203 protein-coding genes, 7 tRNA genes, 2 rRNA genes and 42 pseudogenes (2 of these 254 only partly in view) are annotated in these 230,686 nt (G+C 30.5%); 120 read left to right on the forward strand and 134 right to left on the reverse strand.

Translation table 11 applies throughout. From position 1 onward, the window contains the following. From DK405_RS03695 to DK405_RS03715, 5 genes and pseudogenes are all read right to left on the reverse strand, one after another. Positions 1 to 39, reverse strand: the beginning of a protein-coding gene (locus DK405_RS03695; protein WP_045915450.1) for a hypothetical protein. Its footprint begins 258 nt before the window's first position; only the first 39 of its 297 coding nucleotides appear in the window; it begins with the start codon at positions 37 to 39; the stop codon falls past the left edge of the window. A gap of 91 nt (positions 40 to 130) precedes the next feature. Continuing rightward, positions 131 to 799, reverse strand: a complete 669-nt coding sequence (locus DK405_RS03700) for a tyrosine-type recombinase/integrase (protein ID WP_081420617.1) — start codon at positions 797 to 799, stop codon at positions 131 to 133. A 303-nt stretch (positions 800 to 1,102) separates the two neighbouring features. Continuing rightward, positions 1,103 to 1,471 carry an Arm DNA-binding domain-containing protein gene (locus DK405_RS03705; RefSeq protein WP_064613124.1) on the reverse strand — a complete coding sequence of 123 codons (369 nt, stop codon included), beginning with the start codon at positions 1,469 to 1,471 and terminating at the stop codon, positions 1,103 to 1,105. A gap of 437 nt (positions 1,472 to 1,908) precedes the next feature. After that, positions 1,909 to 2,004 (reverse strand): annotated as a pseudogene (locus DK405_RS15375) (sensor histidine kinase); the annotation flags it as partial. A gap of 350 nt (positions 2,005 to 2,354) precedes the next feature. Further along, positions 2,355 to 3,071 (reverse strand): hypothetical protein, encoded by a 717-nt coding sequence (locus tag DK405_RS03715; RefSeq protein ID WP_064612658.1) that lies wholly within the window; start codon positions 3,069 to 3,071, stop codon positions 2,355 to 2,357. A 536-nt stretch (positions 3,072 to 3,607) separates the two neighbouring features. Here DK405_RS03715 and DK405_RS03720 point away from each other — a divergent pair. Continuing rightward, positions 3,608 to 3,837: pseudogene (locus DK405_RS03720) on the forward strand (DNA adenine methylase); the annotation flags it as partial. 113 nt (positions 3,838 to 3,950) lie between these two features. On the opposite strand, the gene DK405_RS03725 reads toward DK405_RS03720, so the two are convergent. The 7 genes from DK405_RS03725 to DK405_RS03750 all read right to left on the reverse strand — a co-directional run bounded on the left by DK405_RS03725 (position 3,951) and on the right by DK405_RS03750 (position 8,865). Next, positions 3,951 to 4,457, reverse strand: a complete 507-nt coding sequence (locus DK405_RS03725) for a hypothetical protein (RefSeq protein WP_109510741.1) — start codon at positions 4,455 to 4,457, stop codon at positions 3,951 to 3,953. A gap of 46 nt (positions 4,458 to 4,503) precedes the next feature. Then, on the reverse strand, positions 4,504 to 5,148 hold the full coding sequence (locus DK405_RS03730; RefSeq protein ID WP_109510587.1) for an ankyrin repeat domain-containing protein: 645 nt from the start codon (positions 5,146 to 5,148) through the stop codon (positions 4,504 to 4,506). 34 nt (positions 5,149 to 5,182) lie between these two features. Then, positions 5,183 to 5,755, reverse strand: a complete 573-nt coding sequence (locus DK405_RS03735; RefSeq protein WP_109510588.1) for an HD domain-containing protein — start codon at positions 5,753 to 5,755, stop codon at positions 5,183 to 5,185. 230 nt (positions 5,756 to 5,985) lie between these two features. Beyond that, complete coding sequence (locus DK405_RS03740) at positions 5,986 to 6,588, reverse strand: hypothetical protein (RefSeq protein ID WP_231967618.1); 603 nt, start codon at positions 6,586 to 6,588, stop codon at positions 5,986 to 5,988. Beyond that, positions 6,560 to 7,081 carry a hypothetical protein gene (locus tag DK405_RS13850; protein ID WP_231967619.1) on the reverse strand — a complete coding sequence of 174 codons (522 nt, stop codon included), beginning with the start codon at positions 7,079 to 7,081 and terminating at the stop codon, positions 6,560 to 6,562. Before DK405_RS13850 ends, DK405_RS03740 begins: the two co-directional genes overlap by 29 nt. A 41-nt stretch (positions 7,082 to 7,122) precedes the next feature. Beyond that, positions 7,123 to 7,698 carry a hypothetical protein gene (locus tag DK405_RS03745; protein WP_109510589.1) on the reverse strand — a complete coding sequence of 192 codons (576 nt, stop codon included), beginning with the start codon at positions 7,696 to 7,698 and terminating at the stop codon, positions 7,123 to 7,125. Between the two features lie 228 nt (positions 7,699 to 7,926). After that, positions 7,927 to 8,865: an Rpn family recombination-promoting nuclease/putative transposase gene (locus DK405_RS03750; RefSeq protein ID WP_064612898.1), complete on the reverse strand. Its 939-nt coding sequence runs from the start codon at positions 8,863 to 8,865 to the stop codon at positions 7,927 to 7,929. Positions 8,866 to 9,438: 573 nt separating this feature from the next. On the opposite strand from DK405_RS03750, the pseudogene DK405_RS03755 reads away from it, so the two are divergent. Beyond that, positions 9,439 to 10,399, forward strand: a pseudogene (locus DK405_RS03755) (IS110-like element ISOt5 family transposase). Between the two features lie 138 nt (positions 10,400 to 10,537). Here the strand turns inward: DK405_RS03755 and DK405_RS03760 are convergent. The 6 genes from DK405_RS03760 to DK405_RS03785 form a co-directional block, all read right to left on the reverse strand. Beyond that, positions 10,538 to 11,125, reverse strand: a complete 588-nt coding sequence (locus DK405_RS03760; protein ID WP_081420635.1) for an HD domain-containing protein — start codon at positions 11,123 to 11,125, stop codon at positions 10,538 to 10,540. 41 nt (positions 11,126 to 11,166) lie between these two features. Beyond that, positions 11,167 to 11,661 carry an ATP-binding protein gene (locus tag DK405_RS03765; RefSeq protein WP_064612896.1) on the reverse strand — a complete coding sequence of 165 codons (495 nt, stop codon included), beginning with the start codon at positions 11,659 to 11,661 and terminating at the stop codon, positions 11,167 to 11,169. A gap of 18 nt (positions 11,662 to 11,679) precedes the next feature. Next, entirely contained in the window at positions 11,680 to 12,363 is a 684-nt protein-coding gene (locus DK405_RS03770) for a sensor histidine kinase (RefSeq protein ID WP_231967620.1), read from the reverse strand. Then, on the reverse strand, positions 12,364 to 12,615 hold the full coding sequence (locus tag DK405_RS13855; RefSeq protein WP_064612919.1) for a hypothetical protein: 252 nt from the start codon (positions 12,613 to 12,615) through the stop codon (positions 12,364 to 12,366). 16 nt (positions 12,616 to 12,631) lie between these two features. After that, positions 12,632 to 13,210: a sensor histidine kinase gene (locus DK405_RS03780; protein WP_231967621.1), complete on the reverse strand. Its 579-nt coding sequence runs from the start codon at positions 13,208 to 13,210 to the stop codon at positions 12,632 to 12,634. A gap of 170 nt (positions 13,211 to 13,380) precedes the next feature. After that, positions 13,381 to 13,557, reverse strand: a complete 177-nt coding sequence (locus DK405_RS03785) for a hypothetical protein (RefSeq protein WP_231967622.1) — start codon at positions 13,555 to 13,557, stop codon at positions 13,381 to 13,383. Between the two features lie 366 nt (positions 13,558 to 13,923). Between DK405_RS03785 and DK405_RS03790 the strand changes: the two genes are divergently transcribed. The 3 genes from DK405_RS03790 (at position 13,924) to DK405_RS03800 (ending at position 15,673) form a co-directional block, all read left to right on the forward strand. Next, the gene (locus DK405_RS03790; RefSeq protein WP_410522026.1) at positions 13,924 to 14,619 is read left to right on the forward strand and encodes a DNA adenine methylase; all 696 of its coding nucleotides are present in this window, start codon (positions 13,924 to 13,926) and stop codon (positions 14,617 to 14,619) included. A 453-nt stretch (positions 14,620 to 15,072) separates the two neighbouring features. Then, the gene (locus DK405_RS03795; RefSeq protein ID WP_231967546.1) at positions 15,073 to 15,525 is read left to right on the forward strand and encodes a hypothetical protein; all 453 of its coding nucleotides are present in this window, start codon (positions 15,073 to 15,075) and stop codon (positions 15,523 to 15,525) included. Further along, positions 15,503 to 15,673: a hypothetical protein gene (locus DK405_RS03800; protein ID WP_231967548.1), complete on the forward strand. Its 171-nt coding sequence runs from the start codon at positions 15,503 to 15,505 to the stop codon at positions 15,671 to 15,673. The genes DK405_RS03795 and DK405_RS03800 overlap by 23 nt, the downstream gene beginning before the upstream one ends. Here the strand turns inward: DK405_RS03800 and DK405_RS03805 are convergent. The 3 genes and pseudogenes from DK405_RS03805 to traN (DK405_RS03815) all read right to left on the reverse strand — a co-directional run. Continuing rightward, entirely contained in the window at positions 15,663 to 16,994 is a 1,332-nt protein-coding gene (locus DK405_RS03805) for a replicative DNA helicase (RefSeq protein WP_064612788.1), read from the reverse strand. The two genes, DK405_RS03800 and DK405_RS03805, sit on opposite strands and share 11 nt — an antisense overlap. Before the next feature lie 8 nt (positions 16,995 to 17,002). Next, positions 17,003 to 18,718, reverse strand: a complete 1,716-nt coding sequence (locus tag DK405_RS03810; RefSeq protein ID WP_064612787.1) for a DnaA N-terminal domain-containing protein — start codon at positions 18,716 to 18,718, stop codon at positions 17,003 to 17,005. Positions 18,719 to 18,948: 230 nt separating this feature from the next. Continuing rightward, a pseudogene (traN, locus tag DK405_RS03815) lies at positions 18,949 to 19,605 on the reverse strand (conjugal transfer protein TraN); the annotation flags it as partial. A gap of 155 nt (positions 19,606 to 19,760) precedes the next feature. On the opposite strand from traN (DK405_RS03815), the gene DK405_RS03820 reads away from it, so the two are divergent. The 5 genes from DK405_RS03820 (at position 19,761) to DK405_RS03835 (ending at position 23,506) form a co-directional block, all read left to right on the forward strand. Further along, positions 19,761 to 20,900 carry a hypothetical protein gene (locus DK405_RS03820; RefSeq protein WP_231967623.1) on the forward strand — a complete coding sequence of 380 codons (1,140 nt, stop codon included), beginning with the start codon at positions 19,761 to 19,763 and terminating at the stop codon, positions 20,898 to 20,900. Further along, a complete protein-coding gene (locus DK405_RS13860) occupies positions 20,872 to 21,474 on the forward strand; it encodes a hypothetical protein (RefSeq protein WP_231967618.1) in 603 nt (200 codons plus the stop codon). Before DK405_RS03820 ends, DK405_RS13860 begins: the two co-directional genes overlap by 29 nt. A 229-nt stretch (positions 21,475 to 21,703) precedes the next feature. Continuing rightward, positions 21,704 to 22,276, forward strand: a complete 573-nt coding sequence (locus tag DK405_RS03825; protein ID WP_109510590.1) for an HD domain-containing protein — start codon at positions 21,704 to 21,706, stop codon at positions 22,274 to 22,276. Positions 22,277 to 22,310: 34 nt separating this feature from the next. Next, entirely contained in the window at positions 22,311 to 22,955 is a 645-nt protein-coding gene (locus tag DK405_RS03830; protein ID WP_064613074.1) for an ankyrin repeat domain-containing protein, read from the forward strand. A gap of 47 nt (positions 22,956 to 23,002) precedes the next feature. Further along, on the forward strand, positions 23,003 to 23,506 hold the full coding sequence (locus DK405_RS03835) for a hypothetical protein (RefSeq protein WP_064613072.1): 504 nt from the start codon (positions 23,003 to 23,005) through the stop codon (positions 23,504 to 23,506). A 3-nt stretch (positions 23,507 to 23,509) separates the two neighbouring features. Here DK405_RS03835 and DK405_RS03840 read toward each other — a convergent pair whose 3' ends face one another. Further along, positions 23,510 to 24,319 carry a DNA adenine methylase gene (locus DK405_RS03840; RefSeq protein WP_045913641.1) on the reverse strand — a complete coding sequence of 270 codons (810 nt, stop codon included), beginning with the start codon at positions 24,317 to 24,319 and terminating at the stop codon, positions 23,510 to 23,512. Positions 24,320 to 24,704: 385 nt separating this feature from the next. On the opposite strand from DK405_RS03840, the gene DK405_RS13865 reads away from it, so the two are divergent. From DK405_RS13865 to DK405_RS03860, 4 genes are all read left to right on the forward strand, one after another. Beyond that, on the forward strand, positions 24,705 to 25,481 hold the full coding sequence (locus tag DK405_RS13865) for an ATP-binding protein (protein ID WP_109510591.1): 777 nt from the start codon (positions 24,705 to 24,707) through the stop codon (positions 25,479 to 25,481). Then, positions 25,456 to 26,313, forward strand: coding sequence for a sensor histidine kinase (locus DK405_RS13870; RefSeq protein ID WP_109510592.1), 858 nt, complete (start codon positions 25,456 to 25,458; stop codon positions 26,311 to 26,313). Before DK405_RS13865 ends, DK405_RS13870 begins: the two co-directional genes overlap by 26 nt. Positions 26,314 to 26,413: 100 nt before the next feature. Then, positions 26,414 to 26,989 carry an HD domain-containing protein gene (locus DK405_RS03855; protein WP_109510593.1) on the forward strand — a complete coding sequence of 192 codons (576 nt, stop codon included), beginning with the start codon at positions 26,414 to 26,416 and terminating at the stop codon, positions 26,987 to 26,989. Between the two features lie 121 nt (positions 26,990 to 27,110). After that, on the forward strand, positions 27,111 to 28,121 hold the full coding sequence (locus DK405_RS03860; RefSeq protein WP_109510594.1) for an Rpn family recombination-promoting nuclease/putative transposase: 1,011 nt from the start codon (positions 27,111 to 27,113) through the stop codon (positions 28,119 to 28,121). Between the two features lie 69 nt (positions 28,122 to 28,190). On the opposite strand, the gene DK405_RS03865 is transcribed toward DK405_RS03860, so the two are convergent. The 3 genes from DK405_RS03865 to DK405_RS14990 form a co-directional block, all read right to left on the reverse strand. Then, on the reverse strand, positions 28,191 to 28,646 hold the full coding sequence (locus DK405_RS03865; RefSeq protein ID WP_109510595.1) for a conjugal transfer protein TraD: 456 nt from the start codon (positions 28,644 to 28,646) through the stop codon (positions 28,191 to 28,193). 209 nt (positions 28,647 to 28,855) lie between these two features. Continuing rightward, positions 28,856 to 30,571 (reverse strand): group II intron reverse transcriptase/maturase, encoded by a 1,716-nt coding sequence (ltrA, locus tag DK405_RS03870; RefSeq protein WP_109510596.1) that lies wholly within the window; start codon positions 30,569 to 30,571, stop codon positions 28,856 to 28,858. A 235-nt stretch (positions 30,572 to 30,806) separates the two neighbouring features. After that, complete coding sequence (locus tag DK405_RS14990) at positions 30,807 to 30,932, reverse strand: hypothetical protein (protein WP_269459331.1); 126 nt, start codon at positions 30,930 to 30,932, stop codon at positions 30,807 to 30,809. Between the two features lie 320 nt (positions 30,933 to 31,252). Here DK405_RS14990 and DK405_RS13020 point away from each other — a divergent pair, with 320 nt between their 5' ends. From DK405_RS13020 to DK405_RS03885, 5 genes and pseudogenes are all read left to right on the forward strand, one after another. Further along, positions 31,253 to 32,293 (forward strand): MobA/MobL family protein, encoded by a 1,041-nt coding sequence (locus DK405_RS13020; RefSeq protein WP_174197569.1) that lies wholly within the window; start codon positions 31,253 to 31,255, stop codon positions 32,291 to 32,293. A 41-nt stretch (positions 32,294 to 32,334) separates the two neighbouring features. Further along, positions 32,335 to 32,790: pseudogene (locus tag DK405_RS16075) on the forward strand (AAA family ATPase); the annotation flags it as partial. A 483-nt stretch (positions 32,791 to 33,273) separates the two neighbouring features. Beyond that, positions 33,274 to 34,110 carry a conjugal transfer protein TraA gene (locus tag DK405_RS16080; RefSeq protein ID WP_458692824.1) on the forward strand — a complete coding sequence of 279 codons (837 nt, stop codon included), beginning with the start codon at positions 33,274 to 33,276 and terminating at the stop codon, positions 34,108 to 34,110. Between the two features lie 118 nt (positions 34,111 to 34,228). Further along, positions 34,229 to 36,310 carry a toprim domain-containing protein gene (locus tag DK405_RS13875; protein WP_231967624.1) on the forward strand — a complete coding sequence of 694 codons (2,082 nt, stop codon included), beginning with the start codon at positions 34,229 to 34,231 and terminating at the stop codon, positions 36,308 to 36,310. A 51-nt stretch (positions 36,311 to 36,361) separates the two neighbouring features. Beyond that, complete coding sequence (locus DK405_RS03885; RefSeq protein ID WP_109510597.1) at positions 36,362 to 37,381, forward strand: Rpn family recombination-promoting nuclease/putative transposase; 1,020 nt, start codon at positions 36,362 to 36,364, stop codon at positions 37,379 to 37,381. Between the two features lie 9 nt (positions 37,382 to 37,390). Here DK405_RS03885 and DK405_RS03890 read toward each other — a convergent pair whose 3' ends face one another. The 12 genes and pseudogenes from DK405_RS03890 to DK405_RS03940 form a co-directional block, all read right to left on the reverse strand. Then, positions 37,391 to 39,145: a type IV secretion system DNA-binding domain-containing protein gene (locus tag DK405_RS03890; RefSeq protein ID WP_109510527.1), complete on the reverse strand. Its 1,755-nt coding sequence runs from the start codon at positions 39,143 to 39,145 to the stop codon at positions 37,391 to 37,393. A gap of 5 nt (positions 39,146 to 39,150) precedes the next feature. Beyond that, entirely contained in the window at positions 39,151 to 39,285 is a 135-nt protein-coding gene (locus tag DK405_RS14995; RefSeq protein ID WP_269459330.1) for a hypothetical protein, read from the reverse strand. Next, the gene (locus tag DK405_RS03895; RefSeq protein WP_081420633.1) at positions 39,272 to 41,167 is read right to left on the reverse strand and encodes a conjugal transfer protein TraG N-terminal domain-containing protein; all 1,896 of its coding nucleotides are present in this window, start codon (positions 41,165 to 41,167) and stop codon (positions 39,272 to 39,274) included. The genes DK405_RS14995 and DK405_RS03895 overlap by 14 nt, the downstream gene beginning before the upstream one ends. Then, positions 41,167 to 41,622 (reverse strand): conjugal transfer protein TraH, encoded by a 456-nt coding sequence (locus tag DK405_RS15380; protein WP_331828119.1) that lies wholly within the window; start codon positions 41,620 to 41,622, stop codon positions 41,167 to 41,169. Before DK405_RS15380 ends, DK405_RS03895 begins: the two co-directional genes overlap by 1 nt. Beyond that, on the reverse strand, positions 41,576 to 41,791 hold the full coding sequence (locus DK405_RS15385) for a hypothetical protein (protein WP_331369583.1): 216 nt from the start codon (positions 41,789 to 41,791) through the stop codon (positions 41,576 to 41,578). The genes DK405_RS15380 and DK405_RS15385 overlap by 47 nt, the downstream gene beginning before the upstream one ends. Positions 41,792 to 41,840: 49 nt before the next feature. After that, positions 41,841 to 42,470 carry a conjugal transfer protein TraH gene (locus DK405_RS15390; protein ID WP_081420631.1) on the reverse strand — a complete coding sequence of 210 codons (630 nt, stop codon included), beginning with the start codon at positions 42,468 to 42,470 and terminating at the stop codon, positions 41,841 to 41,843. Next, positions 42,467 to 43,165, reverse strand: a complete 699-nt coding sequence (locus tag DK405_RS03915; protein WP_064612892.1) for a conjugal transfer protein TraF — start codon at positions 43,163 to 43,165, stop codon at positions 42,467 to 42,469. The genes DK405_RS15390 and DK405_RS03915 overlap by 4 nt, the downstream gene beginning before the upstream one ends. Beyond that, complete coding sequence (traN, locus tag DK405_RS03920) at positions 43,162 to 44,856, reverse strand: conjugal transfer protein TraN (RefSeq protein ID WP_064612624.1); 1,695 nt, start codon at positions 44,854 to 44,856, stop codon at positions 43,162 to 43,164. Before traN (DK405_RS03920) ends, DK405_RS03915 begins: the two co-directional genes overlap by 4 nt. Beyond that, a pseudogene (locus DK405_RS03925) lies at positions 44,853 to 44,999 on the reverse strand (conjugal transfer protein); the annotation flags it as partial. The pseudogene DK405_RS03925 and the gene traN (DK405_RS03920), both read right to left, overlap by 4 nt. Further along, positions 44,996 to 45,352 (reverse strand): Arm DNA-binding domain-containing protein, encoded by a 357-nt coding sequence (locus tag DK405_RS03930; RefSeq protein WP_081420634.1) that lies wholly within the window; start codon positions 45,350 to 45,352, stop codon positions 44,996 to 44,998. The gene DK405_RS03930 and the pseudogene DK405_RS03925, both read right to left, overlap by 4 nt. 567 nt (positions 45,353 to 45,919) lie before the next feature. Beyond that, positions 45,920 to 46,066, reverse strand: a pseudogene (locus tag DK405_RS13880) (HD domain-containing protein); the annotation flags it as partial. Positions 46,067 to 46,303: 237 nt separating this feature from the next. Continuing rightward, positions 46,304 to 47,305 (reverse strand): annotated as a pseudogene (locus DK405_RS03940) (DnaB-like helicase C-terminal domain-containing protein); the annotation flags it as partial. A 645-nt stretch (positions 47,306 to 47,950) separates the two neighbouring features. Between DK405_RS03940 and DK405_RS15395 the strand changes: the two are divergent. From DK405_RS15395 to DK405_RS13895, 7 genes and pseudogenes are all read left to right on the forward strand, one after another. Further along, the gene (locus DK405_RS15395; protein ID WP_331828134.1) at positions 47,951 to 48,076 is read left to right on the forward strand and encodes a hypothetical protein; all 126 of its coding nucleotides are present in this window, start codon (positions 47,951 to 47,953) and stop codon (positions 48,074 to 48,076) included. 27 nt (positions 48,077 to 48,103) lie between these two features. Then, on the forward strand, positions 48,104 to 48,244 hold the full coding sequence (locus tag DK405_RS13890; RefSeq protein ID WP_231967625.1) for a hypothetical protein: 141 nt from the start codon (positions 48,104 to 48,106) through the stop codon (positions 48,242 to 48,244). A 176-nt stretch (positions 48,245 to 48,420) separates the two neighbouring features. After that, positions 48,421 to 48,561, forward strand: a complete 141-nt coding sequence (locus DK405_RS03950) for a hypothetical protein (RefSeq protein ID WP_223844930.1) — start codon at positions 48,421 to 48,423, stop codon at positions 48,559 to 48,561. Between the two features lie 79 nt (positions 48,562 to 48,640). After that, entirely contained in the window at positions 48,641 to 48,784 is a 144-nt protein-coding gene (locus DK405_RS12725) for a hypothetical protein (protein WP_155367757.1), read from the forward strand. Further along, entirely contained in the window at positions 48,781 to 48,987 is a 207-nt protein-coding gene (locus tag DK405_RS03955) for an integrase (RefSeq protein WP_012461740.1), read from the forward strand. The genes DK405_RS12725 and DK405_RS03955 overlap by 4 nt, the downstream gene beginning before the upstream one ends. 88 nt (positions 48,988 to 49,075) lie before the next feature. After that, positions 49,076 to 49,411, forward strand: a complete 336-nt coding sequence (locus DK405_RS03960; protein WP_045912722.1) for a hypothetical protein — start codon at positions 49,076 to 49,078, stop codon at positions 49,409 to 49,411. 26 nt (positions 49,412 to 49,437) lie between these two features. Beyond that, a pseudogene (locus tag DK405_RS13895) lies at positions 49,438 to 49,678 on the forward strand (TraE/TraK family type IV conjugative transfer system protein); the annotation flags it as partial. A gap of 719 nt (positions 49,679 to 50,397) precedes the next feature. On the opposite strand, the gene DK405_RS03975 reads toward DK405_RS13895, so the two are convergent. The 5 genes and pseudogenes from DK405_RS03975 to DK405_RS03990 form a co-directional block, all read right to left on the reverse strand. Continuing rightward, entirely contained in the window at positions 50,398 to 54,942 is a 4,545-nt protein-coding gene (locus DK405_RS03975; protein ID WP_045912720.1) for an autotransporter outer membrane beta-barrel domain-containing protein, read from the reverse strand. 652 nt (positions 54,943 to 55,594) lie between these two features. Next, positions 55,595 to 56,417 (reverse strand): annotated as a pseudogene (locus DK405_RS03980) (IS5 family transposase). Between the two features lie 45 nt (positions 56,418 to 56,462). Further along, the gene (locus DK405_RS15000; RefSeq protein ID WP_080946516.1) at positions 56,463 to 56,765 is read right to left on the reverse strand and encodes an MFS transporter; all 303 of its coding nucleotides are present in this window, start codon (positions 56,763 to 56,765) and stop codon (positions 56,463 to 56,465) included. After that, positions 56,746 to 56,997 carry an MFS transporter gene (locus DK405_RS15005; RefSeq protein ID WP_052691759.1) on the reverse strand — a complete coding sequence of 84 codons (252 nt, stop codon included), beginning with the start codon at positions 56,995 to 56,997 and terminating at the stop codon, positions 56,746 to 56,748. The genes DK405_RS15000 and DK405_RS15005 overlap by 20 nt, the downstream gene beginning before the upstream one ends. Before the next feature lie 77 nt (positions 56,998 to 57,074). Further along, positions 57,075 to 57,224 (reverse strand): hypothetical protein, encoded by a 150-nt coding sequence (locus DK405_RS03990; protein WP_155730064.1) that lies wholly within the window; start codon positions 57,222 to 57,224, stop codon positions 57,075 to 57,077. A 72-nt stretch (positions 57,225 to 57,296) separates the two neighbouring features. Between DK405_RS03990 and DK405_RS03995 the strand changes: the two genes are divergently transcribed. Further along, a complete protein-coding gene (locus tag DK405_RS03995; protein WP_045913060.1) occupies positions 57,297 to 57,644 on the forward strand; it encodes a recombinase family protein in 348 nt (115 codons plus the stop codon). A gap of 118 nt (positions 57,645 to 57,762) precedes the next feature. Continuing rightward, the gene (locus tag DK405_RS12730) at positions 57,763 to 57,936 is read left to right on the forward strand and encodes a hypothetical protein (protein WP_155730063.1); all 174 of its coding nucleotides are present in this window, start codon (positions 57,763 to 57,765) and stop codon (positions 57,934 to 57,936) included. Here DK405_RS12730 and DK405_RS04000 read toward each other — a convergent pair. Beyond that, on the reverse strand, positions 57,933 to 58,808 hold the full coding sequence (locus DK405_RS04000; RefSeq protein ID WP_064613057.1) for an IS982 family transposase: 876 nt from the start codon (positions 58,806 to 58,808) through the stop codon (positions 57,933 to 57,935). The genes DK405_RS12730 and DK405_RS04000 overlap by 4 nt on opposite strands. Positions 58,809 to 59,357: 549 nt before the next feature. Between DK405_RS04000 and lepB the strand changes: the two genes are divergently transcribed. Beyond that, positions 59,358 to 60,098: a signal peptidase I gene (gene lepB, locus DK405_RS04005; RefSeq protein ID WP_011945011.1), complete on the forward strand. Its 741-nt coding sequence runs from the start codon at positions 59,358 to 59,360 to the stop codon at positions 60,096 to 60,098. A gap of 55 nt (positions 60,099 to 60,153) precedes the next feature. Further along, a complete protein-coding gene (gene rnc / locus DK405_RS04010) occupies positions 60,154 to 60,894 on the forward strand; it encodes a ribonuclease III (RefSeq protein WP_045912994.1) in 741 nt (246 codons plus the stop codon). A 207-nt stretch (positions 60,895 to 61,101) separates the two neighbouring features. On the opposite strand, the pseudogene DK405_RS04015 reads toward rnc, so the two are convergent. Continuing rightward, positions 61,102 to 61,666 (reverse strand): annotated as a pseudogene (locus DK405_RS04015) (transposase family protein); the annotation flags it as partial. Between the two features lie 68 nt (positions 61,667 to 61,734). Here DK405_RS04015 and DK405_RS04020 point away from each other — a divergent pair. The 3 pseudogenes from DK405_RS04020 to DK405_RS04030 form a co-directional block, all read left to right on the forward strand. Next, positions 61,735 to 62,239: pseudogene (locus tag DK405_RS04020) on the forward strand (transposase family protein); the annotation flags it as partial. A 19-nt stretch (positions 62,240 to 62,258) separates the two neighbouring features. Then, positions 62,259 to 62,702 (forward strand): annotated as a pseudogene (locus DK405_RS04025) (DnaB-like helicase C-terminal domain-containing protein); the annotation flags it as partial. A 232-nt stretch (positions 62,703 to 62,934) separates the two neighbouring features. Then, a pseudogene (locus DK405_RS04030) lies at positions 62,935 to 63,248 on the forward strand (HD domain-containing protein); the annotation flags it as partial. Between the two features lie 508 nt (positions 63,249 to 63,756). Here DK405_RS04030 and DK405_RS04035 read toward each other — a convergent pair. The 3 genes from DK405_RS04035 to nth form a co-directional block, all read right to left on the reverse strand. Beyond that, the gene (locus tag DK405_RS04035; protein WP_045912611.1) at positions 63,757 to 67,230 is read right to left on the reverse strand and encodes an acyl-[ACP]--phospholipid O-acyltransferase; all 3,474 of its coding nucleotides are present in this window, start codon (positions 67,228 to 67,230) and stop codon (positions 63,757 to 63,759) included. Between the two features lie 319 nt (positions 67,231 to 67,549). Further along, the gene (locus tag DK405_RS04040; protein WP_045912612.1) at positions 67,550 to 68,182 is read right to left on the reverse strand and encodes an alpha/beta hydrolase; all 633 of its coding nucleotides are present in this window, start codon (positions 68,180 to 68,182) and stop codon (positions 67,550 to 67,552) included. Further along, entirely contained in the window at positions 68,179 to 68,817 is a 639-nt protein-coding gene (nth, locus tag DK405_RS04045; protein WP_011945015.1) for an endonuclease III, read from the reverse strand. Before nth ends, DK405_RS04040 begins: the two co-directional genes overlap by 4 nt. A gap of 75 nt (positions 68,818 to 68,892) precedes the next feature. Here nth and grxD point away from each other — a divergent pair, with 75 nt between their 5' ends. The 3 genes and pseudogenes from grxD to DK405_RS15700 all read left to right on the forward strand — a co-directional run. After that, positions 68,893 to 69,237 (forward strand): Grx4 family monothiol glutaredoxin, encoded by a 345-nt coding sequence (grxD, locus tag DK405_RS04050; protein ID WP_045912613.1) that lies wholly within the window; start codon positions 68,893 to 68,895, stop codon positions 69,235 to 69,237. A gap of 58 nt (positions 69,238 to 69,295) precedes the next feature. After that, positions 69,296 to 69,844, forward strand: coding sequence for a NifU family protein (locus DK405_RS04055; RefSeq protein WP_011945017.1), 549 nt, complete (start codon positions 69,296 to 69,298; stop codon positions 69,842 to 69,844). A gap of 465 nt (positions 69,845 to 70,309) precedes the next feature. Next, positions 70,310 to 70,407: pseudogene (locus DK405_RS15700) on the forward strand (IS5/IS1182 family transposase); the annotation flags it as partial. A 582-nt stretch (positions 70,408 to 70,989) separates the two neighbouring features. Here DK405_RS15700 and DK405_RS04060 read toward each other — a convergent pair. Further along, positions 70,990 to 71,787: a helix-turn-helix domain-containing protein gene (locus DK405_RS04060; RefSeq protein WP_045912614.1), complete on the reverse strand. Its 798-nt coding sequence runs from the start codon at positions 71,785 to 71,787 to the stop codon at positions 70,990 to 70,992. Positions 71,788 to 72,066: 279 nt separating this feature from the next. Here DK405_RS04060 and DK405_RS04065 point away from each other — a divergent pair, with 279 nt between their 5' ends. The 4 genes from DK405_RS04065 (at position 72,067) to DK405_RS04080 (ending at position 77,438) form a co-directional block, all read left to right on the forward strand. Further along, positions 72,067 to 72,984: a cation diffusion facilitator family transporter gene (locus DK405_RS04065; RefSeq protein WP_045912615.1), complete on the forward strand. Its 918-nt coding sequence runs from the start codon at positions 72,067 to 72,069 to the stop codon at positions 72,982 to 72,984. Positions 72,985 to 73,045: 61 nt separating this feature from the next. After that, positions 73,046 to 73,492, forward strand: coding sequence for a nucleoside deaminase (locus DK405_RS04070; RefSeq protein WP_174197572.1), 447 nt, complete (start codon positions 73,046 to 73,048; stop codon positions 73,490 to 73,492). A gap of 77 nt (positions 73,493 to 73,569) precedes the next feature. Beyond that, complete coding sequence (gene ligA, locus DK405_RS04075) at positions 73,570 to 75,669, forward strand: NAD-dependent DNA ligase LigA (protein ID WP_045912617.1); 2,100 nt, start codon at positions 73,570 to 73,572, stop codon at positions 75,667 to 75,669. Then, positions 75,666 to 77,438, forward strand: a complete 1,773-nt coding sequence (locus DK405_RS04080) for an aminopeptidase P family protein (protein WP_045912618.1) — start codon at positions 75,666 to 75,668, stop codon at positions 77,436 to 77,438. The genes ligA and DK405_RS04080 overlap by 4 nt, the downstream gene beginning before the upstream one ends. A 241-nt stretch (positions 77,439 to 77,679) precedes the next feature. Here DK405_RS04080 and DK405_RS04085 read toward each other — a convergent pair. Continuing rightward, positions 77,680 to 78,091 (reverse strand): annotated as a pseudogene (locus tag DK405_RS04085) (transposase); the annotation flags it as partial. On the opposite strand from DK405_RS04085, the pseudogene DK405_RS04090 reads away from it, so the two are divergent. Further along, positions 78,071 to 78,292 (forward strand): annotated as a pseudogene (locus tag DK405_RS04090) (hypothetical protein); the annotation flags it as partial. The pseudogenes DK405_RS04085 and DK405_RS04090 overlap by 21 nt on opposite strands. Positions 78,293 to 78,295: 3 nt before the next feature. On the opposite strand, the gene DK405_RS04095 reads toward DK405_RS04090, so the two are convergent. Further along, positions 78,296 to 79,105 carry a DNA adenine methylase gene (locus DK405_RS04095; protein ID WP_045917205.1) on the reverse strand — a complete coding sequence of 270 codons (810 nt, stop codon included), beginning with the start codon at positions 79,103 to 79,105 and terminating at the stop codon, positions 78,296 to 78,298. A gap of 373 nt (positions 79,106 to 79,478) precedes the next feature. Here DK405_RS04095 and DK405_RS13900 point away from each other — a divergent pair, with 373 nt between their 5' ends. The 4 genes and pseudogenes from DK405_RS13900 to DK405_RS04115 all read left to right on the forward strand — a co-directional run. After that, positions 79,479 to 80,207, forward strand: a complete 729-nt coding sequence (locus DK405_RS13900; RefSeq protein WP_109510599.1) for a sensor histidine kinase — start codon at positions 79,479 to 79,481, stop codon at positions 80,205 to 80,207. Positions 80,208 to 80,228: 21 nt separating this feature from the next. Beyond that, entirely contained in the window at positions 80,229 to 81,086 is an 858-nt protein-coding gene (locus DK405_RS13905; RefSeq protein WP_064613094.1) for a sensor histidine kinase, read from the forward strand. A 100-nt stretch (positions 81,087 to 81,186) separates the two neighbouring features. Beyond that, on the forward strand, positions 81,187 to 81,765 hold the full coding sequence (locus tag DK405_RS04110; RefSeq protein WP_045915533.1) for an HD domain-containing protein: 579 nt from the start codon (positions 81,187 to 81,189) through the stop codon (positions 81,763 to 81,765). A gap of 118 nt (positions 81,766 to 81,883) precedes the next feature. Then, positions 81,884 to 82,501 (forward strand): annotated as a pseudogene (locus DK405_RS04115) (Rpn family recombination-promoting nuclease/putative transposase); the annotation flags it as partial. 18 nt (positions 82,502 to 82,519) lie between these two features. Here DK405_RS04115 and DK405_RS04120 read toward each other — a convergent pair. Both DK405_RS04120 and DK405_RS04125 read right to left on the reverse strand, forming a co-directional pair. Beyond that, positions 82,520 to 82,615, reverse strand: a pseudogene (locus DK405_RS04120) (IS5/IS1182 family transposase); the annotation flags it as partial. A 156-nt stretch (positions 82,616 to 82,771) separates the two neighbouring features. Continuing rightward, positions 82,772 to 83,530 (reverse strand): annotated as a pseudogene (locus DK405_RS04125) (IS5 family transposase); the annotation flags it as partial. Between the two features lie 441 nt (positions 83,531 to 83,971). Between DK405_RS04125 and DK405_RS04130 the strand changes: the two are divergent. Both DK405_RS04130 and DK405_RS04140 read left to right on the forward strand, forming a co-directional pair. Continuing rightward, complete coding sequence (locus DK405_RS04130) at positions 83,972 to 85,165, forward strand: alpha/beta hydrolase family protein (RefSeq protein WP_045912639.1); 1,194 nt, start codon at positions 83,972 to 83,974, stop codon at positions 85,163 to 85,165. 1,212 nt (positions 85,166 to 86,377) lie between these two features. Beyond that, positions 86,378 to 86,719, forward strand: a complete 342-nt coding sequence (locus DK405_RS04140; RefSeq protein WP_231967626.1) for a hypothetical protein — start codon at positions 86,378 to 86,380, stop codon at positions 86,717 to 86,719. Between the two features lie 36 nt (positions 86,720 to 86,755). Here the strand turns inward: DK405_RS04140 and murJ are convergent, their stop codons facing one another. Continuing rightward, positions 86,756 to 88,270 carry a murein biosynthesis integral membrane protein MurJ gene (gene murJ, locus DK405_RS04145; protein WP_045912637.1) on the reverse strand — a complete coding sequence of 505 codons (1,515 nt, stop codon included), beginning with the start codon at positions 88,268 to 88,270 and terminating at the stop codon, positions 86,756 to 86,758. A gap of 376 nt (positions 88,271 to 88,646) precedes the next feature. Continuing rightward, positions 88,647 to 88,871, reverse strand: a pseudogene (locus tag DK405_RS13910) (transposase); the annotation flags it as partial. 712 nt (positions 88,872 to 89,583) lie between these two features. Between DK405_RS13910 and DK405_RS04155 the strand changes: the two are divergent. Together DK405_RS04155 and DK405_RS04160 are read left to right on the forward strand one after the other, a co-directional pair. After that, positions 89,584 to 91,338: a type I secretion system permease/ATPase gene (locus DK405_RS04155; RefSeq protein WP_045912636.1), complete on the forward strand. Its 1,755-nt coding sequence runs from the start codon at positions 89,584 to 89,586 to the stop codon at positions 91,336 to 91,338. A gap of 37 nt (positions 91,339 to 91,375) precedes the next feature. Further along, positions 91,376 to 92,914, forward strand: a complete 1,539-nt coding sequence (locus tag DK405_RS04160; RefSeq protein WP_045912635.1) for an HlyD family type I secretion periplasmic adaptor subunit — start codon at positions 91,376 to 91,378, stop codon at positions 92,912 to 92,914. 1,095 nt (positions 92,915 to 94,009) lie between these two features. Here DK405_RS04160 and DK405_RS13915 read toward each other — a convergent pair. The 3 genes from DK405_RS13915 to DK405_RS13925 all read right to left on the reverse strand — a co-directional run bounded on the left by DK405_RS13915 (position 94,010) and on the right by DK405_RS13925 (position 94,808). Then, positions 94,010 to 94,093, reverse strand: coding sequence for a transposase (locus DK405_RS13915; protein WP_231967921.1), 84 nt, complete (start codon positions 94,091 to 94,093; stop codon positions 94,010 to 94,012). A gap of 116 nt (positions 94,094 to 94,209) precedes the next feature. After that, complete coding sequence (locus DK405_RS13920) at positions 94,210 to 94,476, reverse strand: transposase (protein WP_080946465.1); 267 nt, start codon at positions 94,474 to 94,476, stop codon at positions 94,210 to 94,212. A 140-nt stretch (positions 94,477 to 94,616) separates the two neighbouring features. Then, entirely contained in the window at positions 94,617 to 94,808 is a 192-nt protein-coding gene (locus DK405_RS13925; protein WP_045912633.1) for a helix-turn-helix domain-containing protein, read from the reverse strand. 190 nt (positions 94,809 to 94,998) lie between these two features. Here DK405_RS13925 and DK405_RS04175 point away from each other — a divergent pair. The 12 genes and pseudogenes from DK405_RS04175 to DK405_RS04225 form a co-directional block, all read left to right on the forward strand. Then, positions 94,999 to 95,157, forward strand: a pseudogene (locus DK405_RS04175) (conjugal transfer protein TraD); the annotation flags it as partial. A 287-nt stretch (positions 95,158 to 95,444) separates the two neighbouring features. After that, positions 95,445 to 96,150 (forward strand): annotated as a pseudogene (locus DK405_RS04180) (IS982 family transposase); the annotation flags it as partial. Positions 96,151 to 96,668: 518 nt separating this feature from the next. Beyond that, positions 96,669 to 98,201 carry an Npt1/Npt2 family nucleotide transporter gene (locus tag DK405_RS04185; RefSeq protein ID WP_064612886.1) on the forward strand — a complete coding sequence of 511 codons (1,533 nt, stop codon included), beginning with the start codon at positions 96,669 to 96,671 and terminating at the stop codon, positions 98,199 to 98,201. Between the two features lie 152 nt (positions 98,202 to 98,353). Further along, entirely contained in the window at positions 98,354 to 99,898 is a 1,545-nt protein-coding gene (locus tag DK405_RS04190) for an Npt1/Npt2 family nucleotide transporter (RefSeq protein WP_045912577.1), read from the forward strand. Beyond that, the gene (locus tag DK405_RS04195) at positions 99,898 to 101,703 is read left to right on the forward strand and encodes a hypothetical protein (RefSeq protein WP_045912576.1); all 1,806 of its coding nucleotides are present in this window, start codon (positions 99,898 to 99,900) and stop codon (positions 101,701 to 101,703) included. The genes DK405_RS04190 and DK405_RS04195 overlap by 1 nt, the downstream gene beginning before the upstream one ends. An 88-nt stretch (positions 101,704 to 101,791) precedes the next feature. Then, positions 101,792 to 102,739, forward strand: coding sequence for a polyprenyl synthetase family protein (locus tag DK405_RS04200; protein ID WP_231967627.1), 948 nt, complete (start codon positions 101,792 to 101,794; stop codon positions 102,737 to 102,739). A gap of 157 nt (positions 102,740 to 102,896) precedes the next feature. Next, positions 102,897 to 103,052, forward strand: coding sequence for a hypothetical protein (locus tag DK405_RS13930; RefSeq protein ID WP_231967628.1), 156 nt, complete (start codon positions 102,897 to 102,899; stop codon positions 103,050 to 103,052). Between the two features lie 116 nt (positions 103,053 to 103,168). Next, a complete protein-coding gene (locus DK405_RS13935) occupies positions 103,169 to 103,333 on the forward strand; it encodes a hypothetical protein (RefSeq protein WP_231967629.1) in 165 nt (54 codons plus the stop codon). A 600-nt stretch (positions 103,334 to 103,933) separates the two neighbouring features. Then, positions 103,934 to 104,311 carry a hypothetical protein gene (locus DK405_RS04210; protein WP_052691702.1) on the forward strand — a complete coding sequence of 126 codons (378 nt, stop codon included), beginning with the start codon at positions 103,934 to 103,936 and terminating at the stop codon, positions 104,309 to 104,311. Positions 104,312 to 104,364: 53 nt separating this feature from the next. Next, positions 104,365 to 105,361 (forward strand): annotated as a pseudogene (locus DK405_RS04215) (tetratricopeptide repeat protein). Between the two features lie 5 nt (positions 105,362 to 105,366). Continuing rightward, positions 105,367 to 105,561 carry a TraD N-terminal domain-containing protein gene (locus DK405_RS15400; protein WP_041621103.1) on the forward strand — a complete coding sequence of 65 codons (195 nt, stop codon included), beginning with the start codon at positions 105,367 to 105,369 and terminating at the stop codon, positions 105,559 to 105,561. A gap of 77 nt (positions 105,562 to 105,638) precedes the next feature. After that, positions 105,639 to 106,649: a type IV secretion system DNA-binding domain-containing protein gene (locus tag DK405_RS04225; protein WP_064612885.1), complete on the forward strand. Its 1,011-nt coding sequence runs from the start codon at positions 105,639 to 105,641 to the stop codon at positions 106,647 to 106,649. Positions 106,650 to 106,658: 9 nt separating this feature from the next. On the opposite strand, the pseudogene DK405_RS04230 reads toward DK405_RS04225, so the two are convergent. Then, positions 106,659 to 106,841: pseudogene (locus DK405_RS04230) on the reverse strand (transposase); the annotation flags it as partial. Between the two features lie 29 nt (positions 106,842 to 106,870). On the opposite strand from DK405_RS04230, the gene DK405_RS04235 reads away from it, so the two are divergent. Beyond that, entirely contained in the window at positions 106,871 to 107,272 is a 402-nt protein-coding gene (locus tag DK405_RS04235; RefSeq protein ID WP_045912490.1) for an ankyrin repeat domain-containing protein, read from the forward strand. A gap of 10 nt (positions 107,273 to 107,282) precedes the next feature. Here the strand turns inward: DK405_RS04235 and DK405_RS16085 are convergent, their stop codons facing one another. The 3 genes from DK405_RS16085 to DK405_RS16095 form a co-directional block, all read right to left on the reverse strand. Next, positions 107,283 to 107,801 carry an AAA family ATPase gene (locus DK405_RS16085; protein WP_045912491.1) on the reverse strand — a complete coding sequence of 173 codons (519 nt, stop codon included), beginning with the start codon at positions 107,799 to 107,801 and terminating at the stop codon, positions 107,283 to 107,285. Then, on the reverse strand, positions 107,786 to 108,013 hold the full coding sequence (locus DK405_RS16090; protein ID WP_045912492.1) for an AAA family ATPase: 228 nt from the start codon (positions 108,011 to 108,013) through the stop codon (positions 107,786 to 107,788). Before DK405_RS16090 ends, DK405_RS16085 begins: the two co-directional genes overlap by 16 nt. A 194-nt stretch (positions 108,014 to 108,207) precedes the next feature. After that, a complete protein-coding gene (locus DK405_RS16095) occupies positions 108,208 to 108,498 on the reverse strand; it encodes a MobA/MobL family protein (RefSeq protein ID WP_231967630.1) in 291 nt (96 codons plus the stop codon). Between the two features lie 678 nt (positions 108,499 to 109,176). On the opposite strand from DK405_RS16095, the gene apaG reads away from it, so the two are divergent. Beyond that, entirely contained in the window at positions 109,177 to 109,602 is a 426-nt protein-coding gene (apaG, locus tag DK405_RS04250; RefSeq protein ID WP_045912494.1) for a Co2+/Mg2+ efflux protein ApaG, read from the forward strand. 509 nt (positions 109,603 to 110,111) lie between these two features. Here apaG and DK405_RS04255 read toward each other — a convergent pair. Further along, positions 110,112 to 111,581, reverse strand: coding sequence for a PleD family two-component system response regulator (locus tag DK405_RS04255; RefSeq protein WP_045912495.1), 1,470 nt, complete (start codon positions 111,579 to 111,581; stop codon positions 110,112 to 110,114). A 352-nt stretch (positions 111,582 to 111,933) separates the two neighbouring features. On the opposite strand from DK405_RS04255, the gene DK405_RS04260 reads away from it, so the two are divergent. Together DK405_RS04260 and DK405_RS04265 are read left to right on the forward strand one after the other, a co-directional pair. Continuing rightward, positions 111,934 to 112,022, forward strand: a tRNA-Ser gene (locus tag DK405_RS04260). Between the two features lie 28 nt (positions 112,023 to 112,050). Next, on the forward strand, positions 112,051 to 112,614 hold the full coding sequence (locus DK405_RS04265; RefSeq protein WP_011944401.1) for a UbiX family flavin prenyltransferase: 564 nt from the start codon (positions 112,051 to 112,053) through the stop codon (positions 112,612 to 112,614). A gap of 49 nt (positions 112,615 to 112,663) precedes the next feature. On the opposite strand, the gene DK405_RS04270 is transcribed toward DK405_RS04265, so the two are convergent. Beyond that, positions 112,664 to 113,578 (reverse strand): transporter associated domain-containing protein, encoded by a 915-nt coding sequence (locus tag DK405_RS04270; RefSeq protein WP_045912496.1) that lies wholly within the window; start codon positions 113,576 to 113,578, stop codon positions 112,664 to 112,666. 12 nt (positions 113,579 to 113,590) lie between these two features. Continuing rightward, on the reverse strand, positions 113,591 to 114,094 hold the full coding sequence (gene ybeY / locus DK405_RS04275; RefSeq protein WP_045912497.1) for an rRNA maturation RNase YbeY: 504 nt from the start codon (positions 114,092 to 114,094) through the stop codon (positions 113,591 to 113,593). A 1,504-nt stretch (positions 114,095 to 115,598) separates the two neighbouring features. Here ybeY and DK405_RS04280 point away from each other — a divergent pair. Then, positions 115,599 to 116,135, forward strand: coding sequence for an IS982 family transposase (locus DK405_RS04280; RefSeq protein WP_458692820.1), 537 nt, complete (start codon positions 115,599 to 115,601; stop codon positions 116,133 to 116,135). Positions 116,136 to 117,167: 1,032 nt separating this feature from the next. Here DK405_RS04280 and DK405_RS13940 read toward each other — a convergent pair. Both DK405_RS13940 and ftsY read right to left on the reverse strand, forming a co-directional pair. Further along, positions 117,168 to 117,345 (reverse strand): annotated as a pseudogene (locus DK405_RS13940) (IS982 family transposase); the annotation flags it as partial. Between the two features lie 242 nt (positions 117,346 to 117,587). After that, entirely contained in the window at positions 117,588 to 118,529 is a 942-nt protein-coding gene (ftsY, locus tag DK405_RS04300; RefSeq protein WP_045912352.1) for a signal recognition particle-docking protein FtsY, read from the reverse strand. Between the two features lie 111 nt (positions 118,530 to 118,640). Here ftsY and DK405_RS04305 point away from each other — a divergent pair, with 111 nt between their 5' ends. Next, the gene (locus tag DK405_RS04305) at positions 118,641 to 119,030 is read left to right on the forward strand and encodes a DUF2660 domain-containing protein (protein WP_011944405.1); all 390 of its coding nucleotides are present in this window, start codon (positions 118,641 to 118,643) and stop codon (positions 119,028 to 119,030) included. 262 nt (positions 119,031 to 119,292) lie between these two features. Here the strand turns inward: DK405_RS04305 and virB9 are convergent, their stop codons facing one another. The 7 genes from virB9 to DK405_RS04340 all read right to left on the reverse strand — a co-directional run bounded on the left by virB9 (position 119,293) and on the right by DK405_RS04340 (position 126,407). After that, positions 119,293 to 120,057 carry a P-type conjugative transfer protein VirB9 gene (gene virB9, locus DK405_RS04310; RefSeq protein WP_045912353.1) on the reverse strand — a complete coding sequence of 255 codons (765 nt, stop codon included), beginning with the start codon at positions 120,055 to 120,057 and terminating at the stop codon, positions 119,293 to 119,295. Next, positions 120,047 to 120,748, reverse strand: coding sequence for a VirB8 family type IV secretion system protein (locus tag DK405_RS04315; protein ID WP_052691659.1), 702 nt, complete (start codon positions 120,746 to 120,748; stop codon positions 120,047 to 120,049). The genes virB9 and DK405_RS04315 overlap by 11 nt, the downstream gene beginning before the upstream one ends. 212 nt (positions 120,749 to 120,960) lie before the next feature. Continuing rightward, a 5S ribosomal RNA gene (gene rrf / locus DK405_RS04320) occupies positions 120,961 to 121,074 on the reverse strand. A 125-nt stretch (positions 121,075 to 121,199) separates the two neighbouring features. Beyond that, positions 121,200 to 124,014 (reverse strand): 23S ribosomal RNA (locus DK405_RS04325). Between the two features lie 287 nt (positions 124,015 to 124,301). Next, positions 124,302 to 125,204: an FAD-dependent thymidylate synthase gene (gene thyX / locus DK405_RS04330; protein ID WP_045912354.1), complete on the reverse strand. Its 903-nt coding sequence runs from the start codon at positions 125,202 to 125,204 to the stop codon at positions 124,302 to 124,304. 43 nt (positions 125,205 to 125,247) lie between these two features. Further along, positions 125,248 to 125,751 (reverse strand): CinA family protein, encoded by a 504-nt coding sequence (locus DK405_RS04335; RefSeq protein WP_045912355.1) that lies wholly within the window; start codon positions 125,749 to 125,751, stop codon positions 125,248 to 125,250. Between the two features lie 59 nt (positions 125,752 to 125,810). Further along, positions 125,811 to 126,407 carry a phosphatidylglycerophosphatase A family protein gene (locus DK405_RS04340; protein ID WP_045912356.1) on the reverse strand — a complete coding sequence of 199 codons (597 nt, stop codon included), beginning with the start codon at positions 126,405 to 126,407 and terminating at the stop codon, positions 125,811 to 125,813. A gap of 304 nt (positions 126,408 to 126,711) precedes the next feature. Here DK405_RS04340 and DK405_RS04345 point away from each other — a divergent pair, with 304 nt between their 5' ends. Further along, a complete protein-coding gene (locus tag DK405_RS04345; RefSeq protein WP_052691661.1) occupies positions 126,712 to 127,764 on the forward strand; it encodes an AI-2E family transporter in 1,053 nt (350 codons plus the stop codon). Between the two features lie 9 nt (positions 127,765 to 127,773). On the opposite strand, the gene hemA is transcribed toward DK405_RS04345, so the two are convergent. The 32 genes from hemA to DK405_RS04505 all read right to left on the reverse strand — a co-directional run bounded on the left by hemA (position 127,774) and on the right by DK405_RS04505 (position 146,593). Beyond that, entirely contained in the window at positions 127,774 to 128,985 is a 1,212-nt protein-coding gene (gene hemA, locus DK405_RS04350; protein WP_045912357.1) for a 5-aminolevulinate synthase, read from the reverse strand. A gap of 24 nt (positions 128,986 to 129,009) precedes the next feature. After that, complete coding sequence (locus tag DK405_RS04355; RefSeq protein WP_045912358.1) at positions 129,010 to 131,070, reverse strand: S9 family peptidase; 2,061 nt, start codon at positions 131,068 to 131,070, stop codon at positions 129,010 to 129,012. Between the two features lie 65 nt (positions 131,071 to 131,135). Beyond that, complete coding sequence (rpsT, locus tag DK405_RS04360; protein WP_012461630.1) at positions 131,136 to 131,408, reverse strand: 30S ribosomal protein S20; 273 nt, start codon at positions 131,406 to 131,408, stop codon at positions 131,136 to 131,138. Between the two features lie 81 nt (positions 131,409 to 131,489). Further along, positions 131,490 to 131,927, reverse strand: coding sequence for a 50S ribosomal protein L17 (gene rplQ / locus DK405_RS04365; protein WP_045912359.1), 438 nt, complete (start codon positions 131,925 to 131,927; stop codon positions 131,490 to 131,492). Positions 131,928 to 131,945: 18 nt separating this feature from the next. Next, positions 131,946 to 132,974 carry a DNA-directed RNA polymerase subunit alpha gene (locus DK405_RS04370; protein ID WP_045912360.1) on the reverse strand — a complete coding sequence of 343 codons (1,029 nt, stop codon included), beginning with the start codon at positions 132,972 to 132,974 and terminating at the stop codon, positions 131,946 to 131,948. A gap of 47 nt (positions 132,975 to 133,021) precedes the next feature. Continuing rightward, entirely contained in the window at positions 133,022 to 133,402 is a 381-nt protein-coding gene (rpsK, locus tag DK405_RS04375; protein WP_011944418.1) for a 30S ribosomal protein S11, read from the reverse strand. A gap of 9 nt (positions 133,403 to 133,411) precedes the next feature. Beyond that, positions 133,412 to 133,789, reverse strand: a complete 378-nt coding sequence (gene rpsM, locus DK405_RS04380; protein ID WP_045912361.1) for a 30S ribosomal protein S13 — start codon at positions 133,787 to 133,789, stop codon at positions 133,412 to 133,414. A gap of 79 nt (positions 133,790 to 133,868) precedes the next feature. After that, positions 133,869 to 134,501 carry an adenylate kinase family protein gene (locus tag DK405_RS04385; protein ID WP_045912362.1) on the reverse strand — a complete coding sequence of 211 codons (633 nt, stop codon included), beginning with the start codon at positions 134,499 to 134,501 and terminating at the stop codon, positions 133,869 to 133,871. Between the two features lie 8 nt (positions 134,502 to 134,509). After that, on the reverse strand, positions 134,510 to 135,817 hold the full coding sequence (gene secY / locus DK405_RS04390) for a preprotein translocase subunit SecY (protein ID WP_012461625.1): 1,308 nt from the start codon (positions 135,815 to 135,817) through the stop codon (positions 134,510 to 134,512). 1 nt (position 135,818) lies between these two features. Continuing rightward, positions 135,819 to 136,310 carry a 50S ribosomal protein L15 gene (gene rplO, locus DK405_RS04395; RefSeq protein WP_045912363.1) on the reverse strand — a complete coding sequence of 164 codons (492 nt, stop codon included), beginning with the start codon at positions 136,308 to 136,310 and terminating at the stop codon, positions 135,819 to 135,821. A 233-nt stretch (positions 136,311 to 136,543) separates the two neighbouring features. Then, on the reverse strand, positions 136,544 to 137,062 hold the full coding sequence (gene rpsE / locus DK405_RS04400) for a 30S ribosomal protein S5 (RefSeq protein ID WP_045912364.1): 519 nt from the start codon (positions 137,060 to 137,062) through the stop codon (positions 136,544 to 136,546). A gap of 20 nt (positions 137,063 to 137,082) precedes the next feature. After that, on the reverse strand, positions 137,083 to 137,457 hold the full coding sequence (rplR, locus tag DK405_RS04405; protein WP_045912365.1) for a 50S ribosomal protein L18: 375 nt from the start codon (positions 137,455 to 137,457) through the stop codon (positions 137,083 to 137,085). A gap of 13 nt (positions 137,458 to 137,470) precedes the next feature. Next, positions 137,471 to 138,004 carry a 50S ribosomal protein L6 gene (gene rplF, locus DK405_RS04410; protein WP_045912366.1) on the reverse strand — a complete coding sequence of 178 codons (534 nt, stop codon included), beginning with the start codon at positions 138,002 to 138,004 and terminating at the stop codon, positions 137,471 to 137,473. 27 nt (positions 138,005 to 138,031) lie between these two features. After that, entirely contained in the window at positions 138,032 to 138,433 is a 402-nt protein-coding gene (gene rpsH, locus DK405_RS04415; RefSeq protein WP_012461619.1) for a 30S ribosomal protein S8, read from the reverse strand. Positions 138,434 to 138,455: 22 nt separating this feature from the next. Further along, positions 138,456 to 138,761, reverse strand: a complete 306-nt coding sequence (gene rpsN / locus DK405_RS04420) for a 30S ribosomal protein S14 (RefSeq protein ID WP_012461618.1) — start codon at positions 138,759 to 138,761, stop codon at positions 138,456 to 138,458. 18 nt (positions 138,762 to 138,779) lie between these two features. After that, the gene (gene rplE, locus DK405_RS04425) at positions 138,780 to 139,349 is read right to left on the reverse strand and encodes a 50S ribosomal protein L5 (RefSeq protein WP_012461617.1); all 570 of its coding nucleotides are present in this window, start codon (positions 139,347 to 139,349) and stop codon (positions 138,780 to 138,782) included. Between the two features lie 24 nt (positions 139,350 to 139,373). Continuing rightward, a complete protein-coding gene (rplX, locus tag DK405_RS04430; protein WP_012461616.1) occupies positions 139,374 to 139,691 on the reverse strand; it encodes a 50S ribosomal protein L24 in 318 nt (105 codons plus the stop codon). A gap of 1 nt (position 139,692) precedes the next feature. Further along, complete coding sequence (gene rplN / locus DK405_RS04435) at positions 139,693 to 140,061, reverse strand: 50S ribosomal protein L14 (protein WP_045912367.1); 369 nt, start codon at positions 140,059 to 140,061, stop codon at positions 139,693 to 139,695. Between the two features lie 74 nt (positions 140,062 to 140,135). Continuing rightward, positions 140,136 to 140,375, reverse strand: coding sequence for a 30S ribosomal protein S17 (gene rpsQ / locus DK405_RS04440; protein WP_045912368.1), 240 nt, complete (start codon positions 140,373 to 140,375; stop codon positions 140,136 to 140,138). After that, entirely contained in the window at positions 140,376 to 140,597 is a 222-nt protein-coding gene (locus DK405_RS04445; protein ID WP_012461613.1) for an uL29 family ribosomal protein, read from the reverse strand. Then, positions 140,590 to 141,000, reverse strand: coding sequence for a 50S ribosomal protein L16 (gene rplP, locus DK405_RS04450; RefSeq protein ID WP_012461612.1), 411 nt, complete (start codon positions 140,998 to 141,000; stop codon positions 140,590 to 140,592). Before rplP ends, DK405_RS04445 begins: the two co-directional genes overlap by 8 nt. A gap of 28 nt (positions 141,001 to 141,028) precedes the next feature. Continuing rightward, on the reverse strand, positions 141,029 to 141,688 hold the full coding sequence (gene rpsC / locus DK405_RS04455) for a 30S ribosomal protein S3 (protein WP_045912369.1): 660 nt from the start codon (positions 141,686 to 141,688) through the stop codon (positions 141,029 to 141,031). A gap of 15 nt (positions 141,689 to 141,703) precedes the next feature. Then, positions 141,704 to 142,054: a 50S ribosomal protein L22 gene (gene rplV, locus DK405_RS04460; RefSeq protein ID WP_012461610.1), complete on the reverse strand. Its 351-nt coding sequence runs from the start codon at positions 142,052 to 142,054 to the stop codon at positions 141,704 to 141,706. Between the two features lies 1 nt (position 142,055). Further along, positions 142,056 to 142,334: a 30S ribosomal protein S19 gene (rpsS, locus tag DK405_RS04465; RefSeq protein ID WP_011944436.1), complete on the reverse strand. Its 279-nt coding sequence runs from the start codon at positions 142,332 to 142,334 to the stop codon at positions 142,056 to 142,058. Positions 142,335 to 142,357: 23 nt separating this feature from the next. After that, on the reverse strand, positions 142,358 to 143,179 hold the full coding sequence (rplB, locus tag DK405_RS04470; RefSeq protein WP_045912370.1) for a 50S ribosomal protein L2: 822 nt from the start codon (positions 143,177 to 143,179) through the stop codon (positions 142,358 to 142,360). Then, positions 143,180 to 143,476 (reverse strand): 50S ribosomal protein L23, encoded by a 297-nt coding sequence (gene rplW / locus DK405_RS04475; RefSeq protein WP_045912371.1) that lies wholly within the window; start codon positions 143,474 to 143,476, stop codon positions 143,180 to 143,182. After that, entirely contained in the window at positions 143,473 to 144,105 is a 633-nt protein-coding gene (rplD, locus tag DK405_RS04480) for a 50S ribosomal protein L4 (protein WP_011944439.1), read from the reverse strand. The genes rplW and rplD overlap by 4 nt, the downstream gene beginning before the upstream one ends. Positions 144,106 to 144,119: 14 nt before the next feature. Continuing rightward, entirely contained in the window at positions 144,120 to 144,770 is a 651-nt protein-coding gene (gene rplC, locus DK405_RS04485) for a 50S ribosomal protein L3 (protein WP_041621813.1), read from the reverse strand. A 16-nt stretch (positions 144,771 to 144,786) separates the two neighbouring features. Continuing rightward, on the reverse strand, positions 144,787 to 145,092 hold the full coding sequence (rpsJ, locus tag DK405_RS04490) for a 30S ribosomal protein S10 (RefSeq protein ID WP_012461606.1): 306 nt from the start codon (positions 145,090 to 145,092) through the stop codon (positions 144,787 to 144,789). 44 nt (positions 145,093 to 145,136) lie between these two features. After that, positions 145,137 to 146,321 carry an elongation factor Tu gene (tuf, locus tag DK405_RS04495; RefSeq protein WP_064612884.1) on the reverse strand — a complete coding sequence of 395 codons (1,185 nt, stop codon included), beginning with the start codon at positions 146,319 to 146,321 and terminating at the stop codon, positions 145,137 to 145,139. 94 nt (positions 146,322 to 146,415) lie between these two features. Beyond that, a tRNA-Gly gene (locus tag DK405_RS04500) sits at positions 146,416 to 146,489 on the reverse strand. An 18-nt stretch (positions 146,490 to 146,507) separates the two neighbouring features. Then, positions 146,508 to 146,593 (reverse strand) — tRNA-Tyr (locus DK405_RS04505). Positions 146,594 to 146,784: 191 nt separating this feature from the next. Between DK405_RS04505 and rlmB the strand changes: the two genes are divergently transcribed. The 9 genes and pseudogenes from rlmB to DK405_RS04550 all read left to right on the forward strand — a co-directional run bounded on the left by rlmB (position 146,785) and on the right by DK405_RS04550 (position 153,043). Continuing rightward, positions 146,785 to 147,519 (forward strand): 23S rRNA (guanosine(2251)-2'-O)-methyltransferase RlmB, encoded by a 735-nt coding sequence (rlmB, locus tag DK405_RS04510; protein ID WP_109510600.1) that lies wholly within the window; start codon positions 146,785 to 146,787, stop codon positions 147,517 to 147,519. An 87-nt stretch (positions 147,520 to 147,606) separates the two neighbouring features. Further along, a complete protein-coding gene (gene recA, locus DK405_RS04515) occupies positions 147,607 to 148,677 on the forward strand; it encodes a recombinase RecA (RefSeq protein ID WP_045912114.1) in 1,071 nt (356 codons plus the stop codon). After that, positions 148,671 to 149,396 (forward strand): 3-oxoacyl-ACP reductase FabG, encoded by a 726-nt coding sequence (fabG, locus tag DK405_RS04520; RefSeq protein WP_045912115.1) that lies wholly within the window; start codon positions 148,671 to 148,673, stop codon positions 149,394 to 149,396. The genes recA and fabG overlap by 7 nt, the downstream gene beginning before the upstream one ends. Before the next feature lie 122 nt (positions 149,397 to 149,518). Further along, complete coding sequence (locus tag DK405_RS04525) at positions 149,519 to 149,905, forward strand: phosphopantetheine-binding protein (RefSeq protein ID WP_045912116.1); 387 nt, start codon at positions 149,519 to 149,521, stop codon at positions 149,903 to 149,905. An 86-nt stretch (positions 149,906 to 149,991) separates the two neighbouring features. Then, the gene (gene fabF / locus DK405_RS04530) at positions 149,992 to 151,263 is read left to right on the forward strand and encodes a beta-ketoacyl-ACP synthase II (protein ID WP_045912117.1); all 1,272 of its coding nucleotides are present in this window, start codon (positions 149,992 to 149,994) and stop codon (positions 151,261 to 151,263) included. Positions 151,264 to 151,720: 457 nt separating this feature from the next. Further along, a pseudogene (locus DK405_RS04535) lies at positions 151,721 to 151,816 on the forward strand (IS5/IS1182 family transposase); the annotation flags it as partial. Positions 151,817 to 152,357: 541 nt separating this feature from the next. Then, complete coding sequence (gene rpmG / locus DK405_RS04540; protein WP_012461396.1) at positions 152,358 to 152,528, forward strand: 50S ribosomal protein L33; 171 nt, start codon at positions 152,358 to 152,360, stop codon at positions 152,526 to 152,528. Between the two features lie 8 nt (positions 152,529 to 152,536). Continuing rightward, a complete protein-coding gene (gene rpsP, locus DK405_RS04545) occupies positions 152,537 to 152,860 on the forward strand; it encodes a 30S ribosomal protein S16 (protein ID WP_045912118.1) in 324 nt (107 codons plus the stop codon). A gap of 108 nt (positions 152,861 to 152,968) precedes the next feature. Next, positions 152,969 to 153,043: transfer RNA gene (locus DK405_RS04550), tRNA-Thr, on the forward strand. Positions 153,044 to 155,102: 2,059 nt separating this feature from the next. On the opposite strand, the gene DK405_RS04560 is transcribed toward DK405_RS04550, so the two are convergent. Next, complete coding sequence (locus DK405_RS04560) at positions 155,103 to 155,264, reverse strand: transposase (RefSeq protein WP_231967631.1); 162 nt, start codon at positions 155,262 to 155,264, stop codon at positions 155,103 to 155,105. An 82-nt stretch (positions 155,265 to 155,346) separates the two neighbouring features. Between DK405_RS04560 and DK405_RS04565 the strand changes: the two are divergent. Beyond that, positions 155,347 to 156,118 (forward strand): annotated as a pseudogene (locus tag DK405_RS04565) (transposase family protein). Between the two features lie 309 nt (positions 156,119 to 156,427). Here the strand turns inward: DK405_RS04565 and DK405_RS15705 are convergent. From DK405_RS15705 to rpmI, 3 genes are all read right to left on the reverse strand, one after another. Further along, entirely contained in the window at positions 156,428 to 156,511 is an 84-nt protein-coding gene (locus DK405_RS15705) for a hypothetical protein (protein WP_410522051.1), read from the reverse strand. A gap of 1,114 nt (positions 156,512 to 157,625) precedes the next feature. After that, entirely contained in the window at positions 157,626 to 157,991 is a 366-nt protein-coding gene (gene rplT, locus DK405_RS04570) for a 50S ribosomal protein L20 (RefSeq protein ID WP_045912119.1), read from the reverse strand. A 19-nt stretch (positions 157,992 to 158,010) separates the two neighbouring features. Beyond that, positions 158,011 to 158,217, reverse strand: a complete 207-nt coding sequence (gene rpmI, locus DK405_RS04575) for a 50S ribosomal protein L35 (protein ID WP_011944543.1) — start codon at positions 158,215 to 158,217, stop codon at positions 158,011 to 158,013. A gap of 443 nt (positions 158,218 to 158,660) precedes the next feature. On the opposite strand from rpmI, the gene htpG reads away from it, so the two are divergent. The 4 genes from htpG (at position 158,661) to tig (ending at position 163,524) form a co-directional block, all read left to right on the forward strand. Beyond that, positions 158,661 to 160,553 carry a molecular chaperone HtpG gene (htpG, locus tag DK405_RS04580; RefSeq protein WP_045912120.1) on the forward strand — a complete coding sequence of 631 codons (1,893 nt, stop codon included), beginning with the start codon at positions 158,661 to 158,663 and terminating at the stop codon, positions 160,551 to 160,553. Positions 160,554 to 160,715: 162 nt separating this feature from the next. Then, positions 160,716 to 161,882, forward strand: a complete 1,167-nt coding sequence (gene dapE, locus DK405_RS04585) for a succinyl-diaminopimelate desuccinylase (protein ID WP_045912121.1) — start codon at positions 160,716 to 160,718, stop codon at positions 161,880 to 161,882. 17 nt (positions 161,883 to 161,899) lie between these two features. Further along, positions 161,900 to 161,984: transfer RNA gene (locus DK405_RS04590), tRNA-Leu, on the forward strand. A gap of 49 nt (positions 161,985 to 162,033) precedes the next feature. Beyond that, a complete protein-coding gene (gene tig / locus DK405_RS04595) occupies positions 162,034 to 163,524 on the forward strand; it encodes a trigger factor (RefSeq protein ID WP_045912122.1) in 1,491 nt (496 codons plus the stop codon). A gap of 215 nt (positions 163,525 to 163,739) precedes the next feature. On the opposite strand, the pseudogene DK405_RS13945 reads toward tig, so the two are convergent. From DK405_RS13945 to DK405_RS04610, 3 genes and pseudogenes are all read right to left on the reverse strand, one after another. Beyond that, a pseudogene (locus tag DK405_RS13945) lies at positions 163,740 to 163,892 on the reverse strand (transposase); the annotation flags it as partial. A gap of 134 nt (positions 163,893 to 164,026) precedes the next feature. After that, the gene (locus DK405_RS04605; protein WP_045912123.1) at positions 164,027 to 165,697 is read right to left on the reverse strand and encodes an ABC transporter ATP-binding protein; all 1,671 of its coding nucleotides are present in this window, start codon (positions 165,695 to 165,697) and stop codon (positions 164,027 to 164,029) included. Between the two features lie 108 nt (positions 165,698 to 165,805). Further along, positions 165,806 to 166,555 (reverse strand): winged helix-turn-helix domain-containing protein, encoded by a 750-nt coding sequence (locus tag DK405_RS04610; protein ID WP_045912124.1) that lies wholly within the window; start codon positions 166,553 to 166,555, stop codon positions 165,806 to 165,808. A gap of 293 nt (positions 166,556 to 166,848) precedes the next feature. Between DK405_RS04610 and rpsF the strand changes: the two genes are divergently transcribed. The 9 genes and pseudogenes from rpsF to DK405_RS04665 all read left to right on the forward strand — a co-directional run bounded on the left by rpsF (position 166,849) and on the right by DK405_RS04665 (position 174,305). Continuing rightward, positions 166,849 to 167,205: a 30S ribosomal protein S6 gene (rpsF, locus tag DK405_RS04615; RefSeq protein ID WP_045912125.1), complete on the forward strand. Its 357-nt coding sequence runs from the start codon at positions 166,849 to 166,851 to the stop codon at positions 167,203 to 167,205. An 81-nt stretch (positions 167,206 to 167,286) separates the two neighbouring features. Next, the gene (gene rpsR / locus DK405_RS04620; RefSeq protein ID WP_041621791.1) at positions 167,287 to 167,559 is read left to right on the forward strand and encodes a 30S ribosomal protein S18; all 273 of its coding nucleotides are present in this window, start codon (positions 167,287 to 167,289) and stop codon (positions 167,557 to 167,559) included. A 42-nt stretch (positions 167,560 to 167,601) separates the two neighbouring features. Then, the gene (rplI, locus tag DK405_RS04625; protein WP_045912126.1) at positions 167,602 to 168,129 is read left to right on the forward strand and encodes a 50S ribosomal protein L9; all 528 of its coding nucleotides are present in this window, start codon (positions 167,602 to 167,604) and stop codon (positions 168,127 to 168,129) included. 155 nt (positions 168,130 to 168,284) lie between these two features. Beyond that, the gene (locus DK405_RS04630; protein WP_045912127.1) at positions 168,285 to 169,760 is read left to right on the forward strand and encodes an Npt1/Npt2 family nucleotide transporter; all 1,476 of its coding nucleotides are present in this window, start codon (positions 168,285 to 168,287) and stop codon (positions 169,758 to 169,760) included. Positions 169,761 to 170,645: 885 nt separating this feature from the next. Continuing rightward, positions 170,646 to 170,741: pseudogene (locus DK405_RS04635) on the forward strand (IS5/IS1182 family transposase); the annotation flags it as partial. A 596-nt stretch (positions 170,742 to 171,337) separates the two neighbouring features. Further along, positions 171,338 to 171,653, forward strand: a pseudogene (locus DK405_RS16100) (IS982 family transposase); the annotation flags it as partial. Positions 171,654 to 171,831: 178 nt separating this feature from the next. Further along, positions 171,832 to 171,903 (forward strand) — tRNA-Gly (locus tag DK405_RS04650). A 102-nt stretch (positions 171,904 to 172,005) separates the two neighbouring features. Continuing rightward, positions 172,006 to 172,081: transfer RNA gene (locus DK405_RS04655), tRNA-Val, on the forward strand. A gap of 880 nt (positions 172,082 to 172,961) precedes the next feature. Next, positions 172,962 to 174,305 (forward strand): DUF2748 family protein, encoded by a 1,344-nt coding sequence (locus DK405_RS04665; RefSeq protein WP_045912129.1) that lies wholly within the window; start codon positions 172,962 to 172,964, stop codon positions 174,303 to 174,305. A 233-nt stretch (positions 174,306 to 174,538) separates the two neighbouring features. On the opposite strand, the gene mnmA is transcribed toward DK405_RS04665, so the two are convergent. Continuing rightward, the gene (gene mnmA, locus DK405_RS04670; protein ID WP_011945154.1) at positions 174,539 to 175,648 is read right to left on the reverse strand and encodes a tRNA 2-thiouridine(34) synthase MnmA; all 1,110 of its coding nucleotides are present in this window, start codon (positions 175,646 to 175,648) and stop codon (positions 174,539 to 174,541) included. A gap of 247 nt (positions 175,649 to 175,895) precedes the next feature. Here mnmA and DK405_RS04675 point away from each other — a divergent pair. The 5 genes and pseudogenes from DK405_RS04675 to DK405_RS13970 all read left to right on the forward strand — a co-directional run bounded on the left by DK405_RS04675 (position 175,896) and on the right by DK405_RS13970 (position 180,035). Beyond that, positions 175,896 to 177,381 (forward strand): annotated as a pseudogene (locus DK405_RS04675) (acyl-CoA carboxylase subunit beta). A 26-nt stretch (positions 177,382 to 177,407) separates the two neighbouring features. Further along, positions 177,408 to 178,959, forward strand: a pseudogene (locus DK405_RS15410) (acetyl-CoA carboxylase biotin carboxylase subunit); the annotation flags it as partial. 175 nt (positions 178,960 to 179,134) lie between these two features. Continuing rightward, a complete protein-coding gene (locus DK405_RS13965) occupies positions 179,135 to 179,350 on the forward strand; it encodes a histidine kinase (protein ID WP_080946431.1) in 216 nt (71 codons plus the stop codon). A gap of 158 nt (positions 179,351 to 179,508) precedes the next feature. Beyond that, positions 179,509 to 179,805: a hypothetical protein gene (locus tag DK405_RS04690; protein ID WP_045912130.1), complete on the forward strand. Its 297-nt coding sequence runs from the start codon at positions 179,509 to 179,511 to the stop codon at positions 179,803 to 179,805. 74 nt (positions 179,806 to 179,879) lie between these two features. Beyond that, positions 179,880 to 180,035 carry a hypothetical protein gene (locus DK405_RS13970; protein ID WP_231967634.1) on the forward strand — a complete coding sequence of 52 codons (156 nt, stop codon included), beginning with the start codon at positions 179,880 to 179,882 and terminating at the stop codon, positions 180,033 to 180,035. A 408-nt stretch (positions 180,036 to 180,443) separates the two neighbouring features. Here the strand turns inward: DK405_RS13970 and DK405_RS04705 are convergent. Then, positions 180,444 to 180,860: pseudogene (locus tag DK405_RS04705) on the reverse strand (transposase); the annotation flags it as partial. 101 nt (positions 180,861 to 180,961) lie between these two features. Between DK405_RS04705 and DK405_RS04710 the strand changes: the two are divergent. From DK405_RS04710 to DK405_RS04725, 4 genes are all read left to right on the forward strand, one after another. Next, positions 180,962 to 181,909 carry a hypothetical protein gene (locus DK405_RS04710; protein WP_231967635.1) on the forward strand — a complete coding sequence of 316 codons (948 nt, stop codon included), beginning with the start codon at positions 180,962 to 180,964 and terminating at the stop codon, positions 181,907 to 181,909. Between the two features lie 513 nt (positions 181,910 to 182,422). Continuing rightward, on the forward strand, positions 182,423 to 182,995 hold the full coding sequence (locus tag DK405_RS04715) for an HD domain-containing protein (protein WP_064612747.1): 573 nt from the start codon (positions 182,423 to 182,425) through the stop codon (positions 182,993 to 182,995). Positions 182,996 to 183,029: 34 nt separating this feature from the next. Next, positions 183,030 to 183,674, forward strand: a complete 645-nt coding sequence (locus tag DK405_RS04720) for an ankyrin repeat domain-containing protein (protein WP_064613120.1) — start codon at positions 183,030 to 183,032, stop codon at positions 183,672 to 183,674. A gap of 46 nt (positions 183,675 to 183,720) precedes the next feature. Beyond that, positions 183,721 to 184,272, forward strand: a complete 552-nt coding sequence (locus tag DK405_RS04725; RefSeq protein WP_064613414.1) for a hypothetical protein — start codon at positions 183,721 to 183,723, stop codon at positions 184,270 to 184,272. A 3-nt stretch (positions 184,273 to 184,275) separates the two neighbouring features. Here DK405_RS04725 and DK405_RS04730 read toward each other — a convergent pair. Then, a pseudogene (locus tag DK405_RS04730) lies at positions 184,276 to 185,090 on the reverse strand (DNA adenine methylase). A 945-nt stretch (positions 185,091 to 186,035) separates the two neighbouring features. After that, entirely contained in the window at positions 186,036 to 187,538 is a 1,503-nt protein-coding gene (locus DK405_RS04735; RefSeq protein WP_045912891.1) for a hypothetical protein, read from the reverse strand. Between the two features lie 895 nt (positions 187,539 to 188,433). Between DK405_RS04735 and DK405_RS13975 the strand changes: the two genes are divergently transcribed. From DK405_RS13975 to DK405_RS04755, 4 genes are all read left to right on the forward strand, one after another. Next, positions 188,434 to 189,162: a sensor histidine kinase gene (locus tag DK405_RS13975; protein WP_109510601.1), complete on the forward strand. Its 729-nt coding sequence runs from the start codon at positions 188,434 to 188,436 to the stop codon at positions 189,160 to 189,162. 21 nt (positions 189,163 to 189,183) lie between these two features. Continuing rightward, positions 189,184 to 190,041: a sensor histidine kinase gene (locus DK405_RS13980; protein WP_109510602.1), complete on the forward strand. Its 858-nt coding sequence runs from the start codon at positions 189,184 to 189,186 to the stop codon at positions 190,039 to 190,041. A gap of 100 nt (positions 190,042 to 190,141) precedes the next feature. Further along, on the forward strand, positions 190,142 to 190,717 hold the full coding sequence (locus tag DK405_RS04750; RefSeq protein ID WP_109510603.1) for an HD domain-containing protein: 576 nt from the start codon (positions 190,142 to 190,144) through the stop codon (positions 190,715 to 190,717). A gap of 121 nt (positions 190,718 to 190,838) precedes the next feature. Then, a complete protein-coding gene (locus DK405_RS04755; RefSeq protein ID WP_109510604.1) occupies positions 190,839 to 191,849 on the forward strand; it encodes an Rpn family recombination-promoting nuclease/putative transposase in 1,011 nt (336 codons plus the stop codon). A gap of 67 nt (positions 191,850 to 191,916) precedes the next feature. Here DK405_RS04755 and DK405_RS04760 read toward each other — a convergent pair. After that, positions 191,917 to 192,171 (reverse strand): annotated as a pseudogene (locus DK405_RS04760) (conjugal transfer protein TraD); the annotation flags it as partial. A gap of 364 nt (positions 192,172 to 192,535) precedes the next feature. Between DK405_RS04760 and DK405_RS13985 the strand changes: the two are divergent. Beyond that, a complete protein-coding gene (locus tag DK405_RS13985) occupies positions 192,536 to 193,429 on the forward strand; it encodes a hypothetical protein (RefSeq protein WP_231967637.1) in 894 nt (297 codons plus the stop codon). Between the two features lie 57 nt (positions 193,430 to 193,486). On the opposite strand, the pseudogene DK405_RS04770 reads toward DK405_RS13985, so the two are convergent. From DK405_RS04770 to DK405_RS15025, 3 genes and pseudogenes are all read right to left on the reverse strand, one after another. Then, positions 193,487 to 193,943, reverse strand: a pseudogene (locus DK405_RS04770) (conjugal transfer protein TraD). A 210-nt stretch (positions 193,944 to 194,153) separates the two neighbouring features. Beyond that, a complete protein-coding gene (gene ltrA, locus DK405_RS04775; protein ID WP_109510571.1) occupies positions 194,154 to 195,869 on the reverse strand; it encodes a group II intron reverse transcriptase/maturase in 1,716 nt (571 codons plus the stop codon). Between the two features lie 234 nt (positions 195,870 to 196,103). Beyond that, positions 196,104 to 196,229: a hypothetical protein gene (locus DK405_RS15025; protein ID WP_269459331.1), complete on the reverse strand. Its 126-nt coding sequence runs from the start codon at positions 196,227 to 196,229 to the stop codon at positions 196,104 to 196,106. Positions 196,230 to 196,549: 320 nt separating this feature from the next. Between DK405_RS15025 and DK405_RS13990 the strand changes: the two genes are divergently transcribed. From DK405_RS13990 to DK405_RS04800, 6 genes and pseudogenes are all read left to right on the forward strand, one after another. Then, the gene (locus tag DK405_RS13990) at positions 196,550 to 197,134 is read left to right on the forward strand and encodes a MobA/MobL family protein (protein ID WP_174197555.1); all 585 of its coding nucleotides are present in this window, start codon (positions 196,550 to 196,552) and stop codon (positions 197,132 to 197,134) included. Positions 197,135 to 197,190: 56 nt separating this feature from the next. Beyond that, entirely contained in the window at positions 197,191 to 198,693 is a 1,503-nt protein-coding gene (locus DK405_RS13045; protein WP_231967638.1) for an AAA family ATPase, read from the forward strand. Positions 198,694 to 199,086: 393 nt separating this feature from the next. Beyond that, positions 199,087 to 200,787, forward strand: a complete 1,701-nt coding sequence (locus DK405_RS04785) for a DnaA N-terminal domain-containing protein (protein WP_064612605.1) — start codon at positions 199,087 to 199,089, stop codon at positions 200,785 to 200,787. An 8-nt stretch (positions 200,788 to 200,795) separates the two neighbouring features. Next, positions 200,796 to 202,244: pseudogene (locus DK405_RS04790) on the forward strand (replicative DNA helicase). A 239-nt stretch (positions 202,245 to 202,483) separates the two neighbouring features. Then, the gene (locus tag DK405_RS04795) at positions 202,484 to 203,113 is read left to right on the forward strand and encodes an ankyrin repeat domain-containing protein (protein WP_109510530.1); all 630 of its coding nucleotides are present in this window, start codon (positions 202,484 to 202,486) and stop codon (positions 203,111 to 203,113) included. A gap of 46 nt (positions 203,114 to 203,159) precedes the next feature. Beyond that, positions 203,160 to 203,663: pseudogene (locus DK405_RS04800) on the forward strand (hypothetical protein). A 113-nt stretch (positions 203,664 to 203,776) separates the two neighbouring features. Here the strand turns inward: DK405_RS04800 and DK405_RS04805 are convergent. Together DK405_RS04805 and DK405_RS04810 are read right to left on the reverse strand one after the other, a co-directional pair. Continuing rightward, a pseudogene (locus DK405_RS04805) lies at positions 203,777 to 204,006 on the reverse strand (DNA adenine methylase); the annotation flags it as partial. A gap of 946 nt (positions 204,007 to 204,952) precedes the next feature. Continuing rightward, positions 204,953 to 206,455 (reverse strand): hypothetical protein, encoded by a 1,503-nt coding sequence (locus DK405_RS04810; protein ID WP_045912891.1) that lies wholly within the window; start codon positions 206,453 to 206,455, stop codon positions 204,953 to 204,955. Between the two features lie 895 nt (positions 206,456 to 207,350). Between DK405_RS04810 and DK405_RS13995 the strand changes: the two genes are divergently transcribed. The 4 genes from DK405_RS13995 to DK405_RS04830 all read left to right on the forward strand — a co-directional run bounded on the left by DK405_RS13995 (position 207,351) and on the right by DK405_RS04830 (position 210,778). After that, the gene (locus DK405_RS13995) at positions 207,351 to 208,079 is read left to right on the forward strand and encodes a sensor histidine kinase (protein WP_109510601.1); all 729 of its coding nucleotides are present in this window, start codon (positions 207,351 to 207,353) and stop codon (positions 208,077 to 208,079) included. A 21-nt stretch (positions 208,080 to 208,100) separates the two neighbouring features. Further along, on the forward strand, positions 208,101 to 208,958 hold the full coding sequence (locus DK405_RS14000) for a sensor histidine kinase (RefSeq protein WP_109510605.1): 858 nt from the start codon (positions 208,101 to 208,103) through the stop codon (positions 208,956 to 208,958). Between the two features lie 100 nt (positions 208,959 to 209,058). Beyond that, positions 209,059 to 209,634, forward strand: a complete 576-nt coding sequence (locus DK405_RS04825) for an HD domain-containing protein (protein WP_109510603.1) — start codon at positions 209,059 to 209,061, stop codon at positions 209,632 to 209,634. A 121-nt stretch (positions 209,635 to 209,755) separates the two neighbouring features. Continuing rightward, the gene (locus tag DK405_RS04830) at positions 209,756 to 210,778 is read left to right on the forward strand and encodes an Rpn family recombination-promoting nuclease/putative transposase (RefSeq protein ID WP_109510606.1); all 1,023 of its coding nucleotides are present in this window, start codon (positions 209,756 to 209,758) and stop codon (positions 210,776 to 210,778) included. A gap of 190 nt (positions 210,779 to 210,968) precedes the next feature. On the opposite strand, the gene DK405_RS04835 is transcribed toward DK405_RS04830, so the two are convergent. From DK405_RS04835 to DK405_RS15030, 5 genes are all read right to left on the reverse strand, one after another. Next, the gene (locus DK405_RS04835) at positions 210,969 to 212,171 is read right to left on the reverse strand and encodes a tetratricopeptide repeat protein (RefSeq protein WP_064613090.1); all 1,203 of its coding nucleotides are present in this window, start codon (positions 212,169 to 212,171) and stop codon (positions 210,969 to 210,971) included. Positions 212,172 to 212,267: 96 nt separating this feature from the next. Then, positions 212,268 to 212,411 (reverse strand): hypothetical protein, encoded by a 144-nt coding sequence (locus tag DK405_RS12735; RefSeq protein ID WP_162562879.1) that lies wholly within the window; start codon positions 212,409 to 212,411, stop codon positions 212,268 to 212,270. An 83-nt stretch (positions 212,412 to 212,494) separates the two neighbouring features. After that, the gene (locus tag DK405_RS04840; protein ID WP_064613088.1) at positions 212,495 to 212,950 is read right to left on the reverse strand and encodes a conjugal transfer protein TraD; all 456 of its coding nucleotides are present in this window, start codon (positions 212,948 to 212,950) and stop codon (positions 212,495 to 212,497) included. Between the two features lie 210 nt (positions 212,951 to 213,160). Beyond that, entirely contained in the window at positions 213,161 to 214,876 is a 1,716-nt protein-coding gene (gene ltrA / locus DK405_RS04845; RefSeq protein WP_109510607.1) for a group II intron reverse transcriptase/maturase, read from the reverse strand. 234 nt (positions 214,877 to 215,110) lie between these two features. Then, complete coding sequence (locus DK405_RS15030) at positions 215,111 to 215,239, reverse strand: hypothetical protein (RefSeq protein WP_269459342.1); 129 nt, start codon at positions 215,237 to 215,239, stop codon at positions 215,111 to 215,113. A gap of 337 nt (positions 215,240 to 215,576) precedes the next feature. On the opposite strand from DK405_RS15030, the pseudogene DK405_RS16105 reads away from it, so the two are divergent. The 5 genes and pseudogenes from DK405_RS16105 to DK405_RS04860 form a co-directional block, all read left to right on the forward strand. Continuing rightward, positions 215,577 to 216,452 (forward strand): annotated as a pseudogene (locus DK405_RS16105) (AAA family ATPase); the annotation flags it as partial. A 483-nt stretch (positions 216,453 to 216,935) separates the two neighbouring features. After that, entirely contained in the window at positions 216,936 to 217,772 is an 837-nt protein-coding gene (locus DK405_RS16110) for a conjugal transfer protein TraA (protein ID WP_458692999.1), read from the forward strand. A 118-nt stretch (positions 217,773 to 217,890) separates the two neighbouring features. Beyond that, positions 217,891 to 219,408, forward strand: coding sequence for a toprim domain-containing protein (locus tag DK405_RS15710; RefSeq protein WP_410522034.1), 1,518 nt, complete (start codon positions 217,891 to 217,893; stop codon positions 219,406 to 219,408). A gap of 13 nt (positions 219,409 to 219,421) precedes the next feature. Next, positions 219,422 to 219,973: a hypothetical protein gene (locus tag DK405_RS15715; RefSeq protein ID WP_410522035.1), complete on the forward strand. Its 552-nt coding sequence runs from the start codon at positions 219,422 to 219,424 to the stop codon at positions 219,971 to 219,973. Positions 219,974 to 220,024: 51 nt separating this feature from the next. Further along, positions 220,025 to 221,020, forward strand: a complete 996-nt coding sequence (locus tag DK405_RS04860; RefSeq protein ID WP_064613309.1) for an Rpn family recombination-promoting nuclease/putative transposase — start codon at positions 220,025 to 220,027, stop codon at positions 221,018 to 221,020. Positions 221,021 to 221,029: 9 nt separating this feature from the next. Here the strand turns inward: DK405_RS04860 and DK405_RS04865 are convergent, their stop codons facing one another. The 7 genes and pseudogenes from DK405_RS04865 to traN (DK405_RS04895) form a co-directional block, all read right to left on the reverse strand. After that, complete coding sequence (locus DK405_RS04865) at positions 221,030 to 222,784, reverse strand: type IV secretion system DNA-binding domain-containing protein (RefSeq protein WP_064613307.1); 1,755 nt, start codon at positions 222,782 to 222,784, stop codon at positions 221,030 to 221,032. Positions 222,785 to 222,787: 3 nt separating this feature from the next. Further along, the gene (locus DK405_RS04870; protein WP_064613305.1) at positions 222,788 to 223,933 is read right to left on the reverse strand and encodes a tetratricopeptide repeat protein; all 1,146 of its coding nucleotides are present in this window, start codon (positions 223,931 to 223,933) and stop codon (positions 222,788 to 222,790) included. 15 nt (positions 223,934 to 223,948) lie between these two features. Next, a complete protein-coding gene (locus DK405_RS04875) occupies positions 223,949 to 226,600 on the reverse strand; it encodes a conjugal transfer protein TraG N-terminal domain-containing protein (protein ID WP_064613304.1) in 2,652 nt (883 codons plus the stop codon). Beyond that, a pseudogene (locus DK405_RS04880) lies at positions 226,600 to 227,902 on the reverse strand (conjugal transfer protein TraH). Before DK405_RS04880 ends, DK405_RS04875 begins: the two are co-directional and overlap by 1 nt. After that, positions 227,899 to 228,597: a conjugal transfer protein TraF gene (locus DK405_RS04885; RefSeq protein WP_410522048.1), complete on the reverse strand. Its 699-nt coding sequence runs from the start codon at positions 228,595 to 228,597 to the stop codon at positions 227,899 to 227,901. Before DK405_RS04885 ends, DK405_RS04880 begins: the two are co-directional and overlap by 4 nt. Before the next feature lie 212 nt (positions 228,598 to 228,809). After that, positions 228,810 to 230,129, reverse strand: coding sequence for an ankyrin repeat domain-containing protein (locus DK405_RS04890; RefSeq protein WP_109510608.1), 1,320 nt, complete (start codon positions 230,127 to 230,129; stop codon positions 228,810 to 228,812). 159 nt (positions 230,130 to 230,288) lie between these two features. Continuing rightward, a protein-coding gene (gene traN, locus DK405_RS04895; RefSeq protein WP_109510609.1) for a conjugal transfer protein TraN crosses the window boundary here: on the reverse strand, positions 230,289 to 230,686 show its 3' portion. 1,294 nt of this gene lie beyond the right edge of the window; the window shows 398 of its 1,692 coding nt (coding positions 1,295-1,692); its start codon lies off the right edge, out of view; its stop codon occupies positions 230,289 to 230,291.

Here is a 230,686-nt window from a genome sequence, read left to right on the forward strand (position 1 = left end):
TGGCCTCGATAATGCCCAACATAATTTTTGATTTTGCATAATTACCTTCAGCCGCAATTAAAGCATGAGATTTTTCATTCTACTACTGTGATTTTCAAAAATTTACAAAATCTATCTAATATATCAAGCCTTATTTCTCAGATAAGCTGTTTATTATCTGTCTTTCTTCTTTGCGACCTAATGATGCTAAGATTTCAGGTATTATCTTGTCTAGTTCAGTATTAGCATTATCACTTGTTAATATATTGTTTACAACTTTATTTGTAGCTGCTTTTACCTTATCTATACTAATTTTAGTATAAATTTTAGCTGTTGTTGAAATACGACTATGCCCTAATATTTCAGCTATTGTCTGTAGTTTTTCTCCATTATTTATCGACCAAGTTGCAAACGTTCTTCTAAGATCATGTATTGTTACATTCGGTATTCTAGCTTTTGTGCGAATTTTATCCCATGCACATTGTATTGCCTCGCTTGACCAGTGTTTGCTATTATCTCTTGGGCTTGGCAATACCCATTCACTATTTGTTTCTTGCTTTAGGTATTTCAATATTGTTATTAATGCATCAGCTAATCCTACATATAGTGTCTTTCCACTTTTACTCTTAGTTTTTGGTATATGCCATATTTTTTCGCTAAGGCTTATCTCGTCCCATCTCATTCCTAATACATTACTTTTACGTGCTGCAGTGAATAAACTTATAAATGTAAAAATTTTTCCTGATCGTTCTGCTCGCTTTTGCGATTCTGTTAATTGACTATTTTCCTTTTCTTTTAGCACGGCCATAAGTCTTCTCATTTCTTCATTTGTTACATATCTAGATCTTGATTCTTGCCTGTGCCTTTTTATTCCATGAACAGGATTTTTATCTATTAATCCCCATTCTATAGCTTTATTAAATATAGGGTTTAATTTCGTAAGAATATCGTTTGCTGTTACATAGTATTTCTTTTCTGTTTTTTCGTCAAAAAGCTTCTGAATATCTTCTACGGTAACTTTAGATATATCTTTATCGTAGAAAGGTACTGTATAACTCTTTACCGTTAAATAGGTTTTCTTCCAACTTTTTGGATGATAAATCCTACTATATTCAGCATATTTTCAATGCACCTGTCCGAATGTTAGTTCGGTTTGTAATCCAAGTCTCTTATTTCTTTTTTCTCTCCTTTCTTTATTTATCTCCCGTCTTTCATCCATTGGATTTATTCCGTTAGCAATATCCTTTTTCAACTTCATTATCTTCTTCCTAGCCTCTTTTACAGTCAGATCTGGTGAAGTTCCTATTTTTATCTTATAATATCTGCCACCAATGTTTATTGCTAAATAAAATCTTCTAAATCCAGTATATGATATTATCAAAAGTAGGTTCCTTTCTTTTGTATCTCTAAACTGGATTATTTTTTCTTCTTTGGTTGGTGCTTTTATTTTATTTAATGCTGATTGTGTAAAGTTAAGTAATATTACTGACATATTTATCACCCTTCATTAATTTAAAATTGAAGTAATTAAATAATAACTTATTAATTTTTAAAATTAGCTTAAACTTATAACTCGTAGTATGATTTTTATTTAATAGCAAATACTTTTGTAAAAATAAAAAATATTTTTAAGCAACGTTATCAATTGAAGGTTACTTTAAGCTTATCAACTACAAATTCAAGTTGCTTGATTAAAAATCAGCATTCCAATTAGCTAAATATCATACATATATTTTGTTATATTTGTGCAATTACCATCAAGATATTATTATCATATTGACAAGTAATATTAATACATCTACAGTTAAATCCATATATCAATTTAAATGAGAATAAACTACATAGCAGATTTTATAATGCGTATAAAGCTCATAATAACTCTTAATCTAACTTATTTCTTCTTGTTAGTTAAATCATCTTAAACTATACATCTATTTGTTTTATTGTTGTGCTATTAATTCCCTCTGTAGATAATTTTTCGGTTAATTTATTGATTTTATTTTGACCTTCGTCTTCAATAGGCATAGAATCCTCCTGCTGTATTAGTTTATATAGCAGCTAGAGATTTAAAAAGTAAATTTTAGGTTTATCGTCTTTAATCTCTAGCAGAATATTATCTAAATCTTGAATCTCAGATAATATCAGGTACACAGTATCATTTAGATTTTTATCAGTACATGACTTTTTGTCATAATTATGAAAAATTTTTCATCTTTTTTAAAGTAGATGCGAAATTGTCGCATTGTTATTTACATCTAAAAAAACAAAATATCCTTCAAAATTAGATATACAATTGATTCTGAGTTATAAAAAAAGACTTTGATAATTTAGTATATTAACTGAAAAAGTTCTGAACTTATCTTATTGCTCTTAATTTAAACATCAGGTTCGAGCACGTCTTTAAAACGACCCATAATATCACAAATATAAAAATCAAGTGCTGTATTAACTAAGTCAAAATCTTTTTTTTCTATCGAATTAAGATCTTCTTTTATTTCAAGCTGCCCTTGAGCCAATAGTAGTTGTTTGATAATTACGTTTCTTTGTTTCGAATTAATACAATGATAATACTTAAGTGTGCGGTATAGTAGTTTTTGTTCAAGATAAATTATATTCTTAAAATGTTCTGGTGTAATAAATTCCTGAAAGGGTTTGATCCCTTTATTTATTAGCATATTGCTAGAACATTTTTTGATTGGTATTTCAAGTGCTATGGAATGCATTCGTATAATTTTATACATACAAAAATCAAGAAAGTTTTGACCTTTCTTATTCCAAATAAAATCATTTTCATTTGTTAATTTTAAAATATATTTTTGTTCCTTTCTGGTTAAGTTATAATTTAGATCAGTTAAATAACCTGTTAAACATTTTTTTTGCTGATCTATTGTTAAATTAGATTTTATCTTTATAAGATGAGTTATTAGAAGTTGTATTAAATTTTTTTGTTCTGTATGACTGTGCAAGTCATTAAAAAAAGCAAACCATTTTTCCTGTGAAACTGAAAAAATTTGTGTTGCTTTATTTTGTTTGCGTAGGTTAAACATTCGATAGAACAAGTGTTTTGCTGCGCTTAAGACTTGTATATGCATACTTTACTCTTTAAAACCCCGCATAATATTTAACAATTATATATTTATTATTAATCTTGAGTTATAAATTGAGATAGCCTAAAATAATTAGGCCATTAGCAAAATGTAAAACGTAGCTATGGAGATATCGTATTTTTAGATTTTTTTTGTTTATTGTTATTCTTATAACTAATAATCATAGCATTACTTTTGCTATTTGAAGTAGTAATTAAAGTGTAGCTAGAGATTCATTTGTACCTTTACTAACAGATTCTGAAGTTTTAATGAAATAACCTCTAGCTAAATATTATCTAAATCTTGAATCTCAGATAATATCAGGTATACACTATCATTTAGATTTTTATCAGTACATGACTTTTTGTCATAATTATGAAATTTTTAAAATAGATGCGAAATTATCACATTGTATCTCTAGCTACAAAAATATCATTCAAAAAAGATTTATAAAAAAAGTTCTGTAGCAGTTATTATTACTGGCTTTAAGGCTTATTTTCTGCTATAATTCATAGTAGAGATTTAATTAATCAAAAATTCTTGTGTCAATAGCAATTTCTAATGAACCAAAGCCTTTTCTCCATTGAGTTGGAGGCAAAAGGAGAATTGTTAATAGATTAATAGAGCATCTTCCTTCAGGGCCATACTATAATTACTATGAACCATTCCTTGGAGGTGGGGCTTTATTTTTTCAAGTTAGGCATCTGTTTAAACAATGTTTTTTTCTGATATTAATCTCGACTTAATTACTAGTTATCACGCTGTAAAAAAGACTTCTTCATTACTCATATTGGATTATATACTCAATCAATGAACAACGCAATCCTGTTAATGAGCTAATCATTACTAACTATTCGAACTAACTACTTGACCTGAGCTTAGCAATTAAAGATGAACCCGCAATCCAAATCGTATATGAATAGGAAGTGGTCTATAGTTAGCCATTGTGCTACATTCAATGTCCAAATATGTATCTCTTGATAAGTTTATTGTTGTACCAACTCCTAAGTCTATACCAGTACCGCTATCACTATTGAAAGCTGATACTAGGCCACCTGTAACAAAAATTGATGCTTTGTTACCTTCAATTATATTGTAATAATAATTTCCTTGAATAAAGTTATCTCTACAGTTGTGATGACACATAAATCCTAATCTTACATCCATTCTGTGCCGATCTAATCTATAACCAATTCCAGCTTCTAATGTATCGTAGCTAGTAGCAATACCAGTTGAAAATTTTATATAGAATTGTTGTGAAGTATCAATACCACCTTTAGAGGCATTGAAGTTTACATTATTATTTGCTGTACATATCGATGGTGAAGATAATACAACGAATGCTAATATAACAGCATAACCCGGTTGTAAAAGTAATTTCAAAACATTCATATTAACTTCTCTTTTTAATATTAACATATTAGCTATCTGTTGAAACCTAATACCATGGGACCCATTGTTCCGTTAGAAAGTTGAATATATCTGCATTACCGCTTTTAGCAGCATAATCTATAGTAGTCATGCCGTTATCATCTTTTGCATCAATATCTGCTCCATAATCAATCAAAAGCTGTATAATATCTATGATTTTATTACGAACAGCAATATGTAGTAGTGTTTCTCCTTCATCATATTTTTTATTAATACCAGTAGAATTATGTTTTAGCATAATTGCTAAAGGTTCTACACATTTGCATTTAGCAGCATCGGATAAAGGTGTATTACCTTGATTATTCTCGATATTTACATCAGCATTATATTTTAGCAGTAATGCTATGTGATCATTGCAATAGGTAGGATATTTTTCGAAAAATTCATAATATACTTGAATTGTGTCAACAACAAGATGTAAAGCAGTGTGCCCATCATTATCTTGTGCGTTTACGTTAGCTCCATTGCTTAGTAAAATCTCGGCAATAGGTAGATTCTTATATTTCAAAGCCACAGATAAAGCAGTAGTACCGTTTTTATATTTTGAATTGACAAGTGTACTATCCTTATTAATAAGCTGCTTCACTTTTTTAATATCACCATCTTGAATAGCGCTATGTAAGGTATACTTAGTCTTAGATTTTAATATCATATATTTAATCCTTTCATTCTCAATTATTTACTCATTAGCTAGCATGAAGTTTACAATATTCGCTTAAGCGTTCTCCGATCTCTGGTAGTTTAAGGTATTCAGCAAGAGCTATAAATTCTTGCTGAGTTTCAAATATTATTTCTTGCCTTTTGTGAGGAGGTTTGATGAATATAGTTGTAATATTATGGAATCTATCAAAAAGCTTGATCAGTAATAGTTCTGTTTTATTTTGGCTGCGTAATATTTGTATCATTTCCATAGCACTGATTTTCTTATTATTCCTAACCCTTGTGAGATCTGAAACTTGTTCTGCAATATTACTACCAAATTCGTAACTTATTCTTTCTTTAGTTAATCTTGTGTCTTCAAGTGTATCATGTAGTATTGCAGTAATAATTGTATCTGTTTCAAAGCTGTGGTCTGATACCATGTGAGCTACTTTCAATGGATGTGTGTAGTAGAGTTCTGTATCTCTCTTTTGCTGGCAATGATATTTTTTAGCGTAAAGTATTGCTTTTTCAACTCTATCAAGATCAATTTTGGTGTTAAATCTTATGTTGGTTTCAAACAGCTTATTTATTAAGCTCTCACTATAAAAATCTATCATTGTCCACCTCTAAATGGTTATTAATAAATTATACCATAATTTAAACTTTTTGTATACTCCAATCCCAGATAAAAACTGGAAAAGAAGCAAATTAAATTATAAATTTTTTGAATTCAGTTATCACGATGCCAAAAACCAATCTTGAGTTGCATATCTCTGGTGTTAATGAGTAAAATTTTGCTGTAATTTTTTTTTGGACAAGCATTTTTTCATTCATATTACCCTTAAGTTTACTTACACTGAACTAATTCAAACGAAAACCCTTGAGCTTCAAAAGCACGCTCTAGAATGAGCTTAAAATTTGATTTGATATAGCTATTCGCAAAGCTTGTTAAAGCCTTAATGAATATTTTTTTATTAACATTATCTTCATTTACAACTTCTAATTTACTAAACCATATTTTATCAATAACTTGCTCATATTCATAATGTTGAAGTATGTATTTTCGTACTTTGAACAATATAGAGTTAGAACCTAGCTCTTTACTAAGTTCTGAAAGGTAATCTTCATCACTTATTTGTTGCTGTAAAACTGTTGTTTTTTGATACTCCGTTGCGCTATTGGTAACTTGTTTTGATTCATCAAATGGTATAACTTGTAACTGCTCAATATCGTTGCTATACACAGCTCGTACCTCCTGTAGTATCTTGAATTTAATATGATCTGATAGTGTAATATTCTTAAGCAACCTGATGTAATATTTGTTTTTAACCGCTGCCCTAAAATCACAAGATGTTAAAATTTGATAAGCCATATCTGCTTCAAAGACTCCAGCTATTTTACGCTTCAACTGAGCCTTCATACTACATACTACGATCTGTACCAGATTCAATATTTGCTAGATACTGTTCTTTAAATCTTCCTACATCATTAAATCCAAAATTTCTACTATTAGCCTGATCAGTAGTTAGTAATTCATTTGCTAAGGCTTTTGCCATATAGTTTAGCACTGCTATCTTATTTACAAAATGACGGTTTGGATATTTATTTGATAACTTCAACAGTAATTGATTTATGAAGTATATGTTGAAGCTTCTACTAGACATACGTTGTAGTATAATTGCATCTTCTGGTGTTAGTGGATAATAATCTGCTAGTCTTTTTCTTTTGGGATAGCATTCATTCTTTTCAACCTCTGAATTCTTAGTAATAGCTGGAGTTGCTAACTCACTATTTTGCTCATAATCCTTGTTTGATGGCTTGTCATTACTAACATCACTAAGCTCATAGAAATTCAAATTCTGTTGTTGCTGTTGATTTTCTTTTTCATTTTCTACTAACTCAATTTCTATAAAATCATCAGATTCCGTATATTTAAACTTCAAATTTTGCTGTTGATCTTCATTTTTATTTTGATCATTCTCTATTAACTTATCTTCAGTAGATCTAGATCTATTATTATTTTTTTATTATTATTATATCTATATATGTAGCTGCAATTTTTTGCAGGTTCACCTGCAAATTCTTGCAAATTGATGTGAAAATTTTTTTGTTGCAGAAGGACAATTTTTTCTTCTTTTTTTTCTTTTTCAGTGAAACGCTGAAAATTTTTTAGAAGTTTTACACAAAGAACATTACGTACCTTGAGATTGCCTTTAATTATTGTTCTATTTTCAACTTTAATAAAACCTGCATTTCTTAATTCAACCAAACATTGTCTAACTCTGCGGTAACGAAGGTTTAACTCTTTTTCAAAAAAGTAATAACTTTCCTGTAATTCATCTATATCTTTGTTGTAATAGATATGTAGTCTATATACTATAAATGATAAAAGCTGTTTAGATGTTTTGCTTAAAGCTTTAGCATTATCTCCAATCAGATCTTTCCATTCTGCTGGAACAAAATTTCCAATAAAACGATAAAAGACAGTTGCATTATTGCTACTGTTATTATTAGCAATTTTGCAATTATTGCTTGCAAAATTACACAAATTTTGCGCCATTTCTAACCTCCAAAAATGTCAGATATAGCAGGTGGTTCAGGCAATTTTCGCTATCGAAAACCACATTTTTTTTAGCACAAATGTAGCAATTTTGTAGCTATACTCGAAATTTAACGCTCTGAAAGGCTTATAATAACTTAAGTAGTTTTAAACTATACATCTATATGATTTAATAGAAATAGCATACAACACATTAAAGGTAAAATTTTGTATGTTGTATATTTCTTATTATTTTACGCTATTTTTTAAATTTAATACTTCTTGTATTGATAAATCCGTATATTCAGCAATTGTCTCAACTGATAATTCAGATTTCAATAATTTTATTGCCAAATCTTTTTTTGCTTCAGCTTTACCTTCAGCTTTACCTTCAGCTTTACCTTTAATCTCACCTAGCTTTATGCCTTCAGCTTTACCTTCAGCTTTAGCGCGTTCGAGTTTATAATCTTCGACTGCTTTATTATCCCATATACGCTTTAACTCTTGTTCATAGGTTATTAGTTCGTCTTCACTCCAATTAAACTGATCTAATGCCTCATACGCTCTTTTTATTATTAAATCTTCACCTATTATTTTATGATATCCATCTAATGTTGTTTCTTTTGCATGTTTAAAAAAATAGCACCACTTCTCTGTTATATTATTTAACTCTTCCACTCTATCTTTTTTAAATTTTGGTAATTCTATAAAGGTAAATGAAAAGTCCTTTAGATCATGCTCATATGTCTTTTTATCCAATATTACATGCCTCGATATATAGTCTTCTTTGTTTGGAAACAATTTATAATCCGCTATAGCTATAAATATAACTTCCTTTAGGTCAGAGTATTTCCCTTCCTTTCCTCTATTTGGTTGCCTACCATATGCCTTTGCTGCATAATACTGTGCTCTTTTTTCAAATCCCTGTGTAGGATCTACTTGCATTTCTATTATATATTGTGCACCGTTTTTATCTTTACACAAAACATCTACTATTGATTCTTTTTTAGACGCTATGTCTGCATCTAATATCGTTCCTAAAAACTCTACTTCTGTTATTTCTCTATTCCCTTCAAACAACAATATATCGTTCAGAAAATGTATTAGTATGTCCTTGTTTTTTTCTGATCCAAATATCTTTTTAAATGCTACATCATTCTTTGGATCTAGAAATCTTGATAAATGCATATATTTTTCATATTTTCTATTCTTTTTAAATTATACAACAAAATAACTTACATGAACATTATTAATTATAAGATGTTATATAGGTAACATTGGTCTTCTAAGGCAGATGGTATCAGGTTTACCATAAATTTTTTTTTCTACCTATTTTCTACCTATTTTCTACCTATTTTCTACCTATTTTCTACCTATTGCTTTAATTTTTTTGTAATATTGACAAATATTGAAAATATATTTATAGCTAAAGTTGAAGATTAATTATAAATATTAACAAAAGTTAACAGAAGTTAATAGCAGGTTCTATAAAGCGCAGAAGTTAACAAAAATTAACCTTTTTCTTTATATTTGATATGTCTTTGCAGCTTTACCTTGTATGATAAAAATAAGTGAAATTGCAATAAAATAAAAGATTATAGCAATAGCACAAAAGAAAGCTAGTATACAGTAGCGTTCCTAAGGCTAATAGCCTGTTCTATAGATAAGTAACTAGCTTTTTTAATTAAAAACCGGACGGTATTCTTAGGCAAAAAGCCTGTATTTACAAGGTTGGTTTTGAGATATTTAACATAAAATTTGGTGATTATGAATAGTATAATTGTAGGAATTGACGTTTCTAAAGAGACATTTGATGCAGCTGTGTTAATTAATAATAAAGTTCAAACAAGAAAATTTAATAATAATTCTGAAGGGTTTAACAAATTAGTAACATGGTTAAAAAGCAGAGGAACTGGACATGTTTGTATGGAAGCAACAGGTATCTACTGGAAAAATTTAGCTAAATATCTGTACGATTATGGTTATAAAGTAAGCGTAGTAAATCCTGCCCGTATTAAAGGTTTTGCAATGAGTAAACTTAGTCGTACAAAAACAGATAAAGCAGACAGTGTATTAATAGCAGATTTTTGCAAAGCAATGAAACCGGAAGCATGGTATCCACAGCCTCTTTATATTCAAGAACTACAGCAGCTAGTTAATCGCCTGAATGTTTTAATTAAGCATAAAACACAAGAAACAAATAGATTAGAAGGAGCTTCTAAAGCAATTGCTAATAATATTCAAATGCATATTGAATTTCTTGAAACGCAAATTAAAGAAATTGAACAACTAATCAATGACCATATTAAAAATAACACAGATCTTCATAATAAGGCTTGAGTCAATACCAGGCATAGGAGCAAAAACACAGGCTGTAGTTCTTGCTTTTTTAGCAGATATTGAGAAATTTAGTTCTGCTAAACAAGTTGTAGCTTTTGTAGGTCTTAATCCTAAGCATCGTCAATCTGGCAGTTCCGTGCGGGGTGCTAGTAGAATCTCTAGAACTGGTAATTCAGATCTACGTAAGTCTTTTTATATGCCTGCTATGTCTGCCTTAAGACATAATTGTATTATCAAGCAATTTTCTCAACGTTTGTCTGATACTGGCAAACCCAAAATGCTTATCCTTATTGCCGCTATGCGTAAGTTATTACATATCATTTATGGTGTTTTAAAGCATAATTCTCCTTTTAATCCTAATGTTTTAATCAATCAGAAATAATAATCTTATAAAAACTTACATCTTTTTTATAAAATTATTATTTCTTTTCTTGATTCTTATCACGGTATCTATAGACAATGTTATTAGATTTTAATTTCTGCAATTCACTACATTAACCACCTATTAAACTTTAGTTTATTAGGTAGCATAACGCTCACAGTATTTATTTAGCTTTATAGCAATCTCTGGTAATTTAAGGTATTCAGCAAGAGGTATAAATTCTTGCTGCGTTTCTAGTATGATTTCTTGTCTTCTTTTGGCTGGCTTTATGAATATAGTTTTAATATTATCCAATCTGTCCAATAGTTTGATTAGTAATAGCTCTACTTTATCTTGATTCACTAATGTTTGAATCATTTTCATGGAACTGGTTTTCTTACCACCTATGTTTCTTGTAAGAGCTACAACTTGCTCGGCAACGTTATCATTAAATTCCATTGCTATCTTTTCTTTAGTTAGTTTTGTATCTTCAATTACATCGTGTAATATTGCTGTAATAATCGTATCTGTTTCAGAACTATACTCTACTACCATATATGCAACTTTTAATGGATGCATATAATAAGGTTCTCCTGTATCTCGCTTTTGATTGCCATGATATTTTCTGCATAAAAATATAGCTTTTTTTACTTTATCAAGATCAATGCGTTTATCAAAACTATGATTAATCAAGTCCAGCTTATCAAGTAGTTTATTGATATGTTCACAATTTAAAAATGCTAACATTATTTCCTCCATCTCCATTAATAATTCTAATTTTCAGTTTCTCAACGAACTTCTATAGGTATACTACACGTGAAAGCTGTATACTGATCTTGCTTACTTTCTAGTTTAATTTTTCCAGTCATTTCATGTATAAACGGTTTAACGAGTAGTAATTCAGATTCTAGTACTGCATAGCTTTTGATATGTAAGTTTCTGAGCTCATTATTTATCTTTTTCACTTTCTCAGCTGAAATTCCAATTCCGTTCTTACGAACAATTAATTGTAATATTCTATAATTTGTCTTTTTATTTGTAGAAGGCAGCAAATCAACTTCAACGCTAATTTCTCTGCATTGACTATTAGTAGCATTGCCAATTAATAGTATTAGTACTGCCTGTATTTGAAAACTATTTACAATGATTAAATCTTTAATATCATTTTTGAAGTTACAGCTAAGATTTATTCCTTTATTTTCTGTGAATGGCTTCAGTGCTCTAATAGTATTATTTACTTTTGCTTGAATACCAAAATCTCCAGATTTTATAGTATGACTCATAAAATGCTTCCATATGTTTTAATTAAAAAGTTGTACTGGCATATCGCAAGTAATAGCTGTGCACTTATTTGCCTCGCTCTTTATCTCTAATTTTCCACTTAGTTTGTTAACAATGTAATTTGTAAATCCTAGACTCGAGTCTAATATTTCTGGATCTCTAATTGAATGCAAATCAGTAAATTTTGCATTTATTTCTTGTAGTTTTTCTTGTGAAATACCTTTTCCGTTATCACGTACTATGAATCTTAATATTCTGTCTTTTTCATTTACCTTTCGATACGGCGAAGTAAATAACCTAACTATAACATCAACCTGACAGCTTTTATTAACTCTAATAGCTCCACTTATTAATTGACTAAGTATAGTTTGCAATAGACAACTATCTCCAATAACAATATCATTTATATTGTCCTGAACATTGTAACTGAGCGATATTTCTCTATCTTCAGCAATTTCTTTCAGCGAACTAATTGTATCCTTCAATAGTTTTTGTATGCTAAATTTTTTTAAATGTACGTTTTGAAGCTCAATTTGGCCTCTAAGTGAGTAAACTATTCTGTTACAGTAGTCTTGTAGGTTAGCAACACAATTAACTATTCTTGCTAAGCTAGTAGTTTTATATTCCTCTTCTTTGAAATCATTTTGCCCACATAGTAGATCATCTGCTAGATGTCTGATTTTAGCAGTAGCAAGATCAAACATCTATTTAATTTTTTGAATCAAATCTATACAATATTTCTTCATTGACTCAGCTTCCTCTAGATAATCTTCCGCTTGTTGTAGCTTTATTTTCATTTTAATATAGTTATCTGCATTCATATTTTCGGTACAAAGATAAATATTTCTTTCCTTAGCTGTAGATACTAACTTAATTGAAATAGGTGGCAGATGAATTGTCCAAACATCTTGAGAAATGTCTTTTGTTGTATTGATATTCTTTTTTTTATTTTTCATAATATTCTCCATTTGACTAATGTTGTGAATTTAAATTACTAATTTGTATCGGAATGCTGACTAAAAACTTTGTATAATGCCCTTCTTTACTGTCTATCTTAATGCTTCCTTTCATTTCATATGTAAGATGTTTGATAAATTCTAACCCTGAATCTAATGCTTGATGCTTAATTAAGTGTGGATTTTTTAATTCAGAGTTCATCTCTTGTAATTTGTTTTTTGAAATGCCAGCTCCTACGCTATGCACTACAAATTTCAATATTCTATCTTTTGAATTCGATTGTTCATTTTTAGGAGGCAAAAAATCAATGCTAACTCTAACTTTGCTATTTGTACTATGCATAATAGCACTACCAACTAACTGAGTGAGTACAGCTCTTATTCGAAACCTATCTCCAGTAATAATATCGTATATGTCATTTCCTATTTTTTCCCTTAGCTCTATATTTTCATCTTCAGCAATTAATCTGATTGCTGCAATAGTACCATTTAGCATTTTTCGTAGGCTAAATTTTGCTAGTTCTACATTCGTTGATTTTATGGTTTTTCTAAATACACAAATTTTATCATTTAGATCATTATTGTTATTTTCCACATTATTCTCCTATGGTGAAGTTTATTAACTTTGTTTTTTTAGAAATTTAAAATAGCAAGCTTAGCTAACAATTAGCTAAGCTGACTGGTATATCACATATGGCTTCCATATCTTAATGTTGATTTTTTATTTTCTGTTATTCCGGACTGAAGTGTTCTAACTTCTTCTGGCTAACTTTTGAGCTGTTTGAATACATCTATTATGTTTAAGTTTAGTGCTTTAAGTTGATGTGTAAGTTTTAAAAGCTCTTTATCACCAGCTGCTAGATGTCTTAGTAACAGTTTTGACTGTATATTTTTATTAAATATACTTTTATTTTTCTGTTGACCTTCGTTTCCAAGAGACATAGAATTCCCCTACTGTTTTTGTTTGAAAAATGGTTTCTGAAGATTAATAGTAAAAGCTCAACTCTTTATTGCATTTAATCTTCAGCCTATTATCATCAAAGTTTTGAAACCTAGATAATATAAGGTATAGAGCAGTATTGTAATTTTTATTAGTCTATTAAAATCTTTTAATTTTTAGGTTAAATTTTTGCATAATAATCTAATGTTGATGCGAAATTATCACATTCCTTGCTTATGGTTATAATAAATCTTATTCAAAAAGGATACATAAAAAGCCTTGTAAGCGTTATTATTACTAGCACTACAAGCTGTTTTCTGGTATAATCTCAATAGAGATTCAACTAACAGAGATTAATTAAACTTCAGGTGTCAGTAGCTGTTGCTAATAAGTCTAAGCCTTTTCTTCATTGGATTGGTAGTAAACGAAGAATTGTTAATAAATTAATAGAACATCTTCCTCAAGGTCCACACTATAATTACTATGAACCATTCCTTGGTGGAGGTGCTTTATTTTTTCAAGTTAGGCATCTTTTTAAACAATGTTTTTTGTCTGACATCAATCTTGATTTAATTACTAGCTATAATGCTGTTAAAAATAATCCTAATGAGGTCAATAGATTACTGAGTTTATATCACAAACATCATTCAAAGGATTATTATTATAAAGTTAAAAACAAATATAGTAATAATCCGAATGAAATTACCGCAAAATTTATATATCTTAATAAATATTCTTTTAGAGGAATTTATAGAGTCTACAAAAACGGACAATCTGCTCAAACATTTTCTGGTGAATGCTACATTAAACTCCACATTGCATCTAGAATAAACCAATGCAGCAACCTTTTACATGGTGTATCAATTTATGCTACAGATTTTTCATTTATAGAGCCTCAACAAAATGACTTTGTTTATTTCGATCCTCCTTACCATAAATCTGGAGAACAGTTCTATAATAGTCTTCCAAGTGTTATATGCTTTCAAATAATAGCACTACCTTCATTAGAGACATATACAAAGACTTCTTCATCACTCATATTGAGTCACATACTCTATCAATGAACAACGAAATCTCGTTAATTAGCTAATCATTACTAACTATTAAACCTGTAATGATAATACTACAAAGGTAGGCTTAAGTGCTTTCATTATTCTTTAAAAATTTTAATATTCTAAATTGTTGACCTTTTTATCAAAAGATGTCAATTTAGACCTTTTACATTATATATTTCATCTTTTTTTTTATTCTAAACTGAAATTAAAAGTGATTTTTAATTTTTTGCTTAAGTTCTGATTTTGAAGAAGGACTTAACTACAGATTGATTCTAAAAGAATGGCATGATATATATTATTCGATTAATGTATATTATACTCTTTAGTCAAAAGATATATTTAGTATTACACAGTCAACCTATATAAGGAGCTTAGAATATGCATCGTAGGAGCAATAGAGAATTTAATATCCAAGCAATGGGCAGCATCCAATTATGCCAGACCCTTAGAGATAGAGATGTATTGTCAGGAACTATTATAACAGAGATTTATAATAGAGCTTTGTTTTTACTGCAAACTGAAGATACAAGATACAATAGATTGCAGTTTGATGCTAGAGGTTTAGCAACAATTTTATATCAATTTGCAAAATTAAACTATGTTATAGGTCATGAGTTTATTGATGCCTGGGCAAATAAAGCTATAAATCTAATGGATGAATTTAACTCTCAAAATTTAGCTAATTCACTATTGGCATTAGGCTGGTTAGGAATTCAGCCACAAGATACATTCATTCAGGCTTGGATACATCACGCTACTAAAAGTATTGAGAAATTTAATACTCAAGATTTAGCTAATTCCATATGGGCATTAGGACGGTTAGGAATTCAGCCACAAGATACATTCATTCAGGCTTGGATACATTACGCTACTAATTGTTTCTCAATTAGAGATGTTAGAGGAGATATTCTATGATGCACAAGAGAGTACACCAGAGCAATCAACAAGCGAAATTGCACATCATTCTGAATTACAACCAGATGATGTATTTTACGATGCATACGAATATATTCCATCAGATCCACTAACACATGAATCTTCATCTTATGACATCAAGCATTAGATAACATATGTTCTTCTGATTTTGAGGCACATAGTTTGTAGTCCTTAGAATCTGGATTCGGTTCTGATCTAGACAAGTAATATTCGTCACGATATATAAGCATTACAATATCGGCATCTTGTTCAATTGAGCCTGATTCTCTTAGATCTGAAAGAATAGGCTTTTTATCTGACCTTTGTTCTACAGCTCTAGACAATTGAGATAACGCAATGATTGAAATATTGAGCTCTTTAGCAAGAGCTTTTAAGCTCTGAGTAATTTCAGAAATCTCCTGTACTCGATTATACTGACTTCCTCTGGAATCAATTTTTATTAGCTGTAAATAATCAATAAATAATATTGCTAAATTATGAGTACGTTTAAGTCTACGAGCTCGAGATCTAATTGCAGATATCGAGATTGCTGGAGCATCATCTATAAAAAAATTCCACTTTTGTATTTCGTCTTGTACAGTCTTTAACTTATCAACATCTTGTTCACCTATTTTACCGTTAAATAATGCAGAGCTATTAATTTCTGATTCTATAGAAAGAATTCGAGTAGAGATTTGCTGAGATGATATTTCTAAAGAAAAGAATCCAACTGATGGCACTACATTATCTTTAGTATTTTTTTTAGTAAGAAAATATTTACAAGCATTTATTGCTAAGTTAACTCCTAAAGCAGTTTTACCCATTGATGGTCTGCCAGCTAATATTATTAGGTCAGAATTTTTAAATCCTCCAAGCTTTGAATCAAGGTCAAGTAGTCCACTACTAATACCGTTAATAGAGTTTTTATTTTTAATAGCAGATGAAATTGATGTCCATGATTCTTCAATTGAAGTTTGTAATTTTGTAAATCCTTTACTTAAAGTTCCCCTTGAACCTAGATCATATAATTGAGATTCAGCAGTTTCGATCTGAGTTATAGCTAAATCTGCTAAAGTAGAAGAATACGCATTTGTTACTATTTTTTCTCCAATTTCAATTAAATAACACCTCAGCGCAAGATCATATACTATTTTGCCGTACTCATTAACATTAACTATACTTAATGCTAACGTTGTAAGTTTAGCTAGATAATCTACTCCACCTATTTCATCAAATGTGAGTTCATTGCCTAGCATATTTTTGAGCGAAATTACAGTAGCGCTAATTCCTTTACTAATAATGAGATTAATTGACTTGTATATTTTGCCATGTAATGGTTCATAAAAATGTTCTGGCAGTAAAAATTCGTTAATGTTATATAGCGCACGATTGTTAATCAGAATTGCTCCAAGTATCATTTGCTCTGCTTGAATATTATTTGGAGCAATCTTTGCAAGATCTTTTTCCATATCACTCTTTAAATTTTATTAAAATTACTAAACTTAACTAACTCGAAAGAAAATCCCTGAGCTTTAAAAGAGGACTCAAGATCTTTCAGATAGTTCTCTCTGATGTAACTATCTTCAAATTCTGTTTTTGCTTTGATGAATATTTTTTTGTTAACACTATCTTCATTTATAACTTCTAATTTGCTAAACCATGATTTATCGATAGCTTGACCGTAACATGTGACTAAAGATTCTCGTACTTTGTACCAAGTTGAGTTGGGGCCTAGCTCTTTACTAAGTTCTGAAAGGTAATCTTCATCACTTATTTGTTGCTGTAAAACTGTTGTTTTTTGATACTCCGTTGCGCTATTGGTAACTTGTTTTGATTCATCAAATGGTATAACTTGTAACTGCTCAATATCGTTGCCATGGACAGCTCGTACCTCCTGTAGTATCTTGAATTTAATATGATCTGACAGTGTAATATTCTTAATCAACTTGATGTAATATTTGTTTTTAACAGCTGCACCAAAATCACAAGATGTTAAAATTTGATAAGCCATATCTGCTTCAAAGACTCCAGCTATTTTACGCTTCAACTGAGCCTTCATACTACGATCTGTACCAGATTCAATATTTGCTAGATACTGTTCTTTAAATCTTCCTACATCATTAAATCTAAAATTTCCACTATTAGCCTGATCAGTAGTTAGTAATTCATTTGCTAAGGCTTTTGCCGTATAGCTTAGCACTGCTATCTTATCTGCAAAATGACGGTTTGGATATTTATTTGATAACTTCAACAGTAATTGATTTATGAAGTATATGTTGAAGCTTCTACTAGACATACGTTGTAGTATAACTGCATCTTCTGGTGTTAGTGGATAATAATCTGCTAGTCTTTTTCTTTTGTGGCAGTATTTATTCTTTTCAACCTCTGAATCCTTAGTAATAGCTGGAGTTGCTAACTCACTATTTTGCTCATAATCCTTGTTTGATGGCTTTTTATTGCTAAAATCACTAAGCTCATAGAAATTCAAATTCTGTTGTTGCTGTTGATCTTTTTTTTCATTTCCTACTAACTCAATTTCTATAAAATCATCAGATTCCGTATATTTAAACTTCAAATTTTGCTGTTGATCTTCATTTTTATTTTGATCATTCTCTATTAACTTATCTTCAGTAGATCTAGATCTATTATTATTTTTTTTATTATTATTATATCTATATATGTAGCTGCAATTTTTTGCAGGTTCACCTGCAAATTCTTGCAAATTGATGTGAAAATTTTTTTGTTGCAGAAGGACAATTTTTTCTTCTTTTTTTTCTTTTTCAGTGAAACGCTGAAAATTTTTTAGAAGTTTTACACAAAGAACATTACGTAACTTGAGATTGCCTTTAATTATTGTTCTATTTTCAACTTTAATAAAACCTGCATTTCTTAATTCAACCAAGCATTGCCTAACTCTGCGGTAACGAAGGTTTAACTCCTTTTCAAAAAAGTAATAACTTTCCTGTAATTCATCTATATCTTTGTTGTAATAGATTTGTAGTCTATATACCATCAATGATAAAAGCTGTTTAGATGTTTTACTTAATGCTTTTCCATTATCTCCAGTTAGCTTTCTCCATTCTGGTGGAATGATATTTCCAATAAAGTTATAAAATATTGTGTCATTATTGTTACTATTATTTTTAACAAAATTACAACCATTGGTTAAAAAGTCGAATACTACAGGTCGCATTTTTCATCTCCAAAAATACAGCTATAGTAGGTGTTTTTGAAAATAATTTTTTTACAAATTACCATCAAATTTTTGTTCAAAAGGTTGACAAAAGGTTGACAAAAATCATTATGCCAAACCTATATAAATCTTCATACTTATACTATCTGCCTTAGAAGACCAATTTTGCTTATAGGCAGTGTTAATGTTAAGCAAATACCTAATATCGGAATTCTTTTAGATTTGCATTATGATAAGCCTATATCACGCCCCCAGCCAGTCATTGAAGAGCAGCAATTCAAAAAACTAAATACATCTTTTTTGCATTTGCGATGTTTTCCTGAAAATACAGAAACGGGATTTGTTTTAATGTCCTTGCTCATCTGATTTAGCATCGCTAGATGAGCTACTTTAGCTATATCCCTGTTTGGTATAATAGTCGGAGTGTTGCAATTACCTCCTAAACAAAAGATCGAGTTATTACGCAACGATGAGTGTAGCATTGTTTGCTTCTCAGTTGAACAGCTATAATCGTGCTGCCATAGTAAACAAATATTTGCTACTGATTTTTGGCAAGTGCTGTTTTTTAATTCGCAATTTTGAATTTTAAGGTGTTTGCAACCATCTTTTGGATCGCTAGTACATGAAAAAACAATCTTTTGTTTCCAATATGGACGATTGACTTTAAACTTGTCAAAAAATACTCTATCACCACCATCATAGTTGATTCTATTGACCTCATAGCATTCGTTACTTTCTGTTAATTGCTCAAGTTCAGGGTTTAAAACTTGCCAATATTCTGCTACTTCCCTTAGTTCTTGAGTCTTATCTCTGTAGTCATAGTGAAGTATATATTTTTCATTTATGAAAGCTTGTGTAAAATATGTACCAATATGCTCTATAGATATATAGTTTAAAACTACTTAAGTTATTATAAGCCTTTCAGAGTGTTAAATTTCGAGTATAGCTATAAAATTGCTACATTTGTGCTAAAAAAATGTGGTTTTTGATAGCAAAAATTGCCTAAATCACCTGCTATACCTGACATTTTTGGAGGTTAGAAATGGCGCAAAATTTGCGTAATTTTGCAAGCAATAATTGCAAAATTGCTAATAATAACAGTAGCAATAATGCAACTGTCTTTTATCGTTTTATTGGAAATTTTGTTCCAGCAGAATGGAAAGATCTGATTGGAGATAATGCTAAAGCTTTAAGCAAAACATCTAAACAGCTTTTATCATTTATAGTATATAGACTACATATCTATTACAACAAAGATATAGATGAATTACAGGAAAGTTATTACTTTTTTGAAAAAGAGTTAAACCTTCGTTACCGCAGAGTTAGACAATGTTTGGTTGAATTAAGAAATGCAGGTTTTATTAAAGTTGAAAATAGAACAATAATTAAAGGCAATCTCAAGGTACGTAATGTTCTTTGTGTAAAACTTCTAAAAAATTTTCAGCGTTTCACTGAAAAAGAAAAAAAAGAAGAAAAAATTGTCCTTCTGCAACAAAAAAATTTTCACATCAATTTGCAAGAATTTGCAGGTGAACCTGCAAAAAATTGCAGCTACATATATAGATATAATAATAATAAAAAAAATAATAATAGATCTAGATCTACTGAAGATAAGTTAATAGAGAATGATCAAAATAAAAATGAAGATCAACAGCAAAATTTGAAGTTTAAATATACGGAATCTGATGATTTTATAGAAATTGAGTTAGTAGAAAATGAAAAAGAAAATCAACAGCAACAACAGAATTTGAATTTCTATGAGCTTAGTGATGTTAGTAATGACAAGCCATCAAACAAGGATTATGAGCAAAATAGTGAGTTAGCAACTCCAGCTATTACTAAGAATTCAGAGGTTGAAAAGAATGAATGCTATCCCAAAAGAAAAAGACTAGCAGATTATTATCCACTAACACCAGAAGATGCAATTATACTACAACGTATGTCTAGTAGAAGCTTCAACATATACTTCATAAATCAATTACTGTTGAAGTTATCAAATAAATATCCAAACCGTCATTTTGTAAATAAGATAGCAGTGCTAAACTATATGGCAAAAGCCTTAGCAAATGAATTACTAACTACTGATCAGGCTAATAGTAGAAATTTTGGATTTAATGATGTAGGAAGATTTAAAGAACAGTATCTAGCAAATATTGAATCTGGTACAGATCGTAGTATGTAGTATGAAGGCTCAGTTGAAGCGTAAAATAGCTGGAGTCTTTGAAGCAGATATGGCTTATCAAATTTTAACATCTTGTGATTTTAGGGCAGCGGTTAAAAACAAATATTACATCAGGTTGCTTAAGAATATTACACTATCAGATCATATTAAATTCAAGATACTACAGGAGGTACGAGCTGTGTATAGCAACGATATTGAGCAGTTACAAGTTATACCATTTGATGAATCAAAACAAGTTACCAATAGCGCAACGGAGTATCAAAAAACAACAGTTTTACAGCAACAAATAAGTGATGAAGATTACCTTTCAGAACTTAGTAAAGAGCTAGGTTCTAACTCTATATTGTTCAAAGTACGAAAATACATACTTCAACATTATGAATATGAGCAAGTTATTGATAAAATATGGTTTAGTAAATTAGAAGTTGTAAATGAAGATAATGTTAATAAAAAAATATTCATTAAGGCTTTAACAAGCTTTGCGAATAGCTATATCAAATCAAATTTTAAGCTCATTCTAGAGCGTGCTTTTGAAGCTCAAGGGTTTTCGTTTGAATTAGTTCAGTGTAAGTAAACTTAAGGGTAATATGAATGAAAAAATGCTTGTCCAAAAAAAATTACAGCAAAATTTTACTCATTAACACCAGAGATATGCAACTCAAGATTGGTTTTTGGCATCGTGATAACTGAATTCAAAAAATTTATAATTTAATTTGCTTCTTTTCCAGTTTTTATCTGGGATTGGAGTATACAAAAAGTTTAAATTATGGTATAATTTATTAATAACCATTTAGAGGTGGACAATGATAGATTTTTATAGTGAGAGCTTAATAAATAAGCTGTTCAGAACCAACATAAGATTTAACACCAAAATTGATCTTGATAAAGTTGAAAGAGCAATACTTTACGCTAAAGAATATCATGGCCAGCAAAAGAGAGATACAGAACTCTACTACACACATCCATTGAAAGTAGCGTACATGGTATCAGACTACAGCTTTGAAACAAATACAATTATTACTGCAATACTACATGATACACTTGAAGACACAAAACTAACTAAAGAAAGAATAAGGTACGAATTTGGTGCTAATATTGCAGAACAAGTTTCAGACCTTACCAGAGTTAGGGATAATAAGAAAATCAGTGCTATGGAAATGATACAAATATTACGCAGCCAAAATAAAACAGAACTATTACTGATCAAGCTTTTTGATAGATTCCATAATATTACAACTATATTCATCAAACCTCCTCACAAAAGGCAAGAAATAATATTTGAAACGCAGCAAGAATTTATAGCTCTTGCTGAATACCTTAAACTACCAGAGATTGGAGAACGCTTAAGCGAATATTGTAAACTTCATGCTAGCTAATGAGTAAATAATTGAGAATGAAAGGATTAAATATATGATATTAAAATCTAAGACTAAGTATACCTTACATAGCGCTATTCAAGATGGTGATATTAAAAAAGTGAAGCAGCTTATTAATAAGGATATTACACTTGTCAATTCAAAATATAAAGATGGCACTACTGCTTTATCTGTTGCTTTGAAATATAAGAATCTACCTATTGCTAAGATTTTGTTGAACAATGAAGCTAACGTAAACGCACAAGATAATGATGGGCACACTGCTTTACATCTTGTTGTTGAAACAATTCAAGTATATTATGAATTTTTCGAAAAATATCCTACCTATTGCAATGATCATATAGCATTACTGCTAAAATATAATGCTGATGTAAATATCGAGAATAATCAAGGTAATACACCTTTATCTGATGCTGTTGAATGCAAATGTGTAGAACCTTTAGCAATTATGCTAAAACATAATTCTACTGGTATTAATAAAAAATATGATGAAGGAGAAACACTACTACATATTGCTGTTCGTAATAAAATCATAGATATTATAGAGCTTTTGATTGATTATGGTGCTGATATTGATGCAAAAGATGATAACGGCATGACTACTATAGATTATGCTGCTAAAAGCGGTAATGCAGATATATTCAACTTTCTAACGGAACAATGGGTCCCATGGTATTAGGTTTCAACAGATAGCTAATATGTTAATGCTAATAAAGAGAAGTTAATATGAATGTTTTGAAATCACTTTTACAACCGTGTTATGCTGTTATATTAGCATTCGTTGTATTATCTTCACCATCGATATGTACAGCGAATAATAATGTAAACTTCAATGCTTTCAAAGATAGTATTGATACTTCACAATTCTATATAAAATTTTCAACTGGTATTGCTACTAACTACGACACATTAGAAGCTGGAATTGGTTATAGATTAAATCGGCACAGAATGGATGTAAGATTAGGATTTATGTGTCATCACAACTGTAGAGATAACTTTGTTCAAGGAAATTATTATTACAATATAATTGAAGGTAACAAAGCATCAATTTTTGTTACAGGTGGCCTAGTATCAGTTCTCAAGTCTTATAGTGATATTGGAGTAGACTTGGGAGTTGGTACAACAATAAACTTATCAAGAGATACATATTTAGACATTGAATGCAGCACAATTGCTAACTATAGACCACTTCCTATTCATATACGATTTGGATTGCAGGTTCACATTTAATAACTAGCAAGTTTTATAGTTAGTAATGATTAGTTCATTAACAGGATTGCGTTGTTCATTGATTGAGTATACGACTGTAACGGTATTGATATTAAAATCTTTGTATAAGTCTCTAATAAAGGCAGTATTATTATTTGAGATCATAATCTTAACACCTTTATTTGTTAATTCTTGGACAAAATCCCGTAATCTAATTTGATCTTTTTCATCAAATGGAAGTCTAGTGTAGAACCTTTCTCCAGATTTATGGTAAGGAGGATCGAAATAAACAAAGTCATTTTGTTGAGGCTCTATAAATGAAAAATCTGTAGCATAAATTGATACACCATGTAGAAGGCTGCTGCATTGGTTTATTCTAGATGCAATGTGGAGTTTAATGTAGCATTCACCAGAAAATGTTTGAGCAGATTGTCCATTTTTGTAGACTCTATAAATTCCTCTAAAAGAATATTTATTAAGATATATAAATTTTGCGGTAATTTCATTCGGATTATTACTATATTTGTTTTTAACTTTATAATAATAATCCTTCGAATGATGTTTGTGATATAAACTCAGTAATCTATTGACCTCATTAGGATTATTTTTAACAGCATTATAGCTAGTAATTAAATCGAGATTGATGTCAGACAAAAAACATTGTTTAAAAAGATGCCTAACTTGAAAAAATAAAGCACCGCCACCAAGGAATGGTTCATAGTAATTATAGTGCGGACCTTGAGGAAGATGTTCTATTAATTTATTAACAATTCTTCGTTTACTACCAATCCAATGAAGAAAAGGCTTAGACTTATTAGCAACAGCTACTGACACATGAAGTTTAATTAATTTCTGTTAGTTGAATCTCTATTGAGATTATACCAGAAAACAGCTTGTAGTGCTAGTAATAATAACGCTTACAAGGCTTTTTTTATGTATCCTTTTTGAATAAGATTTATTATTGATTATAACCATAAGTAAGGAATATAATAATTTTACATCAACATTAGATTATTATGCAAAAATTTAACCTGAAAATTAAAAGATTTTAAAAGATTTTAATAGACTAATAAAAATTATAATGCTACTCTATACCTTATATTATCTAGGTTTCAAAACTTTGATGATAATGATCTGAAGATTAAATAAAACAAAGGGTTGAACTTTTGGAATTAATCTTCAGAAACCATTTTTTAAACAAAAATAGTAGGGGAATTCTATGCCTATTCAAGACGAAGGTCAAAATAAAATCAATAAATTAACCGAAAAATTATCTACAGAGGGAATTAATAGCACAACAATAAAACAGATAGACGCTGAATTGCAAAAACTATACTTTCAGCTAGAGGAATCTGAGCAAGTAAGCATAAATTGCATAGAGTGGATACAATATTTTAGGCTAATAGTAAATAACTACGACAGAAAAAAAGTAAATATAATAGCTTCTCTAAATGGAATAATTTTTTTATTTAGACAATACATAGCATCAACAAATATAAGGATTGAAACATTTAACATAGAATTGCTAATAAATAATACCGTTATCAGAATGAGGGAACATTTTGAAAATGAGAATATAAAGCTAAATGTTCAAAATGACATAAAGACGGTTCTGATTGGAGATAGTTTTCGAATAAAAGCAGTAATAAGTCAGTTAATTGGTAGTGCTATTATAAATAGCAGCAAAAATAGCAAGATTACTATTAACCTCAATCAGTATTCAGAAATATTACAATTTACAGTACAAAACATAGGACTAAGCACTTCTAAAGAAAAATTAGAAAGAATAAATGCTGAACTAGAGAATTTGAATTTGGTAACGTATCAAGAACTAGGAGAAGGATTAGCATTTATAAAACATCTTACAGATCAGCTAAAAGGAAGACTAAGAGCAAAAGAGGAAAATAATTACATAACTTTTTCATTTGAAGTGCCAATAACTAGTTTGAATTATTCTTTAGGAGAATGCTATGAAAGAAAAGAAGAAAACAATTAACAAATGGATGGTACAAATTCCTCCAATACCAATTACGTTGGTGAATGGAGAGAGTGAGAATATCGATGAATATATGGAAATAATAACAAAGCTAAGAAAAGCGAAGTATCATGTCGAGGCAGCTGAATCATTGAAAGAATATTGTACAGATTTAATACAGGAGATTAAATATAGATTTAATATTGCAACGAGTGAAATTGTAAGGCTTGCAAGCGAGATCATGTTAAATGATTCGGAAAATAAAGATAAGCTGAAAACAATATTAAATCGATCAGCAAATCTCCAAGAATACTGTAACGACGTAGTTTACACGCTTAGAAGCGAAATTGAGAATGAAAATTTATGTTTAAAAAAATTTAGCATACAAAAGCTAGTAAAAAATGCCGTTAGGCGACTAGAAGACATTGCAAAAGAGAAAGATATAAAAATCAATTACAATTTTCAGTACAAAATGAAGGATATTGTGATTGGAAATAGTGATCACTTACAAGCTATATTAAGTCAATTAATAGGAAGCGTCATTAGATTTAATCACAGCTGCCAGGTTATAATTACAGTTCATTTGTTTACTGTAAAAAATTATATAAAAAGCGATAACATACTACAATTTAGAATACACGATACAGGAAGCGGTATTTCAAAAGAAAAATTAGGGAATATAAAAGCTAAATTAGCTGATTTTGAGTTGGTACGAGACTATCCACTAATGCTTGAATCAGGATTATGGTTTGTAAATTACCTTATTAATCAACTTAATGGAGAAATGGAAATAGAAAGCGAAAAAGACAAGTTTACAACCATTACTTGCAATATTCCAGTACAACTTTTTTAATCAAATTAATTCGCTTCTTTCGCAGTTTTTATCTAAGATTGAAGTATATAAAAAGTTTAATTTATTGTATAATTTATTAAAGATTATTTAGAGATGAAAAATGATAAACTTTTATAGCGAGAGCTTACTAAATAAGCTGTTTGAAACCAACGTAAGATTTAATACTGAAATTGATCTTGATAAAGTTGAAAAAGCAATATTTTATGCCCAAAAATATCATGGTCAGCAAAAGAGAGATACAGGAGAACTATACTACACACATCCATTAGAAGTAGCTTATATGGTATCAGACTACAGCTTTGAAACAGATACGATTATTACAGCAATACTACATGATACCATCGAAGACACAACACTAACTAAAGAAAAAATAGGTCAAGAATTTGGTCATAATATTGCAGAACAGGTTTCAGATCTCACCAGGATTAAGGATAATAAAAAAATTAGTTCTAGAGAAATGATTCAAACATTTTATAGACAAAATAAAACAGAACTATTATTAATTAAGCTTTTCGACCGATTCCATAATATTCAGACTGTATCAATAAAACCTTATGAAAAAAGACAAGAAATCATACTAGAAACGCAGCAAGAATTTATACCTCTGGCTGAATATCTTAAATTACCAGAAATTGCTATAGAGCTAAATAAATACTGTAAGCTGTATGCTACCTAATAAACTAAAGTTTAATAGGTGGTTAATGTAGTGAATTGCAGAAATTAAAATTCAATAAGAGAATGTTCATGTAGGTTATTTTATTGTATAATTTAAAAAGAATAGAAAATATGAAAAATATATGCATTTATCAAGATTTTTAGATCCAAAGAATGATGTAGCATTTAAAAAGATATTTGGATCAGAAAAAAACAAGGACATACTAATACATTTTCTGAACGATATATTGTTGTTTGAAGGGAATAGAAAAATAATAGAAGTAGAGTTTTTAGGAACGATATTAGATGCAGACATAGCGTCTAAAAAAGAATCAATAGTAGATGTTTTGTGTAAAGATAAAAACGGTGCGCAATATATAATAGAAATGCAAGTAGATCCTACACAAGGATTTGAAAAAAGAGCTCAGTATTATGCCGCAAAAGCATATGGTAGGCAACCAAATAGAGGGAAGGAAGGAAAATACTCAGACCTAAAGGAGGTTATATTTATAGCTATAGCAGATTATAAATTGTTTCCAAATAAAGAAGACTATATATCAAGGCATGTAATATTGGATAAAAAGACATATGAGCATGATCTAAAGGACTTTTCATTTACCTTTATAGAATTACCAAAATTTAAAAAAAATAGAGTGGAAGAGTTAAATGATATAACAGAGAAGTGGTGCTATTTTTTTAAACATGCAAAAGAAACAACATTAGATGGATATAATAAAATAATAGGTGAAGATTTAATAATAAAAAGAGCGTATGAGGCATTAGATCAGTTTAATTGGAGTGAAGACGAACTAATAACCTATGAACAAGAGTTAAAGCGTATATGGGATAATAAAGCAGTAGAAGATTATAAACTCGAACGCGCTAAAGCTGAAGGTAAAGCTGAAGGCATAAAGCTCGGTGAAGCTAAAGGTAAAGCCGAAGGTAAAGCCGAAGGTAAAGCTGAAGGAATAAAGCTAGGTGAAGCTAAAGGTAAAGCTCAAGGTAAAGCTGAAGGAATAAAGCTAGGTGAAGCTAAAGCAAAAAAAGATTTTGCAATAAAATTATTGAAGTCTGAATTATCAGTTGAGACAATTGCTGAATATACGGATTTATCAATACAAGAAGTATTAAATTTAAAAAATAGCGTAAAATAATAAGAAATATACAACATACAAAATTTTACCTTTAATGTGTTGTATGCTACTTCTATTAGATGCTTTATATCACACTACAAGTTCTATACTATACTGAACATTGAGAAGGCCATACTTTAAGGCCTCAATGTCCTTAACATGGCCGCACCATTCTTGACGAAAACTGTTCCATTTTAAGCCATGAAGGTGAATGTGGCGCTTAGTGTTTTCGTCTGGTTCAGAAGCAAATTTTAAAATCACAGCAGCTTTATTTTGCTGTTCTTTATCAAAAATATCTTTACCTATTGTAGTCCAATGATCCTGAACATTTGGATGTTGTGTTAAAGTTTCTTTTAGTGAAACAATTGCACCAAATAACGTATTTGCTGATAAGTGATCAAGCTTAGCTTTAGCAACTAATCCACCCATTTCGATAAGAGGTCGAGTAGGCATTTTACGTTCTTTAATTTTAAGGTTAACCTCATCCATGATTAGCCTAGCCTTTTTTTGTTGAAGAGTAATTTTTTGCTGCATAAGATTTGCCATGTTAGTAATTCAGAAAGATAAAAAAATCAGGCAAGAATATATCAAAATAAAATCCCAGTAAAGAAAAAAAACCGCGCCTACCAAACCAACATCAAATAATTATAGTCAAAAAAACGTGAATTCAAGGTTAGAAGCTTCATTGAAAAATAAGCTTAAGCGGGTAGGTAAGCGCGAAAGCGCTTTTCCTCCCAAAGAACCGTACAAGCGAATTACTCCGCATACGGCTCAAGCAATTTACAAACAGCTGCAATAAGTTGTCCGCGATTACTGTGTACTTGTCGATGGCAGTTTTCATGCAATAAGCACAAATTGTTAATATGGTCAGTGCCACCACATCTTATAGGTGTTATATGATGTACATGAACACTTTCACCATTATCTATTAAATCAAAACAAACAAGACATTTACCCTTTTGTCTACGCCAAAGAATCTGCCTAGATTTAAACAAATACTTAGGGCTATCAGCCTGACGTTTATGCCAATATTCTCTAAGTTTTGAATTATCAGGAGAAGATTTACCTTTAACAAGAATATGTCGTTTAATCGTTGTCCATTGTAATTTCCATAGATATAGATCTTTATTCATAAAGACCCAATTATCATTTCTGCCTTTAATGCGACCCCAATACTTTTTCTTAAGCCATTCCCAGGATTTTTTAGGATGTTTTCTACATGCAAATCTTGCTTGTCGAATCCACATCCAACAGTCTAAATTGGAAAAAATTTTCTTGGACACAACTTTGTTGAAATAACTGCACCATCCAAATATTTTAGAATTTAGATTATCAATTATTCTATCAATATTCCATGAGAAACTTTTTTTCCATTCTATTGACATTCGTTTTTTAAACGACTTTATAGAGTCTTTAGACGGTTTAACTAGTAGAGCTACACCTCTTCTTGTACTATTGGTTTTATATTGTCGAATATTAAATCCAAGGAAATCAAAACCTTCATTAATATGAAGTATCCTGGTTTTTTCCTTTGACAATTCTAAGCCTCTAATACTTAACCAATCATTAATAATACTTTTGGCTCTGATACATGAGCTTTCTGACTTAGCGCAAACGACAAAATCATCAGCGTATCTCACTAAAGCATATTCGGATTTAGAATATAGGTGATCATACTTATTATAGATAATATTAAGTATATCACTCATTCCATGAAGAGTTATGTTTAAAAGTAATGGAGAAATTAATCCACCTTGTGGAGTACCAGCTGTTGTTTTGATAATTTGATAATCCTGCATTACACCAGATTTAAGCCATGCTTGAATCCAATTACGAGCAGGGAAATTTCCTATAATTTTCAAAAGAAAATTATGATCAATATTATCAAATGCTCCTTTAATATCAGCATCTAATATCCAATTTCTATTGGTTCCATGTCGAATAATACCAGATATTCTCTGTATTGCATCGTGAGCGCTACGTCCAGGTCTAAAGCCATAGCTGCAACCTTCAAACTTAGCTTCCCAATATGGTTCAAGTGCTGATTTTACAACAGCCTGTCTACACCTATCCACAATAGTTGGCAAGCCTAAAGGTCTAGATTCGCCATTACTTTTTGGTATGTATACACGCTTAATCGGTTTTACAGATGATAGATTATTATCTGCTAACTTTTCCATCAACAGACTCCTTTCTTTATCTGTCTTAACAACTATTTTATCAATTCCAGGACTTTTTCGTCCTTTGTTGATTTGAGTAACACGTCTTATAGCAAGTAACCTATTTGCTCTTGATTTTAACATCAATCTTTGTAAGTTACCTACTAACTTCGTATTACCATTTGCGAATGCCCTATAAATACGTCTACGAAGATTATTAACCTTTTGTATAATTTCTTTCCAGTCTATTGAATGCCAATAGATTTTCTTGAAATTATCTTTAGTCTCAATTGTTACATTTGCGTTTAGCATCCAACTTTTCCAATTAATTCATAATCTTGTTTACCTATTTAGGGTAAATCACCAGTCTTAAGTTAGCATCATTTCTGATTAGCATATAAATGCCTATACACTCAGTTATTAATTTCTGTAGTCTTTCGACTTAGTGTCATTTGCTTTCTAAGACCTCTCTTACCTACTATCAGTTGCCTAATAATAGGCTTACCATGTTTCACTCATCAGAGAGACGTTAAGTTGGTTATCTTCTTTATACCGAGGAGCTGGCATTTTTAAAGAAGGCTGCGTATTCCTTCTTACAGCTAAGCTTTTCAGCTTTATCCTTATAACAGAATTTATCTGGAGTATCTGCTTCTGCATTGACGATATTTTCCATACGAAGATTCACTTTCGTTTAACCAATTTTAACTTTACCTTGCCCCTATTTCCCATCCAGATTAGTACTTTAGTTAGGCTTTCTATCGCGCTTAGTACAAGACCGTTACCAATCTCGCACCGCAATAGCGGTAACTAAGGTTTAAATGCAACCTTGCTACATTTCTGTAGTCTCTGTTTGAGCGACCTCATGTCGCACTACGCAATATGCAATCTATAAAGATTGCTGCTAAAAAATGAGTACTCATTAACCGATTGAATGTTAAAAAAAAGAAGTTTGTGCTAGCAAAATCAAAAAAACCATGCTAACTTAAAACTCAGGTGAGAATTGGTATTGAGATGGCTATACAGTTTGCAAGGATTGAATTTTTACGTAGAAGTGAAGGAGGTGATAGTTGTCGTAAGGCAGCGTATAATGCAAGAACTATTGTTAAAAATAAGCAGACAGGTATAAGGTATAACTTCTCTCGTAAGAAAGATAACGTATATCATACAGTGCTGATACCGGATTATGTAAAACAAGAATTCAAGAATATTCAAACATTAATGAATGAGGTAGAACGAACAGCAAAAAAAGACAACAGCCAGTTGTTGAAGGATATAGTAATAGCATTGCCAGACGAGAAGGAGCTAAATTTAGAGCATAGAATAGAACTAACTCATCGAATAGTTGATGCAATGGAATGGGTGCAAAATGGTCTTGGAGTACAGATAGACATTCATAAGCCTCAAATAGGAGATAAAAACTGGCATGTGCATATATTGGTTACTACAAGAAGATTTAAAGAGAATGGTGAAGAATTGGGTGATAAAGCTGTTGACTTAGAGGCTAAATTTATAACAGTAAAAGGTCAGTGGCGTATTATTAAAGATTCCAAGATGATTCATGAAATAGCAAAAGAAGAAACTAATGCATATTTCGCTGAATTAGGCTTACCATATAGAGTTGACGAGACAAGCGAAGTACCTGGAAAGCATATTGGACCTCGTAGAATTAGGAATTTAATTAATGAAGTATTAAATGAAAATGAGTTACGTAAAGAGGCTCATTTGAAGATTATTAATGATGCTGACGTAATAACAGATTCTATAACACATTACAAATCTATTTTTACTAAGCAGGATGTTGAAAAAGCAGTAAAAGATATACCAGATCTAACAGCAAGAGAACAGTTAGTTCAGAAAGTGCTTAGTTCAAATAGAATACTAGAGTTATACCATGATGATGGTGAAAGTAGCAAATATTTTACGACAAGTGAGGTTCGAAATGAGGAGACAAGAATAATCAGAATAGCTAATAAAATCAATAATCAGTTTATTACAACGATATTTACAATCTTAAAAGTGATATCGAAGGTCTAGCAAATGTTAGTGAAGAACAGAAACAAGCGCTAAGGCATATTTTGCTTAGCACTAGTGGAGTTAGAGTCTTAAGAGGAAGATCTGGTACAGGAAAATCTTATGTTTTAATAAAAGCGCATAAGCTCGCAACAAATCGTGGACAAAAAGTTATTGGTCTTGCTCCTACTCATGAGGCAGTATCAGAGCTGAGGAGCAAAGGTTATACAGAGGTCTATACAGTAAAAGGATTTTTATATAATCGAAAAAAAATTTTTATGCAAGACAGCTTAATAGTAGTAGATGAAGCTGGAATGGTAGGTACTAAAGCTTATGCAGAGCTGTTTAGAGTAGTTAGAAACAATAATTGTCAACTGATACTTGCTGGAGATGAAAAGCAGTTAGCTTCAATAGAAAGAGGTGGAATGTTTGAGATGCTGAGTAATATTTTTGGTTCACATGTTTTAGTAAATATTCGAAGACAAAGTAAAAACTGGAGCAGAAAAGCAGCAATGGAGTTTGCTGAGAGTAATATTTTAAGCGGTATAACCTTACTGAGGCAAAATAACTGCGTTAGGTTTGATAATACGTTGCAGGACTCAATGAGTAAGTTAATATACAACTGGAGTTTAAGCAAATTTAAACCACATGAAAAACTGGTAATTACAGTACGTAATAAAGATGTCGACATTCTTAATTCAAGTATTAGGTCTTTGTTAAAAGCAAATGGTACGCTAAAAGGCAAAGAATATAGGCGTTCAATTGCTGGAAGGGAAGAGTCCTATATGTTAGGAGATAGAATCGTATTTCAAACAAACGATAAGGATTTACAAATACAAAATAGTGAATTTGCAACTTTAACTTCGGTTAGTAAAAATAAATTTATAGCTAAGACAGATGCAGGAAAAAAGGTGAGTTTTGATCCTAGTAAAATACAATTTAAACATAGCTATGCAAGTACTGTTTATAAGGTCCAGGGAGCTTCTATAAAAGATGTATATGTTTTGCATAATGGAGTAAGTAATATAAGCAGCTCATACGTAGCTATGACAAGGCATATAAAGAGCTTAAAGTTATATTGCAATAATGAAGCAACTAAAAGCGTTAACAGCTTAATAAATCAGCTCAGCAGACCAAATGAGAAATCAGCTAGCATAACTCTGAAAACTGCTCATGATTTTGAGAAAGAACGGACAAAGACAACTGTTTTTAGTAAAGTTTTTAGTAAAGTTGAAAACTGGTTTAAGTCTATAATCAATGATATCAATGATAGATCTCATGTGAATGAAGAATATTATCATTTTACCGCTAAACCAGATCAAGAAGCTAAAGTAGAAAAAGTCCAGCAAGAGAATAGCATAAAGCAATGCACCACCAAAGATATTTCTACTCCATTGTTTATGCAAATCAAAGAACAAAGACAATATGATTATGATGTAACCATTCTGTCAGCAGAAGGAAAAACGATATCAAGTTTTCAGGAAGCTGGCATTGATAGCAGAATGGTATATAGCTCAAATGTAAATAATTTGAAGTACTATCAACCATTTCAAGGAGAAAAGATTCTTATAGCTGCAAATAATTATAAACAGAATAAAGAATATGTAAGCACTATAAACGAGGCTGCAAAAGTACTGACAAGCAAAGGAGCAATCACTAGCATCGTAGTTCCTTCAGAAGGTGAAGATTTTAACGAAATGCTAAAAAATAAAGGAGCCACAGCTGTTAAGGAGCTTATGATACCTGAAATCATGAAGTTAATTAATACTCAGAACGTAAAAACAGAGTCTGAACAAGTGGTGAAAACTAACATAGCTCCAAAAATTGGAGTTAGACGGTAGTGCTGAAGATTTGAAATTGAATGTAAGCTATTCATTCATAGAGCAAATTACAAAATGAGCTATACATAACAGCTCACAGTGATGTTTGTAATTTGCATTATGCCCTGCTAAGATAATAATGACTATATATGTTCTTCATAATAATGGTGTATGCATAGAAAGTTCTAACATAAGCATGATAGGGAATGCAGAGCAAATACGGTTGTACTACAATGTGCAAGCTACAAAAAATGTTGCTAACCTAATAGAGCAGCTTAGCACAGCTAAGACAGACTCTATCAATTCAAAAGAGGAGAATAATGATGTTCAAGCAAATGAAGTAAGGCAATATCAATCTGCTCAAAACTATAGAAAAAACGATTATTATTCAAATAGCAAGGAAGAACTACAAAAATTGAGGGATGCAATAGCTTATAGAGCTGACACTATAGCTCGTGATATTCTTGGAGATCCAAATAACCGCCTATCTAAACACGGAAGATTACGTTGGGAAGACACTGGCAAAATACAAGTAACCACCGAGGGCAAGTACGCTGGACAATGGTATGACTTCAGCACAGGACAAGGTAGTAATTTATTATCTCTGCTTCAAAGAGAAAGAGGAGGCAGCTTTTTTGAGGCAAAGGAATATTTGAAAAGTATGGTTGGAATGTCTAATATTAGTCAACGGTATCAGAGACCGCCTAAGACTGACGATTCTCAACAATACACTCAACAATCTGAAAGTGTTAAAATCGCAAAAGTTCAAAACTTGTATGAACGATCAAGCAGAATACATGGTTATGAGATAGATACGAGCCCAAGCGCAGAAGTTGAAATAGTAAAAAAGTATCTTGAAAATCGTGGTATTACTTTTGACAAAAGCACCGCAAGTTCAGACTTAAAAGCAAGTATACTGTTTGATACTCAAACGAGAGAAAATTATCCAGCATTTACAGCTTTTGCAAGAAATTCAAAAGGGGAAATTACCGGAGTACAGGCCGTATATCTAAATTTGGCAGGAGATAAGGCGAATATTTCAATTAACAGAAGATCTTTCGGTAAAATCAGCGGATCGTTCATAACAATCGCAAAGCGAAATGCGAATGACCCTAATATAACAATTATAGCAGAAGGCGCTGAAACAGCATTGAGCTTGCAGCAATCAGGCATTAAAGGTAATATCATTGCTAGTGCAGGAATTTCGAATTTGAGAAATTATTCACCATTTCCTGGTGAAAAAATCATCATTGCAGCAGATAATGATAGCAAAAATCCTATAACTAATAATACTGTAATTAAAGCTGCAAAAACGTTAGAAATGAAGGGAGCGATAACTTGTATAGTCAAACCACCAGAAAATGGTGATTTTAATAATCTGTTGCAAAGTTGTGGAGACCAGTCAATTAGAGACATTATAGAACCTGAAATTACTAAACTGACTAAGGCAGTTGAAACAACCAAACTTACTCAAACAGAAAATAATAGTATAGAAAAACAAAATAATATTACGAATGTTAAAGAATTGTATAATAAATCTTCATCTCTATACTACTTTAAACAAGAAGAGGAAGCTAAGGTGGAAACGATAGTAGTAAACAAATTTTTAGAAAACCATACAGGAATTTATAGTGCAAAAATCTTTAACAATTCTAATTTAAGGGCAAATATGGTTTTTGATGAAGAGACTCAAAAATCCTGGCCTGCACTCACTATTTTTGTTAAAAATGACAAAGATGAAATTACTGGAGCTAAGATATTAGCTCTGAATTCAAAAACATGTAATAAAGCTGATGTAGCTGAAAAATCTGTTGGTACAATTAGTGGGTCATTTGCTGAAATTGCTCAACAGAATTCAAAATACTCACCTGTAACAATCATTACAAAGGATATTGAAACAGCGTTAACCATTAGGCAAGCTGGAGTCGAAGGAAAAATCTTATGTGCAATTGAAGCCGAAAATTTGCAAAACTATAATCCTGGCCCAAAAGAAAAGATCATTCTAGCAGTTAAAAATGACGTAAATACTGAAAAAGCTGAAAAAGTTCTGGAGGATAAGGAAGCAGTAGTCTGTACAGTCAAAAATGACTTCAATAATGTATTAAAAACTCAAGGATTATATGCTGTTAGAAATATTATCAGCCCTGAAATAAGAAAACTTAATGAAAAAATTGAATCAATACAAACTAATATACAACCAGGATTATGTCCGAAACACTAGGCAGAGTATGACACAGCATTTTTTATTTAAAAAACTATAGAGTGAAAAAATATGACAAAACAATTAAAGCATGATTCATTGGCAAAGACAATCATGAGCGATCCAGTTGCTGCACAAGAATTTCTAGAGTATTATTTACCAAGCGATTTCAAGAGTTTAATAGATTTATCACAAATAAAAGTAGAGCAAGAGAGTTATATAGAAGAATCGTTAAAGAAAAAATACAGTGATATCGTCTATAAAGTTGCAACCAAAAAACATGGCAATGCTTTTATTTATATATTAATTGAAGCTCAATCAACCGTCGATTATTGGACAGCTCTGCGGTTATGGAGATACACATTGTTATTGTGCGAAAGGCATAAGAAAGAAAAAACTAAATTACCATTAGTGTATAATTTAGTGATCTACAACGGCAAAGAAGTCTACAACGCACCTAGGAATTTGTGGGATTTATTTACCGATTCAATGATAGCTAAGCAATTAATGACCTCTGACTATCAATTAGTCGATTTACAAAGTATGTCGAATGATGAAATTGTTAGGAAAAAGCATATCGGAATGCTCGAATATATGCTAAAGCACATTCATCAACGAGATATGTTAAAGCTTTGGGAAGAGTTTCTAATAAAGTTCAAACATGTTTTAATACTTGATAAAGAAAAAGGCTATATTTACCTAAGATCATTTTTATGGTATACTGATACTAAATTACTAGAGAGTCAGCAACCAGAATTAGAGCAGGTTCTGGCTAAGTATTTATCTGAAGAAGAAAAAAGTAATATTATGAGAACTATTGCTGCAAAATATATTGATGAAGGTATAGAGATTGGTGAAACTAAAGGCAGAGCTGAAGGTATAGAGATTGGTGAGATTAAAGGCATAGCTAAAGGCAGAGCTGAAGGCAGAGCTGAAGGCAGAGCTGAAGGCATAGAGATTGGTGAAGTAAAGGCTAAACAAGAGCTTGCAAGGAACTTATTAAAAGCTGGCTTTTCAGTTGAATTTATTTCTGAAAATACCGGATTGTCAAAAGAAGAAGTGATTAATTTAAAAAATAACATAGAGTATTAATTTTTCGAATTAATACTCTACTAACTTAAGTTTTTTGAGCAATTTATATTCACAAACAAAAGCTGTATTTAAGTTTTGTAGCTGCATAGTTAGTTTTGTGATAGGAAAGTTACCGGCAAGCTTTACATAACATGTAAGGTCTGGTAGGTTCATAATTTCAGATGGCATAACTAAAATCTTTTTACGCTCAACATTATTCATATTTACCCCATCTCGCATAGTATTTGATCCATATGACAAGTTCTCTTGAGTTTCAATAATTTCTTGTTCACCTAGTGTTAATGCTGACTTATAAGCTGTAACCTGATCGCTAACTCGAAAAATAAATTTACTATTAAACAAATCCAGCATAGAATCACATTCAGCAGCCCCATATATTGCTTCTAATTGATGAATGTTCTGCAATCCAGCAACAAAGCAGCCTCCATACTTTCTACTTTCAGCCAAAGCAACTGGTAAAAACGAAACTTTTTGTAGAGCTGGCAGTTCATCAAGTATAAACCACATGTTTTTGTTATCATGATTAGGATTTCTACACATCAAAGCCTTGATAGCTATGCTTATCCAAGCTGAAATAAGTGGGCATAAAGTAGCTCTTTGATTTGGGTTAGCTGTGATAAATAGCCAGCCAGTTTCATTTGAGTTACTAAACCATTCCTTGATGCTAAAACTACCTCCAGGCTTTAAATATTGTAGCGAAGTAATATTCTTTCCAAGAGTAGATTGAATTCCTGCAGAAGTTTCGAGCGCGCTTTCGCTTATAATACCTGATACAGCTGTGTTTCTAAAAGCTTTTGCAAATTGTCTATTATCAGAGTAAATGATTGTATGAATTAGTTTTATGATATCTTTATCATCCTTATATAGCTTCAATGCTTCAGACAAGACTAATTCAGCATTTTTAGCAAAAAAGTCATCAAGTTTAGGAGTATAATTACTAAAACTACTCGCTATATCATGAAAATCAGCTGCTTCAAAACAATCATTCCAAGGCAACCATTGTTCACTATTTTTTTCAAAAGGATTAAGCAGTTTATCACATTTAGAGTCAAAAAATCTATCAATAAAAGTTCCAGTTGTGTCTACAATTATTGCTCGATCCTTATGTAATCGAATTTGTGGTAGCAGTTCGTTAAGCATATTAGTTTTACCGGTACCTGTTGTTCCAGTAATCAGAATGTGTAATCTTTCACTATTCTTTACTAATGGTAAGCCTCCAAAACGGATTTTAGAGGCCTTTTTAGCTCTTTTTAGCATTTTGGCTAAGCATTTGTATCCTACAAAATCAGCACCTCTAATTTTGGCCTTAATAATCGTTTTTTTACCTTGAGCTGTAAAGAAAACAATTGAGATTATCACACCAATAGCAAAAACAATTAATCCTTCTAACAATGCTGAATTAATTAAGAATTCCAATAATTGCTGTATTTTAAATCCATGTTGGCTTGTATAAAACTCATGCAAAAAGTCTTGAGCATTGAGGTGCATCCATTTTTTAAACCTTAAACTATAAAACTTAATGCCTATTTGATCGATATCATAAAAATGCTCACCAATTGCTAGCTTAAGCTGCACATATCTTTCAATTGCAAAATAATACAAGCTGCTCAGAAAAACTTTTTGATATAATCGACATATAATCCAGAATATCGATAATCCTAATCCAATTATAAAAACGTTGGTACTACCTTGCCCAAACATTCTTAACTTATGGGCAAATAACTGCGAGCCTCTGGTGAAATTTCCTTGATTCTGAAAATTCATCTATCTCAAGAGTATTTTTTCAATATCTGTAGTTTTTGCTCATACTCTTTTACTCCAGTAAAATTCTTCAATTCTGTTAACCTTTTTAACATTGTTTCATGTTCTGCAATGATATTTAGTATTAAATCACCACACCCCACCTCCAGCACTAGTACTAGTACTACTACTTTTACTGTGGCTAGTACCTGTATACTCAGTAGTAGCAATGCTACTAGAACCAACCTTCTGCAGAGCTTGGTATTCACTCTCAGTTAGACCTATATACAGAGCTTCATCATGAGTTATCCTGTCGGCTATTTCCATGGTAATGGAGTTTCCTGTTGAAATAAGATTGGACTCTTTTTTTGTCAGTGAATCAAGATTGCTCTGTGAACGCACAAACTGGTTTTGATATCCAGATTGTAGCAGTGCAGAAGAGCGGTAGTTATCTAATAATAAATCTACGTTTTTATTTATAATTTGTCGACCATCATCCGTTGTAGTGACTTTTATACTACCATCATTGATAATAGCAGCCATATGTAATGAAGGAGCTAGGTTTTGTTGAGAAATAGTTCTATTGCCTATGCTGTAATTATCCATACTCAAGTTATTGTCGACTATGTTGCTTCCTAAGCTGCTAGCAACTTGTATAGGAGAGAACTGGCTGGCTAAGTTAGCTGTAGCATGAGCGCAAGCTTTTATCACTGACCAAGAAAGCATTGGTATTGATGATGCAAGCATTTGAAACGTCGCATAGCTATATAAAATCATCTCTGCAAAGCTTCCTTGCGATAGCATATTCAGACCATAATCACTACCGAAAGCTCCAGATTTACTGGATAAGCTGATCATTCCTAGACAATGGATTATTGTAAAAAATACTGGCCAGCTGCTGACCCATATTATTAATAGAATCCATGTTTTGAGTATGTTGTAACCACCAGGCAGTAAGGCCATTGGAAATACAATAAAGATCATTGAAACTACTACTGCAAAAAAAACAGATTGTAAAATAGGCATCATGTGAGCAGCCATTTCTCCAGCTACTAGATACGAAAACGACTTTTGAAATAGCCCTCTGATTGCATGCATACTAACTAAATTAGGATAAATTCGTGATAATGAAAACTTCTCACGCCAGTCATCATATGACTCACGATTAGCATTAAGTAGCATAGCTTGCTTCATCCATTCATGAATATCTTGTTGCTCTCTCTGTAAATATTTTAGTGTGTCGCCAGTCATGACTTTTAGTCTTTGACTTAACATGTGTGACTGATCAGATTGAACTCCAATCGCAGCTGCAAAGTTTGTTAAAAGCCCTTCATTTAATTCTTTATGAATTGCTGCTTTAATTAATGGAGTAGCTTGCCTACATGTCTTGAAACTAATACCTAAATTACTAGGTTCGCGATAATAAATACCGAAATTATTAGGTATATTCTGCTCGATAAATCCTATAATGTCATTAGTTTGTTGAGCAGCTGCTTTTTTTCCTAAGATATTACCTATGATGTAAGGCTTCATAAAGCATTGTCTAAGAAATTCCTTCGTATTAGTTAAAGTTACTGGATCATGTATTTGCACATCTCGAATCTTAGCTACAGCCTTAGCTCCAAACATAATACCAGTTTTTCTGCTTGATAGTCCTTCATAAGCCGGTAAAAGATGATTTTCCAACATTTTGGACACAAAGTAACTCGTTTGCGAGGAAAGAGAAGCAAACATTGCAATACCTATCGGAATATTATCAACTTTTACTGGTGCACTCATTGATACCTCATCCTTCAGCCAAACAGTAGCTTTGGGGGCAAATAACAGCGTAAAAATAAATATCGATGGAAAGAACCACTCCATAGCAAAGATGCCGATATTTCCTCTAAAAATAGCCCTAGTAGCAGCCCATATGCCGCCAATAGTCAAGGCTAAGTGGCCTACTGGAGTGAAGTATTCGCTATTTGAAGCAAAGACTCTGCCTATGCCGTTAAACACATGCCATAACAGATCTCCACCACCAAATGTGTATATTACGTAATCCATTAACTTTTCTCCTTCGCTATTAAATGCTGCTCTATTAATCTAGCCCTTTTATCTATTCGACTTGCATCTGTTTGTAGGCTAGTCCATTTCTCATTTGCAAAAAGTTGTACCCGATTCAATTCCTTCAAATATCTTTCTAAATGTTCATTCGAAACTTGCTTAGCACCTAGTGAAGTAACGGCTCTACGTATTTCGGTGATTACTTCCTTCAAATGCTGAACTAATGTATAGCTAGCTATTAATTCTGATGAGCTATCTAAAATTGTGACTCCAGAAATAGCTTCTAATGTAATATAATCATAAATCGGAAATATATCTCCAATCGAAGATAAAAAGGCTATTTCATGGTTACTAAATTCAGTATTATGATCAAACTTATTTTTTAGATTAGTAAATTGTTGTTTAGCTTTACCTGCATAAGACTGCTCTGGTGATATTGTGATATTTCGTCGCAAGCGTTGAATGCAAGCAACTGACATTATCACAACTGTAAATCGAGGCTGATTCTCCGCCTTTTAAATGACTAATCCAACTTTTTTCATCCTGAGCTAATGAGTCATAAAAGTGTACATTATTGTTTGTAACCACGATAGTGCCAGTCATAGACATGATTGAATCATGCATATCTGATGGTATTCCAACCTTTGCTGCTGCTTTAGTGAAGATGTTATAATCATTCTAGCATTAGCTCTGAATCCTTATTTTGTGCTTGTCGCAGAGCTTGTTTTTGAGCTAAATCATTACGACATTTTTTACTAGCAGCAAAATAATCAAATCCACTTTGTGACTGTATATCACGGCAAACAGCTTCTCTCATAGCCCAGTTTCTTGGTAAAGCTGTAGCAAATAATGCTTTTGTTAATTCACAATCTCCTTTGGCAAATTGATTCATCTCCATTGCTAGATTACGCAAGTCCTTGAGAGCGTTCTCAATCTGTGGAGCAAATGTTTTTAATCCTAATGAAAATGCATAAACTTTAGCTTGAGAACCAATGTTTTTCATTAGTTGAACTAATTCTTCTCCAGAAATAACAGAGAAGCTACCAAGATAGGCGTCAATACCGCTACAGCTCATGTTTAAAGATGGTGGAGTTATAGCAAATGGCTGAAAGGATGTTTGGCTTGTTCGAGCAGACAATCCACCAGCTGCATAATATCCAGCCGCTTGATCTTGATATGATCCAGATCTGGTGACATTAACACTCATTCCTTGAAATACGTTTTCGATATTCCAAGCCAGTGATACTGGAGCTTGTAGCAATAATAGTATTGTAATAGCATAAACTCTGATTTTGATGCTCATCTAGTCTCCAATTTATGATAATATCTATCGATTGCTAGAATATTGTCGATAATTTTATCTTCAGAAATTATGCCTCTAGCTACTGAATATATTTTTTTACCATCGCTAGCTACTAGGTATAACACAGGTACAATATGCTTAGGGTTTAGTTTATTCAGCAACTCATTATTCTTACTGACAGCTAGCAACTGAAATGCATATTTATTAGCAAAGCTCTGAACAATAGGCATAAAGGCATTACAGAGCAAGCAATCTTGTTTAACTTGCAGAATCAAGCCCCAGTTTTTAGCAATGTTTTTGAGTTTTAAGTCGTTTTTCTGCTCTGATTTTTCTTGATACAGCTTTCTATGTAAGCTATTAGATGGCTCATGAGCATTAATCAGTTGATAATCAAGTAGAGTAGCTAGCTGCCACATAGTAGCAAACTTATGCGCCTTCTCCATGATTTGCTTCTGCAATCTTTGTGCTGTAATCACATTTTCGAGCGTTGGATTATCAAGCGCTATACGCTGAGCTCGATTAAATTGCTCCTTTAATTCCTCGATTCTATGATCATGGGCCAAATTTATCAACTTAGAAGTAGAGTCATCAGGCTCATGACCATGTTTATCATTATACCATAGAAATCCTGTTGGTGAAGCATCAACAGTGGATAAATGACTAATTAATATCATAACCATTAGTAATCTGCTCATTTAGACTGACTTTGTTGCATACGATGAACTTTATCTTTGATTCCTGCAATAATGTCTTTGTTCATGCTGTTTTGAGCCTTAGTGAGTATATCACCAAATAGTTCATCCATATTGATTTTAGTGAAATCAACTTTTTGTAATTCCTTAACAGTAAGGCCTCTACAATTTGGACATTCAGGTGTTCCAAAGTCTATTTTTAGCTGTTTTCTTGCTTCTTCCTGAAAAATTCTAGCAAGTTTCGACTGAAAGCAGCAATAAGTAGACTTTCTAGCTAAGCAAATACCTAATATTGGAATTCTTGAAGAACAGTAGGTTCCAATGTAATAGCAGTAACCTTTTTTTCTATATAGAGCTAATTCTTGTTCCTTAGATTTGCATTGTGATAAGCCTATATCACGCCCCCAGCCAGTCATTGAAGAACAGCAATTCAAAAAACTAAATACATCTTTTTTGCATTTGCGATGTTTCCCTGAAAATACAGAAACGGGATTTGTTTTAATATCTTTGCTCATCTGATTTAGCATCGCTATATGAGCTACTTTAGCTATATCCCTGTTTGGTATAATAGTTGGAGTATTGCAATTGCCTCCTAAACAAAAGATTGAGTTATTACGCAATGATGAGTGTAGCATTGTTTGCTTCTCAGTTGAACAGCTATAATCGTGCTGCCATAGTAAACAAATATTTGCTACTGATTTTTGGCAAGTGCTGTTTTTTAATTCGCAATTTTGAATTTTAAGGTGTTTGCAACCATCTTTTGGATCGCTAGTACATGAAAAAACAATCTTTTGTTTCCAATATGGACGATTGACTTTAAACTTGTCAAAAAATACTCTATCACCACCATCATAGTTGATTCTATTGACCTCATAGCATTCGTTACTTTCTGTTAATTGCTCAAGTTCAGGGTTTAAAACTTTCCAATATTCTGCTACTTTCCTTAGTTCTTGAGTCTTATCTCTGTAGTCATAGTGAAGTATACATATTTTTTCATTTACTTCTAATAACAAATTTCTACCAACATGGTGTATAGATGCACCAAGCCTATTAGCAATAGCCCATTTCATTTGTTTTACAATTGCTTCGGGATCATCTGCTAGGCAGTATACTTGCGCATCTAATTCATCATCATAGACATCGCTACGACTATTAATCCAATTACTATGATTCTCCTTTATTTCTTCTGTTGCAAATTCCATTTGCCGGCTTTGCCATGGAAGCCATACATTCTCTAATTTGCACTCAACGTTTAATTCTCGAATAAGTTCAATATTGAACTTACTGCCTTCAGTACAACTTTGAATAATTTCAGTATTAGTTGTACTTGTCTGAGTTACGAAGTTACTGCTATCAAGGGCACTTAAAGGATCAGATTCAATTCTCATTGAATTAGCTATCATATAATTTTGATCGTTGATATTATGTTGAGTTAAGGCATTGTTTTTACTGTTTTCAGCTTGAAATAACATTGCCCCACTTTCTGTACTAAGCTGATTACGGCCATGATAGGTTAAATCCTCATCATTATTAGGATAATTGACATTACTACCTTGATGAAATAATTCTTGTGTATTTGAAGAATTTCCAAGATTTACATTATAGTTGCTAGCTTCATTATAACTGCTTTGCATTGAAGCTAAACAACAATTGATGTTCAATATTATCAAAACTAGTACTATAAGTTGCTTCATGGAGTATTCTCATTCATAATTTCTAATGCTGTTGCTAAAGGAATATGGCCAGTTAATTTCTTGGTTAATCCTCTTTTTTCATCATCTATTACTATTACAGGTACAACATCAATTTTATATTTTTCAAACAAGTTAGGATCTATTTTGCTGTCGCATATTTTCCATCTTTGCTGATATCATTGAATATTTGTTCAATATCATTACTTTTAATCTCACTTATCTTTTTTAAAAATAACAGTTTCCCATAATTATATATTCTTGCAGCATCGCTCTGCCAGTTTATAATATATATTTTGGCATACTCTTCAATATACCTATAATACAGCTCTTGAAATGTAATCTCTTGTCTTGCTTTTAGACGTTTCTCATCTTCTGCTATCTGTTGTTGACGTTGTACTTCTCTTGGATCTATTCCTTTCGCCATTAATCTCTTTAATTCTCTTGCTATTTTTCTAGCTTCTTTAATAGATAAATCTGGAAATACACCTATCGTCATTTTTATCCCTTCTTTTCTAAATTTTTTTTTCAAAAGACCATGGTTTTCTTCCTGTCGGTGATATTCTTAGTTTAAGTACTGGTTCAATTTTATCCTTGATGGTTGATGTTCTTTCAGTCGGAATTTTTATTTTTCTTATTAACTTATCTGTTAACTTTAATGTTAATGATCTTGATTCCATAATTATACCATAGATTAATTGTATATTAATTCATATTACAATTACCTAAACAAGGTATCTATATTATTCTCTTTATTTGAATCAAATTTTTATACTAATTTATTTATAACATACCTGACTTCCAAACCGCTTTGCCAACTCTAGGTTGGTATGCATTTTTCAACCATCATCTTAACCTTTAGATTGAAAACTGACCCCAATTTCCTGAATTTTTTCTACCTATTTTCTACCTTTTGCCTTAATTTTTTTGTTATATTGATAAATATTACAAATATATTTATAGTTAAAGTTAAAGCTTGATTAAAAAATATTAATAAAAGTTAACATAAGTTAATAGTAGGTTCTATCAAGTGCAGAAGTTAACAAAAATTAACTTTTCTTCTTTATATTTGATATGTATTTGTAGCTTTATTATTACGTAATGTTTTAGCATAAAATATTGCTTTTTCAACTCTATCAAGATCAATTTTGGTATTAAATCTTACGTTGGTTCTGAACAGCTTATTTATTAAGCTCTCACTATAAAAATCTATCGTTTTCCATCTCTAAATGGTTATTAATAAATTATACCATAATTTAAACTTTTTGTATACTCTAATCTCAGATAACAACTAGGAAAGAAGCAAATTAAACTATAAAATTTTTGATTCAGTTATCATGATGTTAAAAAAAACAATCTTGAGTTGCATATCTCTGGTGTTAATGAGTAAAATTTTGCTGTAATTTTTTTTGACCAGCATTTTTTCATCTTATGCATAATCTAGCGTTTATTAACCTTGCTGAGAGTTTTTAACAATATTGCCAAATTTAGAATACCTACTATTATAGCGCAACTTCACTGTACCAACCGGACCATTAAGGTGTTTAGCAACAATTATTTTAGCAGTATTAAAGCATCTATCTTGCTTTTCTTGCCATTCCATGTGTTCTGGAGTGCCTAGATCTAGTTCTGATCTATACAAGTAATATTCGTCCCGATATATAAGCACTACAATATCAGCATCTTGTTCAATGGAGCCTGATTCTCTCAGATCTGAGAGAATATGCTTTTTATCTGACCTTTGTTCTACTACTGGAATATTAAGTTCTTTTGCAAGAGCTTTTAAGCTCTGAGTAATTTCAGAAATTTCCTGAACTCTATTATACTGACTTCTTCTGTTATCAATTTTTATTAGCTGTAAATAATCAATAAATAATATTGCTAAATTATGAGTACGTTTAAGTCTACGAGCTCGAGATCTAATTGCAGATATCGAGATTGCAGGAGCGTAATCTATAAAAAAATTCCACTTTTGTATTTCATCTTGTACAGTCTTCAACTTATCAACATCTTGTACATCTATTTTACCGTTAAATAATGCAGAGCTATTAATTTCGGATTATATAGAAAGAATTCGAGTAGAGATTTGCTGAGATGACATTTCAAAAGAAAAGAAGCCAACTGATGGTACTACATTATCTTTAGTATTTTTCTGAGTAAGAAAATATTTACAAGCATTTATTGCTAAGTTAACTCCTAAAGCAGTTTTACTCATTGAAAGCCTGCCAGCTAATATTATTAGATCGGAATTTTTTAACCCTCCAAGCTTTGAATCAAGATCCAGTAGTCCACTACTAATGCCATTAATAGAGTTTTTATTTTTAATAGCAGCTGAAATTGATGTCCATGATTCTTCAATTGAAGTTTGTAATTTTATAAATCCTTTACTTAAAGTTCCTCTTGAACCTAGATCATATAATTGAGATTCAGCAGTTTCGATTTGACTTATAGATTCATGGTTTAAGAAAAATTAACTAACTAGAAGAAATAAGTTAGAGTAAGAGTTATTGTAAGCTTTATACGCTTTAATAAAATCGGCTATGTAGTTTATTCTCGTCTGAGTTGATATATGAATTTAACTGTAGCTGTGTTAATATTACTTGTCAATATGATAATAATATCTTGATGTCAATTGCACAAATAACACAAATATATGTATGATATTTAGCTAATTGGAATGCTAATTTTTAATCAAGCAACTTGAATTTGTAGTTGATAAGCTTAGAGTAACCTTCAGTTGGTAATGTTGCTTAAAAATATTTTTTATTTTTACAAAAGTATTTGCTATTAAATAAAAAGCATACTATACATTATAAGTTTAAGCTAATTTTAAAAATTAATAAGTTATTATTTAATTACTTCAATTTTAAATTAATGAAGGGTAATAAATACGGCAGTAATATTATTTAAATTTACGCAAGCAGCATTAAATAAAATAAAAGTACCACCAAAGAAGAAAAAATAATCCAGTTTAGATATATAAAAGAAAGGAACCTACTTTTGATAATATCATATACTGGATTTAGAAGATTTTATTTAGTAATAAACATTAGTGGAATATATTAGGATAAAAATAGGAACTTCACCAGATCTGACTGTGATAGAGGCTAGGAAGAAGGTAATGAAGTTGAAAAAGGATATTGCTAACGGAATACATCCAATGGAGGAAAGACGCAAGATAAATAGAGAAAGGAGAGAAAAAAACATAAGAGACTTGAATTAAAGAATGAACTAACATTCCGACAGGCGCATGAAAAATATGCTGAATATAGTAGTATTTATCATGAAAAAAGTTGGAAGATTGGAAGAAAAGCTATGTAATAGTAAAGAGTTATACAGCACCTTTATACCACATAAAAAGATATCTGAGATTACCGAAGAAGATATTTAGAAAATTTTTGATAAAATAACAGAAAAGAAGCGCTATGTAACAGCAAACAATACTCTTATGAACTTAAGTCCTATATTCAATAAGTCTATAGACTGGGAATTATTAGATAAAATCCTGTATGTAGAATAAAAAGGTACAAGCAAGAATCAAGATCTAGATATATAACAAATGAAGAAATGGCAAGACTCATGAAAGTTCTGAAAGAGAAAAAGAATAGTCAATTAACAGAAGAGCAAAAACAATTAAAGATATTAGAAATGAGATGGAAAGAGATAAGCTTTAGCGAAAAAATATGGTGTATACCACAACACAACTAAGAGTAAAGACACTATATATAGGATTAGCTGATGTAGTAATAACAATATTGAAATACCTAAAGCAAGACACAAATAGTGAATGGATATTTCCAAGTCCAATAGAGGTAATAGCAAACACTGGTTAGATGCAGCAATACACTACGCATGGAATAAAATTCGCAAAAGAGCTGGAATACAAGATGAACAATACATGATCTTAGAAGAACGTTTGCCACTTGGATGATAAATAATGGAGAAGAACTAAATACAATAGCTAAAATGTTAGTACATAGTAGTGTTTCAACAACTGAAATTTATGCTAGAACTAGTGTAGACAAGGTAAAAGCAGCTACAAATAAAGTTGTAAACAATATGTTAACAAGTGATAATGCTAATACTGAACTAGACAAGATAATGCCTGAAATCTTAGCATCATTAGGTTGCTAATAAGAAAGACTGATAATAAACAGCTTATCTGAGAAATAAGGCCTGCTATATTAGAGATTTTGCAAATTTTTGAAAATCACAGAGTAGAATGAGAAATCTCATGCTTCAATTGCAGCTGAATGTGATTATGCAAAATCAAAAATTATGTTGGGCGTTATCGAGGCCATTGAAGTATATGGGTTTGAGCATTGATGAATGGGGAGTAGTGCTAGCTGGAGTAGCTCCAGGAATTGTACTACTAAACAGTAGGCATGCTAAATTAGGCCTAGCATTTATGGTTAGAGAAATTGCTCTATGTTATTGCTTTAAGAAATTTAAGGATGTATCGGAGAATTTTTTGCTAAAAAGTTTTTTAGTAGCTAAAGTGGTATTGCTAGCTCCATTAGGATATCCAAGGCTTTTAGGCAAAAAAGTCGGCAAATAATGAATCATCTCTTTAAGTAAAATGCTATACAAGAGCTGGTTAAATATAATAAATGCTTACTTTCAGTAACTATATTGCTAGCTGCAGCTAATGTAATTGTGATAATAGCTGCAATTACAAAAGAAGAAAAGTGGTTAATTAATTCCAGCAATAGATTCTGATCGTAAAATGACGGTTTCATCAAAAAATTACCATGAAACTTATTTAAAAGAATGGGCAATTTTTGTGATGAAAAGCTTGTTTACTACTTCTTCAAATAATGTAGAATATATTTTGGTAACTACATAAACATAATAGATGTAAGTAATATAAATTTTCAAGTTGTAAAATTTAAAACTGACTATGCGACTTGTAAGATGAGATTATGAGGTATTAAATATACCTCTATCTTAATTCAATTATATTGGTAATGAAATTCTATACGATGTGATGTGATAGTTCTTATTTAAGATATAGCTAGCCAAGTGTAAAACAGTTATATTATATACTTTTAGAAAAGAGTGGTTACGTCACAGTGATATTTCAATTGTCTTGATTTAGCTTGAAACCATTTTCTTCAATAGGATTTAAACATAAGAATAAGAATGTGAATACTCTAATATATGTCCATATTCTTTATTTTTTCATTATTACCATAGTACCATCAGTTATGTTATTTGCTTGTATGGTCTTTGGGAGGAAAGGTGCTATTGCGCTTACATGCCAGCTAAAAGCATAGTAAAATGTACATGATGGTTTTTTAAGAGCTACTATATCTAGCTTATTAATTAATGCAATTTGCTTAAGATATAACAGTTTGTATGATATTGATGACAATAATATATTAGCATACTCTTTATATCAAACTCAGGTTTTTATAATAACAAAAAAATGAGATATTCTTGTATTGAAAGATACATCTCATTTTTATTGCAAAATCAATACCTTGTTTTATTTTGCGCAAGATCAGATAATTATTTGGCTTTATCTATGCTGGAATGCAAGGGCTAAAAGCTAGCCTTTGCATATATTATTCCAGTATGGCTAATATATTTTTCAGCCAAATAAACGTCACAAGCAATACCTATATCCATTATATTACGCTTAATAGCTAATTTAACACCTAATTGATAGAATGTTTTATGTAAACACTGTTCACGAGCAGTCATAACATCTGGATTGAAGGTAGAGTTACTGTTTGGTAGCTGCTTTGCACTATCTTGACAATCATATAGGTTATGATGGACATATCCATAGACTGTAGAAAGTACATTGAGATTATTATTTGCAACTAACTGCTCTACAGAGATACCAATTATTCCTTCTAATGCTTTATGACTTCTGTCACCTATAGTTTTATTAGATGAATTATCTACTGATTCATTGCCAGAAGTATTAAAGTACGAATGTCTAACACCAACAGTTGGTACTAAAGTTAGCTTCTTATTATTTTTTAATGGATAAAAATAATGCCCTACGGTGAGGCTACCATGATAACTATGCCCTTGCCATAATGTTAGAGAATTATTTTTACTATCATCACTGAACTTAGCAACATTTACCATTCCTCGAATAAATGTAGTACTTTGAAACGAATATTGACCATATAAAGATAATAAGTAAACGTTACTATTTATTTTTTCTATTCTGCTATCTGTATGTTTAGTATCAAACTTGGCATATGAAATAGCTGCACCGATAATAGCATTATTTTTCAAATGCTTATCTGCTCCAATAGAAATACCGCTAATATCTGTTTTATATCCTTGAATATGCTCATGGTCTTGTTGATTAACATTTGAGAAAAAGCCATCAGCCCAAATATTCCATGATTGTTTATTGATATTAGATCCAGATGATACTATATCTGATCCAGAGTTGTTGTTTGCTGCCTTAGATTCAACTATAGAAGATATAGCTGCAACTGTAGCATGTACTCCACTTTTTAAGTGTGCATCAGAAATTTTTGGCAATATTGGTTGTAGAATAGGTTCTGGCTTACTACTTTGCTCTTGGTCATCACTAGAAGGTGATGAAGTATATACATACCGTTGTTGCTGTTGTTGCTGTTGTTGCTGTTGTTGCTGTTGTTGCTGTTGTTGCTGTTGTTGCTGTTGCTGTTGTTGCCCAGCACCAGCAGCAATTGGTTGCGCAACAACCGGTTGCACATGCTCATCAGGGTCAGGCTGTGGTTGTTCATCAGCAGGTTGTGGAGGCGGTGCAGGATCATCAAGTAGTCGAGCAAGTGCTTCAATAGCATCTTCAGTAGGATCTTTAGGATCTTCAGTATGATCTTTACCATGCGACTGTTTGCCATGAGCACTATCCTCACTATGTAAATGAGAAACAGTAGACGCTTGTATATCTTCACCCTTATCACCTTCTTCATCATCACTTACTTCTGGACTAACTCTAGCAGATGGGGCTGCACTACTACCACTGCTACCTGAAGTGCCATCATCTCCTTTGTCTTTTTTCTTCTTATCTACCAATCCAGCAAATACGAATTTTCCATCAGAGCACTCTACTGGCTGCCACTTGCATTTACCATCGCATATGTAGACCAAGTTATCTACAGCTAGCCCTCCAGTGTTAGCAATATCTACAGGCTGTATCACGGTTTGAGTTCCATGTTTACTTAAATCCCTTAAATCTCCTTGATGATCGACATTTACTATTATTTTGTTATTTGGATCGTAGTATTTACTCAATTTTAACTTACCTTGAGTTTTAACAGTCCCATCTGAGTTAGTAGTATAGTTTATACTAAATACAGTAACAGGCTTCTTCTTAAATTTTTCAGGATTAGTACTAGATCCTTTTTTTGACTTATGTCCCAATATGCTAATACTATCACTAGCCAGAGTTAGTGTATTGCTGCTAAGGTCAATTTTTGCATTACCTATACTGATTCCACCATTTTCTTCATTAGTTTGAGCTGTAATAGTATAATCTCCAAGTAATTTCACCTCACCTTTAGCAGATGATTTATCACTAATCGAACATTGATGCGTATATACTGATCCCTCTACTTCTATTAAAGATGGTCTTTTAGACTTTGGTAGCAATGTAACACTTTCCATTGGATTGGCCTGATTTCCAATATTACCACTATAGCTTCCTTGACTCATTGTAAGTTTTGCCCCAGTGCCTTTAGGAATTATATCTGTTTTCCAATCAGCATTACTATTAAGTTCAATATTACTGTTTTTGTCTAAAGTTATTTCTTTTATATTACAGGTATGAGGTATAATATTACTATCATGCTTAGAAATAAAAGATGCACCTTCACAAAGATGAATTGCTTGAAGTAAATTAGAACCACTAGTTTTATTATTTCCAATATCACCACCACTGTGAGTTAGTGTACCATTATTACGTACTATAATTCTTCCACCACTATTACCTTTTGTTCCTATGTTACCTTTGATATCTGTATTGCCAAGGATATTAACCGTATCTTCTGGATGACTAAAAATAATATCACTACAAAAAATAGTAGATTTATTCGTACTTTTATCATAACTTACAAACAATTCAGTATGAGGACGTATTCCGTTTGGATTATTTAAATGTTCTGCAAATTCGATTCTAGATACCTTATTTTTATCAGTTCCAATATTTCCATAAAATATACTTTTATAATTATTTGAATCATACTTAGTACTAGGGTTACCATGTATAGTTATTTTTCCATAGTTAGGTATAGATGGCTCTACTAATCTGCTATACATTTCACCATTCAATACTATACCTCCATGTGGCTCACTATCACCATGAGAAACTCTATTTGAAGACTTTAGCTTCATTTTGTCTACATATACATTTCCAGTAACATTTAGCATTGTTGGACCATTAAGCACTACTTTTTCCACTATAGAATCAGGTGTTCCAATACAGCCATGAACATTATACCTTGTTAGATTACTATTAGGAGAATGTAAAAAATGTACTTCTGATACTGATTGTTTTTTAGACGTTATGCTAGCATGCATATTCACTTCATTTGAATCACTAGGGGGCAGCTCGGCTTGTAATTCTAATACACCATCTACTTGCACAGGAATAGGGTTATTCTGTGTACCAAATTTATTAAAAGAAATGCTAAAACTACTACCACTAGTAATAATAGTAGCACCTTCGCCTTCTATATTAGCCATAAGATTTGATTTCAGCTTTAAAACTCCTGACTTCTTAGGTATAAGTTTGGATCGTTCAACAGTAAGTGTTTTTAGCATTACTGGAGTGACAGTAACTAATTGCAATGGTTTATCAACATCAATATTTCCGCAAATCTTTAAATCACTAGATAATGTTGTAGGTGATCGCGTAACAAACGATCCAAAACCAGTAAATATTGATCTATCTGTGGCTTCAGTTTTTCCGCCATGAGTTGTAGAGCTAAAAAAGGAAAGATCAAATGGCTGCGGCCCTGTAGGCTGAATTATTGATGAGCTTCTTCTTGTTGGAGGAGAGCTGCTACTGCTTACATCTGTATCAGAAAGATTAGGCATTGAGACACTTGATGTAATAGGTGAAGTAGGTTTAAGATCACTGTTTGAATATGTTGTATTATTTATTATGAGCTCAGAGTTACTGAGGTTTAAATTTACCAGTTTAATCTTAGAGCCATCATCGCCTTTTACAGTTACTTTAGTATCTGTTTCAACATTTATCTCAATACTGTCATTTTTACCTTCCATTTTTTCAAATGCTACTTCAGGCTGCTTAACTATGACTTTCTGTACTCCAGATCCTTTATTTGGATTAATCTCTACCGACTTATTAGTAGGATCACTTAATACAATAGGAGGTTTAGACTCTTCATGAGTAGTACTACTTAATGACAAGGTACTACTAGCAAGTTGTTTTCTTATTCTTTTAAAAGTTGATGTACTAGATCCTTTTTCTCCAGTTGCACCTTCACTTGGTTCTTCTGGCTTAGTGTTCCCACTTAATGATAAAGTACTACCAAATTCTTTTAGTTTTTTAAAAGGGGATTTTTTAGGTTTTTTGCCATCAGTTACTTCACCACCAGTTGCACTCCCTCCAGTCGTTTCAGTGACACCAGTTGCATCGCTGGCACCAGTTGCAGGACTAGTGCCACTAGCTCCTTCAATTGGATTACTTGGATTACTTGGATTACTTGCTGTGCCTCCACTTGTGTCTCCCTGATCATCGTTACTGCCTTTAGTTGCATTATTGCTCTGCGATGCTCCAGAATCAGTTACACTATCATCCCCATCTGCTTCTTTGTTTCCAGTCGCGTCGCTATCACCAGTTGCATTGCTGGCACCAGTTGCAGGACTAGTGCCACTAGCTCCTTCAATTGGGTTACTTGGATTATTTGTTGCACCGCTACCTGTGTCTCCCTGATTATCATTACTACTTTCAGTTGCGTTATTGCTCTGCGATGCCCCACTACCAGTAAAAACTCCGCTGCTACTTGATGAAGCTGATGGATCATTATCAGCTGTTTGCGTAATTGTAATATTACTAATAGTAAATAAAGTTGTAAAAAAAATTAGTGATATCTTTCTTGAGTTTTTCATCGCTAGACCTCTATCATTTCTTAATAAAAATTTACAATATAGTAAACTAAGTAGAATTAATGTGTATTAAAGAAGCATATAAAGTGAGTATAAATTCTCAAATTTATGTAAATTACTGTTTGATTTACAGGTTTATGCTAGATTAAAACTCTACATCTAATTCAGCTTAGTTTCTATAATAGCTAATACATACTTTAAATTTAATTAAGTACAGCAGCTAACTTTAAGTTTAAATTCTTATATAGCAATTTACAAGAATATTCAGAGTCCAATAATTCAAGATTATATTAATACTTTTTACATTTATTTAAAGTTGATTTAATGAAAAGCTAGTGAAGTATAAGTAGCAAAATTTTCTCTATCTAAATTCAAATTATTGTAGCTGGCTAATTGAACTTTGAAAGTTAAAACAATAGAGTGTAAAATTTATTAAAGGTTATAGTAAGTAATATTTAGTATAATAGGTGATACAATGTTGTAAAATTGATACTTTTAAAAAAAATAAGAAAAATGGTAACAAAAATGAATAAATACTAAGGATTAATATATCTATTAACGCTACAATATGATAAGTAGAAAGAAAAAGATAAGAGATAGGAAGTAATCATTGTCTTAGTTATTAACAATAGTAATAGACCTCTTTCGAAACTGGTTAAGGTAGTTCAAAATTATAAATGCCAGAGATCAAATTAAATCTAAGAGAGAATCTTTTACGTCTATTTCGATATTTGTCAGCAATAATTTTGAAGCGTTTTAGCATACCAATAACGTTTTCATTCACAACTCTTGCTCCTGCTAACCTATGATTATTCTTTTTATCATTTTTAGTTAAAGGATTTTTCTTGCTTTTTTTCTTTGGTAATTCAGAATTATTGTGAATTTTTTGTATGCCTTGATATCCTGTATCAGTAATCACTTTTACCTTAGGATGGATAAGAATTTTGGATTTCTTAAATAATCTAAAGTCATGTTTTTTACCGTTAGAAAATCTGTACATATTACTTGGTAGGTTTTCTTGTCTGCAACTATTTGAGTTTTTAGTGTATGCCTTTTCTTCTTTCATGAATAATAGAATTTTTGTTTTTTTTAGGTCTTTCTATAGGATTCTCAGTAGCATCAATCAAGACTACTTCATAATTCATATCACTCTTCATTAAAGCTTTACGGCCTGGAAGAGCAAAGTTTGCGTGTTTAACTAGGGTGTCTTCTACCCATTTTACAGCTTTATATGCTGAACTTTCACTAATTCCATAGTTCTGACCTATATGGAAATAAGTACGGTATTCTCTAAGGTATTCTAACACCATCAGCAACTGTTCCTCCAAATTGAGCTTATTTTTACGTCCACCTTTTGATTTCTTAAGACCATCAGCTTTCCTCAAAATATCCACCATCTTTGAAAATGTCCTCTTCCTTACTCCTGTTAATCAACGAAATTTTTCATCCTTTAACTCTTTAATCTGATCTAATTTCATTATTACTTCAAATTAGATTTTTATAACACCATTCTACATCATTCTCTAGTTTCGAAAGAAGTATATTATATTATTTGCATTAAATAGTTCTAAAGTTTTTCTAGTTTCTTGCAAAAAGAAGAATTGCAAGCTCCAAGAAATTAAACTTATGAAAGCAACTATCATATAATTCCCTCTCCACCCTACAAATTCATTCACAAAACCACCAATAATAGGTGCTATAGCCATTAAGCTTGTAAGACTCCCATTTATGAATGATATTAATCTCATTGCTTGCAATCCCTCGTATATATCAGCAATTATAGCAAATACTAGCACAATAGAAGTACTAGCTCCTATTCCTTGAATGAATTATAAGTAAGCTATTGATAGTTGGTGCAAATACACACCATATCGCTCCCAATAACATTAGGGCATTACCAGCTAACATAATCTTTCTTCTAGCATAACACTCTGATAAAGGACCATTGAGAAATCCTCCTATAAAAAAACCTAGAAAATTATAAGAAATCGTTAGCTGGATTATTCCTTCTGTCACATTAAAGTAGCGCGCTATATCAGGAAAACTAGGCACTGACATATCTATTCAATACAATTAGCAACCATAGAAAATAACAGCAAAAAAGGTAGTAATTTATTATTCATATAAAATATTCATTAGGTTATAAAATTTTTCCCTACCATTAATTTACTCTCTTTAGTAATAATTTCATATAGTTTTTTTGCCATTTCTTCTACATAATGTTTTGAATTCATAGAAATATGGTTACCAGGAACATAATAATTTTGTAAACCTTGTTTTGCCAAAGGAGCCCAATGTAGTTGGAAATTCCTCAATAACTTCGCTATGAGAAAAAAATACTATTTTCCCATTATAAGATGAAAGGTGCTAAGCACGACCGTGGTAAGGGGCAAATTATTATTGACCAACAGCTAGCTCTTTTGGTTAGAAAAATATTCGAGGAATATGCTACAGGTGCTTATACCATTAGTGCACTTGTAAAACTTACACATAAATGGGGATTGACTAATTCACGAGGCAACCAAGGCTATTTGTGTTTATCTCATTTGCACAGTCTTATGCAAAATCCTTTTTATTATGCGGTCATGAGAGTGCAAAAAACAGGAAAAGAGTATCTTCATATTCATCCACCTATTATTAGTAAAGAATTATTTGATAAATGTCGGGAGGTACGTTTGGGTTGGAATAAAAAAACCATAACTTGATCCAGAATTATTATCTGAAGTAATTTCTTATATTAAACTTTCTGCAAAAGGAGAACAACAATATCATAATCAAAGAATAGGTGAACTAAGTGCTGAGCACACAAAAATAAAAAATCGCATGGATAGATTAACAGATTTATTTTTAGATGGTGATATGAATAAAGAAGATTATGAAGCTAAAAGAAAGTCATTAATTCAAAAAAGAGAAGATATCGATAGAGAAATAGCAAATCATAATTATGCCGATGATAAATTTTCCGACATGCTGATAAGCCTAATAACGCTAATTTAGGATAAGTGATTAGAAGAGAAAGAAGAAGAGATAAGATAGGGATTAAGTTTGGAGATGGAATAACTAGCAAGAGAAGCAATTATATGAACAAAGAAGTTAATATGAGAGCGATGTCGAGTATGCTCTAAATGCATGTGTTTTTTTAGTACATTAAAGACAGACTCAATTAAGGAACGTTTATTTAATAAAAGCTTATCATCTATGTCCAATAAATATGTTTTCATATCTTTACGAAGATTAGTAAATAAACGTAGACCATTGGAGAAGAGTTGATGAAATAACTCTTTAGATATGTAAGCTTTATCACCAAACAATTTACCAGATAAGCCTTTAGAAATAACTGAAGCTACAGATAGATCGCTTTTATTGCCTTTAGTAATTTTAACTGACATTATTTCACCTTTATTATTAATTATGAGATGCAGCTTAAAACCTAAGAACCAGCCATAGCTACTCTTACCAATTTTAGAAAATCTGTTAAAAACTCTATTGCTGGAAATACGTTTGTTATGACAAATTGCTAACTTTGTAGAATCGATGTAATATATACCAGTCTCTTCTCCTTTCAGATAATGCATTAATACGGCTAATGGTAGCAACATTCTAGGTAATAGTTGTATTATCGTACTATAGCTTGGTAAACAAAAGTATTCTTTATACTTATAACGCAAGTAATATAGATAATAATTTTTAAAATCCTTGCATGGAGATAAATAAAAATATATCGTTATTGTTAATAACTCAGCTAAGGACAACTTTCCATCTCTGTTCCTTTGATTACTACTTGGTATTAATCTCTTTCTTTCCCAGTCTTGATATATCTTGCAAAAATTATCTATTAAATAGTATACTGTTATAATACATTTTTTCATGTTGGGTTATTTTATTTTTATTTAAATTTTCTTTTTAACTCAACATTCTCTCTTTGTATACCTTTTGTATTATGCCTTCCCTGCTTCCTCTTATCCTAAACTGGCGTTATTATCAATTGCTTTAGATGTTGCTTCTAATCTAAAAATTCTGCTTCTTAACAAAAGGCATATTATAGAATGTTAAATACAAAATTTACAAAATACAAAAAAAATCATATTGCTTGCGCTATTATAGTTTTAAATTATCTGAATAAAAGTCCAAACCTTTTTACTAACTTTTTCTTAGACTTTTGAATTGGTGCTTGCAAGTGAATGTAATAACATATATTCTTTAATGCTGTTATAACTTCTGCAAGAATTCATATGTCATGCAAAAGATATAATGCAATTATACTACTTAAAAATTGATAAAACTTTGATTATATTAGAATTATTCAGGTTTTGATCGTGATTTATTTTTTTGCTTTAAAAGTAATTATTTTTTGTGTGTTTGTAGAAGTGCTTGCAGTATTAATTTAGATTTATAGTATTTATTATCTAGTATAATTTATGTCAGAAGTTAGATCCTTTCTTAAAGAATTTAGTGTATTAATGATGATAGTAGTTTTAGTCAGAGTAACAGTTTTTGATTTAAACTATATTCCTACTCCTTCTATGGCTACTAATTTATTACCTGGTGATTATATTATTGCAACTAAATATAGTTATGGATACAGTAAATATTCCATACCATTTAATTTACCAATTTTTGAAGGTAAGATTTTTGCTTCTAAACCTGAACGTGGTGATGTAATAGTGTTTCAACCACCTCACGATCCATTATCTGAGAAATATATTAAAAGGTTAATTGGATTGCCTGGTGACACTATTAAAATTATAGATGGGCAGCAAGTTTTTATTAATGATATTCCACTTAATAGAGAATATATTGGTAAATATGTAAATGAAAAAGGAGTAGAATATGACCAGTACTTTGAAACATTACCTAATAATGTTAAATATTTAACTCAATTTATAGCAAAAAAACATCGCGAAATACGACATATTTCTGTTTTTCATGTACCAGAGAATCATTATTTTTTTCTAGGTGATAATAGAGATAACTCAGCAGATAGTAGATTTGATATAGGTTATGTACATCTTAACAACTTAGTTTCCAAAGCTAGATTTATTTGGTTCTCAGCAGCAAAAGAAATTTGGTCAGAGAGCAATAATATTTTGCATGCAGTATTAAATGTAATACCTTGGATTAAATCAATAAGGTATAATAGGTTATTGAAAAAAATATAATAAAGTACATTTTGACAAATGTAATTAATATTTAATATAAATGCTAGTCAATAACATGAGAGATACTAATAATGAACGCAATAAACTATATAAAGTTGATTATACTAAACTAGATGCCTTACAGTCTGAAATTGGCTATAATTTTAATAGTATTGATTTGTTAATTGAAGCATTAACTCATCCTTCTATTAATCAATATGGATATACTAAAAATTATCAAAGGTTGGAGTTCTTAGGTGATGTAATACTTAATCTTGTAATCTCAGAAACGTTATTTAAAAATTTTAGTCACTATAACGAAGGGAAATTAGCTAAAAGTAGAGCCTTTTTAGTATGCAATGAGTCAATTTGCTTAATTGCTCAGAAAATTAATTTGCATAAATATATCATAATGACTGCAAATGAGGAAAAATGCGGAGGAAGAAGTAATAAAAACAATATTGAAAATACAATGGAAGCTGTTATTGGTGCTGTTTATCTAGATGGTGGTATTCACGTTATAAAAGACATTGTAAATTCATTATGGAAGGTATTAATCAAAGATCATGAATTATATTTAATTGCTGATCCAAAAAGCGCTTTACAAGAATGGTCTCAAAGTAAAAATTTTGGTATTCCAACTTATACACTATCATCTAAAACTGGACAGTCTCATAGTCCTTTATTTGAAGTGATGGTTAAAGTTGGAAGATTAGAACCTCAATATGGTAAAGGTACAACAATTAAAACAGCTCAAAAAAACGCAGCACAACTTATGTTATCTACTGTTTTTGCAAATTCAAAACTTGAAGCATAGCATTGTATGTTGAAAATATGTAAAATTGCAATAAAATAAAAGTTATAGCAACAGTACAAAAGAAAGCTAGTAATACAGTATTAATCTTAAGTCTAATAGCCTGAATTTTAGATAAGTACCTAGCTTTTTTGAAAACTTAAAAAACTGACGGTATTCTTAGGCTACAAGGCATGTATTTACAAGGTTGGTTTCAAGTATATTTAACTAAATCACTTTAACCTTAGGATTGATAAGAATTTTGTATTTCTTAAATAATCTAAAGTCATGTTTTTTACCGTTAGAAAATCTGTACATATTACTTGGTAGGTTTTCTTGTCTGCAACTATTTGAGTTTTTAGTGTATGCCTTTTCTTCTTTCATGAATAATAGAATTTTTATTTTTTTTAGGTCTTTCTATAGGAGTCTCAGTAGCATCAATTAAGACTACTTCATAATTTATATCACTCTTCATTAGAGCTTTACAACCTGGAAGAGCAAAGTTTGGGTGTTTAACTAGTGTTCCTTCTACCCATTTTACAGCTTTATATGCTGAACTTTCACTAATCCCATAGTTCTAACATATATGGAAATAAGTACGGTATTCTCTAATGCATTCTAAGACCATCAGCAACTGTTCCTCCAAATTGAGCTTATTTTTACGCCCACCTTTTGATTTTTTAAGACCATCAGCTTTCCTCAAAATATTCACCATCTTTGAAAATGTTCCATTCCTTACTCCTGTTAATCGACAAAATTTTTCATCATTTAACTCTTTAATCTGATCGAATTTTATTATTACCTCAAATCAGATCTTTATCTTTATAACACTATTCTACATCATTGTCTAGTTTCGAAAGCACTCTAATGAAGAGTGATATGAATTATGAAGTAGTCTTGATTGATGCTACTGAGAATCCTATAGAAAGACCTAAAAAAAACAAAAATTCTATTATTCATGAAAGAAGAAAAGGCATACACTAAAAACTCAAATAGTTGCAGACAAGAAAACCTACCAAGTAATATGTACAGATTTTCTAACGGTAAAAAACATGACTTTAGATTATTTAAGAAATACAAAATTCTTATCAATCCTAAGGTTAAAGTGATTACTGATACAGGATATCAAGGTATACAAAAAATTCACAATAATTCTGAATTACCAAAGAAAAAAAGCAAGAAAAATCCTTTAACTAAAAATGATAAAAAGCATAATCGTAGGTTAGCAGGAGAAAGAGTTATCAATGAAAACGTTATTGGTATGCTAAAACTGTTCAAAATTATTGCTGACAAATATCGAAACAGACGTAAAAGATTCTGTCTTAGATTTAATTTAATCTCTGGCATTTATAATTTTGAACTACCTTAACCAGTTTCGAAAGAGTTCTATTGATTATTTACAGCTAATAAAAATTGATAACAGAAGAAGTCAGTATAATCGAGTTCAGGAGATTCTGAAATTACTCAGAGCTTAAAAGCTCTTGCTAAAGAGCTCAATATTCCAGTAATTGCATTATCTCAATTGTCTAGATCTGTAGAACAAAGGTCAGATAAAAAGCCTATTCTCTCAGATCTGAGAAAATCAGGCTCCATTGAACAAGATGCTGATATTGTAATGCTTATATAGAGAAGAGTATTATTTATCTAGATCAGAACTGCATCCAGATTCTATGGAATACGAAGAATGGTTCACAAAACAAAATAAGTATTATAACACTGCTGAAATAATTGTTGCTAAACACCGTAATGGGCCAGTTGGTACAGTGAAGTTGCACTATAATAGTAGGTATTCTAAATTTGGCAATATTGTTAAAAACTCTCAGCAAGGTTAATAAACTCTAGATTATGCATAAGATGAAAAATGCTTGTCAAAAAAAAATTACAGCAAAATTTTACTCATTAACATCAGAGATATACAACTTAAGGTTGGTTTTTAGCATCGTGATAACTGAATCAAAAATTTTATAATTTAATTTGCTTCTTTTCCAGTTTTTATCTGGGATTGGAGTATACAAAAAGTTTAAATTATGGTATAATTTATTAATAACCATTTAGAGGTGGCCAATGATAGATTTTTATAGTGAGAGCTTAATAAATAAGCTGTTCAGAACCAACATAAGATTTAACACCAAAATTGATCTTGATAAAGTTGAAAGAGCAATAAAATATGCTAAAAAATATCATGGTCAGCAAAAGAGAGATACTGGAGAACTATACTACACACATCCATTAGAAGTAGCTCACATGGTCTCAGACCACAGCTTGAAACAGATACGATTATTATTGCAATACTACATGATACACTTGAAGACACAAAATTAACTAAAAAAAGAATAAGTTACGAATTTGGTAAAAATTCAGCAAAAAAATTAAATGATTTTTAAAACCTCTGTTTCAACTATAGATTATAGCAGCATTGCAATTTTAAGTTTTAGTTGAAAAATCGCGAATTAATACTCATTTATGGTGTATTTGCGCTGTATATGTTCTGATTTTTTTTAAAATATGTATACTTGCATTGACAAAAAATATAAATTCAACTACTGTTAAATTAACGATAGATTAAATATTAATAGTAGGTTTCATATACTTTACAGATAATAGGACATTATTTTTTGATGTTATGTATTAACTCACTTTTTGTAAAAAGAGTTAGTCATATATTCTGTTGGTTGTAAAGTTATTTTTCTGCTGAAAAATAGTTAATCAAAGTAAATTATGATTTGGTTACAAAATTTTATCAAAAAAATTTCTTAACAAATTTTTTGTTTCGCTATGTGAATAATCTTTACACTTTCTCTCACTGCATCTAACATATGCATATTGTACCTACGCCTTATTATAAAAAAACTTACAAGTGCAAGTGATAGTAGTGATTTTGAAACATTATTTAATACTATTTTCTTCTGATTTTTTAGTTTGGGCAGACAATAAATCTTTTACAATTGTGCTCACAGAAACATAATCTGCCTTACCAGTAGCAAAATACGGAATTTCTGAAATATGAATAATACGCTTTGGAATATATAGCTTACTCAAGCCAGCAGTAAGTACATGTTTTGTAAATTGGTCTTGTGTAACTATACTGCTATCAGTACATAATATAACCTGCTCTCCTTTACATTCATCCTCAATATAAACTGCTGCATTCTTACTATTAATATCAATAGCACTAGCAATATCTTCAATTACTACAAGTGAAACCATTTCTCCTGCAATTTTTGCAAATCTTCTGACTCTACCTTTGATTGTAATATATCCTTCATCATCAATTGTGACTATATCTCCAGTATCATACCACCTGTCACCTAACCCATCAACTCTTGGCGGTACAATCACTCCTGGATTACTTGGCAAAATATACCCAAGCATAATATTAGGGCCTTTAAGGCATAATTTTCCTCCATCACTAATTCCTTCCACTTCTAATACTTTATATTTCAACCCAGGCATTATTCTTCCTACTGTATCAGGTTTATCATGCATTGGAGTATTGGCGCTAATTACTGGCGAAGCTTCAGTTGCGCCATAACCTTCAAAAATTCTAATTCCATGTTTTTTAAACCATAATTCTCTAGTTTCAGGCCTTAACTTCTCAGCTCCTGCAAATATTCTTCTTAAAGAATAAAAATCATATGGATGAGCATACTTAGCATAATTATTTAAAAAAGTGCTTGTACTAAACATAATAGTTGCTCCAACATCATAAATCATTTCAGGAATTGCTCTATAATCTAGTGGCGATGGATAAAGAAAAATTCTTACTCCACTAAGCATCATTAATATAGTTCCTGATAACCCAAATGTGTGAAACATTGGCAATGCATTAAATGCTATATCTGAAGTTGATAAATCCGTAACAGCTACTACTTGATTTTTATTAGCTAATAAGTTGTTATGTGATAATACTACTGCCTTAGGAGCTTGCTCTGTTCCAGCAGTAAACAATGCCACTGCTCTCGAATTACCGTCATTATTTTTATTAATGATATTATAAGAAGCTCTAGGAAAAAATCCTGCAAGCCAACCTGCAATCTTAGTTGCAAGATTTAAGTTTTCTCTTAAATCTTCTAAGTATATTATCCTAAAATACTTGTTTAACTGATAGTTAAGCTCATGTAATCTAGCTTTTTCAATAAATAATCTTGAAGTGCAAATAATATTTATACCAACTGTGCGGCATGAAGAAATAATGCTTTTTATTCCTAGCGTAAAATTTATCATAGTTGGTATAAAATTATATGCCATACAAGCAAATAGAGTTACTATAGCAGCAGAGCTATTTGGTAGCATTATTCCAATATAATTACCTGGACTAATAACCTTACTAAGCAATCTACCTAATATAAACGAGCGAACTAAGCATTGTCTATAAGTTAAACTGTTATTAGCAACATCTTGCAAAATTAACTTATTTGGTCCATAACGCTTTGATGCATCAATTATAGACTGAAAGATAGTTTGATTGTAATCAGAACTCCTGAAAATCATCTCAGTCATTATATCATATAATTTGTGACTAATATATTTTCTGCGCTCAGAAAAATCGAGTTCAGGTAATGGTCTGATACGCACAGGAGGTAATACAGTAATTTTTACTTTAGGAAATATTGTAGTTTTAGGACGATTTTCCAATTTCGAGAAAACAGTATATTGTAAACCATCAATACGAATCGGTAAAATTACAGCCTTAGATTTATCAGCAATCATACCTGGCCCCTCATATATTTTCATCAAAGAGCCGGTAATGCTAATTCTTCCTTCAGGAAATATTACAATTTTTCGATTTTTTTTCACTTCAGCTATTAAAGATCTAGTAGCACTTGCATTGCTAGTATCAATAGGATAAGCTTTAACTACTGTTAAAAAAGGTCTAACCCAAAACTTTTGAGCAACATGAGTATTAATAGCAAAAATTAATTTTCCAGGCAAATAAACAGTTAATAATGCAGAATCCAAGTAAGAAATATGGTTAGCAACAATTACTGCTCTTTTTCCTGCATTAATGAAATTTTGAAGACCATGAATTTCAACTCGGTAAAACTTATCAAAAACAAATCTAAATATAGCCCTTAATATAACAAAAGGAACAATTTTAACTGAAGGCAAAAATTGATAAATATATCCCGCAACTACAAGATTTAATAAACTAATAAATAGTATTATAAAAGGTATAGAACATTCTAGCTTAAACAATATAGAAAGAATAATTGTAGAAATAATCATAAAAATTGAATTAATAAGATTATTAGCTGCAACTACTCTTGATCTATAACTAGGAGCTGTAAAATACTGCATCACTGCATAAAGTGGAACCACATATAGTCCTCCAATTATCGAAATAGCTAACAAATCAAATAATATTCGCCAATTGTGACTTTTAGACAAAAAGAAAATTATGCTTTTAAGTTGATCTGGCTCTGAATCAACAGCGCTAAGTATTTTGCTCGTAAAAAACAGATCAATTCCAAAAATGCTAATTCCTATAGCAGCAATGAAAACATATTCTGCGGTAATTTCATTGTCCAACAGTTTATTACATCCAAATGAACCAATAGCAATGCCAATAGAAAACACTGCCAAAAAAAGATTGGCAACATTTTCATCAGCTCCAAGGGTATCTTTAGCTAATAATGGTATTTGTGATAAAAAAACAGCTCCAATAAACCAAAACCATGATATTCCTAATATTGACAAAAAAACATTCTTTTTACTAACTGAATATTTAACAATACTAAAAATCTCATAAAATACATTATAATTTATTTTTAGTGATGAGTCATAATTACGAGACTTAGGTATAAAAAAGCTTGTAACTAATCCCCCAACTGCTATTATTGCCATCAGTAAAATAACAATTACAGGGCTAATAATATAAATTCCACCTAAAATATTTCCAAGTAATATAGCAAAAAAAGTACCAGCTTCAACATAACCGTTAGCCCCTAATAGTTCATCTTTACCAAGCTGGTCAGATAACATACTATATTTTAATGGTCCAAAAAATACTGAATGTACTCCCATTAAACCTATTGCAGCTAGTAATATCATGAAATTATTAATATAAAAGCCATATATTGCTAATGTCACAATAGCAATTTCAGATGTTTTTATAATGCTAATTAAGCGAGATTTTTCAAATTTATCTGCAATTTGACCAGCAATACCGGCAAAAATAATAAATGGCAAAATGAATATTGCGTTTACCATTAGTAACATATTAGCATCTGCTAATTTATACACAATCAAAATTACTAATGCACTTTTTAATATGTTATCATTTAAGCAGCCGCAAAACTGAGTAATAAACAGAGGCATAAACCGTCTATCTTTAAATAGATACAGCTTATTATTATTCATAATCACTCCTCATATTAATTTTAGATCTTAACTTTTTAGATAGAATTAAGTCTAAACAATCAATTCATTTACAATAGGTTAAATAATTCCTATTCTTATTTCAACAGACTGAAATTATCTATTGATAATAAGCTTATAAATAAAACTTTTTAAATAAAATTATGATTTTTGATAACAAATGAACTATTATTTAGTGTTAGTTAACATGCTTAATATATGCAGTACCTAAATTACAAACTGTACATTCAGATGAATAGAAACTTGCTTCAGCTCGAAGAAGTATAATAATAAAGATTTTGATTGTCAAGGTTGACAAATATTAGATAGATATTATTCGTTTTATAAAATTATTAGCTGTGTTAATTCCATTCATATCAATTGAATGAGTTAAGTTATCAATAATATAATGCTCAACTTTAACATTATAAGATTGCAAAATTTGATACGAATTTAAACTAATATCACAAGGTATAACTGTATCTTCTCTACCATGTATCAAACATATGGGTGTAGCAGTACATGTAATTAATTTAGGAGAAACCATTGCCCCTGAAAATCCAATTGTTGCTTTAAAAGGAATTTTAGCTGATAAAGTCAAATATATAGAAGTCATAGCTCCTTGAGAAAAACCAATTAAGATAGTATCTTGATTAGTAAGTCCAAGCTGCTTTTGCTTTTGATTAATTAAATCAATAATTAAAGGACTAGTTCGCTCTAACTCAATTCTTAATATTTCAGGATCTCGTTGTTTCAAACTAAACCATTGGTAGCCATATAGTGCACCATCATATTGTTCAATTCCATTTGGAGCAAAAAAGTGAGCAGCTAAAAAATATGGTTGCATAAAAGGAGCAATACTTATTAAATCATGACCATTAGATCCTACTCCATGTAACATTACTATTAATTGTTTAGTTTCAGATTCCTTTGATGTAATTTCTAGCTGACTCATTTTTTCTGTCCTGATAAAAAATATTGACAATAATTATTAAGAAAACACTCTGAACATTTTGGAGTTTGAGCTTTACATATATATCTACCATGTAATACTAACCAATGATGCGCTAATAATAACCACCTATCTGGAATAACCGACAGTAATTCATTTTCAACCTTTAACGGAGTTGCTCCAGTAGCTAAACCTATCCTTTTAGCAACTCGAAAAACATGAGTATCTACCGGCATAGTTGCTACTCCAAAAGCGCAACTTAGTACTACATTAGCGCTTTTTCTACCTACGCCAGGTAGTGCTTCAAGCTCTTTCATAGTGTTTGGAACTTGCCCATTATACTCTTTGACAAGAATTTCAGAAAGTTTAATTATATTTTTAGCTTTATTATTATATAGTCCAATAGACTTAATATGTTTTTTTAAATTTTCTTCTCCTAGCTGCAAAAACTGTTCAGGAGTTTTATAATATTTAAATAGCTCCTTAGTAGCCTTATTAACAGCATTATCAGTAGACTGAGCTGAAAGTATAACAGCAACCAACAACGTAAAATGATTGCAATATTCTAGTTCTGTTTTTGGCTCAGGGCATCGCTCAGCAAATTTTGCAAAGATTTTTTCAATCTTATCAATTATCATATTATAATTCCTCTTAACTTTACCTTTAAAGTTTTATATAATATTTTGAAGTTAGTGATATTGTATATAATTCCTATGAATAAAGATAATATTTTTCAATTAATAGAGCAGCAGATAAAAAGCAATGATATAGTGTTATACATGAAAGGCACTATACATGCTCCTAAATGTGGATTTTCTGCTATTGTTGCTAATATAATACAAGAACTTACTAAAGATTTTAAAAATATTAATTGTACATACATAGATGTACTTTGCGATGATGATTTAAGGCAGGGAATAAAAGAATATACTGATTGGCCAACTATTCCACAATTATATATTCAAGAGGAATTTATTGGCGGGTGCGATATAGTTAAAGAGATGTATAGAAATGGTGAATTAAAAGCACTATTATTACAAAAATTTAAAGATAATTAAACCACATTAGTATATCTTAAACTTTTAACTAATATTTTTCTAACTTATTATTTATATTATGTTTATTCAAACTCAACAAACTCCAAATCCTAATTCGCTAAAATTTTTTCCTGACCAAAAAATTAGTCCTGGTAATCCAGTACATTTTAGTACCAGAGAAGAATGTACTCATAGTATTTTAGCACGTAAATTATTCTCAATTGAAAATGTTAAGGAAGTATTTTTTGGCGAAGATTTTATTACTGTTACCAAAGTTAGCGATGGAAGTTGGGAAGTAATTAAACCTGAAATATTAACTATGCTAATGGACCATTTTGTAGCAGGATTACCAGTCTTTGAATCTGAAGCTGAAAAAAAAAATATAGAGCAAGCTAATCTTTCAGAAATTGAGAAACAAATCATAGAAATTATTAACACTAAAGTTAGGCCTGCAGTTGCAATGGATGGTGGAGACATAGAATACCATAGCTTTAAAGATGGAATAGTAAAGCTACAAATGCGTGGAGCTTGTGTAGGTTGTCCAAGTTCTACTATGACATTAAAACAAGGTATTGAGTCATTACTAAAATACTATATTCCAGAGGTAGTATCTGTTGAGCAAGTTTAACATTATCCAATTATTAAAAACTGGATTTCAGCTAAAACATCCATTTTTAATTTTTAATAGAAACATAAATTAAACTCAAAATTGTAAATAATACTGATACAACCAAGATTTATCAGTTTTTAGTAGTTTATATAACATATGCGTAAGTTTTGGTTATATCTTTCTCTACTAAGGTAACTATCTTTTTAATTTGCGATATATCATGTGTTATGATAAAGTGCGATGCAAAGTTATGTATAGCTAAACCACTATAAAACAGTTATGATATTGTTTTATAGTAGTTTGGCCAACAAAACCACAATGGAATCCCAACCACTTATAAACTATTTGATTCAACAAAACTTCCTATTAAACGATATGTTAAGATTATATCCGAAGCCAAATCCGTATGATAAACAGTGGAATGAGTATTTTGAGAAAAGATTAAAACATAAAATAGACCTCTTTCGAAACTGGTTAACGTAGTTCAAAATTATTGCTGATAAATATATTGAAATAGACGTAAAAGATTCGGTCTTAGATTTTATTTGATCTCTGGCATTTATAATTTTGAACTACGTTAACCAGTTTCGAAAGAGGTCTAATGGTTAGTTATTAAGCATGGATATTACAAAGACGTGTGTACTAGAAATATTAGATCAGTAAATGGTCCTGAATTAAGATTGTATTTAATTAATGTATTAAAACTCATAACGAAACATTATCCCTTGTATACCTTTTGCATTATAACGTTTGGATTTTTCATTATCCTAAACTAATCCTTTTAGGATAATGTTATGAAAACATAAGATTTTCAAGTAAATACATACAACTAAAGAAAATAGCATTGCTTTATCATCATAACAAACATTATTCAAACAGTTATACTTTAAGCCGATTCTTATTGGCATAATACAGTTCTCTGAGCTAGTGGCTTAAGCGGTAACTCTTATGCGTTACTATATCTCAAAAAACAATACTTTTATACTACTATACTGCGAAAACATAGCAAAAAAATAACTATGATCAAAATCTTTGTTTTTCATGAATGATTATATAGTAACTTTGTTAGCAAAAAGCTTGTATATTAGTTGAGTTTCATCTAATATAAGTTACAATCGTAAAAAATAACCTTATATAGTACTATTTGATTCTAGTCTCTGTGCTTATAAATTTCTGTTCTTTGAAGTACTATCCTTTGTTCTTTTATCCATAACACGTGATGTCATTGAGCTTGATCTACTCGTTTCTTCATCTGTTTGTCTTTCAGCCATAACACGTGCAACAGCTGATCCTTTTTGTCCTAACTTCTTTTTTCCTTCAGCAAGAATACGCTCAACTACTGTTTGAGGAGGTGTAGCACCATGTATATCTTGGCTAGCAGTTTGTGCTTCAGAATGAGAAAAAACATTACCTTCTGTTATACTAATAATAGCAGGCTTTTGTTCATGTTCTTGGCTAAGTAATGCATCCTTCTCTTCAGCTATTTCTTGTGTTAATAATTCTCCATTCATTATACCGTGAAGAGATAGCCCATATTTATCTGCTAGATTTGCTAGAATTGTGCTGCCTATTGATTCTTTTTTACCAGATATGAAGTCGGATATAGCCATAATGCTATGACCAAGATATGTAGATAATTCAGAAGGCCGAAGTTCTTTTTCTTGCATAAATTGTAGTAAAAATTGCTTGATATGATGATTTACTTTCTCAGGGTCTATATAACCACTGCTTATACTTGTATTTGTGCATTTTCGTTTTCTATTTAATATTTCATCTACAGATTTTTCAAAAAAATTAGCAAGCTTTACAAGAGTTTCTACACGTGGATTTGGTTTTGCACCTGCAATTAATGCACATACTTCAGTATAAGATACTCCACTTCCTTGAGCCATATCCATTCTTGTCATGACCTTCATTTGAGTTTTTAAAAACTTTTGAGTTGGCCGTCCAATATTCCCCATAAAATTTTTTCCAATGTTAATATATATTACAAGCTGATATTATATATAAATGCTACGCAAGCTGATTTTGTTATACTATATTTGCTAGCACGTTATTATTATTTTTTGTTGTATTTTTGTTATATTGATTGTAGCTATAAATTTTCACTTAAATTATAAGAGTATATGAGTACATAAAGATTATTATTATTCCACTGTTGACTAATTTATGCTACATACTACTATAAATAGCGCATATTAAAACTTATTAATGACACTAAAATTAAATACATTCAAAATATGAAACATAAAGCAGTTCCTACTTATCTTCAACATTCTAAACTAATAAAAAGCGCAATTCTGCTATCTATTGCAACCGCAAGTGTCATTTTAGCAATTAAAATATATGGTTGGATTACTACTAGTTCTGTAGCATTATTTGCATCTTTACTAGATTCTATGTTAGATATTTCTTCGTCATTAATAAACATGGTAGCAGTGCGTATAATGCTCTTGCCTCCTGATGATAACCACCGCTTTGGTCATAATAAGGTACAAGACTTAGCTATTTTTTCTCAATCTATATTCTTTTTTTGTTCTGCTATTTTTACTTTATTTTCAGCTATTAACAAACTATTTAATTTTCATGAAGTGAGTCATCATAATGTTGGAATTAATGTTATGATTGTATCATCTGCTTGCATATTTATGCTAGTTTGTTATCAGAACTATGTGTATAAGAAGACTCAGTCTTATATTGTAGCAGTTGATAAATTTCATAATTTTGTTGATTTATTAACTAACTTATCAGTTATTATATCACTAAAAGTCAGTGTAAATTTTTGGTTTATTGATTTAATATTTGCTATTCTGATCAGCGTATATTTACTATATGGGTGTATCAAACTGTTTAGAAAAGCGCTAAAAAATCTTCTTGATCAAGAATTTGATAAAACAGAAAAGCAAAAAATTTTGAATATTATTCGTCAAAATACACAAGTTTTAGGAGTACATGAGCTTAAGACTAGATATGCTGGTAATAAGCCATTTATACAATGTCACTTAGAGGTTGATGGAAATATGACTTTACTTCAGGCTCATGAAATTGCTGACGATATTAGTGCTAAAATTGAAGAAGAGTTTCCTGGCTGCGAAGTATTAATTCATCAAGATCCTGCTGGCTATGAACAATGTGTAATGTATCAAGAGAAAATTTGATATATATGTGACTCTTTAATTATTTATTAGGGAAAAATATTATCATATTATACCTATGTTTATGATACAAGCAATAGAGCAGGCTTCGCAGGCTTTTAACTTAGGTGAAGTACCTGTAGGAGTAGTTATAGTTAATCGAGCAACAAGAACTATATTAACTAGAGCTTATAATAAAGTTGAAACTACATTAAATCCTACTTTTCATGCTGAAATTATTGCAATTAATAAAGCTTGCAGTTTGTTAAGCTGCAAATACTTACATGGTTATGATATTTATGTTAGCCTAGAACCATGCGTAATGTGCGCTGCTGCCTTAGCTCATGTTAGAATTGATCGTATATTTTTTGGAGCATATGATGAAAAGTTTGGTGCTATAGAAAACGGTGTACGGCTCTTTTATAATACAACGGTATATTATAAACCAGAAATATATGGTGGTATTATGGAGTTGCAATCTAAGGAATTATTACAAAAGTTTTTTAGTAATCTCAGAGAAAGAATGAAATAAAGTGTATAATGTAAATGTTTAAAATTGCAAAAATTGGAGTATTATAGTTTATAGTTTATTAAACATCATACATAAAAATGAATAAGCTAGATATTAGCACGATTAATATTGAACAATTAACATCAGATCATGCTAAGAAAATTGTTGATTTTTTAGCTTTGGAATTACAAAAATATGATCAAGCTTATTATAGTGACGACAATCCTTTAGTTACTGATGCACAATACGATGTTCTGAAAAATTTAAATAATAAAATTGTAGCAAAGTTTCCACATTTAGCATTAGTAAATGATCATTCTAAAAAAGTCGGATTTACACCAAGTGCACAGTTTTCTAAGGTAGTACATCTTAAGCCAATGCTATCATTAGCAAATGGTTTTTGTGTTGAAGATATTAGCAATTTCATCACTAAGATACAGAATTTTTTAAAAATAGATTATTGTCCTAAAATTGTTTGTGAATATAAAATTGATGGATTGTCATTTAATGCTAGATATGAATATGGCATCTTAACATTAGCAAGCACTAGAGGTGATGGGCAGATTGGAGAAAATATTACTGAAAACTTAAAAACAATAAAATCTTTTCCACAAACCTTACCCATTACTGATAAAGTATTTGAAGTCAGAGGTGAAATTTATATTACTAATAATGATTTTAGAGTTCTAAATATTCAACAACAGAAACTAGGTAAAGCTTTATTTTCTAATCCACGTAATGCTGCTGCTGGTTCAATTAGACAACTTGATCCTGCTATTACAGCTCAAAGACCACTAAAATATTTTGTATATGCATTAGGAGAAGTAACTAATCACCATTTTGCTAGTACGCAGTTTGAATTACTACAGAAACTATCTCAGCTTAAGTTTTCCGTTAATACAGATTATATATTATCAGATAATCTGCATTCAATGATAGAATTTTATAATAACGTTGCTACAGAACGCAACAATTTAGCATTTGAGATAGATGGAGTAGTGTACAAGGTGAATGATTTTGCTTCGCAGGAAAGACTTGGAGCTACTAGTACTAGTCCACGTTTTGCGATTGCGTATAAATTTCCAGCATTAATTGGTAGAACAAAGATAACTAACATTACTTTACAGGTTGGCAAAACAGGAGCTGTTACTCCTGTAGCATTGCTTATTCCTATTAATATTGCTGGAGTAACAATATCAAGAGCAACGTTGCATAATAAACAAGAAATAGAATCAAAAGATATTAGAATTGGTGATTATGTGTTTTTACATCGAGCAGGCGATGTTATTCCAAAAATTAATGGTGTTGATTTGTCAGCTAGAGATGCACAATCCTCTACAAGATTTATATTTCCTGCGACATGTCCTTCTTGTAATCAGAATTTAGTTGTTAATGAAGGAGAAACAGTAGCAAGATGTGGTAACAGTTTAGCATGCCCAGCTCAAATTTATGAACGTATCTGTCACTTTGTATCAAAAGATGCATTAAATATTGATGGATTAGGTAGACAGAGAATACAGTTTTTATTAGATAATAAGTACATAGTAAATATAGTTGATATATTTTTGTTAGAAGAGAATAATAAATTTTTATATTCAAATAAACTTGAAGATATAGCTGGCTGGGGAATAAAATCTGTAAACAAGTTATTTCAAAATATTAATCAAGCTAAAAATGTTATTCTAGACAAATTTATTTATGCGTTAGCCATTAAACATGTTGGTAAATATAGTGCTAAATTATTAGCTAAAGAATTTAAAACAGCAAAAAATTTTATAAACCAATCACTAAAACTAGCAAATAACGCTACAGAAATATATGAAAAATTACGTAATATAGAGGGTGTAGGAGTAAAAACTGCTGACCAGTTAAAGCAATTTTTTATGGTTTCAGCTAATGTGAATTTGATAACAAAACTTGTTAATATACTAACTATACAAGATTGGCAATATCATGGTGATAATTTGTTATTATCAAATCAAACTATAGTATTTACTGGAACTTTTGCTACTGTTTCACGGTCTGAAATTAAAGTACAAGCAGAGAAATTAGGAGCAAAGGTAGGTACTCAAGTATCTAATAATACTGATTTACTGGTAGTAGGCAACAAAGCTGGAAACAAGCTACAGAAGGCTCAGCAACTAGGAATCAAAATTATTAATGAAGAAGAATGGATTAAAATGGTTAATGAATTATGAAGCATAACGAACAAAGGTTGAAGCAATTAAGGGAAAAATTTTTAGAATTTGGTATCAGTGGATACATTATTCCTTCCAGTAATGAATATCAAAGTGAATGTGCTCCGAAATATGCTAGAAGATTGGAGTATATTACCGGATTTTCTGGATCATATGGAATAGCCATAATTACATTAAATAAGGCTATATTATTTACTGATGGTAGATATTTAATTCAAGCAAGTAAGCAGGTTAATTTGGAGCAATTTCAAATTATAAATATCAAAGATATTTTGACAACAGATTGGCCTAGCGTTATTTCAAGTGATACAGATACGATTATAGGTTATGATCCTTATCTTTTAAACTTACACTCAATTACCTACTTTCAGCAGTTAAAATTAAAGGATATATCACCAAATTTAATTGACTTGATCTGGAATAACCAACCTTCTAAACCATCAACTAATGCTTGGATCTACTCAGTAGATTATGCAGGACAAACCACTCAAGATAAAATTTCTAAGTTATTTATTGAGCTTAAAAATAAAAATGTTGATGGATATTTTATTACTGATTCTACATCAATATGCTGGTTGCTTAATCTTAGGGCGTATGATACCGAATTTACACCTTTAATGCTATCATACGCTTACCTAGATTGTAAGAATCAATCAGTGTATCTTTTTACAAATTTAGAACGTTTGAATCAATCAGTAAAGCAACACCTTAATCAAGGATATCAAACTATTAAATTATATTCAGAAACTGATATTAATGTTATATTGAAGCAGATTACAAATAAAATTCTTGTTAGTGAAAGCTGTCCTATAGGCTTTTTATCAGCAATTAAAAATAAGCAAATTGTTAAGCAGCAACATGATTTGTGTTCAACAATGAAAGCTTGTAAAAATCAAGTTGAAATTGCTGCCGCTAAGCAATGCCATATCAATGATGCAGTAGCAGTATGCGAATTTTTTGCTTGGTTAGATGATATAGTTACTCAACATAAGCTTGAATCAATAAATATTACAGAATACAGTTTAAGCCAAATGCTTACTAGTTTTCGTAAAAAACAGCCAAATTATATTTGTAATAGCTTTGATAGCATATGTGGCTTTAATGAAAATAGTGCTATTATACATTATCAACCAACAGATCAATCTGCAAAGTTAATCAAAGGCAATGGAATTCTATTAGTAGATTCTGGAGGACAATATCTCGGCGGTACTACTGATATTACTCGTACAATAGTAATTGGACAAGCAACTCAGTTACAAAAGGAGAGGTATACTTTGATTCTAAAAGGACATATATCTTTACTAAACAGTGTTTTCCCTTGTGGAACAGTAGGAAGTAATCTAGATGTTATTGCTAGAAGAAATTTATGGCATCATGGCCTTGATTATCCTCATGGTACTGGACATGGAGTTAGTAATTGTCTTAGTGTTCATGAAGGCCCTCAATCTATTGGACAATATAATAACGATGTAGCATTAGTTGATGGTATGATACTTTCAAATGAACCAGGGTACTATGAAGAAGGTAACTATGGTATTAGAATAGAAAATCTTATGTTTGTTAAAAATTCAAAATATGAAGGATTTTTAGAATTTGAGTCCTTAACGCTTGTTCCGTATTGCACAGATCTTATTTTAACCTCACTACTAACTAACGAAGAAAAAGAATATATTCATCATTATTATCAAAGAATAAACGATCAAGTAAAGCCACTTCTTAGTGATAAAGCAAAAATTTGGCTTGAAAAGCATGTAAGTATGAATATTTGAGAATCATTGTTTAACTAGATATTAGGCAGTGTAACAAACATCTAATCTTATAATAAAAGCATAAGTTGGATAAATTGATACATCAGAGAGTAGCAAGAAAGAAGAATGATTTTGTCTTTTTCAGTTGAATGCTGAAAATTTTTAGGATAATGGAAAGTATGAAGTGAGAATGTTGAGTTATAAAGAAAATTTAAATAAAATGGAATAACCTAACATGAAAAAATGCATTGTAAACGTCAATTTAGGATAAGGAGTTATTAGAAGAAGAAGAGATAAGATGAGGATTAAGTTTAGAGATAGAATAACTAGCAAGAGAAGCAATTATATGAACAAAGAAATTAAGGGGAGAACGGTGTCTAGTATGCTCTAAAAGCATATGTTTTTTTAGTACATTAAAGACAGATTCAATTAAAGAACGTTTATTTAATAGCCGATTATCTTGTATATCCAATAAATATGTGTTCATATCTTTACGAAGATTAGTAAATAAACGTAGACCATTGGTCAGCAGTTGATGAAATAACTCTTTAGATATTATAAGCTTTATCACCAAACAATTTACCAGATAAGCCTTTAGAAAACACTGAAGATACAGATAGGTCGCTTTTATTGCCTTTAGTAATTTTAACTGACATTATTTTGCCTTTATTATTGAAGGTAACAAAGCATCAATTTTTGTTACAGGTGGCCTAGTATCAGTTCTCAAGTCTTATAGTGATATTGGAGTAGACTTGGGAGTTGGTACAACAATAAACTTATCAAGAGATACATATTTAGACATTGAATGTAGCACAATTGCTAACTATAGACCACTTCCTATTCATATACGATTTGGATTGCGGGTTCACATTTAATAACTAGCAAGTTTTATAGTTAGTAATGATTAGCTCATTAACAGGATTGCGTTGTTCATTGATTGAGTATACGACTGTAACGGTATTGATATTAAAATCTTTGTATAAGTCTCTAATAAAGGCAGTATTATTATTTGAGATCATAATCTTAACACCTTTATTTGTTAATTCTTGGACAAAATCCCGTAATCTAATTTGATCTTTTTCATCAAATGGAAGTCTAGTGTAGAACCTTTCTCCAGATTTATGATAAGGAGGATCGAAATAAACGAAGTCACCTTTTTTAGGTTCTATAAATGAAAAATCTGTAGCATAAATTGATACACCATGTAGAAGGCTGCTGCATTGGTTTATTCTAGATGCAATATGGAGTTTAATGTAGCATTCACCAGAAAATGTTTGAGCAGATTGTCCATTTTTGTAGACTCTATAAATTCCCCTAAAAGAGTATTTATTAAGATATATAAATTTTGCGGTAATCTCATTCGGATTATTACTATATTTGTTTTTAACTTTATAATAATAATCCTTCGAATGATGTTTGTGATATAAACTCAGTAATCTATTGACCTCATTAGGATTATTTTTAACAGCATTATAGCTAGTAATTAAATCAAGATTGATGTCAGACAAAAAACATTGTTTAAAAAGATGCCTAACTTGAAAAAATAAAGCACCGCCACCAAGGAATGGTTCATAGTAATTATAGTGTGGACCTTGAGGAAGATGTTCTATTAATTTATTAACAATTCTTCGTTTACTACCAATCCAATGAAGAAAAGGCTTAGACTTATTAGCAACAGCTACTGACACATGAAGTTTAATTAATTTCTGTTAGTTGAATCTCTATTGAGATTATACCAGAAAACAGCTTGTAATGCTAGTAATAATAACGCTTACAAGACTTTTTATGTATCCTTTTTGAATAAGATTTATTATTGATTATAACCATAAGTAAGGAATGTAATAATTTTACATCAGCATTAGATTATTATGCAAAAATTTAACCTAAAAATTAAAAGATTTTAATAGACTAATAAAAATTATAATGCTACTCTATACCTTATATTATCTAGGTTTCAAAACTTTGATGATAATGATCTGAAGATTAAATAAAACAAAGGGTTGAACTTTTGAAATTAATCTTCAGAAACCATTTTTTAAACAAAAATAGTAGGGGAATTCTATGCCTATTCAAGACGAAGGTCAAAATAAAATCAATAAATTAACCGAAAAATTATCTACAGAGGGAATTAATAGCACAACAATAAAACAGATAGACGCTGAATTGCAAAAACTATACTTTCAGCTAGAGGAATCTGAGCAAGTAAGCATAAATTGCATAGAGTGGATACAATATTTTAGGCTAATAGTAAATAACTACGACAGAAAAAAAGTAAATATAATAGCTTCTCTAAATGGAATGATTTTTTTATTTAGACAATACATAGCATCAACGAATGTAAGGATTGAAACATTTAACATAGAATCGCTAATAAATAATTCTGTTATCAGAATGAGGAAAAATTTTGAGAATGAGAATATAAATCTAAATGTTCAAAATGACATAAAGCCGATTCTGATTGGAGACAGTTTCAGAATAAAAGCAGTAATAAGCCAGTTAATTGGTAGTGCGGTTATAAATAGTAGCAAGAATAGCAAGATTATTGTCAACGTCAATCAGAATTCAGAAATATTACAATTTATAGTACAAAACATAGGACTAAGCACTTCTAAAGAAAAATTAGAAAGAATAAATGCTGAACTAGAGAATACGAATTTGGTAATGTATCAAGAACTAGGAGAAGGATTAGCATTTATAAAACATCTTACACATCAGATGAAAGGAAATCTACGAGTGAAAGAGCGCAATAATTATGTAACTTTTTCATTTGATGTACCAACAATAGTTTGAATTATTCTTTAGGAGAATGCTATGAAAGAAAAGAAGAAAACAATTAACCAATGGATGGTACAAATTCCTCCAATACCAATTAAGTTGGTGAATGGAGAGAGTGAGAATATCGATGAATATATGGAAATAATAACAAAGCTAAGAAAAGCGAAGTATCAGGTCGAGGTAGCTGAATCATTGAAAGAATATTGTACAGATTTAATACAGGAGATTAAATATAGATTTAATATTGCAACGAGTGAAATTGCAAGGCTAGCAAGCGAGATCATGTTAAATGATTCGGAAAATAAAGATAAGCTGAAAACAATATTAAATCGATCAACAAATCTTCAAGAGTACTGTAATGATGTAGTTTACACGCTTAGAAGCGAAATTGAGAATGAAAATTTATGTTTAAAAAAATTTAGCATACAAAAGCTAGTAAAGAATGCCGTTAGGCGACTAGAAGACATTGCAAAAGAGAAAGATATAAAAATCAATTACAATTTTCAGTACAAAATGAAGGATATTGTGATTGGAAATAGTGATCATTTACAGGCTATATTAAGTCAATTAATAGGAAGCGTCATTAGATTTAATCACAGCTGCCAGGTTATAATTACAGTTCATTTGTTTACTGTAAAAAATTATATAAAAAGCGATAACATACTACAATTTAGAATACACGATACAGGAAGCGGTATTTCAAAAGAAAAATTAGGGAATATAAAAGCTAAATTAGCTGATTTTGAATTGGTACGAGACTATCCGCTAATGCTGGAATCAGGATTATGGTTTGTAAATTACCTTATTAATCAACTTAATGGAGAAATGGAAATAGAAAGCGAAAAAGACAAGTTTACAACCATTACTTGCAATATTCCAGTACAACTTTTTTAATCAAATTAATTCGCTTCTTTCCCAGTTTTTATCTGGGATTGAAGTATATAAAAAGTTTAATTTATTGTATAATTTATTAAAGATTATTTAGAGATGAAAAATGATAGACTTTTATAGCGAAAGCTTACTAAATAAGCTGTTTGAAACCAACGTAAGATTTGACACTAAAATTGATCTTGATAAAGTTGAAAAAGCAATATTTTATGCTAAAAAATATCATGGTCAGCAAAAGAGAGATACAGGAGAACTATACTACACACATCCATTAGAAGTAGCTTATATGGTTGCATACTACAGCTTTGAAACAGATACGATTATTACAGCAATACTACATGATACCATCGAAGACACAACACTAACTAAAGAAAAAATAGGTCAAGAATTTGGTCATAATATTGCAGAACAGGTTTCAGATCTCACCAGGATTAAGGATAATAAAAAAATCAGTTCTAGAGAAATGATTCAAACATTTTATAGACAAAATAAAACAGAACTATTATTAATTAAGCTTTTCGACCGATTCCATAATATTCAGACTGTATCAATAAAACCTTATGAAAAAAGACAAGAAATCATACTAGAAACGCAGCAAGAATTTATACCTCTTGCTGAATATCTTAAACTACAAGAAATTGCTATAGAGCTAAATAAATACTGTGAGCTTTATACTACCAAATAAGCTAAAGTTTAATATGTGGTTAATGTAGTGAATGTCAGAAATTAAAATTCAATAAGAGAATGTTCATATAAGTTATTTTGTTGTATAATTTAAAAAGAATAGAAAATATGAAAAACATATGCATTTATCAAGATTTCTAGATCCAAAGAATGATGTAGCATTTAAAAAGATATTTGGATCAGAAAAAAACAAGGACATACTAATACATTTTCTGAACGATATATTGTTGTTTGAAGGGAATAGAAAAATAATAGAAGTAGAGTTTTTAGGAACGATATTAGATGCAGACATAGCGTCCAAAAAAGAATCAATAGTAGATGTTTTGTGTAAAGATAAAAACGGTGCGCAATATATAATAGAAATGCAAGTAGATCCTACACAAGGATTTGAAAAAAGAGCCCAGTATTATGCAGCAAAGGCATATGGCAGGCAACCAAATAGAGGAAAGGAAGGAAAATACTCAGACCTAAAGGAAGTTATATTTATAGCTATAGCAGATTATAAATTGTTTCCAAATAAAGAAGACTATATATCAAGGCATGTAATATTGGATAAAAAGACATATGAGCATGATCTAAAGGACTTTTCATTTACCTTTATAGAATTACCAAAATTTAAAAAAGATAGAGTGGAAGAGTTGAATAATATAACAGAGAAGTGGTGCTATTTTTTTAAACATGCAAAAGAAACAACATTAGATGGATATAATAAAATAATAGGTGAAGATTTAATAATAGATATCTTTCGAAACTTGTTAAGGTAGTTCAAAATTATAAATGCAAGAGATCAAATTAAATCTAAGACCTAATCTTTTACGTCTATTTCGACATTTGTCAGCAATAATTTTGAACTACCTTAACCAGTTTCGAAAGAGGTCTAATGCTTATCCTTATTGCTTCTATGCGTTAATTATTGATTATAAGATGTACTATAGGTAAAATTGGTCTTCTAAGGCAGATAGTATCAGTATGAAGATTTATATAGGTTTGGCATAAAATTTTTTTCAACTTCGATATTTATTAGCAATAATTTTGAAGCGTTTTAGCGCACCAATAACGTTTTCATTTACAACTCTTTCTCCTGCGAATCTACCGATTATTCTTTTTATCATTTTTAGTTAAAGGATTTTTCTTGCTTTTTTTCTTTGGTAATTCAGAATTATTGTGAATTTTTTGTATGCCTTGATATCCTGTATCAGTAATCACTTTTACCTTAGGATGGATAAGAATTTTGGATTTCTTAAATAATCTAAAGTCATGTTTTTTACCGTTAGAAAAATCTGTACATATTACTTGGCGCGTTTTCTTATCTACCACTATTTGAGTTTTTAGTGTATGCCTTTTCTTCTTTCCTGAATAATAGAATTTTTGTTTTTTTTAGGTCTTTCTATAGGACTCTCAGTAGCATCAATCAAGGCTACTTCATAATTCATATCACTCTTCATTAAAGCTTTACGGCCTGGAAGAGCAAAGTTTGCGTGTTTAACTAGGGTGTCTTCTACCCATTTTACAGCTTTATATGCTGAACTTTCACTAATTCCATAGTTCTGACCTATATGGAAATAAGTACGGTATTCTCTAAGGTATTCTAACACCATCAGCAACTGTTCCTCCAAATTGAGCTTATTTTTACGTCCACCTTTTGATTTCTTAAAACCATCAGCTTTCCTCAAAATATCCACCATCTTTGAAAATGTCCTCTTCCTTACTCCTGTTAATCGACGAAATTTTTCATCCTTTAACTCTTTAATCTGATCTAATTTCATTATTACTTCAAATTAGATTTTTATAACACCATTCTACATCATTCTCTAGTTTCGAAAGAAGTCTAATATATCTCTTGCCTTTTCTTTTTCTGATATAACTCTCTGTTTGATTTTTTCTATATCTTTTTGATGTACTTGCATAAAGATTTCCTTCATCAAGATATTCTGAGGATATTTGATATTGCAAATAAAGTTAATAAATTTGTACTAAATAAAAGTTTTGAGTTGATAGATGTAACATTTAATACGGCAAAAGTATTAGAAGTTCAGCTAAGAGCATAAAAATGAAATATATGCAACTTTTATACATTAATTAAGTTTTTTTACTCATTTTAAGAAAAACTAATGGATATATTTCGCTTATAGTATTAAACTGTAAATTACTTGTAATATGAGTAACAAAACAACTAAATTATTAACAAACAAAAAATTATTTAAAATATGCCTATTAATCAATCTTTAAAATTAACAGTTTATAATCATAAGTTTATATACCAAGCTATTAGGCTTGCTTATAAAGTAGGTCATTCTACTTATGGTGAAAGACTTAAAGAAATAGAAAAGGCAATTAAAGGTACAGGGTGGAAGATATTATGCAATTCTGCAGATTATAAAGATACTAATAAGTATGGCTACAAAGCAGTAGCTTTTATTAACGAAAAAACTAAAGAAATTCATGTTGCTACTGCAGGCACAGATCCTAAAAATGTAGACGATCTGAGAGATGATATAAAAGGCGTTTATATGCATGGCAACATTTCAAAGATAGAGCCAATGAAAGCTTTTATTGACAAAGTAGTCAACAAGATTAATGCGGAAGGTTATAAATATACCACTAGCGGTCATTCTCTTGGAGCTGTGGTTTCAGATTTAACAGCAGCTGAGATTGTGTCTCGAAATCTTAAGCTTATTGAATCTACTACTTTTGATAATCCAGGCTCATATTCAGCGTTAGATTATGCAACTAAAAATAAAATTTTTTCTAATGAAGCTAGAGAAAAAATTTATTCATTGGCTAAGTATTGCAAAGTTATTAATGCAGTACCAAATTTGATAAACGAAACTAATGATCAACTTGCTACAACCCAACCAAAGTTAGCGCTACCAAAAAATGATTTTGGCAATGGTTATATTAGCTGTGTGGCAGAAAATTTTAGAAAGTTATGCAAGCCGCTTAGTGCAACAGAAAACATGCTAAATTGTTATTTTGGACTTAACAAAGTATCAGGTGTACTTCATAAAATGTCTGAGGCAGTTAACTCAGCAGCTGATTTATTAAAAAAAGTATCTGTAACAGCTCATTCTCATGGGTTGAGTAATTTTGAGAACTGCAAAATACTTGATGTAAAGAATCGTGGTAACAATGTAGTAGAATTAGATTCTCTCGAAGGAAATAAATTACAAAACGTTTGTTCTACAGGCAATGATGGTATTTTGGTAGAACGCAAAAATTCTGAAAAAGAGTTAGAGTCATTCATAGTCTATGATACTTATAAGTACTGTGATATAGAAAAACCAGTTTATGAAGTAGAGCACAAAAGTTTAACTTCATTTGTATGCTATGATCCTGCATTTACTGATGGGTTTGACCAAATTAATGGAGCGTGTACTGACTGGAGTACAGAGGTTGATTAATATAATATTTTTGTAGTTTGGATGTAAAAGTATTTCTATTTGATATAGCCAATTAACAGGGGTTTGACAGAAGAAATTAGCTTGTATATACATCAAGCTAATTTTCTACTTTCTTTAAGCTTGCAAGATAAGTTTTCTAGCTAGTATAATAGACTTGTTTTAAAAGAAGTCTATTATACCATAGTTTAATCTAGATAGTTTGCTAATTTGTGGGCTCTGTAATTTATCACATCTACCAACTTATGCAAATCAGTATATACATTGTTGCTAGATATGTTTTTTACTCTCTTTCTTTCATTAAAAAGAGTTATTAAAGACTTCTATTAATTAGGTAATCTTTGTTCCGTAAAATTGGAACATATCAAATTATTTTTTAGAATCTTATCAATCTTAATAAGACTTCTTTGTTTTTACCTTCTCGTCTTTCGTTATCGAATATAACATGATAGTTGATCCATCTCCTAATAACTCTAATGACTTGTGATAATGTTTGTGTTTTGTCTTGCTGATTTAGCTAACCACGCAAATATTTTCTCAGTCCTTTCAGTTTTTCAGTAAAACGATCTCTCCTTGAGGTATATTTTAGTCTCCATTGTACCACATCTTGATTTGGCACAATAGCAAGTAAATCCAAGAAAATTATAGCTTGCAATTTTTTTGCCTTGTTTGGCTAAATTTGCAGCATAGTCTCTACCAGATCTTATCATTTATAATTTAGCTTCGTTGATATTTAGCCCATACTTATTTAACCTTTTAGGCAAGACATCATAAAACCTTTGCGCATCTGCTTTCATTTTCAAAGACAAATACCATATCGTCGCAATACCTCGCTATTCCTGTTTGTTCAATTAAGTTCTCTTTACTAATTTTTGCAAACCAGATATCTATAACATAGTCCAGAAAGACATTAGCCAAGATTAGCAAAACTATTGAGCTTTGATGACAACATTCTTTGTTAATAACTATAGCACCATTTTCTATGATTGGTGTTTAATAAGATACACTAATGTTTTTACTGATAGCTATAAGCTGTGCAGTTTTATATAATAATTCTAAGAAAGAAAATTCGCTTCTCATATTGAGTAATGTGCGCTATTAATTATTACATTAAATAATATTTAGTGTTAAAATTGCAAAGTATTATTAAGAGTTTATATAAATTTAAGCAGTATCATGTATTTATACGAGGTTTATTACAATCCAAATGCAAAAGTGAATCAGGTAATATTATCAAGGCATGGCTTTTCTATTAAAGCAGCTATATTTAGTTTTCTATGGGCTGGATATCATGGTATGTGGTATATATTAATATCAGGAATACTAATCAATTCTATTATAATATTTGGAATAGATAATCCAATTATGTTAACTTTAGGTCAAATAACACTAGTTACTATGTCTATATTTTTTGGTATTTTTGCCAGTGATATTCTAACATTCCATTTAAATATCAAAGGTTATCAACTTTATGACATTGTATATGCTAACTCAAAAATTGATGGAGAATATAAGTTTTACAAGAAGCTTTTGAGAAAATATACAAAGCAAAATTAGTGGCCGCACTTACTATTATATAAATTATACTTAAACTTAACCTTTATATAAAATATGGTGTACTCTTAATGCAAAGCAAGATACAAGGTATACCAACCCTCCAATAGCAATACATATTAACAATGAAAATATCTTAAATAGAAGAGTTGTTTTATTATACAATACAACATTATTGAAGTAATAAATAGTTATAGCCATAATTACACAAGATACTAATAACTTTAAAATAAAGACAGCTGTTGCTTTTGTAAACTTGTAATAGCTAAACTTATTAGCAGCAATTAATACAAATATAATATTAGCTAATAGCGATATTGCATTGCTTAAGACAATGCTAATATAATCAAAAAACCGCGCAAAGAATATGCTAAGAGTTATATTTAATAAAGATGAACATATAGCAATTTTCATAGGTGTTTTAGTATCACAATTTGCATAGAATGCTGGAGTTATAACCTTAGCTAGAATATACGTTGGTAATCCAAATGCTGAAATAGCAATTACTAACGATATCTTTTGAGTATTTTCTTGTGTAAAAGCTCCATGTTGATAAACTAATTCAGCGATTGGATACGATAACATTCCAATTACAACAGCAGCAGGTAATGCTAAAAAACAACTAATGTTGATTGTTTTTTTTTGTAATATAATAGCTTTATCAACTAACCCTTGTTTATATAATTTTGATAATTCAGGCAGTAAAACTGTATTAAGACTTATTCCTATAATTGCTAAAGGTAGCTGATATATTCTATCTGCATATGATAAAATTGATATTCCTCCTGAAAAAAAACTAGATATAATCTGAGAAATCAGATTACTAATTTGCGATGCTCCAGAACTTAACATTGAATACACTAAGTTGCTACCAAAAGATTTTATATTTTTATCTGACCTATCAATCCTAAAAAACAATCTAATGCCAGCTTTTTTTAAATTAATATACACAAACAATACTTGTATAAGGCCAGCTATAATTAGAGAACAGCAAATTGCTACTTTGTAGGAAGCAAAGTTACTGCTAAGATATGTACCAGCTATAATAAGTATGTTTAATAAAATTGGAGAAAATGCTAAAACTGCAAATTTACCTGCTGAATTTAACATTTCTCCAATAAAAACGACTATTGAAGCTAAAATAACATAAAAAATAGTTATCCTACATAATAATACTGTAACCTTTAACTTATTTTCTACAGTATAAAAACCAGGAACAAATACAAACATAATATACGGCATGATAAGCTGAATAAAAACAACAAGTACAATTAGCAAAATAACAAGTATAGTAAAAATACTGCTAGCGAATTGCTCTGCTGATTTTTTTGAGTCTATTAATTTTGCGCTAAAAAACGGCACAAAATTGTAAAAGAATGCTTTTTCTCCTAAAGCAATACGTATCAAGTTAGGAAACTTTAAAGCAAAAAAAATACTATCAGATAATTCACTAACACCAAATAATGAAGCAATAAAAAGTTCTCGCAGAAAACCTGAAATCCTTGAAAAAATAGTTAAAATTGCTACTCTGATACCAGATTTTAATAATCTCAAGGCTCAACCACGAATTATGATTTGATAAACAACTACTTAAATTAAAATAGCAAACTTGATTTTTAATCTTTAAAAATTAAAACAACTTCATAATATCAGAAATTTTAGAAACCGCAATGTTACTTATTTTAAATGTGGTATCAAATTCATCAAAAAAGTATGGCGTCATTGGTTTAGGATAGGAAAATCTAGACCAAAAGATAAGATAGTATATTGATGAGTCTGGAATAAAAGATAATGCATGCTGTAACTATGGATGGAAGCTCTATAGGTAAAAGTTTTTCTGAGCAGTTTGTATAGCTAAACTAGTATAAAACAGTTACGTTATATACTTTTCGAAAAGAGTGTCTCAGTCACAGTGATATTTCATTCTGCTTTATTTAGTTTGAAACAATTTTTTCTTAATAGACTCTAAATCAGGAGAATAAGAAGGTAAATACTCTAATATATGTCCATATATATGTCCATCTTTTTCTATCATAGTTTTTAAATGAGGACTTGTATGATAACTTGCATTATCAATCACAACTATAGAATTATTAGATAATTTCGGAATTAAATTCTGTTCTATCCAAGAGTTAAAAATAGCAGTATTAACATTACAGTCAAATTGATAAGGTTAGCAAAGATTTATCTACTAATACTACTATAACATTAGTTCTCTTTGACAGATGCTAATTATAAACACCGTAACATCTCATGATTTTTGCCGCATATTAGTGAGTTCTATGTGTAATATGAATAAAACCTCTCCAATCCGTAAAGGTAATAACTTTTCCTTTGTATTTGTACATTTTTATCTTATCTATAAACTATGTTGTGAGCAATACATACTTTTTATGTGATAAATTTATCGCTTTTTCTGTAAGCAAAATGAAATATATTTCTAATAACAGTATTAGAAGTTGTTTTTCCTAATGATTGACATAACATTGTGCTACATTTATTAATTTTAACAAGAATGAGTTAAGGGAGTTGAAGGATTTAACTAAAAATAGAATTCTGTACTAACAAATAATGCAGTTACTATGATGTAATGATATTGACGATATCATATATGTTGATTTAGTAACTTAAGTTGCAGAATATACAAACTAATGTTTAGCATTTCAATCTTACCTTATTAATCAATCTTTAAAACAATGTGGTTTATGCTGTATTTTTATGTTTAAATGCTAAGTTTTAATATAAAAAATATACAATTTATGAAAAATAAGTTTGTGTTTTGTATTGATTAAATATAAGCTTATGCTTAATAATTACTATGATTTAGAAAATTGTTTTAAGTATTATAATTTTAACAAGGTATTTTTATGAAACAAATTCCTATAATAAATAAGTTTGTTCAGGAATTAAATCCTTTTCAGGAAGCACTAGAGAAGTGTAGGTTAGCTTTTTATATAATATTTTGCTTTGCATTTTGTATCAATATATTAATGCTTATTACACCGTTATATTCATTGCAAGTTCTTGATCGTGTAATAGGTAGCGGTAATATTGAAACGTTGATTATGTTATCTTTAATTATTGGTACAATTTATTTTGTTCATACTTTAATGCAGATTGCTCGTTCGTTTACTATGATTCGCATTGGTATATGGCTTGAAAATAATATTTCTCCAATGCTACTTTCTCACTCTATCGCATCATCGGCAATACGGCAGTCATTATCTACTGGGCAATTATTACGTGACTTTCAGTTGGTTAAGAATTTTTTAACTAGTGTAGGATTAAATACTATACTAGATGCTCCGTGGACAATTCCATATGTTATAGTAATTTTCATGATTCATCCATATATAGGTTATTTAACAGTTGTTGGAGGAATTGTGATTATTATACTTGCTTTTGTTAATGCAGCTATAACTAATAGGAATTTAGGTGAAGCAACTGAATATTCTATTAAAGCATTAAATCAGGTAGAAATTGCTAATCGTAATGCAGAAGTTATTGAAGCAATGGGAATGATGAAAAATGTTAGCTCTAATTGGAGCAAAATTAATCAGTTAGCGTTATCTAAGCAAACGTTAGCTAGCTACCGTAATGGTATTCTTTCTAATATTTCTAGATTTGTTAGATATATAATGCAAATGTGCGTTACTGGAATTGGAGCGTATATTGTAGTCAAGACTGGAGGGCGAGAGATGTCGACTGGAGGAATGATTGCTAGTTCTATCCTTGTTGGTAGAGCTCTTGCTCCTGTTGACAATGCAATTGAGTTATGGAAACAAATTAATAATACTCTTAAAGCATATAAAAGAATTAACGATTCTTTTAAAGTATCTAATTTACGTGATAAGGCTATGCCTATGCTAAAGGTAACTGGTAAGCTTGATGTTGAAAATGTTTCTTTCTCTATGCCTTACTTAAATCCTACTACTAAGCAGGTAGAATATAAACCAATTTTAAAAAACGTAAGTTTTGATTTAAATCCAGGTGAAGTGTTAGCAATAATCGGCCCTAGCGCTGCTGGAAAATCAACTCTGTCTAGGCTTTTAGTAGGAGTTTGGAGATGTAGTTCAGGTGCTGTAAGGTTAGACAGTGCTAATGTGTATGATTGGAATAGAGAAGATTTTGGTAATCATGTAGGTTATCTTCCTCAGGGTGTTGAATTATTTAGTGGTACTATAAAACAGAATATTGCTAAAATGAGTGAAGAAATTGATCCAGAAAAAGTAACAGATGCTGCTTTAATGGCTGGAGCACATGATTTAATTTTAAAATTTCCTAATGGTTATGAAACAGATATTGGTATTGGAGGGTCAAGTCTTTCAGGGGGCCAAAAGCAGCGTATTGGTTTAGCTAGAGCTTTCTATGGCAATCCTAAATTTATAGTATTAGATGAACCTAATGCTAATCTTGATGAAGTTGGAGAACTAGCTTTATCAAATGCTCTACAATTAGCTAAACAGAAAGGCATTACAGTTGTAGTTATATCGCATAGACCTTCTGTATTATCAGTAGTAGATAAGATATTAGTATTGCAAAATGGAACAGTAGCTGTCTTTGGAGATAGAGAAGAAGTTATGAATCAGCTTAATAATCATAAAAGAAGTATTCATAAATAGGATAGTAATATAATTAATTAAAGATTTGGGTAAAAAAATGTCTCAGCTTTGGAATGATAATAATAATGACATAAAGGGAGTAATACCTAAAATGTCGCCTCAGGATCGAAAAAATATAATGGATGTGTTATTGCAAAATCAGCAAAAACAACAAAAACTAGAAAAGAGCAAATGGCTAAAATCATTGCTTAAAGCAATATTGTTGCAGTTAACACGATTGATTTATGGTATAGGTAATGCTGTAGATAGCTTTATTAGTTTTATTATTAACTCAAAAGGTACAGCAAAAAATATTGTAGTTCAGACTGCAAGAGGGCCAATATTGTTTGGAGTTTGGGTCATGATTATTTTTATTGTAGTAGGTGGTTTATGGAGTGCATTAGCTCCACTTGACAGTGCTGCAGTAGCTGTTGGAACTGTGATATCAAGTACTGAAAATAAAATTATACAGCATCAGGAAGGTGGTATTGTTAAAGAAATTTTTGTTAAACAAGGTGATTACGTTAAGACAGGTGATCCTATAATAGCATTGGACGATACTAAAATTAGAGCTAGTGTAGAAATTAAGCTAGGTCAATATAGAACATTATTAGCTAATCAGGCTAGGTTAACTGCTGAACTAGAGCAACAAGAAGAAATAATATTTTCTGAATTTTTGGTTAATAATAACCATATACCAGAAGTAGCAAAAATAATGTCAATTCAGCAGCATCTATTTCAAGCAAGAAAGAAAGGCTTAAATGCAAGAATCATGCAATTTGAAAAAAGAATTGATTCTTTAGAAGCTAAAGTAGTAGCATCTAAAAAGCAGCTTGAGTATGTTAGAAAGCTTATTAAAAACGCTGAAAGCCTAATTGCTCAAGGTTTTGGACAAAAAACAGAGCTGGATAAATTGTTGGTTGAAGAATCAAGCTTGGTAGGTAATATCATAATTACTGAACTTGAGATAAACAGTACTCAGCAAGATATCGAACGAACAAAGTCTGAAGCAATAGATCGTACATTATCTGAACTTAAAGAAGTTGAACATGCTGTCATTGAAGCTCAAGAAAGCTATAACTCTTTGATTGATATATTAAGCAGAACCTTAGTAAAATCTCCAGTTGATGGTATAATTAAGGTTTTGGATGTTAATACTCAAGGTGGAGTTATTGGATCTGGACAAAGGATTGCAGAAATTACACCTAGTAATGATTCCCTGATAATTAAAGCTAAAATTCCTCAAAAGAATATTGATTCAGTTAAGGTAGGATTGAAGGCTAAAATAAGATTTGGTGCTTTCAAATATAGAACTACACCAGTGTTTACTGGGAGGGTAGTGCTAGTATCGCCTGATACAGTTCAAGATCAACAATCAGCAATGCAGTTTAATAATGCAATGATAGGTGATACTTTTTATATTGCTAAAATAGAAATAGATATGGATGAATTTAATAAAGTAGCAAAAGTTAAAAATTTAAAACTATTTCCAGGAATGCAAGCTGATATTCAAATTATTACTGGTACTAGAACTTTATTAAGATACTTGCTTGATCCAATAACTGATAACATGTTTAGAGCATTTACTGAGAAATAAAAAATGCCTTTGTATGCCTTTTATTAAGAAGTAAAGGTTTTATAGGATGAATTACTTTTTCTTTCATGTTAGAGCTGATTTTTAAAATTGGCTCTAACCCTTGGTTAGCAAGTAAGGTAGCGAGTTTTTTTACTAATAAATCTACTGTCAGCAAATATGCATCATTTAAGTTTGAGTACTAAATATTTTACTACTGTTCTATCATTAACGTTACCAGTAGTTAGAGCAAAACTCACAATCTATTCTTGATGGTTAAAACTATATGCAGCTTACATTCAAAAACCATCCTGTAGAACTCTTACCAATCAGAGCTATATTTTGAAATGTTTTATGCTTATAAATTCTCGAATTATCATACAAGAAGCTTTGTTGAATCAATATAATATTTTTCTGTTTTTTTGGCTGATAAAGATTGTAATAATAGTAGCATCTTCATAAATGTCATAGAGCCATCAACTCTATAAATCTGTTATAGCTTACTATCTTTGAAAGGTCCTTTCTATAATCTTGACTTAGGCAATATAAATAAAAATCTTTAAACATATGATAATGATTTAATTGGAACATTACCATTATTGTAATAATTTCCGATAAGCTTATGTTACAACTTATTTTACGCTTTTGTATAGTATTTGGTAGGTAAATTTAGATAAGGTGAATTAATCTTACTGGTGAAAGTCCAGTTATAAAAGGAGAAGCTAGCTCCACCATATAGAGAGTCTTGTGCAGCTGAAGTTAACGACAGTAGTAAAGCATAGACAGTGAAACACTCGAGCTGAAACCAAATGGTAACCGTGATAGCCATGAAAATATGATGTAGTGGAAGCTGATATGCTCTACCACATAGTAGCAAAAGAAGATTGGATGTGTCAAACTAGTGAAAATTCAAAAATTTTCAACTATCTGTGTCACAGGCATCAGCGAGTTTGTAAAGATTAATGATACAACTTGAGAAATCTTTATAATTCTTAACTTAATTAAGTAAGTATTCAAAGTATAAGTGCTGAAACATGAGTCTTTGGAGATAGTATATAGTCATTTACAATGAGGTTTGAGCATAAAAAAAGAGACAATAGCATCATAAGATTTAACAAATTAAGTAATTTGATGTCTAATCCACAGCTTAATATTAGCCCAAAACTTCTCTATCGGATTTAAATCTGGAGAATAAGGTGGCAAAAAAATAACTATACAACCAACAGGCTCTATTAAGTTTTGTTTGATTTATGAAATGCTGCATTATCCATTACTACGAACTGAGCAGGCTTTAATTCCTTAATTAATAACTGCTACACCTAAGCTTCAAATAATCTTGTATTACACGAACCATTGAATATCATAGGTGCGATTGATTTATTATTAACATAACCAGCTATAGTATTTGTACGTTCATAATATTTACCACTCTTTTTGCTGCTCACATGAGTTCCTTTTTTGCTCCACCATCTATCCTTGCATATGGACATTCCAATTCCACTTTCATCTATGTATACTAAGTTTTTCTTGAGTATAGAACTTATCACTTGTTGATATTTTTCTCTTATTTCTGGTTTTGCTTCCATGTAGGTCAACGTTTTTTTTATAACTATAGCCAAATTTTTTCATGTAATAACTTGCTCCTCTTATTGAAATTTTAAAATGCTTTCCCACTTGTGCAAGAGTTACATTTGGATTTAGCAAAACGTATTTTTCAAATTCTATCTTATCTATTTTTTCCTTTTTTGCCATGGCGTGATCTTTCTTTATAATGACCTTCTGATTTATATCTTTTATACCAATTTCTTACTGTGTTTTCTGCTATATCAAATTTTACTGAGGTAGCATTACAACTTTTTCCTCGATTAACACATTTCATTACTTTATCTTGAAAGTCTTGGCTATATGATTTTGGCATTTTCTTTTCAGGATATTATATGCAAACTTCATTGTAATTGTAAATGACTATAATGAAGCTTCTAACCTTGGAGTCACGTTTTTTTGACTATAATTATTTGATGTTGGTTTAGCAGGTGCAGTTTTTTCTTTACTGGGATTTCATTTTGATATATTCTTGCCTGATTTTTTTATCTTTCTGAATTACTAATATGGCAAATCTTATGCAGCAAAAAATTACTCTCCAACAAAAAAAGGCTAAGCTAATCATGGATGAGGTTAATCTCAAAATTAAAGAACGTAAAATGCGTACTCAGCGTCTTATCGAAATGAGTGGATTAGTTGCTAAGGCTAAGCTTAATCACTTATCATAAAATACTTTATAGTCATTTACAATGAAGTTTGCGTATAAAATATCATGTTGGTAAATTTTATGATGCTATTGTCGCTTTTTTCTATGCTCAAACCTCATTGTAAATGACTATATTAGTTTCTCTGGATACACAACCGTACGTGATGCTTTGGCATCATACGGCTCAAGCTTCTTTAAGCTCAATTTCTGTTGAACATATTTAATATGTAAGCAAACGTTGTAAACGCCAGATTAGGATAAGTGGAAATATGAAATGTAGAGAATAAAAGGTATACAAAGAGAGAATGTAAGGATTTTAAAAATTATTATCTATATTACTTGAGTTATAAGTATAAAAGATACTTTTGCTTACCAAGCTATAGTAGAATAATACAACTGTGGCCTAGAATGTTGCTGCCATTAGTTGTATTAATGCATTATCTGAAAGGAGAAGAGACTGGTATATATCACATCGATTCTACAAAGTTAGCAATTTGTCATAATAAACGTACCTCCAGCAATAGAGTTTTTAACAAAATTTCTAAAATTGGTAAAAGTAGTTATGGCTCATTCTTAGACTTTAAGTTACATCTTATAATCAATAATAAAGGCGAAATAATGTCAATTAAAATTACTAAAGGCAATAAAAGCGACCTATCTGTATCTTCAGTTTTTTCTAAAGGCTTATCTGGTAAATTGTTTAGTGATAAAGCTTACATATCTAAAGAGTTATTTCATCAACTGTTGACCAATGGTTTACGTTTATTTACTAATCTTCGTAAAGATATGAAAACATATTTATTGGACATGCAAGATAATCGGTTATTAAATAAACGTTCTTTAATTGAGTCTGTCTTTAATGTACAAAAAAACATATGCTTTTAGAGCATACTAGACACCGTTCTCATCTTAATTTCTTTGTTCATATAAAATTGCTTCTCTTGCTAGTTATTCTATCTCTAAACTTAATTCCAATCTTATCTCTTCTTCTTCTCCTGACTCCTTATCCTAAAATTGACGTTTTGAAAGCAATAACTGCAGATAAGCTATATGTAATGATACAAAGTTATCAGGAAAGCATAATATAGTAAATCCGTACGTTACGTTTGATGTTGCGCGTGATTCAGAGATAACTAAACTACTGTACCCTAACTTGATCCTACCTTAGGGAGACCAGAGATATTGCAATATTTCTTTGTTACACGATACAGAGTTGTGTGTATTTTGTTTTAAAAAAATTTTTCTATAATATTAAGTGCTTTTCCTTTTTTCATATAGGAGATTTTTAACATAACTCTCAAAAAATATCTTTCTATCAGAGGTAAAATAAGAGCTATAGAGATAAAATATGTATAATATTAAAGCATGTTTTGTTTATTCTATTCTGTCGTTACAAGCAATGCATTATTCACTTTTATAATAAGTTATGTATTTGATTGATAATAAATTTTATTATTTATCATAATTGACTTGAATAAATAAATTCCTATGATAATAATTGCTAAGATTTAATTCTTCAAACTATAAAGAATGACCCCTTACTATTTATTGTGCTATCTTCTTTCATGGGCTACAATTAGAAGCTCTATTTCTTTTAATCTCAGTAAAATATTTAATCATGTATGGCCAGTACATCGATGTGAACTGCCAAGGTTTTTACTAATGACCGCCCTAATGTTTTGCATACTTTTGATTCAAAATTTAATTAGAGCTTTAAAAGATAGTATAGTACTTACTATGATTGGTGCTGAAACAACTTCTTTTTTGAAAATCTGGGGTGTATTACCAGCAGCATGCTTAATGACAATAATTTATATTAAATTAGTCAGTGTTGTTAAGAATGAAAAAGTATTTTACATCATATTATTAACATTTTTAACATTTTTTTTTGCTTTTGGATTTATTATTTTTCCAAACCACCAATACTTACATTTAAATGATCAAAGCATTCAAGCTCTAGTTTCTAAATTTCCACATTTTCGCTGGATTATCTTAATGTTTGCAAAATGGAGCTTTTCACTTTTTTATATTATTTCTGAATTATGGCCTAATGCTGTTTTTGCGCTATTATACTGGCAATTTGTTAATATGGTAACTACAGTTGAGCAGTCAAGAAGATTTTATGTTTTATTTAGCTTATTTGGCCAAACTGGGTTATATATTTCTGGTACACTGATATCCTTTTTACCATCAATGAGTAACTACTTTATTACTCATTATGATTTACAATGCAGTAAAACTACTGTTTATATTCAAATTGTAATATCTATTGTTCTACTACTAGGTAGTCTTTCTATGCTTATTTTTGCAATATTAAACGCTTACATAATTAAAATTGATGATGTGAGTTTTAAGTTTAAGTCTAATAAAATGTCAATATTAGATGGCATAAAAACAGCACTTGAATCTAGATATATTAGGCTTATTATTACATTATTAATATGTTATGGCATAGCTATTAATTTAGTTGAGGCGCCTTGGAAGTATAAAGCTGCTACTTTATATCAAACTCCAGAAGAATATAATGCTTTTGTTGGTTCTTATTTAAGCTATACTGGTATTTGTACTATATTGTTTGTTTTAGTTGGATCAAATATTGTGCGATATTTTGGATGGAAAACGGCAGCAATGATTACTCCAATTATGTTATTTTCAACAGGGACAATATTCTTTATAACTTCAAGCTTTAATACTTCATTTCCTTTGTTTGAGCTAATCTGCCCTGCAATTGATCCACTGAGTATAGCAATTACCACTGGGGCAACATTAAATATTCTAACTAAGTCTAGTAAATATACTTTCTTTGACTCAACTAAAGAAATGGCATATGTTCCTCTTGATAATGAGTTAAAAAGTAAAGGTAAAGCTACAGCTGACGTAATGGGAATAAAACTCGGTAAATCTGCTAGCGCATTAATTCAATCATTAACTTTTACACTTATTCCTACTGCTACTTACCAATCTATAACTCCTTATTTAATGTTTATATTTATAATAATATGTATAGTATGGATGTGGGTAATTAAAGAATTAAACAAAGAATATTTAAAGTTAATTAGCTAATATGCACTAGATATACTTATTTACCATTACTTTTATAGTTTAATACTATAAAACACCAATTTTAGTCGAATATATCTTATAATTTTGATTTTATTTGTTATGTGTTAAAAGTGAATTTTCTTCTTATTGCTTTATCAAATTGATTCAATATAATGCAAAAAACTAACATTTTAAAAAGATTGACAAAAGCTCTATGGCCAATAGAACTTCATGAAATGAAGCTATTTATGCCAATGGCTTTAATCATATTTTGCCTATTATTTAACTTTAGTGCCTTAAGAGCAATAAAAGACAGCTTAGTTGTACCTGCAGTAGGAGCTGAAGTTATTAGCTTTTTAAAATTATGGTTAGTGTTACCTTCAGCAATTATATTCACTTTAACATACGTTAAGTTATCTAATAGTTACTCGATGGAAAATATATTTTATATCATAGTAACATTTTTTTTAATATTCTTTTTACTATTTGCTTTTATTGTTTATCCAAATGAAATGTTATTACATCCATCAGAGGAGCTAATTAAAGAAGCAATATATAATTATCCGTATTTACAGTGGATTATTAGAATTTGCGGAAAATGGAGTTATGCTGTGATGTATATTATCTGCGAACTATGGAGTGTCGTAGTGATTAATCTGATGTATTGGCAATTTGCTAATAATATGTTTAATATTAAAGATGCCAAAAGGTTTTATCCAGCTTTAGGCATGATAGGTAATTTAGGGCTAATTGTTGCTGGTAATGTATTAATAGCATGTGCCAATAATTCAGAAATCTCAATAGCATCAGATATGTTTGTAATCAATAGCGACTGTGCTAAAAATTCCGAAGCAATTTTTAAACATATTGTTATTGTTGTTACGATTTCTGGAATTATAGCGATTCTTACCTTTAAGTACTTAAATAACTTAGTATTAGGCAAAGCTGTTATAATGCATAACAAAGATAATCTAATGAATAATCTTAAGCTATATAATCATGGCAGAACTAAATTATCTTTAAAAGATAGTATAAAGTTAATTTTAAGATCTGAATATATTAGTCGAATAGCAATTATGGTAATTTGCTATGGTTTATCAATAAATATTTTGGAAGGCCCATGGAAAGCTCAAATTAAAGAACTATATCCTACAACGCAGGAATACATTACTTTTATGGGCAAGTTTAATGTTGTTATGGGAATATCTTGTGTTATGTTTATGGGAATGAGTAGTAGTATATTACATAAATTTAATTGGTTATTTCCAGCTCTGATTACTCCTTTAATTATCGGAGTGACAGGTATAATATTTTTTCTGTTAATAATTACAGGAGAAACTGCAAGTGCAATTTTTAGCACTGTTGGTTATAGTCCTATTTATTTAGCTGTATTAGTTGGAGCATCGCAAAATATTTTAAGTAAATCAAGTAAATGTTCCTTATTTGATGCAACTAAAGAAATTGCATATATTCCACTGGATGCTGAAACAAAAATCAAAGGAAAAGCTGCAGTTGAGGTAGTAGGAGCAAAACTTGGAAAATCAGGCGGAGCATTTATACAGTTTTTAATTTTAACATTGTATCCAGAATCAACCATTAGCTCTATCTCGGCAATTTTAATGGGAGTATTTATACTAGTAGTTTTAATTTGGTTAATTGACGTTGTAAACCTTTATCATAAATATGATGATTTACAACAATTTATGGAAAAGAAGTAATGAGAAAAGTATATATAATTTTAATTACAAGCATTGTAGTACTATTACTTTTGCTTATTAGTTGGTATGCGGTATGGGAAATATTGGCTAATCGAATCACTAAAACATATGGAAAAAGAGATATTACAGTATATCAACAAGATAGCACTTACTCAACTATTAGCTTTTCAACTGTTAAAGCAATCACTACGCCTCTTAGTATAGGATTCGATGTTTTAGGTGTTACTATTAGTAGTATATCCGATAGTAACATATCTGAAATAATAAAATGCGATTCACCAATTAAAATAAGATATAGTTTAGCATCTAAAATGTTTTTAATAGAGTATAGTGGTCAATGTTACAGTAAGCAAACATATGACTCGAAATCAAGTTTTAACAATAATGTAGTTAAGATAGATGCTACGATATCTAGCGAATTAAAATTGTCAAAAAGACTATTTCAAATATTGAAAGAACATAATGCATTTGAATTAATCAATTATCTAAATCACTTTAAGCTTAACGTCAGAGAGTTTTCTGATTATGATAATGTTAAAAATCTACTAAAAAATAAAATACTAAAATCGTATTTTCACATTAGTTTTGATAATCATCCATATTATTACAGTGTTGATGATCTTCGAAATGATATACCTAAAAATTATGCTATAGATAGCAAAATTACAGTAGATCATATGAATTATTCATTTTCTCCTTGGAGTTTTGAGTTTAAATCAACTTTGGATTTGTTATTGCCAAAAGTTTCTTGGTATTCCATAACAAAAAATATAGAGCAGAATAGTTTTAATGGTCAATTAAATATTGAAAAACTATTTTATGAAGATAACAAGCTGGCAGTATCTAGTAAAATAGATTATCAAAACTTAGCTCATATAGAAAATAAAAACAATAAACTAGCGACCTATTTTGTTTTAAATATCAAGGACAAATTATCTTTTATTAAGATTTTACTGGCTAGTATTTTAAATATAGATGATGAAGAAAAAACAAATTCTGATATTACTGCTATATTACAGAAGATGGAAAATTTTGATTTTAAAACAGCAATGCAAAACATAGCTTTTCTATATACCGATAATGATATGTCATTACAAAAAAAAGAATGTTTAGCAAAATTAGATTATTTTGATCAAATAATTAATACAATTGCATTCCCTAATCAAATAATGCTAAATCTGGATTTTGAATTATTATCTAGTAGCAAGAGTAACATATTTAGACTTAATTTCTTAAAAATATTATTAAATGATTTTGGAATTGATATCAAAGACTCTCTCTATGACACAACAAATCCAAGGTTTGTCACTAATTTTTATCTGCTAAATTTTAGAGATTTAGTAGATTTTATCATTGACTTTTACAATATTAAAACAATTATTGAAAATCATATTAAACTAAATAGTAAAGAAAACAAAATAGATGAAAATATACTACAACAAAATCAATTAGTTGAACTTAATAAAGATATTTTAAAGTCGTTTTTATCAAAAATTTCAAAGCCATTACATGGTTCACCAAATATTAGAGTAATCAATTGTCATTATGATATATCTAATAAAATAAGAATTGGTAATTTAGACTTACTGGCAATAAGAGGTATGTACTATAGAACACTATATAATCAGGTACGTGAAATAATTACTAAATCTTCTACTCCTAGCAAACTAATACTAAAGTTTTTACCTCAGCTGCAGCAAAAGTCTGACTTAATAGATAAGCTAAATCGTTCTCCAGAAATTATTACACAAGAATTATGGATGGAAGTTTTAAAATCATTGTTAGAAGCACCAGCATGCCAGTAGAACTTAAGTATGTAAGTGTATGAACTTAAAATTCAGTAACAACTGTAATAGCTTTATCGATAAATTAAGTAAGTTTCTAGATAAAGATATGTCTGAAGTAAATAATGTTATATTAAACTGCATTTCTTCATCTCAAGAGCAATTAATTTATGAAGTTGGGACATATTTTTTTAATGCAGGAGGTAAAAGAATACGTCCTATGTTGACTATTATTATCAGTAAGTTATTTAATTACCATGGGCTATCTCACTATTATCTAGCTGCAGCTGTTGAACTCATTCATTCAGCTACATTGTTACACGATGATGTAGTTGATGAAAGCAAAATGCGAAGATCACATCCTACTGTTCATCTTAAATGGGATACTAAAACCAGCATATTAATTGGCGATTTTTTATTTAGTCAATCGTTTAAGTTGATGATTAAGAGCAATTCTATAAAAGCACTTAAAAGTTTTTCATTATCATTTAATACTATTATTAGAGGGGAAGTTAAACAGTTAACACAATTACATGGCAAAAAAATCATTACTGAAGATGAGTATTTTAGAGTAATACAAGCTAAAACTGCAGAACTATTTGGTACTTCATGTGAAATTGCTGCTATAATTTCTAATCAAAGTGCACCAACATGCCTACTAGTTAAAACATTTGGCATTAAATTAGGGCTAATTTTTCAAATAGTAGATGATGTATTAGATTATTTTGGCAACTCAGATAGTTTAGGTAAAAATGTTGGAGATGATTTTATGGAGGGGAAAGTAACATTACCAATAATCATGGCATATAATTGCGCTTCTTCACAGAATGAAAGAGATTTTTGGCATAGAATATTCTTGAATCAAGAACAAAAAGAAGATGATTTTAAGTACGCTTTAAGTCTTTTATATACACACAACATTTTAGCATTAATAAAACAAAAAATTTCTCAATTAGAACAACAAGTATACGATATTATTACTAAGTTAAATATAAGTTTAGAATATAAAGATTACCTAGAAAATCTAACTAAATATATTATTAATAGAATAAAATAATTGTTAGTCTAGTAAGTAGACACACGAGTCACAATTATACGCCAATAATTAGAAACACATCGTGTTTAATTAAGAAAAGAGCTGCAAAATATAACCATTCACATGAACTTGTTGTTATAACGCATTGATATATAGCATATAACATGTCTATAGGTAAATGTGCAAAGACATATCAAATATAAAGAAGTTGAAACAAATGCAGATGGGATTTCAGGAAAAAGTTAGACAAAAAATCATGAGGCCAGTACCAGTAAAAAATTTGACTAAAGCTACTGAAAATAAAACGCGAGTATATGATTTTACCTACGTTTAAAAGGATGACATTAAGACAAAAAATGGTATAATAATAGTAAGGAGAGGAACTAAAATAAATCCTTTGGAGATGATGAAGATCAGGTTGCTTGGGCAAAATCAAGACCAGGAAAGATAGTGTTAGTTAATGGAAATCCTATTGAACTAAGCAATCTATTAGGCCGGCATGTATTCTTCAATCAATTGGGTTTTTTGAGTACGAAGTTTAAAATACAAGCTGTGCCAGCCATAATACAACAAGAAAATAATGTGCTTAAAATTAGCGAAATAAGCACCCCATGAAAACAATATAACATATACTTGAAGCATATGTTATAAATAGTACAACTCAATATACTAGTCGATTCAACTTAAAAGAAGGTTTTATATAAAAAGTTGGAAATTAAAGCAATTAGAAAAAGATCTAGTAAAAATATTCAATCATACGCTTATAAGTGGTGAAATACAGGAGATAGTCAATCTAGTAGTAGCGATAGTAAAAGTAGTGGAACTAGTGCTAGTATTGGTTGTGGCGCTTTTTGGGCTAGAGGTGTAGTTGAAGGAGCACACAAATATAATAATGAACAAGGTAACTCAGTAAATCAGCAACAATCACATAGTAAGGCATTATCAAAAATTCAAAGTGCTGTTAAAGAAGGAATACTTAGTACTACAGATAGTGAGATACAGTCATTAAGTGAAAATTTTAGTGCTAACCTTTCTGAACAGCAATCAATTGGGTAAGAGATAGCTCAAACTAAACAAGAAATGGAGCAACTGAGTTACAGCATGAATTATGTATCCCAAAAACTCTACTACTATTGATCGTAATATTAATGAACTTGTATTAAATGAAATTATGGCTCGAAATCCTGAAATAACAAGCAAGGAGCAAGCAGCTAGATGGATAAGGTAGAAGCAGAGAAAATTGCTTTTAAGGTTGCTAAAATCAACAATGAAATACCTGAAGATTTGAATGATCATATTAATGATGGCAACTTTTCTACTAAACGAGATATACAAGAAATTTTTAATAAAAAATCTGAGGAGTTAAAATGTCAAAACGCTAATTATATAAATAATAAGGCTTATAATAATAATATAGAACAAATTTTTAGTGATAACGAAAAAGTAGAGAATCTTAATCGAATTTCTGATAATATTAAAAATGAGACTCAAAAAATACAGAGAAAGTTTTCTGATACTACTAATTCAACATTTTTAAGGGCTGGTAAGCAAGCTCTGGAAAATTTTGGAATAACGAAAAAAGATAAAAGTTAAAGGTATATTGGATTTATGAAAATAAATTAGCTATAACAATAATTTTACTGCTAATGCTTTTAAATACAGTTATTGCAGCTGAAAAAAACAAGCTAATTCAACAAAATAGCATTAAAGACGAAAATGTTTTAGCTAAAGAATATTCAAATATTGGAAGTTCTTTTTTAAGGCTAAAAAAATATCAAGAAGCAATAAAAATATGATTTAGCTATTAAATATAATCCAAGTTATGCATCAGCATATAATAATAAAGCTGTATCTTATAGGAAATTAGGAAAAAATAAAGAAGCTACAATACTTTGTGATCTTGCAATTAAGTATAAACCTAATTTTGCAGAAGCTTATAATAATAAAGGAGCTTCTTTGAATGATTTAGGACAGTATAAAGAAGCAATGGAAAATTTTAACATTGCTATTAAGTACAGATCTGATAATCCAGAAGCTTATTATAACACAGGTACAGTATTAATGAAGTTAGGCTACATTCAAGAGGCTATTGAAAATTATGATATAGCTATTAGGTACAGACCAAATTACTCAGAAGCTTATCATAATAAAGGGTTAACTTTATCATTTTTAGGACAATTGCAGAATGCAATAGAACATTTTGATTTAGCTATTAAATATGATCATAATGATGCAACAGCATACTGTAATAAAGGTTATGTGCTAAGTATGTTAAAAAAGTATCCAAAAGCAATAAAAAGCTGCAATTTAGCAATTAAATATGCTCCAAATTGTGCAGATTCTTATTATATCAAAGGAATGGTTTTTGAGAAATTATGAAAACATCAAAAAGCAATAAAAAACTATGATATAGCTATTAAGTACAAACCTAATTTTGCTGAAAATTATCTTGAAAAAGGAATTTCATTAGTAAGTTTAGGACAATACTCAAAGGCTAAGGAGAATTTTAACTTAGCTATTAAATATATGCCTAATCTTATAGAAGAATATAAACTAACAATTAAAAAGTTAACAGAATTTGAGAATTTTACTATTGCAAAAGACTACGAGCAAAAACTACAGATTTTGAAAAAATACTCTTGAGATAGATGAATTTTCAGAATCAAGGTAATTTTACTAGGGGATCGCAGTTATTTGCCCATAAGTTAAGAATGTTTGGGCAAGGTAGTACAAATGTTTTTACAATTGGGTTAGGATTATCGATATTATGGATTATATGTCGATTATATCAAAAACTTTTTTTGAGCAGTTTGTATTATTTTGTAATTGAAAGATATGTGTAGCTTAAGTTAGCAATTGGTGAACATTTTTATGATATCGATCAAATTTTGATTCTAAATGCGATAAACTGCTTAATCCTTTGGAAAAAAATAGTGAGCAATGGTTGCCTTGGAATGATTGTTTTGAAGCAGCTGATTTTCATGATATAGCTAGTAGTTTTAATAATTATACCCATAAAATTGATGACTTTTTTACTAAAAATGCTGAATTAGTCTTGTCTGAAGCGTTGAAGCTATATCAGGATGATAAAGATATCATAAAACTAATTCATACAATCATTTACTCTGATAATAGACAATTTGCAAAAGCTTTTAGAAACACAGCTGTATCAGGTATTATAAGTGAAAGCGCGCTTGAAACTTCTGCAGGAATTCAATCTACTCTTGGAAAGAATATTACTTCGCTACAATATTTAAAGCCTGGAGGTAATTTTAGCATCAAGGAATGGTTTAGTAATTCGAATGAAACTGGCTGGCTATTTATCACAGCTAACCCAAATCAAAGAGCTGCTTTATGCCCACTTATTTCAGCTTGGATAAGCATAGCTATCAAGGCTTTGATGTGTAGAAATCCTAATCATGATAACAAAAACATGTGGTTTATACTTGATGAACTTCCAGCTCTACAAAAAGTTTCGTCTTTACCAGTTGCTTTGGCTGAAAGTAGAAAGTATGGAGGCTGCTTTGTTGCTGGATTGCAGAACATTCATCAATTAGAAGCAATATATGGGGCTGCTGAATGTGATTCTATGCTGGATTTGTTTAATAGTAAATTTATTTTTCGAGTTAGCGATCAGGTTACAGCCTATAAATCAGCATTAACACTAGGTGAGCAAGAGATAATTGAAACTCAAGAGAACTTGTCATATGGATCAAATACTATGCGAGATGGGGTAAATATGAATAATGTTGAGCGTAAAAAGATTTTAGTTATGCCATCTGAAATTATGAACCTACCAGACCTTACATGTTATGTAAAGCTTGCCGGTAACTTTCCCATCACAAAACTAACCATGCAGCTACAAAACTTAAATACAGCCTTTGTTTGTGAATATAAATTGCTCAAAAAACTTAAATTAGTAGAGTATTAATTCGAAAAATTAATACTCTATGTTATTTTTTAAATTAACCACTTCTTCTTCTGATAATCCAGTATTTTCAGAAATAAATTCAACTGAAAAGCCAGCTTTTAATAAGTTCCTTGTAAGCTCTTGTGCAGCTTCAGCTCTGCCTTTAGCTATGCCTTCGTCAATATATTGTGCAGCAATTGTTCCCATAATCCTTTGGATATGCAGATATTGTAGAGCTTTTATTGAATCATAGTTCTGATGTTATTAATTTACTTAATCAGAATAAATGTACAGCTTTACATTATGCTGCTTTGCATGGTAACATAGGTAGTATAAAGTTACTGTTAAAGTATAATTCTAAAATTAGTAATTTACAGGATATTTGTGGAAATACTGCTTTGCATTATGCTGCTGCCAGATGTCACATAGACAGTGTAAAGCTTTTGTTGAATCATAATAATCTTGAAATTGAATTACAGGACTATCTTTATATTGATATTATTAATAATAATGCATTAAATACATATGAAAAAGAAGTGGTTGAATTATTCATAACTCATGCTGTAAAAGACACTTTAGTAAAGATATTAACTCAAAAATTGTTACACAGAATACAAATTTTATACAAAATTCACCAAATTTAAACGAATTAGCTCAAAGATGTGAACAAGAAATACAAAAGATGCAAAATATTAAGATTGGTAGCAGCGATAAAACTATATATAGTATGTACTTATTACCAAATAATACTAACGTACTAGCAAGATATTCAAAATTACGTACTGTAATTACCAATTTTTCATGTGGTTTAAACTTGTTTAGACTCCAGTTGTATATTAACTTACTCATTGAGTCCTGCAACGTATTATCAAACTTAACGCAGTTATTTTGCCTCAGTAAGGTTATACCGCTTAAAATATTACTCTCAGCAAACTTCATTGCTACCTCTCTGCTCCAGTTTTCACTTTGTCTTCGAATATCTGTTAAAACATGTGAACCGAAAATATTACTCAGCATCTCAAACATTCCGCCTCTTTCTATTGAAGCTAACTGCTTTTCATCCACAGCGAGTATCAGTTGACAATTATTGTTTCTAACTACTCTAAATAGCTCTGCATAAGCTTTAGTACCTACCATTCCAGCTTCATCTACTACTATTAACCTATTTTGCACAAAAATTTTTTTCGATTATACAAAAATCCCTTTACTGTATAGACATCTGTATAACCTTTGCTCTTCAGCTCTGATACTGCCTTATGAGTGGGAGCAAGGCCAATAACTTTTTGTCTACGATTTGTTGCAAGCTCATACGCTTTTGCTAAAACATAAGATTTTCCTGTACCAGCTCTTCCTCTTAAGACTCTAACTCCACTAGTGCTAAGCAAAAAATATGCCTTAGCACTTGTTTCTGTTCTTCACTAACATTTGTTAGTCCTTATATCGCTTTTAAGATTGTAAATATCGTTGTAATAAACCTGATCATTGATTTTATTAGCTATTCTGATTATCCTTGTCTCCTCATTTCGAACCTCACTTGTCGTAAAATATTTGCTACTTTCACCATCATCATGGTATAACTCTAGTATTCTATTTGAATAAGCACTTGCTGAACTAACAGTTCCCTTTCTGCTTCTGCATCATTCATTAATGTTTGAATATTCTTGAATTTTTGATTTACATAAGCTGGTATCAGCACTGTATGATATACGTTATCTTTCTTACGAGAGAAGTTATATCTTATATTTGTCTTTTCGTTTTTAACAATAGTTCTTGCATTATACGCTGCCTTACGACAACTATCACCTCCTTTACTTCTACTTAAAAATTCAATCCTTGCAAACTGTATCGCCATCTCAACACCAATTCTCACCTGAGTTTTAAGTTAGCATGGTTTTTTTGATTTTGATAGCACAAACTTCTTTTTTTTAACATTCAATCAGCTAATGAGTACTCATTTTTTAGCAGCGCTATTTATGGAGCGCATATTGCGTATAAGCTTATTCTTTAATAAAGCTTCTAACCTTGGATTCACGTTTTTTTGACTATAATTATTTGATGTTGGTTTAGTAGGCGCGGTTTTTTTTCTTTACTGGAATTTCATTACCATTTGAAAAATCTGTACATATTACTTGCATTACTTTCTTATCTATTTCTCTAAAAAAATCTGCCATCTGTAACATATTTTATTTGCTGATACTTCTGTATAATCTATATTTTTAAAATCTCTGCATGCATTATCTATTACTCTAACTTTCATTCATACATCTACTCTACTTTTTATTTCTCTGCTTAATTAATCAAAATATATATTTTCTTGAAACTATACTATATTATATTATACAGTTATTAATATGATAATAATGATATAATGAAATTAAACTCTAAAAACTGATAAACCTAGATTATATCAGAACTATTGCAACCTTATCCTGATTTGTTTTTTACTTTAAATGTGACTTTTTGATGTTTTTGCATAAATTTTGTCAATTTTTAGTAGTTTAATTAAATTATATTATTATTTTATTAGTATCACTGAAATTATAATATAATGAATATAGAGAATCATCAATTTAATGGATTTCATGCTTTAACAGCTGATATATTGGTAACTGTAAGGCCAGCTTTTTATCCTGAAGCATCTAATAGATTACGTTCTATATATGTATGGCTATATAATGTCCGAATCAAAAACTTAAGACAGAATCCTGTACAATTATTAAGTAGATATTGGAAAATATATGATTCTAGTAGTACAGTCGAAGAAACAGAAGGAGAAGGAGTAGTAGGACAGCAACCTGTCTTAAATTCTATGGAAGTTTTTGAATATGTAAGCCAAACAAGGTTATTTACTAATTCTGGTCTTATGAAAGGGAAATACACTATGCTAGATAAGTCATCTTTGGAAAAATTCAAAGTTACAATACCAACTTTTTCATTTGATGTTGACCTATTAAATCCCAAGTTTAAAAACTAATATGACATGATTAGTTGTGAGATATTAATATTTGCTTGTTGCAATCATAATTATTTTAGGTAACATTAGCGTATGTTTGTCACTTTTTAACAATTCTAACTCCAGAATAGGATAAGTGAAAGTATGAAAAGTATAATACAGAATGCCTACAAAGAATAATCAGTTATTAAGCAAAGATATATTTGCTAAAAATATTAGAACAGCAAATGTTAAATACGTAGTTCTAAATTGAGTTGTATTTAGTAATATATTAAAAGTTATAACGAAATATTATCCTTTGCAGGCTTTATAATTATACCTTTCATACTTTCACTTATCATATTTTGGCGTTTTTAATACACTTTACAAAGTATAACTACCTTCCAGAATTAAGCTCTATATCGAACTCTTGTTAAAATTAACTAAATATACTCAAAATCAACATTATACAAAGTTTAATCTTTTACCTAATCTTAATGCTTTCTGATATATAACTTATAGTTAACTTTGGTTAATTGTTACACTTAATTTTACCTAAATAGAGCCCATACTTGATTTCTACCATAATGTTTGGCATTATAAAGTGCTTTGTCAGTTCTGCTAATTAAAGCATTAGCATCTTCTGGTGGATCGTACTCAGTGATTCCTATTGATATGGTTTGCTTAAGTTGAAGTTTTAGATTAGAAATGATAAAATTGTGTGTTTCAATTTTAATTTTAATTCTATTTGCCAATGCTATTGCCTTTTGCTGATCAATATCATCGTCGTAGATAGTAATTATAAACTCTTCCCCACCATATCTTGCAATTAAGTCAGTAACTCTGATATTAGTCTCTATAATTTTGACAGAAGCCTTTAATACTTCATCACCTACTTGGTGTCCATAAGTGTCATTTACCATTTTAAAATGATCAAAGTCTATCATTATTAAAAACAGTGACTTATTACTGTCTTTAGCATCATTAATAAGTTGATTAATATGACTGTCAAAGTATCTACGATTAAAAATATTAGTTAATCCATCTTTTGCTGCTAAGTTTAACCTATTATCTAGATCTTGCTTTAGTTGATCTTGATATTGTTTACGTCTTAATTGAGTTTTAATTCTTGCTAGTAATTCGTTATTGTCAATTGAGTAAGGAAAGAAATCATTTATTCCCATTTCTAATCCCTTAAGTAGTTTATCAGTACTAATATCATCATAATCTCTGTTTTCCAATGAATCTTCAGTTAGCAGCATAAATGCTGACTGCTTTAATTCATCTTTAGACCGTAAAATTGCATATACTCTTAATGGATCTTCTAATATAATTTGGTTATTAATTATTAATAAATCTGGAACCAAGCTAGTTGCTATTTTCTCTAAATCTGTTAATAACTTATTTTTGTTATCTGTATAATTTATACATTCAAATAACTCAACTTTTTTAGTAAGGCATGTTATTATTTCTGAGATGCGATTGAACCATATAGCATCATCATCAATAATTAAAATTGTGCTATTTGAAAAATCATTACTTTGTTTAAAACTAAGTGTAGTACCAACCTTATTAGCGTTAAGAAATTCAGAATCATTATTATTAATTTGATTGTAAGTTATGCTGCGAAGTTTTATTTGATTAGAAACTGCTTTCATACGCACTAATGATTTTACTCTAGCAAATAAAGAAATATCTTCTATTGGTTTAGTTAAAAATTCATCTGCTCCACATTCAAGACCTTTAACTTTATCCTCAATATCTGATAGCGCAGTTATTATGATTACAGGTATATGAGCAGTATCTTGATTAGACTTTATTGCTTTGCAAAGTTCAAAGCCATCCATACCTGGCATCACAATATCAAGTAATACAACATCTATTTTAATAGCTTTAAGTATTTTAATAGCTTCTTGTCCATTAGCAGCGGTGTATACAGTATAATATTCTGTTAATAACTTTGTTTCTAAAAGCTTTCTATTATATTCTAAATCATCAACAACAAGTATTGCAGCAGTCATACTACAGAAAGAAATAATGGCATTGAATCATGATATCACTATTGGTACTATCATTCTACTACATTAACTATATAATAAATATAATACATTTAATTACATGTGTAAGTTAAATTAAGTATTTTATAATTAATTTTATTATTGTATGATATTACTTTTCATTGTATATTTTAGCACAATTTAAAGATAATGTAAGGTTTTTTATATTTAATATTAAGAATAAAACAACAGCAATTTTTTTTATGTACTAATATATTATGTATTACATGCTTAATATGCCGGTTTACATCAACATTAAGCAATTAGTCTCTTTTCAAAAATTAGCAATGAGTTTTATTTTCACTATATTTCAAATGGAAAAGTGGCCGAGTGGTTTAAGGCGCATGCCTGGAAAGCGTGTTTACGTTAACCGTATCAGGGGTTCAAATCCCCTCTTTTCCGCCATTTATCATTCATTATAGTATATATAGTAATGTATAAACAAAATAATATTGTTGTTGCTATTACTGGAGCATCTGGAGCAATATTTGGTATTAAAGCTCTGGAGTTGCTAAAAAATCATGGTATTGCTACTCATTTAATTATCTCTAAGGCAGCTGCATTAACTATCTCAATTGAAACTAAGTTTACAATTAAGGATGTTATAAAGCTATCTACTTTTTATTATAAAAATTCTGATATTGCAGCTGCAATATCTAGTGGGTCATTTAAAACTTGTGGTATGATTGTTGCTCCTTGTAGTGCTAAAACGTTAACTTCTATTGCTCAAGGATATGAAGATAATTTAATTGTAAGAGCAGCATCTGTTAATCTAAAGGAAAGACGACGCTTAGTATTAATGTTTCGAGAATCTCCATATCACATAACACATTTGGAAAATATGAGCAAGGTAACGAATATTGGAGGAATAATAGTACCACCTGTACCTGCATTTTACAATAAACCAGCAGATATTGAAGATATTATTGAATACTCTGTTGGCAGAGCACTTGATTTATTTGACTTAGATATTAACCTTAATAGGTGGAAATCATAATTTTCCAACAGTTTGATATTTTATGTTTGATAAATGTAAACAATAATAACTATAAGATATTAGATTTTTCGTAATCTTGAATAGTCAATTTAATTTGTTTTAATATACGAGGAGTAGCATCAACAATTTCAGCTTGTATATTTTTGTTAATGTTTACAACAAAACCTACAGATGGCATATGTCCTATTCTAGTAAGTACTAGTCCACCAATAGTATTACATTCATCTTCTTCTTGTTTTAATTGAATGCCAATAGCTTTTTCTAATGTTTCAATTCTTACTCTCGCACTTGTAATAATAGTTTGCTGATCAACTACTTGATATATAAATTCTGGCCTTGCATCAAAGTAACTACTATCTTCCTGATCAATGCCATCAAATATTTTTTCTATAATATCTTCAGTAGTTACTATGCCATCTGTTCCACCATATTCATCAACTACTATTGATATATATGTTTTTTTTCTTTGCATAACAGATAGCAAATCTAGTACTTTCATTGATTGAGCAGCAATAATAGGTTGGCGTAAAATGGAGTTTAATGTAAAGTTCTTATCATCCAGCAATATAGACAGTAAATCTCTTATATGTACAAACCCAAGAATAGTATCAAGATTATTCTCATATACTAATATACGAGTATGATAAGTATGAGTAATGATTGATTTTAACTTATCAAGAGTAAGTGGTAGTTTAATTGCTTTAATATCAGATCTAGGTATCATGATCTCTTCTAAGCTTTTGTTATAGCATTTTAGGAAATTGCCGAGTAACATCTGCTCTCTTATAGACATCTTATTACCATTAATTTCAAGGTCCTGAATAATATGATATAATTCCCTATACTTAGCATTATACATAAGCCGAAACCTGCTTAAAATTTGGAAACACCAGTTTTTTAATGTTGTTACATAATGGGCAATAACGTGCTTTTTTGCTTTTTTATCTAAAGGTTTAAGTTGCATCAGTTATACTTACTAATATGGTGATGCTATACTAAATTTAGCAAGTAAATTAACTTCTAACTCTTCCATAATTATAGCTTCACTGTCGTGTTGATGATCAAACCCTAGTAAATGTAATATTGCATGTATTAGCAAATGAGTAAAATGGTTAATAAAAGTTTTTTGTTGTTCTACTGCTTCTTTAGCAATTGTATTATATCCAAATGCAATGTCTCCTAAATAAATATAGTTATCATGTATGTCTAAAGTAGATAAATTGTGCCAATCAAGAACTTGATCTGGAAATGATAGAACATTTGTTGGTTTATTAATTTTTCTATGAGTAAAATTTAAGTTCTGCATTTCATGATCATTAGTTAATAAAATTACAACTTCAGCTTGCTGAAGTGACTGTAACTTCACAAAAACGTTATGGCATAGAGTTGTTTTTATAATTTTTTTTACATAACATAAGTTAATTTCATTATGATTGGTCCAGATTGGATGTTGTCGAATAAGAGCAGATTTAATCTTCATATAACTGTTAGTTTTCTAACTATAATAATGTTAACTTAAAATATTAACCATATATTGTCATTCTAATATAAATTAATGAAAATGAAAATAGTTATTTAAATTTTGCTTTTGAAGCTAGAATAAACATTGTATGTTGACAGCATAGCTTATTTGGAAAGGTAGTTACAGAACGTAAAGTGTAAAAACAGCATAAAAAAGTCATGAAATAAGTGAGCTACTTTACGTATTTCATTTTTAACTTTAAACCAGTAATATTAACACCTTTTTATAGAAAAGCACATGTATCTAACTCAACTAATGTTATTAACAATAATCATTGAGATAATGAAAAAACAAAGAATACTGATAAAATTTCTGATAGTATTATAGATAAGATTGAAAAAATACAACAACACAAAAGAAAATTTAATTATAACACTGCTAATTCAGTAATTATTTGGCTGTCAGTAGCTAATCAAAAATTTAAAGTGCAATTAATAATCATATGAAATATATAACAGCTGTTTTATTATTAAGATTGTTAAATACAGCTATTGTATCAAAAAATAATCAGCTCATACAACAGAAAATGAATGCAGTATAGAACCATGATAGCAGAAAAAATTTAATATTGAAATTTTAGTTTTTGAGTTAAACAAATATCAAGAAGCAATAGAAAATTTTCATTTAGCTATTCAGTATAAACCTAATTGTATAGAGGCTTATTATAATAAAGTAGTTTATTTACTAGAATTAGAACAATGTAAGGAGGCAATAGAAAATGGACAGATATTAAAAAGTAATCTTGATTAATAAATTTTCAGAATCATGAAAATTTATTTAGAGCGTTGCCACTATCCTGCCCCAACATTCTTAACTTGCATGTAAGAAGAAGTGACAATGCCTTACACAATTTGGCTAAGATTAGTGCTATTCTGGATTATATGATTACTATATCAAAAGTTATTCCTAAGTATTTTTTATTATTTTAAGATTGAGATATATAGCCTAATTCACTAATGTAGTTTTTATAATTTTATTTTTTTCTCTATTATATCTACTGAACTTATGCTATGAGTAAAGGAGAAATAATAACTTATTTTAAAATAAGTTATTACAATGATTTATTTGTGATACAATAAATTGTTATAAAATAACAATAGACAGTAATAATAAATTATGAATATACAAAGTTATTGAGTTGTTTTGATGTAGATAGTGATTTTCTGGTATTAGTTTTGTTAATAGAAAAGCAGAAGATGCAATAACTCAATTAAAACTGCAAAAACTAGTGTATTTCACCTAAGTATTCATCTAGAGTTATTTGATAAGCTACTTTTAAAGAAACTATTGAAGCTTGAAGGCATGTGTCTGTATTTGGTAGATGCGTCAAGATAATGTGAATTAATCTTACTGGCGAAAGTCCAGTTAGAAGCTAGATCCACCATATAGCGAGTCTTGTGCTGCTGAAGGCAACGACAGTGGTAAAGCGTAGACAGGGAAACAACATTCAAGCAAAAACTAAATGGTAAACGTAATAGCCCTAAAACGCCAGTTTAGGATAAGAGGAAGCAGGGAAGGCATATTTTCTAAAATTGGTAAGAGTAGCTATGGCTGGTTCTTAGGTTTTAAGCTGCATCTCATAATTAATAATAAAGGTGAAATAATGTCAGTTAAAATTACTAAAGGCAATAAAAGCAATCTATCTGTAGCTTCAGTTATTTCTAAAGGCTTATCTGGTAAATTGTTTGGTGATAAAGCTTACATATCTAAAGAGTTATTTCATCAACTCTTCTCCAATGGTCTACGTTTATTTACTAATCTTCGTAAAGATATGAAAACATATTTATTGGACATAGATGATAAGCTTTTATTAAATAAACGTTCCTTAATTGAGTCTGTCTTTAATGTACTAAAAAAACACATGCATTTAGAGCATACTCGACATCGCTCTCATATTAACTTCTTTGTTCATATAATTGCTTCTCTTGCTAGTTATTCCATCTCCAAACTTAATCCCTATCTTATCTCTTCTTCTTTCTCTTCTAATCACTTATCCTAAATTAGCGTCTAAAGTGTGATGTAGTGGAAGTCGATATGTTCTACCACATAGTAGGTAAAAGAAGATTGGAGGTCAAACTAGTGAAAATCCAAAAATTTTCAACCACTGAGGTCGCAGGCGTCAGCTAGTTTGTAAAGATTAATGACACAACTTGAGAAGTCTTTATAACTCTTACGTAATTAAGTAAGTATTCATCAAAGTACAAGTAGTGAAACATAAGGATTTGGAGATAGTGTAAGGATGGCTGAGTTAGCCATAGTAGTGATGAAACTCAATAATGTGAATGGAGCAAAGGGTTAGCAGAAAAGTAAGAATGTAAGATGGAAACAATGACTGTACACAGCATAGACAGAAATACATGGTTAACAAAACTTGAGCATATAAAGTTTCTATCATCGCAAAATCAAGACATAAAGTTTAATAACGCCAGATTAGAATAAGTGAAAGTATGAAAAGCGTAATGAAAAAGGTCTATAAGATATAATGTACAATTATAATTATGCAATATATTTAAATATAATTTTAATTAATAACGGTTTATTTATTGCTCATATTTCTACAAGAATTAGTTCATAATACTATATTTAATAAATTGAACATTGCCCATTGTAACAGTTATATATTATCTCTTTCTAACTGTTTTTTTATTCTAAATTTGCATTTGCAGACATGCGAGCAATAAATAAACCATTATTAATTGAAATTATATTTAATATATCACATAATTATAATTGTACATTATCTCTTGTAGACCTTTTTCATTACACTTTTCATACTTTCACTTATCCTAACCTGGCGTTTCCAATAAAGTTATAAAATATTGTGGTATTATTGTTACTATTATTATTAGCAATTTTTGCGCCATTTATAACCTCAAAAAATGTCAGATATAGCAAGTGATTCAGGTAATTTTAGCTATCAAAAACCGCGTTTTTATACCGCGTAAATATAGCAATTTAGTAGCTATACTCGAAATTTTACACTCTGAAGAAAGGCTTATAATAACACAGTAGTCTTAAATATTGAAATGGATATTACATATATACCAGTCTCATCTCCTTTCAGATAATGCATTAATACATCTAGTGGTAGCAACACTCTAGGCCACATAGGCCACAGTTGTATTATTCTACTATAACTTGGTAAATAAAAAGAATCCCTTATACTTATAACGCACGTAATATAGATAATAATTTTTAAAATCCTTGCATATCAAAATAAGAGTTTATTAAATAGATGTTTTTGAGTCTGTTATTTAAAACATCTACATTTAGAACATATCTAGATACTGTTCTCCCATTATAATTTCTTGGTTCATATAATAGATAGTAATAGAGATACTGTTAGTTTGCAAAATAACCACATTTTCAATTTCAAAAACAAAATAGTATGCAGGTTTTTTTGCAAACAATTACAATTTTTCTTTGTACTTTTGCCCAAAATATCTCTTCTCTACATATTTTTATTCTTTTGTGTAAGCCCTGCTAATATTGCATTCACAAAATCACTAGCATTAAATTCCTTAATATCATCAATTTGTTCCCCTATACCAACAAAATAAATAGGAATTTTAAACTTCTCAGCTATCCCTATAGCTACTCCTGCTTTTGATGTACTATCAAGTTTTGTAATAATTACTCCATCTAATAATACAATATCTTGAAATTGCTCAACTTGAGTAAAGGCATTTTGCCCATTAGTAGCATCTAGAGTAAGTAAAGTATAACATATAGAACTACTATTATGATACTGATTAACAACCTTTTTTATCTTTTTTAATTGATCCATTAAATTTTTATGATTATGAAGTCTACCAGCTGTATCAATAAACAATATGTTAATTTTATTATCTATTGCCCAACTAACAGCTTGATATGCTACACTTGCAGGATCTGCTCCTGGATTTCCTTTAAATAGATAGCTACCTGACCTATTTGCCCATATTTCTAGCTGCTCTGTTGCTGCAGCCCTAAAAGTATCACAAGCAGCTATAGCTATTTTTTGTCCTTGCAAGTTATAGTAATGTGATAATTTACCAATAGTTGTAGTTTTACCATTACCATTAATTCCACATATAATCATTACATTAAGTACATCTGGCTTAATATGTAGTTCAGGATTTCCGTTTGGAAAAGCAAATTTTATAATTGATTTTGCTAGCTCTGATTTAATATCATCTAACTGAATATTCTTATTAAATTTAATCGTTTTAAAATTTTCGATAATATTATTAGTAGCTGTAACACCAAAATCAGCACTTAATAAAACCTCTTCTAGCTGTTCAATAGATTCTTTGGTTATAGTTTTTTCAGAAAAAAGTTTAGTAATTTGTACTGTAAGCTTATTAGTTGTCTTGCTAACAGCTGCAGTAAGCTTATTAAGCCAGGATGACATAAATTTCATACCTTGTTTTTTATTTTAGAATTTTTATATTATAATACATATAAGCTTTTATAAGTATAAATTCAAATGAATCAAGTAAACAACAAAAGAGCAGTTTAAACTATGCTTAATCATCTAATTTTATCTATACCTTTAGTTATTATTACGATTGCTATATTGATTTACAAAATACGAAAATCTAAACAAAGCAAAAACAATTATATACAACGAGGAGATGCAATAGCACAAAAGGATTATGCTCAAGCTAGATCTGTAGTGCACAAGCTATCTTTGAAACAGCTAACTGAAATGTCTTGGCAATTTTTATATGATATAACCAAGACAATCTTAAAAAGATTTAGTCGTGAAGATCAGGAGGAGGTCATGAAGATAGGTAGCAAGTTGCATGAAATGGGGGTGAAGTATGAGCATCAAATAACTAATAACATTATCTATCAACCTCATCAGAATATTGCAGTTGAAAAAACTACCAACAGAGGAAAAAGTCATTAAATTTATTACACAATCTGAAGTTCCACAATCAAGGTAGAATAGCCTTTATAGTTCTTTTTTGCCTATATACAAATAGGACATATATTCTTGTACTTCCTTTTGTGTGTGCAAAATGCTTTTTTTAAAAAAGAGACCTCTAAAACGCGATAACAGGTTATAACATTACTACAACTATAACTGTAACTGCTTTTTTTTACTAAAGTTAATATCTTTAACAATTTAAGCTATAATCTCCCAAATAGTTGTTGAGTATTAAAATTAACTACTTTGATAGTAACGCTTCGTTAAATACATATACTACTTTTCTTCCTAATCTTAAAGATAACCTACGAGATACTTGTTCAACAATCATCAAGTTAGGATTTTTAGTACTTATTCTAAAATTTACAAGCGACTCTTTTTTCCTATCATCTACTATATATACTGTTGGCATTGCAACATTTTTATCTCTAAAATATATATAAGTAAAATCTCCATCATCAAAAATTTTTATTGGTGCTATTTCCTGATGCCCACTAATGGTATAGTAAAAATTATAATTTTCTGGGTGAGATAAATCTACTTCTGAAGTTAATGATACTAAATTTGTATTATTACTCTTCTCATTATCAGGATATAAAAATTTTACATTAAATATCATGTTAGAATCATTAATATTTTGTACTTCCTCAGCATGTAATTCAAAAAAGTAAGTACGTTTGTTAGTAATAAGAAGCATATTAGTAGTAGCATCATCCTTGATAGGTTTTATAAAAATTCTATTACCGAATTCTTGAATAAACCATGCATTTGGATCTCCCATTGATAAATTTACAATTTCTTCACCTTTATCAAGCTCTATACATCCTTGATAGTTATAATACCCAGTAAATTTAAACACATCATTTGGACTATAAGTCATTACTCTTATTCTGCTATCAATAGCTGTAGGCTTAGGTTCCCTAATAGCCATCGCTCTAAACGGCAACATTATAATAGTTAATAATATAATAATAAAAAAACTAATCTGATTATTTCTATTTCTCATTATTATTCTGTAGTAATGTTATTTTATAATCTGTTACAAAAAATTTAAAAATTGAACCAGATGCAGCATTTAAATTAACTTGATCTGTTTCAAAAATAATGTTTGCTTTCCACTTCATATCTTCAACCATATTACCTTTATCATCTATGGCACAGGAGTGAAAATATACAGCTAACTCATCATTATTAAGAAATACTGATGATAAAATCTTAATTTTACGTTTAGCAGTCTTTTGATATCTTAATACAGGAGACTGATAGTTTTGAAGACTCATATAATTAACAAATTGTCTAAATATTCCTCGCGTAGATCTATTCTTGATATATTGAAATTGACTAGCAAGTTGACTGTAGTTGTAACTTTCACGTTTTACAACATAGCTTTCAGCTAAAATTTTTACTATAGATTGAAGTGGATTTTTAAGTACTTGATCTGCAGAAGTTATTTTTGCAGCAGCATTAAATTTTTCATCTACTGAAATAATATATTTTAGTGATTGTGTAACAGGCAGCAAGCTATAAACATTAATTATACTCAGTACTATTAATAGCAATAATAACGCTAGTATAATAAATACTACAGACCGATGTAGCAATGGATAAAGATACTTAGCTTTATACCACCTATAAGCATCTTGAAAGTATTTACTATTTTTAATATCAACTGCTATTTCACTATTATCCATTAGCATTATATTTTTAGCTAAATTTTAGCATACTATCACAAATATTTCAAAGTTTAATAACTAATTCATTTAAAAGAAACATCATTACTACAAAAACTTTATAGTGTTGCTAATATAATATGAGGTACAGTATTTTATTGAATGTTATTTCTAATGCTAGTAGATAAAATTTATCTAAATTAATAAGGATTACAGTAACAAATGAAACTACATATCAAGCCTGGCAGCAACTTACTCTCCCATGTTTAAACATAGTACCATCAGCATTATGAGGTTTAATGATCGAGTTCGGAATGGGATCGTATGTGTCACTCATAATTATAACCACCAAGCCAAATATATAGGCTATAGTTCCTATAGTATAGCCTAAAATAAATAAAGTTATCAATACTGTACTGTACACAAATATATTAACATCAAAAACAACAATAGAATTAGTACTGTATACAATTTCAGAGTAATTAAATCAATCAAGCTATTAGTACCAGTTAGCTCAATACGTCACCGTACTTACACACCTGGCCTATCAACGTGGTAGTCTTCCACAGCTTTAATGGGGAGATCTAGTCTTGAGGCAAGCTTCCTGCTTAGATGCATTCAGCAGTTATCTCTTCCGTACTTAGCTACCCAGCTGTGCCGCTGGCGCGACAACTGGTACACCATAGGTACGTCCACCTCGGTCCTCTCGTACTAAAGGCAGGCCCTCTCAAATCTCCAACACCCACGGCAGATAGGGACCAAACTGTCTCACGACGTTCTAAACCCAGCTCACGTACCACTTTAATCGGCGAACAGCCGAACCTTTGGGACATTCTCCAGCCCCGGGATGTGATGAGCCGACATCGAGGTGCCAAACGATTTCGTCGATATGGGCTCTTGGAAATCATTAGCCTGTTATCCCCGGAGTACCTTTTATTCGTTGAGCGATGGCCCTTCCACTCGGGACCACCGGATCACTATGACCGACTTTCGTCTCTGCTCGTCTTGTCAGACTCGCAGTCAGGCTAGCTTATGCCATTACACTCAACAGTTGATTTCCGACCAACTTGAGCTAACCTTCGCGCGCCTCCGTTACTCTTTGGGAGGCGACCGCCCCAGTCAAACTACCCACCATGCACTGTCTTGATTCCTGATTCAAGGAATTCAGTTAGATATCAAAAATTAAAAGAGTGGTATCTCAAGGATGGCTCCACAATAACTTGCGTCACTGCTTCATAGCCTCCCACCTATCCTGCACATTTAACTTCTAATACCAATACAAAGCTGTAGTAAAGGTTCACGGGGTCTTTCCGTCTAACCGTGGGAACTCCGCATTTTCACGGAGAATTCAATTTCACTGAGTCGATACTGGAGACAGCGGGGAAGTCGTTACGCCATTCGTGCAGGTCGGAACTTACCCGACAAGGAATTTCGCTACCTTAGGACCGTCATAGTTACGGCCGCCGTTCACTGGGACTTCAATTCAGAGCTTGCACTCCTCCTTTTAATCTTCCAGCACCGGGCAGGCGTCAGACCCTATACCTCGTCTATTGACTTTGCAGAGTCCTGTGTTTTTATTAAACAGTCGCTACCCCCTAGCCTGTGCCACCTATAATTGGTTGCCCATATATAGGTCATCCTTCTTCCAAAGTTACGGATGCAATTTGCCTAGTTCCTTCAGCATCGTTCTCTCAAGCGCCTTGGTATACTCTACCTATCTACCTGTGTCGGTTTCCGGTACGGTCTTAAATAAGAGTGCTATTTCCTGGAAAATATTAACTGCATAGACAATCCATTAAGCCTATACAATGTCTTACTTTCGTCACATCTCTTAGGTTCAGGAATATTAACCTGATTCCCATCAGCTACGCCTTTCAGCCTCACCTTAGGAGCCGACTAACCCTGCGCAGATTAGCTTTACGCAGGAAACCTTAGATTTTCGGCGAAAATGTTTCTCACATTTTTTATCGTTACTCATGTCAGCATTCTCACTTCCGATACCTCCAGCAGGCCTCACGGTCTACCTTCACAGGCTTACGGAACGCTCCGCTACCACTTAATATCATTACAATATTAAGTTCGTATCTTCGGTACATAGCTTTAGCCCCGCTACATTGTTGGCGCAAAAAAACTTATCTAGACTAGTGAGCTATTACGCTTTCTTTAAAAGATGACTGCTTCTAAGCCAACTTCCTAGTTGTTTTGGTCTTTTCACATCCTTTCACACTTAGCTATGATTTGGGGACCTTAGATGACGATCTGGGCTGTTTCCCTCTCGACTATGAACCTTAGCGCCCACAGTCTGTCTGTTATGCTATACTTTATTGACATTCGGAGTTTGATTAAGTTTGGTAAGCCTGTATGACCCCCTAGCTTATTCAGTGCTCTACCTTCAATAACAACCACATAACGCTCTACCTAAATAGATTTCGCGGAGAACCAGATATATCCGAGTTTGATTAGCCTTTCACCCCTAGCCACAGCTCATCCCATAATTTTTCAACATTAACGGGTTCGGCCCTCCAGTAAATATTACTTTACCTTCAGCCTGGCCATGGCTAGATCACTCGGTTTCGGGTCTAATTCATTAAACTTAATCGCCCTATTCAGACTCGCTTTCGCTACGCCTACACTTAACAGCTTAAGCTTGCTTAATAAATTAACTCGCTGACTCATTATACAAAAGGTACGCCGTCACAAGATACAGTATATAATCATATAATATAATTGATTGCTCAACTAAACCATACTATCATTAACATAACCTGCTCCGACTGGTTGTAGGCATTTGGTTTCAGATCTATTTCACTCCCCTAACCGGGGTTCTTTTCACCTTTCCTTCACAGTACTAGTACACTATCGGTCGCTAGAGAGTACTTAGGCTTGGAGGGTGGTCCCCCCATCTTCAAACAAGATTTCACGTGTCTCGCCTTACTCAAGAGTATTAAAAATTTTTACCTATACGGGGCTATCACCCTATATTGCTAATCTTTCCATATTATTCTAGTTATTTTTCTAATACTACTGGCCTGGTCCGCTTTCGCTCGTCACTACTAACGGAGTCTCAATTGATGTCCTTTCCTCCAGCTACTAAGATATTTCAATTCGCTGGGTTTGCTTTATATAACTATTTTATTCATTATATAATACTTGATAAATCAAGTGGGTTCCCCCATTCGGAAATCTCCGGATCAAAGCTCATTCGCAGCTCCCCGAAGCTTATCGCAGCGTATTACGTCCTTCATCGCCTTCTAGCGCCAAGGCATCCACCGAATGCCCTTTTGTTATTAATTACTTGAAATTACTTGATTGCATACAGAACTAATTCTAAAAATTGTTTTGTATCTAACAGTAAATTTTTTTTGTGTTAGTTATTTATATTGGATAACTTTATTTACTTATTAAACAGCTACAAGATATAAAGATACTTTATTACTTGCTTCTTCACACAGTTATATAGTTTTTTTGTTTTATGTCAAGAAGTATTCTTATTTTTATAATGTTTTTTCTCACTATTCACATTTAAAATTCAATTTAATCTATAAAAACAGCATTTATTAATTCCATATTCAATAATACATTAACTATCTCCATTAACTATCTCCATTAACTCTTCCCATTCTCTTTTTGAAAGGTTACTATCATCCATACTAACCTTTTCACCTTTTATCATTTTTCTAACTACTGCCAAGCCTCCCTTTGATATTAATGCTGAGTGCAATACATAATCTTCAAATGCCTCAAAACTATAAGGGACCCAAAGCTTTACTATATCAATCATCTTTTTTGCATAAGCTCTAATTTCATATTGAGCATGTTTACTTCCTCTTAAGGATAGAAAATGTAATAAATTATGTAAGTTCACTTTCCAATACCACTCAGTATAATAATTTAGAGGCAGATTAATTCTAGCCAACTCTCTTGCAATCCCTACGTTTTCAGAATTTACGATATGCCCTTCACTATCTTCATTAAGCATTTCTTCATAGTGTTGATAACATCTTTCAGCATCGCTCTTTAATATTTCTAAAACTCTCATTGACCACTGCTCAGATATTACATCTTCTGACCTACCCTGCTTATTGGTTTTTGACTGAGGAGTTATATCCTCATTTCTTGGCAAATAAAACTCTTTCGCTAAAATAGAGTAACGAGCTGAATATTCATTAATACTTGCTGTACGATGTCTGATCCATTGACGTGCTACAAAAATTGGCAGTTTAATATGAAACTTTATATCACACATCTCAAATGGTGTTGTATGTCTGTGTCGCATTAAATATCTTATCAATCCTCTATCTTGAGAAAGTTGCTTCGTTCCACGACCATAAGAGACTCTAGCAGCTTGTACTACTGAAAAATCATCTCCCATATAATCTACAACTCTTATAAATCCATGGTCTAATACTTTTATTTCATTGTATAATATTTCTTCTAAAGCATTAACACTACTTCTCTTAGTAGTACTTTTTTTCAATTCCATTAAATTTATATCCTATTAGTTTAAATTACTTAATTATTAAAGATTATTGTAGTATATTACATACATAATCTCGCAGTAACTCTATAGCATACTGGCACGCTTGACTACGAACTTGATGTCTATCTCCATTAAAATTTTTTTTGTGGCTTTTAGAATTAGTCCCACATATTCCAAAATAAACTAGCCCTCCTTGCTTTTGTTCTGGTATACTGGAAGAATCAGCATTACCAGTAATTGACAAAGCAATATCACTTTTAGTAACTATTTTACAATTCTCAGCCATAGCAATAGCACATTCAGCTGATACTGAACCATAAATTGATAGAATATGTTGTGGTAATCCTAGCAATTTTACTTTAGATACATTAGAATATACTATGAGGCCAGACTGAAAAATCTTTGAAGCGCCAGAAATTGAAGTAATGTAAGCAGCAAGCATTCCACCAGTACAAGATTCAGCAGTTGATATCAATAAGTTGTTGTTTCTTGTAATTAATAAGTCATATATTTCTCTAACTTGAGCAATTACTGCATCATCCAACTGCATAAAATTTATTTTTAATTCTACAAAACAAAAGTAAAATATTAATTATCGACTAGTATCATCTAAAATTTGATAAAAATGTATATCATTATCGCAGCCATTAATCCAGCAATAATATCATCTAACATTACTCCTATTCCATTTTTAAGATTCTGATCTATAAAACCTACAGGCCATGGTTTAACTATATCACACAATCTAAAAAATAATAAGGACAATATCAATAAAACCACTAGATTATAATTCTTAAATTCCTTAACATAATTTATATCACATATACTGCAATAATTGTTTACAGAAACTACAGTGCATCTCAGTAACTCTACTAAAAACATTAGCACTGAATTAATATGATTTATTAACGGCATTACAAGTATAATAGTCAGTATTTGCCCAGCTACTTCATCAATAATAATTTCCCCAGGATCATGTATCCCATAGTATCCCATATATATCTGACTAAAAAAACTACCAACAATAAATAACGCAACTGCAATAGCAAGTAATGTTATATTAAATTGATAAAATTCATATACAGGTAAATATCTATATACTAATAAACTTAATGGAAAAGCTACTATCGAACCTAATGTACCTGGAGCAAGTTTAACCTTTCCTAAATAAAAAAAAGTTACTACTAATTCTGCAATTTTAATCATATATAGTTTTTATTCATTAAAAAAAAGTATTTATTATTCATGTTTTAGCTCTAAAATCAAAATCTAAATTCACAACACCTTCCTTAAAAATCTTATATGACAAAAAGATATAATAAAATTAAACTATCAAAAATCAATTAATCTTGATAGTATCAAGATTAATTCCATTAATTCCATTAATTTTATTAATTTGCTATAGTATTACCTTGTAATTAAAAATGCATTTCATTTATGGTAAAATTTTTCTTAAACTATCCTTATTTTACAATTAAATATTACTTAATTAAATGAAGATCATTGTTATATGATAGTAAAAACAAATAACTACATACTGTATTTTCTAATTACAGCAATAATATTATCGTTATGTTATTTTTTAATTAATATAGCTACTCCATTTTTAGCCGCTGCAGTTTTAGCTTATATACTAAACCCAATAGTAGAAATATTACAAATAAAACTTAAATTATCCAGAAACTTAATAGTATCCATAGTATTTGTAGTATTTTTAACTATTCTAATTGTAGCAGCACTATTATTAATGCCAATTATCTATAAACAAGCAGCACTATTAATTGCTAATATTCCAGTATATAAAGCAACCATACAAAACTTTATAGAATCTAATAACAGTATTAACAATCTTGAGAATAGCATTAATCATAATATTAAACATATACTTACTGAAATAATAAATAGCTGGATTCTGATAATAACTCATATTTTAAATCACGCTTGGCAATATACCATTACTACCATACATAGCATTGTTACAGCAGCATTTACTGGTATATTACTATTTTATTTTCTCAGAGACTGGAAGCTAATTATCAATAGCTGCAAGTCTATACTTCCTCAGCAAAGCCTTTTATATATTAATAAAATAGTTAATAGCATGAATACTTCATTATTAGCATATGCTCAGGGACAACTAAATATTTGTTTAATATTATCAATTTTTTATAGCATCTCACTACTATTAATTAATTTAGATTTTTCTTTAACTATAGGATTACTTTCTGGTACTATAATTATAATACCTTTAATTGGAACAATAATCTCAACAAGCATAGCATTAATAACATGTTTTTCTCAATTTGGTTTATCGTTCAAGTTACTTTATGTAAGTATGATTTATATCATCAGTCATATTTTAGAAAGTCACTTTCTTACTCCTAAACTTATAGGCAGCAAAGTTGGCTTACACCCTATATGGATATATTTTGCAGTATTAACCTGTAGCTATTATTTAGGATTTACAGGAATATTTTTGGCTATTCCGCTGGCTATTATAATCAAAATTATATGTCAAACAATAATAGATACTTATAAGTTAAATAACTTCAATTATAAATAAAAAGCCATATTAGCTCAATGCTGCAGATATATTAAGATTTAATAATACCTGTTTTAAAGCTACTGTTAAATTATGTATCATTTCATCAGTATGAAATGGAGTAGGAGTAATTCTCAATCTTTCTGTACCTCTTGGCACTGTTGGAAAGTTAATAGCTTGAATGTATATATTATACTCTTCCAATAAGATTTGAGCAACTCTCTGTGTTAATACTGGCTCACCAATAACTATAGCTATAATATGACTATTATTAGTCAAATATCTTATTCCAGCATTTGATAAACTATCCTTTAACTTAGATACAGTTTCGTGAAGTTTAAGCCTTTCTTTATTAGACTTCATTAAATATCTTATACTAGTCATAGCTGCACAACTAATTACTGGAGGTAAAGCAGTTGTAAAAATAAACCCTGATGCTGTTGACCTAATAGCATCAATGATATTACTATTAGCCGCAATATATCCTCCAATTGCTCCATAAGCTTTAGCCAAATTACCTTGTATAATATCAACTTGGTTAAATACACCAGTTAATGTACATATCCCAGAGCCATCATCTCCATACAATCCAACGCTATGCACTTCATCAATATATGTTAATGCATTATACATCTTAGCTAAATTACAAATCCCTTTTACGTCGGCAATAGTTCCACTCATAGAATAAATTGCTTCAAATACAATAATTTTTGGCTGATTGATTGGTATAGATGATAAAATTTGTTGTAAAGATTGCATATTATTATGGAAATAAATATGTTTTTCTGCTCTTGAATTTCGAATACCTGCAATTATGGATGCATGATTATATTCATCAGAAATAAATACCAATCCAGGAATAATTTTAGCTAGAGTTTGTAAAGTTGTATCGTTTGCAACATACCCAGAAGTAAATACTAAAGCTTTCTGTTTTTTATGTAATATCGCTAATAACTCTTCAAGCTCAACTATAGCACTATTATTACCACCAATATTTCTAGTTCCACCAGCCCCTACTCCCATTTGTTTTACTGCTAAAACTGCTGATGATAAAACTTCAGGATGAAAACTCATTCCTAAATAATCATTAGTACACCATATTAGAACTTTTTTCCCTGTTTGTGCACAAACATTATAAGGAAAACACTTAGCAGATTTTTTAATACAAGTAAATTTTCTATATCTTCCTTCTAATTTTATGCTATGTAAGTGATTATCAAAAAAATTATTATAACTTACCATCTTATATTAAATAAATTGCATCTTCTAATCTGCTAGCAAACTTAAAATAAAGCAATAATCTTGAGCTTGTTCTTTTAAATAAGCAAAACGATCACTAGGACCACTATGACCTAAATTCATATTAGTTTTAAAAATTAACTTATTGCTATCAGTTTTTAATGAGCGCAATTTAGCAACCCATTTTGCTGCTTCCCAATAACCAACTCTTAAATCACTTAGGCCAACAGTAACATATATATGAGGATAACGCTGAGCCTTTATATTGTCATAAGGTGAATATGATTTAATATAATCAAAATATTCTTGTTTTCGTGGATCACCCCATTCATCATATTCTCCAGGAGTCAGTGGCAGTGAAGAATCAAGCATAGTATTTAACACATCTACAAATGGCACATGTAAAATTGCTGCTTTATACAGTTCAGAATTAGTATTAATAACAGTTCCTATTAATAAACCTCCAGCACTACCTCCACCAATTATAATATTACCTTTGCTAGTATAATTATTTTCAATTAAATATTTACTACAACAGATAAAATCTTCAAAGGTGTTCTTTTTTGTTAAAAATTTAGCCTGTGTATACCAACTATATCCTAAATCATCTCCTCCCCTAATATGAGCTAAAGCATACACAATACCACGATCTACTAATGAAAATATATTATTGTTAAATGAAGGATTTAGAGATATGCCATATGAACCATATCCATATAAAAACATTGGATTAGAACCATCACGCTTAAACTTAGACTTTTTATAAATTAGAGAAATTGGTATCAAAGTACCATTATTATTAGCATGTACTCTTTCAACTTGATACTCTTCAGAATTAAAATTTCCAAGAACCTCATTTTTTTTCAAGATATTTAGCTTACCTAAAACTAGATCATATTGATAAAGTATTTTAGGCTGTCTTAGAGAAGAATATTCAACCCTAATATCATCTTCCTCAAAATTACTAGTATAAGCTATAGCTGAAAAAGCTGCTTCATCAAAGTTTAAAGTTTTAATTTCATTATTTATAAAGTTTAATATTTTAATTGCGCTAAGACCATTAACTTTATATGTAATAATTAAACAACTCTTAGAGACATCAAATGATTTTAAATATTCATTCTCATTAAATTCAAGAAAAGTTTTCCAATATCTTTGACTAGGACTCTCTACTTTAGTCACTACAAGCCTAAAATTTTCATTTATATCGTTAGTTAAAATAAAAAACTCTCCATTATAATGCTCCACATCATATATTACTTTAGGCATACGTGGCTGAATTATATAAGGAGCTAGGCTTGTATTTTCAGTACTAACAAAATAATATTCATTATTATCATGACCTGATGATTCAATAAAGAGATATTTTGCATCACTAGATTTTTGAATAACAAGATTATATAAAGCATTCCCTTCCTCGAAAATCAATTGATCATCTTCTGGGTTACAATTAAGTTTATGAAAGAACACTTTATCTGAACGCCAATATTCATTTGTTTTAGTATAGAAAAAACCACAAATAGCTTCATGCCATACTATACCGCCAATAACTTGAGTTATTTCATCTGCTAAATAAGTATTAGTCTTAAGATCAAGGACTCTAATCTTATAGCGCTCACTACCATCATAATCAACTGAATAAGCAACATAATTATTATCTGGTGATACACTAAAAGTACCAACTGATACAAATGAGCAATGCTCAGCTAATTCATTTACATCTAATATTATTTCTTCCTGAGCATTAATACTACCATATTTTCGACAAAAAATTTGATATGCTTTCTCAGCTTCTGTTCTGATATAATAAAAATAATTTTTCTTTTTGGTATATGCTGACTGATCAGTTAGTTTTATTCTAGACTTCAACTCTTCATATATTTCAGTAATCATTGGCTGATATTTACTAAAATATGCATCAGCATAATTATTCTCAGCCTCAAGATAAGCTAATATTGATTTATCTTTTACCTGTTTTGGCCATTTACGATCCCTAAGCCATGCAAAATCATCACTGATTTTATTATTATTTACAGTAAAACTATATGGTACTTTCTTTGCTATTGGGTGAGCTATAGAAGTTGACATCGCTGTGTAATATGTATTAACAAAATAATTAACATTAAATACCAGAACAAAATATAATCAAAAGATTATATTTTATCTTCAAGCTGTTTAATCTTCCTAGATAATCTGCTAACTTTCCTTGAAACAGTATTTAACTTGTAAATTCCTTTATTTGCTGCTTTAGCTAATTTTGAATGAGCTGCACTTAGAGCTTCACTAGCAACTTTTTTATCTCCAGCATTAATTGCTAATGTTACTCTCTTTAGAAAAGTTTTAACATTAGATTTTCTACTCTTATTTATCAAATTCCTCTTTTGATCTTGCCTAATTGATTTTTGTGTTGATTTATGATTTGCCATCTTTAAATCTCTATATCCTAATTTAAAATATTATCCATTATTAACTTTATCTATTGTACATTAATTAATTTGTATCAATATTTAGTTAGACTGTTCTGCTATTAACTTTGCATTCTTAGAGTCATTCTTCAATGCTTTAAATTCTTTACCTTTAGATTCAATATTACGGTCTACAAATTCTATATACGCCATAGGAGCCATATCTCCATACCTAAATCCAGCTTTTAAAATTCGTATATATCCACCGTGACGTTCAGCATATCTAGGAGCTAATGTAGTCATCAGTTTTTCAACTGCAAGCTCATTCTTAATTTTAGATATCAGGTATCTACGAGCATTTAAGTTACCTTTTTTTGCAACAGTTATAAGCTTTTCAACAAAAGGCCTAAGTTCTTTTGCTTTAGGTAATGTAGTATTAATCTGCTCATGTTGTATTAATGATACAGACATATTTGCTAACATTGCTAATAAATGACTAGTTGTTCTATTTAACTTTCTACCACTAACTCTATGACGCATTAATTACCTACTATTATATTAATATTGATCTTCATGTTTTTTTGCAAGTGATTCAAGATTCTCAGGAGGCCAACCAATATCTTTCATACCGAATTCTAAGTTAAAATTAGCTAAAACTTTCTTAAGCTCATTCAATGATTTACGACCAAAATTAGCTGTTTTAAGCATTTGAGTTTCAGTTCTAGCTACTAAATCACCAACATAAACTATATTTTCATTTTTTAAGCAATTTTGAGATCTTACAGATAACTCTAATTCATATACTTTCTTTAATAAAACAGGATTAATAGTTTGAAGTTCTAATTTTTCTGGTTTTTCTTCTTCAACTTCTTGAAAATTGATAAATACCTGCAATTGATCTAGTAATATTCTTGCTGCTAACCCTAATGCCGCATCCGGATTAACTACACCATTAGTTTCAACAGTAATTATTAACTTATCATAGTTAGTCATCTGTCCTACCATTGAGTTTTCAACTTTATAAGATACTCTTCTTACAGGATTAAACAATGCATCAAGATGAATTACTCCTATAGAAGAATCACTGTTATATAAACTACTAGTGGGAACATATCCTTTCCCTTGTTCACATATAAGATCCATTTCTAAATTAAATCCTTTGCTTAAATTACAAATAACATGTTGAGGATTTAATATTGTAACATCTTGTTTATCAGCAACAGTAATCATACCAGCTGTTACAACAGCAGGTCCTGTAACTTCTAGCCTTAAATTACACTTTTGAACTGAATCCATTTTAACAATTACATCTCGAATATTTAAAATAATATCTGTTAAATCTTCTTTAACTCCACTTACTGGTGATAACTCATGTTCTACTCCTGGAATTTTTATTGAAGTAATCGCAGCTCCACGTAAAGAAGATAATAACACCCTACGCAAAGAATTACCTAAAGTTAATCCTAATCCTCGCTCCAATGGCTCAACAACCATAGTCTTAATATTTGGATTATTATCAACAGCTTCATACTGAACCTTTGTTGGCTTAATTAACGAACTCCAATTTTTGGCTAAAAATGTTGTCATATTTTTCCTTTAAATATACACTAAACTAATATAAAAATACATTCCACTTAAACTCTTCGCTTCTTTGGAGGCCTACAGCCATTATGAGCTACTGGAGAAGTATCTGTTATGCTAGTTACAATAAAATTTTGATTAAATATAGCCCTCAAAGCTGATTCTCTTTGAGACCCTGCGCCTTGTATACGAATAGAAAGTGTTTTTATTCCATGCTCTTTAGCAACTTCAGAAACTTTTTCAACTATAACCTGAGCTGCATAAGGAGTAGCTTTTTTAGCTCCTTTAAAACCGATAGCACCAGCAGATAAGGCAGCAATAGCATTACCTTGCATATCTGTAAATGTAACTATAGTATTATTAAAAGTTGATTTTATATACACTATACCAAGAGTAATATTCTTTCTTTTCTTTTTAGTTTTTGCGTTATACATCTTATTACACTATTTATTAGGTTTCTTTTTTCCTGCAATAGCAATAGCTTTGCCTTTTCTAGTACGAGCATTAGAATGAGTGTTTTGACCTCGGACTGGCAATTTTCGAATGTGTCTCAACCCTTCATAACAACGAATATCTTTTTTCTTTTTAATATTAAGATTTACCTCCCTCCGTAAATCACCCTCAACCTTATATTTACTTTCTATTATAGATCTTAATGCTACTAACTCTTGATTAGATAGATCTTTTACTTTTTTATTTACTGAAACTTGAACCTCTTGACAAATTTTTTGTGCAGTTGACCTACCAATACCATATATGTATGTTAAGCCTATCATTACTCTCTTACTAGTTGGTACATTAACATTTGAGATCCTAGCCATAAACCTTACTCCTCTTAGTTTACTTTCTTAAAATAATCTGACTTACAAGCCTTGAATAATATAAAATTGTCATAAAAAATCAATATATTCCTGATATTTTTTTTATTTTTTTTAATATATTTTCTGTAGATTGATTAGCATCAATTAATGTTAGCTTATTTTGAGCTTTATAAAATTCTAGTAATGGCAAAGTCTCCTTCTTATAAGATTCAAGCCTTAATTTAATTATACTTTCATCATCATCAACTCTATTTTGAAAGCTTGAACTATTACAAACATCACAAACTCCATTAATTTTAGGCATACAATAAAGTTTATTATATATTGTTCCACAATCAGTGCAACTAATTCGTCCACTCAACCTACGTAGCACTACTGCATCATCAATATCAAAAAATAATACTTTGAAATCCATTTGTAAATTTTCTTGCAAAAAATCAGCTTGAAAAATATCTCTAGGATAACCATCTAGTATTATACTCTTACATTGCTCTATATTTTTTAAAGCATTAACTACAATTTTATTAGTAATATTTGATGGTACTAACTTACCACTTTTGATAAATTTTTTAACAACATCTGCTTCAGCAGTATTGCTTTCCATAACAGTTCGCAAAACTTTTCCTACAGAAATAATACTAAACTTTTCTGACAATAAAGAAGCTTGTGTACCTTTACCAGAGCCAGGCGGCCCTATAAAAACTAATATCAAACTTATCCTCACTTATCTTTGTATTTCATTTTCTTAACCAATGAATCATATCTACTAGTAAAAATATAAGTTTGAATTTGTGACAAAGTATCAAGCACTACATTTACTACAATAAGTAAACTTGTGCCACTAGAAGTAAATAAACTAGGCATTATATTCCCTAAAACCTCAGGTACAAGACATACAATACACAAGTATAGTGCTCCTAATATACTTATTCTACTAAGTAAATAATCAAAATACTCAGCAGTACTCTTTCCTGGTCTTCTACCTTGAATATAAGCATTATATTTTCTTAAATTTTCAGCCGTTTCTTCTGAATTAAATACTATAGCTGTATAAAAAATACTAAAAAATATAATCAATAACCCATAGCATAATATAAAAACTAGCTTACCTGGACTAAAATAACTAACAATGGCTTGTAAAATTGCTGAATCTTTATTTTGAGATAGATTTAACACAGTAAGAGGAAATAATAGCAAAGAACTAGCAAAAATAGGCGGAATAACTCCTGGAATATTCAATTTTAGAGGTATATGCGTAGTATCACCACCATAAATCTTATTACCTAACTGCCGTCTAGGATAATGAACTAAAATTCTTCTTTGCGCTTTCTCAAAGAATACTATAAATGCTATTAAAATAACTATAACCACTAAAAAAATCACAGATATAAAAGGAGAATCACCTCCTCTTCTAGATAACTCAAAAGTAGTAATAATAGATTTTGGTATACCAGACACTATCCCTATAAATATAATTAATGAAGACCCATTACCAATTCCACGAGAAGAAATCTGTTCACCAATCCACATTAAAAAAATTGTACCTACAACTAAAGTTACAACAGTAGTTAGTCGAAAATATATTCCTGGCATTATTACAACTGCTCCAGATTCAGTAGTAAAATGTTCTAACCATATTGCAATACCGAAAGCTTGAAACGAAGCTAATGCAATAGTACAATATCGTGTAAGCTGAGTTATTTGTTGCCGCCCTCTCTCGCCTTCTTTTTTTAATTTATCTAAAGCTGGATAAGCCATAGATAATAGTTGTATTATAATCGAAGCAGTAATATATGGCATTATTGCTAAAGCAAATATTGACATATTAACAAAAGCCCCTCCAGAAAGGATGTTAAACATTCCTAAAATACCAATTTGGTTCTGAGGTAATAATTCATTTAAACTATTTGAGTCTATACCAGCTATAGGTATATATACGCCTATTCTACATATCATTAACATCATCAGCGTAAATAATACCTTAGAAATAAGAGTTGCATGCTGATCATAAAAAGAAGAATTCTGCATACTAATTATTAATTACTTTCATTCCTAACTTTATGATATTTTTTCGTGCAGATATGGAATACTCATCCAAATTAAACTGCAGATCAAGCTTAGTTAAAAGAGATATATCTTCGCTATTTAATACTAAACTAGAAGAGTTAGCCCATAATAATTTTATTTTATTGATAGATTTTTTTAGCATTTTTAACTTTAATAATAACAGCTTATCAATAACTGCACCATATTCAATTTTATTAGCCTTAACTAAACGTAAAATTGTTATAATATTAATAATATTATAATTTCTTTTATTCATGGACTTAAAACCACGCTTTGGCAACCTTTTTATTAAAGGCGTTTGCCCTCCTTCAAATCCTCTAGCAACTTTAGCTCTAGACTTCTGCCCCTTTGCTCCTCTTCCACATGTCTTACCTTTACCACTACCAATACCACGACCTATCCTTTTAGAGCATTTTTTTGCTCCATTTAAATTAAATAAAGTGTTTAACTTCATAGATACCTGCTTTTTTATCATTTCTACATTTAATTAAATGCTTCATTGTATAAGTATACCATAATCTAATAGCATTTGTTTAATATAATATAGCTTTATCAATTAACATAATTCGAAGCTACTTCACTTAAATTTTTTCTTAAATATATTACAGCTTGTGTAACTTTCTCAATTATATACTTTCTTAATAGCATTTCTATAACCCCCAAAATACCCTATCAAAGGTAAAAACACTAACCTTCATGAAAATTTTTACGAACTGTAACTGATAATTCATTTAATCTTAACTCCCGTCTTTCAGCTATTAGCTTTGGTGTATCTAGCTGCTTTAAAGCATTTAACGTTGCTGCAATCATCAAATAAGAATTTGATGATCCAAATGATTTAGCTACAACGTCTTGTATACCTAAAGAATCAAAAATAAATCTCATAGCACCTCCAGCTATAATGCCAGTTCCTGCCCGAGCACGACGAAGCATTACCTTTGCAGCTCCACTTTTACCATATACATCATAATGTATAGTTCTACCTTTATATAGAGGCACTTCTATCATATATTTCTTAGCATTTTGCAAAGCCTTAAGTCGAGCTTCACCAACTTCTTTAGCTTTACCATGACCATACCCTACCTTACCAGCCTTATTTCCTAAAACTACACAAGCAGAGAAAGAAAATCTACGCCCACCCTTAACAACTTTAGTTACACGATTGACATTTACTAAATGTTCTACAACAATCTCTTCTTTAAACATATTACTATAAATAATCTTTACTAAAAATTTAATTTTTCTCGAGCTCCATCAGCTAAAGCCTTAATCACGCCATGATACTTATACCCACCTCTATCAAAAACTACACTTGTTATTCCTTTATTATTAGCTCTTTCAGCTAATAATTGCCCTACCTTTTTAGCATACTGAATATTACATTTATAATATTTTAACTCAGTAAAAATATCTCTATCTAAAGTACTTGCTGCAGCTATAGTATTAGATTTATTACTACCAATATTCTCTATAACTTGAGCATATATATGGCGATTAGACTTAAATACAGACAAACGAGGATAACCACCACCAGATAATTTAGCTATCTTTGCTCTAACCCTATTTTTTCGAATAATAAATCTATCTTTAGAATCACGCATTTAAAACCAATTATTAATTTTTCTTACTTTCTTTCAATTGAACATATTGTCCTTTAATCTTAATACCTTTTTCTTTATAATGTTCAGCTGGACGTTGCTTAATAATTAATGCTGCGAACTGTCCCAAAGCTTGCTTATCAATACTAAACAAATAAATAACATTAGTTTTAGGTACTGTAACTTGAATATTACTAGGAACTTTAATTTTAGTACTATGACTTTTTCCTAAAGCTAAATTCAAATAATCGCCCTTCAATGAAGCAGAATATCCTACTCCATTTATTTCTAACTCTTTAGTAAAGCCACTATTAACTCCTTTAACCATATTATTAATAATACTACGTGCTGTACCCCACATAGCTCTAGAATGTTTATCGCCACTCAACGGTTTTACTATAATTTTATCATTTTCTTTTAATATAGTTATATTACCTAAAAACAACTTTAACAATTTCCCCTTTGGCCCAGATACAGCTATAGATAAATTATTAACATCAACTATAACACCTGCAGGCACCATTACCACTAATTTACCAATTCTAGACATTACTATAAACTACATTAAATATAAATATTAAAAAACTTTACAAATCACTTCTCCACCTACACCTAATTTACGAGCTTCTCTATCAGACATTATACCTTTAGAAGTGGAAATAATATAAATTCCCATATTATTATAATACGGTCTTAATTTTTTAATAGACAAATACACCCTTTTACCAGGAGTGGAAACTCTATTTATTTCTTTTATATTAGACTCACCTTTTGGTGAATACTTTAACTTAATGTTAATTTCTTTGACTCCATTTCTCACTTCATGAACAAGAAACGAATGTATAAACCCTTCTTTAACTAAAACATCCAAAATAGCTTCTTTTCTTCTTGAAGATGGCGCATTAACATACATTAATCTACTTCTTTGCGCATTACGAATCCGCGTTAGCATATCAGCTAATGTATCACTCATTGACATATTACACTCATTTCTTTATTTACTACCAGCTTGATTTTCTCAAACCAGGAATTATACCACTACCTGCTAATTCCCGTATAATATTTCTACAAAGCTTAAACTTACGATAATACCCCCTTGGCCTGCCTGTTTCAGCACACCTATTTCTAATTCTAGTACTACTAGAATTACGTGGAAGCTTGGATAGTTTTAGCACTAAATTAAACCTCTCTTCAAGAGACAAATTTTTATCATATATTTTAGACTTTAATGCTTGCCTCTTTAACTTCAATTTATTAAATAATTTACTACGCTTTAAATTTTTTTGTACAGAGCTAACTTTTGCCATATCTATCCTATATTATGATTAATCGTAAAATGGAATGTCTCGTATCTTCAATAATGTCTTTGCTTTTAATAGACTTTTAGTTGAAGTATGAATATGAATACCAATACCAATTTCTTTATCAATCACATCTTTCTTCTTCTGTTCATCCTCTATTTCTATAAAAACCCTTATATCTTTTATACCAAATGAAAAGTTCCCTTCTTTATCAAAACTTTTTATTGAAAACCCTTTAAAATCTTTTATCCTTGGAAAAACCTCAAGAACCAACCTTCTAATAAAATCCTCAGCTCTTTTCTTCCTTAAAGTAACCTTACATGCTATTGGCATTCCCTTACGTAGTTTAAATGCTGCAATTGATTTTTTAGCTTTAATCAAGCCTGGCTCTTGTCCTGTAATCATAGCCATACACTTCTTAACATAATAAATAATTTTAGAATCAACTACTGCATCACCTACACACATAGTAACTACAATCTTCTTAATTCTAGGAGTTTGATGATTATTACTATAACCAAATTTTTTTTGTAACTCCTGCCTTTCTTTTTCCTTTATCTCTTTAAAAGATAATTCCTCAAAACTTAAAGCCATTATTTTCCCTTATTTTCCTTCTTATTACAAAATTTCCCCAGAACGCTTAGAAATTCTAACTTTCCTTTTACCATCTAACTTTGTATAAGTAATTTTAGTTATAAGATTGGAAGAAGAATCAACATAAGCAACATTTGAAATGTGTATCGGCAATTCTTTACTAATAATACCTCCACTAACACCATTTTTATTAGCCTTAACATGTTTCTGAGCTAAATTAATACCTTTAACAATTACTTTTGATAAATTTGCCAGCACCTTAATCACTATCCCCCTTTTCCCTTTATCTTTACCAGTAATAACTTGTACTTGGTCTCCTGTTTTGATTCTAATTTTTAGCATATTACAATACTTCCTCAGCAAGAGATACTATTTTTGAAAATTTTTTCACCCTTAATTCTCTAGGCACAGATCCAAAAATCCTAGTACCAAAAGGCTCACCTTGCTTATTCAACAATACAACATCATTGCTATCAAACTTAATATTACTACCATCATGGCGAGTAACACCACATTTAGTCCTAATAATTAATGCTTTACATACTTCCCCCTTTTTTACTTTACCTTTAGGTATTGATGATTTGATAGAAACGACTATTACATCCCCTAAATGAGCTATCATATGATGCGTACCACCTAATACTTTTATACACATAACCTCCTTTGCTCCAGAATTATCAGCAACATTTAAGATAGTTTGCATTTGTATCATAATTATTAATTTAACTCTGTAATTTATAATAATATCAATATTAACTTATTTAATACCAGCTATCAGCTATCATTTCACTGTCCTTTATCTTCTATAACACGCCAACATTTTGTCTTAGAAATAGGACGACTTTCAATAATTTTTACTTTATCACCTTGATTATACAGGTTATCAGGATCATGTACAGCATATTTTTTAGCAATTTTAACAGTTTTATGATACACAGGATGCTTAAATCTACGTTCAACACTCACAATTATGGTCTTATCTGATTTAGCACTTATTACCTGCCCCTGTAAAACTCTTCTTGGCATTTATTTTTCTTCCTCATTTTTTTTTATTGTTCTTTGCAAAATTTCTGTGCTAATTTGAGCTATTTTTTTCTTTAAACAACCAAAATTTTTAACAGAATTAACTACATCAACACTATTTTGAAATCTATCATTAAATAATTTTTTTTTATATCTTAATAATAAATCACGTAAACCTTGCAATTCAATATTACATAAATCGCTATATTTTTTAAACTCATTCATAACGCTTTACTATTTTAGTTCGCACTGGCAATTTAGCACCAGCTAATTCTAACGCTTTAATTGCTATACCTTCACTTACTCCATCAAGCTCAAATAATATCCTGCCAACAGCTACCCTAGCAGCAAAAAATTCTGTAGCCCCCTTACCCTTCCCCATTCTAACTTCAGTAGGTTTTTTAGAAACTGGTATACTAGGAAAAATATTAATCCAAAATTTTCCTTGCCTCTTCATACACCTCACTGCAGCCCTCCTAGCAGCTTCTATTTGTCTACTCGTAATCCTACAACTATCAAGAGACTTCAATCCAAATTCTCCAAAAGCTATCATAGTACCAGCTTTAGCTTTAGAAGCTACCCTACCTTTCTGAGCTTTGCGATATTTTTGCTTTTTAGGACTTAGCATAACTACAATTTTATTAAACTATTTGATTTTATTTAACTTCATTAATTCTAGACTGATTAACATCACATCTATAAACCCAAACCTTAACCCCTATCACTCCATAAGTAGTTATAGCTTCTGCAAAAGCATATCTAATGTCTGCTCTGATCGTTTGCAACGGCACTCTACCCTCTTTATAAGATTCTGATCTAGCGATTTCAACTCCACCTAAACGTCCTGAACATATAATTTTTATACCTTTAGCCCCCTGTTTCATAGAAGCATGTATTGCCTTCTTCATAACCTTTTTAAAAGACTGCCTTCTTTCTAATTGCTGAGCAATTGTTTGTGCAATAAAAGCTTCTTCTAGTTCAGGCTTTTTAACTTCACGTATATTAATAGACACATCAGCAGAAGTAATTTTTGCTATATTTTGCTTTAATTTTTCAATATCACTCCCACTTTTACCTATAATTACTCCAATTTTTTTGGCATATATATTAACAACTATATTTTTACTTGATGGCCATTCAATTAATATCTTAGTAATTTGCGCAAAACTATATTCAGTATTAATTATTTTTCTAATCTTTAAAATTTTAAGTAAAAAATCAGAATAATTATTCTTATTAGCATATAAAACAGATTCCCAATTTCTTGGTAAATTTGGCCCAGTTCTAAATATACAAGGATTTACTTTTTGTCCCATTATTAATAATATCTCTTATTTTATTTCACTAACAGTAATATATAAGTTACTAAAAAACTTTTTTATTCTAAACGCTTTCCCTCTAGCTCTTGGAACTAATCTTTTCATTACACTTCCTTTGCCAACAATTGCTTTTAAAACTACTAAATTATCAATATCCAACCCATCATTATTTTCAGCATTTGCAATAGCAGATTGCAAACATTTTTTTACATCTACAGCTGCTCTTTTTTTTGAAAATTTTAATTGCATAATCGCATCAGAAACCTTTAAATTTCTAATTAATCCCGTAATTAAATTTAGTTTTCTTGGACTAATTTTAATCATTCTCAAAGTTGCCTTAGCAGACTTTTTTGCTTCAAACATACTATTTTCTCTTCACTTTTCTATCAGCTGCATGCCCATAAAAAGTTCTAGTAGGAGCAAATTCACCTAACTTTCTACCTACCATCTCCTCAGTAATAACTACAGGAATAAATTTATTACCATTATGAACAGCAAAAACAAATCTAACAAAAAGAGGAATTATAGCAGACTCCCTTGACCATGTTTTAATTACACTACTTTTACCAGATTCTATTAATTTATTAACCTTTTTAATTAAACTTTCCCTAACAAAAGGGCCTTTCCATATAGAACGAGCCATATAATTTACCTAAATATAATATATTAATTTCTACGTTTAACAATAAACCTAGAAGTAAATTTATTCTTTCTAGTTTTCTTACCTTTCGTTTTTTTCCCCCATGGAGTAACTGGATGACGCCCACCAGATGTTTTACCTTCACCACCACCATGAGGATGATCCACAGGATTCATTGCAACTCCACGAACTACTGGCCTCCTACCTAACCATCTAACCCTTCCAGCTTTACCATATGATATATTTTTATGATCTATATTTGAAACACTACCTACGGTAGCTCTACTTGCTAATGATATCCTCCTTACTTCGCCGGACCTAAGTTTAATCTGAGCATACCCAGAATCTTTATTTAATAACACTGCATATGTTCCAGCAGAACGGGCAATTTGCCCACCCTTGCCTGGTTTAATTTCAATATTATGTATAATAGTCCCCACTGGTATTACTTCTAAAGGCAAGCAATTACCTACATTAATCTCAGCTTTATCACTAGATATTATTTTATCTCCTACATTTAAATTTCTCGGGGATAAAATATAAGAAAACTTACCATCATCATACTTTATCAAAGCAATAAAAGCTGTTCTATTAGGATCATATTCTATACGCTCTACCGTGGCATATATATCAAATACCCTACGCTTAAAATCTATCATTCTATATAATTGCTTATGCCCTTTTCCACGATGCCAGATAGTAATTCTACCTAAATTATTTCTTCCACCAGTTTTAGTAATTCCTTTAGCTAACTTTTTTAAAGGCCTTCCTTTCCATAACTCAGACTTATCGACTTGTACTACTTGTCTTAAAGATTGAGTTACTGAATTATAAACTTTTAATGCCATTTATTTTATTCCTCCAACACCAAGATCAATCACCTGATCTTTTGCTACAGTAACTATAGCTTTTTTTCTATCACCCTGCTTACCTAAAGTTCCTTTAAAACGCTTAGTTTTTCCTATCATATTGATAATATTAATTTTAATAACATTAACATTAAAAATACCTTCTATAGCTTTGCTAATATTATACTTATTAGCATTACGCTGCACCAAAAAAATATATTTTTTACACTCTGAAGCTAAAGTAGACTTTTCAGTAACCACAGGCTTTACTATTAAGTCATAAAATTTATAATTCATTCTGCTAACCTCATTTCTAAACTTTTAGCTGCACTTAAAGTAACCATTACACAATCATGCTTCATGATATCATAAGGATTAGCTCCAATTTGAGCCACAACATTTAAATTAAATAAATTTCTAGAAGCTAAGAAAAAATTTCGATCCACATTCTGATCATCTATACAAAAAAAACCAGAATAATTAGAATAATTATATTTCTTTAACAAATTTTTTAGAACGGCAGTTTTATTACTTCCTATATTAAAATCATCAACAACTATTAACTTATTAACAGATAATTTATAAGATAATGCATATTTTAAAGCTTGTTTACGTATTTTCTTTGGAACATCAAACTCATGACTTCTAACTACAGGACCATGAGATATACCACCACCTCTCATTTGAACAGAACGCAAGGAACCTTGCCTAGCATTACCAGTTCCCTTTTGCTTAAAAGGCTTTTTAGTTGTTCCACTTACTCCAGAAATAGTTTTAGTGCAATGAGTTCCAGACATTCTTTTTGCTAATTGCCAATCTATTACTAATTTTATAATATCAGGCCTATACTTCAAACAAAAAACACTAGGATTAAGCTCTACTTCTTTTTCTATTTCTTGAAGAAGATTATACACTTTTACTTTCATTAAATACCTAACACTTACAGCAATAACTTTTTAATTGAATCAGTAATATAAACTATTGATCCACTTTTTCCAGGAATACTACCCTTTATCACTAACAACCTTTTCTCTAAATCAACAGAATCAACCTTTAAATTTTGTATAGTAGCAAACTTTACTCCCATATGTCCAGCCATTTTTTTGTTCTTAAATGTTCGCCCTGGATAAGCTCTATTTCCTGTAGACCCATGCGATCTATGAGAAATAGACACACCATGCGAAGCTTCAAGCCCTCGAAATCCATGCCTTTTCATCGCTCCAGCGAACCCTTTACCTATTGTTATACCTCTTACATCAACATATTGCCCAACCCTAAAATACGAGGCATCCAAAATACTAGCAATTTCTAACATTCTATCTTCAGCAACTTTAAATTCTTTAATTACAGCCTTAGGCTCGATTTTCGCTCTAGAAAATATAGAACGCATAGGTTTCTTTACCTTAAATGGAGAAATATTTTTATATCCTAAAATCACAGCATTATATCCATCTTTACTAACCAATTTATGCCATAAAACTTGACATACATCAACCTTCAATAATGTTATTGCAACTTTTCGGCCATTTTCATCAAACTTACTACTCATGCCTAATTTTTCAGCTATCAATCCACTTCTTGCATTTTTCATTTTAAATTCACACGCACTAATTAATTTGCACATCCACACCTGGAGCTAAGGTCATTTTCATTAAAGCCTCAATAGTTTGAGGAGTAGAACTAGCAATAACAATCAAACGCTTATGTGTTCTGATTTCAAACTGCTCTCTGGACTTTTTATAAATATGCGGAGATTTATTAAATGTAAAATATTGAATTCGCCTAGGCAAAGGAACAGCCCCCTTAACTTTAGCTCCAGCGCTTTTTGCTAAACGCACAATTTCAAATGTAGTACGATCCAATAAAGCATGATCAAAAGACTTTAACCGAATCCTAATGTCTTTACTACTCATAACTACCACTTAACATAATAAATTCTATCCACATTTTCTGAACATCACTTTATAATTTTAGAGACTTTACCAGCACCAATAGTTTTACCTCCTTCACGAATAGCAAAAGACAACCCTTGATCCATAGCAATAGGCGCTACTAAATTAACACTTAGTGTAGCATGATCCCCAGGCATCACCATCTCTTTTCCAGATAATAACGCTATCTCACCAGTAACATCTGTTGTTCTACAATAAAACTGAGGCCTATAATTTTGAAAAAACGGAGTATGCCTACCACCTTCCTCTTTTGTTAAAACATAAACCTCAGCTTCAAAACTGCAATGCGGAGTAATAGTACCAGGCTTAGCTAAAACCTGCCCTCTTTCTACATCCTCACGCTTTATTCCACGTAATAATATACCTACATTATCTCCAGCCTGACCTTGCTCTAACTCTTTCTTAAACATCTCAACACCAGTACATATTGTCTTCTGAGTACTACGTAATCCAACTATTTCTACTTCATCACCAACTTTAATAACCCCTCTCTCAATTCTTCCTGTAACTACTGTACCGCGACCTAATATTGAGAACACATCCTCTATCGGCATTAAAAACGGCTGATCTAAAACTCTAGTAGGCTGTGGTATATAATCATCTATGGCATCCATTAATTCTAATATACCTTTCTTAGCATCAGAATCACCATTTATCGCCTTTAAAGCTGAACATCTAATTATAGGAACAGTATCACCTGGAAAATCATATTTCGTCAACAATTCCCTTACTTCCATCTCAATTAATTCCAATAATTCAGGATCAGCTTGATCTATCTTATTTATACAAACTATAATACTTGGCACTCCAACTTGCTTTGCCAATAACACATGCTCTCTCGTTTGAGGCATAACACCATCAACACCAGACACAACTAATATTAAGCCATCAGTTTGAGATGCTCCAGTAATCATATTTTTAATATAATCAACATGCCCAGGACAATCTACAAGCGCATAATGTCTCTTCTTACTTATAAACTCCACATGAGCAGTCTGTATTGTAATCCCTCTAGCTTTTTCTTCTGGTGCGGAGTCAATTTCATCATAATTCTTCACTTTTACAGCACCATCACTTAACTCTGACGATACTATAGTTATTGCTGTTGCTAATGATGTTTTTCCATGATCAACATGCCCTATTGTCCCTATATTACAATGCGGCTTATCTCTATTAAATGCTACTGCCATAATCTTTAAATAATAACCTTCTTTTAACCTACAATAAAATATATTTCTATAAACACAACTAGTGGTATATTACAAATAACCAACTAACAAGCCTTGGAGCGGATGATGGGAATCGAACCCACGTAACCAGCTTGGAAGGCTGAGGCTCTACCATTGAGCTACACCCGCAACTCTTAAGCATAACTATGGTGGAGGGAGTAGGATTCGAACCTACGTACGCTTGCGCGGGCAGATTTACAGTCTGCTGCCATTAACCTCTCGACCATCCCTCCTAAAACACTTTAGATTTATTAGCTAGGGTATCTTAAAAATAAACAAATCATACTAGCAAAGCTTAATACACAATTTTGCTTAACTAAAAACATGATTTAGTACTTTCTATAATAATTACTTGATTCTGTCAAGTGATTATTTAATAATCGTCAATTATTACAAAATATTTATTTTGTCCAATAAATTTATTATGACTGATAAAAAATCATATTATATATTTGGTACTCATGCATCCTTAGCAGCTTTAAATAACCCTCTCAGGGTAATAAGGTATATTTATTGTACAGAGTCATGTTTTCTATCTTTATCAAAATCGATTCAAAAGCATAATTATAAAATAGTTACAACAAATTTTCTACATCAGCTATTAGGCAGACAAATAGTTCATCAAGGAATAGCAGTAAATACTATCCCCCTCACAATTAATGGTATCAAAAATATAGACCTAAACACACCAAACTATAAAATTGCCATTTTAGACCAATTGCTAGACCATAATAACTTAGGAGCTATTATAAGATCAGCTGCAGCATTTAATATATCAACTATTATCCTACCTGAAAATAACTCTATAGAAGAGAACGGTACTATTGCTAAGATAGCAGTTGGAGCTCTAGAAAAAATAAACTTAGTAAAAGTAAAAAATTTATATAATACTATCAATTACTTAAAAAAGCATGGATTTTGGATTATCGGGCTAGATCTTAACAACAGTAATCAACTTACAGAGCAAACTTTTCATTCAAAAATGGCTTTTGTTTTAGGCTCTGAGAATAAAGGACTAAGGAACTTAACGCGTCAACAATGTGATTTTTTAATCAAAATTCCAATGTCTCATAAAACTGAAAGTTTAAACGTTGCAGGAGCTGCTACAATAATTTTTTATGAAAGCTTCAAATTTTCCATAAAACAACAATTTAAATAACAAGAAAATAATTTTAATAATTCAATAAATACTATTATAATTCTACGAACACTAAAATTTATTATTTTTAAATAATCAGGAAATATCATGTATAAAGAACACACATTAGATGATGTACTTAGTATAATTAATAAAACTCATGGCAAAGGCTCAATCATGAGATGCAATCAACGACCTATAGGCAAAGCACAAGTTATCTCCAGTGGATCGGTATGCATAGATACAGCCTTAGGAATAGGAGGCTTCCCTAAAGGAAGAGTAAGCGAAATCTATGGACCTGAAGCTTCAGGAAAAACAACAGTAGCACTTCATGCTGTAGCTGAGTGTCAAAAAGGAGGAGAGAGTTGCGTTTATATTGATGCTGAGCATGCATTAGATCTACAATACGCTCAAAAATTGGGCGTCAATATTAATAGTCTAATTATATCACAGCCTGATACTGGCGAACAAGCTCTAGAAATTGCTGATACATTAGTTAGATCAGGAGCAGTTGGATTAATAGTTGTAGATAGCGTTGCTGCTTTAGTACCAAAAGCAGAACTAGAAGGAGAAATAGGAGACAACAATATAGGACTACAAGCTAGATTAATGAGCCAAGCCTTACGAAAGCTAGTCGCTTCAGTCTCAAAAACTAATTGTACCATCATTTTCATCAATCAAATTAGAATGAAAATAGGTATTATGTTTGGCAGTCCAGAAACTACAACTGGAGGAAATGCTTTAAAGTTTTATGCATCTATTAGAATGGAAATCAGAAAAGTTAGTCCTATTAAAGATAAAGAAGAAGTTATTGGTTATCAAACAAAAGTTAAAATTGTTAAAAATAAGCTTGCTCCACCTTTTAAAGTGATTGATTTTGATATCATATATGGATTAGGCATTTCAAAAGAGGGCGAAATAATAGATTTAGGAGTTAAGTTAGGTATTATTGAAAAAGCAGGCGCATGGTTTTCTTATAAAGATCATAAAATTGGCCAAGGTAGAGAAAACGCTAAACAATATCTTAGAGAACATCCTTCAATTGCTCTAGAACTTGAACAACAAATCAGACAAAAATCTGATATTATACAAAATAGCCTAGTTATCCCTAATGAGAATGAACATGAAGCTAATCTAGATAATATATCTATAGCAACAGAAGAAAAGAGCAAGTGTTAAATTTTACTAACCAACACGTACTTATTACAGGAGCATCAGGCAGCATAGGAAGAGCGTGCAGTCAGTTATTTCATCAACTAGGAGCTACAGTAATAATTTCCGGGACTAAAGAAGAAAAACTTGCTAAATTAAAAGCAGATTTAACAGAAAGATGCATTGTTCGCAAATGTAATATCTTAGACTATCAAGATTGCAATAATATGATTGAAGAAATACCAAAACTTGATGTATTAATATGTTGCGCTGGCATTACTAATGATCAATTAGCAATTAAAATGGAAGTTGCAAAATTTGAAACAGTGATCTCTACAAATCTAACAGCCACATTCATTTTAAATAAAGCAGCAATAAAAAAAATGATTAAAGAGCGATATGGTAGAATAATAAATATATCTTCAGTTGTAGCTATTAGTGGAAACCAAGGCCAATCAAATTATTGCGCATCTAAAGCTGGCATTATTGGAATGAGTAAAGCATTAGCATTGGAAGTAGCAAGTCGAAATATAACTGTTAATGTTATTGCCCCAGGATTTATTATATCCAATATGACAAATCTACTTAATGAACAACAAAAAAATACTATACTATCTAAAATTCCAGTAAATAGATTTGGAAATCCAAATGATGTTGCAACTGCAGCAGCATTCTTAGCTAGTAGGCAAGCAGCATATATTTCTGGACAAACTTTACATGTAAATGGTGGCATGGTTATGGTATGAAATTAAGAATTTTAGTAGCATTAATTCATAAAGTATGGTAAAAGAATATTAATTTTACTAAAGTAAAATACTTTTAGTAATGCACAATTGTTTCTTTAATCAAATTTTTAGGTGTTATATTTATGGACAAAAACAAAAAAACTGATGAGTTATCGCATACATTATCACATGCTCATGATTCTTGTTCATTGAATAAAAATAATACAGCAACTTTAGAAAAAAAAGAAGATTCTTGCAATTCAGATCATGATGCTGAATTAAAATCTGAAATACAAAATGAAATTATTGATATCATAGCTGATATAGCTAAAATAAAGGATAAATCTATAATTTCCAGTGATACAGCTCTCTCAAGTTTAGGACTTGATAGCCTTGATCAGACTGAAATGATATTAGCTATTGAAGATAAGTTTAGGCATTCTATACCAGATGAGGTAGCTTCTAAATTAACAACCATAAGAGATATAGTAGAATATATACTCCCTTATAAAAAAGCTTTAACAAAATAAAATTTAATTTTAAAATTAAATTATTTTAAACATCTAAAGGCTTATAAACATTATTTAACCTAACAAAATTTTAACTTAAAATATCAATGGGTAACAGACGAGTAGTCATTACTGGAATAGGCATGGTAACTCCTTTAGGTGTCAATGCTAAAAGCTCATGGGAAAATCTTATAAAATGCAAAAGTGGCATTACACGAATTCATAGATTTGATACTTCTAATCTAAAATGTAAAATTGCTGGGCTAGTCTTACATGATAGTAAACTAAAAATTTATAGCATTAGAGGGCATGAATTACTAGTTGACTCAACAGATAAAAAAAAAGACATTTTCATTCAATATGGAATTATTGCTGCTCAAGAAGCTATAGAAGATAGTGGAATTGATCTTAATAATAATGAAAAAATAAAAGAAAGTACAGGAGTTATTATTGGAACTGGCCTTGGAGGAATTCAATCAACAGCCGATAATGTGATCAATCTTTATATTAATAATAAAATAAGCACTTATTTTATTCCATCAATCCTATCAAACTTGATATCAGGCCATATTTCTATAATGTATGGCTTTCGAGGACCAAATCAATCAGTTAACTCAGCATGCGCTACAGGAGCGCAAGCAATCAGCGATGCAGCACGTATGATAAAATGCAATGAAGCCAATATCATGATTGCAGGAGGCGCAGAAGCAGCTATCACAGATATTAGCATGGCTGGATTTAACGCAATTAAAGCTTTAAGCACAAAATATAACGACAATCCAAAAGCCGCTTGTAGACCCTGGGACAAAGATCGTAACGGTTTTGTAATGTCTGAAGGAGCAGGAGTAGTAGTTCTAGAGGAGCTAGAACATGCCAAAAAGCGCAGAGCAAAAATATATGCTGAATTGACTGGATATGGACTAAGCAGCGATGCATATCATATTACCTCACCACACCCAGAAGGAATAGGTAGCCAAATAGCAATGTTAAAAGCAATTAAAACTTCTAAAATTCATATTGGAGATATTAATTATATTAATGCTCATGCTACCTCTACAGAAAAGGGAGACTTAATAGAATTAAAGTCCATTAAAAACCTCATTCTAAAAGAAAATTCTAAAGTTGCTATCTCATCAACTAAATCTTCTACAGGTCACTTACTTGGTGCTAGCGGCAGCGTTGAAATAATATTTTCAGCTCTAGCATTACAAAATCAAGTTATACCAGCAACATTAAATCTTGATAATCCTATAGAAGAAGCTAAAGATATTAACTTAGTACCAAATATACCTCAAGAATGCAAAATAAATCATATACTGAGCAACTCGTTTGGCTTTGGCAGTACTAATGTTAGTATAGTACTAACAAAATTTGCCTAAAATTAACTCATAAAACTTACGCTATAATACTAACTGTTCAAAATGAGAAATATAATAAACCTTCTGAACTCTAGATTAAGATAATACAATATAAGAAAAAGAGATGATGGTAAAATTAAGTTTAGAGATAGATAAAATAACTGACAAGAGAAGCAACTATAGTCATTTACAATGAAGTTTGCGTATAAAAATCATGTTGGTAAATCTTATGGATGCTATTGTCGCTTTTTCTATGCTCAAACTTCATTATAAATGACTATATATGGACCAAAATTAATAGAAGAGATATGTCTAGTTACTCTAAACCACAGAATATGATAAGGAAAAAATATGAAAAGTAGTGAATAAAAGGTATACAAAGAGATAATGTTGAGTTATAAAGAAAATTTAAATAAAAATAAAATAACCCAACATGAAAAAATCAATATTAGACCTCTTTCGAAACTGGTTAAGGTAGTTCAAAATTATTGCTGATAAACATCAAAATAGACGTAAAAGATTCGGTCTTAGATTTAATTTGATCTCTGGCATTTATAATTTTGAACTACCTTAACCAGTTTCGAAAGAGGTCTAATGTGTCAATGTATTTTATTATCATTTGATATGAAAATAGATTATCAATGTTGTTATACCAACAGAAGCCTGCTGGTATATGCAATGAAGTGATTTTATATATGAAGCTATCAGGACAGCCAGGCTTGAAATTGAATCAGAATCGTGAGAGAGAGATTATACTACTAGTATAGCAAATTATTATAACTATTTTATAATAATTTGCTGTCGCTATGACCTAAACACACTTTTCAAAACGTATATAATATAACTATTTTATAGTAGCTTAACTATATAAGTCTACATCTCTTTCTTCTGTTTATATACTTCTCAGCTATGATTTTAAGACAGTACAACTTGAATTTTTAAGTTTCATAAAGATATATATTGATTTTAATATGGTATCTTTTATTCTATAGCACTAATTTAAGGCTTGACTCAAATCAAAGTTATGTATAAACTTTTTAGATATTATTATATGTCATGTATAATACTTTGAGCAAGTATACAGCTACAAAATATAAATTTAGGTATTTAATACAGTGTCTAGAAAAAAAAAAAAGGTTTTAGTTAAATTAGTTAGTAGTGCTGGAACAGGTGTTTTTTGGGTTAAGCAGCGTAATCCTAAAACTCAAACTGAAAAGCTATCATTTAGAAAATACGATCCAAAAGTTAGAAAGCATGTTCAATTTACAGAAGCAAAGATTAAATAAGGGAAGTTATGGCGGTTAAGATTCGCTTGGCTAGGTCAGGCGCAAAAAAATGTGCTTATTTTAAAATTGTTATAGCTAATAATTGCTCTCCAAGAGATGGGGCTTTTATTGAAAAAGTAGGGCACTATAATCCTATGTTACCTAAGGATAATCATGAAAGAATAGTATTAAAAACTGATAGAATAGAGCATTGGTTGTCTCATGGCGCTCAACCAACAGAAAAGGTAATAAATTTTATACAGCAGTTTAGTATTACATTGCCGTTAGCAATACAAAAAAAACACAACATAAAACTTAAAAATTATGTAGCCAAACCTTCTAAAAAAAAGTAAGTAGTAGTTAATGGGCTTATAAGCTATAAAGCTGAGTATACAATTAATAGCTTAAGTAGTCTGTAATTTGTATATGTATTGATTAATAATTAGATATCTATTTATTATGCCGAATTAGCTCAGTGGCAGAGCAACCGCCTTGTAAGCGGTAGGTCGTCAGTTCAAATCCGACATTCGGCACCATATCATGACGTTTATATCATGACCTTAATTTATGATATGGTATAATGTGCTTTAATTTGCACTAGTGTGGTGTTATGTATGATTATTTAACTGTGTTAAGATAAGTTAATATGTACGGCACAAAAGTGTATTAAGTTAACTGTAGAAAATAAGTAGTGTTAGAAGTAGCATAGTTCAGGAAAAGCAAATCAAAGTTTTTTATCCTATGGATATCTATTTACTTCGAAAAGGGTAGCAAACAGATATCTTCAATATACTTAGCTAAGTTAAACTATTATTTTGAATTGATTTATAAACTATACATAGTAATTTGTGTTTAATTTATATAGTAGCTTACTTTATGCATTGTTATTTACTATACAAATTTTTTAAAGAAATGATTATTGAAGTAATATACACACAATAATAGGGTATACATTTAAAAAATTAAGTAATTTCATTTAAATTAGTTTGTTTTATAGCTAGTTATGATTCATTCGTTCAACATAATCTCGCTGTCATTGCGACTTGAATATATTACTCTAAATCTTTGTATAAGCCTCGAATAAAAGTTGTGTTATTATTTAGAAAATATAATTTTAATGCCTTTAATGGTTAATTTTTTTAACTACTTCTTTAGAATAGGTTTATTCGTTGGAATATTATCTAGCAAACATTTACACGACTCATATTACCATAACGCACAATATACTTTTACTTTAGGTAATAAATATCGTATAATAATAAAAAGTCTAAAATGCTTACATGATAGCTTTTGGCTACGTTTATATCCTCTTGAATATTATTTTTAATATAGACCTCTTTACTGTATGCTGTGGCAATGCTTTAATGATCTTACAGCCTAAGCAATTTACATAACAGTATTAATCACTTACATCATTTCATTTCTGTTAATCAATATCTATATAGTCATTTACAATGAGGTTTGAGCATAGAAAAAGGCAATAATAGATTCATAAAATTTACCAAATTGAGTAATTTGATCTCTAATCCACATCTTCATATTAGAACAAAACTTTCCCATCTGATTTAAATCTAGAGAATAAGGTGGCGGAAGCGGAAAAATAACTTTACAACCAACAGATTTTTTTTAACTATTTTATCGCTTCTTTCTATGCTCAAACCTCATTATAGGCTACTATAAGCATCATACATCCAAAACTGAACAATTATTGTCAATACTTTATTTTTTATAATATTTATATATCATCTTAACTTGCTGTAAAAACTTGCCAATATAACCTGTAACTATATTTGTTCCTAACATCTTTGCATTAGTCATTAACTTTGTTTAACTTTTTCCACTATACTTTTAACATTTCGTATTGTTTATTCTTCTTAGACTTTCTTAGATAAACAGTAAAACATAAAAATCAAACTGTTCATGCCCTATTTCTTGTCTTTGCTTCTTATTTGAATACTTTATCACTTTGGTCTTTTCTTTGTTAAATTGAAGCTTGTTTTTTCCAGTCTGTTTACAAGGCTGATTTAATTTTCTTTTTGTAAGTCAGAAAGAGGTAGAAACTTCAGCCAGAGCTGCTAGCATAGAAGAACTGCAAATGTCTACACTCATATAACTACCATTATCTAACTATTGATTTAAAACCTAAGCTTCGATGAACAAAAAATTCTGCTTCGCGCACTTTCACTCACATTTTAACTAGCGTCTTGCCTGTTACTTATAACTGTTGAATTCTTTTGTATTTTTTAATTACCAAACGTGTTAGAAAATGCTCCATCTTGCGCAAGAATGAATACATAGCTGATCCAGTTTTTGTAGTCTGATGTTGCGTGACTATAATGAGCTAAAATATCATCTTCGAAAAGCTCAAATCTTAGTTCTGAAAAGTACCTTCTCATTCATTTATCAAATGGCATGATGCATAAAAATATTTGTCAACAAAGGACTAGCTACTCCAATCTGAGGAGTACAATACTTTCTCTCAATCAGTGCCATAGTTAAACTAGCATAAAACAGTTATGTTATATACTTTTCAAAAAGCGTATCTAAGTCACAGTGATATTTTATTCTGCTTGATTTGGCTTGAAAACATTTTTTCTAAATAGGATTTAAATCAGGAGAATAAGTCAGTACATACTCTAATATATGCCCATCTTTTTTTATCATAGTTTTTAAATGATGGCCTTTATGAAAACTTGCATTATCCATCATGACTACAGAATTATTAGGTAACTTCTGAATTAAATCCTGTTCTATCAAACAGTTAAAAATAACAGTAAACTTCTTTCAAAAGTATACAATGATGTAGAATGGTGTTATAAATATCTGATTTGAAGTAATAATGAAATTCGAACAGATTAAAGAGTTAGAGGATGAAAAATTTCGTAGATTAACAGGAGTAAGGAAGGGAACATTCTCAAAGATGATGGATATTTTGAGGCAAGCTGATGATCTTAAGAAATCAAAAGGTGTGGTTAAAAATAAGCTCAATTTGGATGAACAGTTGCTGATAGTCTTAGAATACCTTAGAAAATACCGTACTTATTTCCATATAGAGTTAGAACTATGGGATTAGTGAAAGTTCAGCATATAAAGCTGTAAAATGGGTAGAAGACACCCTAGTTAAACACCAAAACTTTGCTCTTCCAGGCCGTAAAGCTATAATGAAGAGTGATATGAATTATGAAGTAGTCTTAGTTGATGCTACTGAGAGTCCTATAGAAAGCCTAAAAAAAACAAAAATTCTATTATTCATGAAAGAAGAAAAGGCATACACTAAAAACTCAAATACTGGTAGACAAGAAAACACACCAAGTAATTTGTACAGATTTTTCTAACGGTAAAAAACATGGCTTTAGATTATTTAAGGAATCCAAAATTCTTATCCATCATAAGGTTAAAGCGATTACTGATACATGATATCAAGGTATACAAAAAATTCACAATAATTCTGAATTACCAAAGAAAAAAAGCAAAAAAATCCTTTAACTAAAAACGTTATTGGTATTCTAAAACGCTTCAAAATTATTGCTGATAAATATCGAAATAGACGTAAAAGATTAGGCCTTAGATTTAATTTGATCTCTGGCATTTATAATTTTGAACTACATTAACCAGTTTCGAAAGAGGTCTAGTATTAACATTGCAGTCAAAATTGATACAGTTAGCAGAGATTTATCTACTAATCTCATATAACATTAGTTCCTCTTTGATGAATGCAAATTATAAACACAAACATCTTATGTATCTTGTGCAATACGTGAGTTCTAGTGTGATACTATGAACAAAACTGCTCTCACCAGTAAAGATAATAACTTTTCCTTTGTCTGTATACCTTTTTATCTTATTCTGAAATTTTAATCCCTCTTCTTTTTTGCTTTTTGATGTTTTAAAGCTTTTTTTATATGTAATATTTAATCTCTTTAATGCTTTTTTTGTATATTCGCATTGCTTATTCCTAGCAGTCTAGCTCTTCCATATTGAGATGCATCACTATATTGCGACACATCTTCTTTTAGTTTATCAATAGAGATTTTTGTTGAAGATCTGTTTCTGTTTTTTAATTACGATATGTTTTTACTCCACACAAATACTATATTCTTTCCTATCTCAAAACGTTTTGATATCTTTTCAAAACTGGTTTTCTCTCTTGCTTTTATGTCTGGCACTTTTTTTCGAAAACCTATAGAATACATCATACTAATTACTTTTTCATTAGAATTATAAGACCTGAGAAGGAAAATATATATCAAAGCTAAAGCTGAAAAAGTAATTGAAATGCTTCAGCTAGAAAAGGTAGAATAGAATTATATAATGATTACTAAATTCGATATTATAGATCTTTGAAAGAATAACTTACGATATGCTATAGGCAATGATATGAAGTTATCAGGAAAGCACAATACAGGAAATCCTTACATTACGTTTAATGTAGTAGGTGATGGAAACTGTGATAACCAAACTACCGAGCCTTAACTTGCATACACCTTAGTAGATGTAAGATTTGGCAACATCTTGTCTATTACACTACTATCAAGCAATATTGCAGCTCAAATCTACTATTAATGACAAAGTTAAAGCTTCATTTTAATATTAAGCATTCTCATTACATATCTGTTATAAATTTTCAAACTAATATCATTGCTACATTTTATACTTATGTTTTTAAGCTTAACAAAATGTTTGTTTCTTTTTCTTTGAATAACTTTTACATGTTTCTTTCTTCTATCTTTTGCTTTTTTGTTATATCTGACTTTGGTATATGAAGTTAAGAATTACCGCAATAGTATGATATAAAAAATGAAATAAATGAAAATAGATAAAAACAACTAAAATACTCTAATACACAAGAAGAACTGTAACGATTTTTTACATAATAGATAACTTTACAAATATTTTGAACAAAGATGTATAAAGAACATGCTTAAAGTCTATACATAATTGTATAAAATTAATTCTTAATTCTTTCTGTATCTTAGCAGAGTTATTATATAGAACTCTTAGGCTAATATGAAATTTGGAAAATTTATACACTTAAACCTCAATATAGCAAAGCCTGATAGTTCAAAGTTACTACAAGCATGCATGTTTATACTATATTACGACCAAGGTGCATATTAATCATGCAGTTTTAGCTAGTGATTTCTTAGTAAGCTCTACTAAATGTAAAAAAGAATCAGCATTATGAACTGCTAAATCGGCCATGACTTTACGATCTACAGTAATATTTGCTCGTTTGAGCCCATTAATAAACTGTGAATAAGTCATATCATATTGTCTTACAGCAGCATTAATTCTTTGAATCCATAACGCTCTAAACTGGCGCTTACGATTACGTCTGTCGCGGTAGCTATACTGAAGTGCTTTTTCTACTTTTTGAATAGCAATTCTAAAACAATTTTTAGCTCTACCACGATAACCTTTAGCTAATTTTAAGATTTTTTTATGACGATTTTTATTAACTTTACCTGATCTTGCGCGTGACATTTAAAAATCCCTTATAAATTTATTGAACACCATAAGGCATAAGATACTTAATAATATTTTTAGCATCTTGTCCTATAAGAGTTGTTGTACTTCTTAAATTTCTCAATTGCTTCTTAGTTCTACGGCGCATAAAATGCCGCTTTCCTGCTTGGGTTACTTTCAGCTTACCACTTGAGGATAGGCTAAAGCGCTTTTTAACTGCTGATTTAGTTTTAAGCTTAGGCATGATAATATTATCCTATAAGATATTTTATTATAAATTATATACTTTTTTTTGAAACTACAGTACTCCTAGAGTATTAAATTTGTAGTGTCAATAACTTAACTTCAGGGCGCTTAGTTTATCATATGTGAGAATAATTCACAAGTATTTTTATAGTTTATTAACCAATAATTTACTTAAATATGCTATTTAAAAAATAATATCTATACATATATACTATGATATACCATGTTTTGTAGATTTAGCAATTAAGCTCTTAATTGAGTTTTGAGTAACAAATTACAAGGTAATTAATTAATGTAAGCATATGTAGTTATTAATTAAGTTATAATACTTAATTTTTATAATCTGAAGATATAGCAGCTGTATTGCTACTATATCTTGAACTGTCTAAATTTTGTATACAAAATGTAATATTGTTTAATTCACTAAAAAATAGTTAGAAAATGTCAGTAGAAACTTATAAATTTGATGCAGAAGTAGGCAAAGTACTTCATTTGGTAATTCACACATTATATACCAATAAGAAGATTTTTTTACGAGAATTAATTTCAAATGCCTCTGATGCTTGTGATAAGCTACGTTATCTTAGTCAAAGTAATGCTGAACTGCTGCAAGGAGAAAGTGATTTTAAAATTACTGTCTCAATGGATAAGGAAAAACGTTATATAATTTTACAAGATAACGGTATTGGAATGAATAAAGAAGACCTAACACAGAATTTAGGAACGATAGCTAGTTCTGGCACTCAAAAATTTTTGGAGCAGTTAGGCAATGATGCTAAAAAGGATAACATGTTGATAGGGCAATTTGGAGTGGGGTTCTATTCATCATATATGGTAGCAGATGAGGTCAAAGTAATATCTAAGAAGGCTGGTGAAGCACAAGCTTATCAGTGGTCTTCTAAAGGTGAGGGGGAGTATTATATTGAAGATTGTGAAGCTGATTTTATTAGAGGTACAAAAATTACTTTACATATTAAACCAGAATATGATAACTACTTAGATCATTTTCAAATTAAAGATATTATTAAAACTTACTCTGATCATATCTCAGTTCCAATATATTATGTTGGAGTGGATGGTAAGGAGCAACAAGTTAACTCATCATCAGCATTATGGACTAGAGCTAAAAGCGACATAACTGATGAACAATATGAGGAATTTTATCGTAACATTGCATATGCTATAGATAAGCCGTGGATTACTATTCATAACAAATCTGAAGGAGTAATAGAATTTACAAACTTATTATTTATTCCTTCATCCAAAACTTTTGATTTATTTCATCCTGATAGAAAAAGCCGAGTAAAACTTTATATAAAGAAGGTATTTATTACTGATGAGAATGTCGCTTTAATTCCAAAATATATGAGATTTTTAAGAGGGGTAGTAGATTCAGAAGATTTACCGTTAAATATCAGCCGTGAAACCTTACAACATAGTCCTTTGATTGACAAAATTCAGGCATCTATAACCAAAAAAGTTATTACAGAACTAGAAAAGCAAAAAACTAAAGATCAAGGCGAATATGAAACGTTTTGGAATAATTTTGGAGCAGTTCTAAAAGAAGGATTATGTGAAGGTACAGCAGATGTTGATAAATTATTAAAAATCTGTTTGTTTAGAAGTGCATTACAAGATAAGTTTATTTCACTTGATGAATATATTGCTAATTTAAAATCAGAGAAAAAAAACATTTATTATATTACTGGAGATGATTTAGAAGCTCTTAAATCTAGTCCGCAAATTGAAGGTTTATTAAGTAGAAATATTGATGTTTTACTACTTACCGACGATGTTGATAAGTTCTGGGTTATGGTGACTAGAAAGTATAATGACTATGTATTGAAGTCAGTAACTTCAGCTAATATTGAAATTGACAATTGTGATACTAAAACAGCTGAATCAAGTGATACCAATAACGATGCTAAAGATGATACTTCATCTTCTGATGACCAAAATTGTGAGCAATTAATCAAATATTTTAAAGAAGTATTAGGAGATAAAGTTAAATCAGTAGAAGTATCTAAAAAACTCACTCGCAGTCCAGTATGTTTAACAGTACCAGAAGGAAGTATGGATATTAGGACTGAAAGGTTTTTAATAGAGCAAAAGCAATTAAGTAGCCATTCTAGCAAAATTTTGGAAATTAATCCTAATCACACAATTATTAAAAAGATTAATGAAAATATTAAGCTTAATCAAAATTTAGATGTAAATAAACAGCTTGTAATGACTTTATTGGATCAATCTTACTTGATAGAGGGACAACCGATTCCTGATCTACAGGATTATTGTAATCGTATAAATTTCTTTATTGAAAAATCAGTAAATTAAGTCTTAAAGCGTTCATCTTTCAATTCTTTATAACATTTTGTTATAAGTTTTTGCTTGATGAAGCGCTTATACTAATATAATGTCGCTGAAAAGCAGTTGCCACCTAAGTTTCTAGAGGCTTTTTAACTATAGCTATAAAATTGAATATTAAAAATTAACTGAGTGATAAGTAAAAAATTAATTATTGAGCTATTAAAACAGTTAATAAGCTTTAAGTCTGTTACACCAAATGATAATGGTGCAATAGACTTTATTACTAATTTACTTGTAAAACAAGGGTTTAAGGTTTATGTCAAGGAATTTGGTCAAGAATATAAAGTTAAAAATCTTTATGGATATTTTGGTAACGGGCAGCCAAATATATGTTTTGCTGGTCACATTGATGTAGTACCTGCTGGATTTATTGAACAATGGAAATATCCTCCTTTTTGCGCTACTCAGTATAAAGATAAAATTTATGGTAGAGGTGTTGTAGATATGAAAGGGGCAATATCTGCAATGCTATCTGCAGTATTCTGTTTTATTGATAATAATAATGATTTTAATGGAACAATTAGTTTTTTAATTACAGCTGATGAGGAAGGTGAAGCATTATTTGGTACCAAGAAAATGTTGGAGTGGATTAACAAGCAAGGGCATAAAATAGATTTTACTATTTTAGGCGAACCGACATGTACAAATAAAATTGGTGATACTATAAAGATTGGCAGACGCGGTAGTATAAATTTTGATTTAAAAGTCTTTGGCAAGCAAGGTCATGTAGCCTATCCACATTTGGCTATTAATCCAAATCATTTAATTGTAAAAATTTTGAATAGGTTGATTGCTTATAAGATAGATGAAGGCAATGAATTTTTCGCACCATCTAATTTAGAAGTTGTTTCAATAGATACAAACAATAATATTACAAATATTATACCTGAAATAGCTAAATCAAAGTTTAATATCAGGTTTAATGATATTCATACTAATGAGTGGTTGTTAGAGATCGTTAAAAAAACTGTTGAACAATTTACTACAAACTATGACTTACAATCAAGTTGCAGGTCAAGACCATTTTTAGCAAAAATGTCTCCTTATATTTTCAGTTTTAAAGAATTAGTACATAAAGTAACAAAAATAAAGCCAGAATTTTCAACTTCAGGAGGTACATCTGATGCTTATTTTTTTAAAGATTATTCTCCTATTGTAGAATTTGGATTATTAAATACTATGGCTCACAAAATTAATGAGTATTGTTTAATTAATGATTTACAAACTTTATGTAGAGTGTATTATAATGCTTTATGCTTGTTTCTAATGAGCAATAGCAATTTTAGAACAAATTAAAGTATAATTAATTTAAAGCGGGTGTGGCGAAATTGGTAGACGTACCAGATTTAGGTTCTGGCGCCGAAAGGCATGGGGGTTCAATTCCCTCCACCCGTACCAGCAAGCTTAAAAGAATGTAATTTACAAAATACGAAAGATTTAATTATTTATGTCTCAAATCATCGAGTTGCAGAGTGAAGGCCTTGAAAAGCATTTTCAAATTTCTATTCCTGCAAGTGTAATAAAAGATAAGACTGATCAAAAGGTTATATCTTTAACTGCAAGGGCAAATGTGCCTGGATTTAGAAAGTTTAAGTCAGGATCTCACATTACTTCAAAGGCAATGCAAGTAAAGCAGTTGCAGATTCGAAGACAGTATGAAGCATCAATAAAAAATGATGTTCAAAATGATGTTATTGTTGCTGCGGTAGAAAGTTTAATCAAATCTAATAATTTTTCACTAATTGGTGATCCTAGTATCAAGATTAATGATAATTCTAGTATTGAAGTTAATTCAGAACAAAATTCAAATTCAGAAGAAAAAGATATCACGGTAGATGTAAAATTTACTGTATATCCTGAAATTACAATTCCTGATTTTAGTCAAATTACACTTAAGAAACATATAATACAGTGCACAGAAGAATCTGTAAATGAGTTTATTAATGGGTTACACCATGAAGTATATGAATATAAGGATTGCTCAGAGCAAGAGAAAGCTATTAAGGGAAGTAAGTTAGTTATAGATATTGCTATTACTGGTGATGGAATAGAAGATCATAATAAAGAAGATATAGAATTTATATTAGGAAGTGGAAAGTTAATTAGTAAAGATATAGAGGAAAGATTTACTGACAGTATAGTAGGATCTCAGCTGGACATAAGTACAACTTTGCCAGATAATTATCCTGATAGTAAAGCTGCCGGTAAGTTGGCCAATTTAAGAGTTACAGTAAAAAAGATTCAACAACCTGTACTTATTACTGAGCAACAAATATTAGATAAATATAAGGTTACAAGTATAGATGAGCTAAAAGTCAAAGTAAAAGAACTTCAGAATAAGGAATTTATGGGGCTTAGTCAAATATTACTAAGAGCCAGGCTTTTAAATCAGTTGGATAAGATGCTAGATTATGATCTGCCTAAGCCACTATTAAAATCAGAATATAATGTGGTTAGGCAGAATGTTTTGGCTGCATTGAAGGATAATAATAATAATGGTATTAAGGTTGCTTTAGATAAAAGTTCTGATCATGATATTGAACAATATTGTCAATTTGTAGCTACTAGAAGAGTAAGAATAGGTTTGTTTGTATTACATTATGCTGATAAGAAAAATATTACTGTTACTGACGAAGAAAAAAATATGCTTTTACTGCAATATTTAAATAAAGGTAAAGAAGAAGCAAATGCAATTATGCATGCATATAATAATAACCTTAGATGGCTATCGAATAGCATAGCTATGGAAGCTAAGGAAATCAAGGTAATTAATCATATTCTTGAAAATGAAGTTCAAATTATAGAAGAACCTTGTACATCTGATGAAATAGAAGGTTTCGCAGATGAAATAAGTAAAGATATGGGGTTAAGTTTTACTGATGATGCTATAAGCGAAAATATTAATAATGATGTTAAGAGAGATGTTATAGTTGATTAATACCATCCAAGTAATATAAGCTAGATTGTGTTATAGAAATTACAGTTTGATATAAATAAAAGAACAAAATATAGTAAGAATAAGAGATGAAGATATAGTGTTTGTGCACATTACGAAGCGTATATGAGCTTGCTGTTGAAAAAAACAGCATTGGAAATGGTGTTAAGGCAGACATAGCACAAACATATAATAAGCTTTTTACATAGGTTGTTTACATTGCCAGTTCTAGAGATTCTACTAGCCCAATGTATAAAAGTACAAGATTGACTATGCTTAAGATTAAGACCTACAAAAGCTACAACTTGTTTAGCAAAATTGAATTTCTCAATATTAAAAAAAGCAAGAACTATAGCTTCTGTTTTTAATCCGAACAAAATTTCTATTGCTTTTTCAAGTTTGAATCATCTTTCCATTTCTTTACTCTAGCTCTGATCTCTTAATTTTATATCTAACTCGTGTTTGTGATATTTCTTTCTGTTACTTCTTCTACAGAATAATTGACTTAAACAATTGATCCATTTTTAAGAGTAATAATTTTATCGAAATTGATAGTATGAATCCTATAAGTTATTATTATGTTAATTTTATCCTTACGATATTTTTTTATCGATTCGTAAATAGCTGATTCTGTATTTTGATCTAATGCAGTTGTAGCTTCATCTAAAATAAGTATTGGTGAATTTTTTAACAATGCTCTAGCAATAGATATTCTCTGCTTTTGCCCTCCTGACAATTCACTGCCTTGAGGCCCAATAGTAGTATTATACCCATGTGGCATATTCATAATAAACTCATGGGCTAAAGATTTTTTAGCGGCATCAATGACCTGCTCTATGGTAGCATTAGTACAACTATAAGCAATATTTTCAACAATAGAGGCATTAAATAGCATAGTTTCTTGAGTAACTAAAGTTATTTTTTCTCTTAACAATTGAATAGGAATGTCATTTAATTCTTGATTGTTTAATTTTATACTACCAGTAGATGAATCATAGAATCTCATCATCAAATTAGCAATAGAAGTTTTACCACTGCCAGATTTACCAACTAATGCAACAGTTTCTCCGTCTAATAGAGAAAAGTTAATATTGTGTAAGATTGATCTGTCATTTAATGATAGAGAAACATTTACAAAGTCTATTTTATTTGAAGTTTTTGAATTAACAACTACATCATCATTTTTATTTATAATTTTAGGTTTTGTATCTAGTATTTTGAATATTCTCTTTGCTGCTGATAGCCCTTCTTGGAAATTAGCATTAAGAGACAATAAGCTTACTAAAGGGCGATAAGCTGCAGCAAAGGCAGATATAAAACCTATTAATTCCCCTGGAGTAATTTGACCTCTAATACCTAATGATCCACCATACCAAATAATGCATCCTATAGCAATCCCATTTAACAGCTCCATTGCTGGAGAAATTAAGGCAGAAATTTTGGCAATTTTAATAAAAGATTTTGATATTTCTTGAATTTTTTCCTTTGCCATTAGAATTTCATAATCTTCTGCTAAATAAGATTTTACTACTTTAATACCTCGAAATGTTTCATCTAATTTTGAAATGTAATTACTAAAAATTTCTTGATTAGAATAGGTATATTCATGTATTAAATAACCTAATTTTTGCGTAATATAAATAGCAGTAAGAAATACTGTTACTGCTATTAAAGACAAAAATGGGTCTAAAAAAATAAACATGTATCCAGTTAGAAAAACAACTGAAAAAAAATAGCGAGCTGTACTAATGCAGCTAGAAATAGAATTGCACATAAGCATTATATCATTGGTAAAACTTGATACTATTTTGCCTGATGAGAATTTTTGTAAAAATTCTAAATCTGCGAAAATTAAGTGCTTATACATTTGAATATGAAAATCTCGTAGAATATTTTGTCCTATAGATTTAGTAAGATAGCTTTGATAATATTGAGCAAGGCCTTTTATAACAAAGACAACAATCATTAATAATACAATAATTAATATTGAATTTCTTTTGGCGACAAATATTTCATCAACAATTAATTGAGACAATTTAATAATTAATACTGATGCTATTGCTGCTGTAATCATAGATACAGATGCTATACATATCAACTTATTGTATATGCTGATATGATTGCATAATAACCTTTTGATTGTTATAGCATTGGTATATAAGTTACGCTTTTTCAACGCCTGATTCCTATTATGTTACATTACAATAAATACACTTATGAATAACTTATGTTATTATATACAAAATAAAATATAAAGTATGTATTTATATATACTACAGTATTGTCAAGCGTAATCTGATTCTCCAGGTAATTTTAAACAATACCCTGAAGCTCGCACAGTTTTAATTAAAGCTGGTTCAGATTTATTGTTTTTGATAACATTCCTTAATCTATTAACATGTACATCAACTGTTCTAAGATCAATTTTATGTCCATGACCCCATACATAATCTATAATTTTCTCACGTGAAAGTATAACTTTAGGTGACTCTAATAAGAGCTGCAATATTTTAAATTCAGTTGGACCTAAACGAATTGGTTTATTACCACGATATACTTTATAATTGGACAGATCCATTGTTAAGTCTTTATATCTAAGCAGCCTGTTTTTTAATATTGGTCTAGACCTGCGTAACAAAGACTTTACTGCTAATATAATTTCAGAATCAGTATAAGGATATTGTACAATTTCTATCAAACCATTATCAAATTTTTGATAATTTTCTACATTATCGTTTTGATTAAGAATAATAATTATAGGTATTTCTATTCGATGAGATTTTTGTGCGGTACTTCTAAGCTTTTGAATAAATGTATCAATTTGAACAACCTCTTTGATAGAGGTACTAACAATAATTACATTTGGAGCAAATATAAGCACTGCGTTGATGCTGCTTGTTTCGATATCATTAATATTGCTTAATCTAATAACATTAAATAGTGACCTTTCTATGATATTACAAATAGCAATTCGTTGTATCTCATCTAGCTCGATTACCAAAATTTGCGGTGGTAACTTTTCAGAAGCAGACATAAGTATTATACCAAATTATTAAACAATTATTGCAATAAGGTCATTATAATACAACCCTTGATTAAAAAATCAAGTACTTTTAAAGTACTTTTAAAGATACTTAATTATAACTGAGTTTATAATTATTTAAAATTTTTAAATAATTATAAATAAATAATAAATATTGCTTTGCTAACTTTATTTTATTATCAATTTTCAATTGCTAAACATTGCTCTTGAATTGCTAATATAACTTGATATATTTAATTGTAGTTTAATAAAGACATCTTTTTGGATTTTAATAAAAAAAAATTATGCGTTTATATGAGTTGGTTTTAATTGTACGGCCAGAATTATCTAGTACAGAAATTGATAAATTAACTGATGAGTTGACTAGTATTATTAGTAACTATGAAGGAAAGTTAGTAAAACATGAGTATTGGGGTATGCGGTCTTTAGCATACAAAATTAATCGCAACCAGAGAGCTCATTATATTATGCTTGCTATTTCAGCTAATAACAATATTTTGCAAAAGTTAAAAAATAAAATAAAGAATAACTTAGAAATTATACGGTCTCGCTTTATTAAAGTGAAAGAAATTAGCCAAGCTACTTCTCCGATTTTAAAAAATCAAAGTCTTGAACAGACTGCAATAGATGTAACTAGCTAAGCTATAAAAAATATTAACAGAAATACAGCATATTTATAGAAAGTTATGACAGAAAATATCGATACTGCAAACATAGATTCCATGAAACATAAAACTCTAAAGCGTACAGCTAACAGAGCTAATAAGGAAGTGTTTTTTAGAAGAAGAAAAGGTTGCCCATTATCAGCCCCAGATGGTACAGCTCCGATTATAACTTATAAAGATCCTGATCTTTTATCAAAATTTATTTCAGAATGTGGCAGGGTTTTACCAGCCCGTGTAACTAATGTATGCAGGTCTAAACAAAGAGAATTAACCAAAGCAATTAAAATTGCTAGAGAGCTTGCTCTTTTACCTTTTGTATATCATCAGTAAATTTAGTAAAATATATTCTTGAATGTTAAATAAAGCAGGTATATGAAATTAATTTTAATAAAGCCAGTTAAAAAGCTTGGTAAAATAATGGATATAGTTGATGTGGCTAATGGATTTGGTCGTAACTATTTACTGCCTCGTAATTACGCCATTAGAGCAACTAATGCTAATCTAGAAATAGTTAAATCAACTGTACAGCAACTTAATGAAAAAAATCAAAAAGGTATTGATGCAGCACAAGCAGTAATGCAAAAAATTGATAGAAGCTTCATCACGTTTATTTGCCAGACAAGCGATGATGGAAAATTATTTGGATCAATTACTGCTAAAGAGATTATTAAGAAATTACAAATAAGCTCTGATATCAAAGCGTATATTGATATTAAGCCGATTAAAACTGCAGGAATCCATGAAGTTGAAGTTTCACTCCATGCTGAGGTACATTGCAAAATTTTTATTAATGTTGCTCGTTCAAATACAGAGGCTCAAGAATATTTAAAAAAATTTAATGCAGCTCTACAGGATACAAACAATAATGTAGTTGTAGAAAAAAATAGTAATATATCATAAATTTAAATTCTTTAATTTAATTCTGTAGTTTGATTCCCAGAAAAAAAAGGGTTACTATTATATTTAACACTAAGTAACAATGGTTGTTGTTGTTCTATTTTGTTAATTGTTATATCTTCATTGCAAATAAAGTTAAATTTAAATTGATACTAGGAATGAATACAAATCAAAAATTTAATAAGCTTCGCCAAATTTTTTGGCCTATTGAATATCATGAAAACAAGAAATTTTTGCCTATGGCACTAATGATGTTTTTTATATTATTTAACTACTCAGCATTACGCTCTATTAAAGATAGTTTAGTAATAACAAGTATTGGTCCTGAAGTAATTAGTTTTTTAAAGACATACATAGTATTGCCATCAGCTATTATTGCGATGTTAATATATACAAAATTATGCAATGTAATGAGTGTGACAAAAGTATTCTATACTATCACATCTTTTTTTCTTGGCTATTTAATTTTATTTGTTATAGTACTCTATCCTAATACGCAGTTAGTACATCCAGCACCTGAAACTATTGTAAGACTTAGTACAAATTATCCAAATTTTCAATGGTTTATTAAAATTATAGGGCAATGGAGTTATGCGAGTTTTTATACTATAGCTGAATTATGGGGAAGCGTTATGCTTACATTACTCTTTTGGCAATTTGCAAATCAAATCACTAAAACAGAAGAAGCGAAAAGGTTTTATTCAATGTTTGGATTATTAGGAAATTTTTCACTTCTCTTAACTGGGTATATGCTAGAGCATTTTTTAAGTGAAAATAGCATAATTAAGGCTGAACTTAAATATACTCCAGTAATAACTACATGTATTATAGCTGGAGTATTTATTATATTAACTTATGCATATATCAACAACTATGTTTTATCTGATCCTAAGCTATATAACCCATCAATACAAAAAACAACTAAGAAGAAGGCTAAGTTATCAATGCTAGAAAGTATCAAGTTGATTTTTTCATCAAAATATCTTGGTTTGATAGTTATATTAGTGCTTTCATATGGTATATCAATTAACTTAGTAGAAGGTGTATGGAAAGCTAAAGCTAGAGAGCTGTATCCAACGCCAGAGGCATATGGAATGTTTATGGGAAATTTTCAAAAATGGCAAGGAACCGTAGCAATATTATTTATGATAGTTGGTAGCAATATTTTAAGACAAGTATCATGGTATACTGCAGCAATATTTACTCCTTTAATGATTTTAATTACAGGATTAGCATTTTTTGGATTTATCTTCTTAGGAGACTCAATTTCATTATATGTTACTGGAATTGCTCCACTATCTATTGCAGTTGCTATTGGGACAATGCAAAACGTACTAAGTAAAGCTACAAAATACTCTTTGTTTGATTCTACTAAAGAAATGGCATATATTCCTCTTGATCATGAATTAAAAACTAAAGGAAAGGCAGCTGTAGATATTATCGGTGGAAGGCTTGGAAAATCTGGCGGAGGAGTTATACAATCAACCTTTTTTATGTTATTGCCAAGTTTTAGTTTTGTTGAAGCTTCTCCTTATTTTGGTGCTATATTCTTTCTAGTAGTAATACTATGGATTTATTCTGTTGCAATGTTAAATCGTAAGTATACTGAAGCAATAGCTATATCTAGTAACTAATATCCACAAGATCAATCAAGATAGGTATCTTGATTGATCTTAAAAATCAAAGAATCAATAAACCAATAGATAGAATCATATTTCAAATACAAGCGATAAAGACTTGCAAGTAGAAACCAGTATATTTGCAACTCTAGTAAAGGTAGCAAAAAAATAACTTTATAACCAACAGATTATATTAATTTTTATCGCTTCTTTCTATGCTTAAACCTCATTGTAAATGACTATAACATCCAACTTTTCCAATTAATTCATAATCTTGTTTACATATTTATGGTAAATCATTACCAGTCTTAAGTTAGTATCATTTCTGATTAGCATATAAATGCTTATACACCAAGTTATTAATTCTTGTAGTCTGTCATTTAGCTTTCTAAGCATTATCTGACCTACACTATCAGTTGCATAATAATAGGCTTACCATGTTTCACTCATCAGAGATACGTTAAGTTGGTTATCTTCTTTATATCAAGGAGTTGGCATTTTTAAAGAAGGCTTGTGTATCCCTTCTTACAGCTGAGTTTTTCAGGTTTATCCATATAAACGCCAGATTAGGATAAGTGGAAATATGAAAGTTAATGAATAAAAGGTATACAAAGAGAGAGAATGTTGAGTTATAATTATATGATATATTAAATATAGTTTTAATTAATAGCTATTTATTGCTTGCATGTTTGCAAATGCAAATTTAGAATAAGAAACAGTATTAATTGAAATTATATTTAAATATATTGCATAATTATAATTGTACATTCTCTCTTTGTATACCTTTTATTCATTAACTTTCATATTTCCACTTATCCTAATCTGGCGTTATAACAGAATTTATCTGAAGTATCTGCTTCTACATGTACAATAGACCTCTTTCAAAACTGGTTAAGGTAGTTCAAAATTATTGCTGATAAATATCGAAATAGACGTAAAAGATTCGGTCTTAGATTTAATTTGATCTCTGGCATTTATAATTTTGAACTACCTTAACCAGTTTCGAAAGAGGTCTAATATAGAAAAGCAGTATATGACTTGATGTAGGACTTAAGAAGAGTTATAAAAGATGCAAGTATTAAACTTAACAAAGCAAAATAATATAAGAATATAAAATAATAAAAAAAAAACAAAAAATTATCAAATAAGTTTTATGAAACTAAACCTTTAATTCTTATGGATAAATCTCTTGATCTTTATGATCATTCTTTTAGAACGTGTGAATATGGCTTATATCAAAGAATGCTAGGTGAAAGAATGGAGGAAAAAGAATATAATTTTATTTACGGTACAAATGCTTTGCAAGAGTTAAGTATAGGAGTATATATTTGCTCCAAAATTAGCAATAGAGTTTTCTTACAGTAGAGGTATAGAGTTATAGAGTTATAGAGCACCATAGTTGGAAACTCAATTTCTTCATATAATATTTAAAAGAAGAACTATATATCAAGAATGATTTAGATAAAAAAGATGCTTGGTTCGATTTTTAATTCTTTAGCTAGGAATGATCATTAGTATAAGGTAGCAAAAAAATAACTTTATAACCAGTTGAGTTATAAAGAAAAATTTAAATAAAAATAAAATAACTCAACATGAAAAAATGTATTATAACAGTATACTATTTAATAGATAATTTATGCAAGATATATCAAGAAAGTTGAAAAAAGAGATTAATACCAAGTAATAATCAAAGAAACAAAGATAGAAAGTTATCCTTAGCTGAGTTATTAACAATTAGTGATATATTTTTATTTGTTACAATGCAAGGATTTTAAAAATTATTATCTATATTATATGCGTCATAAGTATAAAGGATACTACTATAGTAGAATAATACAACTGTGCCCTAGAATGTTGCTACAATTAGTCGTATTAATGCATTATCTGAAAAGAGACGAGACAAGTATAATATAATTGTTTATAGTATCTTAATATATTCTTACATAATTATATCATATTATAACCGAAAAATAGTATTATCGTGTAACAGCAAGTATTCATTATTCTAAATTTATGTATAAAATTATTTTTATTACTTGCACTTTCTACTACTTATCTGTATTCTTATGGCATTATGCATTAGAATGCGGATGTAGCTCAGTGGTAGAGCGTTACTTTGCCAAGGTAAAAGTCGTGGGTTCAATTCCCATCATCCGCTCCGTGCTAACTAGATTTCTGTATTAAACCATACAATTAGCAGTATTGAGGTTTTGTGAAGGTTTTTATTGCTAAAGCTATCACAAAAGTCACTTTAGTACATGGGCGATTAGTTCAGTTGGTAGAGCATCTCGTTTACACCGAGAAAGTCGGCAGTTCAAGTCTGTCATCGCCCACCATAATACTATCATTAGTTGTATCTTAGCATTCATAATATTGTACTTTGTATTAAATGTAATACTTGATTTTGTGTGAGCTATGAAAAATAAATGAGCTGGCTGTTGAAAGAACAAAATTAGAAATGTACAGTCATTATTTCCCTCTTACATTCTTACTTGTATGCCAACCATTTGCTCAATTCACATTATTGAGTTTCATTACTACTATGGCTAACTCAGCCATCCTTACACCATCTCCAAAGCCTTATGTTTCACCACTTGTACTTTGAATACTTACTTAATTACGTAAGACTTATAAGGACTTCTCAAGTTGTGTCATTAATCTTTACAAACTCGCTGACGCCTGCGACCCCGGTGGTTGAAAATTTTTGAATTTTCACTAGTTTGACCTCCAATCTTCTTTTGCCTACTATGGGCTAGAACATATCGGCTTCCACTACACCTCACTTTCAGGGCTATAACGTTCACCATTTGGTTTCAGCTCGAATATTTCGCTGTCTACGCTTTACTACTGTCGTTACCTTCAGCAGCACAAGACTCGCTATATGGTGGATCTAGCTTCTCCTTCCATAACTGGTCTTTAACCAGTAAGATTAATTCACCTTATCTTGACTCACATAGCATATGAGTAATCAACATATCACATGATCTACACAATTATTGTCATTTCTTCCATTTCCAACTCTTCATGTTAAGTGAGTATAATGTGTATTTTTTGAAATATTAACTACTGGTAAAATAACAATCAAATATTTAACTATAAGATCAATTTCATAGATATTGCTAGAATTTATATCATATATGCTTAGTTATATGAAATTTTGTTGTTATATTTATAGTAATGTTATCTACATATCTATGCTATCTTTAAAGCAATATTATGTCAAATTTATATCATATACTTCATAAACTACCAGCTATAGAACATGAAGACATGATGGTTGAATATGAAAATTTAGCTCAATCTTTAGCACAATCAGGAAAGCTACGAGTTGATGCTGAACCAAAAATCAATTTTGTTCGTTTATCTGAACCTAGCTTGAATGTTAATATTGCTATTTCAAATGAGGAGCTTAATGATCCTAAGCTTCAGCATCATACTAAAGCAATGCTAGTTAATATTTATAAGAAAATAATAGAAAAAGATAAAGTCATTCATAAAGTTAATCAGATAGTTAGTGTTTTACAGAAAAAAATGGCTATGCAGCTTGCAGTAGAACAGGATCTACTACTTAAATTAGCAAGGTTATTTGTACAATCAGCCCATCCAATAGTAATTCATTGGCTGCTATTAGAACGAGTAGAAGTATTTATATCCTATTCAAACCAGATAGGAGATGTTATGGATATTGCTACCTGGAAATATGCTGGTCAAAATAGTGGTATGCAAAGTATCAATGGAAATAATATAGCAATATATGTTTCATGTGGTGGTAATCCATTCTTTTTTACTCAACGCTATCAAGAGCAATCTATTTATGGCGATGGTTGGCCAGCGATAGCAAGACTGCAAATCATTGCAGCACAAGAATTGGGGCATTATGCTGATATTTACCGCGATATTAATGCTAATATTGTTGGCCGACATTCAGTTAATTCATCTTTTACAAAGGCTAAACCTAATGTTTTACATGCAAGGCGTAGCGATTTATCTAGATGCTATAAAATTCTACAAAACCTTGAGTGTTTAGGACTTAATCACTTAATTGCTTATGAAAAATCAGTAAAGTTTTATCGTAAAAATAAAGTTAAAGGAATTAAACTATTATGGGCTAGACTGTTAAGTTTTTTCTATAAGCAAAAGCTTTATTTCATGATTAAACAAGAAGATTTTATATTTGTTAAAGTATATAAAAATGAACAATATCCTGGGTTAATGTTAAAAGCAATGATTCTTGATATGATCTCAAACTTAGAACCAAAAGCTGAAGTCTATAAAAGAGATGATCCTGATGCTGAGGAAGCTATTGCTTGCGTTGAAGCTTTAGCTAGAGTGCCGCAGCAAGTAATAAAATGGGGACATATAACTACAATGTCAATAATGCAAGATCTGTATTATATTTACTATAAGCAGGTAATTCCATCATTAATTGATAGATATCAGTATATTACAGGAAAAACTTATATGCGAAATCTGAATTATGTTAGCCAAACTCTCAAATATAGAATAAAGAAATTATGGCTATTTTTTAAAAAAACTTCTTTACCTTCTCGTGAAGTTTAAAAAGTCTGCATTTTTAATGCTACAATAACCTAAATTCGATATAAGGTAAGAGTTAGAGTATAAAGAAAAATATCGTAAGAATAAGCTCAGTATAGAGTATCAGATGCTAGTGATAACTAGAGTTCTTAGAAAAGATACACTTATTCCTGTTTCCTTTTCAAACTTGAATTATCTTTTCATTTCTTTTTAACTCTTTGATATATCCATTATATCAAACTCAAAGCTAGTTAATATTAACTTTGAGTTTGTTCTTTAGCAATCCATCCACCTCCTAACACTAAATCACCTTTATATATTACACAAGCTTGCCCTGGTGCAATAGCCTTCTCAGGTTCGTTTAAAATAACTTTTACCATTGAATTACTATAAGGATATAGTTTGGCTCGTACAGCTGAGTGAGTAGATCGCACCTTTACTTCTACATCTAGTGGTTCTACCAGCATATTTCCTGGACCTAGCCAGTTCAAACTATGAATCATAAAAGTTGTTTTAAACAGCTTAGACTCTGGTCCAACATATACAATATTTTGCTGAGCATCAATGTTAATAACATATAGTGGATCAGAAAAACTTATTCCTATTCTACGCCTTTGACCTATAGTAAAATTTATAATGCCTTGATGCTCACCAAGAATGTACCCATCAATATGTACAATTTTACCAGGCTTTTTAGCATTAGGCTTTAGTTTTGCAACAACATTATGATATGCTCCATCAGCTACAAAGCAAATATCCTGACTATCAGGCTTATCTGCAATATGTAGACCATACCTGTTAGCATGATACCTAGTTTCATCTTTTGTCATATTTCCTAAAGGGAAATGTAGGTATTGCAATTGAGATTTAGTAGTGGCAAACAAAAAATAACTCTGATCTTTTTTACTATCAACAGCTTTGTGTAGTTCTATTCCATTAGCAGTATCAATGCGCCTAACATAATGCCCAGTTACTAATGCATCAGCCTGAAGATCTTTTGCAAAGTTTAATAGATCATGAAATTTTACTGATTGATTGCATTGAACGCAAGGTAATGGAGTTTCACCATTAATATATGATTCGATAAAATTATCAATTACTGATTCTTTGAATTTATCTTTATAATTAAGCACATAGTGTGGAATTTGTAGCTGGTTAGCTACAAATTTAGCATCATAAATGTCTTGACCAGCACAACATGCTCCTTTTCTGTTTATAGCTGTATCATGATTATATAATTGCATAGTAATACCAATAACGTTATATCCATCTTCTTTTAAAATAGCAGCAACAGTAGAACTATCTACTCCTCCAGACATTGCTACTACTATTGTGGCTTGTTCTTTTGCAACTTTTAGATTCAACATAATTTGATAGCTAACTATATATTTATATTCTAATTATAACTCAATTAATACTTACTTAATATTTTATGTCTTTAATTATTAGTAAATCACCTTCAATAATTTTAAAATACTTGTATGTATTCTTTTTATATTTTCCAGAGTATACTAAGTCTTAAAAAATTCTGTCAACATTATTTTTTAAGATTGAGTTATGAATCACAATAGCTTACAGATATAAGCTAACCTAGAAGTAAAGCGTCAAAAAGCTATGCAAGGAGTAGGAAGTAGCAAAATTGATATTCAGCATAGTAAAGTGAAGCTTACAGCTCGTGAACGCATAGAAGTTTTACTTGATCATTAGAGCTTTGAAGAAGTAGGTATGTTTGCCAAACATCGCTATAGTAACTTTGATATGAGTAGCAAAATGTTTCTTGGTGATGGAGTAATTACATGCCATGGTACAATCAATTGTCGTTTAGTATTTGTATATAGCCAAGATTTTACTGCTCTTGGAGGTTCATTAGGAGAGGTATATGCTAAAAAAATCTGTAAATTAATTGACACTGCTATAGATGTTAGAGCTCCAATAATCTGTATCAATGACTCTAGAAAGAGCTAGAATTCAGGAAGGTATAAATTCGCTTGGAGGATATGGCTAGATTTTTCAGAAAAATGCCATTGCTCCAGGAGTAATACCTCAAATTTCAGTAATAATGGAACCATATGCTGGAGGAGATGTGTATTCTCCTGCGCTTATAGATTTATTATGGTAAAAAAATACCTCTTACCTGTTTCTAACAGGTCCTGATGTAGTAAAGCAAGTAATAGGTGAAGATATTAGTTCTGCTAAACTTAGTGGAAGTTTTGTGCATACAACGCAAAGTGGCATAGCTGATTTGGCTTTTGAAAATGATATTGCAGCATTGCTTGAAATTAGAAAATTTTTTAATTTCCTTCCTTTATCAAACACTCATCTTACTCCATATCAAGAAACTAATGATCCAGCAGATAGAGTGAACATGTAATTAAATACTTTAGTGCCAATAAATCCTAATAAACCTTATGATATGAAGTAACTAGTTGAAAGAATAGTTGATGAAGGATATTTTTTTGAGTTGCAGCCTGATTTTGCTAAAAATATTATTATTGGATTTGGATATATGGAAGGCAATCCTGTAGGTATTATTGCTAATCAACCTCTATATTTAGCAGTATGCTTAGACATTAACGCTTCAAGAAAGGATGCTAGATTTATTAGATTTTATGATGTATTTAGCATACTATTAGTTACTTTAGTCGATACTCATGGATTTTTACTAGGTCAAAATCAGGAAAGTAATGGTATAATAAAGCATGCAGTAAAATTATTATATGTTTATGCTGAAGCAACAGTACCTAAAATAACTTTCATTACTAGAAAAGCATATGGTGGAGCTTATATAGTTATGAGTTCAAAACATTTAAGTTGAGATATTATTATGCTTGGTGTAATGCTGAAATAGGCGTTTTATGGCCTGAACCTGCTATAGAAGTTCTATATAAAAATTCATATATTAGCCCTGAATTTAAGGCAGCAGAAAATTTTAGAATATAAAAAAAACTTAACATCACCTTTCATAGCAGCGGCTAGAGGTTATATCGATGATATTATTGAACCATAAAATACTAGATAGCGTATTTGTAAAGCAATAAATTTTTTAAAAAATAAAAAGGTTATGCTTCCATGGAAAAAGCATTCTAACTTGCCACTATGACCTAATATTACTTACTTTTGTTTAAAATGAACTTATCAATAAAGCATATATTTGATGATAAAATATTAATTTTTAACCGCGGAGAAATAGCTTTCGTGCTATGAAAACTTTAACAAAATGGGCATTAAGTCAGCTGCTGTTTATTCAGAAGCTGATACTAATGCTTTACATGTCCAATACGCTGATAAAGCATGCTTTATCGGAAACTATCCAGTACCAGAAAGTTATATTTCTATTAGTTATCCTAAATCAAAACTAAGCGCATACGCACCAAACCACATATTATTAAAGCTGCTAGAACTAGCGGAGCTCAAGCTGTATTTCCAGATTATGTGTTTCTATCTTAAAATTCTAAATTTGCTTTAACTCTACAAAAAGAAGGAGTAGCTTTTATAGGTCCAAGTGTTTCTTCTATAAAAAATATGAGACAAAATTGAAGCTAAAAAAATAGCTATCAAAGCTGGAGTAAATGCTGTAGCTGAATTGGAACTATTAATACTCTTGAACACGCTATTAAAATTGCTACGTAAATTGGGTTTCCAGTGATAGTTAAAGCGGCTGCTGGAGGATGAGGAATCGGAATGAGAGTTACTAATAATGAAAGAGAAATGCAAGATGCATATAATTCTGCAAGACTGGATGCTACTTATAATTTTAATGATAGTAGAGTATTTATTGAAAAGTTTATTCAAAACCTTCACCATATTGAAATTCAGCTTTTAGTTGGTAAATACGGTAATGGTATTTGTTTAGGAAAACGAGAATGTTCAATACAACGCCATCACCAAAAAATAATTGAGGAAGCCCATAGTTCTTTTTTAAGTAATGATACTAGGCAAAAGATGTATGACCAAGTATTATCATTAGCTAAAAAGGTAAAATATTCTCAGCATGAACAGTAGAATTTATTGTTAATACTGATCAAAATTTTTATTTCTTAGAAATGAACACAAGATTACAGGTTAAACATCATGTCACAGAACTAATTACTGATATCAATATTATTGAAGAAATGATTAAAATTGCGGCTAATCAAAAGCTAAAACATCTCAAGATTGTATTCACTTAACATGGCACGCAATAGAATGTAGAATTTACGCTGAAGATCCTCAAAGTGAATTTTTGCCATCAAGTTGTAGAATAACTGAATATGCTTCTACACAAAATAATATCAACATTAGAATTGACAGCGCAGTAAAAGCTGGATCAGACGTTAGCATGTTTTATGATCCTATAATTACAAAATTATGTACCTACCATAATACTAGACAAAAAACTATTGAATGCATGTCTGCAGCTTTGGAAGCATTTATTATATGCGGTGTTGCACATAACATTACATTTCTTGAAGCGATTATTTCACATCATCGTTTCATTGAAGGAAATATTAACACTAATTTTATTCATGAAGAATATCCAGATGGTTTTGTTGGAGCTAAGCTTATATCAGAAATTACAGAAGTTTTTTTTGCAGCTGCAATTTATATTTTTATTTTTGAACAAAAGCAAGTTGCTACTATAGCAGATCAAATTGTTAAGCAAGCAAAAAACATTGGCACTAGATGGATTGTTACTATACTTAGAGGACAAATTGAGCTTCAAAATGCACATTCAAAAAAATTTAGCATACAAAAACTATTGAAGGATACAATTAACTCGCTGAAAGAAATTGCTGAAGATAGAGAAATATAGCTCAGTTACAATGTTCAGGACAACATCAATGATATTGTTATTGTAGAGAGATAGTTATCTATTGCAAACTATACTTAGTCAATTAATAAGTGGGGCTATTAGAGTTAATAAAGGCTGTCAGGTTGATGTTATAGTTAGGTTATTTACTTCGCCGTATCGAAAGGCAAATGAAAAAGACAGAATATTAAGATTCATAGTATGTAATAACGGAAAAGGTATTTCACAAGAAAAACTACAAGAAATAAATGCAAAATTTTCTGATTTGCATTCAAATTAGAGTATCCAGAAATATTAGACTCAGGTCTAGGATTTGCAAATTACATTGTTAACAAACTAAGTGGCAAATTAGAGATAAAGAGCGAGGCAAATAAGTTCACAGCTATTACTTGCGATATACCAGTACAACTTTTCAATTAAAACATATGGAAGCATTTTATGAGTCATACTATACAATCTGGAGATTTTGATATTCAAGCAAAAGTAAATAGTACTATTAGAGCACTGAAGCCATTCACAGAAAATAAAGGAATAAATCTTAGCTGCAATTTTAAAAATGATATAAAAGATTTAATAATTGTAAATAGTATTCAAATACAGGCAGTACTAACACTATTAATTTGCAACGCTATTAATAGTAAATGCAGCGAAATTAGTGTTGAAATTGATTTGCTGGCTTCTACAAATCAAAAGACAAATCATAGAATATTACTATTAATTGTTCATGATAACTGAATCGAAATTTCGACAGAACAATAGAATAATATGATAACTGAAAATTAGAATTATTAATGGAGAGTGAGGAAATAATGTTAGCATTTTTAAATTGTGAACATATCAATAAACTACTTGATAAGCTGGTCTTGATTAATCATAGTTTTGATAAACACATTAATCCTGATAAAGTTAAAAAAGATATATTTTATGCAAAAAATATCATAGCAATCAAAAGTGAGATACAGTAGAACCTTATTATATGCATATATTAAAAGTTGCATATAAGTAGATTATAGTTTTGAAACAAATACGATTATTACTGCAATATTACACGATAACTTTGCTATTTGTGCTATGAATAATAGCACTTCTAACTAACTGGCTTAGTATAGCTCTTATTCGAAAACTATCTCCAGTAATAATATCGTATGTGTTATTTCCTAAATTTTGCCTTAGCTCTATCTTTTCATCTTCAGCAATTACTTTAACTGCTGCAACAGTACTATTTAGTATTTTTCGTAGGCTAAATGCTTCTAGTTATACATTCATTGATTCTATGTTTTTTCTAAATAAAAAAATTATATCATTCAGATGATCTATCAAATTATCCACTAACTTAGTGCTTTAAGTTAATGTGTAAGTTTAAGAACGTCAATTTAGGATAAGGAGTCAGGAGAAGAAGAAGAGATAAGATTAGGATTAAGTTGTAGATAGGATAACTAGCAAGAGAAGCAATTATATGAACAAAGAAATTAAGAGGAGAACGGTGTCTAGTATCTCTAAATGGATATGTTTTTTTAGTACATTAAAAACAGACTCAATTAAAGAACGTTTATTTAATAACCGCTTATCTTGTATATCCAATAAATATGTTTTCATATCTTTACGAAGATTAGTAAATAAACGTAGACCATTGGTCAGCAGTTGATGAAATAACTCCTTAGATATGTAGGCTTTATCACTAAACAGTTTACTAGATAAGCCTTTAGGAAAAAACTGAAGCTGCAGATAGGTCGCTTTTATTGCCTAATTTTAACTGACATTATTTCGCCTTTATTATTGATTATAAGATGTGCTATAGGTAAAATTGGCCTTCTAAGGCAGATAGTATAAGTATAAAGAAAAAAAAGAAGAAAAAATTGTCCTTCTGCAACAAAAAAATTTTCACATCAATTTGCAAGAATTTGCAGGTGAACCTGCAAAAAATTGCAGCTACATATATAGATATAATAATAATAAAAAAAATAATAATAGATCTAGATCTACTGAAGATAAGTTAATAGAGAATGATCAAAATAAAAATGAAGATCAACAGCAAAATTTGAAGTTTAAATATACGGAATCTGATGATTTTATAGAAATTGAGTTAGTAGAAAATGAAAAAGAAAATCAACAGCAACAACAGAATTTGAATTTCTATGAGCTTAGTGATGTTAGTAATGACAAGCCATCAAACAAGGATTATGAGCAAAATAGTGAGTTAGCAACTCCAGCTATTACTAAGAATTCAGAGGTTGAAAAGAATGAATGCTATCCCAAAAGAAAAAGACTAGCAGATTATTATCCACTAACACCAGAAGATGCAATTATACTACAACGTATGTCTAGTAGAAGCTTCAACATATACTTCATAAATCAATTACTGTTGAAGTTATCAAATAAATATCCAAACCGTCATTTTGTAAATAAGATAGCAGTGCTAAACTATATGGCAAAAGCCTTAGCAAATGAATTACTAACTACTGATCAGGCTAATAGTGGAAATTTTTTTAATGATGTAGGAAGATTTAAAGAACAGTATCTAGCAAACATTGAATCTGGTACAGATCGTAGTATGAAGGCTCAGTTGAAGCGTAAAATAGCTGGAGTCTTTGAAGCAGATATGGCTTATCAAATTTTAACATCTTGTGATTTTGGTGCAGCTGTTAAAAACAAATATTACATCAGGTTGCTTAAGAATATTACACTATCAGATCATATTAAATTCAAGATACTACAGGAGGTACGAGCTGTGTATAGCAACGATATTGAGCAGTTACAAGTTATACCATTTGATGAATCAAACAAGTTACCAATAGCACAACTGAGTATCAAAAAACAACAGTTTTACAGCAACAAATAAGTGATGAAGATTACCTTTCAGAACTTAGTAAAGAGCTAGGTTCTAACTCTATATTGTTCAAAGTACGAAAATACATACTTCAACATTATGAATATGAGCAAGTTATTGATAAAATATGGTTTAGTAAATTAGAAGTTGTAAATGAAGATAATGTTAATAAAAAGATATTTATTAAGGCTCTAACAAGCTTTGCGAATAGCTATATCAAATCAAATTTTAAGCTCATTCTAGAGCGTGCTTTTGAAGCTCAAGGGTTTTCGTTTGAATTAGTTCAGTGTAAGTAAACTTAAGGGTAATATGAATGAAAAAATGCTTGTCCAAAAAAAAATTACAGCAAAATTTTACTCATTAACACCAGAGATATGCAACTTAAGGTTAGTTTTAGCATCGTGATAACTGAATTCAAAAAATTTATAATTTAATTTGCTTCTTTTTCAGTTTTTATCTGGGATTGGAGTATACAAAAAGTTTAAATTATGGTATAATTTATTAATAACCATTTGGAGGTGGCCAATGATAGATTTTTATAGTGAGAGCTTAATAAATAAGCTGTTTGAAACCAACATAAGATTTAACACCAAAATTGATCTTGATAGAGTTGAAAAAGCAATACTTTACGCTAAAAAATATCATTGCCAGCAAAAGAGAGATACAGAACTCTACTACACACATCCATTGAAAGTAGCTCACATGGTATCAGACCACAGCTTTGAAACAGATACAATTATTACTGCAATACTACATGATACACTTGAAGACACAAAAGTAACTAAAGAAAGAATAAGGTACGAATTTGGTGCTAATATTGCAGAACATGTTTCAGATCTCACAAGGGTTAGGAATAATAAGAAAATCAGTGCTATGGAAATGATACAAATATTACGCAGCCAAAATAAAACAGAACTATTACTGATCAAGCTTTTTGATAGATTCCATAATATTACAACTATATTCATCAAACCTCCTCACAAAAGGCAAGAAATAATATTTGAAACTCAGCAAGAATTTATAGCTCTTGCTGAATACCTTAAACTACCAGAGATTGGAGAACGCTTAAGCGAATATTGTAAACTTCATGCTAGCTAATGAGTAAATAATTGAGAATGAAAGGATTAAATATATGATATTAAAATCTAAGACTAAGTATACCTTACATAGCGCTATTCAAGATGGTGATATTAAAAAAGTGAAGCAGCTTATTAATAAGGATATTACACTTGTCAATTCAAAATATAAAGATGGCACTACTGCTTTATCTGTTGCTTTGAAATATAAGAATCTACCTATTGCTAAGATTTTGTTGAACAATGAAGCTAACGTAAACGCACAAGATAATGATGGGCACACTGCTTTACATCTTGTTGTTGAAACAATTCAAGTATATTATGAATTTTTCGAAAAATATCCTACCTATTGCAATGATCATATAGCATTACTGCTAAAATATAATGCTGATGTAAATATCGAGAATAATCAAGGTAATACACCTTTATCTGATGCTGTTGAATGCAAATGTGTAGAACCTTTAGCAATTATGCTAAAACATAATTCTACTGGTATTAATAAAAAATATGATGAAGGAGAAACGCTACTACATATTGCTGTTCGTAATAAAATCATAGATATTATACAGCTTTTGATTGATTATGGAGCAGATATTGATGCAAAAGATGATAACGGCATGACTACTATAGATTATGCTGCTAAAAGCGGTAATGCAGATGTATTCAACTTTCTAATGGAACAATCAGTCCCATGGTATTAGGTTTCAACAGATAGCTAATATGTTAATATTAAAAAGAGAAGTTAATATGAATGTTTTGAAATTACTTTTACAACCGGGTTATGCTGTTATATTAGCATTCGTTGTATTATCTTCACCATCGATATGTACAGCGAATAATAATGTAAACTTCAATGCCTCTAAAGGTGGTATTGATACTTCACAACAATTCTATATAAAATTTTCAACTGGTATTGCTACTAGCTACGATACATTAGAAGCTGGAATTGGTTATAGATTAGATCGGCACAGAATGGATGTAAGATTAGGATTTATGTGTCATCACAACTGTAGAGATAACTTTATTCAAGGAAATTATTATTACAATATAATTGAAGGTAACAAAGCATCAATTTTTGTTACAGGTGGCCTAGTATCAGCTTTCAATAGTGATAGCGGTACTGGTATAGACTTGGGAGTTGGTACAACAATAAACTTATCAAGAGATACATATTTAGACGGAGTTGGAACAGCAATAAACTTATCAAGAGATACATATTTAGACATTGAATGCAGCACAATTGCTAACTATAGACCACTTCCTATTCATATACGATTTGGATTGCGGGTTCACATTTAATAACTAGCAAGTTTTATAGTTAGTAATGATTAGCTCATTAACAGGATTGCGTTGTTCATTGATTGAGTATGTAACTCCAATATGAGTGATGAAGAAGTCTTTATATAAGTCTCTAATGAAGGTAGTGTTATTATTTGAAAGCATAATTTTAACACCTTTATTGTGTGTAGTTCATAAACAAAATCTCGTAGTCTAATTTGCTCTTTTTCATCAAATGGAACTCTAGTGTAGAACCTTTCTCCTGATTGGTGGTAAGGTGGATCAAGATAAACGAAGTCACCTTTTTTAGGCTCTATAAACGAAAAATCCATCGCATAAATTGATACATCAGCCAGAAGGTTACTACATTTATTTATTCTAGAGCAAATATGAAGCTTAAGATATCGCTTATCAGAAAATGTTTGAGCAGATGTACCATCTCTGTTTAGCCTATAAATTCCCCTAAAGGAATATTTATTAAGATATATAAATTTTGCCGTGATATCATTAGGATCATTGCTATAATAATTGTCTCTTATTTTATAGTAGTAATTTTCAGAATGATTTTTGTGATATAGATTTAGTAATCTATTGACCTCATTTGGATTCTTCTTTACAGCGTGATAACTAGTAATTAAGTCGAGATTAATATCAGACAAAAAACATTGTTTAAACAGATGCCTAACTTGAAAAAATAAAGCCCCACCTCCAAGGAATGGTTCATAGTAATTATAGTATGGCCCTGAAGGAAGATGCTCTATTAATCTATTAACAATTCTCCTTTTGCCTCCAACTCAATGGAGAAAAGGCTTTGGTTCATTAGAAATTGCTATTGACACAAGAATTTTTGATTAATTAAATCTCTACTATGAATTATAGCAGAAAATAAGCCTTAAAGCCAGTAATAATAACTGCTACAGAACTTTCTTTATAAATCTTTTTTGAATGATATTTTTGTAGCTAGAGATACAATGTGATAATTTCGCATTCACTTTAAAAAAGATGAAAAATTTTTCATAATTATGACAAAAAATCATGTACTGATAAAAATCTAAATGATATTGTATACCTGATATTATCTGAGATTCAAGATTTAGATAATATTTAGCTAGAGGTTATTTCATTAAAACTTCAGAATCTGTTAGTAAAGGTACAAATGAATCTCTAGCTATACTTTAATTACTACTTCAAATAGCAAAAGTAATGCTATGATTATTAGTTATAAGAATAACAATAAACAAAAAAAATCTAAAAATACGATTTGCTAATGGCCTAATTATTTTAGGCTATCTCAATTTATAACTCAAGATTAATAATAAATATATAATTGTTAAATATTATGCGGGGTTTTAAAGAGTAAAAGTATGCATATACAAGTCTTAAGCGCGGCAAAACACTTGCTCTATCGAATGTTTAACCTACGCAAACAAAATAAAGCAACACAAATTTTTTCAGTTTCACAGGAAAAATGGTTTGCTTTTTTTAATGACTTGCACAGTCATACAGAACAAAAAAATTTAATACAACTTCTAATAACATGAGTTCGATATAAGAAATATAAAACCTTAGGCATAATAAGTGTAAAAAGAACAATAATGCTTACTATCTTTATACTTCCTTACCATTATATCAAACTTTGGTTAGTTAACAAGAATACTATGTGTTACTATTACATAATTAAATTGATGCTGTACTGATAACATAGAGCAATAGGTGACTGCTCTTCAGACTGATCTACCTGCGGCATAGCATTTTAGTTTCATCTTTAGTTAATAAAAAGCAGTTTATATCCAGTCAGGTATTCCCTCATGGTTAGGAAGCTTTTCAAATACCAATTTTTCTAGTTCTAAGTCTTGAGCTTCTGTTAACATAATCTCATCGTCGCTGTCAATATCACTATTAGTTAAGTCATGTTGTTGATTTTCAAGTATCAATCTAATTTGCTCCGCAATGTTTTCAGGCAATTTTTCAGGTTGAGGAACATCTTTCAATACTAATTTTTCTAGTTCTAAGTCTTGAGCTTCTGTTAACATAATCTCATCGTCGCTGTCAATATCACTATTAGTTAAGTCATGTTGTTGATTTTCAAGTATCAATCTAATTTGCTCCGCAATGTTTTCAGGCAATTTTTCAGGTTGAGGAACATCTTTCAATACTAATTTTTCTAGTTCTAAGTCTTGAGCTTCTGTTAACATAATCTCATCGTCGCTGTCAATATCACTATTAGTTAAGTCATGTTGTTGATTTTCAAGTATCAATCTAATTTGCTCTGTAATGTTTTCAGGCAATTTTTCAGATTGAGGTAGATTGCCTTCAGATAGCAATCCAGCATCTCGTAGTTCAACTTCCATTTTATCTTCTATATCAGTTAGGTCATAATGATCAGATTGTATTAACTGAATGTCACTGTTGCTTTTTCCATTTTCAGTCTCAATGTCAGTTTTCATAGCAATGAGATTAGGATGTTGTGCTTTATAGTTTTCTATAAATATACCCATTTTACTACTTAAGCCTGTAAAAAAACTCTTGTTTAAATGATTTAGTTCTATAAGATGATTTATTGCAGATTTCATTTTTGTAACTGCAACTTTGCCTGACTTATCAAACTTGAACTTGTAAATATCTTCTATACAACCATTAACATCCGAGAACTTATCTGCCATATCAATATGTCCATCTTCTGCAGTGCGCATAATAAAAAAACATGCAAATTTGTGTATAAATGGTTTTATACATTCTATAAAATATTCCGCCAAGTATTCTTCTTCAAATCGCTGTGTTAATTCTGTTTTAAAAATATCGATTGCGCCTGAAGTTATATTTTGTAGTGAAGATGGTGTTATATGTGACAAAACTTTTAAGCAAAGAATTCCTTTACACTGATTCTGAGTATCTGTTGTTAGCTTTGTTATATTATTTTTAATAGTCTTTTGTAATTTATTATCGTTAAAAAAGTTGGCAAATTTTGATGCTATAAGCTTTGGTTTATCAGACTGCGATTCTTGATTCATAAGCCATTCAGCTGTTCTTTCGCTTACTTCTTCAACGCAACCATACTTTGTAAAATATTCCTTAAAACATGGAGTTAATTTGGTTATTAATTTTTGTTTTACAAGTTGCTGATCATACTGCGTTAAGTACGCAATTGCATATTTTATATTAAAGTCTGATGTTTTTATGGTTTGAGTCATAATGAACAACTTTTGCTGGACATATTCCTGTTGTTCAATTTTAGCTTCCATATTTGTATTAGCATTTTCTATATATTTGAGGATAAAATTTGTCATATATTGTTACCTTATAGTTTAAAGTTTTTTATATATATTATGAATAATTAAAAAACACAACTAAAAAGTTAAGAAATGTTAAGATTAAGCTCTAATTTATCACAAGTTCGATATAAGTGAAATAATGAGAAGCAGGAAGAATAAGAGTTACAGTGATAGATTTATAAAAAAATAAAAATAAAGAAGAAATATAAACACTGATAGAATAACTCTAAAAAACAAGAAGAACTGCTATGATTTCTATAGTTAAGTTTTTTTCCTAATAGAGGATTTCAGTAAGCATTTAAACAAAAGAAGTACAAAAATACTATGTTACGCCATACATAGGTATTAAAGAGATATAACACTTATTCTTCTTAAGTTTTGCTGTATTTCTTATATCTAACTTATGTTTAAACAGTTATTTAACAGAGCAGTATTACAACTTGAGAAGATCTTAATTCGATAGAGAAAAAAGATTTTGACTTAGTTAATACAGCACTTGATTTTTATATTTGTGATATTATGGGTCGTTTTAAAGACGTGCTCGAACCTGATGTTTAAATTAAGAGCAATAAGATAAGTTCAGAACTTTTTCAGTTAATATACTAAATTATCAAAGTCTTTTTTTATAACTCAGAATCAATTGTATATCTAATTTTGAAGGATATTTTGTTTTTTTAGATGTAAATAACAATGCGACAATTTCGCATCTACTTTAAAAAAGATGAAAAATTTTTCATAATTATGACAAAAAGTCATGTACTGATAAAAATCTAAATGATACTGTATACCTGATATTATCTGAGATTCAAGATTTAGATAATATTTAGCTAGAGATTAAAGACGATAAACTAGAAATTTTCTTTTTAATCTCTAGGAAGCAATTTAATAATTTAAATAGCAGGAGGATTCTATGCCTATTGAAGACGAAGGTCAAAATAAAATCAATAAATTAACCGAAAAATTATCCACAGAGGGAATTAATAGCACAACAATAAAACAGATAGATAGTGAAATGCAAAAACTATACTGCCAGCTAGAGGAATCTGAGCAAGTAAGCATAAATTGCATAGAGTGGATACAATATTTTAGGCTAATAGTAAATAACTACGACAGAAAAAAAGTAAATATAATAGCTTCTCTAAATGGAATGATTTTTTTATTTAGACAATACATAGCATCAACGAATGTAAGGATTGAAACATTTAATATAGAACCGCTAATAAATAATACCGTTATCAGAATGAGGAAAAATTTTGAGAATGAGAATATAAATCTAAATGTTCAAAATGACATAAAGCCGATTCTGATTGGAGACAGTTTCAGAATAAAAGCAGTAATAAGCCAGTTAATTGGTAGTGCGGTTATAAATAGTAGCAAGAATAGCAAGATTATTGTCAACGTCAATCAGAATTCAGAAATATTACAATTTATAGTACAAAACATAGAACTAAGCACTTCTAAAGAAAAATTAGAAAAAATAAATGCTGAACTAGAGAATACGAATTTGGTAATGTATCAAGAACTAGGAGAAGGATTAGCATTTATAAAACATCTTACACATCAGATGAAAGGAAATCTACGAGTTAAAGAGCAAAATAATTATGTAACTTTTTCATTTGATGTACCAACAATAGTTTGAATTATTCTTTAGGAGAATGCTATGAAAGAAAAGAAGAAAACAATTAACAAATGGATGGTACAAATTCCTCCAATACCAATTACGTTGGTGAATGGAGAGAGTGAGAATATCGATGAATATATGGAAATAATAACAAAGCTAAGAAAAGCGAAGTATCAGGTCGAGGCAGCTGAATCATTGAAAGAATATTGTACAGATTTAATACAGGAGATTAAATATAGATTTAATATTGCAACGAGTGAAATTGTAAGGCTAGCAAGCGAGATCATGTTAAATGATTCGAAAAACAAAGATAAGCTGGAAACAATATTAAATCGATCAGCAAATCTCCAAGGGTACTGTAACGATGTAGTTTACACGCTTAGAAGCGAAATTGAGAATGAAAATTTATGTTTAAAAAAATTTAGCATACAAAAGCTAGTAAAGGATGCCGTTAGGCGACTAGAAGACATTGCAAAAGAGAAAGATATAAAAATTAATTACAATTTTCAGTACAAAATGAAGGATATTGTGATTGGAAATAGTGATCACTTACAAGCTATATTAAGTCAATTAATAGGGAGCGTCATTAGATTTAATCGCAGCTGCCAGGTTATAATTACAGTTCATTTGTTTACTGTAAAAAATTATATAAAAAGCGATAACATACTACAATTTAGAATACACGATACAGGAAGCAGTATTTCAAAAGAAAAATTAGGGAATATAAAAGCTAAATTAGCTGATTTTGAGTTGGTACGAGACTATCCACTAATGCTTGAATCAGGATTATGGTTTGTAAATTACCTTATTAATCAACTTAATGGAGAAATGGAAATAGAAAGCGAAAAAGACAAGTTTACAACCATTACTTGCAATATTCCAGTACAACTTTTTTAATCAAATTAATTCGCTTCTTTCACACTTTTTATCTGAGACTGAAGTATATAAAAAGTTTAATTTATTGTATAATTTATTAAAGATTATTTAGAGATGAAAAATGATAGACTTTTATAGCGAAAGCTTACTAAATAAGCTGTTTGAAACCAACGTAAGATTTGACACTAAAATTGATCTTGATAAAGTTGAAAAAGCAATATTTTATGCCCAAAAATATCATGGTCAGCAAAAGAGAGATACAGGAGAACTATACTACACACATCCATTAGAAGTAGCTTATATGGTATCAGACTACAGCTTTGAAACAGATACGATTATTACAGCAATACTACATGATACTATCGAAGACACAACACTAACCAAAGAAAAGATTGTTAAGGTATTCGGTAGAAAAATTGCGGAACAGGTTTCAGATCTCACCAGGATTAAGGATAATAAAAAAATCAGTTCTAGAGAGATGATTCAAACATTTTATAGACAAAATAAAACAGAACTATTATTAATTAAGCTTTTCGACCGATTCCATAATATTCAGACTGTATCAATAAAACCTTATGAAAAAAGACAAGAAATCATACTAGAAACGCAGCAAGAATTTATACCTCTTGCTGAATATCTTAAATTACCAGAAATTGCTATAGAGCTAAATAAATACTGTAAGCTGTATGCTACCTAATAAACTAAAGTTTAATAGGTGGTTAATGTAGTGAATTGCAGAAATTAAAATTCAATAAGAGAATGTTCATGTAGGTTATTTTATTGTATAATTTAAAAAGAATAGAAAATATGAAAAATATATGCATTTATCAAGATTTTTAGATCCAAAGAATGATGTAGCATTTAAAAAGATATTTGGATCAGAAAAAAACAAGGACATACTAATACATTTTCTGAACGATATATTGTTGTTTGAAGGGAATAGAAAAATAATAGAAGTAGAGTTTTTAGGAACGATATTAGATGCAGACATAGCGTCTAAAAAAGAATCAATAGTAGATGTTTTGTGTAAAGATAAAAACGGTGCGCAATATATAATAGAAATGCAAGTAGATCCTACACAAGGATTTGAAAAAAGAGCACAGTATTATGCCGCAAAAGCATATGGTAGGCAACCAAATAGAGGGAAGGAAGGAAAATACTCAGACCTAAAGGAGGTTATATTTATAGCTATAGCAGATTATAAATTGTTTCCAAATAAAGAAGACTATATATCAAGGCATGTAATATTGGATAAAAAGACATATGAGCATGATCTAAAGGACTTTTCATTTACCTTTATAGAATTACCAAAATTTAAAAAAAATAGAGTGGAAGAGTTAAATGATATAACAGAGAAGTGGTGCTATTTTTTTAAACATGCAAAAGAAACAACATTAGATGGATATAATAAAATAATAGGTGAAGATTTAATAATAAAAAGAGCGTATGAGGCATTAGATCAGTTTAATTGGAGTGAAGACGAACTAATAACCTATGAACAAGAGTTAAAGCGTATATGGGATAATAAAGCAGTAGAAGATTATAAACTCGAACGCGCTAAAGCTGAAGGTAAAGCTGAAGGTAAAGCTGAAGGTAAAGCTGAAGGTAAAGCTGAAGGTAAAGCTGAAGGCATAAAGCTAGGTGAGATTAAAGGTAAAGCTGAAGGCATAAAGCTAGGTGAGATTAAAGGTAAAGCTGAAGGTGAAGCTAAAGCAAAAAAAGATTTTGCAATAAAATTATTGAAATCTGAATTATCAGTTGAGACAATTGCTGAATATACGGATTTATCAATACAAGAAGTATTAAATTTAAAAAATAGTGTAAAATAATAATGAATATACAACACAAAATCTTACTTTTGATGTGTTGTATGCTACTTCTATTAGATGCTTTATATCACACTACAAGTTCTATACTATACTGAACATTGAGAAGGCCATTCTTTAAGGCATAAATGTCCTTAACATGACCGCACCATTCTTGACGAAAGCTATTCCATTTTAATCCATGAAGGCGAATGTGGCGCTTAGTGTTTTCATCTAGTTCAGAGGCAAATTTTAAAATCACAGCAGCTTTATTTTGCTGTTCTTTATCAAAAATATCTTTACCGATTGTAGTCCAATGATCTTGAACATTTTGATGTAAAGATAGCTGGTTCAAAAAAAGTAGCATTGTTTTTTGAACTCTAAGATTTAAGACTATATCTCTTAATGTTTAGGAATATTTTTTGATATAGTCCATAATCCAGAATAAATCTTATGTTAAATGTTAAAACATTTTTGCTGACACATTCTTAACTTATGAACATGTGATTCTCTGTACCTTGATTCTAATGAAAAAATAGTTGCAAGCTAAATCGACAAGATTGAAATATTACTGTGACTTGGATATGTGAACAGTGTATAACATAACTGTCTTATTTAGTGTTTTAGCTATTACATTGCATAATTATATTGACAACTATTAGTAAATGCATGTTATAATACAAAATATAGAGATTAAGCAAGGTATTATAATGAATCCTTTTTCAATAGCAGCAGCTAAAGCACTATCATTTGCCACTGAATCTATGAGCGATGCAGTTGAATGCGTTAACAAAATTATGTTGAATTCTGTGAGTGCTAACTGTAATGTGACTACATTTAGGAAAATACCTCCAGCTGACGAGTTGTTCGCCAGTACAGACAGTATACTTGCATGTAATAGTAGCAAGATAGATCCATATAGATATCTCGGCAATACTATGGATTCAATTCGTATGTTTGGAATAACATATAATCCTGACCTTCTTCATGAGTGTACAGGTCAGGAAGTATTAACATCGAGTAATGCTATATCGTGTGAAAAAAATGAGTTACTATATGAACATAATGTTCCAAATTATGATGATAGTATCCAGAACACTGTAGTTAGATACTGTATTAGCTCTTGCAAAATAATCAACTGCAACTTGATCAAGCTGAAAGAATTTTGCTCTGGCATGGGGTGTGATAATTATGATAATACTACCTATAGCAGTGTAAATTTTGTTAATGTTACAACTAGTCCTGAAGAGGAAAATTTTTTCACTTCTGCTACAGCAACAGTAGCAGGTGTAATAGTTCCATGGATAGTGCCAACAGTACTAGCAGTTTCTGGAGGTATAGCATTATATGGAATATATCATTTGCGCTCCTCAAAAAATAAAACCAGTTCTTTGCCTGTAAACAGTGTAGACGTAGGTACAAATGCTAATACTAGTGTTAAAAATTTAAATGCAGAAAAAATTTCAACAGATTTCCTAGATAATGATGCACAAGCACATCTTTATGAAGATCTAAAAACATATAAATGTGAAGAAGCAGCATATGATGACACTGCACTGCCAATATCAGGTGGTCAAGATGCAATAAGGGCTGAGGCTGTATAACAATATTCTCTATACCTCTATCATAATCTTTATTATTAATAGATACTTTTTTCTTATTTAAGATATAAGTTCTAAATTATATTGAACATTGAGAAGGCCATTCTTTAAGGCCTCAATGTCCTTAACATGGCCGCACCATTCTTGACGAAAACTGTTCCATTTTAAGCCATGAAGGTGAATGTGGCGCTTAGTGTTTTCGTCTGGTTCAGAGGTGAATTTTAAAATCACAGCAGCTTTATTTTGCTGTTCTTTATCAAAAATATCTTTACCTATTGTAGTCCAATTGATCCTGAACATTTGGATGTTGTGTTAAAGTTTCTTTTAGTGAAACAATTGCACCAAATAAAGTATTTGTTGATAAGTGATCAAGCTTAGCTTTAGCAACTAATCCACCCATTTCGATAAGACGTCGAGTACGCATTTTACGTTCTTTAATTTTAAGGTTAACCTCATCCATGATTAGCCTAGCCTTTTTTTGTTGAAGAGTAATTTTTTGCTGCATAAGATTTGCCATGTTAGTAATTCAGAAAGATAAAAAAAATCAGGCAAGAATATATCAAAATAAAATCCCAGTAAAGAAAAAAAACCGCGCCTACCAAACCAACATCAAATAATTATAGTCAAAAAAACGTGAATTCAAGGTTAGAAGCTTCATTGAAAAATAAGCTTAAGCGGGTAGGTAAGCGCAGAAGCGCTTTTCCTCCCAAAGAACCGTACAAGCGAATTACTCCGCATACGGCTCAAGCAATTTACAAACAGCTGCAATAAGTTGTCCGCGATTACTGTGTACTTGTCGATGGCAGTTTTCATGCAATAAGCACAAATTGTTAATATGGTCAGTGCCACCACATCTTATAGGTGTTATATGATGTACATGAACACTTTCACCATTATCTATTAAATCAAAACAAACAAGACATTTACCCTTTTGTCTACGCCAAAGAATCTGCCTAGATTTAAACAAATACTTAGGGCTATCAGCCTGACGTTTATGCCAATATTCTCTAAGTTTTGAATTATCAGGAGAAGATTTACCTTTAACAAGAATATGTCGTTTAATCGTTGTCCATTGTAATTTCCATAGATATAGATCTTTATTCATAAAGACCCAATTATCATTTCTGCCTTTAATGCGACCCCAATACTTTTTCTTAAGCCATTCCCAGGATTTTTTAGGATGTTTTCTACATGCAAATCTTGCTTGTCGAATCCACATCCAACAGTCTAAATTGGAAAAAATTTTCTTGGACACAACTTTGTTGAAATAACTGCACCATCCAAATATTTTAGAATTTAGATTATCAATTATTCTATCAATATTCCATGAGAAACTTTTTTTCCATTCTATTGACATTCGTTTTTTAAACGACTTTATAGAGTCTTTAGACGGTTTAACTAGTAGAGCTACACCTCTTCTTGTACTATTGGTTTTATATTGTCGAATATTAAATCCAAGGAAATCAAAACCTTCATTAATATGAAGTATCCTGGTTTTTTCCTTTGACAATTCTAAGCCTCTAATACTTAACCAATCATTAATAATACTTTTGGCTCTGATACATGAGCTTTCTGACTTAGCGCAAACGACAAAATCATCAGCGTATCTCACTAAAGCATATTCGGATTTAGAATATAGGTGATCATACTTATTATAGATAATATTAAGTATATCACTCATTCCATGAAGAGTTATGTTTAAAAGTAATGGAGAAATTAATCCACCTTGTGGAGTACCAGCTGTTGTTTTGATAATTTGATAATCCTGCATTACACCAGATTTAAGCCATGCTTGAATCCAATTACGAGCAGGGAAATTTCCTATAATTTTCAAAAGAAAATTATGATCAATATTATCAAATGCTCCTTTAATATCAGCATCTAATATCCAATTTCTATTGGTTCCATGTCGAATAATACCAGATATTCTCTGTATTGCATCGTGAGCGCTACGTCCAGGTCTAAAGCCATAGCTGCAACCTTCAAACTTAGCTTCCCAATATGGTTCAAGTGCTGATTTTACAACAGCCTGTCTACACCTATCCAAAATAGTTGGCAAGCCTAAAGGTCTAGATTCGCCATTACTTTTTGGTATGTATACACGCTTAATCGGTTTTACAGATGATAGATTATTATCTGCTAACTTTTCCATCAACAGACTCCTTTCTTTATCTGTCTTAACAACTATTTTATCAATTCCAGGACTTTTTCGTCCTTTGTTGATTTGAGTAACACGTCTTATAGCAAGTAACCTATTTGCTCTTGATTTTAACATCAATCTTTGTAAGTTACGTACTAACTTCATATTACCATTTGCAGATGCCCTATAAATACGTCTACGAAGATTATTAACCTTTTGTATAATTTCTTTCCAGTCTATTGAATGCCAATAGATTTTCTTGAAATTATCTTTAGTCTCAATTGTTACATTTGCGTTTAGCATTCACTTTTCCAATTAATTCATAATCTTGTTTACCTATTTAGGGTAAATCACCAGTCTTAAGTTAGCATCATTTCTGATTAGCATATAAATGCCTATACACTCAGTTATTAATTTCTGTAGTCTTTCGACTTAGTGTCATTTGCTTTCTAAGACCTCTCTTACCTACTATCAGTTGCCTAATAATAGGCTTACCATGTTTCACTCATCAGAGAGACGTTAAGTTGGTTATCTTCTTTATACCGAGGAGCTGGCATTTTTAAAGAAGGCTGCGTATTCCTTCTTACAGCTAAGCTTTTCAGCTTTATCCTTATAACAGAATTTATCTGGAGTATCTGCTTCTGCATTGACGATATTTTCCATACGAAGATTCACTTTCGTTTAACCAATTTTAACTTTACCTTGCCCCTATTTCCCATCCAGATTAGTACTTTAGTTAGGCTTTCTATCGCGCTTAGTACAAGACCGTTACCAATCTCGCACCGCAATAGCGGTAACTAAGGTTTAAATGCAACCTTGCTACATTTCTGTAGTCTCTGTTTGAGCGACCTCATGTCGCACTACGCAATACGTAAACTTGAAAGTTTACTGTTAAAAAATGAGTACTCATTAACCGATTGAATGTTAAAAAAAAGAAGTTTGTGCTAGCAAAATCAAAAAAACCATGCTAACTTAAAACTCAGGTGAGAATTGGTATTGAGATGGCGATACAGTTTACAAGGATTGAATTTTTAAGTAGAAGTAAAGGAGGTGATAGTTGTCGTAAGGCAGCGTATAATGCAAGAACTATTGTTAAAAACGAGAATACAGGTATAAAGTATAACTTCTCTCGTAAGAAAGATAACGTATATCATACAGTGCTGATACCGGATTATGTAAAACAAGAATTCAAGAATATTCAAACATTAATGAATGAGGTAGAACGAACAGCCAAAAAAGACAACAGCCAGTTGTTGAAGGATATAGTAATAGCATTGCCAGACGAGAAGGAGCTAAATTTAGAGCATAGAATAGAACTAACTCATCAAATAGTTGATGAAATGGAATGGGTGCAAAAAGGTATTGGAGTACAGATAGACATTCATAAGCCTCAAACAGGAGATAAAAACTGGCATGTACATATATTGCTTACTATGAGAAGATTTAGAGAAGATGGAACTGGTTTAGGAGATATAGCAGTAGATTTAAACCCAAAAATCATAACAGTTAATGGCAAAAAGGTTGTTATTAAAGATCCCGAGATGATTCATGAAAGAGTAAAGAAATAATTAATGCATATTTCGCTAAATTAGGCTTACCATATAGAGTTGACGAGATAAGCGAAGTGCCGGGAAAGCATATTGGGAATATTAAATATATTGAAATTAGGAATTTAATTAATGAAGTATTAAATGAAAATGAGTTACGTAAAGAGGCTCATTTGAAGATTATTAATGATGCTGATGTAATAACGGATTCTATAACACATTACAAATCTATTTTTACTAAGCAGGATGTTGAAAAAGCAGTAAAAGATATACCAGATCCAACAGCAAGAGAACAGTTAGTTCAGCAAGTGCTTAGTTCAAATAGAATACTAGAGTTATACCATGATGATGGTGAAAGTAGCAAATATTTTACGACAATTGAGGTTCGAAATGAGGAGACGAGAATAATCAGAATAGCTAATAAAATCAATAATCAGGTTTATTACAACGATATTTACAATCTTAAAAGTGATATCGAAGGTCTAGCAAATGTTAGTGAAGAACAGAAACAAGCTCTAAGGCATATTTTGCTTAGCACTAGTGGAGTTAGAGTCTTAAGAGGAAGATCTGGTACAGGAAAATCTTATGTTTTAATAAAAGCGCATAAGCTCGCAACAAATCGTGGACAAAAAGTTATTGGTCTTGCTCCTACTCATAAGGCAGTATCAGAGCTGAGGAGCAAAGGTTATACAGAGGTCTATACAGTAAAAGGATTTTTATATAATCGAAAAAAAATTTTTATGCAAGACAGCTTAATAGTAGTAGATGAAGCTGGAATGGTAGGTACTAAAGCTTATGCAGAGCTGTTTAGAGTAGTTAGAAACAATAATTGTCAACTGATACTCGCTGGAGATGAAAAACAGCTAGCTTCAATAGAAAGAGGCGGAATGTTTGAGATGCTGAGTAATAATTTCGGTTCACATGTTTTAATAGATATTCGCAGACAAAGTGAAAACTGGAGCAGAGAAGCAGCAACAAAGTTTGCTGAGAGTAATATTTTAAGCGGTATAACCTTACTGAGACAAAATAAATGTGTTAAGTTTGATAATACATTACAGGATTCAATTAGTAAGTTGATTTATGATTGGAGTCTAAGCAAGTTTAAGCTACATGAAAAATTGGTAATTACAGTACGTAATAAAGATGTCGACATTCTTAATTCAAGTATTAGATCTTTGTTAAAAGCAAATGGTACGCTACAAGGCACAGAATATAGGCGTTCAATAGCTGGAAGGAAAGAGTCCTATATGGCAGGAGATAGAATCGTATTTCAAAAAAGCGATAAGGATTTACAAATACAAAACAGTGAATTTGCAACTTTAACTTCTGTTAATAAAAATGAATTTGTAGTTAAGACAGACACAGGAAAAGAGGTGAGTTTTGATTTAAATAAAATAAGCTTTAAACATGGATATGCTACAACAGTTTGTAACACACAAACAGCTTTCAAAAAAGATGTATATGTTCTTCATAATAATGGTGTAGGCATAGAAAGTTCTAACATAAGCATGATAGGGAATGCAGAGCAAGTACGGCTGTACTACAACGTGCAAGCTACAAAAAATATGTTGCTAATCTAATAGAGCAGCTTAGCACAGCTAAGACAGACTCTATGAATTCAAAAGTTGTAGAGGAGAATAATAATGTTCAAGCAAATGAAGTAAGGCAATATCAATCTGCTCAAAACTATAGACAAAATGATTATTAGACCTCTTTCGAAACTGGTTAAGGTAGTTCAAAATTATAAATGCCAGAGATCAAATTAAATCTAAGAGAAAATCTTTTAGTTCTAGATCTAAGCTTGATAGTAACTTGCTTAGATATCAGAATCTATCAAGCTTAGAAGCAATTAAATTTTCTGTGTAAAATATCGTGTTCTGTGTATGTTCAGTATTTGAATTACGTTTCTAGAGTAAAATTTGCTCTAAAACTCCTGCTATATCTGATATTTTGGAGTAAATATTGTGCAGTGTATGAGACGAATTTTTTCAACTAATGTTTGCAAAAGTATTACTAATAATAGTGTTAATAATACAATAATTTTTTATAAATTTGTTGGAAATTTTCCACCAGAAGAATGGAAATGGTTAACAGATGCTGATGGAAAAGCTTTAGGAAAAACTGAAAAGCAGTTGCTAGCAGTAATAGTTCGTCAACTACAAGTATATAATAATAAAAATATAGAAGAAATACAGGAAAATTACAACTTTTTTACAGAATTATTAGGAGTTGGACAGCCTAGAGTTAGGCAGTGTTTATCTAAATTACAAAAAGCTGGTTTTATTAAATATGAAAATAGAACTATAACTAAAGGTAAATATAAGCTGAATCATATTCTATGCATAAAACTTGTTAGAAATTTTCAACAGGTCAGTAACTTTGAAAAAGAAAAAACTGTTACACAAACTGAAAAAATTTTTCCTCTATACCCGAAAAAAATTTCGGGTGAACACGAAAAAAATTTCGGGTCCATATATAGATATAATAATAAAAAAATAATAAATGATAGATCTAGATCTACTGAAGATAAGTTAATAGAGAATGATCAAAATAAAAATGAAGATCAACAGCAAAATTTAAAGTTTAAATATACGGAATCTGATGATTTTATAGAAATTGAGTTAGTAGGAAATGAAAAAGAAGATCAACAGCAACAACAGAATTTGAATTTCCATGAGCTTAGTGATGTTAGTAATAAAAAGCCATCAAACAAGGATTATGAGCAAAATAGTGAGTTAGCAACTCCAGCTATTACTAAAGATTCAGAGGTTGAAAAGAATGAATGCTATCCCAAAAGAAAAAGACTAGCAGATTATTATCCACTAACACCAGAAGATGCAGTTATACTACAACGTATGTCTAGTAGAAGCTTCAACATATACTTCATAAATCAATTACTGTTGAAGTTATCAAATAAATATCCAAACCGTCATTTTGCAAATAAGATAGCAGTGCTAAACTATATGGCAAAAGCCTTAGCAAATGAATTACTAACTACTGATCAGGCTAATAGTAGAAATTTTGGATTTAATGATGTAGGAAGATTTAAAGAACAGTATCTAGTAAATATTGAATCTGGTACAGATCGTAGTATGAAGGCTCAGTTGAAGCGTAAAATAGCTGGAGTCTTTGAAGCAGATATGGCTTATCAAATTTTAACATCTTGTGATTTTGGAGCAGCGGTTAAAAACAAATATTACATCAAGTTGGTTAAGAATATTACACTGTCAGATCATATTAAATTCAAGATACTACAGGAGGTACGAGCTGTCCATGGCAACGATATTGAGCTGTTACAAGTTATACCATTTGATGAATCAAAACAAGTTACCAATAGCACAACGGAGTATCAAAAAACAACAGTTTTACAGCAACAAATAAGTGATGAAGATTACCTTTCAGAACTTAGTAAAGAGCTAGGCTCCAACTCGACTTGGTACAAAGTACGAGAATCTTTGATTAAAAGTTACGGTCAAGCTATCGATAAATCATGGTTTAGCAAATTAGAAGTTATAAATGAAGATAGTGTTAATAAAAAAATATTCATCAAAGCAAAAACAGAATTTGAAGATAGTTACATCAGAGAGAACTATCTGAAAGATCTTGAGTCCTCTTTTAAAGCTCAAGGATTTTCTTTTGAGTTAGTTAAGTTTAGTAATTTTAATAAAATTTAAAGGGTGATATGGAAAAAGATCTTGCAAAGATTGCTCCAAGTAATATTCAGGCAGAGCAAATGATACTTGGGGCAATTCTGATTAACAATCGTGCGCTATATAACATTAACGAATTTTTACTGCCGGAACATTTTTATGAACCATTACATGGTAAAATATACAAGTCAATTAATCTCATTATTAGTAAAGGAATTAGCGCTACTGTAATTTCGCTCAAAAATATGCTAGGCAATGAACTCACATTTGATGAAATAGGTGGAGTAGATTATCTAGCTAAACTTACAACGTTAGCATTAAGTATAGTTAATGTTAATGAGTACGGCAAAATAGTATATGATCTTGCGCTGAGGTGTTATTTAATTGAAATTGGAGAAAAAATAGTAACAAATGCGTATTCTTCTACTTTAGCAGATTTAGCTATAAGTCAGATCGAAACTGCTGAATCTCAATTATATGATCTAGGTTCAAGATGAACTTTAAGTAAAGGATTTACAAAATTACAAACTTCAATTGAAGAATCATGGACATCAATTTCATCTGCTATTAAAAATAAAAACTCTATTAACGGTATTAGTAGTGGACTACTTGACCTTGATTCAAAGCTTGGAGGATTTAAAAATTCTGACCTAATAATATTAGCTGGCAGGCCATCAATGGGTAAAACTGCTTTAGGAGTTAACTTAGCAATAAATGCTTGTAAATATTTTTTATCATCATCTACTCAACAAAATAGCAAAGTTTCTAATATAACACCATCAGTTGGATTCTTTTCTTTAGAAATGTCATCTCAGCAAATCTCAACTCGAATTCTTTCTATAGAATCAGAAATTAATAGCTCTGCATTATTTAACGGTAAAATAAATGAACAAGATGTTGATAAGTTAAAGACTGTACAAGATGAAATACAAAAGTGGAATTTTTTTATAGATGATGCTCCGGCAATCTCGATATCTGCAATTAGATCTGGAGCTCGTAGACTTAAACGTACACATAATTTAGCAATATTATTTGTTGATTATTTACAGCTAATAAAAATTGATAACAGAAGAAGTCAGTATAATAGAGTGCAGGAGATTTCTGAAATTACTCAGAGCTTAAAAGCTCTTGCTAAAGAGCTCAATATTTCAATCATTGCGTTATCTCAATTGTCTAGAGCTGTAGAACAAAGGTCAGATAAAAAGCCTATTCTCTCAGATCTACGAGAATCAGGCTCAATTGAACAGGACGCCGATATTGTAATGCTTATATATCGTGACGAATATTACTTGTCTAGATCAGAACCGAATCCAGGTACTCCAGAATATACAGAATGGGTTACAAAACAAAATAAATGTTATAACACTGCTGAAATAATTGTTGCTAAACACCGTAATGAGCCAGTTGGTACAGTGAAGTTGCACTATAATAGTAGGTATTCTAAATTTGGCAATATTGTTAAAAACTCTCAGCAATGTTAATAAACGCTAGATTATGCATAAGATGAAAAAATGCTGGTCCAAAAAAAAAATTACAGCAAAATTTTACTCATTAACACCAGAGATATGCAACTCAAGATTAGTTTTTTTTGGCATCGTGATAACTGAATTCAAAAAATTTATAATTTAATTTGCTTCTTTTCCAGTTTTTATCTGGGATTGGAGTATACAAAAAGTTTAAATTATGGTATAATTTATTAATAACCATTTAGAGGTGGCCAATGATAGATTTTTATAGTGAGAGCTTAATAAATAAGCTGTTCAGAAGCAAAGTACAGCAGCTTATTAATAAGGATAGTACACTTGTCAATTCAAAATATAAAGACGGTACTACAGCTTTATCTGTTGCTTTGAAATATAAGAATCTACCTATTGCCGAGATTTTACTAAGCAATGGAGCTAACATAAACGCACAAGATAATGATGGGCACACCGCTTTACATCTTGTTGTGGATACAATTCAAGTATATTATGAATTTTTCGAAAAATATCCTACCTATTGCAATGATCATATAGCATTACTGCTACAATATAATGCTGATGTAAATATCGAGAATAATCAAGGTAATACACCTTTATCTGATGCTGTTGAATGCAAATGTGTAGAACCTTTAGCAATTATGCTAAAACATAATTCTACTGGTATTAATAAAAAATATGATGAAGGAGAAACGCTACTACATATTGCTGTTCGTAATAAAATCATAGATATTATACAGCTTTTGATTGATTATGGAGCAGATATTGATGCAAAAGATGATAACGGCATGACTACTATAGATTATGCTGCTAAAAGCGGTAATGCAGATGTATTCAACTTTCTAACGGAACAATCGGTCCCATGGTATTAGGTTTTAACAGATAGCTAATATGTTAATATTAAAAAGAGAAGTTAATATGAATGTTTTGAAATTACTTTTACAACCGGGTTATGCTGTTATATTAGCATTCGTTGTATTATCTTCACCATCGATATGTACAGCGAATAATAATGTAAACTTCAATGCCTCTAAAGGTGGTATTGATACTTCGCAATTCTATATAAAATTTTCAACTGGTATTGTTACTAACTACGATACATTAGAAGCTGGAATTGGTTATAGATTAAATCGGCACAGAATGGATGTAAGATTATGATTTATGTGTCATCACAACTGTAGAGATAACTTTATTCAAGGAAATTATTATTACAATATAATTGAAGGTAACAAAGCATCAATTGTTGTTACAGGTGGCCTAGTATCAGCTTTCAATAGTGATAGCGGTACTGGTATAGACTTGGGAGTTGGTACAACAATAAATTTATCAAGAGATACATATTTAGACATTGAATGTAGCACAATTGCTAACTATAGACCACTTCCTATTCATATACGATTTGGATTGCGGGTTCATCTTTAATTGCTAAGCTCAGGTCAAGTAGTTAGTTCGAATAGTTAGTAATGATTAGCTCATTAACAGGATTGCGTTGTTCATTGATTGAGTATATAATCCAATATGAGTAATGAAGAAGTCTTTTTTACAGCGTGATAACTAGTAATTAAGTCGAGATTAATATCAGAAAAAAACATTGTTTAAACAGATGCCTAACTTGAAAAAATAAAGCCCCACCTCCAAGGAATGGTTCATAGTAATTATAGTGTGGCCCTGAAGGAAGATGCTCTATTAATTTATTAACAATTCTCCTTTTGCCTCCAACTCAATGGAGAAAAGGCTTTAGTTCATTAGAAATTGCTATTGACACAAGAATTTTTGATTAATTAAATCTCTGCTATGAATTATAGCAGAAAACAAGCCTTAAAGCCAGTAATAATAACTGCTACAGAGCTTTTTTTATAAATCTTTTTTGAATGATATTTTTGTAGCTAGAGATACAATGTGATAATTTCGCATCTATTTTAAAAAAGATGAAAAAATTTTTCATAATTATGACAAAAAGTCATGTACTGATAAAAATCTAAATGATACTGTATACCTGATATTATCTGAGATTCAAGATTTAGATAATATTTAGCTAGAGGTTATTTCATTAAAACTTCAGAATCTGTTAGTAAAGGTACAAATGAATCTCTAGCTATACTTTAATTACTACTTCAAATAGCAAAAGTAATGCTATGATTATTAGTTATAAGAATAACAATAAACAAAAAAAATCTAAAAATACGATTTGCTAATGGCCTAATTATTTTAGGCTATCTCAATTTATAACTCAAGATTAATAATAAATATATAATTGTTAAATATTATGCGGGGTTTTAAAGAGTAAAAGTATGCATATACAAGTCTTAAGCGCGGCAAAACACTTGCTCTATCGAATGTTTAACCTACGCAAACAAAATAAAGCAACACAAATTTTTTCAGTTTCACAGGAAAAATGGTTTGCTTTTTTTAATGACTTGCACAGTCATACAGAACAAAAAAATTTAATACAACTTCTAATAACATGAGTTCGATATAAGAAATATAAAACCTTAGGCATAATAAGTGTAAAAAGAACAATAATGCTTACTATCTTTATACTTCCTTACCATTATATCAAACTTTGGTTAGTTAACAAGAATACTATGTGTTACTATTACATAATTAAATTGATGCTGTACTGATAACATAGAGCAATAGGTGACTGCTCTTCAGACTGATCTACCTGCGGCATAGCATTTTAGTTTCATCTTTAGTTAATAAAAAGCAGTTTATATCCAGTCAGGTATTCCCTCATGGTTAGGAAGCTTTTCAAATACCAATTTTTCTAGTTCTAAGTCTTGAGCTTCTGTTAACATAATCTCATCGTCGCTGTCAATATCACTATTAGTTAAGTCATGTTGTTGATTTTCAAGTATCAATCTAATTTGCTCCGCAATGTTTTCAGGCAATTTTTCAGGTTGAGGAACATCTTTCAATACTAATTTTTCTAGTTCTAAGTCTTGAGCTTCTGTTAACATAATCTCATCGTCGCTGTCAATATCACTATTAGTTAAGTCATGTTGTTGATTTTCAAGTATCAATCTAATTTGCTCCGCAATGTTTTCAGGCAATTTTTCAGGTTGAGGAACATCTTTCAATACTAATTTTTCTAGTTCTAAGTCTTGAGCTTCTGTTAACATAATCTCATCGTCGCTGTCAATATCACTATTAGTTAAGTCATGTTGTTGATTTTCAAGTATCAATCTAATTTGCTCTGTAATGTTTTCAGGCAATTTTTCAGATTGAGGTAGATTGCCTTCAGATAGCAATCCAGCATCTCGTAGTTCAACTTCCATTTTATCTTCTATATCAGTTAGGTCATAATGATCAGATTGTATTAACTGAATGTCACTGTTGCTTTTTCCATTTTCAGTCTCAATGTCAGTTTTCATAGCAATGAGATTAGGATGTTGTGCTTTATAGTTTTCTATAAATATACCCATTTTACTACTTAAGCCTGTAAAAAAACTCTTGTTTAAATGATTTAGTTCTATAAGATGATTTATTGCAGATTTCATTTTTGTAACTGCAACTTTGCCTGACTTATCAAACTTGAACTTGTAAATATCTTCTATACAACCATTAACATCCGAGAACTTATCTGCCATATCAATATGTCCATCTTCTGCAGTGCGCATAATAAAAAAACATGCAAATTTGTGTATAAATGGTTTTATACATTCTATAAAATATTCCGCCAAGTATTCTTCTTCAAATCGCTGTGTTAATTCTGTTTTAAAAATATCGATTGCGCCTGAAGTTATATTTTGTAGTGAAGATGGTGTTATATGTGACAAAACTTTTAAGCAAAGAATTCCTTTACACTGATTCTGAGTATCTGTTGTTAGCTTTGTTATATTATTTTTAATAGTCTTTTGTAATTTATTATCGTTAAAAAAGTTGGCAAATTTTGATGCTATAAGCTTTGGTTTATCAGACTGCGATTCTTGATTCATAAGCCATTCAGCTGTTCTTTCGCTTACTTCTTCAACGCAACCATACTTTGTAAAATATTCCTTAAAACATGGAGTTAATTTGGTTATTAATTTTTGTTTTACAAGTTGCTGATCATACTGCGTTAAGTACGCAATTGCATATTTTATATTAAAGTCTGATGTTTTTATGGTTTGAGTCATAATGAACAACTTTTGCTGGACATATTCCTGTTGTTCAATTTTAGCTTCCATATTTGTATTAGCATTTTCTATATATTTGAGGATAAAATTTGTCATATATTGTTACCTTATAGTTTAAAGTTTTTTATATATATTATGAATAATTAAAAAACACAACTAAAAAGTTAAGAAATGTTAAGATTAAGCTCTAATTTATCACAAGTTCGATATAAGTGAAATAATGAGAAGCAGGAAGAATAAGAGTTACAGTGATAGATTTATAAAAAAATAAAAATAAAGAAGAAATATAAACACTGATAGAATAACTCTAAAAAACAAGAAGAACTGCTATGATTTCTATAGTTAAGTTTTTTTCCTAATAGAGGATTTCAGTAAGCATTTAAACAAAAGAAGTACAAAAATACTATGTTACGCCATACATAGGTATTAAAGAGATATAACACTTATTCTTCTTAAGTTTTGCTGTATTTCTTATATCTAACTTATGTTTAAACAGTTATTTAACAGAGCAGTATTACAACTTGAGAAGATCTTAATTCGATAGAGAAAAAAGATTTTGACTTAGTTAATACAGCACTTGATTTTTATATTTGTGATATTATGGGTCGTTTTAAAGACGTGCTCGAACCTGATGTTTAAATTAAGAGCAATAAGATAAGTTCAGAACTTTTTCAGTTAATATACTAAATTATCAAAGTCTTTTTTTATAACTCAGAATCAATTGTATATCTAATTTTGAAGGATATTTTGTTTTTTTAGATGTAAATAACAATGCGACAATTTCGCATCTACTTTAAAAAAGATGAAAAATTTTTCATAATTATGACAAAAAGTCATGTACTGATAAAAATCTAAATGATACTGTATACCTGATATTATCTGAGATTCAAGATTTAGATAATATTTAGCTAGAGATTAAAGACGATAAACTAGAAATTTTCTTTTTAATCTCTAGGAAGCAATTTAATAATTTAAATAGCAGGAGGATTCTATGCCTATTGAAGACGAAGGTCAAAATAAAATCAATAAATTAACCGAAAAATTATCCACAGAGGGAATTAATAGCACAACAATAAAACAGATAGATAGTGAAATGCAAAAACTATACTGCCAGCTAGAGGAATCTGAGCAAGTAAGCATAAATTGCATAGAGTGGATACAATATTTTAGGCTAATAGTAAATAACTACGACAGAAAAAAAGTAAATATAATAGCTTCTCTAAATGGAATGATTTTTTTATTTAGACAATACATAGCATCAACGAATGTAAGGATTGAAACATTTAATATAGAACCGCTAATAAATAATACCGTTATCAGAATGAGGAAAAATTTTGAGAATGAGAATATAAATCTAAATGTTCAAAATGACATAAAGCCGATTCTGATTGGAGACAGTTTCAGAATAAAAGCAGTAATAAGCCAGTTAATTGGTAGTGCGGTTATAAATAGTAGCAAGAATAGCAAGATTATTGTCAACGTCAATCAGAATTCAGAAATATTACAATTTATAGTACAAAACATAGAACTAAGCACTTCTAAAGAAAAATTAGAAAAAATAAATGCTGAACTAGAGAATACGAATTTGGTAATGTATCAAGAACTAGGAGAAGGATTAGCATTTATAAAACATCTTACACATCAGATGAAAGGAAATCTACGAGTTAAAGAGCAAAATAATTATGTAACTTTTTCATTTGATGTACCAACAATAGTTTGAATTATTCTTTAGGAGAATGCTATGAAAGAAAAGAAGAAAACAATTAACAAATGGATGGTACAAATTCCTCCAATACCAATTACGTTGGTGAATGGAGAGAGTGAGAATATCGATGAATATATGGAAATAATAACAAAGCTAAGAAAAGCGAAGTATCAGGTCGAGGCAGCTGAATCATTGAAAGAATATTGTACAGATTTAATACAGGAGATTAAATATAGATTTAATATTGCAACGAGTGAAATTGTAAGGCTAGCAAGCGAGATCATGTTAAATGATTCGAAAAACAAAGATAAGCTGGAAACAATATTAAATCGATCAGCAAATCTCCAAGGGTACTGTAACGATGTAGTTTACACGCTTAGAAGCGAAATTGAGAATGAAAATTTATGTTTAAAAAAATTTAGCATACAAAAGCTAGTAAAGGATGCCGTTAGGCGACTAGAAGACATTGCAAAAGAGAAAGATATAAAAATTAATTACAATTTTCAGTACAAAATGAAGGATATTGTGATTGGAAATAGTGATCACTTACAAGCTATATTAAGTCAATTAATAGGGAGCGTCATTAGATTTAATCGCAGCTGCCAGGTTATAATTACAGTTCATTTGTTTACTGTAAAAAATTATATAAAAAGCGATAACATACTACAATTTAGAATACACGATACAGGAAGCGGTATTTCAAAAGAAAAATTAGGGAATATAAAAGCTAAATTAGCTGATTTTGAGTTGGTACGAGACTATCCACTAATGCTTGAATCAGGATTATGGTTTGTAAATTACCTTATTAATCAACTTAATGGAGAAATGGAAATAGAAAGCGAAAAAGACAAGTTTACAACCATTACTTGCAATATTCCAGTACAACTTTTTTAATCAAATTAATTCGCTTCTTTCACACTTTTTATCTGAGACTGAAGTATATAAAAAGTTTAATTTATTGTATAATTTATTAAAGATTATTTAGAGATGAAAAATGATAGACTTTTATAGCGAAAGCTTACTAAATAAGCTGTTTGAAACCAACGTAAGATTTGACACTAAAATTGATCTTGATAAAGTTGAAAAAGCAATATTTTATGCCCAAAAATATCATGGTCAGCAAAAGAGAGATACAGGAGAACTATACTACACACATCCATTAGAAGTAGCTTATATGGTATCAGACTACAGCTTTGAAACAGATACGATTATTACAGCAATACTACATGATACTATCGAAGACACAACACTAACCAAAGAAAAGATTGTTAAGGTATTCGGTAGAAAAATTGCGGAACAGGTTTCAGATCTCACCAGGATTAAGGATAATAAAAAAATCAGTTCTAGAGAGATGATTCAAACATTTTATAGACAAAATAAAACAGAACTATTATTAATTAAGCTTTTCGACCGATTCCATAATATTCAGACTGTATCAATAAAACCTTATGAAAAAAGACAAGAAATCATACTAGAAACGCAGCAAGAATTTATACCTCTTGCTGAATATCTTAAATTACCAGAAATTGCTATAGAGCTAAATAAATACTGTAAGCTGTATGCTACCTAATAAACTAAAGTTTAATAGGTGGTTAATGTAGTGAATTGCAGAAATTAAAATTCAATAAGAGAATGTTCATGTAGGTTATTTTATTGTATAATTTAAAAAGAATAGAAAATATGAAAAATATATGCATTTATCAAGATTTTTAGATCCAAAGAATGATGTAGCATTTAAAAAGATATTTGGATCAGAAAAAAACAAGGACATACTAATACATTTTCTGAACGATATATTGTTGTTTGAAGGGAATAGAAAAATAATAGAAGTAGAGTTTTTAGGAACGATATTAGATGCAGACATAGCGTCTAAAAAAGAATCAATAGTAGATGTTTTGTGTAAAGATAAAAACGGTGCGCAATATATAATAGAAATGCAAGTAGATCCTACACAAGGATTTGAAAAAAGAGCGCAGTATTATGCCGCAAAAGCATATGGCAGGCAACCAAATAGAGGAAAGGAAGGAAAATACTCAGACCTAAAGGAAGTTATATTTATAGCTATAGCAGATTATAAATTGTTTCCAAACAAAGAAGACTATATATCAAGGCATGTAATATTGGATAAAAAGACATATGAGCATGATCTAAAGGACTTTTCATTTACCTTTATAGAATTACCAAAATTTAAAAAAAATAGAGTGGAAGAGTTAAGTGATATAACAGAGAAGTGGTGCTATTTTTTTAAACATGCAAAAGAAACAACATTAGATGGATATAATAAAATAATAGGTGAAGATTTAATAATAAAAAGAGCGTATGAGGCATTAGATCAGTTTAATTGGAGTGAAGATGAACTAATAACCTATGAACAAGAGTTAAAGCGTATATGGGATAATAAAGCAGTCGAAGATTATAAACTCGAACGCGCTAAAGCTGAAGGCATAAAGCTCGGTGAGGCTAAAGGTAAAGCTGAAGGGAAAGCTGAAGGTATAAAGCTCGGTGAAGCTAAAGGTAAAGCTGAAGGGAAAGCTGAAGGTAAAGCTGAAGGTAAAGCTGAAGGCATAAAGCTCGGTGAAGCTAAAGGTAAAGCTGAAGCAAAAAAAGATTTTGCAATAAAATTATTGAAATCTGAATTATCAGTTGAGACAATTGCTGAATATACGGATTTATCAATACAAGAAGTATTAAATTTAAAAAATAGTGTAAAATAATAAGAAATATACAACACGAAATCTTACTTTTGATGTGTTGTATGCTACTTCTATTAGATGCTTTATATCACACTACAAGTTCTATACTATACTAAACATTGAGAAGCCTATTCTTTGGCCTCAATGTCCTTAACATGGCCGCACCATTCTTGACTTATGAACATGCGACTCTGTACCTTGATTCTAAAAATTAATCAGTTATGATGCGGAGATTGCTTTTTTTAATTTTTTTTGCAAGTTCATTTGCTAACTGGTATGCGTACACATTATCAGGATCATATTTGATAGCCAGGTTATAACTTTCCATTGCTTCTTGATGTCGCCCCAATTCATTCAAAGCAATTCCTTTATTATTGTAAGTGTATGAAACATCTGGTTTATACTTAATAGCCAAATCAAAATTCTCTATTGCCTCTTGATATTGTTTAAGTGTACATAAAGCAGCTCCTTTACTATTGTAAGCGTCTGCATAATTTGGTCTATATCGAATAGCTTGATCATAATTTTCAATTGCTTCTAGTAGCTTTTCAAGATTTTTCAAAGCATTTCCTTTAGCATGATAAGCTAGTGCAAAATCTGGTTTATACTTAATAGCTATATCATAATTTTTAATTGCCTCTTGATGGTGCCCTAATTCATTCAAAGCAATTCCTTTATTAATATAAGCTTCTACCAAATCTGGTTTATACTTAATAGCTATATCATAATTTTTAATCGCCTCTTGATGGTGCCCTAATGCCTTCAAAGACTCTCCTTTATTAACATAAGCTTCTACCAAATCTGGTTTATACTTAATAGCTACATCATAATTTTTTATTGCCTCTTGATGGTGTCCAAGTTCGCATAAAGAAACTCCTCTATTAATATAAATACCTAGATTAGTTGAATCATATTGAATAGCTTGATCATAATTTTTAATTGCTTCCTGATATTGTCCTAATTCGTCTAAAGATATTCCTTTATTAACATAAGCCTCTGCATCATCTGGTCTGTATCGAATAGCAGTATCAAAATTCTTTATTGCTTCCTGATGTTGTCCTAATTCCTTTAAAACAATTCCTTTACTCATATAAAAGTCTGCATCATTTGGATTGTATTGAATAGCAGTATCAAAATTCTTTATTGCTTCTTGATATTGACCTAACTCTTGAAAAGTTATTCCTTTAGCATAATAAGCTTCTGCCAAATCTGGTTTATATCGAATAGTAGTATCAAAAATTTCAATTGCCTTTTGATATTGTCCCAATTCCTTTAAAGCAATTCCTTTATTAATATAAGCTTCTATACAATCTGGATTACACTTAATAGCTACATCATAATTTTTAATTGCTTTTTGATATTTTCCCAACTTAAGAAATGAATTTCCTTTATTAAAATATTTGTCTGCTAGCATATCTTTACCCTAAAATTAAATACTGTTATATGAGCAGATTATTTTGATGCAACAGATGTAACTGTATTAATAATACTGTCATATATTTTATATGATTTATAAAAATTCCCCTTTAAATTTTTGATTAGCTGTGATAATTGCTAAATCAAATGTGCTGTTACAAATTTTCTTTTTTACAGCCTTATTTTTAACACTATCATAAATTTCATCAAAATTCTTTATTTTTTTTATTATTACCATCAGTTATGTTATTCTAAAATTCTTACTCTATATTTTCTATCAGTACTAATATTGCTAGCTGTGCATATAGTTTGAACTATTATCTAAGATACAAGCTCAAGTTTATACTGAACATTGAGAAGGCCATTCTTTAAGGCCTCAATGTCCTTAACATGGCCGCACCATTCTTGACGAAAGCTATTCCATTTTAAGCCATGAAGGCGAATGTGGCGCTTAGTGTTTTCATCTGGTTCAGAGGTGAATTTTAAAATCACAGCAGCTTTATTTTGCTGTTCTTTATCAAAAATATCTTTACCTATTGTAGTCCAATGATCCTGAACATTTGGATGTTGTGTTAAAGTTTCTTTTAGTGAAACAATTGCACCAAATAAAGTATTTGTTGGTAAGTGATCAAGCTTAGCTTTAGCAACTAATCCACCCATTTCGATAAGACGTCGAGTACGCATTTTACGTTCTTTAATTTTAAGGTTAACCTCATCCATGATTAGTCTAGCCTTTTTTTGCTGAAGAGTAATTTTTTGCTGCATAAGATTTGCCATGTTAGTAATTCAGAAAGATAAAAAAATCAGGCAAGAATATATCAAAATACAATTCCAGTAAAGAAAAAAAAACCGCGCCTACCAAACCAACATCAAATAATTATAGTCAAAAAAACGTGAATTCAAGGTTAGAAGCTTCATTAAAGAATAAGCTTAAGCGGGTAGGTAAGCGCAGAAGCGCTTTTCCTCCCAAAGAACCGTACAAGCGAATTACTCCGCATACGGCTCAAGCAATTTACAAACAGCTGCAATAAGTTGTCCGCGATTACTGTGTACTTGTCGATGGCAGTTTTCATGCAATAAGCACAAATTGTTAATATGGTCAGTGCCACCACATCTTATAGGTGTTATATGATGTACATGAACACTTTCACCATTATCTATTAAATCAAAACAAACAAGACATTTACCCTTTTGTCTACGCCAAAGAATCTGCCTAGATTTAAACAAATACTTAGGGCTATCAGCCTGACGTTTATGCCAATATTCTCTAAGTTTTGAATTATCAGGAGAAGATTTACCTTTAACAAGAATATGTCGTTTAATCGTTGTCCATTGTAATTTCCATAGATATAGATCTTTATTCATAAAGACCCAATTATCATTTCTGCCTTTAATGCGACCCCAATACTTTTTCTTAAGCCATTCCCAGGATTTTTTAGGATGTTTTCTACATGCAAATCTTGCTTGTCGAATCCACATCCAACAGTCTAAATTGGAAAAAATTTTCTTGGACACAACTTTGTTGAAATAACTGCACCATCCAAATATTTTAGAATTTAGATTATCAATTATTCTATCAATATTCCATGAGAAACTTTTTTTCCATTCTATTGACATTCGTTTTTTAAACGACTTTATAGAGTCTTTAGACGGTTTAACTAGTAGAGCTACACCTCTTCTTGTACTATTGGTTTTATATTGTCGAATATTAAATCCAAGGAAATCAAAACCTTCATTAATATGAAGTATCCTGGTTTTTTCCTTTGACAATTCTAAGCCTCTAATACTTAACCAATCATTAATAATACTTTTGGCTCTGATACATGAGCTTTCTGACTTAGCGCAAACGACAAAATCATCAGCGTATCTCACTAAAGCATATTCGGATTTAGAATATAGGTGATCATACTTATTATAGATAATATTAAGTATATCACTCATTCCATGAAGAGTTATGTTTAAAAGTAATGGAGAAATTAATCCACCTTGTGGAGTACCAGCTGTTGTTTTGATAATTTGATAATCCTGCATTACACCAGATTTAAGCCATGCTTGAATCCAATTACGAGCAGGGAAATTTCCTATAATTTTCAAAAGAAAATTATGATCAATATTATCAAATGCTCCTTTAATATCAGCATCTAATATCCAATTTCTATTGGTTCCATGTCGAATAATACCAGATATTCTCTGTATTGCATCGTGAGCGCTACGTCCAGGTCTAAAGCCATAGCTGCAACCTTCAAACTTAGCTTCCCAATATGGTTCAAGTGCTGATTTTACAACAGCCTGTCTACACCTATCCAAAATAGTTGGCAAGCCTAAAGGTCTAGATTCGCCATTACTTTTTGGTATGTATACACGCTTAATCGGTTTTACAGATGATAGATTATTATCTGCTAACTTTTCCATCAACAGACTCCTTTCTTTATCTGTCTTAACAACTATTTTATCAATTCCAGGACTTTTTCGTCCTTTGTTGATTTGAGTAACACGTCTTATAGCAAGTAACCTATTTGCTCTTGATTTTAACATCAATCTTTGTAAGTTACCTACTAACTTCGTATTACCATTTGCGAATGCCCTATAAATACGTCTACGAAGATTATTAACCTTTTGTATAATTTCTTTCCAGTCTATTGAATGCCAATAGATTTTCTTGAAATTATCTTTAGTCTCAATTGTTACATTTGCGTTTAGCATTCACTTTTCCAATTAATTCATAATCTTGTTTACCTATTTAGGGTAAATCACCAGTCTTAAGTTAGCATCATTTCTGATTAGCATATAAATGCCTATACACTCAGTTATTAATTTCTGTAGTCTTTCGACTTAGTGTCATTTGCTTTCTAAGACCTCTCTTACCTACTATCAGTTGCCTAATAATAGGCTTACCATGTTTCACTCATCAGAGAGACGTTAAGTTGGTTATCTTCTTTATACCGAGGAGCTGGCATTTTTAAAAAAAAAGGCTGCGTATTCCTTCTTACAGCTAAGCTTTTCAGCTTTATCCCTATAACAGAATTTATCTGGAGTATCTGCTTTCACATTTACGATATTTTCCATACGAAGATTCACTTTCGTTTAACCAATTTTAACTTTACCTTACCCCTATTTCCCATCCAGATTAGTACTTTAGTTAGGCTTTCTATCGCGCTTAGTACAAGATCGTTACCAATCTCGCACCGCAATAGCGGTAACTAAGGTTTAAATGCAACCTTGCTACATCTGTAGTCTCTGTTTGAGCGACCTCATGTCGCACTATGCAATATGCAATCTATAAAGATTGCTGCTAAAAAATTGAGTACTCATTAACCGATTGAATGTTAAAAAAAAGAAGTTTATGCTAGCAAAATCAAAAAAACCATGCTAACTTAAAACTCAGGTGAGAATTGGTATTGAGATGGCTATACAGTTTACAAGGATTGAATTTTTAACTAGAAGTAAAGGAGGTGATAGTTGTCGTAAGGTAGCGTATAATGCAAGAACTATTGTTAAAAATGAGCAGACAAAAATAAGGTATAACTTCTTTACTAAGCAGGATGTTGAAAAAGCAGTAAAAGATATACCAGATCTAATAGCAAGAGAACAGTTAGTTCAGCAAGTGCTTAGTTCAAATAGAATACTAGAGTTATACCATGATGATGGTGAAAGTAGCAAATATTTTACGACAATTGAGGTTCGAAATGAGGAGACGAGAATAATCAGAATAGCTAATAAAATCAATAATCAGGTTTATTACAACGATATTTACAATCTTAAAAGTGATATCGAAGGTCTAGCAAATGTTAGTGAAGAACAGAAACAAGCTCTAAGGCATATTTTGCTTAGCACTAGTGGAGTTAGAGTCTTGAGAGGAAGAGCTGGTACAGGAAAATCTTATGTTTTAATAAAAGCGCATGAGCTCGCAACAAATCGTGGACAAAAAGTTATTGGTCTTGCTCCTACTCATAAGGCAGTATCAGAGCTGAGGAGCAAAGGTTATACAGAGGTCTATACAGTAAAAGGATTTTTATATAATCGAAAAAAAATTTTTATGCAAGACAGCTTAATAGTAGTAGATGAAGCTGGAATGGTAGGTACTAAAGCTTATGCAGAGCTGTTTAGAGTAGTTAGAAACAATAATTGTCAACTGATACTTGCTGGAGATGAAAAACAGCTAGCTTCAATAGAAAGAGGCGGAATGTTTGAGATGCTGAGTAATATTTTTGGTTCACATGTTTTAGTAAATATTCGAAGACAAAGTGAAAACTGGAGCAAAGAAGCAGCAATGGAGTTTGCTGAGAGTAATATTTTAAGCGGTATAACCTTACTGAGGCAAAATAACTGCGTTAGGTTTGATAATACGTTGCAGGACTCAATGAGTAAGTTAATATACAACTGGAGTCTAAGCAAATTTAAACCACATGAAAAATTGGTAATTACAGTACGTAATAAAGATGTCGACATTCTTAATTCAAGTATTAGGTCTTTGTTAAAAGCAAATGGTACGCTAAAAGGCACAGAATATGAGCGTTCTATTGATGGAAGGAAAAAGTCATATATGGCAGGAGATAGAATCGTATTTCAAAAAAGCTATAAGGATTTACAAATACAAAATAGTGAATTTGCAACTTTAACTTCGGTTAGTAAAAATAAATTTATAGCTAAGACAGATGCAGGAAAAGAGGTGAGTTTTGACCCAAGCAAAATACAATTTAAACATGGCTATGCAAGTACTGTTTATAAGGTCCAGGGAGCTTCTATAAAAGATGTATACGTTTTGCATAACGGAGTAAGTAATATAAGCAGCTCATACGTAGCTATGACAAGGCATATAGAGAACTTGCAGCTATATTGCAATAAGAAAGCTACTGCAAGCATTAACAGTTTAATAAATCAGCTCAGCAGACCAAATGAGAAATCAGCTAGCATAACTCTGAAAACTGCTCATGATTTTGAGAAAGAACGGACAAAGACAACTGTTTTTAGTAAAGTTTTTAGTAAAGTTGAAAACTGGTTTAAGTCTATAATCAATGATATCAATGATAGATCTCATGTGAATGAAGAATATTATCATTTTACCGTTAAACCAGAGCAAGAAGCTAAAGTAGAAAAAGTCCAGCAAGAGAATAGCATAAAGCAATGCACCACCAAAGATATTTCTACTCCATTGTTTATGCAAATCAAAGAACAAAGACAATATGATTATGATGTAACCATTCTGTCAGCAGAAGGAAAAACGATATCAAGTTTTCAGGAAGCTGGCATTGATAGCAGAATGGTATATAGCTCAAATGTAAATAATTTGAAGTACTATCAACCATTTCAAGGAGAAAAGATTCTTATAGCTGCAAATAATTATAAACAGAATAAAGAATATGTAAGCACTATAAACGAGGCTGCAAAAGTACTGACAAGCAAAGGAGCAATCACTAGCATCGTAGTTCCTTCAGAAGGTGAAGATTTTAACGAAATGCTAAAAAATAAAGGAGCCACAGCTGTTAAGGAGCTTATGATACCTGAAATCATGAAGTTAATTAATACTCAGAACGTAAAAACAGAGTCTGAACAAGTGGTGAAAACTAACATAGCTCCAAAAATTGGAGTTAGACGGTAGTGCTGAAGATTTGAAATTGAATGTAAGCTATTCATTCATAGAGCAAATTACAAAATGAGCTATACATAACAGCTCACAGTGATGTTTGTAATTTGCATTATGCCCTGCTAAGATAATAATGACTATATATGTTCTTCATAATAATGGTGTATGCATAGAAAGTTCTAACATAAGCATGATAGGGAATGCAGAGCAAATACGGTTGTACTACAATGTGCAAGCTACAAAAAATGTTGCTAACCTAATAGAGCAGCTTAGCACAGCTAAGACAGACTCTATCAATTCAAAAGAGGAGAATAATGATGTTCAAGCAAATGAAGTAAGGCAATATCAATCTGCTCAAAACTATAGAAAAAACGATTATTATTCAAATAGCAAGGAAGAACTACAAAAATTGAGGGATGCAATAGCTTATAGAGCTGACACTATAGCTCGTGATATTCTTGGAGATCCAAATAACCGCCTATCTAAACACGGAAGATTACGTTGGGAAGACACTGGCAAAATACAAGTAACCACCGAGGGCAAGTACGCTGGACAATGGTATGACTTCAGCACAGGACAAGGTAGTAATTTATTATCTCTGCTTCAAAGAGAAAGAGGAGGCAGCTTTTTTGAGGCAAAGGAATATTTGAAAAGTATGGTTGGAATGTCTAATATTAATCAACGGTATCAGAGACCGCCTAAGACTGACGATTCTCAACAATACACTCAACAATCTGAAAGTGTTAAAATCGCAAAAGTTCAAAACTTGTATGAACTATCAAGCAGAATACATGGTTATGAGATAGATACGAGCCCAAGCGCAGAAGTTGAAATAGTAAAAAAGTATCTTGAAAATCGTGGTATTACTTTTGACAAAAGCACCGCAAGTTCAGACTTAAAAGCAAGTATACTGTTTGATACTCAAACGAGAGAAAATTATCCAGCATTGACAGCATTTGCAAGAAATTCAAAAGGAGAAATTACAGGAGTACAGGCCGTATATCTAAATTCGGCAGGAGATAAGGCGAATATTTCAATTAACAGAAGATCTTTCGGTAAAATCAGCGGATCGTTCATAACAATCGCAAAGCGAAATGCGAATGACCCTAATATAACAATTATAGCAGAAGGCGCTGAAACAGCATTGAGCTTGCAGCAAGCAGGAATTAAAGGTAATATCATTGCTAGTGCAGAAATTTCGAATTTGACAAATTATTCACCATTTCCTGGTGAAAAAATCATCATTGCAGCAGATAATGATAGCAAAAATTCTCTAACTAATAATACTGTAATTAAAGCTGCAAAAATATTAGAAATGAAGGAAGCAATAACTTGTATAGTTAAACCACCAGAAAATGGTGATTTTAATAATCTGCTGCAAAGTTGTGGAGACCAGTCAATTAGAGACATTATAGAACCTGAAATTACTAAACTGACTAAGGCAGTTGAAACAACCAAACTTACTCAAACAGAAAATAATAGTATAGCAAAACAAAATGATATTACGAATGTTAAAGAATTGTATAATAAATCGTCATCTCTATACTACTTTAAACAAGAAGAGGAAGCTAAGGTGGAAACGATAGTTGTGAATAAATATTCAGAAAACCATACAGGAATTTATAGTTCAAAAATCTTTAATAATTCATAATTTAAGGGCAAATATGGTTTTTGATGAAGAGACTCAAAAATCCTGGCCTGCACTCACTATTTTTGTTAAAAATGACAAAGATGAAATTACTGGAGCTAAGATATTAGCTCTGAATTCAAAAACATGTAATAAAGCTGATGTAGCTGAAAAATCTGTTGGTACAATTAGTGGGTCATTTGCTGAAATTGCTCAACAGAATTCAAAATACTCACCTGTAACAATCATTACAAAGGATATTGAAACAGCGTTAACCATTCAACAAGCTGGAGTCGAAGGCAAAATCTTATGTGCAATTGAAGCCGAAAATTTGCAAAACTATAATCCTGGCCCAAAAGAAAAGATCATTCTAGCAGTTAAAAATGACGTAAATACTGAAAAAGCTGAAAAAGTTCTGGAGGATAAGGAAGCAGTAGTCTGCACAGTCAAAAATGACTTCAATAATGTATTAAAAACTCAAGGATTATATGCTGTTAGAAATATTATCAGCCCTGAAATAAGAAAACTTAATGAAAAAATTGAATCAATACAAACTAATATACAACCAGGATTATGTCCGAAACACTAGGCAGAGTATGACACAGCATTTTTTATTTAAAAAACTATAGAGTGAAAAAATATGACAAAACAATTAAAGCATGATTCATTGGCAAAGACAATCATGAGCGATCCAGTGGCTGCACAAGAATTTCTAGAGTATTATTTACCAATGAATTTCAAGAGTTTAATAGATTTATCACAAATAAAAGTAGAGCAAGAGAGTTATATAGAAGAATCGTTAAAGAAAAAATACAGTGATATCGTCTATAAAGTTGCAACCAAAAAACATGGCAATGCTTTTATTTATATATTAATTGAAGCTCAATCAACCGTCGATTATTGGACAGCTCTGCGGTTATGGAGATACACATTGTTATTGTGCGAAAGGCATAAGAAAGAAAAAACTAAATTACCATTAGTGTATAATTTAGTGATCTACAACGGCAAAGAAGTCTACAACGCACCTAGGAATTTGTGGGATTTATTTACCGATTCAATGATAGCTAAGCAATTAATGACCTCTGACTATCAATTAGTCGATTTACAAAGTATGTCGAATGATGAAATTGTTAGGAAAAAGCATATCGGAATGCTCGAATATATGCTAAAGCACATTCATCAACGAGATATGTTAAAGCTTTGGGAAGAGTTTCTAATAAAGTTCAAACATGTTTTAATACTTGATAAAGAAAAAGGCTATATTTACCTAAGATCATTTTTATGGTATACTGATACTAAATTACTAGAGAGTCAGCAACCAGAATTAGAGCAGGTTCTGGCTAAGTATTTATCTGAAGAAGAAAAAGGTAATATTATGAGAACTATTGCTGCAAAATATATTGATGAAGGCAGAGCTGAAGGTGTAAAGCTTGGTGAGACTAAAGGCAGAGCTGAAGGCAGAGCTGAAGGTATAAAGCTTGGTGAGACTAAAGGCAGAGCTGAAGGCAGAGCTGAAGCCGCACAAGGGCTTGCAAGAAACTTATTAAAAGCTGGCTTTTCAGTTGAATTTATTTCTGAAAATACTGGATTGTCAAAAGAAGAAGTGATTAATTTAAAAAATAACATAGAGTATTAATTTTTCGAATTAATACTCTACTAACTTAAGTTTTTTGAGCAATTTATATTCACAAACAAAAGCTGTATTTAAGTTTTGTAGCTGCATAGTTAGTTTTGTGATAGGAAAGTTACCGGCAAGCTTTACATAACATGTAAGGTCTGGTAGGTTCATAATTTCAGATGGCATAACTAAAATCTTTTTACGCTCAACATTATTCATATTTACCCCATCTCGCATAGTATTTGATCCATATGACAAGTTCTCTTGAGTTTCAATAATTTCTTGCTCACCTAGTGTTAATGCTGATTTATAAGCTGTAACCTGATCGCTAACTCGAAAAATAAATTTACTATTAAACAAATCCAGCATAGAAGCACATTCAGCAGCCCCATATATTGCTTCTAATTGATGAATATTCTGCAATCCAGCAACAAAGCAGCCTCCATACTTTCTACTTTCAGCTAAAGCAACTGGTAAAGACGAAACTTTTTGTAGAGCTGGAAGTTCATCAAGTATAAACCACATGTTTTTGTTATCATGATTAGGATTTCTACACATCAAAGCCTTGATAGCTATGCTTATCCAGGCTGAAATAAGTGGGCATAAAGTAGCTCTTTGATTTGGGTTAGCTGTGATAAATAGCCAGCTAGTTTCATTTGAATTACTAAACCATTCTTTTATGCTAAAACTACCTCCAGGCTTTAAATATTGTAGCGAAGTAATATTCTTTCCAAGCGTAGACTGAATTCCTGCAGAAGTTTCGAGCGCGCTTTCACTTATAATACCTGATACAGCAGTGTTTCTAAAAGCTTTTGCAAATTGTCTATTATCAGAGTAAATGATTGTATGAATTAGTTTTATGATATCTTTATCATCCTTATATAGCTTCAATGCTTCAGACAAGACTAATTCAGCATTTTTAGCAAAAAAGTCATCAAGTTTAGGAGTATAATTACTAAAACTACTCGCTATATCATGAAAATCAGCTGCTTCAAAACAATCATTCCAAGGCAACCATTGTTCACTATTTTTTTCAAAAGGATTAAGCAGCTTATCACATTTAGGGTCAAAAAATCTATCAGTAAAAGCTCCAGTAGTGTCTACAATTATTGCTCGATCCTTATGTAATCGAATTTGTGGTAGCAGTTCGTTAAGCATATTAGTTTTACCGGTACCTGTTGTTCCAGTAATCAGAATGTGTAATCTTTCACTATTCTTTACTAATGGTAAGCCTCCAAAACGGATTTTCGAGGCCTTTTTAGCGCTTTTTAGCATTTTGGCTAAGCATTTGTATCCTACAAAATCAGCACCTCTAATTTTGGCCTTAATAATCGTTTTTTTACCTTGAGCTGTAAAGAAAACAATTGAGATTATCACACCAATAGCAAAAACAATTAATCCTTCTAACAATGCTGAATTAATTAAGAATTCCAATAATTGCTGTATTTTAAATCCATGTTTGCCTGTATAAAACTCATGCAAAAAGTCTTGAGCATTGAGGTGCATCCATTTTTTAAACCTTAAACTATAAAACTTAATGCCTATTTGATCGATATCATAAAAATGTTCACCAATTGCTAGCTTAAGCTGCACATATCTTTCAATTGCGAAATAATACAAGCTGCTCAGAAAAACTTTTTGATATAATCGACATATAATCCAGAATATCGATAATCCTAATCCAATTATAAAAACGTTGGTACTACCTTGCCCAAACATTCTTAACTTATGAGCAAATAACTGCGATCCTCTTGTGAAATTTCCTTGATTCTGAAAATTCATCAATTAAGAGTATTTTTTCAAAATCTGTAGTTTTTGCTCATACTCTTTTACTCCAGTAAAATTCTTCAATTCTGTTAACCTTTTTAACATTGTTTCATGTTCTGAAATGATATTAGGATTATATTTAATAGCTAATAAAAAATTCTCTTTAGCGCTTGAGTACTGCCCTAAGTTTACTAATGAAATTCCTTTTTCAAGATAATTTTTAGCAAAATTAGGATCATATTTAATAGCTATATCATAATTTTTAATTGCTTCTTGATGTTTACCTAATTTCTCAAAAACCATTCCTTTGATATAATAGGAATCTGCACAATTTGGATCAATTTTAATAGCTAGGTTACAACTTTCCATTGCTTCTGCATGTCTCTTTAATAGATTTAATACATATCCTTTATTATTATAAGCTTTTAAATCATTAGGATCGTATTTAATAGCTAAATCAAAATGTTCTATTGCATTCTGAAATTGTCCCAAAATTGCTAAAGTTAAACCTTTATTATGATATGCTTCTGAATAATTTGGTCTGTATCTAATAGCTATATCATAGTTTTTAATAGCCTCTTGAAATTGTCCTAAATTCATTAATACTGTGCCTTTGTTATAATAAGCTTCTGGATAACTAGAGTTATACCTAATAGCAATATCAAAATTTTCCGTTGCATCTTCATACCGTCCTAATCTTGATAAAGAAGCTCCTTTATTGTTATAAGCTTTTGCAAAATTAGGTTTATATTTAATTGCTAGATCATAAAATCTTATAGCTTCTTTATCTTTTCCTAATTTTCCATAAGATGCTCCTTTGTTATTGTAAGCTTCTGCAAAATGAGGATTATATTTTATGGCAATATCATAATTTTTTATTGCTTCTAACGGTTTGCCAGAATCATTTAAAGCTATTCCTTTTTCTAAATAAGCTTCTGGATAATTAGGATTATATTTTATAGCAATATCAAAATTTTCTATTGCTGCTTGATATTTTTTTAGCCTTAAAAAAGAACTTCCAATATTGAAATATTCTTTAGCTAAAACATTTTTGTCTTTAATGCTATTTTGTTGAATTAGCTTGTTTTCTTCTATCGCAATAGCTGTATTTAAAAGCATTACCTGTAAAATTATTGTTATAGCTAATTTATATATATTTTTCATAAATCCAACATACCTTTAACTTTTATCTTTTTTCGTTATTCCAAGATTTTTCAAAGCTTGCTTACCAGCCCTTAAAAATGTTGAATCAGTAGTATCAGAAAACTTTTTCTGTATTTTTTGAGTCTCATTTTTAATATTATCAGGAATTTGATTAAGAGTCTTTACTTTTTCATTATCACTCAAAGTTTGTTCCATATTTTGTACATGCGTTACATTGCTGTTATTATGAATGTTACTAGCATTAGCTTCTAATCGCTCAACATTTTCATAAAAATTTGATTGTAGATCTTTTTTAGTTGAAAAGTTAGCATCATTGATATGATCATTCAAATCTTTAGGTACTTCATTGTTGATTTGAGCAACATCAAAAGCAATTTTTTCTGCTTCAGCTGAGTGATCTTTAGCCCATCTTGCAGCTTGCTCCTTGCTGCTTATTTCAGGATTTTGATCAATAATAGCATTTAATACAAGTTCATTGATGTTACGATCAATAGTGATAGAGTTTTGAGATACATAATTCATGCTATAACTAAGTTGCTCCATTTCTTGTTTAGTTTTAGCTATTTCTTGTCCAATAGATTGTTGCTCAGAAAGATTAGCATTTAGATTCTCACTTAATGACCACACATCACTATTTGTAGTACTGAATCTTCCTTCTTTAACTGCACTTTGAATTTTTGATAATGCTTCATTATATGACTGCTGTTGATTAGATGATTGCCCTTTGTTACTTTCATTAGCATCTCCTCCTAAAACTCTACTATTAACTCCCCACACGCCACCTCCGGCACTAGTACTAGTACTAGTACTTTTACTGTGGCTACTACCTGTATGCTGACTAAAGGACTCACTATCGGAACTTACCTTTTGCAGAGCTTGGTATTCACTCTCAGTTAGGCCTATAGCACGAATTTCATCGTGAGTTAACCTTTTGCCTATTTCCATTGTAATGGAGTTTCCTGTTGAAATAAGATTGGCCTCTTTTTGTGTCAGTGAATTAAGCCTGCTCTGAGAACTCATAAACTGGTTTTGATATCCAGTTTGTAGCAGTGCAGAAGAGCGGAAGTTTGTTTCCAATGAATGTACAGTTTGAATTACAAATTGCTCGCCATTATTTCCAATAATAATTTTGTAGCTACCATAATTGATAATACTATCAGTCATATCTAATGAAGGAGCTAGGTTTTGTTGAGAAATAGTTCTATTGCCTATGCTGTAATTATCCATACTCAAGTTATTGTCGACTATATTACTTCCTAAGCTGCTAGCAACTTGTATAGGAGAGAACTGGCTGGCTAAGTTAGCTGTAGCATGAGCGCAAGCTTTTATCACTGACCAAGAAAGCATTGGTATTGATGATGCAAGCATTTGAAACGTCGCATAGCTATATAAAATCATCTCTGCAAAGCTTCCTTGCGATAGCATATTCAGACCATAATCACTACCGAAAGCTCCAGATTTACTGGATAAGCTGATCATTCCTAGACAATGGATTATTGTAAAAAATACTGGCCAGCTGCTGACCCATATTATTAACAAAATCCATGTTTTGAGTATGTTATAGCCGCCAGGTAATAGGCCCATTGGAAATACAATAAAGATCATTGAGACTACTAATGCAAAAAAAACAGATTGTAAAATAGGCATCATGTGAGCAGCCATTTCCCCAGCGACTAGATACGAAAATGATTTTTGAAAGAGCCCTCTGATTGCATGCATACTCACCAGATTAGGATAAATTCGTGATAATGAAAACTTCTCACGCCAGTCATCATATGACTCACGATTAGCATTGAGAAGCATAGCTTGCTTCATCCATTCATGAATATCTTGCTGCTCTCTCTGTAAATATTTTAGTGTGTCTCCAGTCATGACTTTTAGTCTTTGACTTAACATGCTTGACTGATCAGATTGAACTCCAATCGCAGCTGCAAACTTGGTTAGAAGTCCTTCATTTAATTCTTTATGAATTGCTGCTTTAATCAATGGAGTAGCTTGTCTACAGCTCTTGAAACTAATGGCTAAATTACTCGGTTCGCGATAATAAATACCGAAATTATTAGGTATATTCTGCTCGATAAATCCTATGATATCATTAGTTTGTTGAGCAGCAGCTTTTTTGCCTAAGATATTACCTATGATGTAAGGCTTCATAAAGCATTGTCTAAGAAATTCCTTAGTATTAGTTAAAGTTACTGGATCATGTATTTGCACATCTCGAATCTTAGCTACAGCCTTTGCTCCAAACATAATACCAGTTTTTCTGCTTGATAGTCCTTCATAAGCCGGTAAAAGATGATTTTCCAACATTTTGGACACAAAGTAACTCGTTTGCGATGAAAGAGAAGCAAACATTGCAATACCTATCGGAATATTATCAACTTTTACTGGCGCACTCATTGATACCTCATCCTTCAGCCAAACAGTAGATTTGGGAGCAAATAATAGCGTAAAAATAAATATCGATGGAAAAAACCATTCCATAGCAAAGATGCCGATATTTCCTCTAAAAATAGCCCTAGTAGCAGCCCATATGCCACCAATAGTCAAGGCTAAGTGTCCTACTGGAGTAAAGTATTCGCTATTTGAAGCAAAGACTCTACCTATGCCGTTAAACACATGCCACAATAAGTCTCCACCACCAAATGTGTATATTACGTAATCCATTAACTTTTCTCCTTCGCTATTAAATGCTGCTCTATTAATCTAGCCCTTTTATCTATTCGATTTGCATCTGTTTGTAGGCTAGTCCATTTCTCATTTGCAAACAGTTGAACTCGATTCAATTCCTTCAAATATCTTTCTAAATGTTCATTCGAAACTTGCTTAGCACCTAGTGAAGTAACGGCTCTACGTATTTCGGTGATTACTTCCTTCAAATGCTGAACTAATGTATAGCTAGCTATTAATTCTGATGAGCTATCTAAAATTGTGACTCCAGAAATAGCTTCTAATGTAATATAATCATAAATCGGAAATATATCTCCAATCGAAGATAAAAAGGCTATTTCAGAGTCAATGAATTCAGAATTCTTATCAAACTTAATTTTTAGATTAGTCAATTGTTGTTTAGCTTTACCTGCATAAGATTTCTCTGGCAATATTGTGATATTTCATTGCAAGCTTGGATGCAAGCAACTGACATTATCACAACTGTAAATCGAGGCTGATTCTCCGCCTTTTAAATGACTAATCCAACTTTTTTCATCCTGAGCTAATGAGTCATAAAAGTGTACATTATTGTTTGTAACCACGATAGTGCCAGTCATAGACATGATTGAATCATGCATATCTGATGGTATTCCAACCTTTGCTGCTGCTTTAGTGAAGATGTTATAATCATTCTAGCATTAGCTCTGAATCCTTATTTTGTGCTTGTCGCAGAGCTTGTTTTTGAGCTAAATCATTACGACATTTTTTACTAGCAGCAAAATAATCAAATCCACTTTGTGACTGTATATCACGGCAAACAGCTTCTCTCATAGCCCAGTTTCTTGGTAAAGCTGTAGCAAATAATGCTTTTGTTAATTCACAATCTCCTTTGGCAAATTGATTCATCTCCATTGCTAGATTACGCAAGTCCTTGAGAGCGTTCTCAATCTGTGGAGCAAATGTTTTTAATCCTAATGAAAATGCATAAACTTTAGCTTGAGAACCAATGTTTTTCATTAGTTGAACTAATTCTTCTCCAGAAATAACAGAGAAGCTACCAAGATAGGCGTCAATACCGCTACAGCTCATGTTTAAAGATGGTGGAGTTATAGCAAATGGCTGAAAGGATGTTTGGCTTGTTCGAGCAGACAATCCACCAGCTGCATAATATCCAGCCGCTTGATCTTGATATGATCCAGATCTGGTGACATTAACACTCATTCCTTGAAATACGTTTTCGATATTCCAAGCCAGTGATACTGGAGCTTGTAGCAATAATAGTATTGTAATAGCATAAACTCTGATTTTGATGCTCATCTAGTCTCCAATTTATGATAATATCTATCGATTGCTAGAATATTGTCGATAATTTTATCTTCAGAAATTATGCCTCTAGCTACTGAATATATTTTTTTACCATCGCTAGCTACTAGGTATAACACAGGTACAATATGCTTAGGGTTTAGTTTATTCAGCAACTCATTATTCTTACTGACAGCTAGCAACTGAAATGCATATTTATTAGCAAAGCTCTGAACAATAGGCATAAAGGCATTACAGAGCAAGCAATCTTCTTTAACTTGTAAAATTAATTCACAGTTTTTAGCAATGTTTTTAAGTTTTGAGTCGTTTTCTTGTCCTGATTTTTCTTGATACAGTTTTCTATGTAAGCTATTAGATGGCTCATGAGCATTAATCAGTTGATAATCAAGTAGAGTAGCTAATTGCCACATAGTAGCAAACTTATGCGCCTTCTCCATGATTTGCTTCTGCAATCTTTGGGCTGTAATTACATTTTCGAGCGTTGGATTATCAAGCGCTATACGCTGAGCTCGATTAAATTGCTCCTTTAATTCCTCGATTCTATGATCATGAGCGCTCCTCATCAACTTAGAAGTAGATTCATCAAGCTCATGACCATGTTTATCATTGTACCATAAAAACCCTGTAGGCAAAGAGTTAGCAGTAGCTAATTCTACCGATAAGTAATTAAGTAGCCCTATAATTAGCATTATTGCTAATGGATTCATTATTGCATTATTTTTATATCTATCTAAAATGAAGTTTAGTCAAAGAAGAGAAGCATGATGCAATCAAAGACTGCTAAAATGCTTCAACTATAACCCATAATAGTTATTATCTTATTTGCGATAATACTAGTTACTACAAATCTAAGAACATAACAAATCAAAACAAAGCAACTAAAAATAGATGTCGTCAAATCTTAAATCATTTCATGAATACTGTCCTCTCCCAACGGTACTTTACTACGTTCTTCGTTAAGCTGTTGAAATGCTCCAAAATCATCATCATCCAATGTGTCTAATATCTGCTCAGTTATGTTGATAGGTAACTCACGCCACTTTTCCAAAAATTTATCAGCATCGGTTTTTGCTGAATCGGGTTTTAATTTTAATATCTGCTCCTTATTTTCCGCTATTATTACCAGCGAGTTATTTGCGACCTTTATTTGCCCTTCCCTCCATAATAGCCTTTTCTCTTGCAAGTGCTCTGCGATTTTATGCTGATCATGTTCAATAGCTAAAGCTAAATCTAAAACTGTATAACCGTCTTTATTTTTCAAATTAAAATTAACATTATTACTTGACAAACTCTTTATTAACTCTGTTGAGCGATATGAAATAGCTACATTACTATTCTTTCTTAGGTATTCTTCATATCTTACATGTAAATCTTTAGGATGATATAAAATAGCCAAATGTAAAGCAGTTTGACCATCATTATTTTGTATGTTTGTATCTACTCCTCTATTCAACAGCATATCTGCTGTATCTATAAATCGCTTGTCATAATCATCTAAATGACGCTCGTAAGAAAGAACAGTACTAAGAAGATTAGTAGGAAATTTTTCAAAGCTATACTTAGCAATTAAATGTAAAAGAGTTTGACCATCATTATCTTGTGAATTTATCATATTAGGATATGTATATATATCTAAATCTAACAAAAACTGTACTACATCTTTGAAGCCATCTCCAGCAGCTAAATGTATTGGAAATTTCCCGCTCTTATCTTTTATATGAATATTAGCATTCCTATTACACAAAAACTCTACTAGATCTTTGCTGCCATTTCGAGCAGCAAAGTGTAAAAGAGTTTTACCATAATCATCTTGTAAATTAATATTAGCTACACTATTAGGCAGAATCTGCATTATTATATCATTCATACCATGCCAAGCAGCGACATGTAGAGGAGTCCTACCATCCTTATTTTGTGCATTAATATTAGCATTTTTATCCAATAAAAGATATATCATATCTACACGGTTATACCAGATAGCAATATGTAAAGGGGTGGCACCATAAACACTTTGCTCATTTGGATCAGCTCCACTATCTAACATAAGCCTCACTAGATTTATATCATCATTTCTAATAGCCTCATGTAAATCAAACCCAATACCATATAATGCATTGATAATGTCACCAGCATTATATTGTGCTAGAATCTGCTTTACCCTTTCTACATTACGCACTGCGGAGGCATAACGGAATTCAAGCAATAAATCATTATTATTCATTAGTTTTTCACCATATTTAATATACAATAATCATACATATTTTATGTATTTTATTATTATACATTAAAAAAAAATTAATATAAAGTAATATACAATACAATAATTACTAATACAATTAGTAATTATTGTATCTACTACTCTGCAAGTTCAATAAGTACCTCAATAATGTTGCATTTGTTGCATACGATGAACTTTATCTTTGATGCCTGCAATAATGTCTTTGTTCATGCTGTTTTGAGCCTTAGTGAGTATATCACCAAATAGTTCGTCCATATTGATTTTAGTGAAATCAACTTTTTGTAATTCCTTAACAGTAAGGCCTCTACAATTTGGACATTCAGGTGTTCCAAAGTCTATTTTTAGCTGTTTTCTTGCTTCTTCCTGAAAAATTCTAGCAAGTTTTGACTGAAAGCAGCAATAAGTAGACTTTCTAGCTAAGCAAATACCTAATATCGGAATTCTTGAAGAACAGTAGGTACCGATATAGTAGCAATAACCTTTTTTTCTATATAGAGCTAATTCTTGTTCCTTAGATTTACATTGCGATAAGCCTATAT

The sequence above is a fragment of the Orientia tsutsugamushi genome, from assembly GCF_900327275.1.
Taxonomy (GTDB): Bacteria; Pseudomonadota; Alphaproteobacteria; order Rickettsiales; family Rickettsiaceae; genus Orientia; species Orientia tsutsugamushi.

Excerpts from the sequence above, each read along its gene's own strand:
- DK405_RS03700 (WP_081420617.1), bottom strand. The coding sequence starts at position 799 with ATGAGAAGACTTATGGCCGTGCTAAAAGAAAAGGAAAATAGTCAATTA.
- DK405_RS03705 (WP_064613124.1), bottom strand. The coding sequence starts at position 1,471 with ATGTCAGTAATATTACTTAACTTTACACAATCAGCATTAAATAAAATA.
- DK405_RS03715 (WP_064612658.1), bottom strand. The coding sequence starts at position 3,071 with ATGCATATACAAGTCTTAAGCGCAGCAAAACACTTGTTCTATCGAATG.
- DK405_RS03725 (WP_109510741.1), bottom strand. The coding sequence starts at position 4,457 with ATGAATGTTTTGAAATTACTTTTACAACCGGGTTATGCTGTTATATTA.
- DK405_RS03730 (WP_109510587.1), bottom strand. The coding sequence starts at position 5,148 with ATGATATTAAAATCTAAGACTAAGTATACCTTACATAGCGCTATTCAA.
- DK405_RS03735 (WP_109510588.1), bottom strand. The coding sequence starts at position 5,755 with ATGATAGATTTTTATAGTGAGAGCTTAATAAATAAGCTGTTTGAAACC.
- DK405_RS03745 (WP_109510589.1), bottom strand. The coding sequence starts at position 7,698 with ATGGCGCAAAATTTGTGTAATTTTGCAAGCAATAATTGCAAAATTGCT.
- DK405_RS03750 (WP_064612898.1), bottom strand. The coding sequence starts at position 8,865 with ATGCATTTATCAAGATTTCTAGATCCAAAGAATGATGTAGCATTTAAA.
- DK405_RS03760 (WP_081420635.1), bottom strand. The coding sequence starts at position 11,125 with ATGTTAGCATTTTTAAATTGTGAACATATCAATAAACTACTTGATAAG.
- DK405_RS03765 (WP_064612896.1), bottom strand. The coding sequence starts at position 11,661 with ATGAGTCATACTATAAAATCTGGAGATTTTGGTATTCAAGCAAAAGTA.
- DK405_RS03770 (WP_231967620.1), bottom strand. The coding sequence starts at position 12,363 with ATGTTTGATCTTGCTACTGCTAAAATCAGACATCTAGCAGATGATCTA.
- DK405_RS13855 (WP_064612919.1), bottom strand. The coding sequence starts at position 12,615 with ATGAAAAATAAAAAAAAGAATATCAATACAACAAAAGACATTTCTCAA.
- DK405_RS03785 (WP_231967622.1), bottom strand. The coding sequence starts at position 13,557 with ATGTCTCTTGGAAACGAAGGTCAACAGAAAAATAAAAGTATATTTAAT.
- DK405_RS03800 (WP_231967548.1), top strand. The coding sequence starts at position 15,503 with ATGTTAGAGGAGATATTCTATGATGCACAAGAGAGTACACCAGAGCAA.
- DK405_RS03805 (WP_064612788.1), bottom strand. The coding sequence starts at position 16,994 with ATGGAAAAAGATCTTGCAAAGATTGCTCCAAATAATATTCAAGCAGAG.
- DK405_RS03810 (WP_064612787.1), bottom strand. The coding sequence starts at position 18,718 with ATGCGACCTGTAGTATTCGACTTTTTAACCAATGGTTGTAATTTTGTT.
- DK405_RS03820 (WP_231967623.1), top strand. The coding sequence starts at position 19,761 with ATGGCGCAAAATTTGCGTAATTTTGCAAGCAATAATTGCAAAATTGCT.
- DK405_RS03825 (WP_109510590.1), top strand. The coding sequence starts at position 21,704 with ATGATAGATTTTTATAGTGAGAGCTTAATAAATAAGCTGTTCAGAACC.
- DK405_RS03830 (WP_064613074.1), top strand. The coding sequence starts at position 22,311 with ATGATATTAAAATCTAAGACTAAGTATACCTTACATAGCGCTATTCAA.
- DK405_RS03835 (WP_064613072.1), top strand. The coding sequence starts at position 23,003 with ATGAATGTTTTGAAATCACTTTTACAACCGTGTTATGCTGTTATATTA.
- DK405_RS13865 (WP_109510591.1), top strand. The coding sequence starts at position 24,705 with ATGCCTATTCAAGACGAAGGTCAAAATAAAATCAATAAATTAACCGAA.
- DK405_RS13870 (WP_109510592.1), top strand. The coding sequence starts at position 25,456 with ATGAAAGAAAAGAAGAAAACAATTAACAAATGGATGGTACAAATTCCT.
- DK405_RS03855 (WP_109510593.1), top strand. The coding sequence starts at position 26,414 with ATGATAAACTTTTATAGCGAGAGCTTACTAAATAAGCTGTTTGAAACC.
- DK405_RS03860 (WP_109510594.1), top strand. The coding sequence starts at position 27,111 with ATGCATTTATCAAGATTTTTAGATCCAAAGAATGATGTAGCATTTAAA.
- DK405_RS03865 (WP_109510595.1), bottom strand. The coding sequence starts at position 28,646 with ATGGCAAATCTTATGCAGCAAAAAATTACTCTTCAACAAAAAAAGGCT.
- ltrA (WP_109510596.1), bottom strand. The coding sequence starts at position 30,571 with ATGCTAAACGCAAATGTAACAATTGAGACTAAAGATAATTTCAAGAAA.
- DK405_RS14990 (WP_269459331.1), bottom strand. The coding sequence starts at position 30,932 with ATGGAAAATATCGTCAATGCAGAAGCAGATACTCCAGATAAATTCTGT.
- DK405_RS13875 (WP_231967624.1), top strand. The coding sequence starts at position 34,229 with ATGACTATATATGTTCTTCATAATAATGGTGTATGCATAGAAAGTTCT.
- DK405_RS03885 (WP_109510597.1), top strand. The coding sequence starts at position 36,362 with ATGACAAAACAATTAAAGCATGATTCATTGGCAAAGACAATCATGAGC.
- DK405_RS03890 (WP_109510527.1), bottom strand. The coding sequence starts at position 39,145 with ATGAATTTTCAGAATCAAGGAAATTTCACCAGAGGCTCGCAGTTATTT.
- DK405_RS03895 (WP_081420633.1), bottom strand. The coding sequence starts at position 41,167 with ATGGATTACGTAATATACACATTTGGTGGTGGAGATCTGTTATGGCAT.
- DK405_RS15385 (WP_331369583.1), bottom strand. The coding sequence starts at position 41,791 with ATGCATGATTCAATCATGTCTATGACTGGCACTATCGTGGTTACAAAC.
- DK405_RS15390 (WP_081420631.1), bottom strand. The coding sequence starts at position 42,470 with ATGAGCATCAAAATCAGAGTTTATGCTATTACAATACTATTATTGCTA.
- DK405_RS03915 (WP_064612892.1), bottom strand. The coding sequence starts at position 43,165 with ATGAGCAGATTACTAATGGTTATGATATTAATTAGTCATTTATCCACT.
- traN (WP_064612624.1), bottom strand. The coding sequence starts at position 44,856 with ATGAAGCAACTTATAGTACTAGTTTTGATAATATTGAACATCAATTGT.
- DK405_RS03930 (WP_081420634.1), bottom strand. The coding sequence starts at position 45,352 with ATGACGATAGGTGTATTTCCAGATTTATCTATTAAAGAAGCTAGAAAA.
- DK405_RS13890 (WP_231967625.1), top strand. The coding sequence starts at position 48,104 with ATGAAAAATATGCTGAATATAGTAGTATTTATCATGAAAAAAGTTGGA.
- DK405_RS03950 (WP_223844930.1), top strand. The coding sequence starts at position 48,421 with ATGGCAAGACTCATGAAAGTTCTGAAAGAGAAAAAGAATAGTCAATTA.
- DK405_RS12725 (WP_155367757.1), top strand. The coding sequence starts at position 48,641 with ATGGATATTTCCAAGTCCAATAGAGGTAATAGCAAACACTGGTTAGAT.
- DK405_RS03955 (WP_012461740.1), top strand. The coding sequence starts at position 48,781 with ATGATAAATAATGGAGAAGAACTAAATACAATAGCTAAAATGTTAGTA.
- DK405_RS03960 (WP_045912722.1), top strand. The coding sequence starts at position 49,076 with ATGAGAAATCTCATGCTTCAATTGCAGCTGAATGTGATTATGCAAAAT.
- DK405_RS03975 (WP_045912720.1), bottom strand. The coding sequence starts at position 54,942 with ATGAAAAACTCAAGAAAGATATCACTAATTTTTTTTACAACTTTATTT.
- DK405_RS15005 (WP_052691759.1), bottom strand. The coding sequence starts at position 56,997 with ATGTCAGTGCCTAGTTTTCCTGATATAGCGCGCTACTTTAATGTGACA.
- DK405_RS03995 (WP_045913060.1), top strand. The coding sequence starts at position 57,297 with ATGAAAGGTGCTAAGCACGACCGTGGTAAGGGGCAAATTATTATTGAC.
- DK405_RS12730 (WP_155730063.1), top strand. The coding sequence starts at position 57,763 with ATGGATAGATTAACAGATTTATTTTTAGATGGTGATATGAATAAAGAA.
- DK405_RS04000 (WP_064613057.1), bottom strand. The coding sequence starts at position 58,808 with ATGAAAAAATGTATTATAACAGTATACTATTTAATAGATAATTTTTGC.
- lepB (WP_011945011.1), top strand. The coding sequence starts at position 59,358 with ATGTCAGAAGTTAGATCCTTTCTTAAAGAATTTAGTGTATTAATGATG.
- rnc (WP_045912994.1), top strand. The coding sequence starts at position 60,154 with ATGAGAGATACTAATAATGAACGCAATAAACTATATAAAGTTGATTAT.
- DK405_RS04035 (WP_045912611.1), bottom strand. The coding sequence starts at position 67,230 with ATGAATAATAATAAGCTGTATCTATTTAAAGATAGACGGTTTATGCCT.
- DK405_RS04040 (WP_045912612.1), bottom strand. The coding sequence starts at position 68,182 with ATGAGTCAGCTAGAAATTACATCAAAGGAATCTGAAACTAAACAATTA.
- nth (WP_011945015.1), bottom strand. The coding sequence starts at position 68,817 with ATGATAATTGATAAGATTGAAAAAATCTTTGCAAAATTTGCTGAGCGA.
- grxD (WP_045912613.1), top strand. The coding sequence starts at position 68,893 with ATGAATAAAGATAATATTTTTCAATTAATAGAGCAGCAGATAAAAAGC.
- DK405_RS04055 (WP_011945017.1), top strand. The coding sequence starts at position 69,296 with ATGTTTATTCAAACTCAACAAACTCCAAATCCTAATTCGCTAAAATTT.
- DK405_RS04060 (WP_045912614.1), bottom strand. The coding sequence starts at position 71,787 with ATGGGGAATATTGGACGGCCAACTCAAAAGTTTTTAAAAACTCAAATG.
- DK405_RS04065 (WP_045912615.1), top strand. The coding sequence starts at position 72,067 with ATGAAACATAAAGCAGTTCCTACTTATCTTCAACATTCTAAACTAATA.
- DK405_RS04070 (WP_174197572.1), top strand. The coding sequence starts at position 73,046 with ATGATACAAGCAATAGAGCAGGCTTCGCAGGCTTTTAACTTAGGTGAA.
- ligA (WP_045912617.1), top strand. The coding sequence starts at position 73,570 with ATGAATAAGCTAGATATTAGCACGATTAATATTGAACAATTAACATCA.
- DK405_RS04080 (WP_045912618.1), top strand. The coding sequence starts at position 75,666 with ATGAAGCATAACGAACAAAGGTTGAAGCAATTAAGGGAAAAATTTTTA.
- DK405_RS13900 (WP_109510599.1), top strand. The coding sequence starts at position 79,479 with ATGCCTATTCAAGACGAAGGTCAAAATAAAATCAATAAATTAACCGAA.
- DK405_RS13905 (WP_064613094.1), top strand. The coding sequence starts at position 80,229 with ATGAAAGAAAAGAAGAAAACAATTAACCAATGGATGGTACAAATTCCT.
- DK405_RS04110 (WP_045915533.1), top strand. The coding sequence starts at position 81,187 with ATGATAGACTTTTATAGCGAAAGCTTACTAAATAAGCTGTTTGAAACC.
- DK405_RS04130 (WP_045912639.1), top strand. The coding sequence starts at position 83,972 with ATGCCTATTAATCAATCTTTAAAATTAACAGTTTATAATCATAAGTTT.
- DK405_RS04155 (WP_045912636.1), top strand. The coding sequence starts at position 89,584 with ATGAAACAAATTCCTATAATAAATAAGTTTGTTCAGGAATTAAATCCT.
- DK405_RS04160 (WP_045912635.1), top strand. The coding sequence starts at position 91,376 with ATGTCTCAGCTTTGGAATGATAATAATAATGACATAAAGGGAGTAATA.
- DK405_RS13920 (WP_080946465.1), bottom strand. The coding sequence starts at position 94,476 with ATGGAAGCAAAACCAGAAATAAGAGAAAAATATCAACAAGTGATAAGT.
- DK405_RS13925 (WP_045912633.1), bottom strand. The coding sequence starts at position 94,808 with ATGCCAAAATCATATAGCCAAGACTTTCAAGATAAAGTAATGAAATGT.
- DK405_RS04185 (WP_064612886.1), top strand. The coding sequence starts at position 96,669 with ATGACCCCTTACTATTTATTGTGCTATCTTCTTTCATGGGCTACAATT.
- DK405_RS04190 (WP_045912577.1), top strand. The coding sequence starts at position 98,354 with ATGCAAAAAACTAACATTTTAAAAAGATTGACAAAAGCTCTATGGCCA.
- DK405_RS04195 (WP_045912576.1), top strand. The coding sequence starts at position 99,898 with ATGAGAAAAGTATATATAATTTTAATTACAAGCATTGTAGTACTATTA.
- DK405_RS04200 (WP_231967627.1), top strand. The coding sequence starts at position 101,792 with ATGTCTGAAGTAAATAATGTTATATTAAACTGCATTTCTTCATCTCAA.
- DK405_RS13930 (WP_231967628.1), top strand. The coding sequence starts at position 102,897 with ATGTGCAAAGACATATCAAATATAAAGAAGTTGAAACAAATGCAGATG.
- DK405_RS04210 (WP_052691702.1), top strand. The coding sequence starts at position 103,934 with ATGGATAAGGTAGAAGCAGAGAAAATTGCTTTTAAGGTTGCTAAAATC.
- DK405_RS15400 (WP_041621103.1), top strand. The coding sequence starts at position 105,367 with ATGAATTTTCAGAATCAAGGTAATTTTACTAGGGGATCGCAGTTATTT.
- apaG (WP_045912494.1), top strand. The coding sequence starts at position 109,177 with ATGAATATAGAGAATCATCAATTTAATGGATTTCATGCTTTAACAGCT.
- DK405_RS04255 (WP_045912495.1), bottom strand. The coding sequence starts at position 111,581 with ATGACTGCTGCAATACTTGTTGTTGATGATTTAGAATATAATAGAAAG.
- DK405_RS04265 (WP_011944401.1), top strand. The coding sequence starts at position 112,051 with ATGTATAAACAAAATAATATTGTTGTTGCTATTACTGGAGCATCTGGA.
- DK405_RS04270 (WP_045912496.1), bottom strand. The coding sequence starts at position 113,578 with ATGCAACTTAAACCTTTAGATAAAAAAGCAAAAAAGCACGTTATTGCC.
- ybeY (WP_045912497.1), bottom strand. The coding sequence starts at position 114,094 with ATGAAGATTAAATCTGCTCTTATTCGACAACATCCAATCTGGACCAAT.
- DK405_RS04280 (WP_458692820.1), top strand. The coding sequence starts at position 115,599 with ATGGTAAACGTAATAGCCCTAAAACGCCAGTTTAGGATAAGAGGAAGC.
- ftsY (WP_045912352.1), bottom strand. The coding sequence starts at position 118,529 with ATGTCATCCTGGCTTAATAAGCTTACTGCAGCTGTTAGCAAGACAACT.
- DK405_RS04305 (WP_011944405.1), top strand. The coding sequence starts at position 118,641 with ATGCTTAATCATCTAATTTTATCTATACCTTTAGTTATTATTACGATT.
- virB9 (WP_045912353.1), bottom strand. The coding sequence starts at position 120,057 with ATGAGAAATAGAAATAATCAGATTAGTTTTTTTATTATTATATTATTA.
- DK405_RS04315 (WP_052691659.1), bottom strand. The coding sequence starts at position 120,748 with ATGCTAATGGATAATAGTGAAATAGCAGTTGATATTAAAAATAGTAAA.
- thyX (WP_045912354.1), bottom strand. The coding sequence starts at position 125,204 with ATGGAATTGAAAAAAAGTACTACTAAGAGAAGTAGTGTTAATGCTTTA.
- DK405_RS04335 (WP_045912355.1), bottom strand. The coding sequence starts at position 125,751 with ATGCAGTTGGATGATGCAGTAATTGCTCAAGTTAGAGAAATATATGAC.
- DK405_RS04340 (WP_045912356.1), bottom strand. The coding sequence starts at position 126,407 with ATGATTAAAATTGCAGAATTAGTAGTAACTTTTTTTTATTTAGGAAAG.
- DK405_RS04345 (WP_052691661.1), top strand. The coding sequence starts at position 126,712 with ATGATAGTAAAAACAAATAACTACATACTGTATTTTCTAATTACAGCA.
- hemA (WP_045912357.1), bottom strand. The coding sequence starts at position 128,985 with ATGGTAAGTTATAATAATTTTTTTGATAATCACTTACATAGCATAAAA.
- DK405_RS04355 (WP_045912358.1), bottom strand. The coding sequence starts at position 131,070 with ATGTCAACTTCTATAGCTCACCCAATAGCAAAGAAAGTACCATATAGT.
- rpsT (WP_012461630.1), bottom strand. The coding sequence starts at position 131,408 with ATGGCAAATCATAAATCAACACAAAAATCAATTAGGCAAGATCAAAAG.
- rplQ (WP_045912359.1), bottom strand. The coding sequence starts at position 131,927 with ATGCGTCATAGAGTTAGTGGTAGAAAGTTAAATAGAACAACTAGTCAT.
- DK405_RS04370 (WP_045912360.1), bottom strand. The coding sequence starts at position 132,974 with ATGACAACATTTTTAGCCAAAAATTGGAGTTCGTTAATTAAGCCAACA.
- rpsK (WP_011944418.1), bottom strand. The coding sequence starts at position 133,402 with ATGTATAACGCAAAAACTAAAAAGAAAAGAAAGAATATTACTCTTGGT.
- rpsM (WP_045912361.1), bottom strand. The coding sequence starts at position 133,789 with ATGGCTAGGATCTCAAATGTTAATGTACCAACTAGTAAGAGAGTAATG.
- secY (WP_012461625.1), bottom strand. The coding sequence starts at position 135,817 with ATGCAGAATTCTTCTTTTTATGATCAGCATGCAACTCTTATTTCTAAG.
- rplO (WP_045912363.1), bottom strand. The coding sequence starts at position 136,310 with ATGAAGTTAAACACTTTATTTAATTTAAATGGAGCAAAAAAATGCTCT.
- rpsE (WP_045912364.1), bottom strand. The coding sequence starts at position 137,062 with ATGTTTAAAGAAGAGATTGTTGTAGAACATTTAGTAAATGTCAATCGT.
- rplR (WP_045912365.1), bottom strand. The coding sequence starts at position 137,457 with ATGCGTGATTCTAAAGATAGATTTATTATTCGAAAAAATAGGGTTAGA.
- rplF (WP_045912366.1), bottom strand. The coding sequence starts at position 138,004 with ATGTCTAGAATTGGTAAATTAGTGGTAATGGTGCCTGCAGGTGTTATA.
- rpsH (WP_012461619.1), bottom strand. The coding sequence starts at position 138,433 with ATGTCAATGAGTGATACATTAGCTGATATGCTAACGCGGATTCGTAAT.
- rpsN (WP_012461618.1), bottom strand. The coding sequence starts at position 138,761 with ATGGCAAAAGTTAGCTCTGTACAAAAAAATTTAAAGCGTAGTAAATTA.
- rplE (WP_012461617.1), bottom strand. The coding sequence starts at position 139,349 with ATGGCTTTAAGTTTTGAGGAATTATCTTTTAAAGAGATAAAGGAAAAA.
- rplX (WP_012461616.1), bottom strand. The coding sequence starts at position 139,691 with ATGCTAAAAATTAGAATCAAAACAGGAGACCAAGTACAAGTTATTACT.
- rplN (WP_045912367.1), bottom strand. The coding sequence starts at position 140,061 with ATGATACAAATGCAAACTATCTTAAATGTTGCTGATAATTCTGGAGCA.
- rpsQ (WP_045912368.1), bottom strand. The coding sequence starts at position 140,375 with ATGCCAAGAAGAGTTTTACAGGGGCAGGTAATAAGTGCTAAATCAGAT.
- DK405_RS04445 (WP_012461613.1), bottom strand. The coding sequence starts at position 140,597 with ATGAATGAGTTTAAAAAATATAGCGATTTATGTAATATTGAATTGCAA.
- rplP (WP_012461612.1), bottom strand. The coding sequence starts at position 141,000 with ATGCTAAGTCCTAAAAAGCAAAAATATCGCAAAGCTCAGAAAGGTAGG.
- rpsC (WP_045912369.1), bottom strand. The coding sequence starts at position 141,688 with ATGGGACAAAAAGTAAATCCTTGTATATTTAGAACTGGGCCAAATTTA.
- rplV (WP_012461610.1), bottom strand. The coding sequence starts at position 142,054 with ATGTTTGAAGCAAAAAAGTCTGCTAAGGCAACTTTGAGAATGATTAAA.
- rpsS (WP_011944436.1), bottom strand. The coding sequence starts at position 142,334 with ATGGCTCGTTCTATATGGAAAGGCCCTTTTGTTAGGGAAAGTTTAATT.
- rplB (WP_045912370.1), bottom strand. The coding sequence starts at position 143,179 with ATGGCATTAAAAGTTTATAATTCAGTAACTCAATCTTTAAGACAAGTA.
- rplW (WP_045912371.1), bottom strand. The coding sequence starts at position 143,476 with ATGAATTATAAATTTTATGACTTAATAGTAAAGCCTGTGGTTACTGAA.
- rplD (WP_011944439.1), bottom strand. The coding sequence starts at position 144,105 with ATGAAAGTAAAAGTGTATAATCTTCTTCAAGAAATAGAAAAAGAAGTA.
- rplC (WP_041621813.1), bottom strand. The coding sequence starts at position 144,770 with ATGAAAAATGCAAGAAGTGGATTGATAGCTGAAAAATTAGGCATGAGT.
- rpsJ (WP_012461606.1), bottom strand. The coding sequence starts at position 145,092 with ATGAGTAGTAAAGACATTAGGATTCGGTTAAAGTCTTTTGATCATGCT.
- tuf (WP_064612884.1), bottom strand. The coding sequence starts at position 146,321 with ATGGCAGTAGCATTTAATAGAGATAAGCCGCATTGTAATATAGGGACA.
- rlmB (WP_109510600.1), top strand. The coding sequence starts at position 146,785 with ATGACTGATAAAAAATCATATTATATATTTGGTACTCATGCATCCTTA.
- recA (WP_045912114.1), top strand. The coding sequence starts at position 147,607 with ATGTATAAAGAACACACATTAGATGATGTACTTAGTATAATTAATAAA.
- DK405_RS04525 (WP_045912116.1), top strand. The coding sequence starts at position 149,519 with ATGGACAAAAACAAAAAAACTGATGAGTTATCGCATACATTATCACAT.
- fabF (WP_045912117.1), top strand. The coding sequence starts at position 149,992 with ATGGGTAACAGACGAGTAGTCATTACTGGAATAGGCATGGTAACTCCT.
- rpsP (WP_045912118.1), top strand. The coding sequence starts at position 152,537 with ATGGCGGTTAAGATTCGCTTGGCTAGGTCAGGCGCAAAAAAATGTGCT.
- rplT (WP_045912119.1), bottom strand. The coding sequence starts at position 157,991 with ATGTCACGCGCAAGATCAGGTAAAGTTAATAAAAATCGTCATAAAAAA.
- rpmI (WP_011944543.1), bottom strand. The coding sequence starts at position 158,217 with ATGCCTAAGCTTAAAACTAAATCAGCAGTTAAAAAGCGCTTTAGCCTA.
- htpG (WP_045912120.1), top strand. The coding sequence starts at position 158,661 with ATGTCAGTAGAAACTTATAAATTTGATGCAGAAGTAGGCAAAGTACTT.
- tig (WP_045912122.1), top strand. The coding sequence starts at position 162,034 with ATGTCTCAAATCATCGAGTTGCAGAGTGAAGGCCTTGAAAAGCATTTT.
- DK405_RS04610 (WP_045912124.1), bottom strand. The coding sequence starts at position 166,555 with ATGTCTGCTTCTGAAAAGTTACCACCGCAAATTTTGGTAATCGAGCTA.
- rpsF (WP_045912125.1), top strand. The coding sequence starts at position 166,849 with ATGCGTTTATATGAGTTGGTTTTAATTGTACGGCCAGAATTATCTAGT.
- rpsR (WP_041621791.1), top strand. The coding sequence starts at position 167,287 with ATGAAACATAAAACTCTAAAGCGTACAGCTAACAGAGCTAATAAGGAA.
- rplI (WP_045912126.1), top strand. The coding sequence starts at position 167,602 with ATGAAATTAATTTTAATAAAGCCAGTTAAAAAGCTTGGTAAAATAATG.
- DK405_RS04630 (WP_045912127.1), top strand. The coding sequence starts at position 168,285 with ATGAATACAAATCAAAAATTTAATAAGCTTCGCCAAATTTTTTGGCCT.
- DK405_RS04665 (WP_045912129.1), top strand. The coding sequence starts at position 172,962 with ATGTCAAATTTATATCATATACTTCATAAACTACCAGCTATAGAACAT.
- mnmA (WP_011945154.1), bottom strand. The coding sequence starts at position 175,648 with ATGTTGAATCTAAAAGTTGCAAAAGAACAAGCCACAATAGTAGTAGCA.
- DK405_RS04690 (WP_045912130.1), top strand. The coding sequence starts at position 179,509 with ATGAGTCATACTATACAATCTGGAGATTTTGATATTCAAGCAAAAGTA.
- DK405_RS13970 (WP_231967634.1), top strand. The coding sequence starts at position 179,880 with ATGTTAGCATTTTTAAATTGTGAACATATCAATAAACTACTTGATAAG.
- DK405_RS04715 (WP_064612747.1), top strand. The coding sequence starts at position 182,423 with ATGATAGATTTTTATAGTGAGAGCTTAATAAATAAGCTGTTTGAAACC.
- DK405_RS04720 (WP_064613120.1), top strand. The coding sequence starts at position 183,030 with ATGATATTAAAATCTAAGACTAAGTATACCTTACATAGCGCTATTCAA.
- DK405_RS04725 (WP_064613414.1), top strand. The coding sequence starts at position 183,721 with ATGAATGTTTTGAAATTACTTTTACAACCGGGTTATGCTGTTATATTA.
- DK405_RS04735 (WP_045912891.1), bottom strand. The coding sequence starts at position 187,538 with ATGACAAATTTTATCCTCAAATATATAGAAAATGCTAATACAAATATG.
- DK405_RS13975 (WP_109510601.1), top strand. The coding sequence starts at position 188,434 with ATGCCTATTGAAGACGAAGGTCAAAATAAAATCAATAAATTAACCGAA.
- DK405_RS13980 (WP_109510602.1), top strand. The coding sequence starts at position 189,184 with ATGAAAGAAAAGAAGAAAACAATTAACAAATGGATGGTACAAATTCCT.
- DK405_RS04750 (WP_109510603.1), top strand. The coding sequence starts at position 190,142 with ATGATAGACTTTTATAGCGAAAGCTTACTAAATAAGCTGTTTGAAACC.
- DK405_RS04755 (WP_109510604.1), top strand. The coding sequence starts at position 190,839 with ATGCATTTATCAAGATTTTTAGATCCAAAGAATGATGTAGCATTTAAA.
- DK405_RS13985 (WP_231967637.1), top strand. The coding sequence starts at position 192,536 with ATGAATCCTTTTTCAATAGCAGCAGCTAAAGCACTATCATTTGCCACT.
- ltrA (WP_109510571.1), bottom strand. The coding sequence starts at position 195,869 with ATGCTAAACGCAAATGTAACAATTGAGACTAAAGATAATTTCAAGAAA.
- DK405_RS15025 (WP_269459331.1), bottom strand. The coding sequence starts at position 196,229 with ATGGAAAATATCGTCAATGCAGAAGCAGATACTCCAGATAAATTCTGT.
- DK405_RS04785 (WP_064612605.1), top strand. The coding sequence starts at position 199,087 with ATGAGACGAATTTTTTCAACTAATGTTTGCAAAAGTATTACTAATAAT.
- DK405_RS04795 (WP_109510530.1), top strand. The coding sequence starts at position 202,484 with ATGATAGATTTTTATAGTGAGAGCTTAATAAATAAGCTGTTCAGAAGC.
- DK405_RS04810 (WP_045912891.1), bottom strand. The coding sequence starts at position 206,455 with ATGACAAATTTTATCCTCAAATATATAGAAAATGCTAATACAAATATG.
- DK405_RS13995 (WP_109510601.1), top strand. The coding sequence starts at position 207,351 with ATGCCTATTGAAGACGAAGGTCAAAATAAAATCAATAAATTAACCGAA.
- DK405_RS14000 (WP_109510605.1), top strand. The coding sequence starts at position 208,101 with ATGAAAGAAAAGAAGAAAACAATTAACAAATGGATGGTACAAATTCCT.
- DK405_RS04825 (WP_109510603.1), top strand. The coding sequence starts at position 209,059 with ATGATAGACTTTTATAGCGAAAGCTTACTAAATAAGCTGTTTGAAACC.
- DK405_RS04830 (WP_109510606.1), top strand. The coding sequence starts at position 209,756 with ATGCATTTATCAAGATTTTTAGATCCAAAGAATGATGTAGCATTTAAA.
- DK405_RS04835 (WP_064613090.1), bottom strand. The coding sequence starts at position 212,171 with ATGCTAGCAGACAAATATTTTAATAAAGGAAATTCATTTCTTAAGTTG.
- DK405_RS12735 (WP_162562879.1), bottom strand. The coding sequence starts at position 212,411 with ATGGTAATAATAAAAAAAATAAAGAATTTTGATGAAATTTATGATAGT.
- DK405_RS04840 (WP_064613088.1), bottom strand. The coding sequence starts at position 212,950 with ATGGCAAATCTTATGCAGCAAAAAATTACTCTTCAGCAAAAAAAGGCT.
- ltrA (WP_109510607.1), bottom strand. The coding sequence starts at position 214,876 with ATGCTAAACGCAAATGTAACAATTGAGACTAAAGATAATTTCAAGAAA.
- DK405_RS15030 (WP_269459342.1), bottom strand. The coding sequence starts at position 215,239 with ATGGAAAATATCGTAAATGTGAAAGCAGATACTCCAGATAAATTCTGT.
- DK405_RS15710 (WP_410522034.1), top strand. The coding sequence starts at position 217,891 with ATGACTATATATGTTCTTCATAATAATGGTGTATGCATAGAAAGTTCT.
- DK405_RS15715 (WP_410522035.1), top strand. The coding sequence starts at position 219,422 with ATGGTTTTTGATGAAGAGACTCAAAAATCCTGGCCTGCACTCACTATT.
- DK405_RS04860 (WP_064613309.1), top strand. The coding sequence starts at position 220,025 with ATGACAAAACAATTAAAGCATGATTCATTGGCAAAGACAATCATGAGC.
- DK405_RS04865 (WP_064613307.1), bottom strand. The coding sequence starts at position 222,784 with ATGAATTTTCAGAATCAAGGAAATTTCACAAGAGGATCGCAGTTATTT.
- DK405_RS04870 (WP_064613305.1), bottom strand. The coding sequence starts at position 223,933 with ATGAAAAATATATATAAATTAGCTATAACAATAATTTTACAGGTAATG.
- DK405_RS04875 (WP_064613304.1), bottom strand. The coding sequence starts at position 226,600 with ATGGATTACGTAATATACACATTTGGTGGTGGAGACTTATTGTGGCAT.
- DK405_RS04885 (WP_410522048.1), bottom strand. The coding sequence starts at position 228,597 with ATGCTAATTATAGGGCTACTTAATTACTTATCGGTAGAATTAGCTACT.
- DK405_RS04890 (WP_109510608.1), bottom strand. The coding sequence starts at position 230,129 with ATGAATAATAATGATTTATTGCTTGAATTCCGTTATGCCTCCGCAGTG.